This window comes from Micromonospora sp. NPDC000121 (genome assembly GCF_042899165.1).
Taxonomy (GTDB): domain Bacteria; phylum Actinomycetota; class Actinomycetes; order Mycobacteriales; family Micromonosporaceae; genus Micromonospora.
Window position 1 is genome coordinate 226,887 of record NZ_JBIAZP010000001.1, and the last position, 223,163, is coordinate 450,049.

Annotated in this window: 209 protein-coding genes, 5 tRNA genes, 4 pseudogenes and 2 riboswitches (2 of these 220 cut by a window edge); of the genes and pseudogenes, 113 read left to right on the plus strand and 105 right to left on the minus strand. The window is 73.8% G+C overall.

Features of this window, described 5'->3' with window-relative positions:
* The 3 genes from ACFY23_RS01110 to ACFY23_RS01120 form a co-directional block, all read left to right on the plus strand.
* Positions 1-318 carry the 3' end of an NAD(P)H-binding protein gene (locus ACFY23_RS01110; protein WP_350677686.1) on the plus strand. The gene continues 654 nt to the left of window position 1, outside the view, so 318 of the gene's 972 nt are visible here — the last part of the coding sequence; its start codon lies off the left edge, out of view; the stop codon is at positions 316-318.
* Positions 319-355: 37 nt separating this feature from the next.
* Positions 356-550 (plus strand): hypothetical protein, encoded by a 195-nt coding sequence (locus tag ACFY23_RS01115; protein WP_350677684.1) that lies wholly within the window; start codon positions 356-358, stop codon positions 548-550.
* 123 nt (positions 551-673) lie between these two features.
* The gene (locus ACFY23_RS01120; RefSeq protein ID WP_350677797.1) at positions 674-1,222 is read left to right on the plus strand and encodes a YbaK/EbsC family protein; all 549 of its coding nucleotides are present in this window, start codon (positions 674-676) and stop codon (positions 1,220-1,222) included.
* A 141-nt stretch (positions 1,223-1,363) separates the two neighbouring features.
* Here ACFY23_RS01120 and ACFY23_RS01125 read toward each other — a convergent pair whose 3' ends face one another.
* The 6 genes from ACFY23_RS01125 to ACFY23_RS01150 form a co-directional block, all read right to left on the minus strand.
* The gene (locus tag ACFY23_RS01125; RefSeq protein WP_350677681.1) at positions 1,364-1,996 is read right to left on the minus strand and encodes a DsbA family oxidoreductase; all 633 of its coding nucleotides are present in this window, start codon (positions 1,994-1,996) and stop codon (positions 1,364-1,366) included.
* A 20-nt stretch (positions 1,997-2,016) separates the two neighbouring features.
* Positions 2,017-2,445, minus strand: a complete 429-nt coding sequence (locus ACFY23_RS01130; protein ID WP_350677679.1) for a SufE family protein — start codon at positions 2,443-2,445, stop codon at positions 2,017-2,019.
* A gap of 74 nt (positions 2,446-2,519) precedes the next feature.
* On the minus strand, positions 2,520-2,945 hold the full coding sequence (locus ACFY23_RS01135; protein ID WP_350677676.1) for a CBS domain-containing protein: 426 nt from the start codon (positions 2,943-2,945) through the stop codon (positions 2,520-2,522).
* A gap of 56 nt (positions 2,946-3,001) precedes the next feature.
* Positions 3,002-4,771: a proline--tRNA ligase gene (locus tag ACFY23_RS01140; protein ID WP_350677674.1), complete on the minus strand. Its 1,770-nt coding sequence runs from the start codon at positions 4,769-4,771 to the stop codon at positions 3,002-3,004.
* Positions 4,772-4,919: 148 nt separating this feature from the next.
* Positions 4,920-5,096 (minus strand): DUF397 domain-containing protein, encoded by a 177-nt coding sequence (locus ACFY23_RS01145; RefSeq protein WP_350677795.1) that lies wholly within the window; start codon positions 5,094-5,096, stop codon positions 4,920-4,922.
* Positions 5,093-5,455 (minus strand): Scr1 family TA system antitoxin-like transcriptional regulator, encoded by a 363-nt coding sequence (locus ACFY23_RS01150; protein WP_350677672.1) that lies wholly within the window; start codon positions 5,453-5,455, stop codon positions 5,093-5,095. The genes ACFY23_RS01145 and ACFY23_RS01150 overlap by 4 nt, the downstream gene beginning before the upstream one ends.
* A gap of 177 nt (positions 5,456-5,632) precedes the next feature.
* On the opposite strand from ACFY23_RS01150, the gene ACFY23_RS01155 reads away from it, so the two are divergent.
* The 6 genes from ACFY23_RS01155 to ACFY23_RS01180 all read left to right on the plus strand — a co-directional run bounded on the left by ACFY23_RS01155 (position 5,633) and on the right by ACFY23_RS01180 (position 9,831).
* Positions 5,633-5,983 (plus strand): hypothetical protein, encoded by a 351-nt coding sequence (locus ACFY23_RS01155; RefSeq protein WP_387035701.1) that lies wholly within the window; start codon positions 5,633-5,635, stop codon positions 5,981-5,983.
* Between the two features lie 110 nt (positions 5,984-6,093).
* On the plus strand, positions 6,094-6,861 hold the full coding sequence (locus tag ACFY23_RS01160; RefSeq protein ID WP_350677669.1) for an SGNH/GDSL hydrolase family protein: 768 nt from the start codon (positions 6,094-6,096) through the stop codon (positions 6,859-6,861).
* Between the two features lie 75 nt (positions 6,862-6,936).
* A complete protein-coding gene (locus tag ACFY23_RS01165) occupies positions 6,937-7,038 on the plus strand; it encodes a hypothetical protein (protein WP_387035698.1) in 102 nt (33 codons plus the stop codon).
* Complete coding sequence (locus ACFY23_RS01170) at positions 7,023-7,835, plus strand: YwqG family protein (RefSeq protein ID WP_350677667.1); 813 nt, start codon at positions 7,023-7,025, stop codon at positions 7,833-7,835. Before ACFY23_RS01165 ends, ACFY23_RS01170 begins: the two co-directional genes overlap by 16 nt.
* A gap of 114 nt (positions 7,836-7,949) precedes the next feature.
* Positions 7,950-8,750, plus strand: a complete 801-nt coding sequence (locus tag ACFY23_RS01175) for a YwqG family protein (RefSeq protein ID WP_350677664.1) — start codon at positions 7,950-7,952, stop codon at positions 8,748-8,750.
* A 178-nt stretch (positions 8,751-8,928) separates the two neighbouring features.
* Entirely contained in the window at positions 8,929-9,831 is a 903-nt protein-coding gene (locus ACFY23_RS01180; protein ID WP_350677662.1) for a sulfurtransferase, read from the plus strand.
* 74 nt (positions 9,832-9,905) lie between these two features.
* On the opposite strand, the gene ACFY23_RS01185 is transcribed toward ACFY23_RS01180, so the two are convergent.
* The gene (locus tag ACFY23_RS01185) at positions 9,906-11,084 is read right to left on the minus strand and encodes a hypothetical protein (RefSeq protein ID WP_350677660.1); all 1,179 of its coding nucleotides are present in this window, start codon (positions 11,082-11,084) and stop codon (positions 9,906-9,908) included.
* Complete coding sequence (locus ACFY23_RS01190; protein WP_350677658.1) at positions 11,081-11,626, minus strand: SigE family RNA polymerase sigma factor; 546 nt, start codon at positions 11,624-11,626, stop codon at positions 11,081-11,083. Before ACFY23_RS01190 ends, ACFY23_RS01185 begins: the two co-directional genes overlap by 4 nt.
* 193 nt (positions 11,627-11,819) lie before the next feature.
* Here ACFY23_RS01190 and ACFY23_RS01195 point away from each other — a divergent pair, with 193 nt between their 5' ends.
* Complete coding sequence (locus ACFY23_RS01195) at positions 11,820-12,389, plus strand: VanZ family protein (RefSeq protein ID WP_350819245.1); 570 nt, start codon at positions 11,820-11,822, stop codon at positions 12,387-12,389.
* On the opposite strand, the gene ACFY23_RS01200 is transcribed toward ACFY23_RS01195, so the two are convergent.
* The gene (locus ACFY23_RS01200; protein ID WP_350677653.1) at positions 12,280-13,566 is read right to left on the minus strand and encodes an MFS transporter; all 1,287 of its coding nucleotides are present in this window, start codon (positions 13,564-13,566) and stop codon (positions 12,280-12,282) included. The two genes, ACFY23_RS01195 and ACFY23_RS01200, sit on opposite strands and share 110 nt — an antisense overlap.
* 116 nt (positions 13,567-13,682) lie before the next feature.
* On the opposite strand from ACFY23_RS01200, the gene ACFY23_RS01205 reads away from it, so the two are divergent.
* From ACFY23_RS01205 to ACFY23_RS01245, 9 genes and pseudogenes are all read left to right on the plus strand, one after another.
* Positions 13,683-15,470 carry an HSP90 family protein gene (locus tag ACFY23_RS01205; protein WP_350819243.1) on the plus strand — a complete coding sequence of 596 codons (1,788 nt, stop codon included), beginning with the start codon at positions 13,683-13,685 and terminating at the stop codon, positions 15,468-15,470.
* Between the two features lie 2 nt (positions 15,471-15,472).
* On the plus strand, positions 15,473-18,370 hold the full coding sequence (locus ACFY23_RS01210) for a hypothetical protein (RefSeq protein WP_350677648.1): 2,898 nt from the start codon (positions 15,473-15,475) through the stop codon (positions 18,368-18,370).
* 107 nt (positions 18,371-18,477) lie between these two features.
* Entirely contained in the window at positions 18,478-19,101 is a 624-nt protein-coding gene (locus tag ACFY23_RS01215) for a TetR/AcrR family transcriptional regulator (protein ID WP_350677645.1), read from the plus strand.
* A gap of 87 nt (positions 19,102-19,188) precedes the next feature.
* Entirely contained in the window at positions 19,189-20,550 is a 1,362-nt protein-coding gene (locus ACFY23_RS01220) for a biotin carboxylase N-terminal domain-containing protein (RefSeq protein WP_350677643.1), read from the plus strand.
* A 227-nt stretch (positions 20,551-20,777) separates the two neighbouring features.
* A complete protein-coding gene (locus tag ACFY23_RS01225; protein WP_350677640.1) occupies positions 20,778-21,698 on the plus strand; it encodes a hydroxymethylglutaryl-CoA lyase in 921 nt (306 codons plus the stop codon).
* Positions 21,699-21,967: 269 nt separating this feature from the next.
* The gene (locus tag ACFY23_RS01230; protein WP_350677639.1) at positions 21,968-23,500 is read left to right on the plus strand and encodes an acyl-CoA carboxylase subunit beta; all 1,533 of its coding nucleotides are present in this window, start codon (positions 21,968-21,970) and stop codon (positions 23,498-23,500) included.
* Between the two features lie 100 nt (positions 23,501-23,600).
* Positions 23,601-24,755 carry an acyl-CoA dehydrogenase family protein gene (locus tag ACFY23_RS01235; RefSeq protein WP_350677637.1) on the plus strand — a complete coding sequence of 385 codons (1,155 nt, stop codon included), beginning with the start codon at positions 23,601-23,603 and terminating at the stop codon, positions 24,753-24,755.
* 168 nt (positions 24,756-24,923) lie between these two features.
* Positions 24,924-25,097 (plus strand): annotated as a pseudogene (locus ACFY23_RS01240) (multiprotein-bridging factor 1 family protein); the annotation flags it as partial.
* A 159-nt stretch (positions 25,098-25,256) separates the two neighbouring features.
* Positions 25,257-27,584, plus strand: a pseudogene (locus tag ACFY23_RS01245) (ATP-binding protein); the annotation flags it as partial.
* A 256-nt stretch (positions 27,585-27,840) separates the two neighbouring features.
* Here the strand turns inward: ACFY23_RS01245 and ACFY23_RS01250 are convergent.
* Positions 27,841-28,350 (minus strand): MarR family transcriptional regulator, encoded by a 510-nt coding sequence (locus ACFY23_RS01250; protein WP_350683249.1) that lies wholly within the window; start codon positions 28,348-28,350, stop codon positions 27,841-27,843.
* Positions 28,351-28,452: 102 nt separating this feature from the next.
* On the opposite strand from ACFY23_RS01250, the gene ACFY23_RS01255 reads away from it, so the two are divergent.
* Together ACFY23_RS01255 and ACFY23_RS01260 are read left to right on the plus strand one after the other, a co-directional pair.
* Positions 28,453-29,034, plus strand: coding sequence for a YceI family protein (locus ACFY23_RS01255; protein ID WP_350683251.1), 582 nt, complete (start codon positions 28,453-28,455; stop codon positions 29,032-29,034).
* A 302-nt stretch (positions 29,035-29,336) separates the two neighbouring features.
* Positions 29,337-30,815 carry a glutamate--cysteine ligase gene (locus ACFY23_RS01260; RefSeq protein ID WP_350683253.1) on the plus strand — a complete coding sequence of 493 codons (1,479 nt, stop codon included), beginning with the start codon at positions 29,337-29,339 and terminating at the stop codon, positions 30,813-30,815.
* A 27-nt stretch (positions 30,816-30,842) separates the two neighbouring features.
* On the opposite strand, the gene ACFY23_RS01265 is transcribed toward ACFY23_RS01260, so the two are convergent.
* Positions 30,843-32,210 carry a hypothetical protein gene (locus ACFY23_RS01265; RefSeq protein ID WP_350683255.1) on the minus strand — a complete coding sequence of 456 codons (1,368 nt, stop codon included), beginning with the start codon at positions 32,208-32,210 and terminating at the stop codon, positions 30,843-30,845.
* A 124-nt stretch (positions 32,211-32,334) separates the two neighbouring features.
* On the opposite strand from ACFY23_RS01265, the gene ACFY23_RS01270 reads away from it, so the two are divergent.
* Both ACFY23_RS01270 and ACFY23_RS01275 read left to right on the plus strand, forming a co-directional pair.
* Positions 32,335-33,015: a PASTA domain-containing protein gene (locus ACFY23_RS01270; RefSeq protein WP_350683257.1), complete on the plus strand. Its 681-nt coding sequence runs from the start codon at positions 32,335-32,337 to the stop codon at positions 33,013-33,015.
* 259 nt (positions 33,016-33,274) lie between these two features.
* Positions 33,275-34,039: a PASTA domain-containing protein gene (locus tag ACFY23_RS01275; protein WP_350683259.1), complete on the plus strand. Its 765-nt coding sequence runs from the start codon at positions 33,275-33,277 to the stop codon at positions 34,037-34,039.
* A 69-nt stretch (positions 34,040-34,108) separates the two neighbouring features.
* On the opposite strand, the gene ACFY23_RS01280 is transcribed toward ACFY23_RS01275, so the two are convergent.
* The 3 genes from ACFY23_RS01280 to ACFY23_RS01290 form a co-directional block, all read right to left on the minus strand.
* The gene (locus ACFY23_RS01280; protein WP_350683261.1) at positions 34,109-34,552 is read right to left on the minus strand and encodes a hypothetical protein; all 444 of its coding nucleotides are present in this window, start codon (positions 34,550-34,552) and stop codon (positions 34,109-34,111) included.
* Between the two features lie 98 nt (positions 34,553-34,650).
* Positions 34,651-34,938 carry a hypothetical protein gene (locus tag ACFY23_RS01285; protein ID WP_350683263.1) on the minus strand — a complete coding sequence of 96 codons (288 nt, stop codon included), beginning with the start codon at positions 34,936-34,938 and terminating at the stop codon, positions 34,651-34,653.
* 71 nt (positions 34,939-35,009) lie between these two features.
* Positions 35,010-35,159, minus strand: coding sequence for a hypothetical protein (locus ACFY23_RS01290; RefSeq protein ID WP_350683264.1), 150 nt, complete (start codon positions 35,157-35,159; stop codon positions 35,010-35,012).
* Between the two features lie 411 nt (positions 35,160-35,570).
* Between ACFY23_RS01290 and ACFY23_RS01295 the strand changes: the two genes are divergently transcribed.
* The 3 genes from ACFY23_RS01295 (at position 35,571) to ACFY23_RS01305 (ending at position 37,246) form a co-directional block, all read left to right on the plus strand.
* Positions 35,571-36,452 carry a helix-turn-helix transcriptional regulator gene (locus ACFY23_RS01295; protein ID WP_350683265.1) on the plus strand — a complete coding sequence of 294 codons (882 nt, stop codon included), beginning with the start codon at positions 35,571-35,573 and terminating at the stop codon, positions 36,450-36,452.
* Positions 36,422-36,643 carry a DUF397 domain-containing protein gene (locus ACFY23_RS01300; RefSeq protein ID WP_350683267.1) on the plus strand — a complete coding sequence of 74 codons (222 nt, stop codon included), beginning with the start codon at positions 36,422-36,424 and terminating at the stop codon, positions 36,641-36,643. The genes ACFY23_RS01295 and ACFY23_RS01300 overlap by 31 nt, the downstream gene beginning before the upstream one ends.
* A 198-nt stretch (positions 36,644-36,841) precedes the next feature.
* Entirely contained in the window at positions 36,842-37,246 is a 405-nt protein-coding gene (locus ACFY23_RS01305) for a hypothetical protein (RefSeq protein ID WP_350683269.1), read from the plus strand.
* Here the strand turns inward: ACFY23_RS01305 and ACFY23_RS01310 are convergent.
* Positions 37,214-37,903, minus strand: a complete 690-nt coding sequence (locus ACFY23_RS01310; RefSeq protein ID WP_350683271.1) for a hypothetical protein — start codon at positions 37,901-37,903, stop codon at positions 37,214-37,216. The genes ACFY23_RS01305 and ACFY23_RS01310 overlap by 33 nt on opposite strands.
* Positions 37,904-38,119: 216 nt before the next feature.
* Here ACFY23_RS01310 and ACFY23_RS01315 point away from each other — a divergent pair, with 216 nt between their 5' ends.
* Positions 38,120-39,994, plus strand: coding sequence for a S8 family serine peptidase (locus tag ACFY23_RS01315; protein ID WP_350683273.1), 1,875 nt, complete (start codon positions 38,120-38,122; stop codon positions 39,992-39,994).
* 79 nt (positions 39,995-40,073) lie between these two features.
* Here the strand turns inward: ACFY23_RS01315 and ACFY23_RS01320 are convergent, their stop codons facing one another.
* The 3 genes from ACFY23_RS01320 to ACFY23_RS01330 form a co-directional block, all read right to left on the minus strand.
* Positions 40,074-40,880 carry a WecB/TagA/CpsF family glycosyltransferase gene (locus tag ACFY23_RS01320; protein WP_350683275.1) on the minus strand — a complete coding sequence of 269 codons (807 nt, stop codon included), beginning with the start codon at positions 40,878-40,880 and terminating at the stop codon, positions 40,074-40,076.
* Positions 40,877-41,950, minus strand: a complete 1,074-nt coding sequence (locus tag ACFY23_RS01325) for an NAD-dependent epimerase/dehydratase family protein (RefSeq protein ID WP_350683277.1) — start codon at positions 41,948-41,950, stop codon at positions 40,877-40,879. Before ACFY23_RS01325 ends, ACFY23_RS01320 begins: the two co-directional genes overlap by 4 nt.
* 108 nt (positions 41,951-42,058) lie before the next feature.
* Positions 42,059-42,144 (minus strand) — tRNA-Leu (locus ACFY23_RS01330).
* 226 nt (positions 42,145-42,370) lie between these two features.
* Here ACFY23_RS01330 and ACFY23_RS01335 point away from each other — a divergent pair.
* The 7 genes from ACFY23_RS01335 to pknB are packed head-to-tail and all read left to right on the plus strand — an operon-like array spanning position 42,371 to position 51,305.
* The gene (locus tag ACFY23_RS01335) at positions 42,371-43,159 is read left to right on the plus strand and encodes a DUF3662 and FHA domain-containing protein (RefSeq protein ID WP_088996759.1); all 789 of its coding nucleotides are present in this window, start codon (positions 42,371-42,373) and stop codon (positions 43,157-43,159) included.
* A 6-nt stretch (positions 43,160-43,165) separates the two neighbouring features.
* On the plus strand, positions 43,166-43,651 hold the full coding sequence (locus tag ACFY23_RS01340) for an FHA domain-containing protein (protein WP_111134465.1): 486 nt from the start codon (positions 43,166-43,168) through the stop codon (positions 43,649-43,651).
* Positions 43,648-45,078 carry a PP2C family serine/threonine-protein phosphatase gene (locus tag ACFY23_RS01345; protein ID WP_350683279.1) on the plus strand — a complete coding sequence of 477 codons (1,431 nt, stop codon included), beginning with the start codon at positions 43,648-43,650 and terminating at the stop codon, positions 45,076-45,078. The genes ACFY23_RS01340 and ACFY23_RS01345 overlap by 4 nt, the downstream gene beginning before the upstream one ends.
* A gap of 27 nt (positions 45,079-45,105) precedes the next feature.
* Positions 45,106-46,599, plus strand: a complete 1,494-nt coding sequence (locus ACFY23_RS01350) for an FtsW/RodA/SpoVE family cell cycle protein (RefSeq protein WP_387035677.1) — start codon at positions 45,106-45,108, stop codon at positions 46,597-46,599.
* Positions 46,596-48,101: a penicillin-binding transpeptidase domain-containing protein gene (locus ACFY23_RS01355; RefSeq protein WP_350683281.1), complete on the plus strand. Its 1,506-nt coding sequence runs from the start codon at positions 46,596-46,598 to the stop codon at positions 48,099-48,101. The genes ACFY23_RS01350 and ACFY23_RS01355 overlap by 4 nt, the downstream gene beginning before the upstream one ends.
* 1 nt (position 48,102) lies before the next feature.
* Entirely contained in the window at positions 48,103-49,515 is a 1,413-nt protein-coding gene (locus tag ACFY23_RS01360; RefSeq protein WP_350683283.1) for a protein kinase, read from the plus strand.
* A complete protein-coding gene (gene pknB / locus ACFY23_RS01365; protein WP_350683285.1) occupies positions 49,512-51,305 on the plus strand; it encodes a Stk1 family PASTA domain-containing Ser/Thr kinase in 1,794 nt (597 codons plus the stop codon). Before ACFY23_RS01360 ends, pknB begins: the two co-directional genes overlap by 4 nt.
* Before the next feature lie 147 nt (positions 51,306-51,452).
* Here pknB and ACFY23_RS01370 read toward each other — a convergent pair whose 3' ends face one another.
* Genes ACFY23_RS01370 through ACFY23_RS01385 form a run of 4 tightly spaced genes read right to left on the minus strand, consistent with a single transcriptional unit; the run spans position 51,453 to position 54,984 of the window.
* Positions 51,453-52,103, minus strand: a complete 651-nt coding sequence (locus ACFY23_RS01370) for an aminodeoxychorismate/anthranilate synthase component II (protein WP_350683287.1) — start codon at positions 52,101-52,103, stop codon at positions 51,453-51,455.
* 8 nt (positions 52,104-52,111) lie between these two features.
* Positions 52,112-52,393, minus strand: a complete 282-nt coding sequence (locus ACFY23_RS01375; RefSeq protein WP_350683289.1) for a hypothetical protein — start codon at positions 52,391-52,393, stop codon at positions 52,112-52,114.
* Positions 52,394-52,396: 3 nt separating this feature from the next.
* Complete coding sequence (locus tag ACFY23_RS01380) at positions 52,397-54,178, minus strand: class E sortase (RefSeq protein ID WP_350819239.1); 1,782 nt, start codon at positions 54,176-54,178, stop codon at positions 52,397-52,399.
* On the minus strand, positions 54,175-54,984 hold the full coding sequence (locus ACFY23_RS01385; protein ID WP_350683133.1) for a DUF881 domain-containing protein: 810 nt from the start codon (positions 54,982-54,984) through the stop codon (positions 54,175-54,177). Before ACFY23_RS01385 ends, ACFY23_RS01380 begins: the two co-directional genes overlap by 4 nt.
* A gap of 226 nt (positions 54,985-55,210) precedes the next feature.
* Between ACFY23_RS01385 and ACFY23_RS01390 the strand changes: the two genes are divergently transcribed.
* Both ACFY23_RS01390 and ACFY23_RS01395 read left to right on the plus strand, forming a co-directional pair.
* A complete protein-coding gene (locus ACFY23_RS01390; protein ID WP_091100210.1) occupies positions 55,211-55,474 on the plus strand; it encodes a cell division protein CrgA in 264 nt (87 codons plus the stop codon).
* A 365-nt stretch (positions 55,475-55,839) separates the two neighbouring features.
* The gene (locus tag ACFY23_RS01395; RefSeq protein ID WP_350683131.1) at positions 55,840-58,035 is read left to right on the plus strand and encodes a (Fe-S)-binding protein; all 2,196 of its coding nucleotides are present in this window, start codon (positions 55,840-55,842) and stop codon (positions 58,033-58,035) included.
* A gap of 60 nt (positions 58,036-58,095) precedes the next feature.
* Here the strand turns inward: ACFY23_RS01395 and ACFY23_RS01400 are convergent, their stop codons facing one another.
* A complete protein-coding gene (locus ACFY23_RS01400) occupies positions 58,096-58,773 on the minus strand; it encodes a GPP34 family phosphoprotein (protein WP_350683129.1) in 678 nt (225 codons plus the stop codon).
* 122 nt (positions 58,774-58,895) lie between these two features.
* Between ACFY23_RS01400 and ACFY23_RS01405 the strand changes: the two genes are divergently transcribed.
* The 3 genes from ACFY23_RS01405 (at position 58,896) to ACFY23_RS01415 (ending at position 62,390) form a co-directional block, all read left to right on the plus strand.
* The gene (locus ACFY23_RS01405) at positions 58,896-60,209 is read left to right on the plus strand and encodes a hemolysin family protein (protein WP_350683135.1); all 1,314 of its coding nucleotides are present in this window, start codon (positions 58,896-58,898) and stop codon (positions 60,207-60,209) included.
* Positions 60,202-61,239: a hemolysin family protein gene (locus ACFY23_RS01410; protein ID WP_350683127.1), complete on the plus strand. Its 1,038-nt coding sequence runs from the start codon at positions 60,202-60,204 to the stop codon at positions 61,237-61,239. The genes ACFY23_RS01405 and ACFY23_RS01410 overlap by 8 nt, the downstream gene beginning before the upstream one ends.
* A gap of 137 nt (positions 61,240-61,376) precedes the next feature.
* On the plus strand, positions 61,377-62,390 hold the full coding sequence (locus tag ACFY23_RS01415; protein WP_350683125.1) for an NlpC/P60 family protein: 1,014 nt from the start codon (positions 61,377-61,379) through the stop codon (positions 62,388-62,390).
* A gap of 63 nt (positions 62,391-62,453) precedes the next feature.
* On the opposite strand, the gene ACFY23_RS01420 is transcribed toward ACFY23_RS01415, so the two are convergent.
* Entirely contained in the window at positions 62,454-64,475 is a 2,022-nt protein-coding gene (locus tag ACFY23_RS01420; RefSeq protein ID WP_350683123.1) for a peptidoglycan recognition family protein, read from the minus strand.
* Between the two features lie 240 nt (positions 64,476-64,715).
* A riboswitch (cyclic di-AMP (ydaO/yuaA leader) is annotated at positions 64,716-64,852 on the plus strand.
* 12 nt (positions 64,853-64,864) lie between these two features.
* On the opposite strand from ACFY23_RS01420, the gene ACFY23_RS01425 reads away from it, so the two are divergent.
* Positions 64,865-65,905: an NlpC/P60 family protein gene (locus ACFY23_RS01425; protein ID WP_350683121.1), complete on the plus strand. Its 1,041-nt coding sequence runs from the start codon at positions 64,865-64,867 to the stop codon at positions 65,903-65,905.
* 72 nt (positions 65,906-65,977) lie between these two features.
* Here ACFY23_RS01425 and dcd read toward each other — a convergent pair whose 3' ends face one another.
* Positions 65,978-66,556 (minus strand): dCTP deaminase, encoded by a 579-nt coding sequence (dcd, locus tag ACFY23_RS01430; RefSeq protein WP_350683119.1) that lies wholly within the window; start codon positions 66,554-66,556, stop codon positions 65,978-65,980.
* A 78-nt stretch (positions 66,557-66,634) separates the two neighbouring features.
* Between dcd and ACFY23_RS01435 the strand changes: the two genes are divergently transcribed.
* Complete coding sequence (locus ACFY23_RS01435; RefSeq protein ID WP_350683117.1) at positions 66,635-67,180, plus strand: pyridoxamine 5'-phosphate oxidase family protein; 546 nt, start codon at positions 66,635-66,637, stop codon at positions 67,178-67,180.
* 116 nt (positions 67,181-67,296) lie between these two features.
* On the opposite strand, the gene ACFY23_RS01440 is transcribed toward ACFY23_RS01435, so the two are convergent.
* On the minus strand, positions 67,297-68,283 hold the full coding sequence (locus ACFY23_RS01440; protein ID WP_350683115.1) for a zinc metalloprotease: 987 nt from the start codon (positions 68,281-68,283) through the stop codon (positions 67,297-67,299).
* A gap of 405 nt (positions 68,284-68,688) precedes the next feature.
* Here ACFY23_RS01440 and ACFY23_RS01445 point away from each other — a divergent pair.
* Positions 68,689-68,762, plus strand: a tRNA-Gly gene (locus ACFY23_RS01445).
* Between the two features lie 172 nt (positions 68,763-68,934).
* On the opposite strand, the gene ACFY23_RS01450 is transcribed toward ACFY23_RS01445, so the two are convergent.
* Complete coding sequence (locus tag ACFY23_RS01450; protein ID WP_350683114.1) at positions 68,935-69,456, minus strand: YcxB family protein; 522 nt, start codon at positions 69,454-69,456, stop codon at positions 68,935-68,937.
* Positions 69,457-69,980: 524 nt separating this feature from the next.
* On the opposite strand from ACFY23_RS01450, the gene ACFY23_RS01455 reads away from it, so the two are divergent.
* Positions 69,981-70,367, plus strand: coding sequence for a hypothetical protein (locus tag ACFY23_RS01455; RefSeq protein ID WP_350683112.1), 387 nt, complete (start codon positions 69,981-69,983; stop codon positions 70,365-70,367).
* A 70-nt stretch (positions 70,368-70,437) separates the two neighbouring features.
* On the opposite strand, the gene ACFY23_RS01460 is transcribed toward ACFY23_RS01455, so the two are convergent.
* The 3 genes from ACFY23_RS01460 to ACFY23_RS01470 form a co-directional block, all read right to left on the minus strand.
* Positions 70,438-71,529: a hypothetical protein gene (locus ACFY23_RS01460; protein ID WP_350683110.1), complete on the minus strand. Its 1,092-nt coding sequence runs from the start codon at positions 71,527-71,529 to the stop codon at positions 70,438-70,440.
* 2 nt (positions 71,530-71,531) lie between these two features.
* Positions 71,532-73,877: a FlgD immunoglobulin-like domain containing protein gene (locus ACFY23_RS01465; protein WP_350683108.1), complete on the minus strand. Its 2,346-nt coding sequence runs from the start codon at positions 73,875-73,877 to the stop codon at positions 71,532-71,534.
* A 209-nt stretch (positions 73,878-74,086) separates the two neighbouring features.
* Positions 74,087-74,890, minus strand: a complete 804-nt coding sequence (locus ACFY23_RS01470) for an AAC(3) family N-acetyltransferase (protein ID WP_350683106.1) — start codon at positions 74,888-74,890, stop codon at positions 74,087-74,089.
* 248 nt (positions 74,891-75,138) lie between these two features.
* On the opposite strand from ACFY23_RS01470, the gene ACFY23_RS01475 reads away from it, so the two are divergent.
* On the plus strand, positions 75,139-76,020 hold the full coding sequence (locus tag ACFY23_RS01475; RefSeq protein WP_350683104.1) for an LLM class flavin-dependent oxidoreductase: 882 nt from the start codon (positions 75,139-75,141) through the stop codon (positions 76,018-76,020).
* 10 nt (positions 76,021-76,030) lie between these two features.
* On the opposite strand, the gene ACFY23_RS01480 is transcribed toward ACFY23_RS01475, so the two are convergent.
* Complete coding sequence (locus ACFY23_RS01480; protein WP_350683102.1) at positions 76,031-76,462, minus strand: ASCH domain-containing protein; 432 nt, start codon at positions 76,460-76,462, stop codon at positions 76,031-76,033.
* A 194-nt stretch (positions 76,463-76,656) separates the two neighbouring features.
* Positions 76,657-77,205: a phosphoribosyltransferase family protein gene (locus ACFY23_RS01485; protein ID WP_350683100.1), complete on the minus strand. Its 549-nt coding sequence runs from the start codon at positions 77,203-77,205 to the stop codon at positions 76,657-76,659.
* A 235-nt stretch (positions 77,206-77,440) separates the two neighbouring features.
* On the opposite strand from ACFY23_RS01485, the gene ACFY23_RS01490 reads away from it, so the two are divergent.
* From ACFY23_RS01490 to ACFY23_RS01505, 4 genes are all read left to right on the plus strand, one after another.
* Positions 77,441-78,070 (plus strand): septal ring lytic transglycosylase RlpA family protein, encoded by a 630-nt coding sequence (locus ACFY23_RS01490; protein WP_350683098.1) that lies wholly within the window; start codon positions 77,441-77,443, stop codon positions 78,068-78,070.
* A 100-nt stretch (positions 78,071-78,170) separates the two neighbouring features.
* Positions 78,171-79,304: a PP2C family protein-serine/threonine phosphatase gene (locus ACFY23_RS01495; RefSeq protein ID WP_350683096.1), complete on the plus strand. Its 1,134-nt coding sequence runs from the start codon at positions 78,171-78,173 to the stop codon at positions 79,302-79,304.
* Between the two features lie 164 nt (positions 79,305-79,468).
* Positions 79,469-81,325 carry an acyl-CoA dehydrogenase gene (locus ACFY23_RS01500; protein ID WP_350683094.1) on the plus strand — a complete coding sequence of 619 codons (1,857 nt, stop codon included), beginning with the start codon at positions 79,469-79,471 and terminating at the stop codon, positions 81,323-81,325.
* Between the two features lie 635 nt (positions 81,326-81,960).
* On the plus strand, positions 81,961-82,230 hold the full coding sequence (locus ACFY23_RS01505; RefSeq protein WP_043961115.1) for a DUF6458 family protein: 270 nt from the start codon (positions 81,961-81,963) through the stop codon (positions 82,228-82,230).
* A gap of 120 nt (positions 82,231-82,350) precedes the next feature.
* Here the strand turns inward: ACFY23_RS01505 and ACFY23_RS01510 are convergent, their stop codons facing one another.
* Positions 82,351-82,887, minus strand: coding sequence for a histidine phosphatase family protein (locus ACFY23_RS01510; protein ID WP_350682800.1), 537 nt, complete (start codon positions 82,885-82,887; stop codon positions 82,351-82,353).
* A 114-nt stretch (positions 82,888-83,001) separates the two neighbouring features.
* Between ACFY23_RS01510 and ACFY23_RS01515 the strand changes: the two genes are divergently transcribed.
* Positions 83,002-83,289 (plus strand): DUF6458 family protein, encoded by a 288-nt coding sequence (locus ACFY23_RS01515; RefSeq protein WP_350682798.1) that lies wholly within the window; start codon positions 83,002-83,004, stop codon positions 83,287-83,289.
* 84 nt (positions 83,290-83,373) lie between these two features.
* Here the strand turns inward: ACFY23_RS01515 and ACFY23_RS01520 are convergent, their stop codons facing one another.
* On the minus strand, positions 83,374-84,051 hold the full coding sequence (locus ACFY23_RS01520; RefSeq protein ID WP_350682796.1) for a hemolysin III family protein: 678 nt from the start codon (positions 84,049-84,051) through the stop codon (positions 83,374-83,376).
* A 107-nt stretch (positions 84,052-84,158) separates the two neighbouring features.
* Between ACFY23_RS01520 and ACFY23_RS01525 the strand changes: the two genes are divergently transcribed.
* Genes ACFY23_RS01525 through ACFY23_RS01535 form a run of 3 tightly spaced genes read left to right on the plus strand, consistent with a single transcriptional unit; the run spans position 84,159 to position 86,366 of the window.
* Positions 84,159-84,776: an allophanate hydrolase subunit 1 gene (locus ACFY23_RS01525; protein ID WP_350682794.1), complete on the plus strand. Its 618-nt coding sequence runs from the start codon at positions 84,159-84,161 to the stop codon at positions 84,774-84,776.
* A complete protein-coding gene (locus ACFY23_RS01530; RefSeq protein ID WP_350682792.1) occupies positions 84,773-85,633 on the plus strand; it encodes a biotin-dependent carboxyltransferase family protein in 861 nt (286 codons plus the stop codon). The genes ACFY23_RS01525 and ACFY23_RS01530 overlap by 4 nt, the downstream gene beginning before the upstream one ends.
* Entirely contained in the window at positions 85,617-86,366 is a 750-nt protein-coding gene (locus ACFY23_RS01535) for a 5-oxoprolinase subunit PxpA (protein ID WP_350819237.1), read from the plus strand. The genes ACFY23_RS01530 and ACFY23_RS01535 overlap by 17 nt, the downstream gene beginning before the upstream one ends.
* 88 nt (positions 86,367-86,454) lie before the next feature.
* Here the strand turns inward: ACFY23_RS01535 and ACFY23_RS01540 are convergent, their stop codons facing one another.
* From ACFY23_RS01540 to ACFY23_RS01570, 7 genes are all read right to left on the minus strand, one after another.
* A complete protein-coding gene (locus tag ACFY23_RS01540; RefSeq protein WP_350682788.1) occupies positions 86,455-88,287 on the minus strand; it encodes an NHL domain-containing thioredoxin family protein in 1,833 nt (610 codons plus the stop codon).
* Between the two features lie 121 nt (positions 88,288-88,408).
* The gene (locus ACFY23_RS01545; protein ID WP_350818935.1) at positions 88,409-91,273 is read right to left on the minus strand and encodes a hypothetical protein; all 2,865 of its coding nucleotides are present in this window, start codon (positions 91,271-91,273) and stop codon (positions 88,409-88,411) included.
* Positions 91,274-91,618: 345 nt separating this feature from the next.
* Positions 91,619-91,756, minus strand: coding sequence for a hypothetical protein (locus ACFY23_RS01550; protein WP_165947779.1), 138 nt, complete (start codon positions 91,754-91,756; stop codon positions 91,619-91,621).
* A 221-nt stretch (positions 91,757-91,977) separates the two neighbouring features.
* Complete coding sequence (locus ACFY23_RS01555; protein WP_350682804.1) at positions 91,978-93,453, minus strand: dihydrolipoamide acetyltransferase family protein; 1,476 nt, start codon at positions 93,451-93,453, stop codon at positions 91,978-91,980.
* A gap of 5 nt (positions 93,454-93,458) precedes the next feature.
* Entirely contained in the window at positions 93,459-94,448 is a 990-nt protein-coding gene (locus tag ACFY23_RS01560; protein WP_350682784.1) for an alpha-ketoacid dehydrogenase subunit beta, read from the minus strand.
* Positions 94,448-95,623, minus strand: a complete 1,176-nt coding sequence (gene pdhA / locus ACFY23_RS01565) for a pyruvate dehydrogenase (acetyl-transferring) E1 component subunit alpha (RefSeq protein ID WP_350682782.1) — start codon at positions 95,621-95,623, stop codon at positions 94,448-94,450. The genes ACFY23_RS01560 and pdhA overlap by 1 nt, the downstream gene beginning before the upstream one ends.
* Before the next feature lie 738 nt (positions 95,624-96,361).
* The gene (locus ACFY23_RS01570; RefSeq protein ID WP_350682780.1) at positions 96,362-96,877 is read right to left on the minus strand and encodes a hypothetical protein; all 516 of its coding nucleotides are present in this window, start codon (positions 96,875-96,877) and stop codon (positions 96,362-96,364) included.
* 309 nt (positions 96,878-97,186) lie between these two features.
* Between ACFY23_RS01570 and ACFY23_RS01575 the strand changes: the two genes are divergently transcribed.
* Complete coding sequence (locus tag ACFY23_RS01575) at positions 97,187-97,777, plus strand: phosphatase PAP2 family protein (RefSeq protein WP_350682778.1); 591 nt, start codon at positions 97,187-97,189, stop codon at positions 97,775-97,777.
* Positions 97,778-97,877: 100 nt separating this feature from the next.
* Here the strand turns inward: ACFY23_RS01575 and ACFY23_RS01580 are convergent, their stop codons facing one another.
* Positions 97,878-98,492: a TetR/AcrR family transcriptional regulator gene (locus tag ACFY23_RS01580; protein ID WP_350682776.1), complete on the minus strand. Its 615-nt coding sequence runs from the start codon at positions 98,490-98,492 to the stop codon at positions 97,878-97,880.
* 56 nt (positions 98,493-98,548) lie between these two features.
* On the opposite strand from ACFY23_RS01580, the gene ACFY23_RS01585 reads away from it, so the two are divergent.
* A complete protein-coding gene (locus ACFY23_RS01585) occupies positions 98,549-99,310 on the plus strand; it encodes an SDR family oxidoreductase (protein WP_350682774.1) in 762 nt (253 codons plus the stop codon).
* Between the two features lie 76 nt (positions 99,311-99,386).
* Here ACFY23_RS01585 and ACFY23_RS01590 read toward each other — a convergent pair whose 3' ends face one another.
* The 3 genes from ACFY23_RS01590 to ACFY23_RS01600 form a co-directional block, all read right to left on the minus strand.
* A complete protein-coding gene (locus ACFY23_RS01590) occupies positions 99,387-100,610 on the minus strand; it encodes a hypothetical protein (RefSeq protein ID WP_350682772.1) in 1,224 nt (407 codons plus the stop codon).
* A 167-nt stretch (positions 100,611-100,777) separates the two neighbouring features.
* Positions 100,778-102,463 (minus strand): GTPase, encoded by a 1,686-nt coding sequence (locus ACFY23_RS01595; RefSeq protein WP_350682770.1) that lies wholly within the window; start codon positions 102,461-102,463, stop codon positions 100,778-100,780.
* Positions 102,460-104,301 carry an ABC transporter gene (locus ACFY23_RS01600; RefSeq protein ID WP_350682768.1) on the minus strand — a complete coding sequence of 614 codons (1,842 nt, stop codon included), beginning with the start codon at positions 104,299-104,301 and terminating at the stop codon, positions 102,460-102,462. The genes ACFY23_RS01595 and ACFY23_RS01600 overlap by 4 nt, the downstream gene beginning before the upstream one ends.
* Before the next feature lie 221 nt (positions 104,302-104,522).
* Between ACFY23_RS01600 and dnaK the strand changes: the two genes are divergently transcribed.
* The 5 genes from dnaK to ACFY23_RS01625 all read left to right on the plus strand — a co-directional run bounded on the left by dnaK (position 104,523) and on the right by ACFY23_RS01625 (position 109,330).
* Positions 104,523-106,388 carry a molecular chaperone DnaK gene (dnaK, locus tag ACFY23_RS01605; RefSeq protein ID WP_350682766.1) on the plus strand — a complete coding sequence of 622 codons (1,866 nt, stop codon included), beginning with the start codon at positions 104,523-104,525 and terminating at the stop codon, positions 106,386-106,388.
* 47 nt (positions 106,389-106,435) lie between these two features.
* Complete coding sequence (gene grpE / locus ACFY23_RS01610; RefSeq protein WP_350682764.1) at positions 106,436-107,170, plus strand: nucleotide exchange factor GrpE; 735 nt, start codon at positions 106,436-106,438, stop codon at positions 107,168-107,170.
* 83 nt (positions 107,171-107,253) lie between these two features.
* Complete coding sequence (gene dnaJ, locus ACFY23_RS01615; RefSeq protein WP_350682762.1) at positions 107,254-108,447, plus strand: molecular chaperone DnaJ; 1,194 nt, start codon at positions 107,254-107,256, stop codon at positions 108,445-108,447.
* A gap of 46 nt (positions 108,448-108,493) precedes the next feature.
* Positions 108,494-108,934 (plus strand): heat shock protein transcriptional repressor HspR, encoded by a 441-nt coding sequence (locus ACFY23_RS01620; RefSeq protein ID WP_350682760.1) that lies wholly within the window; start codon positions 108,494-108,496, stop codon positions 108,932-108,934.
* A 186-nt stretch (positions 108,935-109,120) separates the two neighbouring features.
* The gene (locus ACFY23_RS01625; RefSeq protein WP_350682758.1) at positions 109,121-109,330 is read left to right on the plus strand and encodes a hypothetical protein; all 210 of its coding nucleotides are present in this window, start codon (positions 109,121-109,123) and stop codon (positions 109,328-109,330) included.
* 74 nt (positions 109,331-109,404) lie between these two features.
* Here the strand turns inward: ACFY23_RS01625 and ACFY23_RS01630 are convergent, their stop codons facing one another.
* From ACFY23_RS01630 to ACFY23_RS01640, 3 genes are all read right to left on the minus strand, one after another.
* Positions 109,405-109,836, minus strand: a complete 432-nt coding sequence (locus ACFY23_RS01630) for a hypothetical protein (protein ID WP_350682756.1) — start codon at positions 109,834-109,836, stop codon at positions 109,405-109,407.
* 179 nt (positions 109,837-110,015) lie between these two features.
* Positions 110,016-111,221 carry a cation:proton antiporter gene (locus ACFY23_RS01635; protein WP_350682754.1) on the minus strand — a complete coding sequence of 402 codons (1,206 nt, stop codon included), beginning with the start codon at positions 111,219-111,221 and terminating at the stop codon, positions 110,016-110,018.
* A gap of 7 nt (positions 111,222-111,228) precedes the next feature.
* Positions 111,229-111,729 (minus strand): TrkA C-terminal domain-containing protein, encoded by a 501-nt coding sequence (locus ACFY23_RS01640; RefSeq protein WP_350682752.1) that lies wholly within the window; start codon positions 111,727-111,729, stop codon positions 111,229-111,231.
* Between the two features lie 212 nt (positions 111,730-111,941).
* Between ACFY23_RS01640 and clpB the strand changes: the two genes are divergently transcribed.
* The 13 genes from clpB (at position 111,942) to ACFY23_RS01705 (ending at position 123,396) form a co-directional block, all read left to right on the plus strand.
* Complete coding sequence (gene clpB, locus ACFY23_RS01645) at positions 111,942-114,533, plus strand: ATP-dependent chaperone ClpB (protein WP_350818934.1); 2,592 nt, start codon at positions 111,942-111,944, stop codon at positions 114,531-114,533.
* Positions 114,534-114,656: 123 nt separating this feature from the next.
* Complete coding sequence (locus ACFY23_RS01650; RefSeq protein ID WP_350818933.1) at positions 114,657-115,037, plus strand: hypothetical protein; 381 nt, start codon at positions 114,657-114,659, stop codon at positions 115,035-115,037.
* 235 nt (positions 115,038-115,272) lie between these two features.
* A complete protein-coding gene (locus ACFY23_RS01655) occupies positions 115,273-115,899 on the plus strand; it encodes a DUF4178 domain-containing protein (RefSeq protein ID WP_350685614.1) in 627 nt (208 codons plus the stop codon).
* The gene (locus tag ACFY23_RS01660) at positions 115,899-116,405 is read left to right on the plus strand and encodes a DUF2617 family protein (RefSeq protein ID WP_350818931.1); all 507 of its coding nucleotides are present in this window, start codon (positions 115,899-115,901) and stop codon (positions 116,403-116,405) included. The genes ACFY23_RS01655 and ACFY23_RS01660 overlap by 1 nt, the downstream gene beginning before the upstream one ends.
* On the plus strand, positions 116,402-116,827 hold the full coding sequence (locus ACFY23_RS01665; protein ID WP_350685612.1) for a DUF4247 domain-containing protein: 426 nt from the start codon (positions 116,402-116,404) through the stop codon (positions 116,825-116,827). The genes ACFY23_RS01660 and ACFY23_RS01665 overlap by 4 nt, the downstream gene beginning before the upstream one ends.
* Positions 116,828-116,864: 37 nt before the next feature.
* On the plus strand, positions 116,865-117,287 hold the full coding sequence (locus ACFY23_RS01670; protein WP_350685610.1) for a DUF350 domain-containing protein: 423 nt from the start codon (positions 116,865-116,867) through the stop codon (positions 117,285-117,287).
* A complete protein-coding gene (locus ACFY23_RS01675) occupies positions 117,287-118,123 on the plus strand; it encodes a hypothetical protein (RefSeq protein WP_350685609.1) in 837 nt (278 codons plus the stop codon). Before ACFY23_RS01670 ends, ACFY23_RS01675 begins: the two co-directional genes overlap by 1 nt.
* Positions 118,120-119,688, plus strand: a complete 1,569-nt coding sequence (locus tag ACFY23_RS01680; RefSeq protein WP_350685608.1) for a polyamine aminopropyltransferase — start codon at positions 118,120-118,122, stop codon at positions 119,686-119,688. Before ACFY23_RS01675 ends, ACFY23_RS01680 begins: the two co-directional genes overlap by 4 nt.
* Before the next feature lie 147 nt (positions 119,689-119,835).
* Complete coding sequence (locus ACFY23_RS01685) at positions 119,836-120,648, plus strand: hypothetical protein (RefSeq protein WP_350685606.1); 813 nt, start codon at positions 119,836-119,838, stop codon at positions 120,646-120,648.
* 71 nt (positions 120,649-120,719) lie between these two features.
* Positions 120,720-121,433: a hypothetical protein gene (locus ACFY23_RS01690; protein ID WP_350685604.1), complete on the plus strand. Its 714-nt coding sequence runs from the start codon at positions 120,720-120,722 to the stop codon at positions 121,431-121,433.
* Between the two features lie 10 nt (positions 121,434-121,443).
* Positions 121,444-122,253 carry an SDR family oxidoreductase gene (locus tag ACFY23_RS01695; RefSeq protein WP_350685602.1) on the plus strand — a complete coding sequence of 270 codons (810 nt, stop codon included), beginning with the start codon at positions 121,444-121,446 and terminating at the stop codon, positions 122,251-122,253.
* A gap of 168 nt (positions 122,254-122,421) precedes the next feature.
* Positions 122,422-122,961: an orotate phosphoribosyltransferase gene (locus tag ACFY23_RS01700; RefSeq protein ID WP_350685601.1), complete on the plus strand. Its 540-nt coding sequence runs from the start codon at positions 122,422-122,424 to the stop codon at positions 122,959-122,961.
* Positions 122,962-123,018: 57 nt separating this feature from the next.
* Positions 123,019-123,396 carry a helix-turn-helix transcriptional regulator gene (locus ACFY23_RS01705; RefSeq protein ID WP_007073957.1) on the plus strand — a complete coding sequence of 126 codons (378 nt, stop codon included), beginning with the start codon at positions 123,019-123,021 and terminating at the stop codon, positions 123,394-123,396.
* A 57-nt stretch (positions 123,397-123,453) separates the two neighbouring features.
* Here the strand turns inward: ACFY23_RS01705 and ACFY23_RS01710 are convergent, their stop codons facing one another.
* From ACFY23_RS01710 to ACFY23_RS01730, 5 genes are all read right to left on the minus strand, one after another.
* Positions 123,454-124,167, minus strand: a complete 714-nt coding sequence (locus ACFY23_RS01710; protein WP_350685599.1) for a VTT domain-containing protein — start codon at positions 124,165-124,167, stop codon at positions 123,454-123,456.
* 127 nt (positions 124,168-124,294) lie between these two features.
* Positions 124,295-126,820, minus strand: a complete 2,526-nt coding sequence (locus tag ACFY23_RS01715) for a polynucleotide kinase-phosphatase (RefSeq protein WP_350818929.1) — start codon at positions 126,818-126,820, stop codon at positions 124,295-124,297.
* Positions 126,817-128,262 (minus strand): 3' terminal RNA ribose 2'-O-methyltransferase Hen1, encoded by a 1,446-nt coding sequence (locus ACFY23_RS01720; protein WP_350685496.1) that lies wholly within the window; start codon positions 128,260-128,262, stop codon positions 126,817-126,819. Before ACFY23_RS01720 ends, ACFY23_RS01715 begins: the two co-directional genes overlap by 4 nt.
* Before the next feature lie 283 nt (positions 128,263-128,545).
* Positions 128,546-130,078: an LPXTG cell wall anchor domain-containing protein gene (locus ACFY23_RS01725; protein WP_350685498.1), complete on the minus strand. Its 1,533-nt coding sequence runs from the start codon at positions 130,076-130,078 to the stop codon at positions 128,546-128,548.
* A gap of 262 nt (positions 130,079-130,340) precedes the next feature.
* Positions 130,341-130,553, minus strand: coding sequence for a hypothetical protein (locus tag ACFY23_RS01730; RefSeq protein WP_350685499.1), 213 nt, complete (start codon positions 130,551-130,553; stop codon positions 130,341-130,343).
* Positions 130,554-130,678: 125 nt separating this feature from the next.
* Here ACFY23_RS01730 and ACFY23_RS01735 point away from each other — a divergent pair, with 125 nt between their 5' ends.
* Together ACFY23_RS01735 and fbaA are read left to right on the plus strand one after the other, a co-directional pair.
* The gene (locus tag ACFY23_RS01735; protein ID WP_350685500.1) at positions 130,679-131,062 is read left to right on the plus strand and encodes a phage holin family protein; all 384 of its coding nucleotides are present in this window, start codon (positions 130,679-130,681) and stop codon (positions 131,060-131,062) included.
* A gap of 152 nt (positions 131,063-131,214) precedes the next feature.
* Positions 131,215-132,240, plus strand: coding sequence for a class II fructose-bisphosphate aldolase (gene fbaA / locus ACFY23_RS01740; RefSeq protein ID WP_350685502.1), 1,026 nt, complete (start codon positions 131,215-131,217; stop codon positions 132,238-132,240).
* A 67-nt stretch (positions 132,241-132,307) separates the two neighbouring features.
* Here fbaA and ACFY23_RS01745 read toward each other — a convergent pair whose 3' ends face one another.
* Positions 132,308-133,564, minus strand: coding sequence for an LOG family protein (locus ACFY23_RS01745; protein ID WP_387035633.1), 1,257 nt, complete (start codon positions 133,562-133,564; stop codon positions 132,308-132,310).
* A 405-nt stretch (positions 133,565-133,969) separates the two neighbouring features.
* On the opposite strand from ACFY23_RS01745, the gene ACFY23_RS01750 reads away from it, so the two are divergent.
* Entirely contained in the window at positions 133,970-134,398 is a 429-nt protein-coding gene (locus ACFY23_RS01750; RefSeq protein ID WP_350685505.1) for a DUF3151 domain-containing protein, read from the plus strand.
* 58 nt (positions 134,399-134,456) lie between these two features.
* Here ACFY23_RS01750 and ACFY23_RS01755 read toward each other — a convergent pair whose 3' ends face one another.
* Together ACFY23_RS01755 and ACFY23_RS01760 are read right to left on the minus strand one after the other, a co-directional pair.
* Complete coding sequence (locus ACFY23_RS01755) at positions 134,457-136,772, minus strand: chromosome partitioning protein (RefSeq protein WP_387035630.1); 2,316 nt, start codon at positions 136,770-136,772, stop codon at positions 134,457-134,459.
* Between the two features lie 76 nt (positions 136,773-136,848).
* Positions 136,849-137,865, minus strand: a complete 1,017-nt coding sequence (locus ACFY23_RS01760; protein ID WP_350818928.1) for a hypothetical protein — start codon at positions 137,863-137,865, stop codon at positions 136,849-136,851.
* A 123-nt stretch (positions 137,866-137,988) separates the two neighbouring features.
* On the opposite strand from ACFY23_RS01760, the gene ACFY23_RS01765 reads away from it, so the two are divergent.
* The 5 genes from ACFY23_RS01765 (at position 137,989) to ACFY23_RS01785 (ending at position 143,165) form a co-directional block, all read left to right on the plus strand.
* Positions 137,989-139,278 carry an adenylosuccinate synthase gene (locus ACFY23_RS01765; protein WP_350683969.1) on the plus strand — a complete coding sequence of 430 codons (1,290 nt, stop codon included), beginning with the start codon at positions 137,989-137,991 and terminating at the stop codon, positions 139,276-139,278.
* A 198-nt stretch (positions 139,279-139,476) separates the two neighbouring features.
* Entirely contained in the window at positions 139,477-140,412 is a 936-nt protein-coding gene (locus tag ACFY23_RS01770) for a hypothetical protein (protein WP_350683967.1), read from the plus strand.
* A gap of 89 nt (positions 140,413-140,501) precedes the next feature.
* A complete protein-coding gene (gene purD, locus ACFY23_RS01775) occupies positions 140,502-141,749 on the plus strand; it encodes a phosphoribosylamine--glycine ligase (protein ID WP_350683965.1) in 1,248 nt (415 codons plus the stop codon).
* A 59-nt stretch (positions 141,750-141,808) separates the two neighbouring features.
* Positions 141,809-142,327 (plus strand): SigE family RNA polymerase sigma factor, encoded by a 519-nt coding sequence (locus tag ACFY23_RS01780; RefSeq protein ID WP_350683963.1) that lies wholly within the window; start codon positions 141,809-141,811, stop codon positions 142,325-142,327.
* On the plus strand, positions 142,320-143,165 hold the full coding sequence (locus ACFY23_RS01785) for a hypothetical protein (RefSeq protein WP_350683961.1): 846 nt from the start codon (positions 142,320-142,322) through the stop codon (positions 143,163-143,165). Before ACFY23_RS01780 ends, ACFY23_RS01785 begins: the two co-directional genes overlap by 8 nt.
* Here the strand turns inward: ACFY23_RS01785 and ACFY23_RS01790 are convergent.
* The 3 genes from ACFY23_RS01790 to ACFY23_RS01800 form a co-directional block, all read right to left on the minus strand.
* On the minus strand, positions 143,156-144,481 hold the full coding sequence (locus ACFY23_RS01790; protein ID WP_350683959.1) for an MFS transporter: 1,326 nt from the start codon (positions 144,479-144,481) through the stop codon (positions 143,156-143,158). The genes ACFY23_RS01785 and ACFY23_RS01790 overlap by 10 nt on opposite strands.
* 174 nt (positions 144,482-144,655) lie before the next feature.
* Entirely contained in the window at positions 144,656-145,870 is a 1,215-nt protein-coding gene (locus ACFY23_RS01795) for an acyl-CoA dehydrogenase family protein (protein ID WP_350683957.1), read from the minus strand.
* 1 nt (position 145,871) lies between these two features.
* Complete coding sequence (locus tag ACFY23_RS01800) at positions 145,872-146,324, minus strand: SCP2 sterol-binding domain-containing protein (protein WP_350683955.1); 453 nt, start codon at positions 146,322-146,324, stop codon at positions 145,872-145,874.
* A gap of 68 nt (positions 146,325-146,392) precedes the next feature.
* Between ACFY23_RS01800 and ACFY23_RS01805 the strand changes: the two genes are divergently transcribed.
* Positions 146,393-147,031 (plus strand): TetR/AcrR family transcriptional regulator, encoded by a 639-nt coding sequence (locus ACFY23_RS01805; protein ID WP_350683953.1) that lies wholly within the window; start codon positions 146,393-146,395, stop codon positions 147,029-147,031.
* Positions 147,032-147,087: 56 nt separating this feature from the next.
* Here ACFY23_RS01805 and ACFY23_RS01810 read toward each other — a convergent pair whose 3' ends face one another.
* Positions 147,088-147,729 (minus strand): DedA family protein, encoded by a 642-nt coding sequence (locus ACFY23_RS01810; RefSeq protein ID WP_350683972.1) that lies wholly within the window; start codon positions 147,727-147,729, stop codon positions 147,088-147,090.
* A 192-nt stretch (positions 147,730-147,921) separates the two neighbouring features.
* Between ACFY23_RS01810 and ACFY23_RS01815 the strand changes: the two genes are divergently transcribed.
* The gene (locus ACFY23_RS01815) at positions 147,922-149,232 is read left to right on the plus strand and encodes a histidine kinase (protein WP_350683951.1); all 1,311 of its coding nucleotides are present in this window, start codon (positions 147,922-147,924) and stop codon (positions 149,230-149,232) included.
* Entirely contained in the window at positions 149,229-149,870 is a 642-nt protein-coding gene (locus ACFY23_RS01820) for a response regulator transcription factor (RefSeq protein WP_350683949.1), read from the plus strand. The genes ACFY23_RS01815 and ACFY23_RS01820 overlap by 4 nt, the downstream gene beginning before the upstream one ends.
* A gap of 66 nt (positions 149,871-149,936) precedes the next feature.
* On the opposite strand, the gene ACFY23_RS01825 is transcribed toward ACFY23_RS01820, so the two are convergent.
* From ACFY23_RS01825 to ACFY23_RS01855, 7 genes are all read right to left on the minus strand, one after another.
* Positions 149,937-150,536: a DedA family protein gene (locus ACFY23_RS01825; protein ID WP_350683947.1), complete on the minus strand. Its 600-nt coding sequence runs from the start codon at positions 150,534-150,536 to the stop codon at positions 149,937-149,939.
* Between the two features lie 121 nt (positions 150,537-150,657).
* Positions 150,658-151,920, minus strand: a complete 1,263-nt coding sequence (locus ACFY23_RS01830; RefSeq protein ID WP_350683945.1) for an adenylosuccinate synthetase — start codon at positions 151,918-151,920, stop codon at positions 150,658-150,660.
* Positions 151,917-152,876 carry a hypothetical protein gene (locus ACFY23_RS01835; protein WP_350683943.1) on the minus strand — a complete coding sequence of 320 codons (960 nt, stop codon included), beginning with the start codon at positions 152,874-152,876 and terminating at the stop codon, positions 151,917-151,919. Before ACFY23_RS01835 ends, ACFY23_RS01830 begins: the two co-directional genes overlap by 4 nt.
* 10 nt (positions 152,877-152,886) lie before the next feature.
* Positions 152,887-153,858, minus strand: a complete 972-nt coding sequence (locus ACFY23_RS01840; protein ID WP_350683942.1) for a serine/threonine protein kinase — start codon at positions 153,856-153,858, stop codon at positions 152,887-152,889.
* Positions 153,855-154,607, minus strand: a complete 753-nt coding sequence (locus ACFY23_RS01845) for an NUDIX domain-containing protein (RefSeq protein WP_350683940.1) — start codon at positions 154,605-154,607, stop codon at positions 153,855-153,857. The genes ACFY23_RS01840 and ACFY23_RS01845 overlap by 4 nt, the downstream gene beginning before the upstream one ends.
* A gap of 95 nt (positions 154,608-154,702) precedes the next feature.
* Positions 154,703-155,776: a MaoC/PaaZ C-terminal domain-containing protein gene (locus tag ACFY23_RS01850; protein ID WP_350683971.1), complete on the minus strand. Its 1,074-nt coding sequence runs from the start codon at positions 155,774-155,776 to the stop codon at positions 154,703-154,705.
* Positions 155,776-157,128: a 3-oxoacyl-ACP reductase gene (locus ACFY23_RS01855; RefSeq protein ID WP_350683938.1), complete on the minus strand. Its 1,353-nt coding sequence runs from the start codon at positions 157,126-157,128 to the stop codon at positions 155,776-155,778. The genes ACFY23_RS01850 and ACFY23_RS01855 overlap by 1 nt, the downstream gene beginning before the upstream one ends.
* Positions 157,129-157,183: 55 nt before the next feature.
* Between ACFY23_RS01855 and ACFY23_RS01860 the strand changes: the two genes are divergently transcribed.
* Positions 157,184-158,476, plus strand: coding sequence for an acetyl-CoA C-acetyltransferase (locus ACFY23_RS01860; protein ID WP_350683936.1), 1,293 nt, complete (start codon positions 157,184-157,186; stop codon positions 158,474-158,476).
* Positions 158,477-158,563: 87 nt separating this feature from the next.
* On the opposite strand, the gene ACFY23_RS01865 is transcribed toward ACFY23_RS01860, so the two are convergent.
* Positions 158,564-160,882 carry a right-handed parallel beta-helix repeat-containing protein gene (locus ACFY23_RS01865; protein WP_350683934.1) on the minus strand — a complete coding sequence of 773 codons (2,319 nt, stop codon included), beginning with the start codon at positions 160,880-160,882 and terminating at the stop codon, positions 158,564-158,566.
* A 351-nt stretch (positions 160,883-161,233) separates the two neighbouring features.
* On the opposite strand from ACFY23_RS01865, the gene ACFY23_RS01870 reads away from it, so the two are divergent.
* Both ACFY23_RS01870 and purB read left to right on the plus strand, forming a co-directional pair.
* Entirely contained in the window at positions 161,234-162,979 is a 1,746-nt protein-coding gene (locus ACFY23_RS01870; protein ID WP_350818926.1) for a sugar ABC transporter permease, read from the plus strand.
* 213 nt (positions 162,980-163,192) lie between these two features.
* On the plus strand, positions 163,193-164,617 hold the full coding sequence (purB, locus tag ACFY23_RS01875) for an adenylosuccinate lyase (RefSeq protein WP_350684543.1): 1,425 nt from the start codon (positions 163,193-163,195) through the stop codon (positions 164,615-164,617).
* 126 nt (positions 164,618-164,743) lie between these two features.
* Here purB and ACFY23_RS01880 read toward each other — a convergent pair.
* Positions 164,744-165,311: pseudogene (locus ACFY23_RS01880) on the minus strand (YbjQ family protein).
* Between the two features lie 24 nt (positions 165,312-165,335).
* Positions 165,336-166,019 carry a trypsin-like serine protease gene (locus tag ACFY23_RS01885; protein WP_350684544.1) on the minus strand — a complete coding sequence of 228 codons (684 nt, stop codon included), beginning with the start codon at positions 166,017-166,019 and terminating at the stop codon, positions 165,336-165,338.
* 416 nt (positions 166,020-166,435) lie between these two features.
* Between ACFY23_RS01885 and purS the strand changes: the two genes are divergently transcribed.
* The 4 genes from purS (at position 166,436) to ACFY23_RS01905 (ending at position 171,023) form a co-directional block, all read left to right on the plus strand.
* The gene (gene purS, locus ACFY23_RS01890; RefSeq protein ID WP_350684545.1) at positions 166,436-166,699 is read left to right on the plus strand and encodes a phosphoribosylformylglycinamidine synthase subunit PurS; all 264 of its coding nucleotides are present in this window, start codon (positions 166,436-166,438) and stop codon (positions 166,697-166,699) included.
* Entirely contained in the window at positions 166,696-167,379 is a 684-nt protein-coding gene (gene purQ / locus ACFY23_RS01895) for a phosphoribosylformylglycinamidine synthase subunit PurQ (protein ID WP_350684546.1), read from the plus strand. Before purS ends, purQ begins: the two co-directional genes overlap by 4 nt.
* 130 nt (positions 167,380-167,509) lie before the next feature.
* Positions 167,510-170,263 (plus strand): phosphoribosylformylglycinamidine synthase subunit PurL, encoded by a 2,754-nt coding sequence (purL, locus tag ACFY23_RS01900; RefSeq protein WP_350684547.1) that lies wholly within the window; start codon positions 167,510-167,512, stop codon positions 170,261-170,263.
* A gap of 4 nt (positions 170,264-170,267) precedes the next feature.
* Entirely contained in the window at positions 170,268-171,023 is a 756-nt protein-coding gene (locus ACFY23_RS01905; RefSeq protein WP_350684548.1) for a 2-phosphosulfolactate phosphatase, read from the plus strand.
* Between the two features lie 276 nt (positions 171,024-171,299).
* Here the strand turns inward: ACFY23_RS01905 and ACFY23_RS01910 are convergent, their stop codons facing one another.
* Positions 171,300-173,261, minus strand: a complete 1,962-nt coding sequence (locus ACFY23_RS01910; protein WP_350684549.1) for a carboxypeptidase-like regulatory domain-containing protein — start codon at positions 173,259-173,261, stop codon at positions 171,300-171,302.
* A 160-nt stretch (positions 173,262-173,421) separates the two neighbouring features.
* Between ACFY23_RS01910 and ACFY23_RS01915 the strand changes: the two genes are divergently transcribed.
* From ACFY23_RS01915 to amcA, 5 genes are all read left to right on the plus strand, one after another.
* Positions 173,422-173,775, plus strand: a complete 354-nt coding sequence (locus tag ACFY23_RS01915; protein ID WP_350684550.1) for a sterol carrier family protein — start codon at positions 173,422-173,424, stop codon at positions 173,773-173,775.
* A gap of 171 nt (positions 173,776-173,946) precedes the next feature.
* Positions 173,947-175,488 (plus strand): amidophosphoribosyltransferase, encoded by a 1,542-nt coding sequence (gene purF, locus ACFY23_RS01920; RefSeq protein WP_350684551.1) that lies wholly within the window; start codon positions 173,947-173,949, stop codon positions 175,486-175,488.
* A 56-nt stretch (positions 175,489-175,544) separates the two neighbouring features.
* Entirely contained in the window at positions 175,545-176,699 is a 1,155-nt protein-coding gene (gene purM / locus ACFY23_RS01925) for a phosphoribosylformylglycinamidine cyclo-ligase (protein WP_350684552.1), read from the plus strand.
* A gap of 174 nt (positions 176,700-176,873) precedes the next feature.
* A complete protein-coding gene (gene amcB, locus ACFY23_RS01930; RefSeq protein WP_350684556.1) occupies positions 176,874-177,977 on the plus strand; it encodes a cyclophane-forming radical SAM peptide maturase AmcB in 1,104 nt (367 codons plus the stop codon).
* Positions 177,946-178,182, plus strand: coding sequence for a multiple cyclophane-containing RiPP AmcA (amcA, locus tag ACFY23_RS01935; RefSeq protein ID WP_350684553.1), 237 nt, complete (start codon positions 177,946-177,948; stop codon positions 178,180-178,182). The genes amcB and amcA overlap by 32 nt, the downstream gene beginning before the upstream one ends.
* A gap of 154 nt (positions 178,183-178,336) precedes the next feature.
* Here amcA and ACFY23_RS01940 read toward each other — a convergent pair whose 3' ends face one another.
* Complete coding sequence (locus ACFY23_RS01940) at positions 178,337-178,552, minus strand: DUF3073 domain-containing protein (RefSeq protein ID WP_091099829.1); 216 nt, start codon at positions 178,550-178,552, stop codon at positions 178,337-178,339.
* Positions 178,553-178,842: 290 nt separating this feature from the next.
* Positions 178,843-179,925 (minus strand): Glu/Leu/Phe/Val dehydrogenase dimerization domain-containing protein, encoded by a 1,083-nt coding sequence (locus ACFY23_RS01945; RefSeq protein WP_350684554.1) that lies wholly within the window; start codon positions 179,923-179,925, stop codon positions 178,843-178,845.
* 173 nt (positions 179,926-180,098) lie between these two features.
* Here ACFY23_RS01945 and ACFY23_RS01950 point away from each other — a divergent pair, with 173 nt between their 5' ends.
* Together ACFY23_RS01950 and ACFY23_RS01955 are read left to right on the plus strand one after the other, a co-directional pair.
* Entirely contained in the window at positions 180,099-180,938 is an 840-nt protein-coding gene (locus tag ACFY23_RS01950) for a hypothetical protein (protein WP_350684555.1), read from the plus strand.
* 251 nt (positions 180,939-181,189) lie between these two features.
* Complete coding sequence (locus tag ACFY23_RS01955; protein ID WP_007073996.1) at positions 181,190-181,399, plus strand: BldC family transcriptional regulator; 210 nt, start codon at positions 181,190-181,192, stop codon at positions 181,397-181,399.
* 207 nt (positions 181,400-181,606) lie between these two features.
* On the opposite strand, the gene ACFY23_RS01960 is transcribed toward ACFY23_RS01955, so the two are convergent.
* On the minus strand, positions 181,607-182,005 hold the full coding sequence (locus ACFY23_RS01960) for a PPOX class F420-dependent oxidoreductase (protein ID WP_350818923.1): 399 nt from the start codon (positions 182,003-182,005) through the stop codon (positions 181,607-181,609).
* A gap of 53 nt (positions 182,006-182,058) precedes the next feature.
* Between ACFY23_RS01960 and ACFY23_RS01965 the strand changes: the two genes are divergently transcribed.
* Positions 182,059-182,838, plus strand: a complete 780-nt coding sequence (locus tag ACFY23_RS01965) for a methyltransferase domain-containing protein (RefSeq protein ID WP_350684575.1) — start codon at positions 182,059-182,061, stop codon at positions 182,836-182,838.
* A 48-nt stretch (positions 182,839-182,886) separates the two neighbouring features.
* Here the strand turns inward: ACFY23_RS01965 and ACFY23_RS01970 are convergent, their stop codons facing one another.
* Positions 182,887-183,183 (minus strand): hypothetical protein, encoded by a 297-nt coding sequence (locus ACFY23_RS01970; RefSeq protein WP_350684574.1) that lies wholly within the window; start codon positions 183,181-183,183, stop codon positions 182,887-182,889.
* 161 nt (positions 183,184-183,344) lie between these two features.
* Here ACFY23_RS01970 and ACFY23_RS01975 point away from each other — a divergent pair, with 161 nt between their 5' ends.
* Both ACFY23_RS01975 and ACFY23_RS01980 read left to right on the plus strand, forming a co-directional pair.
* A complete protein-coding gene (locus ACFY23_RS01975) occupies positions 183,345-184,202 on the plus strand; it encodes a 3-hydroxyacyl-CoA dehydrogenase family protein (protein ID WP_350684573.1) in 858 nt (285 codons plus the stop codon).
* On the plus strand, positions 184,199-184,942 hold the full coding sequence (locus ACFY23_RS01980) for an enoyl-CoA hydratase/isomerase family protein (RefSeq protein WP_350684572.1): 744 nt from the start codon (positions 184,199-184,201) through the stop codon (positions 184,940-184,942). Before ACFY23_RS01975 ends, ACFY23_RS01980 begins: the two co-directional genes overlap by 4 nt.
* A 125-nt stretch (positions 184,943-185,067) precedes the next feature.
* Here the strand turns inward: ACFY23_RS01980 and ACFY23_RS01985 are convergent, their stop codons facing one another.
* Positions 185,068-186,417, minus strand: coding sequence for an ABC transporter substrate-binding protein (locus ACFY23_RS01985; protein ID WP_350684571.1), 1,350 nt, complete (start codon positions 186,415-186,417; stop codon positions 185,068-185,070).
* Positions 186,418-186,571: 154 nt separating this feature from the next.
* Here ACFY23_RS01985 and ACFY23_RS01990 point away from each other — a divergent pair, with 154 nt between their 5' ends.
* Complete coding sequence (locus ACFY23_RS01990) at positions 186,572-186,961, plus strand: hypothetical protein (RefSeq protein ID WP_350684570.1); 390 nt, start codon at positions 186,572-186,574, stop codon at positions 186,959-186,961.
* Between the two features lie 57 nt (positions 186,962-187,018).
* Complete coding sequence (locus tag ACFY23_RS01995; protein ID WP_350684569.1) at positions 187,019-187,726, plus strand: DUF2786 domain-containing protein; 708 nt, start codon at positions 187,019-187,021, stop codon at positions 187,724-187,726.
* Between the two features lie 63 nt (positions 187,727-187,789).
* Here the strand turns inward: ACFY23_RS01995 and ACFY23_RS02000 are convergent, their stop codons facing one another.
* Complete coding sequence (locus ACFY23_RS02000) at positions 187,790-188,305, minus strand: SRPBCC family protein (protein ID WP_350684568.1); 516 nt, start codon at positions 188,303-188,305, stop codon at positions 187,790-187,792.
* 190 nt (positions 188,306-188,495) lie between these two features.
* Between ACFY23_RS02000 and ACFY23_RS02005 the strand changes: the two genes are divergently transcribed.
* Positions 188,496-189,500 carry a hypothetical protein gene (locus ACFY23_RS02005; protein ID WP_350684567.1) on the plus strand — a complete coding sequence of 335 codons (1,005 nt, stop codon included), beginning with the start codon at positions 188,496-188,498 and terminating at the stop codon, positions 189,498-189,500.
* 254 nt (positions 189,501-189,754) lie between these two features.
* Entirely contained in the window at positions 189,755-190,165 is a 411-nt protein-coding gene (locus ACFY23_RS02010; RefSeq protein ID WP_350684566.1) for a hypothetical protein, read from the plus strand.
* Positions 190,166-190,228: 63 nt separating this feature from the next.
* Here ACFY23_RS02010 and ACFY23_RS02015 read toward each other — a convergent pair whose 3' ends face one another.
* The gene (locus tag ACFY23_RS02015) at positions 190,229-191,326 is read right to left on the minus strand and encodes a cation diffusion facilitator family transporter (protein WP_350684565.1); all 1,098 of its coding nucleotides are present in this window, start codon (positions 191,324-191,326) and stop codon (positions 190,229-190,231) included.
* Between the two features lie 64 nt (positions 191,327-191,390).
* Between ACFY23_RS02015 and ACFY23_RS02020 the strand changes: the two genes are divergently transcribed.
* Entirely contained in the window at positions 191,391-191,750 is a 360-nt protein-coding gene (locus ACFY23_RS02020; RefSeq protein WP_350684564.1) for a metalloregulator ArsR/SmtB family transcription factor, read from the plus strand.
* 160 nt (positions 191,751-191,910) lie between these two features.
* On the opposite strand, the gene ACFY23_RS02025 is transcribed toward ACFY23_RS02020, so the two are convergent.
* From ACFY23_RS02025 to ACFY23_RS02060, 8 genes and pseudogenes are all read right to left on the minus strand, one after another.
* Positions 191,911-191,984 (minus strand) — tRNA-Phe (locus tag ACFY23_RS02025).
* 101 nt (positions 191,985-192,085) lie between these two features.
* Positions 192,086-192,162: transfer RNA gene (locus tag ACFY23_RS02030), tRNA-Asp, on the minus strand.
* Positions 192,163-192,194: 32 nt separating this feature from the next.
* Positions 192,195-192,267 (minus strand) — tRNA-Glu (locus ACFY23_RS02035).
* Between the two features lie 154 nt (positions 192,268-192,421).
* On the minus strand, positions 192,422-193,216 hold the full coding sequence (locus ACFY23_RS02040; RefSeq protein WP_350684563.1) for a polysaccharide deacetylase family protein: 795 nt from the start codon (positions 193,214-193,216) through the stop codon (positions 192,422-192,424).
* A 77-nt stretch (positions 193,217-193,293) separates the two neighbouring features.
* On the minus strand, positions 193,294-194,247 hold the full coding sequence (locus ACFY23_RS02045; protein WP_350684562.1) for a MerR family transcriptional regulator: 954 nt from the start codon (positions 194,245-194,247) through the stop codon (positions 193,294-193,296).
* A complete protein-coding gene (gene idi / locus ACFY23_RS02050) occupies positions 194,237-194,848 on the minus strand; it encodes an isopentenyl-diphosphate Delta-isomerase (RefSeq protein WP_350684561.1) in 612 nt (203 codons plus the stop codon). Before idi ends, ACFY23_RS02045 begins: the two co-directional genes overlap by 11 nt.
* A gap of 34 nt (positions 194,849-194,882) precedes the next feature.
* A complete protein-coding gene (gene crtI, locus ACFY23_RS02055; RefSeq protein ID WP_350684560.1) occupies positions 194,883-196,391 on the minus strand; it encodes a phytoene desaturase family protein in 1,509 nt (502 codons plus the stop codon).
* Positions 196,391-197,540: pseudogene (locus ACFY23_RS02060) on the minus strand (polyprenyl synthetase family protein). Before ACFY23_RS02060 ends, crtI begins: the two are co-directional and overlap by 1 nt.
* Positions 197,541-197,605: 65 nt before the next feature.
* Here ACFY23_RS02060 and ACFY23_RS02065 point away from each other — a divergent pair.
* Positions 197,606-198,544 carry a phytoene/squalene synthase family protein gene (locus ACFY23_RS02065; protein WP_350684559.1) on the plus strand — a complete coding sequence of 313 codons (939 nt, stop codon included), beginning with the start codon at positions 197,606-197,608 and terminating at the stop codon, positions 198,542-198,544.
* A 25-nt stretch (positions 198,545-198,569) separates the two neighbouring features.
* On the opposite strand, the gene ACFY23_RS02070 is transcribed toward ACFY23_RS02065, so the two are convergent.
* Positions 198,570-199,634 carry a serine hydrolase domain-containing protein gene (locus tag ACFY23_RS02070; protein WP_350684558.1) on the minus strand — a complete coding sequence of 355 codons (1,065 nt, stop codon included), beginning with the start codon at positions 199,632-199,634 and terminating at the stop codon, positions 198,570-198,572.
* A 93-nt stretch (positions 199,635-199,727) separates the two neighbouring features.
* On the opposite strand from ACFY23_RS02070, the gene ACFY23_RS02075 reads away from it, so the two are divergent.
* Complete coding sequence (locus ACFY23_RS02075; RefSeq protein WP_350684557.1) at positions 199,728-201,194, plus strand: FAD-dependent oxidoreductase; 1,467 nt, start codon at positions 199,728-199,730, stop codon at positions 201,192-201,194.
* Here the strand turns inward: ACFY23_RS02075 and ACFY23_RS02080 are convergent.
* Positions 201,191-201,952: a crotonase/enoyl-CoA hydratase family protein gene (locus ACFY23_RS02080; RefSeq protein WP_350818922.1), complete on the minus strand. Its 762-nt coding sequence runs from the start codon at positions 201,950-201,952 to the stop codon at positions 201,191-201,193. The genes ACFY23_RS02075 and ACFY23_RS02080 overlap by 4 nt on opposite strands.
* Before the next feature lie 47 nt (positions 201,953-201,999).
* On the minus strand, positions 202,000-202,917 hold the full coding sequence (locus tag ACFY23_RS02085) for an EamA family transporter (RefSeq protein WP_350681803.1): 918 nt from the start codon (positions 202,915-202,917) through the stop codon (positions 202,000-202,002).
* A gap of 220 nt (positions 202,918-203,137) precedes the next feature.
* Positions 203,138-203,338: riboswitch (cobalamin riboswitch) on the plus strand.
* Between the two features lie 35 nt (positions 203,339-203,373).
* Here ACFY23_RS02085 and bluB point away from each other — a divergent pair.
* Both bluB and ACFY23_RS02095 read left to right on the plus strand, forming a co-directional pair.
* Entirely contained in the window at positions 203,374-204,003 is a 630-nt protein-coding gene (gene bluB / locus ACFY23_RS02090) for a 5,6-dimethylbenzimidazole synthase (protein WP_350681805.1), read from the plus strand.
* Between the two features lie 229 nt (positions 204,004-204,232).
* Positions 204,233-205,072, plus strand: coding sequence for a Rieske (2Fe-2S) protein (locus ACFY23_RS02095; RefSeq protein ID WP_350681807.1), 840 nt, complete (start codon positions 204,233-204,235; stop codon positions 205,070-205,072).
* A 257-nt stretch (positions 205,073-205,329) separates the two neighbouring features.
* On the opposite strand, the gene ACFY23_RS02100 is transcribed toward ACFY23_RS02095, so the two are convergent.
* The 12 genes from ACFY23_RS02100 to ACFY23_RS02155 form a co-directional block, all read right to left on the minus strand.
* Positions 205,330-206,667 carry a LysM peptidoglycan-binding domain-containing protein gene (locus ACFY23_RS02100; RefSeq protein WP_350681809.1) on the minus strand — a complete coding sequence of 446 codons (1,338 nt, stop codon included), beginning with the start codon at positions 206,665-206,667 and terminating at the stop codon, positions 205,330-205,332.
* Positions 206,668-206,681: 14 nt separating this feature from the next.
* Positions 206,682-207,134 (minus strand): pilus assembly protein TadG-related protein, encoded by a 453-nt coding sequence (locus ACFY23_RS02105; RefSeq protein WP_350681811.1) that lies wholly within the window; start codon positions 207,132-207,134, stop codon positions 206,682-206,684.
* A complete protein-coding gene (locus tag ACFY23_RS02110; protein ID WP_350681813.1) occupies positions 207,131-207,610 on the minus strand; it encodes a TadE/TadG family type IV pilus assembly protein in 480 nt (159 codons plus the stop codon). The genes ACFY23_RS02105 and ACFY23_RS02110 overlap by 4 nt, the downstream gene beginning before the upstream one ends.
* A complete protein-coding gene (locus tag ACFY23_RS02115) occupies positions 207,595-207,978 on the minus strand; it encodes a TadE family protein (RefSeq protein WP_350681870.1) in 384 nt (127 codons plus the stop codon). The genes ACFY23_RS02110 and ACFY23_RS02115 overlap by 16 nt, the downstream gene beginning before the upstream one ends.
* Positions 207,979-208,188: 210 nt before the next feature.
* Entirely contained in the window at positions 208,189-208,392 is a 204-nt protein-coding gene (locus tag ACFY23_RS02120; RefSeq protein WP_350681815.1) for a hypothetical protein, read from the minus strand.
* Between the two features lie 26 nt (positions 208,393-208,418).
* Positions 208,419-209,291, minus strand: a complete 873-nt coding sequence (locus ACFY23_RS02125; RefSeq protein WP_350681817.1) for a type II secretion system F family protein — start codon at positions 209,289-209,291, stop codon at positions 208,419-208,421.
* Positions 209,292-209,418: 127 nt separating this feature from the next.
* Positions 209,419-210,318: a type II secretion system F family protein gene (locus ACFY23_RS02130; RefSeq protein WP_350681819.1), complete on the minus strand. Its 900-nt coding sequence runs from the start codon at positions 210,316-210,318 to the stop codon at positions 209,419-209,421.
* 6 nt (positions 210,319-210,324) lie between these two features.
* Complete coding sequence (locus ACFY23_RS02135) at positions 210,325-211,902, minus strand: CpaF/VirB11 family protein (protein WP_350681821.1); 1,578 nt, start codon at positions 211,900-211,902, stop codon at positions 210,325-210,327.
* Positions 211,892-212,692 (minus strand): ParA family protein, encoded by an 801-nt coding sequence (locus tag ACFY23_RS02140; RefSeq protein ID WP_350681823.1) that lies wholly within the window; start codon positions 212,690-212,692, stop codon positions 211,892-211,894. The genes ACFY23_RS02135 and ACFY23_RS02140 overlap by 11 nt, the downstream gene beginning before the upstream one ends.
* A 2-nt stretch (positions 212,693-212,694) precedes the next feature.
* Complete coding sequence (locus tag ACFY23_RS02145) at positions 212,695-213,354, minus strand: SAF domain-containing protein (RefSeq protein ID WP_350681825.1); 660 nt, start codon at positions 213,352-213,354, stop codon at positions 212,695-212,697.
* Positions 213,351-214,238 carry a hypothetical protein gene (locus ACFY23_RS02150; RefSeq protein WP_387035901.1) on the minus strand — a complete coding sequence of 296 codons (888 nt, stop codon included), beginning with the start codon at positions 214,236-214,238 and terminating at the stop codon, positions 213,351-213,353. The genes ACFY23_RS02145 and ACFY23_RS02150 overlap by 4 nt, the downstream gene beginning before the upstream one ends.
* A gap of 113 nt (positions 214,239-214,351) precedes the next feature.
* Complete coding sequence (locus ACFY23_RS02155; protein WP_350681827.1) at positions 214,352-214,918, minus strand: hypothetical protein; 567 nt, start codon at positions 214,916-214,918, stop codon at positions 214,352-214,354.
* Between the two features lie 589 nt (positions 214,919-215,507).
* Between ACFY23_RS02155 and ACFY23_RS02160 the strand changes: the two genes are divergently transcribed.
* A complete protein-coding gene (locus tag ACFY23_RS02160; RefSeq protein WP_350681829.1) occupies positions 215,508-216,287 on the plus strand; it encodes a prepilin peptidase in 780 nt (259 codons plus the stop codon).
* Between the two features lie 29 nt (positions 216,288-216,316).
* On the opposite strand, the gene ACFY23_RS02165 is transcribed toward ACFY23_RS02160, so the two are convergent.
* Positions 216,317-216,952 carry a phosphatase PAP2 family protein gene (locus tag ACFY23_RS02165; protein ID WP_350681831.1) on the minus strand — a complete coding sequence of 212 codons (636 nt, stop codon included), beginning with the start codon at positions 216,950-216,952 and terminating at the stop codon, positions 216,317-216,319.
* Between the two features lie 171 nt (positions 216,953-217,123).
* Between ACFY23_RS02165 and ACFY23_RS02170 the strand changes: the two genes are divergently transcribed.
* Together ACFY23_RS02170 and ACFY23_RS02175 are read left to right on the plus strand one after the other, a co-directional pair.
* Positions 217,124-219,529, plus strand: coding sequence for a glycosyl hydrolase family 65 protein (locus ACFY23_RS02170; RefSeq protein ID WP_350681833.1), 2,406 nt, complete (start codon positions 217,124-217,126; stop codon positions 219,527-219,529).
* A 76-nt stretch (positions 219,530-219,605) separates the two neighbouring features.
* Positions 219,606-220,097 (plus strand): GNAT family N-acetyltransferase, encoded by a 492-nt coding sequence (locus ACFY23_RS02175; protein ID WP_350681835.1) that lies wholly within the window; start codon positions 219,606-219,608, stop codon positions 220,095-220,097.
* On the opposite strand, the gene ACFY23_RS02180 is transcribed toward ACFY23_RS02175, so the two are convergent.
* From ACFY23_RS02180 to ACFY23_RS02190, 3 genes are all read right to left on the minus strand, one after another.
* On the minus strand, positions 220,041-220,547 hold the full coding sequence (locus tag ACFY23_RS02180) for a hypothetical protein (RefSeq protein ID WP_350681837.1): 507 nt from the start codon (positions 220,545-220,547) through the stop codon (positions 220,041-220,043). The genes ACFY23_RS02175 and ACFY23_RS02180 overlap by 57 nt on opposite strands.
* Positions 220,548-220,668: 121 nt before the next feature.
* Positions 220,669-221,280 carry a hypothetical protein gene (locus ACFY23_RS02185; RefSeq protein ID WP_350681839.1) on the minus strand — a complete coding sequence of 204 codons (612 nt, stop codon included), beginning with the start codon at positions 221,278-221,280 and terminating at the stop codon, positions 220,669-220,671.
* A gap of 207 nt (positions 221,281-221,487) precedes the next feature.
* Positions 221,488-222,066 (minus strand): TetR/AcrR family transcriptional regulator, encoded by a 579-nt coding sequence (locus tag ACFY23_RS02190; protein WP_350681840.1) that lies wholly within the window; start codon positions 222,064-222,066, stop codon positions 221,488-221,490.
* 136 nt (positions 222,067-222,202) lie between these two features.
* On the opposite strand from ACFY23_RS02190, the gene ACFY23_RS02195 reads away from it, so the two are divergent.
* Positions 222,203-223,163 carry the 5' portion of a carboxylesterase family protein gene (locus tag ACFY23_RS02195; RefSeq protein WP_350681841.1) on the plus strand. The gene runs 617 nt beyond the window's last position, so only the first 961 of its 1,578 coding nucleotides appear in the window; it begins with the start codon at positions 222,203-222,205; its stop codon lies off the right edge, out of view.

A 223,163-nucleotide genomic window follows, 5' to 3' on the forward strand; every position in this document is an offset into this window, starting at 1 on the left:
GTGATCGGCGACCCGGCGGTGCTCGCCCAGCCGGTCGACCCCGGCGAGGTCGCGGGCCGGCTGGTCCGGCGGCTCACCGCCGGTCCGCTGCACGGCATCGAGGAGTACGGCGGGCCGGAGGTGCTCCGCTTCGACGAGGCGGTCCGGGCCTGGAACGCCGCCCGGCGGTCCCGCCGTCCGCTGCTGCCGGTGCGGATCCCCGGGAAGATCGGCCGTGCGCTGCGCTCCGGCGGCCTGGTCACCGAGGCCACCCCGACGGGCGCCCGGACCTGGGCCGACCACCTGGCCGACACGTACGAGGGAACCGGCGCAAGATGAACGGCCTGCGTGTTCACGTCCGGCCTACCGTGACGCCATGTTCGCCATGGTCGCCACCGTCATCCTCTACGTCGCCGGTTTCGTCTTCCTGTACGGCGTCATCCGACTCGCCATCCGCCACGCCCTGGAGGAGATGGAGGTGCGTCGGGTCCAGGCCGAGCGGGCGGAGGAGCTGGCCGCCGCGCGGGACCGGACGCTGCTCCGCGAGAACGGCTTCCTCACCGGCAGCTGACCGACACCCGACCGCCCGGTGACCGCTCGCCGGGCGGGTGGCCCAGGCGGGTGACCGGTCCCCGGGACGGGTTGGGCTCGTGGTGGGCGGGGCGAACGGGGTGGTGCGAGGATCACAGGCGTGATGGGGACGCTGAAGACCGAACCCGCCCGTACCCGGCTCGACCTGCTCGCCCCGCCGGTCGCCGCCGCCATCGGGCAGTGGCCCGCCGACGCCCCGGTGGACGTCGACGACGTGCTGGTGGCGCCGATCGACGCCGAGCTGGCCGACACCGCCGCCTTCTGCGCGGCGTACGAGGTGGGGCTGGACGTGTCGGCCAACTGCGTGGTGGTGGCCGGCAAGCGCGAGGGGGTCGTCCGCTATGCGGCCTGCGTCGTGCTCGCCACCACCCGCGCCGACGTGAACGGGGTGGCCCGCCGGGCGCTCGACGTCCGCAAGGCGAGTTTCGCGCCGATGGCCGACGCGGTGGAGCTGACCGGCATGGAGTACGGCGGCATCACCCCGATCGGCCTGCCGGAGCAGTGGCCGATCCTGGTCGACTCCCGGGTGATCGCCACGCCGCACGTGATCATCGGGTCCGGCGTACGGCACAGCAAGATCGCGCTGCCCGGGCCGGCGCTCGGCGCACTGCCCGGCGCCCGCGTGGTGGAGGACCTGGCCCGACCGGCCTAGCCGCTGACCGACGTCGATACCGTTGCACGTGAAACATTCGGCGACCGACCCGGCGGTCCGTCGCCCTGCTCGGCGGCCTGTCGGCCAGTCGCCGGGATCCGCGAGCTGAGCACGTTGGCCGACCGGTCAGGTTCGGGCGGCTCAGCCGGCGGACTCGCGGCGCTCCACCTCGGCCAGCGCGGCGAGCAGCGTCTCCGGTTCCTGGGCGCCGGTGACCGCGTACTTGCCGGCGAGGACGAAGGTCGGCACGCTGGTCACCCCGATCTGGCGGGCGGTGGCCAGTTCGGCGGAGAGTTCGGCCACCCGCTCGTCGGAGTCGAGGAAGCGGCGTGCCTCCGCCGCGTCCAGGCCGACCTCGCCGGCGAGCGCGGCCAGCGCGTCCCGGGAGCCGACGTCGACCCCGTCGGTGAAGTGGGCGCGGTAGAGCGCATCGACCATCTCGGCGGCACGGCCACGGTCGGTGGCCCAGGAGACCAGCCGGTGGGCGTCGAAGGTGTTCGCGGCGACCGCCCGGTCGAAGTCGAGCTTCAGCCCGGCGCCCGCCGCCACCTCGGTGACGTGCCCGAACATCTGCCGGGCGCGGTCCTGCCCGCCGAACTTGGCGGCCATCGCCTCGACCAGCGGGCGCGGCTCGGACACCGGCGACGGGTCGAGTTGGTACGGCCGGTAGCGGACGGTCACCTCGCCGTCGTACGACTCCAGGGCCTGCTCCAGCCGACGCTTGCCGATGTAGCACCAGGGGCAGACCACGTCGGCGTAGATCTCGATCTCCATGCCGGTTGACAACCCCCTGGTCAGCCGATCTGTTCCCGGACCTGCCGCTTCAGCCGGGCCAGGATGGCCGTGCCGCCGCGCACCCGCAGCGGGCTGATCGCCTGCGCCAGCCCCATCCGCTGATAGAGGTCGTCGGGGACGGCGAGCACCTCATCCGGGCTCGCCCCGGCCAGCCCCTCGGCGAGGATGCCGGCGAACGCCCGCGTGGTGGGTGCCTCCGGCGGGCAGTCGAAGAGGGTCTCCACCGTCTTCTCCGGCGTCACCCGGGCGCGCAGGAAGAACGCCGTCTGGCACTCGGGCACCTGCTCCATGCCCTCCCGGTCGGTGGAGTCGGCGGGCAGCGGAGGGACGACGTCGGCGTACTCCAGCAGCATCTCCAGCACCACGTCGCGGGGCGCGGTGGCGAACTCGTCGACGATCTCGGACAGCCGGGCCGGCATGGAAGACATGCTCCGAGGCTACCGCCGTCAGGAAGGGCCCCTTCCGCTACCGAAGGCGTTAGGAAGGGGCCCTTCCTTACACCTCAGACGGTGGGGGCCTGTTCGCTGATCTCGCCGAGCGCCGATTGGGGGTCGAGCTGCATCGCGAGGTCGCCGAGGGAGACGATGCCGACCAGCTTGCGCTCGGCGTCGCAGACCAGCACCCGCCGGATGCCCCGCTCCCGCATCAGCGCCGCCGCCTCGGCCGCGGTCGAGTGCTGCTCGATCATCACCACCTCCCGGGTGATGATCGAGCCGATCGTGGTGGCGGCCGGGTCGCTGCGTTCGGCCACCGCCCGCACCACGATGTCCCGGTCGGTGAGCATGCCGGCGAGGGTGGCGCCGTCGGTGACCACCACGTCGCCGATGTCCGCCTCCTTCATCACCCTGGCCGCCTCGTCCAGGGTGGTCTCGGCGGGCAGGTAGATGACCTGCTTCGTCATCACGTCGCTGACCCGGTAACCGGTCATGAGAGCCTCCAGAGAACATCCGGCCGATCGGACTGCCGTACCCCGTGGCGCGCCCGCTACACCACGTCGCCGCGCTCCCGGCGGACTTCCGCGACGAGTCGCTCCGCCAGCCCGTCGACCGGCAGCTCGACGCGCTCGCCGGAGGCCCGGTCGCGCAGCTCGACGTACCCCTCGGCGAGGCGGCGGCCGACCACGACGGCGCGGGGGATGCCGACCAGCTCGGCGTCGGTGAACTTCACCCCGGCCGAGACATGCGTCCGGTCGTCGACCAGCACCCGCAGGCCGGCGGCGGCGAGCCGTCCGCCCAGCTCCAGCGCCGCCTCCAGCTGCGGACCCTTCCCGGCGGCGACCAGGTGTACGTCGCACGGCGCGACCGTCGCCGGCCAGACCAGCCCCCGCTCGTCGTGGTGCTGCTCGGCGATCGCGGCCACCGCCCGGGACACCCCGATGCCGTAGCAGCCCATGGTCGGCCGGACCGGCTTGCCTGCCGGGCCGAGCACGTCGACGGCGAAGGCGTCGGTGTAGCGGCGGCCGAGCTGGAAGATGTGCCCGATCTCGATGCCCCGCCGCATGGTCAGCTCGCCGGTGCCGCAGGCCGGGCAGGGGTCGCCGGCCCGCACCTCGGCCGCCTCGATCGTGCCGTCGGGCACGAAGTCCCGACCGCAGACCACTCCGGTCGCGTGCCGGCCCGGCTCGTTCGCGCCGGTCAGCCAGGCGCTGCCCGGCACCACCCGCGGGTCGACCAGGTAGCGGATGCCGAGCTTCGCCATCACCTGCGGGCCGATGTAGCCGCGGACCAGCTCGGGGTGGGCCTCCCAGCCGTCGAAGACGTCCACGGTGGCCGGCGCGACCGCCGCGCCGAGCCGCTTCAGGTCCACCTCGCGGTCGCCGGGCAGCCCCACCACCAGCAGCTCGGCCTCCTCCGCGCCGGGCCGGCGCAGGCGGAGCACCACGTTCTTCAGGGTGTCGGCGGCGGTCCAGTCGTCCCGGCCGCCCAGCCGGCGGGCGTTGGCCAACTCGACCAGGCTGGCGATGGTCGGGGTCTCGGGGGTGTCGTGCACCTCCGCCGCCGGCTGCGCGTCCGGGTCGCCGGCAGGCGGGGCGGGCGTGGTCACCGCCTCGGTGTTCGCGGCGTAGTCGCAGGCGGTGCAGCCGACGAAGGTGTCCTCACCGACCGGCGTCGCCGCCAGGAACTCCTCCGACGCCGAACCGCCCATCGCCCCCGACGTCGCGTGCACGATCGTGTGCTCCAGCCCGAGCCGGTCGAAGATCCGCCGGTACGCGCCCCGGTGCCGGTCGTACGCCGCCTGAAGGCCCGCGTCGTCGAGGTCGAACGAGTAGGCGTCCTTCATCAGGAACTCTCGCCCGCGCAGCAGGCCGGCCCGGGGCCGGGCCTCGTCCCGGAACTTCGTCTGAACCTGGAAGAGCGTCACCGGGAAGTCCCGGTACGAGGTGAACAGGTCCTTCACCAGCAGCGCGGCCAGCTCCTCGTGGGTGGGCGCGAGCAGGTGCTCGGCGCCCCGCCGGTCGGCGAAGGTGAAGATGTCGTCGCCGTACTCCGTCCACCGGCCGCTGGTCCGGTACGGCTCCGCCGGCAGCAGCGCCGGGAAGTGCACCTCCTGGTCGCCGATCGCCGTCATCTCCTGCCGGACCACCTCCGTGACCCGGTCCAGCACCAGCTTGCCCAGCGGCAGCCAGGTGTAGCCGCCCGGTGCGGCGCGACGGATGTAGCCGGCGCGCAGCAGGAGCCGGTGGCTCGGCACCTCCGCGTCGGCCGGGTCCTCGCGCAGGGTCCGGAGCAGCAGAGTCGACATGCGTAGCAGCATTGCCGCAGCGTACGACCGGGCTGCCGGACGGGCGATCGGATTTGGCTGGCTCGCCGGCCGTTCCGCATGCTGCGCACGCCGACCGGGGCGATCGACGTCGGCGATCCGGGGGTGTCCGAGTCGCGGTGGAGTTGTTGCGCTACCTCGGTCAGCGCCGCTTGGCGAAGTCGACGAACGACTGCCACGCCTCGGGGGCGAACCGGAGCGTGCCGCCGCTGCGGTCCTTGGTGTCGCGCACCAGCACCACGCCGGGCAGGTTGTCGGCCACCTTGACGCACTCGCCGTTGCCACTGCGGGTGGACTTGCGCCAGGTCGCGCCGGTCAGGTCCATGACGTGATCACTTTCTTCATCAGCTCGACCGACTGCCGCCGAGGCAGTGCCTTGCTGCGGACGCTCTCCCATCTCGCGATCACGATAGCCACGTCTTCGTCCTTGTCGACCGGCGTGCCGCCGAGCTGGTTCTCCAGATGGCCGACCCATCCGCCGTCGCCGCCCAGCGCGAGGGTGAACGGACCGGCGAGTCCGACATGTGTGCTGACCTCCGCCGGGATGACGTGCACGCTGAGGTGCGGACGCTCGACGCACTGGGTCAGGTGGGTGATCTGCTGTGTCATGATCCCCCGGAAACTCTCGTCGGCTCGGCGGAGAACGGCCTCCTCGATCACCGCCACGAGGATGTCCAACCCGATCTGCTGGTTCCGGTGCCGGACCGCCGTACCGCCGCCATCCCTGCCCCGGCGGGTTCGGGGAACGAACCTGCCGGGCTGGATGCGCGAGCCGACCAGGGTCCTGCCGACCACGGGTCCGGGCCGCCCGGGCCGGCTGACCCGGGCGCAGGAGTGGCGGGCCAACGGGGGTCGTTGGTGATCTCCGGCCAGCTTCCCGTGCCGCGCCTCGGCCCGTACGCCGACCGGCCTCGGGCGTATCCACCGGACCACCCGCCGCATCTGCCCATCCGCCCGCTGTGGCTGTGCCGGGCCTGCGGCCTGCCGTGGCCCTGCGCCTCCGCCCGGCTGCTGCTCAAGGTCGAGTACGACGGCCGGCACCTGGACCTCGCCGTCTACCTCTCCGGCCTCTACCACGAGGCGAGCCACGACCTGTTCCGGCTGAACCCGCACGACGGCCCGACACCACGCGACCTGTTCGAGCGGTTCGTCGCCTGGGGCCCCTACCGCCGGCCTCTGGTCGAGCCGGCGGACCCGCCTTCCTGACGCCGCCGATGACCTCCGCCACGTTTGTCGGGCAGGCGACGCCGGTCGCGGCGGAAGCGGTGACAGACTGTCCGGCGCTACGGTTCGCCGGAGGTTCGGAGGGGTCACCAGTGCGCTGGCGCAGCTTCGTGGCGGTGGGAGACAGCTTCACCGAGGGCATGGACGACGCGTACCCGGACGGCACGTACCGGGGCTGGGCGGACCTCGTGGCCACCCGGCTGGCCGCCGAGGCCGGCCCCGACTTCCGGTACGCGAACCTGGCCATCCGGGGCCGGCTCTTCCCGAGCGTGGTGGCCGAGCAGGTGCCGGCGGCGATCGCGATGAAGCCCGACCTGATCAGCTTCGCCGCGGGCGGCAACGACGTGCTGCGCCGTACCTTCGACCCGGACGCGCTGGTGACCCGCTTCGACGACGTCGTGCGGGACCTGCGCTCCGGCGGCGCCGACGTGGTCCTCTTCCGGTTCGCCGACGTGATGGCCCGACTGCCCGGTCAGCGGCTCGTCGCGCCCCGGGTGCAACTGCTCAACAAGGCCGTCGGCGAGACGGCCGAGCGGCACGGCGCGATCCTGGTCGACCTGTACGCCGACGACACCTACCTGAACCCGATGCTGTGGAGCACCGACCGGCTGCACCTCTCCGAAGCCGGGCACCGGCGGGTGGCCGGGCAGGTGCTGAGCGCGCTCGGCGTGGGCTGCGACGAGGAGTGGCTGATGGTGCCGCCGCACCCGGCGTCGACGCCCTGGCTGGCCGCCCGGGCCGCCGACCTGCGCTGGGCCGGGCAGCACCTGGCGCCGTGGATCAAGCGCCGGCTCACCGGCCGCTCCTCCGGCGACACGGTCACCGCGAAGCGGCCGGCCCTCGGCCCGGTCACCGACTGAGCCGCTCTCACCCTGCACACCGCGCCGCTGCTGCGGACCAGCCCCGACGCCCCGCCGACCGCCGGGGCCGCCGTCGTGGTCCGGGCCGACCGGATCGTCGCGGTCGACCCGCTGGCAGAGTTGACCGGGGCGCACGCCGGGGCCAGGCTGCGCCGTGAAAAGTGGAGGACAAGATGATTTATCAGCAAGAAGAAATAGAACTTGCAAAAGATGTTGCTGTGCAGGCTGTCCAGAAGTCTGCTTTCAGCTCCCGAGGGAAAGAGTTCCTTCTGTCGAAGCTGGCATACACATTACAGATTTCTACCAGTCCAACAGACGACGGAGACATTCCGATCGGAGCTGGCAAGTTCGGCGGGCTCCCTGATCTGCCATCTCATCTGGAATGGCCCACATATGATCACCCTGTGGGCGGGAAAACCCCGATGTGCTTTGTTGGTCAGATCTATCTACCGGATGTGAAACCCTATGATCATCATCAGGTCCTACCGGAAAGAGGATGGTTGTATTTCTTCGATTCAATGGAAGCTGAATTCTCCCAAGTTTATTTTTACGAGGGAGGAAAAGAGAACTTACAGCGCACGAACCTGCCCAGTGGGCTGGAGGACAATATTCTTGAGATTTTCAGTAGTTGCACTCTTCGGCTTCGCCCAGTCTGGACCCTACCGGCATGGCCGCCAAGGGAGCTGGATCTGGATCTCAAAGAGCATGAATACATAGGAATTGACGACATGGAGTTGATCGAACTCTATGAACAGTTGCGAGAAGAAGTCCAGGGAAACCGATACAGTCATCAGATGTTCGGCTATTGCTGGTCCTGGGACGATGTGGAGGATCACCTCCTTCTGCTCGTAGAAACGGATAAAAATGCCAATATGATGTGGGGGGACAGTGGTTGCATGCACTACATGATCAAACCTCACCAGTTGGCGCAGAAGAGGTTTGATCAAGTAAAGAACTGGGAGTACTCGTCGTAATTTGACGGTGACGGCGCCTGCGTGGTGCCCGTGGTCGCCGACCGGATCACCCACCGCCGCGCCTGACCGGATGTACGCCGGGGCCAGCTCCGCCGTAAAGCATCGAAGGACAAGATGACCTATCAGCAAGAAGAAATAGAACTTGCAAAAGATGTTGCTGTGCAGGCTATCCAAAAGTCTGCTTTCAGCTCCCGAGGGAAAGAGTTCCTTCTGTCGAAGCTGGCGTACACATTACTGATTACTACCAGTCGAACGGACGATGCAGACATTCCGATCGGAACTAGTAAATTTGGAGGGCTCCCCGATCTGCCATCTCATCTGGACTGGCCCACATATGATTGCTCTTCGAGCGGGAAAACCCCGATGTGCTTTGTTGGTCAGATCCATCTACCAGATGTGAAACCCTATGATTATCATCAGGTCCTGCCGGAAAGAGGGTGGCTATATTTCTTTGATTCAGTAGTAGATGGAATCTCTCAGGTCCACTTCTATGAGGGAGACCAAGAGAGCCTGCAACGCACAAACCTGCCTGATGAACTGGAGGAGAATATTCTTGAGATTTTCGATAGTTGTACTCTTCGGTTTCGCCCGGCCTGGGATCTGCCGGGATGGCGGCCAGAGGAGCTGGATCTAGATTTCAAAGAGCATGAATACATAGGGATCGACGACATCGAGTTTAGCGGTCTCTACAGCAAGTTGCGAGAAGAGGTCCAGGGGAACCGATACAGTCATCAGATGTTTGGCTATTGCTGGTCCTGGGACGATGTGGAGGATCACCTCCTTCTGCTCGTAGAAACGGATAAAAATGCCAATATGATGTGGGGGGACAGTGGTTGCATGCACTACATGATCAAACCCCACCAGTTGGCGCAGAAGAGGTTCGATCAAGTGGAAAGCTGGATGTACTCATCGTAATTTGAAGTGCGCCCACGCCCGCCAGCGGCGGCCCGGGGTGGCCCGGCGCGGTGCCGTACGGTCATGGCGATCCTCAGTGGTCGGCGGTCTCCTCACTGTCACGTGCGATGCGTCGCATTCGCTGCACCGATCTGCGATGGCCGGCCGCGGGCCCGCGATCCGGCGTACCTTGGGGATCATGTCTGTGCCGAGCGATCCTGATCCCCGACTCCAGTCGTACGCGGACCCGCAGCGGCTCGTCACCACGCAGTGGCTGGCCGACCACCTGGGCGACGAGGGCCTCGTCGTGATCGAGTGCGACGAGGACGTGCTGCTCTACGACACCGGCCACATCCCGGGCGCCGTCAAGGTGGACTGGCACACCGAGCTGAACGACCAGGTGACTCGGGACTACCTCGACGCCAAGAGATTCGCCGAGCTGTGCGCCGCCAAGGGCATCGGCCGGGACGACACGGTCGTCTTCTACGGCGACAACTTCAACTGGTGGGCCGCGTACGCCCTCTGGGTGTTCTCCCTCTTCGGCCACCCGGACGTGCGGCTGCTCGACGGCGGGCGGCAGAAGTGGGTCGCCGAGGGCCGGGAGCTGACCCGGGACAAGCCGTCCCGGCCGCGCGCCGACTACCCGGTGCCGCAGCGCAACGACGCGCCGCTGCGGGCGTACCGCGAGCAGGTGATGGCGCACGTCGCGGCGGGACGCCCGCTGGTCGACGTCCGGTCGCCGGGCGAGTACACCGGCGAGATGCTGCACATGCCGGACTACCCCCAGGAGGGCGCGCTGCGCGGCGGGCACATCCCGGGCGCGGTGAACAAGCCGTGGAAGTCCGCCGCGAACGACGACGGCACGTTCAGGTCGCCGGACGAGCTGCGGGCGATCTACGCCGACCAGCTCGGGCTCGCCCCTGACGACGACATCGTGGCCTACTGCCGGATCGGCGAGCGGTCGAGCCACACCTGGTTCGTGCTGCGGCACCTGCTGGGCTACCCGCAGGTGCGCAACTACGACGGTTCGTGGACCGAGTGGGGCAACCTGGTCCGGGTCCCCGTCGTGAAGGGCGACCAGCCCGGCGGCCTGGCGAGCTGACGGTCGGCCGGTCCCCGCGCCGGCTGCGGCCGCGGGGACCGGCCCCTGCCGGGGACCACTGCGGGCCGGGGCGCTCAGCCGGCCGCGAGCGACACCGCGCCGTACAGGTTCCGCGTCACGCCGGTGACCTCGCCGGTCTCCGGCCGCCAACGCAGCAGCCCGCCGGGGTTGTGGCGGAGCAGCACCGCCCCGTCGCCGTCCCAGCCGAGCACCTCGCAGCAGCCCTTCCAGACGTCCCGGCCCAGGTCGAGCAGGTGCGTCACCGACCCGGTGCGGGCGTCCAGCACCGCGACCGCCTCCAGCCCGCCCATGGTCCCGGTGCTGATCCAGCCGGCGCGGGCGAGCCGGTGGCCGTGCAGCCAGCCGCGCCCGTAGAACTCGTCGACCCGGTGGCCGGCGGGCAGCGCGGCGGTGCCGACGGGCACCTTGTCCTGTCCCCGTCCCCGCTCGTCGGTGGCGACGCGGTGCAGCATCAGTCCCGTCGGCGGGCCGCCCAGCTCCAGCAGGAGGTCCGGCCGGGCGGTCGGGTCGGGCGTGGCCACGTCCCAGGGCGATACCGGGATCGCCCGTGCGGCGCCGGTGCCGGGGTCCACCTCGTACGTGGTGTCGTCGTCGCCGACGAGCAGCCGGTCGTGGGACCAGAGGACGTGCTCCAGCCACCCCTTGAGCGGGTAACGGCGTACGGCCGCGGTGGTCAGGTCGACCACGACCACCTCGTCGGTCTGGGCGAAGGCGGCCGTCCGCCCGTCCGGCGAGAGGCTGCCCGTCTTGAGCGGGACCGCCTCGTTGCCGTCCGCGTCGCGGGTCGGGGCGGGCGTGACGACGTCGAGGTCGCGGACGATGCCGTCGTCGCCGAGCACCCGGATCCGGCCGGCGACGCCGCTGTCCCGGTCGACCGGCTGGTAGAGCGCCAGCGCCCGGCGGACCGGCTTGGCGGAGAGCGTCGCGCCGACCGGGTCGCCGAGCCGGCCGAGCGGGTCACCGGGGTAGCGCAGCTCGGCCGGCGGCTGCTGCACGGGCGGGGCGTTCCGGGTGGGGCTGGGCGTCGCGGTGACCGGCGGCGGCGGGTCCGCGGGCCGCAGGGCGACCGCCGTACCTCCGGAGAGCAGGGCGACCGCCACGGCGGCGGCGCCGGCGGCGCGGCGGGTGCGCCGGACGCGCCGGGCCCGCTCCCACGACGCCGCCGCCGGCTGGGCCGGCCGGACGTCCTCGGCGGCGGCGGTCAGCAGCCGGCGCAGTTCGTCGTCCCTCACGGGTTCACCTCCATCCCGGTGACCAGGCCGTCGCCGGGCCGTCCCTCGTCGCGGCCCAGTTCCGGCGCGACCTCGCGGAGCCGGCGCAGCGCCGCGTGGCACTGGCTCTTCACGGTGCCGACGGTGACGCCGAGGGCCTCGGCGGTGGCCGCCTCGGTGAGGTCCTCGAAGTAGCGCAGCACCAGCACCGCCCGCTGCCGGGGCGGCAGGTGACCGAGCGCGTCGCGCAGCGCGAGCCGCAGCGCCCCGTCGCCCTCCTGCGCCGCCCGTTCCGGCGGGTACGCGGCGAGCCACTCCCGTCGGCGGCGCCGCCACCAGGAGACGGCGTCGCGGTAGAGGATGGCCCGCACGTACGCGGCCGGGTCGCCGTGCCGCACGGCGGGCCAGCGCAGGGCGAGCTTGAGCAGCGCGTCCTGGAGCAGGTCCTCGGCCTGGTGCCGGTTGCCGCAGACCAGGTAGGCCGCGCGCAGCAGCCGGTGCTGGTGGCACTCGACGAAGGTGACGTAGCCGTCCCGCCCGTCGTCGGTCGTCGCCGGTCCCATCCGCCCTCCCTCCGGCCGGCCGTCGCGTGAGGCGTCACCTGGCAGACGCACGGGGACCCGGAAAAGGTTGGGCGGCCCCGGCGCGGCTTCGCCGCGCCGGCCCGGCAGGCACCGTTGAGGGGTACGGCACCGCGGCGCGGCGCGCCCCTCCGGCCCGTACCACCGGGAGCGGGTGCCCGGCTAGGCTGCGCCGATGGCGCAGGTGTGGCGGGACTGGGGCGGCGTCCTGCTCGCCGTGGTCGCGGGGCTGCCCCCGCTGGTCCTGGCCACCGCCGTGCTCGCCCGCCGCCGGCGGGACGCCGCGACCGCGCGGGAGGCGTGGCGGCGTAGCGCCGCCGAGGTGGGCGCGGTGGCCGGCACCCTGCCCTGGGTGTGGATGATCCTCACCCCGCGCGCCGCGCCCCGCCAGGTCGACGCGGTGCCGCTGCGGGACCTGGTCGACCTGCTGACCGGCCCGCCGGCGACCGCCGTGGTCCAGGTGGTCGGCAACCTGCTGGTCTTCGCCGCCCTGGGCTTCTTCGCCCCGGTACGCCTGGCCGCGCTGGCCGGCGTCGGCCGGCTGTTCCTGCTCGGCGCGGCCGGCTCCGTGCTGGTCGAGTCGTTGCAGTACGCGCTCGACCTCGGCCGGGTCTCCTCGGTCGACGACGTGCTGCTCAACGCGACGGGTGCCGCCCTGGCCGGCCTGCTGTCCCGGCGGTGGTGGGCGGGGCGGCGGGCGGCCCCGGCGCGGCCGGTCGCAGCATCTGCCACGCCGCGAGGGTGACCAGCACGAAGACCCCGGCCACGGCCGCCGCCACCGGCCCGACCCCGTACGCCGCCCCGGCCAGCCCGGCGAGCGCCGCCCCCAGCGGTGCGGTGAGCAGGCCGACCATCCGCTGGGCGGACCCCACCCGGCCGAGCAGGTGGGCCGGCACCTGACCCTGCCCGTACGCGGCCCAGAGGCTGTTCCACACCGTCGTGCCGGCGGCGAAGACGGCCAGCGCCAGCCCGCCGGGCAGCGGGTGTCGGGCCAACGCGAGCCCGGTCAGCGCGACGGCCTGGGCGGCGAGCACGGCGCGGAGCGCGGGCACCGTGCCGAGCCGGGCGGCCAGCCTGCCCGCCCCCAGCCCACCGGCGAGCCCGCCGAGGACGGCCGCCGCGGCGAACAGCCCGTACCCGGCGGGCGGCACCCGCAGCACGTCGAGCGCGTAGAGCACCAGCACCGCCAGCAACCCGCTGATCGCCAGGTTGCTCCCGGCGGTCAGCACGGTGAGCCGCCACAGCGTCGCGTCCCCCCGCACCCACCGGATCCCCTCGACGCCCTCCCGCCACACCGACCTCCGCCGGCCCTCGCCCCTGCTCTCACCCGCGTCCGGGGCGGGTGTCGGGCGGGCCGGCCGCAGGGCGAGGGTGAGGAGGGCGGCGGCGGCGAAGGTGAGAGCGTCGAGGGCGAACGGGAGGGGTGCGGCGAGGGCGAAGAGCACGCCGGCGGCGGGGGCGCCGACAAAGCCGCCGGCCACCGCCGTGCCGGCCTGGAGGCGGCCGTTGGCCTGCGGCAGGGCGGCCGGCGGCACCACCGACGGCAGCATCGCGAACGCGGCGGCGTCGAATAGGGTGCCGAGCGCGGCGAGCAGGAACGCCACAGTCACCAGCGCCGCGACGCCGGCCCGGTCGAGGGCGACCGCGACCGCGAGCCCACCCACCACGGCGGCGCGCAGCCCGTCCACCGCCGCCATCGTGCGGCGGCGGTCCCAGCGGTCCGCGTACACGCCGCCGAGCAGGCCGAACAGCAGCGGCGGGAGCTGACCGGCCACGGTCACCGCCGCGATCACCCGGGGATCGCGGGTCAGCGTCGCGGCCAGCAGCGCCAGTGCCGGCGTACGCAGGGCGTCGCCGAGGCGCGAGGACACGGCGGCGGACCAGAGCAGCCGGTAGTCGCGGCCGAGCGGGGGTGCGGTCATGACGGCGAGCGTCGGGGGTCGACCGGGTCGAGGGTCAAGCCGTCGGTAAGGGGGACGCGCGTGTCGGTGATCATCGGTACGGTGGGCGCCGGCATCGGACCGGGGAGCACTCCAGCGTGGACCACACCTTCCAGGTCGACCTCCGTGGCGTGGTCGACCTGCTCAGTCATCACCTCTACGGCAGCCCGCGGGTGTACGTCCGCGAGCTGCTGCAGAACGCCGTCGACGCGATCACCGCGCGCCGCGCGACCGACCCCGACGCGCCCGCGCTGGTGCGCGTGGAGCCGCCGGAGCTGACCGGCGACGGCACGCTGCGGGTGCACGACACCGGCGTGGGGCTCACCGAGGCGCAGGTGCACGAGCTGCTCGCCACCATCGGTCGCAGCTCCAAGCGCGACGAGCTGGGCTTCTCCCGGCACGAGTTCCTCGGCCAGTTCGGCATCGGCCTGCTCTCCTGCTTCCTGGTGGCCGACGAGATCCGGGTGGTCACCCGGCACGGCGACCACCCGACCGTGCACTGGACCGGGCACTCCGACGGCCGGTACGCCGTCGAGCTGGCCGCGTCCGGCGCCGGTCGGGCCGAGCAGGGCACCACCGTGACACTGGTGCCGCGCCGCGACGCCGACCAGTGGTTCGGCACTCCGACGGTGGTCGACCTGGCCCGGCTCTTCGGCTCGCTGCTGCCGGTCACCGTCCGGGTCGGCGACGTGGTGACCACCGCCGGCGCGCCGCCCTGGCCGACCACTCCGGGCTCGCCGGTCGACCGGGCCGCGCTGGTCCGCTACGCCCGGGAGACGCTCGGCTTCGACCCCTTCGACGTGCTGCCGCTGTCGGTGCCGGAGGCCGGCCTGACCGGGGCGGCCTTCATCCTGCCGAACCCGGTGAACCCGGCGTCCCGCGCCGGCCACAAGGTCTACCTCAAGCGGATGCTGCTCACCGAGCACGCCGACGGGCTCCTGCCGGACTGGGCGTTCTTCGCGCACTGCGTGGTGGACGCCAGCGAGCTGCGGCCGACGGCCAGCCGGGAGGCGCTCTACGAGGACGGCCTGCTCGCGGCCACCCGGGAGGCCCTCGGCGACCAGGTGCGCGGGTGGCTGGTCCGGCTCGCCAAGCACGACCCGCGGCGGCTCGCCGAGTTCCTCCAGGTGCACCACCTCGGCGTGAAGGCGCTCGCCCTGCACGACGACGAGATGCTCCGCCTGGTCGACCAGTGGTGGCCGATGGACACCAACGTCGGCACCCTCACCCTGGCCGAGTTCCGGCAGCGGCACGGGGTGGTCCGCTACGCGGCCAGCCTGGACGAGTTCCGCCAGCTCGCCGCCGTCGCCGCCGCGCAGGACCTGGCGGTGGTGAACGGCGGATACACCTACGACACCGAGCTGATCGAGCGGCTGCCCACGGTGGACCGCTCCGTGCTGATCGAGCGGCTGGAGCCCAGCGACCTGACCACCCGCTTCGACAGCCTGGATCCCCAGGTCGAGCTGGCCCTGCGGCCGTTCCTCGCCGGCGCCCAGCGGGCCCTGGAGCGGCTCGGCTGCGAGGTGGTGGTCCGGGCGTACGACCCCGTCTCGCTGCCGGCGCTCTACCTGGTGAGCCGGTCGGCGGCGTTCAACGACCAGCTCGCGGCGACCCGGGACCGGGCGGACGAGCTGTGGGGCGGGGTGCTCGACGCGCTCGCCGCCTCCGCCCCGCCGGACCGGCCACAACTGGTGCTCAACCACCGCAACCCGCTGGTCCGCCGGGTCACCACGTTGACCGACCCGGAGCTGGCCGGGCTGGCCGTGGAGGCGCTCTACGGGCAGGCGCTGCTGCTCGGGCACCATCCGATCCGCGCGGCCGACGCCGCGCTGCTGAACAGTTCGTTCCTCGGCCTGCTCGGCCGGGCCGTGCCGGGACAGGAGTGAGTGTGAGCACCGAAGACGAGGACCTGTGGCGGGTGCTCCGCGAAGTCGGCGACATGCCGTACGGCGCGGGGCAGATCGCCGCCATGGAGCAGCTGCTGCGCCGGGTGGACGCCGGTGACGACCGGGAGCTGGCCTTCGTGACCAGGATGCAGGCCACCACCGCGTACGTCTACGGCGGCGAGCCGGCCAAGTCCTTCGTCACCTTCTCGTGGTGCCTGGCCGAGTTCGACCGCGACCCGCAGCCCTACCACCAGCGCTACGCCCACCAACTGCTCTGGCACGTCAAGTACATGGTCACGGGCCTGCTCCGGTTCCCCGAGGTCCCGCTGGACCGCACGTACGCGGTGCTCGACGACATGGAGCGTCGCTACCGCGAAGGCGGCCACAGCCTCCAGGCCGTCCACAAGCACCGGTTCCTGGTGGCGGACCATCTGGGCGACGCCGACGCGGCCGCGCACTGGTACCGGCTCTGGCAGACCACCCCCCGCGACGAGCTGTCCGACTGCGCCGGCTGCGACCCGACCACCCAGGTGCAGTACCTCGCCGACACCGGCCGGCACGCCGAGGCGGTCGCGCTGGCCGAGCCGGTCCTCGCCGGCCGGCTGAGCTGCACCGAGCAGCCGCAGGCCATCCTCACCGCGCTGCTGGTGCCGTACCTGCGCACCGACCGGGGGGACGAGGCGCGCGACGCCCACCGGGAGGCGTACCGCCGGCTGCGGGGCAACCTCTCGGACCTGTGGGACATCGGCAACCACGTCGAGTTCTGCACGCTGACCGGCAACGACGCCCGCGCGCTGGAGATCGTCGAGCGGCACCTGGACTGGCTGGACCGGGCGCCCTCCCCGGCCGCCGCCATGCACTTCGCGGCGGCGGCCGCCGCCGCGCTGCGCCGGGCCGGCGAGCTGACCGTCTACCGGCGGGCGGCCGGCGACCGGCCGGCCGGAGAGATCACGGCGTCCGCGCTCGCCGCCGAGCTGACCGGCACCGCGACCGCGCTGGCCGCCAGGTTCGACGCCCGCAACGGCACCTCGCACCAGTCCGAGTGGGTGGCCCGTCGGCTCGCCGTCGAGCCGACGGGTACGCACCTGCCGCTCTCGGCCAGCCTGCGCCGTCGGCCTGTCCGGACGGCGACGGCCGGTCCGGCAGCCGGGGCCGGCAGTGCTCCGGCACCGGGCGCCGGGGCCGACCGCGCTCCGGCACCGGGTGCCGGGGTCGCCGCCACCGCCCCGGTGCCGGCCGACGCGGGCGCCGACGAGCTGCTCGACTTCGCCGAGGAGCGGCTGCGCCGCCACGACCGGGAGGCGTTCCGGGCCGCGCTGGCCGCCTGGGACGACCGGTTCGGCGGCGGGGACCTCCCGGCGGGGACGGCGGCCCACCGGCTGGAGTTGCGCGCCGCCGAGCTGGGCGACGAGGACGCGCCGACCACGGTCGAGGCACACCGGGCGGCGATCGCCGCGTACCGGGAGCTGGGTGACGAGGTCCGGGCCCAGGTCGTCGCCGGCCGGCTCGGCGTGCTGCTGGCCATGGCCGACGAGAGCGCGGACGAGGGGCTGGAGCTGGTCCGGGCGTCCGCCGACGTGCTGGACCGGCGGGGCGACGACCGGCAGCGGGCCGCCGGGCTGGACCGGGTCGCGCTGGCGTTCATGCACCGGGGGCGCTGGGTGGAGGCGCTCGACGCCCTCGACCGGGTGCCGGCCGAGGCGGGCGGCGACCCGTGGCTGGCCGCCCGGATCGCGCTGCACCGGGCCCACGTACTCGAACAGCTCGACCGGGAGGCGGACGCCCGGGCCGCCGCCCACCGGGCCCGTGACCTCGGCCGGGAACTCGGTCTCGGCGACGTCGTCGCCGCCGCCTGCCTGGCGTACGCCCGGACGGCCGACGATCCGGCCGAGGCGGTCGCCGCCTGCGACGAGGCGCTGGGGGTGGCGCCGGCCGAGGCGTTGCTGCCGGTCCGGGTCGCCCGGGCGCGGGCGCTGATGACCGCCGGCCGCGCCGCCGACGCGGTGGACGACTTCGCCGAGGCGGTGACGCTCTGCGTCGAGCGGGGCGCGGAGGGGGACGCCTTCCTGCGCTGGGAGCTGGCGAACGCGTACTGGGTCGCGGGTCGGCTGGGCGAGGCCGCCGAGGTCGCGGAGGAGGCGGTGCTCGGGCTCGACCGGCTCGGCGCGCAGGCCGAGGCGGACCGGTGCCGGCACCTGCTGGCCGGCGTCTACGAGGGGCTGGGCGAGATCGATCCGGCGCTCGCCCTGCTGGAGCAGCTCGCCGAGAACCTGGACGGACCGGACAATCTACCGCACCGGGCGCAGGTGCTGGAGGAGGCCGGCGGGATCCTCTACGACGCCGACCGGGACGCGCTGGCGGCGGGCCGGTTCGCGGCGGCGGCGACCGCGTACCGGCAGGCCGACCTGCCGCTCGACGAGCTCCGGGCCCGCCGCCGGCAGGCGTACGCGGAGTTTTGGGCGGGCGACGAGGCGGCGGCCCTGCGCACCGTCGAGCTGCTGGACACGGTGGCGGCGGGGCTGGCCGGCCGGCCGGACGAGCCGCCGCCGGTGACGTACGAGCTGGCCCTGGCGGCCGAGGTCGGGGCGCGGGTGCTGACCGTCGAGGGGCGGGAGGCCGAGGCGTACGACCGGCTGGTCGGGGTGCCCACCCGGCTCCGGTCGATCGAGGCGTTCGGCGAGGCCGCGCAGGTGGAGGCATTCATCGGCGAGCTGCTGCTGCGGCTGGACCGGCCGGCCGAGGCGGAGCGGCTGCTGCGCGAGGTGCTCGGCGGCCTGCCCGCCGGGTCCCGTCCGGTGCAGTCGACCGCCTGGCTGCTGGCCCGGGCGCTGGACCTGCTGGATCGCCCGGCCGAGGCCGCCGCCTTGCGGGACGAGTACGACCTCGACCACGAGCACTGACGGTCGCGCCGTCCGGGCCGGGTTTCCCCAGGTGCCCGGCCCAAACGCAGGCGACCGGTGGGTAACCAAGCCTTAACGCCGTCTCCCACTCGGTCTAGGCTTGCCCGGTGACGGTCGAGCAGCAGCCACGGAGCAGGGCGAACGGCGCCGCGGGGTCGGGCCGGCGCCGGTCGCGCAAGGACGAGATCCTGGAGATCGCGGTCGGCCTCTTCGCATCCCGGGGCTACCACGGCGTTTCGATGGACGACATCGGCGCGGCCGCCGGGGTCACCGGCCCGGCGCTCTACCACCACTTCGCCGGCAAGGAGGCGATGCTGGTCGCCGCGCTGATCCCCGTCAGCGAGGAGTTGCTCGCCGGCGGTCAGCAGCGATCCGCCGGCCACCCCGACGACCCGCGCGGCGCGCTGGAGTCACTGATCGACTTCCACGTCGAGTTCGCGCTGGCCAACCCGGCGGTGATCGCCCTGCACCTGCACGAGCTGGACCGTCTCCCCGACGAGCCCCGCCGCCGGATCCGCCGGCTCCAGCGGCTCTACGTCGAGCAGTGGGTGACCGTGCTGACCGCGCTGCACCCGGGCATGCCCGCCGGCGAGGCGCGGGTGCTGGCCCACGCCGCGTTCGGCCTGATGAACTCGACGCCGTTCCTCGGCGGCGAGGTGGACCGGCGCCGCCGGGCCGAGCTGCTGCGCGGCGCCACCCTGGCCGCCCTTCTGGCCCACCCCAACCCCTGATCCCCACGTGGGGGTGGCGACTCGTCAGTAACCGAGCGGTCATGGTTACCTGGCAGCCGTCCCAATCCCTGGACGCCGGGAGGAAAAATGATCGAGTCGCTGCTGGTCGCCAACCGGGGCGAGATCGCCCGCCGGATCATCCGTACCGCCCGGCGGCTCGGCATTCGGGCGATCGCGGTGCACTCGGAGGCCGACGCCGGCCTGCCGTTCGTCACCGAGGCCGACGAGGCGGTGTGCGTGGGTCCGGCGAACCCGGCCCAGAGCTACCGCAACGTCGAGGCGATCCTCGCCGCCGCCAAGTCGACCGGCGCGCAGGCGGTCCACCCCGGCTACGGCTTCCTGTCGGAGAACGCCGACTTCGCCCGTACCGTCGAATCGAGCGGGCTGATCTGGATCGGGCCCGACGCGGACGCGATCACCGCGATGGGCGACAAGATCAACGCCCGGAACCTGATGGCGGCGGCCGGGGTGCCGGTCGCGCCCGGCACGACGGACCCGGCGGCCGACCTGGACGCGGCCGTGGCCGCGGCGGCGGAGATCGGCTACCCGGTGATGGTCAAGGCCGCGGCCGGCGGCGGCGGCATGGGCATGGGCGTGGCGAACGACGAGGCCGGGCTGCGCACCGAGTACGACAAGGTGCGCGCGTTCGCCGAGCGGATGTTCGGCGACGGCTCGGTGCTGATCGAGCGCTACTTCCCCCGGGTGCGCCACGTCGAGGTGCAGATCCTCGGCCTGGCCGACGGCCGGGTGGTGGCCCTCGGCGAGCGGGAGTGCTCGGTGCAGCGGCGCAACCAGAAGCTGGTCGAGGAGTCGCCGTCCCCGGCGGTCTCGCCCGAGCTGCGGGAGCGTTTCCTGGCCGCCGCCGTGCGCGCCGGCGAGGCGGTGAACTACCGCAACGCGGGCACCGTCGAGTGCCTGCTGGTCCCGCGTCAGCGGGACGCGAAGGGTGATGGCCCCGAAGAGTTCTTCTTCCTGGAGATGAACACCCGGCTCCAGGTGGAGCACCCGGTCACCGAGCTGGTCTACGGCGTCGACCTGGTCGAGGAGCAGCTACGGGTGGCCGCCGGCCTGGCCCCGACCTTCGACCCGGACGCGCTCGCCCCGCGCGGGCACGCCATCGAGCTGCGGATCAACGCCGAGGACCCGAAGCGCTTCCTGCCCGGCCCCGGCGCGATCACCGCGTGGACGGAGCCGACCGGCGACGGCGTCCGCGTCGACTCGGGCTACGTCGCCGGCAACACGGTCACCCCGTTCTACGACAGCCTGATGGCGAAGCTGATCGTCAGTGGCGCGACCCGGGCCGAGGCGATCGAGCGCGCCCGCGCCGCGGTGGCCGGCTTCGAGCTGACCGGCCCGAAGTGCAACCTGCCCTTCTTCGCCGAGTTGCTGGAGAACGAGGAGTTCCTCTCCGGCGACTACGACACCGGCATCGTCTCCCGCATGCGCTGACCCGGGCGACGAGGTTGGCGGTGCGCGGGATCCGTCACCGCCAACCTCGTGGTCGGTGCGGTCAGGGGCCGGCCAGGGCCGTGGTGGGTGGGATCCGGTTGGCGCGGTAGACCGAACCATCGGACCGGTTCCCGGCGCGCGCGGTGCGCCACCTCGCGGGGAGCGGTGTGCGGGTGGGAGGCTGGACGGACCCACCACTGCACCACGTCACAGTGAGGTGACCCCTTATGGCGGAACTGCCAGGCTTCGTGTCGATCCGGGAGGTCGGGCCGCGCGACGGGCTCCAGAACGAGGATCCGATCCCGACCGACGCCAAGGTGCGGCTGCTCGACGCCCTCTCCGGCACGGGCGTGCGGCGGATCGAGGCGGTCTCGTTCGTGCACCCGAAGGCGATCCCGCAGATGGCCGACGCCGACGAGGTGTGGCAGCGGGCCGCGAAGGCCGACGGCGTGCGCTACTCCGCGCTGGTGCCGAACACCCGGGGGGCGCAGCGCGCCCTCGCCGCCGGGTTCACCGAGATCGAGGTGGTGGTCTCGGCCAGCGACACGCACAACCGGCGCAACGTCAACCGCTCGACGGAGGAGTCGCTGGACGACATCGCCGAGCTGATCGACCTGCTGCACGGCGCCGGCGCGCAGGCCGAGGTGATCGTCGCGACCAGCTTCGGCTGCCCGTACGAGGGGGACACCGACCCGGCCCGGGTGGCCGCCATCGTGGACCGGGTGGTTCGCGACGGCGCCGACCGCGTGGCGTTCGGCGACACCACCGGCATGGGTACGCCCCGCCGCGTCCGGGAACTGCTGACCGCCGTACGCGACCGCAACGCCCACGTTCCCGTGCTGCTGCACTTCCACAACACCCGGGGCACGGCGCTGGCGAACATGCTCACCGCACTGGAGCTGGGCGTCACCGAGTTCGACGCCAGCGTCGGTGGCCTCGGCGGCTGCCCGTACGCCCCGGGCGCCAGCGGCAACCTCGCCACCGAGGAGGCGGTGCACATGCTGCACGACATGGGCGTCGACACCGGCATCGACCTGGCCGCCCTGATCGAGGTGGCGGAGTTGGCCGAGCGCCTGGTCGGCCGCCAGCTCCCCTCCGGCGTCCTCCGCGCCGGCCCCCGCACCCGCCTGACCCCCCTCCCCGCCTGACCCTCCCCTCCCGCCCCTCCCCGCCCCCGGCCGAGTCATCGGTTGATCAAGAGGTTTGCATCCGGTTTCGCCCGGAACCGGACGCGAACCTCTTGATCAACATGGCCGACGCCGACGCCGACGCCGACGCCGTGAGGGGCGCCGGGGCGGGGTGAGCGCAGGCGGGGTGGGCGGTGGTGGGACGGGTGCGCTAGCCTAACGATCGTTCAGGTCGGTGCCGTCGCCCACGAGGCGGCGGACCACGGTGGCGGCGGCGGTAGGGAGTCGGCGTGACGCTCGACGGTGAGGCTCTGGAGCAGCTGCGCAAGCGGGCGCGGGCCGGCGGCGCGGACAAGTACCACGCGGCGAACGCCGCCAAGGGCAAGCTCTTCGCCCGGGAGCGGGTCGCCCTCCTGGTGGACGAGGGCTCGTTCGTCGAGGACGGCCTCTACGCCAACGCGATGGCCGAGGGCCTGCCGGCCGACGGCGTGGTCACCGGCACCGCCACCATCGACGGCCGCCAGGTCTGCCTGATGGCGAACGACTCCACGGTCAAGGCCGGCAGTTGGGGCGCCCGCACCGTCGAGAAGATCATCCGGATCATCGAGCGGGCCTACTCCACCGGAGTGCCGATGGTCTACCTGGTCGACTCGGCCGGCGCCCGGATCACCGACCAGGTCGAGCTGTTCCCCGGCCGCCGCGGCGCCGGGAAGATCTTCTGGAACCAGGTCCGCGCCTCCGGCTCCATCCCGCAGGTCTGCGCGCTGTTCGGGCCGAGCGCGGCCGGCGGTGCGTACATCCCGGCGTTCTGCGACGTGGTCGCGATGGTCGACGGCAACGCCAGCATGTACCTCGGCTCCGACCGGATGGTCGAGATGGTCACCGGGGAGAAGACCACCCTGGAGGCGATGGGCGGGGCGAAGGTGCACTGCGCCGAGTCGGGTGTCGGGCACTTCCTCTGCAAGACCGAGGCCGACGCGCTCGACGTGGTGAAGCGCTACCTGTCCTACCTGCCGGCCAACTGGACGCAGGCGCCGCCGGCCGCCGAGGCGGTGCCCGCGCCGGAGAAGGCCGACCTCGCCGCGCTGGTGCCGGCGAGCGAGCGGCAGGCGTTCGACATGCGGCGGTACGTCAAGGGCCTGCTCGACGAGGGCTCCTTCTTCGAGATCCAGGCGCTCTGGGCCAAGGAGCTGACCATCGGCTTCGGTCGGCTGAACGGCGAGGTCGTCGGCGTGGTCGGCAACAACTCGATGTTCAAGGGCGGGGTGCTCTTCGTCGACTCGGCCGACAAGGCGACCCGGTTCGTGCAGCTCTGCGACGCGTTCAACGTGCCGCTGCTCTTCCTCTCCGACGTGCCCGGGTTCATGGTCGGCAGCGCGGTGGAGAAGCAGGGCATCATCCGGCACGGCGCCAAGATGATCACCGCGATCTCCGAGGCCACCGTGCCGAAGATCTGCGTGGTGGTCCGCAAGGCGTACGGCGCCGGCCTCTACGCGATGGCGGGGCCCGGCTTCGAGCCGGACGCCACGATCGCGCTGCCCACCGCCAAGATCGCGGTGATGGGCGCCGAGGCGGCGGTCAACGCGGTCTACGCCAACAAGATCGCCGCTATCGAGGACGAGGCCGAGCGGGCGGCGTTCGTCGCCGCGAAGCGCGAGGAGTACGAGCGCGACATCGACATCGTCCGGCTCGCCAGCGAGCTGGTGGTGGACGCGATCGTCGAGCCGCACGAGCTGCGCGCCGAGCTGACCAGCCGGTTCGCCGCCGCCCGCACCAAGGAGCGGCACTTCTCCCGGCGCCGGCACGGCGTCACCCCGGTCTGATCCCGCCGTCGACCCCACCCGGTCGGCGCGGGCCACCCCGCACCAGCGACCCGTCCCCGGCGTCACGAGCGCCCGGCGGCCCGTCACACAGGAGGATTCGATGGACTTCCGGCTCACCGAGGAGCAAGAGGCGCTGCGGGAGAGCGTGCGGGAATTCGCGCGCGAGGTCGTCGCCCCGGTCATCGCGGAGCACTACGAGAAGCACACCTTCCCGTACGAGGTGATCCGGCAGATGGGCAAGATGGGCCTGTTCGGGCTGCCCTTCGGCGAGGAGCACGGCGGCATGGGCGGCGACTACTTCGCGCTCTGCCTCGCCCTGGAGGAGCTGGCCCGGGTCGACTCCAGCGTGGCGATCACCCTGGAGGCGGCGGTGTCGCTGGGTGCGATGCCGATCTACCGCTTCGGCACGGAGGAGCAGAAGGCCCGTTGGCTGCCGAAGCTGCTCAGCGGCGAGGCGCTGGCCGGCTTCGGCCTCACCGAGCCCGGCTTCGGCTCGGACGCGGGCGGCACGCAGACCCGCGCGGTGCTCGACGAGTCCACGGGCGAGTGGGTGATCAACGGCTCGAAGGCGTTCATCACCAACTCGGGCACCGACATCACCGCGCTGGTCACCGTCACCGCGGTCACCGGCACGAAGCCGGACGGCTCGAAGGAGCTGTCCACCATCATCGTCCCGTCCGGCACGCCCGGCTTCACGGTCGCCCCGGGCTACTCCAAGGTCGGCTGGACCGCCTCGGACACCCACGAGCTGACCTTCGACGACTGCCGGGTGCCGGCGGCGAACCTGCTCGGCGAGCGCGGCCGGGGCTTCGCCCAGTTCCTGCGCATCCTCGACGAGGGCCGGATCGCCATCGCCGCGCTGGCCGTGGGACTCGCCCAGGGCTGCGTCGACGAGTCGATCAGGTACGCGAGGGAGCGCCAGGCGTTCGGCCAGCCGATCGGCAACTACCAGGCGATCCAGTTCAAGATCGCCGACATGGAGATGAAGGCGCACACGGCCCGGCTGGCCTACTACGACGCCGCCGCGCGGATGCTCGCCGGCGAGCCGTTCAAGCGGCAGGCCGCCATCGCCAAGCTGCACGCCAGCACCGTCGCCGTCGACAACGCCCGGGAGGCGACCCAGATCCACGGCGGCTACGGCTTCATGAACGAGTACCCGGTGGCGCGCTTCTGGCGTGACTCCAAGATCCTGGAGATCGGCGAGGGCACGTCCGAGGTGCAGCGCATGATCATCGCGCGCGACCTGGGCATGTGACGTCGTCGGGTCCGGCGGCGTCGGGCAGTCGGCCCCCGCCGCCGGATCCGGCCCCGCGCCCCCGTCAGCCGGCCCTCGGCCGGGCCGTTGTCGGATATCCGCATCGCGGCGTCGGCAGGGCGACGCTCGGCTGCCGCCAGTCGCACCCCCTCCGTACTCTTCCTGCCCATGACTCCGGTGCATGATCGTTCGCGGCATCCGGGCGTTCGTACCGGCTTGCCGGAGCTGTTGCGCGGGCACCGGCGCGCCGCCGGCCTCACCCAGGCCGAGCTGGCGGCCCGGGCCGGCGTCGGCGTCCGGACCGTCCGCGACCTGGAGCGGGGCCGGTCGTCCCGGCCGCAGCGCACCACCGTCGAGCTGCTCGCCGGCGCGCTGGAGCTGACCGGGGCCGCCCGGTCGGCGTTCCTCGCCGCCGCCCGGGGGCAGGCGCCGGCCGCGCCGCCGGTCGCCCCGGTCGGCGCGCCGCCGGCTCGCCTCGACCCCGACGACCACGTCGGTACGCCGGTCGCGCTCCCGCCCCCGGTCGCGCTGATCGGCCGGGACACCGACCTCGCGGAGCTGGTCGGGCTGCTCACCGACGAGCGCGGCCCCCGGCTGGTGAGCCTGGTCGGGCTGGCCGGCGTCGGCAAGACCGCGCTCGCCCTGTCTGTGGCCCACGCGGTCGCCGACCACCACCCCGGCGGGGCGGCCGGCGTGCTCATCGGCGAGGGCTCCGACGCCGCCGACGTGCTCGCCGCCTCCGTGGCGGTCTTCGGGGCCGCCCGGATGCCCGAGCTGACCGCCCGTCTCGACGGCCGGCCGGCGCTGCTGCTCGTGGACGCGACCGAGCGGGCGCCCGACGCCGTCGCCGAGACGGTGCACCGGCTCGCCGGCGCCGTGCCGTCGCTGCGGGTGCTGGTCACCGGCCGGCACCCGGTCGGCCTGTCCGGGGAGCGGGTGTGGCCGGTCGCCCCGCTCGACGTACCCCCGCCGCCGGGGAGCGAGCGGGCCGGCGCGTCGGCGCCGGCCGACTACCCCGCGGTGGCGCTCTTCACCGCCCGGCTCGCCCAGGTCCGCCGGGAGCCGCCCGGCCCGGCCGAGCTGCCCGCGCTGGCCGCGCTGGTACGCCGCCTCGGCGGCCTGCCGCTCGCTATCGAGTTGATGGCGGCCCGGGGCCGGATCCTCGACCTCAACGAGCTGCTCGACCGGTACGGGGACCGCGTCCTCGACCTGGCCACCTCGTCGGGGGCGGCCGAGCGTCCGGGCTGGGACACGGCGGAGCCCGGCCGCCCGGAGGGCCGCCGGGCGGCGGTGGCCGAGACGCTGCGCGACGCGGTGGCCACCAGCTACCGCCTCCTCGCCCCCGACGAGCGGGCCGCGTTGCGTCGGCTCGCCGCCTTCGGCAACCGTTGGTCCGTCGAGCTGGCCGAGGAGATGCTCGCCGACGACGGCGACCGGGACGGCACGGTCGTGGTCGACCCGGTCCCGCTGCTGGACCGGTTCCTGGAACTCGGCCTGCTGAGCGTCCGGGGCGCCGGGCCGTTCCGGTTCCGCCTGCTCGACGCGGTGCGGGACTTCGCCGCCGAGCAGGCCACCGGCGCCGGGGAGCTGACCGCGATCCGGCGCCGGCACGCCCGGGTCGTTGCGGGCCTGGTGGCCCGGACCGCGCCGGAGCTGGCGGGCGCCGACCTGCCGGCCGCGGTGCACCGGCTGGACGAGGTGAGCGGCGACATCAGCTCCGCCTTGGCGCACGCCGCCGTCGACGACCCGTTGACCGCGCTGCGGTTGGCGGCGGCGCTGTCCCGGTGGTGGCGCTTCCGGGGGCGGGACGTCCCCGGCCGACAGTGGCTGCGCCGCCTGCTGGCGGACCCGCGTACCGCCGACGCCGACCCGGTGCTGCGGGCCTGGGCGTCCCTGGGGGTGGCCCGGCTCGCCGCCGAGCACGGCGCCGGGGCCGAGGAGTTGCCGGCGGCATGGGCGGCGCTGGCCGCGTTCCGGGACGCCGGCGACGTGACCGGGGAGGTGGAGGCGCGAGCCGTGCTCTGCGCGCTGCTGATCGCCCTCGGCCGGCACGACGAGGCGCGGGAGCAGGCCGAGGCGGTGCTCGCGCTGGCCGGCCGGGGCGGCCGGGTCCGGGACATGGCGGTGGCGCAGAACAACCTCGCCTGGCATGACATCCGGGTCGGCGACCTGGCTGCGGCCCGCCGCCGGCTGGCCTCGGTGGACCGGCTCGCCGCGCAGTGCGGGGAGCAACGGCTGCGGGTGCTCGCGCGGGCCAACCTCGCCGAGGTGTCCCGCCTGGAGGGCCGGTACGCCGACGCCGTCGACCAGGGCCGGCGGGTGCTGACGGCGCTGGCCGACCTCGGGGACCCCGGCCACCGTCGCCGGGTGCTCGGCACGGTGGGCCTGGCGCTGGCCCGGGACGGCCGTCCCGCCGAGGCGGCCGAGGTGCTGGCCGAACTGCGCCCGGCCCCGACCCCGGTGCCGCCGTCGCCGCGTCTCGGAGAGGCCGAATGGCCCGGGGGCGACTGCTGGACGCCGGTGCGCGGAGCGCGCCCCGAGGACGGGATCTGCGCGTTGATCGAGGGGAACCTGGCCCTGCGCCGGGGCGACCGCGAACTGGCGGCGGAGTGGTTCGCCGCCGCGGCGGAGGCCGGCGCCGAGGGCCAGGACCGGCGCGACGTGGTGGAGGCGTTGGTGGGACTGGCCGCGAGTACGGCGGACCCCGCCGTGCTGGACCGTCTCGACCGGGCCTGCCGGCGGAGCGGCATCAGGCTGCTGCCGCAGGAGGAGGAACTGCTCTACGCGCGGACGACGGGTCGGCGTGGCGGCGGCCCCGGGACCACGTAGACCGGCCACGGCTGGCTTCGCCGAGGCCGGGAGTGGACGCGCCCCGTGGAGCGGGCCGGGGGTGGCGCGGGCGACGATGCCCCTCTTGTTACCCCTCGCTCGTCGCCCGCGCCGTCACCCCCCGGTGCGTCCCCACTGCCCGAAGACTAGCCACCGCGCGCTCGCGACTCCGTCCGGTTTGATCGACTATCTCCCGTGGACGCGGCAGTTCTGCCGCTCTTTCTGCCGGTGTCCCCGTCGCGCCCTGATCGACCGGTCAGGCCGGGGCGGTCGCGCCGTCGCCGGTCGGGGCCGACTCGCCGCTTCCGGCGGTGGCGCCCGGGTGGACGGCGTCCCGCACCCGGCGCAGGGCGTCGAGCAGGGCGTCCAGCGCAGCCGGCTCGAGCTGGCCGGTGAACCACTGCTCGATGATCCGCAGGTGCCCGGGCATGGTCTCGTCGAGCCGCTGCATGCCGGTGGCCGTGACCACCGCGTACGAGCTGCGCCGGTCGGAGGGGCAGGCGCGCCGGGTGAGCAGGCCGTCGCGCTCCATCCGGTCGACCACCCGGGTGACGCCGCTCGTGGAGAGGGAGGTCTGGGCGGCCAGGTCGGTCATCCGTAGCTGGTTGCCGGGCGAGCGGGCGAGGCGGGTCAGCACCTCGAACTCGACGGGTGAGAGGTCGTGCTCCTCGAACTGGGCGGCGAACCGGGCCGACAGCCCGGCGTGCGCCTCATAGAGCAGGCCGACGGCGGTGATCCGGGGATCGTCGAACGCGTTCTGGTTCACCTGTTCATCCTAGCAGTACTTGACACAGGGAATATTGCTGGCTCTATAGTTGCTGCAACAGTCGTTGAGCTAGTGAACCAAGCTTTCACGGAGGGCAGTTTCATGACCAGCAGCACCGCACCGGTTACCCGCGACTGGGACGGCCTCACCATCCCGAGCGCCGGCACCTACGCCCTGGACGCGGCGCACAAGCGCGTGGGCTTCGTCGCCCGGCACATGATGGTCAGCAAGGTACGCGGCGAGTTCGCGGACGCCTCCGCCACCATCACCGTCGCCGACGACCCGCTGCAGTCCTCGGTGTCCGCGACCATCCAGGCCGCCAGCATCAACACCAACCAGGCCGACCGGGACGCGCACCTGCGCAGCCCGGAGTTCCTGGACGTCGAGGCGTTCCCGACGCTGGAGTACCGCAGCACCGGCGTCAAGTCCCGCAACGGCAACGAGTTCGTCCTCTCCGGCGAGCTGACGATCAAGGGCGTCACCCGCCCGGTCGACCTGGAGGTCGAGTTCGAGGGCGTCGGCCGCAGCCCGTTCGGCCAGGACATCTTCGGCTTCTCCGCCTCCGCCGAGATCGACCGCGAGGAGTTCGGCCTGACCTGGAACGTCGCCCTGGAGACCGGCGGCGTGCTGGTCGGCAAGAAGATCAAGATCGAGATCGAGGGCGAGGCCGTCCGCCAGGACTGACCGCCGTACCGCATCCGGGCCCGCGCCACACCACGGCGCGGGCCCGACGCGTGTCCGCCGGCAAGAGCGCCGGCCGGTGCGATTTGTCACGACTTATTCGCGGTCTGGTTCGCGTAGCGGGCCGTACGGGCTGGGTAGAGATGCCGCCGGGAGCGCGCTGGCCGGCCGGCTGCGGTCGTCCCGGCCGTGGGATCGCCGGGTTCCGCCTCTGGTCCCGGCGAGGGGGCGCTCTTACCGTGGATGGTCACCACGCGCATTCCGGGCCTGCGTGGCCCCGACTGCGCCTCGCGCCGGGAGGAAACATGGGCAGGGACGTCGAGCAGGGCGCCTTCTCCCGGGAGGACCGGGTCCGTTACCGGCAGAAGGTCCGGCGGTGCCTGGACGTCTTCGCCCTGATGCTGGACGACTTCGGCTTCGACGCCGACCGCCCCATGACCGGGCTGGAGATCGAGCTGAACCTGGTCGACTCGTCCGCCGAGCCGGCGATGCGCAACGACCAGATCCTCGCCGACATCGCCGACCCGCTCTTCCAGACCGAGCTGGGGCAGTTCAACCTGGAGCTGAACGCGCCACCCCGACTGATCGAGGGCTCGGGCTTCGCCGACTACGAGCGGGACCTGCGCAGCAGCCTCACCCGGGCCGACGAGCGGGCGACCCGGTCGGACGCGAAGATCGTCCTGGTCGGCATCCTGCCCACCCTCACCGAGCGGCACCTGGTCGTGGACAACCTCTCCACCAACGAGCGCTACCGGGTGCTCAACGACCAGATCGTCGGCGCCCGTGGCGAGGACATCGAACTCGACATCCGGGGCGTCGAGCGGTTGCAGACCCACACCGACTCCATCGCCCCCGAGGCCGCCTGCACCAGCCTCCAGTTCCACCTCCAGGTCGCCCCGGACAGCTTCGCCGACTACTGGAACGCCTCCCAGGCCATCGCCGGGGTGCAGGTGGCCGTCGGGGCGAACTCGCCGTTCCTCTACGGCCGGCAGCTCTGGGCGGAGACCCGGATCGCCCTGTTCGAGCAGGCCACCGACACCCGGCCGGACGAGCTGAAGGCCCAGGGCGTACGACCCCGGGTCTGGTTCGGGGAACGCTGGATCACCTCGATCTTCGACCTGTTCGAGGAGAACGTCCGCTACTTCCCGCCGCTGCTGCCGATCTGCGAGGACGAGGACCCGGTCGAGGTGCTGCACGGCGGCGGCGTACCGGAGCTGGGCGAGCTGCGCCTGCACAACGGCACCGTCTACCGGTGGAACCGGCCGGTCTACGACATCATGAACGGCCGCCCCCACCTGCGGGTGGAGAACCGGGTGCTGCCGGCCGGCCCGACCGTGGTCGACATGTTGGCCAACGCCGCCTTCTACTTCGGCCTGGCCCGGGGGCTGGCCGAGGCGGACCGGCCGATCTGGAGCCAGCTCACCTTCAGCTCGGCGGAGGAGAACTTCCACGCCGCCGCCCGGCGCGGGATGGACGCCGTCCTGCACTGGCCCCGCCTCGGCGAGGTGCCGGTGGCCAAGCTGGTCCTGGACGTCCTGCTGCCCAAGGCCGCCGCCGGGCTGGACCGGTTCGGGGTGGCGCCGGCCGAACGCGACCGGCTGCTCGGCATCATCGAGCAGCGCTGCCGGACGGGCCGCAACGGCGCCGTCTGGCAGACCGAGGCGGTCTGGGCGGCCGAGCGGCACCGGGGCATGGACCGGGACGCCGCCCTGCACCACATGGTGCAGCGCTACGCCGAGCTGCAACGCGGCAACGAGCCCGTGCACACCTGGCCGGTCGACTGACCGACGCGCAGGGGCGTGCCGGACCGGTCAGCGGGTGTGGCGGCCGGACCGGGGACGGCGGCCGGCGGGCGCAGGATCATCCACGTCCGGATCCGGGGACGTGGTGGGCTGCCCGTCGGACCTCGGCACCGCCGGGTCCGCCCCGAAAGCCGGCGAGGCCGGTTCCCCGGTCGACGCGGTGGATTCCCCGGCCGGCGCCGGGACGCCGGCCGACGCTGCCACGGCGCTGCCGGCGTCCGCCGCCGCCTTCCGGGCTCTCGTCGACCTCGACCGGGCATCGCCCGTCCGGGCGGAGACGAGCGCTGGCACGGCATGGCCACCGGCGTCCGGATCGGCCCCGGTCGCCGTGGGCGTCGGGCGAACGGCACCGGTGTCGGCACCGGCCGGGGCGGTGCGCTCCTCCGGCACCGGGTCACCGGGCACGACGGACGACTCGCCGGTGCGCTGCCGGGGCACCGTCACCGGGCCGCGGGTGGCCGCCCGCTGGGCGAGCGCGGCGACCAGGACGGAACCGCCGACCCCGACGATCACCGCGTACGGGGCGATCAGGTGTGCCGACACCTGCTCCGGGCTGATCGCGGTCACCCTCGGCGCCGCCAGGAAGTACGCGGTCGCGACCAGCAGCGGACCGGCCGCGCCCGAGGCGGCCGCCCCGACCCGCCGGTCGGCGTGCCGGGCGCTGCCCCGCGCGGCCAGCGCGCCGACCACCAGGGCGGAGCCGAGCGACAGCAGCGCGCCGGGCCAGTAGAAGTAGTCCCGGATCCAGAACCCTCCGTCGTCGGAACTGAGCTGCCAGATGCCGAGCTGGGCGCTGGTCAGCCCGCGCCCGGCCAGCACCCCGTCGACCACGGCGACCACGGCGAGCAGCCAGAGCCAGCCCACGGTGGCGATCACGTTGTTCGCGGCGGCCCGCGAGCGCAGCGCCCAGACGGCCGTCGACACCCCGACGAGGACGCCGACCGCCGCGTACGCGGCGGCGACGTTCCGGGGGGAGCCGGTGTCCGCCGCCACGGCCGTCCGCGCCGGCACGGCCACCAGCAGCACGGTGATGAGCGCGCCCACCCCGGCCGCCACGGCGAGCACGACGTGCCGGAGGAGGCCGTCGGCCGGTCCCGCGTCGGGCTCGACGACGGTCGCGACGTCGGGTGCGGCGGCGGGCGCCGGGGTGTGGTCGCGCAGCCGCTGCGCGCACACCGCGCCGAAGACCGTCGAGGTGGCCGCGATCCAGGTGGCCCAGATCAGGCCGGCCACCCAGGCGGTCGCGCCGGCGGTGGCGTCCGCCGGCGCCCAGTTGATGATGCCCAGCCCGTAGCCGAAGCCCAGTTGGGCCGCGCCCGCGCCGGCAGCGACGCCGACCGCGGTCGCGATCGGTCCTCCCCAGCCCCGTCTGGCCATGCCGGGGAGCGTAACGTCCCGTGGTCGGCGCGGCGAGTGGTGACGGTTCCGCCGGGGTGACCGCGACCGCGTCGGGCTTGGCGGGGGCGGGTACGGTCGCCGATGAATCGAGGCGGTGGACGGCATGACGGACGGGTACCCGGGCGGAGGAGCCGGCGCGCGGGACGACGCCGGGTCGGGCCGGATGAACACGCTGCTCGGCGGCGGGCTGGCCGTGGTGCTGCTCGCCGCCGTCGGCGCGACCGGGGGCTGGCTCCTGGCCGGCGAGAACGACCGACCGACCGCGACGGACGCGACGGTGGCCGCTCCGCCCACCGGCACCCGGAGCGCCGCCCGCCCGACGCCGGGGCGGTCGACGTCGGCGCCGGCGCGGACGGGCGCGCCGACCCGCCCCGCCGGCCTGACGGTCCCCGAGGTGGTCGGGGAGGACTTCGCCGAGGCCCGCGACGAGCTGCGTGAGCGGCGGCTGGGCTGGCGACTGGTCTTCCTGGGCGGCGCGGGACGGACGGTGGAACGCGCCTCCCCGGCGGTCGGGACGCGCGTCCAGCCGGGGCACACCGTGACGCTCTACGTGAGCGGTCCGGCCCCGGCCGCGACGGTGCCGGACGTGGTGGGCGACGACTGCGACGAGGCGGGGGACGACCTCGTTGACGAGGGCTTCTACCCGCAGTACCGCTCGGGTCGGACCGGCCCGGTCACCCGCCAGGACCCGCCCGGCGACAGCACGGGCAGGTGGAACGACCAGGTGTCGATCTGGTGCGGTGCGGCGCCGGCGGGCTCGGGCTCGGCCACCCCGACCCCGTGACGGAGCGTCCGGCACGTTGATCCCGGCCGATGGCCGTCCGGACCGCTAGGTTGGCGGTCAGGGGCCACGACGCCCGCCCGGGCCGGGAGAGGACGTGCGATGAGCGAGCGTCAGCGAGTGAGTCATCGGCGCAGTGCGGTGGTGTCTCAGGTCGGCGCGCAGCGAAGCGGAGTGCCGGCATGAGCGAGCGTCAGCGAGTGAGTCATCGGCGCAGTGCGGTGGTGTCTCAGGTCGGCGCGCAGCGAAGCGGAGTGCCGGCATGAGCGACGACCGCCAGGAACCGCCCGCCGGCGACTCGTCCGCCGGCCCCGAGCCCGCCGACCGCACCCAGCGGCTGCCCGGCCCCGAGGGCCCTCAGCCGGCCGGGGACGACGCCACCCGGTCGATGCCCGTCGACCGCACCGCCCCGTTGGACCGTACGGCCGCCATGCCGCCCGAGCGGTCCGGCCCGGCGGCCTGGTCGGGGCGCGCGGAGGTGCCACCGCCGCGGCCGGCGGACCCCCGCGAGGCCGCCGAGTGGTACGCCGAGGAGCCGGGCGGCCGGCGCTGGTGGCTGCCGATCCTGTGGGGCGTGGTCGCGCTGCTGCTGCTCGGCCTGCTCGGGGTCGGGCTGTGGCTGGCCCTCCAGTCGGCGGACGACGACCCGGCCGTCCCCGGCCTGTCGCCCTCCCCGTCGGTCACCCGTGTGTCGCCGACGACCCCCGCGCCGACCTCGGCCGCCCCGACCACCCCCTCGCCCTCCGCGTCGCCGACCACCTCGGCGGCGGCGCAGGTGCCGATGCCGCCCGTGGTGAACCTGCCGCTGGCGACGGCGCAGGCGATCCTGGACGACCTCGGGCTGGGCCACCGGGTGGAGTACCGGGAGTCCGACCGTCCCGAGGGCACCGTGATCCGCACCGACCCGGATGCGGGGGAACTCGTCCCCGACGGGGAGGAGGTCACCCTGGTGGTGTCCCGTGGCGCGCCCTCGCCCACCGGCGGTGAACCCACGCCGACGACGGCCGAGCCGACCGCCACCCGGTGAGTTGCCGCTGACCGGGCCGCCCGGGACCGCCGCTCCGGGTGGTGCACGAGCGAGCGGCGGCCGGCCGGGTCACCACATCCGGCGCCTGGTCCCGACCAGGCCGAGCCCGGCCAGCGAGATGGCCAGACCGAAGATCCCGGACCAGAAGAGGGAACGGTGGATGTCGTCCGGCTGCCGGGCGGCCTCGACGGCGCCGTCCGACGATCCGGCCGGCACATCGGTCTCGACCGCGGTCCCGGGCTCGTCGGCGGCGCCGAGCGCGCCCGCCCCGTCCGCGGAGTAGGGGGCGTCGAAGGCGTCCTGCCCCTCGTCGCCGTCCGGCGGGTCCTCGTCGACCACCGTGATCTCCGGCGCGGGAACCGGGGTGGTCAGCCGGGTGGTGGACGACAGGGCGGGGTCGCGGACCACGACCACCAGTGTCGTGGCGGCGCCGATCAGCGCCAGGATTCCGAAGGCGTAGGCGATGCGGGAGCGGTGGTGCCGCCGCGCGGCGGGCTGATTGACCATGGCCATCCCAGGTTCGGGGTCCTGGACGCGCGGGGTGGAACCTGCCGGGGTGGGCGTACCTCATTCTATGGCGCGGTATGCCCCCCGGCCGCCGATCGCGGAGCTCAGCCCACCCGGACCGGGGTGCGGGTGACGGGCCGGCGCGGGGCCCGCACGGCGTGCGGGCGGGGCTCGGGAGCCGCCCGCAGTTGGCGCAGCCCCTCCCGCTGGACGAAGATCGACCGCCGGTTGACCGCGTCCCCCGAAGCGTTCAACTCGTAGCCGTCGAGCCAGATCCAGCCGTCGTAGGTCGGCCAGTCGAGAACCCGGATGACCCGGAACGTGATGGGCCTGAGGAACTGGACACTCGCCGCGCGAGTCACGTGCAGTACGTCACCGGAGCGGGGAAGCACATGGGCTCCTGGGAAGGGTCGGCCGGCGGACGGGCCGGCGGGAGCGGGTCGGGGGACGTCTCGGTGGCCGGCTACGGGGTCGTGCCCTCGTGCGCCGGTGGTGCGGGGCGGTGGTGGTCGGGCCGTACCCGCTGGTGGCGGACCGCCACCCGACCATCACCCGGCTGCTCCGGGTACCGCTCCCGCCGCCACAGCCAACTGGCGTGCAGCGGCGGGGTCATCAACCCGGGGCAGGTCTGGTTGTCGAAGGCCGGGCGGCCCCACCGGCGCGCGTCCCGGAACCCGTGGGGTCACCACGGCGGGGGAGCGGACGGAGACGGTGAGTAACCCGTGCCATACGGACAGAGTGCATCAGTGACGTGCGTCATGCAAGTTGCACGTCGACTTTTGCCGATACGTGAGCGGCTCGCGAGAAGCAGCGCTTGAAGCCGTTCACGTATCGGCGGCACACTGGGAGCCGGTTTCGCCCGTCGCGGCCGGCCGATGACCGGCACCACCTCTCGCCGCGAAACGACGCCCGCCGCCCGACGGCCGCGCCCCCGGCGGGCGGCGACAGCGGCGGGCGCGAGGCGGAGGTGACCGGTGAGGGCCGAAAGCCGGTGGTCCCGACCAGCGGGCGGGGTGGTGAGGCTGTGAGCGAACGGCGCAGCCCGACCATCCGGCGCCGCCGCCTCGGCGCGGAACTGCGGCGGCAGCGGGAGGCTGCCGGGATCACCATCGAGGTCGTCGCCGAGCAGCTGGAGTGCTCGGCGTCGAAGATCTCGCGGATCGAGACCGGCCACACCACGGCCACCCCGCGCGACGTGCGGGACATGCTCCGGATCTACGGGGTGGTCGGCGTCGAGAGCGACGAGCTGGTGCAGATCGCCCGGGAGGCGCGGCAGAAGGGCTGGTGGCACCCGTACAGCACGGTGCTGGTCGGCGCGTACGTCGGCCTGGAGGCCGCGGCCAGCTCGATCCGCGCGTACGAGCAGCAGGTGGTGCCCGGTCTGTTGGAGACCGAGGAGTACGCGAGCGCGATGATCCGCGCCGCGCGGCCGGATTTCACCCCTGACCAGGTCGCACAACGTGTCCGTGTCCGGCTCGGCCGCCAGTCGTTGCTGACACAGGATGATCCGGTCGATCTGTGGGTGGTGCTCGATGAGGCGGTGGTGAGCCGTCCGGTGGGTGGGGACGAGGTCATGCGTGACCAGCTCAAACGGCTGGTCGAGGTGGCGGAACTGCCGAACGTGACGCTGCAGATCCTGCCGTTCGAGGTGGGGGCGCACGCCGGCATGGACGGGACCTTCACGATTCTCAGCTTCCCCGAACCCGGTGATCCGGATGTCGTGTACGCGGAGAACGCCACGGGTGGGCTCTTCCTGGAGAAGAGTGACGAACTGCAGAAGTACAGCTTCATCTTCGATCACATCCGCGCGGCAGCCATTCGTCCGGAGGAGTCCATCGCACACATCGCGAAACTGGCAGAGGAGCCGTTGTGGAAATGGCGACCAAGGGGTTCCCCGTGGACCTGACGCAGGCAGCGTGGTTCAAGAGCTCGAAGAGCGGCCCGAACTGTGACAACTGCGTGGAGGTGGCGTACGTGACGGGGGCGGTCGGCGTGCGGGACTCGAAGGACAAAACGGGTCCGGCCCTGGTCTTCGCCCCGGGCGACTGGCACGCCTTCGTCGCTGGCGCCAAGGGCGGTGGCTTCGGCCGGGACTGACGCGACCGGGAGGTGACGGGGTGTCCCCCGTCCGGCGGGCAGCCGGGCGGGGGCACCGCCGTGTCCGATTCCGGGCCGGACGCGAAGAAGCCCGGACATCCCGTCGCCACATCGGGTTCGTGTCGTTGTACCCCTCGATACGGCGCTGGTCGACAACCCGCCGCGCGAATCGGCAACTGAACGAGGCAGGCGACACGGATGACGACGATCGGGTCAGACAACCTCACCAACGGGCCGGGCAAGCCGGAGCGCTTCGGGGGCAAGTATCGCGGGGCGCGCCGGGACACCGTCCTGACCGAGGTGGTGTCGACCGACACGGAGGTCGGTGGCCGGGAGGCCGCGACGGCCGCGCCGGAACAGGCGGGGCCGCTCTCCCTGCCGTCACTGGATCCGAACCCGTTGACCGAGCCGTCGTTCCCGCCGACCGGCTGGTCGATGGAGCCGACCGAGTCGCTGGTCGACCACCCGCTGCTGCGCGGGCTGCTGATGGAGCTGCCGCCGAAGGGCAGCGTCCCGCCGCCCGGGTGGCTCGACCGCTGGTTCGAGGCGACCCGGGCGATCCTGGAACTGCTATACGTGCAGGGCCCCGGCCGCTCGCGGTGACGCCGGTCGCGGTGACGCCGGTCGCGGTGACGTTGGCCGGGGTGACGTTGGCCGGGGTGACGTTGGCCGGGGCGATGCCGCTCGCGGTGACGCCGGCCGGGGTGGCGCGGCCCGCTCGGCGAGGCGGCTGTGCCGCAGCGCGTGGCGTACGCCGATGGCGGCGACCGCCAGCACCCCGACGGTGACCGCCGGCCCGGTCACCCCGGGCCCGAACAGCGGTTCCGGGGCGCTCGCCGCCGCCACCGCGGGCAGGATCGCCAGGCCGGTGACCTGCAACGGGAGCCCCACCAGCGGGTGCGCCGCGGCCGCGCGCAGGCCGTGCGGGGCCGGGGTCCCGGGCGCCGCGGCGAACGCCCCCGCGCCCGCCCGCAGCCGGCGCAGCCGGCGCACGGTGCAGGCCGTGACGACGAGCGCGGGCGCGGCGGCGAGGGTGAGGCCGTTGGCGGCCCGGTCCGCCGGGGTAGCACCGGCGCTGGAGAGCCCGGCGGCCAGCACGGCGGCCGCCAGGCCCAGGCCGGTCAGGGTCAGGGCGAGCACCCATCCGGTACGCCGGCGCAGGTCGCGGGCGCGGTCGAGCCGGGGCATCCCGTCCGCCAGCCAGCCGGCGGCGAGCCACACGGCGGCCAGCGGGATCAGCACGGTGAGGTGACTCTCCATGACGGAGAGCATTGCCCGTTCCCGGCGAGCGCGAATCCGGGGCCGGCCCCCGTTCCTCCCGTAACGGCGTCCCGTAGGGGGCATCCTCCCGGTGTTATAGGCAAGTCGGCATGTTTGTATTCCGGCCACCCGCTCTACCCTCAGCTTGATCGGCATTCATCGATTCTCACGCCACGAAAGTCGGACGGTCGGATGCCGGTCGGAGGGAGGTAGAAGATGGGTCTTCCACGTAGGTCCCTACTCGTCGGCGTGGCCACCATGGCGATGGTGGCCACCGCCACGCCCGCCATGGCCGCCGAGCCCGTCGGCACGATCCGCGCCGCGGGCGGCGCCACCGCCGTGGCCGACAGCTACATCGTCGTCTTCAAGGACAGCGCCGTCGGGCGCGACGCGGTGAGCGACAACGCCGAGCGGCTCGTCGGCCGGCACGGCGGCGCCGTGGCACGCACCTACGGCGCGGCGTTGCGGGGCTTCGAGGTCCGGGTCGGCGCGAAGGCCGCCGCGCGGATCGCCGCCGACCCGGCGGTGGCGTACGTCGAGCAGAACCACACCGTGACGATCTCGGGCACCCAGACCAACCCCCCGTCCTGGGGCCTGGACCGGATCGACCAGCGGAACCTGCCGCTGAACAACTCCTACACCTACCCGAACACGGCGTCCAACGTGCGCGCCTACGTCATCGACACCGGCGTGCTGTACGGGCACAACGACTTCGGCGGCCGGGCGGTCTCCGGCTTCGACGCGGTGGACGGCGGCTCCGCCGACGACTGCAACGGCCACGGCACGCACGTCGCCGGCACCGTCGGCGGCTCCGCGTACGGGGTCGCCAAGGGCGTCCAGATCGTCGGCGTCCGGGTGCTGAACTGCCAGGGCTCCGGCACCAACGCCCAGGTCGTCGCCGGCATCGACTGGGTCACCGCGAACGCGGTCAAGCCGGCCGTGGCGAACATGAGCCTCGGCGGCGGCGCCAACAGTTCGATCGACACGGCGGTCACCAACTCCATCAACTCGGGCATCACGTACGCCGTGGCCGCCGGCAACGGCGACTTCCTCGGCAACCGGCAGAACGCCTGCAACTACTCCCCGGCCCGGGTCGCCTCGGCGATCACCGTCGGGGCCACCCAGAACAACGACGCCGCCGCCAGCTTCTCCAACTTCGGCACCTGCGTCGACATCCTGGCGCCGGGCGTCAACATCACCTCCGCCTGGTACACCGGAAACACCGCGACGAACACGATCAGCGGCACCTCGATGGCGTCGCCGCACGTCGCCGGCGCCGCGGCGCTCGTGCTGTCGGCGAACCCGTCGTGGAGCCCGCAGCAGGTGCGCGACAGCCTCGTCAACAACGCCACCCCGAACGTGGTGACCAACGTGGGCACCGGCACCCCGAACCGGCTGCTCTACGTGGTGAACGACGGCACCCCGCCGGTGAACGACTTCTCGGTCTCGGTCTCGCCGACCTCCGGCTCGACCGCGCCCGGCGGCTCGGTGACCACCACGGTCAACACCGCCACCACCAACGGCTCGGCCCAGTCGGTCAGCCTCTCCGCCAGCGGCCTGCCGGCCGGCGCGACCGCCTCGTTCAACCCGGCCACGGTGACCTCGGGCGGCTCGTCGACGCTGACCATCAGCACCTCGGCGAGTACGCCGCCCGGCACCTACCCGGTGACCGTCACCGGTAGCGCGGCCTCGGGCACCCGGACCGCGACGTACACGCTGACGGTGACCGGCTCCGGTGGCGGCGGTTGCTCCGGCAGCAACGGCACCGACGTGGCGATCCCGGACACCGGCGCCACGGTGTCCAGCTCGATCACCATCTCCGGGTGCGCCCGGAACGCCTCGTCGGGCTCGACGGTGGCGGTGAACATCGTGCACACCTACCGCGGTGACCTGGTGGTCGACCTGGTCGCCCCGGACGGCTCGTCCTACCGGCTGAAGAACAGCAACATCTGGGACGGCGCGGACAACATCAACACCACCTACACCGCGAACCTGTCGAGCGAGGCGGCGAACGGCACCTGGCGGTTGCAGGTGCGGGACGTCTACGCCGGCGACACCGGCTACATCAACACCTGGACCCTGACCCTCTAGCGGTGTAGTGCAAGGAAAGGGCCCCTTCCTATCGCCTGATGCATAGGAAGGGGCCCTTCCTAACGTCTGCCGGTCTGGGTCAGACGGCGAAGGTGGACGGGCGCTCGGCGGCCGGGGGCGGCGGGGTGGCCTTCCACAGGCCGGTCTTCTGCCCGGCCAACCGGGCCAGGTAGGCCGGGTTGAGGATCACGTACCGGCGCCACAGCCGCTTCGGCTCCAGGCCGAGCCGCCAGAACCACTCCAGGCCGGCCCGCTGCATCCACGGCGGCGGCTGGCGCAGCAGCCCGGCGTGGTAGTCGAAGGCCGCCCCGACGGCCATCATCGGCATGTCCAGCAGCGGCCGCATGGCGTACGCGAAGACCTCCTGGCGCGGGCAGCCCAGCCCGACCAGGACGAGCCGCGCCCCGCTGGCCTTGATGCGGTCGGCGATCTCGACGTCCTCGCCGGGCTGCACCGCCCGGAACTTGGACGGCTCCACGCCGGCGATCTTGAGTGCCGGGAACATCCGCTCGAGCGCCGGGATCAGCTTCGCCAGGGTCTCCTCGGTCGAGCCGTACAGGTAGACCGGGAGGCCCTCGTCGGCGAAGCGGGAGAGCACGTGCAGGGTCAGCGTGGGGCCGTAGACCCGGTCGGTGAGCCCGGCGCCGTGCAGCAGGTTGAGCGCCCAGCGCACCGGCTGGCCGTCGGGGGTGACCACGTCGAAGGAGTTCAGCCGGGCGTTGTGCGCCCGGTCGAGCACCCCGGTCATCACCCCGTGCACGGCCAGCGCCGTCAGCGCCAGCGGGCGGCGCTCCTGCGCGGCGGCCACCACCTGCTCGGTCGCCGCGGCGTAGTCGGTGGCGTCGACCAGGACGCCGAGGACGTTCCGCTTGCCCCTGGCGGTCATGCTGCCGGCACCCACTTGTCCACGTTGGCCTCGTAGATCTCGCGCATGATCATGGGAACGTCGTAGACCTGCTTCCATTCCGGGTAGTCGGCCTGGAAGGCCTCGTTGGAGCCGATCCACCACTTGTGGTCGCCGATCCGGTTGGCCTCGACGTACTCGGTGATCATCTCCTGGCCGGTGATCTGCTCGGCCAGCGCGAACGCCTCCCGGTTGGAGGTGTTGGAGTGCCGGCCGCCGCCGAGGTTGTAGACCGCCGCGGAACGCGGGTTGCGGAAGAACGCCTCGAACGCGGAGACCACGTCCGAGCTGTGGATCGCGTCCCGCACCTGCTTGCCCTGGTAGCCGAAGATCTTGTACGTCCGGCGCTCCATGTTGGCGCGCATCACGTACCCGAGGAAGCCGTGCAGCTCCGTCGCGGAGTGCGCCGGACCGGTCAGCGTGCCGCCCCGGAAGCAGGCGGTCTTCATGTCGAAGTAGCGGCCGTACTCCTGCACCATGACGTCGGCCGCGACCTTGGAGGCGCCGAAGATCGAGTGCAGGCAGCCGTCGATGGACATGTCCTCGCGGATGCCCTGCTCGTACGGGTGGCCCGGCTCGATCTCCCACCGGGTCTCCAGCTCGACCAGGGGCAGGCTGTTCGGCCGGTCGCCGTAGACCTTGTTGGTGGAGCAGTGGATCACCGGCGCCTCGATGCAGTGCTCGCGCACGTTCTGCAGGACGTTGAGCGTGCCGGCGGCGTTCACGTCGAAGTCGGTGAACGGGTCGCGCACCGCCCAGTCGTGCGACGGCTGGGCGGCGGTGTGGATCACCACGGCGACGTCGCCCGCGTACCGCTTGAAGAGCTTGCCCAGCGCGGCCCGGTCCCGGATGTCGATGCTGTGGTGCGAGTACGCGCTCCCCAGCTCGTCGGTCAGGCGCCGTACGTTCCAGGCGGTCGAAGCCTCCTCGCCGAAGAACTCCTGCCGCATGTCGTTGTCGATGCCGACGACGTCGAGACCGAGGCCGGCGAAGTGCCGGACCGCCTCGGAGCCGATCAGCCCACCCGACCCGGTCACGAATGCGACACTCACACGCCACTCCTGGTCCTCGGAGGCAGAATCCATCGGAGCATAGCGTGACGTACGGCACGGCCCCGATACGCCGCGAGGGCCCCGCATCGCTGCGGAGCCCTCGCGTATTGGTGGGGAAGGGGGGAGTTGAACCCCCACGCCCTTTCGGGCACACGGACCTGAACCGTGCGCGTCTGCCATTCCGCCACTTCCCCGTGGCCTGACCTCGAACACTGTAGTCTGTGCCGGTCCTGCTGTCTCCAGCGGGCCCCGGACATCCTACGTTGTCCGTGATCGTTGCGTCGATCGGTTACCGTCCGTCGAGGCGGTACCGTTCTCGGCGGACGAAAGACTAGCACGACGACAACGGCCCCACCGAACGGGCCGCCGCCAGCCGGCCGAGCGGCGTGTGAGCTGCGAGCGCTCCGGCCGGATACCATCATGTCCTCGGGACCCGAGGAGGAGCCGGTGAGCGTGCTGCAACGCTTCGAGAAGCGTCTGGAAGGCCTGGTCGAGGGGGCCTTCGCCAAGGTCTTCAAAGGGGTGGTCCACCCCGTGGAGATCCTCAACGCCATGCAGCGGGAGGCCGAGGCGCACAAGGCGATCCTGGCCGGTGGGCGCACGTTGGTGCCCAACCGCTACGTGATCGATCTCTCGCCCTACGACCACAGTCGGCTGGCGCCGTACGCCGCCGCGCTGGCCCAGGAGCTGGCCCAGTCGCAGGCGGAGTTCATCGGCGAGCAGGCCTGGACGGTCTACGGCGACGTGATCGTCGAGATCGAACGTGGCGAGGGGCTGGACACGGGCATGTTCCGGGTCACCGCCGAGGTCTACACCGGCGGCGAGGTCGCTCCGGTCTCGGCGCCCGGCTACGACGCCGGCCCGCCCGCGTACCCGGCGTACGACCAGGGTGGCGGCTACGGCCCCCCGCCCGGCCACGGCGGCGGCCGCAACGTGCGGCTGGTCTCCGGCGACGGGCGCACCTATCCCCTCCAGATGGGCTCGACCGTGATCGGCCGCGGCGACCAGGCCAACCTGCGCCTGCCCGACGTCGGCATCTCGCGGCGACACGCCCGGCTGGACTTCGACGGCGGCCAGGTCGTGCTGACCGACCTCGGGTCGACCAACGGCACGATGGTCAACGGCCAGCGGGTCTCCGCCGTCGCGCTCAACCCCGGCGACATGATCCAGCTCGGCACCACGACGCTGACCTTCCGCGTGGACGGCTGATCCGCCTTGCCGGAACTCGTCATCACCGTCGCCCGGTTCGGGTTCCTCATCCTGCTGTGGATCTTCGTGTTCACGGTGGTCGGCGTGATCCGCCGGGACCTTTTCGCGGGGGCCCGGTCGGGCCGGCTGGTGGCCGCCCCGCGGGCGGTCGGGGCCTCGCTCGGGCAGGCGGCGAAACCGGCGAAGGCGAAGCGGGGCAGGGCGGCGCACCAGCTCGTGGTCACCGCCGGTCAACTGGCGGGCACGCGGATCACCCTTGGTGAAGCGCAGATCACCATCGGTCGGGCCGAGGACTCCACCCTCGTCATCACCGACGACTACGCCTCGGCGCGGCACGCCCGGCTGGTGCCGCGCGACGGGCAGTGGTTCGTCGAGGATCTCGGCTCGACTAACGGCACCTACCTGGATCGCGCTAAGGTCACCGGACCAACCCCCGTCCCCCTCGGCGTGCCGATCCGGATCGGCCGCACTTCTCTCGAATTACGGCCATGACTCTGACCCTGCGCTATGCGGCCCACAGCGACCGCGGTCTGATCCGAGACGGTAACCAGGACTCCGTCTACGCCGGGCCGCGGCTACTCGCCGTCGCCGACGGCATGGGCGGCATGGCCGCCGGTGACGTCGCCAGCAACATCGTCATCGGTGCCATGGCGCCGCTCGACGAGGATGTCCCGGGTGACGCCCTCGTCGACGCGCTGCGTTCGGCCGTGGGCACCGCCAACCAGCAGCTCCGCGACACCGTGGACGCCAACCCGCAGCTGGAGGGGATGGGCACCACGCTCACCGCCACCCTCTTCTCCGGCAGCAAGCTGGGCATGGTCCACATCGGCGACTCGCGGGCCTACCTCCTGCGCAACGGCGAGTTCGCGCAGATCACCAAGGACGACACCTACGTCCAGATGCTCGTCGACGAGGGCCGGATCAGCGCCGAGGAGGCGAGCAGCCACCCGCAGCGGTCGCTGCTCACCCGGGCGCTGGACGGCCGTGACATCGACCCGGAGTACAGCGTCCGTCAGGTGCTGCCGGGCGACCGCTACCTGATCTGCAGCGACGGCCTCTCGGGCGTGGTCAGCGCCGACACCATCGCCGAGACCATGCGCGAGTACGCCGACCCCCAGCAGTGCGTCGAGCGGCTGGTGCAACTCGCCCTGCGCGGCGGCGGGCCGGACAACATCACGGTGATCATTGCGGACGCCACCGACCAGGACATCGTCGAGGCGAGCCCGATCGTCGGCGGGGCCGCGGCCCGGGACCGGGGCATGGCCACCTCCGCCGACGTCTCCACCCCGGCCGCCCGTGCGTCGGCGCTCTCCGCCCCCCGGCCCGCCGCCCCCGAGGAGCCCGTGGCCGGTGACGACGACGAGCCGGAACGCCCGAAGCGCCGGCCGGTGCGCGCCGCCGCGACGACACTGGCGCTGCTGGTGCTGCTCGGCGGGGCCGTCTTCGGCGGCTGGAGCTACACCCAGCGGCAGTACTACGTCGGGGCGACCGAGGAGGGCCAGGTCGCGGTGTTCCGAGGGATCCAGGGCGAGATCGCCGGGATGGACCTCTCCACCGTGCACTCCACCAGCCCCGCCGACCTGGAAGACCTGACCCTGGCAGCGCAGGAGCAGGTGAAGCAGGGCATCCCGGCCAAGAGTGAGCCGGACGCCGAGCGTCGGCTGGCCGAGCTGACCAGCGACAGCCCGACGAACCCGAACCTGAAGCCGATCTGCCCGCCCAGCCCGAGCGCGGTGGCCGTCACCACGACCCCGACGCCGTCCGCCCGCCCGGCGACCCCGACGCCGTCGGCCAGCGCGAGCCCGGCGGCCAGCAGTCGTCCGACCACGTCGGCCGCGCCGACCAGCACGCCCGACGCCCTGCCCTCCGACACCGTCTCGCCGACGCTCGACCCGGCCACCTGCCGGTCGCCGGAGTGAGCGTCGGCTCGAAATCGAGGACGATCCGTGACCGCAGCGGCCACCCCGGCACCCTCGCCCGCCACCACGGGCGAGCAGCCCGGCGTGCGCCTGGCCCGGTCCCGGCGTAACGCCGAGATCTCGCTGCTGCTGCTGGCCATGGTGCTGGTGGCCGCGTACGGGGCGATGGTCGAGGCAACCGTGCTCGACACGGTCACCGCCGACTTCTGGGTGCCGGCCGCCGTGCTCTCCGTGCTCTTCCTCGGCCTGCACGCGGTCATCCGGTTCCTGGCGCCGTTTGCCGACCCGGCCCTGTTGCCGGCCGTCGCGCTGCTCAACGGCATCGGCGTGGGCTTCCTGCGCCGGCTCGACCTGGCCGAGGCCGCTCCCGCCGACCGGGCGGACCTGGCCATCTTCGCCGGGACGGGTGGCCGTCAGCTCGCCTGGACGCTTATCTCGGTGATCCTCGCCGCCGGGCTGCTCGCCCTCATGCGTGACCACCGGTCGATCTCCCGGTACGCGTACACCCTGGGCCTGGCCGGCATCGTGCTGGTGATGATCCCGGCGGTGCTGCCGAGCCGCTTCTCGGAGATCAACGGCGCCAAGCTGTGGATCAAGTTCGGCGACAGCTTCTCGATCCAGCCGGGTGAGTTCGCCAAGCTGGCGCTGCTGGTCTTCTTCGCCTACTACCTGGTGCGCAAGCGCGAGGTGCTCTCGCTGGCCAGCCGCCGGTTCCTCGGCATCGACTTCCCCCGCGGGCGGGACCTCGGCCCGGTGGTCGCGGTCTGGCTGGTCAGCGTCCTGGTCCTCGTCTTCGAGAAGGACCTCGGCACGTCGCTGCTCTACTTCGGCATGTTCGTGGTGACGCTCTACATCGCCACCGAACGGGTCAGTTGGCTACTCATCGGCCTCGTGCTCTTCTTCGGCGGCGCCTACCTCGCGTACGTCCTCGGCGACCTCGTCGGCGGCCCGTTCGCCAACTTCTACCTGCGCGCGCAGATCTGGCTCGACCCGTTCGCCGACCCCCACGACGACGGCTACCAGCTGGTCCAGGGGTTGCTCGCGCTCGGCACCGGCGGGATGTTCGGCGCCGGCCCGGGCGGCGGCCAGCCCGGCCTGCTGCCCGAGGTGCAGAACGACTTCATCTTCGCCGGCCTCGGCGAGGAGATCGGGCTGTTCGGCCTCTCCGCGCTGCTCGTCGTCTACCTGCTCATCGTCGAGCGGGGGCTGCGGGCCGCCCTGGCGGTCCGCGACTCGTTCGGCAAGCTGCTGGCCGGCGGCCTGGCGTTCACCCTGGGGCTCCAGGTCTTCGTGATCGTCGGCGGGATCAGCAAGCTCATCCCGCTGACCGGCCAGACCACCCCGTTCCTCTCCGCCGGTGGCTCCTCGCTGATGGCCAACTGGCTGCTCATCGCGGTCCTGCTCCGCGTCTCCGACGGGGCCCGCCGCCCCGTCGCAGGCGGGGGCGGCAAGGCGGCCCGACCGTCCGGCGGCCCGCCGGAGCAGCTGCACGGTGCCCCCACGGAGGTGATCAGGCCGTGAACGCACCCCTGCGCCGCGTGGGCGTCGTCGTCATGGTTCTCTTCGGGTTGCTCTTCGCGAACCTGAACTGGATCCAGGCCTACAAGGCCGACGAATACCGCACCAGCGACTACAACGGCCGGGTCCAGGTCGCCACCTACGATCGCAAGCGCGGCAACATCGAGGCCGGCGGCACCGCGCTCGCGGTCAGCAAGGAGACCGACGGCAGGCTGAAGTACCAGCGCACCTACCCGGGCGGGGCCAAGTACGCGCACGTGCTCGGCTACAAGCCGGTCAACCTCGCCGAGACCGGCATCGAGAAGGCCGAGGACGACTTCCTCGCCGGCACCAGCGACCAGCTCTTCTACGACCGGTTCAAGGACATGTTCACCGGCGACAAGACCGCCGGCGGCAACGTGCTGCTCACCCTCTCGAAGCGGGCCCAGGACGTCGCGTACGAGCAGTTGCGCAACAACCGCAACGACGTCCCGAAGGGCGCGGCGATCGCCATCGACCCGCGTACCGGGGCGGTGCAGGCGCTGGTCTCCATGCCCAGCTTCGACCCGAACCCGCTGACCAGCCACAACACCAACGAGGCGACGGCAGCGCACAACAAGCTGGAGCAGGACGCGGACGGACCGCTGAAGAACCGGGCCCTCGGCGAGGTGCTGCCGCCGGGCTCCACCTTCAAGATCGTGGTGGCCGCCGCGGCGCTGGAGAACGGCATCGGTCAGGACACGAAGATCCCGGCCGGTTCCAGCTACACCCCGCCGACCTCGGGCACGCCGATCCGCAACGCGGCGGCGTCGATCTGCCCCGAGGACGAGGTCACCCTGATGAACGCGGTCACCGAGTCGTGCAACACCGGCTTCGCCCAACTCGGCGTCCGGCTCGGCGCGGACAAGATCAAGGAGAAGGCCCGCCAGTTCGGTTTCGAGGAGGAGGACCTCACGGTCGGCCAGCTCACCAAGGGCGGCCACCCGGTGGCGGCCAGCCGCACCGGCAGCATGGAGAACGCCGACGGCGGCGACGACCCCGCCGCGCTCGCCCAGTCCTCCATCGGCCAGCGCGACGTCCGGATGACCCCGCTGCAGGGGGCCCTGATCGCCGCCTCTGTCGCCAACAACGGCAGCCAGATGCGGCCGTACCTGGTGCGCCAGCTCCTCGGACCGGACCGCACCACCAGTCACTACACGGCCAACCCTCGGGAGCTGCGCCAGCCGATCAGCGGCCAGGTCGCCGGCGACCTGCGGGAGATGATGGTCAGCGTCGTCGAGAACGGCACCGGCGAGAGCGCGAAGATCAACGGCTACACGGTCGGCGGCAAGACCGGCACCGCGCAGTCCGCGCCCGACCGGCCCGACCACGGCTGGTTCATCGGCTTCGCGCTCGACAAGAACGGCACCCCGGTCTCCGCGGTCTGCGTCATGCTGGAGCAGGCCGGCCCGGGCGGCAGCGCCGAGGCGGCCCGGATCGCCGGGCAGATCATGCGCGCCGCCATCGCCGACCCCGGGGGCCGCTGACATGCTCAGCCCCGGGGTGCAGCTCGGCAACCGCTACCGCCTCGACGAGCGGATCGCCAGCGGTGGTATGGGCGACGTCTGGCGCGGCACCGACCAGGTGCTCGGCCGGACGGTCGCCGTCAAGAGCCTGCTCCCCGCGCTGCTCGACGACCCCGACTTCGCCGAGCGGTTCCGTGGCGAGGCCCGCACCATGGCGACGATCAACCACCCCGGCGTGGTCGACGTCTACGACTTCGGCAACGACCAGCAGATCGCCTTCCTGGTCATGGAGTACGTCGAGGGCGACGCGCTGTCGGCCACGCTGGCCCGGGTGGGCCGGCTCACCCCGGCCCGCACGATGGCGCTGGTGGCCCAGGCGGCCGACGCGCTGCACGCGGCGCACGTGAAGGGCATCGTGCACCGGGACGTGAAGCCGGGCAACCTGCTGGTCCGGCCCAACGGCACCCTGGTGCTGACCGACTTCGGCATCGCCCGGTCGGATCTGGTGGCCCAGCTCACCGCGGCCGGCTCGGTGCTCGGCACCGCCTCGTACATCTCTCCGGAGCAGGCCACGGGCGGGGTCGCCACGGCCGCCTCCGACGTCTACGCGCTCGGCGTGGTCGCGTACCAGTGCCTGGCCGGCCGCCGCCCGTTCGAGGGCGACAATCCCCTCGAGATCGCCATGCGGCACGTCCGGGAGGCCCCCCGCCCGCTGCCCGCCGACATCCCGCCGCAGGTCCGGGCCGTGGTGGAGCGGGCCCTGGCGAAGGACCCGGCCGCCCGTTGGCCCAGCGCCGCCGCGCTGGCCGGGGTGGCCCGGCAGATGAAGGCCCAGCTCTCCCAGCAGGCCCGCGCGGGTGGTCGTCCGATCTCCGCAGCCCCGGCGTCGCCCGCCGCCGCGCCCGGCCGCGCCCAGGTGCCGGCTCCGACGGCGCGTCCGCCGGTGACCCCGCACCGGCCGCCGACCGCCGCCCCGCAGCCAGCGCGCCCGCCCGCGGCGGCGCCCCGCCCGGCCGCCGCGCCGCACCGCCCCACGGCCCTCGCGCCCGCCGCGTCGGTGCCCCGCCCACCCGTGGCCGCGCCCGGCTATCCACGCGGCGCGGCGCCCGTGCCGCCGGCCCGTCCGATGGCGTACGCGGGGCAGGCCGCCCCTCCGGCGCCCCAGCCCGGCGGCCGACGGTCCCGGCCCGGGATGGTGTTACTCGCCATCCTCCTGGCCGTACTGGTCCTCGTCTGCTCCGGCGTGATTTCCTACAACCTGAAGGAGCGGTCGCAGCAGTCCGGCGCAGCCGGCGCGGTCGCCCCGCTGACGGTGACGTCCGGCGCGCTGCGGCCCGACGGACGCGACGATCCGGCCGGGACGTCGTACCGTCGACAGGAACTGCCCCGGCCGGGCGGCGACGAGACGACGAGCGAAGGACGACAGACGCGATGACAGCGCAGGCCCGCCTGCTCGGTGGCAGGTATCAGGTCGGCGAGCTGCTCGGCTACGGCGGCATGGCCGAGGTGCACCGCGGTCGCGATCTCCGGCTCGGTCGGGACGTCGCGATCAAGATGCTCCGGACCGACCTGGCCCGGGACGCCACCTTCCAGATGCGGTTCCGCCGCGAGGCGCAGAACGCGGCGTCTCTCAACCACCCGGCGATCGTCGCCGTCTACGACACCGGCGAGGAGACCGCGCCGACCGGCGAGACGCTGCCGTTCATCGTGATGGAGTTCGTCAACGGGCGGACCCTCAAGGAGGTCCTCGGCGTCGAGGGGCGGCTCCAGCCGCGCCGGGCGCTGGAGATCTGCGCCGACATGTGCGCGGCGCTGGAGTTCAGCCACCGGCACGGCATCATCCACCGGGACATCAAGCCCGGCAACGTGATGCTCACCCAGACCGGCCAGGTCAAGGTGATGGACTTCGGCATCGCCCGGGCGCTGGCCAGCGGCGCCACCACGATGACCCAGACCAGCGCGGTGATCGGCACGGCGCAGTACCTCTCGCCGGAGCAGGCGCGCGGCGAGGCGGTCGACGCCCGGTCCGACGTCTACGCCGCCGGCTGCGTGCTCTTCGAGCTGCTCTGCGGGCACCCGCCGTTCGTCGGCGACAGCCCGGTCAGCGTGGCCTATCAGCACGTGCGAGAGGCCCCGCCGACCCCGAGCGACATCAACCCGGACGTGAACCCGGCTGTCGACGCGATCGTGCTCAAGGCGCTGTCGAAGAACCCGCTCAACCGCTACCAGAGCGCCGGCGAGATGCGGGCCGACCTGCTCCGCGCCGCCGCCGGCCGCCCGGTGCTGGCCACCCCCGTGCTGCCGCAGGACGAGGCGACGCGGGTCGTCCCGGCCGGTGCCGGCTACCCGGCCCCGCCCGGCGCCCCGCAGACCCGGCAGATCCCGGCCCGCGTCGGCGACCCGCGCCGGCGCCGGGCGTCGTCCTGGCTGATCGCCACCTTCGCCGCGGTGGGCGTGCTGGCGGTGATCGCCCTCGCCGCCGCGCTGCTGAACCAGGGCGACGACGAGGTCACCGTTCCCACGGTGACCGGCCTGACGCAGCAGGAGGCGTTCGCCCGGATCGAGCAGGCCAGCCTGGTGCCCAGGGAGGGCGAGCAGGTCTTCAACGCCACCTGCAAGAAGGGCCAGGTGGTCAACCAGACGCCGGCCGCCAACTCGGCCCTGCAGCCCAACGGGGAGGTCGTCGTCCAGGTCTGCGGCGGCCCGGCCACGAAGGCCATCCCGAGCAACCTCACCGGCTCTACGTACGAGAGCGCGAAGGCGCGACTCGAGGAGGCGGGCTTCCAGGTCAAGAAGGTCGAGAAGGACAGCGCCGACCAGGAGGGCATCGTCCTCGACGTGTCGCCCGAGGAAGGGAAGCAGGTCGCCGAGAAGACGGTCGTGACCCTCACCGTCTCCAAGGGCAACGTCGGCCAGGTGCCCAACGTGGTCGGCTCGACCGAGGAGGACGCCGAGAAGGAGCTGGAGGACGCCGGCTACGAGGTCGACGTCGAGCAGGGCCGGGAGGTGCCGGCGGCCGAGGCCGGGCGGGTCCTCTCGCAGAGCCCGCGACCGGGCAGCAGCCTCGCGAAGGGTAAGACGGTGACGATCGTGGTCAGCGTGCCGCAGGCCGAGCCGACGCCGTCCGACACGCCGAGCCCCACGCCCACCACCACGCCGTCCGGTGAGGGCGGCGGCTTCCCGCTGTTCCCGACCACCCCACCGGCCCGGCTCTCCGAGCAGTAACCCCGGCGGGTGACTCCCCGCCGGGACCCGTCGGCCAGGCGTTGCCGGCCAGGTCCGTCGGCCGGGCGGATGCTCGCCCCGGTTCGGGCCGTGCGGCGCGCAGAGAGGACGACAACGAGTCGTGACGATCCGACGCGGCGACGACTGTCAGGTGCTCGCGAAGGCGGCGCGGCGGCGGGCGTCCACCTCGGCGGCCAGCTCCGGGGCCCGTTCCAGCGCCTCCGGGTGGCCGCAGGCGGCGAGCCAGTTCGCCAGCATGAGGTGGCCGCCCTCGGTGAGCACGGACTCCGGGTGGAACTGGACGCCCTCGATCGGCAGCGTCCGGTGGCGCATCGCCATCGCCACCCCGGAACCGGTCCAGCCGGTGACCTCAAGCTCCTCGGGCAGCGTCTCGGGCAGCACCGCGAGCGAGTGGTAGCGGGTGGCGGTGAACGGGTCCGGCAGGCCGGCGAGCACCCCGACGCCCTGGTGGCGGACCTCGGAGGTCTTGCCGTGCAGCAGCTCGGGGGCGCGGGCCACCGTGGCGCCGAACGCCTCGCCGATCGCCTGGTGCCCCAGGCAGACGCCGAAGATCGGTAGTTCGCCCGCGTACTGGCGGATGACGTCGAGGCAGATGCCGGCCCGGTCAGGGCTGCCCGGACCGGGCGACAACAGGACGCCGGCCGCGCCGGCCCTGCCCACCTCGGCGACCTCGATCTCGTCGTTGCGCCGGACCTCGCAGTCCACGCCGAGCTGGCCCAGGTACTGCACCAGGTTGAACACGAACGAGTCGTAGTTGTCGATCACCAGGACACGCATCGGAGGGCTCACTCGTCCGGGGAGGGGGGCGGGGTGTTGTTGCGTTCGGTGTCGTACGGCAGGTCGTGCCCGTCGCCGGGCGCGGTCTCCTCGTCACCGGGCACCACGTCGACGTCGCCGGGCTCGCCGGATTCCTGCGTGACCTGCACGTCGTCGAAGGGCAGCAGGGGCTCGGCCCAGGGGAAGACCACGTACCAGAGCAGGGCCACCATCGCGCTGGCGATCAGCAGGCTACCGACGAGCTTGCCGGGCAGCCCGAAGGGGAGCTTGCGCCAGATCCAGCCGTACACCGCCTAGCCTCCCAGTTCCGCCGGGCGACCCGCCGACTTCGGCTGGGTACGCGCCAACTCGGCGTGGACGATCAGGCGCTGGTAGTTGTCGAACTTCGGGTTGCACGTGGTCAGGGTGAGCATCGACTTGGTCGGCTTCTGCCCGGGCTTGCCCGGCACGGGCGCCACCACCTCGACCTGGGTGGGCTTGACGATGTGGTTCCGGGTCACCTTGTAGACGTACCAGTCGGTCTTGCCCTCCACCACGATGGCGTCGCCGTCGTTCAGCTCGTCCAGGCGCCAGAAGGTGGCGCGGTTGCGGTGCCCGGCGACGGAGAAGTTGCCCACCTGGCCCGGCAGGGCGCTGGACGGGTAGTGGCCTGGCGCGTAGCGGATGTCCTTCTGGGTGACGCCCTCGACCACGACCCAGCTCTTGTCGAGCTTGGGGATGTAGAGCCCCGCCATCGGCTTGCCCTGCGCGGGCGGCTTCGGCTTGGTGGACGCGCTGGCCGTCGGTGCCACGGTCGGGTCGCCGTCCGGCCCCCACGCCTGCGCCAACTGCTGGCTGAGGTCGTTCTGGTGGGCGTCGACGATCGCCGACTTGCCCCACACCTCGTAGCCGGCGAAGAGCAGCACCACCATGCCGAAGGTGATCAGCACCTCGCCCGTGATCCGGATGCCGGCGCGCAGCCGGGAGCCGAGCGTCGGCCGGGTCAGCTCCGAGTAGACGCTCCTGTAGCCCGCGTTGGTCTGCTCGGGACGGAGCTGGACGACCCGCTCGCCCCGGCGTGGCTTCGGCTGCTCGGCGGCGGCGTCGGGGATGCCGGGTTCGTCCGTCTTAGGTGGCCGTGGCACGGCCCCCATCAGGGCGGTCGACTCGACCAGGGCCGCCGAGCCGGCCGGCGTACGCCCGGAGACGGCCGGGATCACGGCGGTGGCCCCGGGGTCGGCGGAGCGGTCGGGGGCGGCCGGCGAGACCGGGGCGGACGGCCCCCCGCCGGCCGCGCCGCTCTTCGGGATGAAGGCGGTCGGCCCGTCGGTGGTCGGCCGGTCGCCCTGGGCGGCGGTGCGGTCGACGGGCGGACGGAGCGACCGCTCGCCGCTCTGCCTGCCCGCCCAGGTGGCGTCCGGTCGCCGGACGGCGTCGGCCGGCGGAGCCGGGTGCGGCGGGGTGGCCGGCCGGACCGGGCCGGCGCCCGGCCACGGCGGGGCGGCGGCACCACGGCCGGCGGAGCCGGTTGGCGGGCCGAAGTCCAGGGGAGCGGCCGGCGGGCCGACGTTCGTGTGGCCGGTGGGCGGGCCGAAGTCGGAGCGGCCCGCGGGCGGGCCGAAGTCGGAGCGGCCCGCGGACGGGCCGAAGTCGGAGCGGCCGTGGCCGGCCGGTCGGCCGGGCCCGAGGCGGTCCGGGTCGGCGGGCCGCGCCGGGTCGGCGGTGGCGCGGGCCTGGTCGGCGCCGGGGGCGAATCGCCCGGGGTTCGCGGGACGACCCGGCTCCCGCTCCGGGCCGCCGGAGCGCGCCGGGCCGCCGTGCCGGGTGGAGTCGGCGGATCGGGCGGAGTCGGCGAAGCGGACGGGGTCGGACACGGCGCGCGGCCATCCGGTGGGCGGGCCGCCGGGTGGGCGGCCGTCGCCGACCGAGGGGCCGGGACCGTGCGGGCGCGACGCCGGGGAGCGGGGCGGCAGCGTCGGCTCCGGCCAGGCTCCGGCCGGGGCGGGACGATCGACCTTGGGCAGGAACTCCGTCGGGCCGTCGCCCTGGCCGCGGCGCCGGCCGTCGGGCTCCCCCGACCAGTCGTCTCGGTTCACCGTGGCACCGTCGCCGACCGGAGCGTGGTCGAATCCTCGAACGCCGGCACGGCGACCGTGGAGACGGTTTCCTTGTAGCCGAGCTTGTAGTCGTCGACCAGGTCCCTGAACAACCGGACTCCCTCAGAGTCGGCGAGGGCCCGCTGGAGGGCGGCGGGGTCGCCGATTGCTACGATCTTGAATGGTGGGGAGTACACCCGGCCGTGCAGCAGCAGGGTGTTACCCACGCAGCGTACCGCGCTGGTCGACAGCACGCGGACGTTCATGATGGACATGGCCTCGGCGCCACCCGCCCAGAGGGCGTTCACCACCGCCTGCACGTCCCCCTGGTGGACGACCAGGTCGTCGTTGGTGGCCCCGGGGGGCAGGGCCGCGTCGTTGCGGCGCGGGGGCGCGTCGTTGAGTTCCACCGTCACCCCGGGGCCGCTGAGCGCGGTGAATCCGGCCGCCTCCCGGCTGGCCACCGCCCGGTCCTGCTGCTCCTTGATCGGGCCGTCCGAGCTGGCCAGCGCCGTGGTGCGGCCCTCGACCTCGCCGCGCAGCGCGGCGGCGCGTTGCTCGCTGGCCGCCACCTCCGCGCGGCGGTCCTCGATGAGCTGGTTGAGCTGGGGGCGCCGGTCCTCGCGCAGGGCGGTGCCGCCGGCCGTGGTCGCCGTGGTGGTGAAGAGCAGCCCGGCCGCGGCGGCGATCAGCGGCACCCCGATCGACCAGCCCGGTCGGCGCTGCCGCGGCCGCCGCGGCAGGAGGCCGGCGACCACCCGCCGGAGCACCTTCTGCCAGGATGCCGCGCCGGATGTGTACTCCACCGAGCGTTCCTTCCCCGTCGTCTGGTCAGCCCGCGCGGGGGCGGGCCGGTGCGGCGACCCGAACAGTCCCGCCTTTTTCGGTCACTCCGAGCACCGGCCTGACCCCATTCGTGGCTTGGACGGGTCTTCGGGACTACGCTAGCTGTCGAACATTATTGGCCATGGACCGTCGCCCCCGCGCCCGGTTGTCAGGCCGGACGAGGTCGTCACCCCTCTGGAGAGCGTCGTGCCCAAGTCTCAGGTCCGCAAGAAGAAGGTGTACACCCCGCCGACGGACGTCCGTCCGACGGCCACGGCGGCGACGCGCAAGCCTAGCCCGGTGTGGCTGCCGATCTCGGCGGTCGCCCTCATCGTCTTCGGCATCGGCTGGCTGGTGGTCTACTACCTCTCCGAGCAGGAGTACCCGGTCATGTCGTGGGGTTACTGGAACCTCGCGGTGGGCTTCGGCGCGATGGTCGCCTCCCTGATCCTGCTCTCCCGCTGGCGCTGAGCGGCCCGCCCGACGCGGTGCGCCCCGGCTGAGCGCGTCACGCGGCGGAGACCCCGCAATGATCCGGCCCCGCCGGGGCCGCCCGGCGCGGTGCGCCCCGGGCGAGCGCGTCACGCGGCGGAGACCCTGCCCGGCGGTTTCGGGTCGGGCCACCTATGGTGTGCGCAGGGCGGCGCGGCCGGAGTGCGAGATGTCTCACGTTACCGCTGGGTAACCTTGCGCGTAGGCTGCATTGCATGACCGAGCGGAGCGAGGTCATCGACCGGTCCGGTCGAGGGTGCGGTGGTGGCGGCTCGCCGACCGTCCCCTGACCCGGCCCCGGTCGCCGAGCCGCTCGACAGGCAGCAGACCGGGAGGCCAACTCGATGGGCAGCGTCCAGATCGTCACCACGATCCTCGCGTTCGCCATCACCGCCGTGGCGGTGTGGCTTGCGGTACGCGCGGTCATGCGGATGGTGGCCGTCATCCGGCTGGGTCAGCCAGACCCGACCCGGTTCGTCGACAAGGGCACCCGCACGAAGACCATGCTGGCGGAGACCGCCGGCCACACCCGCATGCTCCGCTGGAGCGTGGTGGGCGCGGCGCACTGGTTCGTGATGGTCGGCTTCATCGTGCTGTCGCTGCTGGTGCTCGAGGCGTACTTCGAGGTCGTCTCCCCGACCGGCGGGCTGCCCCTGATCGGCGGCTGGGCGTTCTACGGCGCGGTGACCGAGCTGATCGGGATCCTGGGCATCGTCGGCATCCTGGTGCTGATCGCGATCCGGGTCCGCAACCGGCCGACCCGGCCGGGCGGTCGCTCCCGGTTCACCGGCTCCACCATGTGGCAGGGGTACTTCGTCGAGGCCGTGGTCCTCGCGGTGCTGGTCATGGGCTTCCTCATCCGGGGCTTCAAGGTCGCCACCGACCACTTCGAGTACCCGGTCTGGGCCACCCCGCTCAGCCACGCGGTGGGCGCGGCGCTGCCGAACTGGGACGCAGGCGTCAGCATCGCCGCCCTCATCAAGATCGCCATCTCGATGACGTGGCTCATCGTGATCGCGCTCAACGTCACCATGGGCGTCGCCTGGCACCGCTTCCTCGCCTTCCCCAACATCTTCTTCAAGCGCGACCCGGGCCGCGCCGGCTCCGGCCTCGGCGCACTGCGCCCGATGACGAGCCAGGGCAAGCCGCTCGACTTCGAGGAGGCAGACCCGGAGAAGGACCAGTTCGGGGTCGCCCAGGTCGAGCAGTTCACCTGGAAGGGCCTGCTGGACTTCAGCACCTGCACCGAGTGCGGCCGCTGCCAGTCGCAGTGCCCGGCCTGGAACACCGGCAAGCCGCTGTCGCCGAAGCTGCTGGTGCTGAGCCTGCGCGACCACGCGTACGCCAAGGCGCCGTACCTGCTGGCCGGCGGCGGCAAGGACCTGACCGGCGAGGAGAAGGCCACCGCCGCGCAGCTCGCCCACGTCGACGTGCTGGCCCTGGCCGAGGGTGACAAGCCGCTGATCGGCACGGCCGAGGAGGGCGGTGTCATCGACCCGGACGTGCTCTGGTCCTGCACCACCTGCGGCGCCTGCGTCGAGCAGTGCCCGGTCGACATCGAGCACGTCGACCACATCGTCGACATGCGCCGCTACCAGGTGCTCATCGAGTCGAGCTTCCCGTCGGAGGCCGGCGTGATGCTGCGCAACCTGGAGAACAAGGGCAACCCGTGGGGCGCCCCGCAGAACACCCGCGAGGACTGGACCAAGGGCCTGGACTTCGAGGTGCCGCGGGTCGGCGAGGTGGACGACTTCGAGTACCTCTTCTGGGTCGGCTGCGCCGGCGCGTTCGAGGACCGGGCCAAGAAGACCACCCGGGCGGTCGCCACGCTGCTCAACGAGGCGGGCGTCAAGTTCGCGATCCTCGGCGAGGGCGAGACCTGCTCCGGCGACCCGGCCCGCCGGATCGGCAACGAGTTCGTCTTCCAGATGCTCGCCCAGCAGAACGTCGAGACCCTGAACGAGGCGTTCGAGGGCCGGGAGAAGAGCAAGCGCAAGATCGTCGCCACCTGCCCGCACTGCTTCAACACCCTGGGCAACGAGTACGGCCAGCTCGGCGGCGAGTTCGAGGTGGTCCACCACACCCAGCTCCTGGCGCACCTGGTCGCCACCGGCAAGCTCACCCCGGTGCAGCCGGTCGACGGCGGCGTGACCTACCACGACCCCTGCTACCTGGGCCGGCACAACCGGGTGTTCGCCCCGCCGCGCGAGGTGCTGGGGACGGCCATTGCCGGCGAGCTCACCGAGATGCCGCGCAACAGCGAGCGCTCCTTCTGCTGCGGCGCCGGCGGCGCCCGGATGTGGATGGAGGAGAAGATCGGCAAGCGGATCAACGTGGACCGGGTCGAGGAGGCCATGTCCACCGGGGCGCGGACGGTCGCCGTCGGCTGCCCGTTCTGCTCGACGATGCTCAACGACGGCGTGAACGGCAAGGGCGCCGGCGAGCAGGTCGAGGTCGTCGACGTGGCCAGCGTGCTGCTCCGCTCGGTGAAGCCCGAGCCGGCGCCGGGCGACAAGGAGATCACGCCGGTCGCCGGCTGACGCGTATTCCCTGGAACGCCCGACGGCGGTGGCACCTCCCGGTGCCACCGCCGTCGTCGTTCAGGCGACGCTGGCGCCGATGATGGCGGCCGTGCCTGCGGCGCTCCCCATCAGCACGGCCGCGCGGGTCTCCTCGATCGCCTTCCGCGTCGCGGCGGACGCCCAGTCCCCGGCGGCGATCTCGGTCAGCCGGCGTTCGACCTGCTCCCCGGGCAGGTCCGCGAAGAGCTCGCGGTCCAGGCCGACGGCCCTGGCGAGGCCGATCAGCGCGGCGGTCCGCGCGTCGACCGGGCCGTCCCCGGCCACCGCATCGACCATCCGCTGCCGGGCCTGCGTCTCCACCTCCGGCTGCGCCCCGGTGGGCGACGGATAGCGGGTACGCGGGAAGATCCACAGCAACCTGTCCGACTCGCGGTGGAGCACGCCCGCGGTCACCAGCCCGTCCAGCACCTGTTCGGGCAGGTCCTTGGCGAGCCGGCCGATCCAGTCCTTGGGCTGGCGACGCTTCCCGTCGGCGCCGATCCGGGCCAGCGCGTCGTCGAGCTGCCGTTGGCCGACGGGCGTCGGGTCGGTCACCACCAGCCGGTCGTCGGCGACCTCGACCCGACCGGCGAGTGCCAGCTCCAGCAGCAGGGCACCGGCCATGCCCTGGTCGAGCGCCGGCCGGCCGAGCCGGTCGACGCCCGCGTCGTCGTAGCCGAGCAGGGCCAGTTCGTGTGCGAGGGTGAGTGCGACCATGGGCACGACGGTAGCCGGGCCGGGCGAGCGACCCGGGATTTGCGCCGTGACCAGGCCGCCCCCGCGTGCGAGAATCGCGCCGAGGTGAGACGAGCATCGATGGCCTGCTGCTGACCACGCTGCTGCCCCTGGTCGGGTTCGTGCTGCTGACCGGCGGCAACGCGTTCTTCGTCGCGGCCGAATTCGCCCTGGTCACCGTGGACCGGCCCGAGATCGAGCGCCGCGCGACCTCGGGCGAGGGCCGGGCCGCGACCGTACGCCGGGCGCTGCGGGAGCTTTCCTTCCAGCTCTCCGGGGCGCAGCTCGGCATCACCCTCACCGCCCTGCTCACCGGCTACCTGGCCGAGCCGGCCCTGGCCCGGCTGTTCACCCCGCTGCTGCGGCCGGTCGCCGGGGACGCCGCCGACCGGTTCACCCCGTTCCTCGCCCTGGCCCTGGCCACCCTGCTCTCCATGCTCTTCGGCGAGCTGGTCCCGAAGAACCTCGCGCTGGCCCGGCCGATGCCCACCGCGCTGGCCACCGCCGGGCCGATGCGCGCCTTCTCCCGCACCTTCGGCTGGCTGATCCGGGCGCTCAACGACTCGGCGAACCGCCTGGTCCGCCTGCTGGGGGTGGAAACGCAGGAGGAACTGGCCAGCGCCCGCTCGCCGGAGGAACTGGGCCTGCTGGCCGCCATCTCGGCCCGGGCCGGCGCGCTGCCACCCGACACCGCGATGCTGCTGCGCCGGACCATCCGCTTCGGCGACAAGCGGGCCGCCGAGGCGATGACCCCGCGGGTGGACGTCGTCGCGCTGCGCGCCACCGCCACGGTGGCCGAGCTGCTGGCGCTGTCCCGGCAGACCGGGCGCACCCGTTTCCCGGTGTACGAGGAGACCCTGGACCTCGTGACCGGCGTCGCCGGGGTGCCCGACGCGCTGGGCGTGCCGCCGGCCAGGCGGGGCTCGACCACGGTCGGGTCGGTGGCCCGCGAGCCGGTGTACGTGCCGGAGAGCCTGGACCTCGACGGGGTGCTCGCCGCGCTCAGGGCGGCCGGCGCCGACCTCGCCATCGTCGTCGACGAGTACGGCGGCACGGACGGGGTGGTCACCACAGAGGACCTGGTGGAGGAACTGGTCGGCGAGATCGCCGACGAGTTCGACCCGGACGCGGTGGGCGATGCCGGCCCGGTCGAGCTGACCGTGCCGGGCGGGGAGCGGACCGTCCTCGTCGACGGGGTGCTGCGCTCCGACGAACTGGCCGAGCAGACCGGCTTCCGGCTGCCCGAGGGGCCGTACGAGACGCTCGCCGGGTTCCTGATGGCCCGGCTGGGGCACATCCCGGTGGCGGGCGAGACGGTCGAGGAGTCCGGCTACGAGTTCACGGTCGTCGAGGTGGAACGGCACCGCATCGAGCAGGTCCGGGTGGTCCGCCCCGAGGAGCCGAGCGACGATGCCTGAACTGCTGGTCACGGTGGCGCTGCTGCTCGGCAACGCGTTCTTCGTGGGCAGCGAGTTCGCGCTCATCGCGTCCCGGCGTACGGTGGTCGAGCCGTTGGCGGCCACCTCGAAGCGGGCCCGCTGGGCGCTGTCGGCGATGAACCAGATCCCGCTGATGATCGCCGGGGCGCAGCTCGGCATCACCGTCTGCTCGCTGGGGCTGGGCGCGATCGCCGAGCCGGCCCTGGCACATCTGCTGGAGCCGGCGTTCCACGCCGCCGGGCTGCCCGACCGGGCGGTCCACCCGGTGGCCTTCGTGCTCGCCCTCGGCGTGGTGGTCTTCCTGCACACGGTCGTCGGCGAGATGGTGCCGAAGAACATCACGCTGGCCGGGCCCGAGCTTTCGGCACTCTGGCTGGGGCCGGCGATGCTGGCGTTCTGCCTGGCCACCAAGCCGCTGCTGCTGGCGATGAAGTGGGCCGCCCGCCGGGTGCTGGGGCTGTGGCGGATCGAGGCGACCGAGGCGGTGAAGACTGTCTTCACGGCCGAGGAGTTGGCCGGGTTGGTGGCGCAGGCGCGTACGGAGGGTCTGCTCGACGCCCAGGAGCATGCCCGGATCACCGGCGCGCTCGCCCTGCACAGCCGGACCGCCGCCGACGCCCTGCAACCCTGGTCGACGGTGACCACCGTCGCCGAGGACGTCTCGCCCGCCTCGCTGGAGGTGCTGGCCACCCGGACGGGCCGGTCCCGCTTCCCGGTGGTGCAGCGGTCCACCCGCCGGGTGCTCGGCTTCGTGCACGTCAAGGACGTCCTCGGGTACACCGGGGTGAGCCGGCGCGCCCCGGTGCCGGCGGAGGTCTATCGGCCGCTGGCGGTGGTGCCGCCGGACCGTACGCTCGCCGACCTGCTGCTGTCGATGCGCCGCGAGCGGCGGCACATGGTGCTGGTCAGCGACGGCCGGCGTCCGCTCGGCGTGGTGACGTTGGAAGATGTATTGACGGCGATCGTCGGTCGCCGGGCCGACACCCTGGGTGCGCAGCCGGTTGCCTAGGCGTGATGTGGACGATGGTCGCCTTGATTCCGCTGGGCGCCTTCCCTAATGTTGGGCACCGGCCGCTGTGTGGGTCGTCTGTCTCGCCCCTCTTTCCTCCCGCGAGACGCCCGGCGGTCGGGTTGCAAAAGGAGTCGGTGCCGGTGGCAACCATGCCCCCTCATCGTCACGCACCGGGACGATCTGCTCGTCCGGGTGGCCTGCGCCGGGCCGCCCACCGTCTGCTCACCCTGGTCGCCGCCGCGGTCGTCGGCGTCGGCGTGCTCGCCGCGCCCGCGTACGCCGAGCCCTCGGTCGACGAGATCGAGGCCGCGATCGACAAGAAGTGGGAGCAGCTCGAGCCCACCATCGAGCAGTACAACAAGGTGCGGGCGCAGCTGAAGGTCAACCGCAAGAAGTCGGCGGATCTGCAGAAGAAGATCCAGCCGTTGGCGCTGGAGACCGAACTGGCGATGGACCGGGTCGGTGACCTCGCCGCCCGTTACTACATCTCCGGCCCGTCGCAGGAGATCGGCGCGCTGCTGGTCAGCGCCAAGCCGGACACGCTCACCGAGCAGCTGACCCTCCTGGACCGGCTGGCCGCCCAGGAGCGCAAGCAGCTCGAGGGCGTCACCAAGGTCCGCGACAAGTACGACGCGGAGAAGCAGAAGCTCGACGCGCTGATCGCCGCGCAGACCAAGCAGCAGAACGACCTGGCGGCGAAGAAGAAGCAGATCGACGCCGACATCAAGAAGCTCGAGGCGTCGCTGCCGGTGACCACCGTCAAGACGGAGAAGTGCCCCACCATCAACGGCGTGGTCAGCGAGGCGGCCCGGACCGCCATCAAGACCGCCTGCGCCCAGGTCGGCGACCCGTACGTCTGGGGTGCCACCGGCCCGAACTCGTTCGACTGCTCGGGCCTGACCCAGTACGCCTACAAGGCGGCGGGCATCCACCTGACGCACTTCACCGGCGCGCAGTGGAACGAGGGCAAGGCCATCCCGCGCTCCGAGGCGCGCCCGGGTGACCTGGTGTTCTTCTTCAGCGACCTGCACCACGTCGGCCTCTACCTCGGCAACGACAAGATGGTGCACGCGCCCCGGGCCGGCAAGCCGGTGAACGTCTCCAGCATCAACACGATGCCGGTGGCCGGGTTCCGCAGGCCCGGCTGATCCCGCACCACGCACGAAAGGGCCCCCGGTCGACTCGACCGGGGGCCCTCGTCGTGCGACGCGTCAGTTGGGCGCGCCCAGTGCGGACGGCAGCACGTCCACGTCGGCCCGGTTGACGTACATGAACCGGTGACCGAACTGGATCTGCACGTACTCGTTCTCGCCGCGGACCACCGTCCAGTCACCCGGAGACGACCCGTCGAACGTGACGGCCCGGTAGTACTCGCCGGGGAGCACCGGGCCGGCGGCGTACCGCTGGCCGGCCGAGAGGGTGTACTGCAGCGGCGAGATCGGCTGGTAGGGCACGCCCGCCGGGTAGGCGGCCTGCTCCGGGTACGCCCGGCCGTACACCGGGATGGTGGCCCTGCCGGCCTTCGGGGTCACCACGAAGCCGGCGGACCACTTCGCGGTCGGCTTCGAGGCGGGGTTGTGGAACCACGCCTTCTGGCCGAGGTACCAGATCGCGGTCCAGTCGCCCCGCACCTCGGCCAGGGCGTACGTCTGCCCCGTGGAGGCCCGGGCGCCGTGGTCGGAGATGTACATGGTGTTCGGGGTGCCGTCGGGCCGCAGCGCGATGTCGTTGACCAGCGGCGCGTCGTGGCTCGGCGCGCTGTGCAGGATCACCGCGGACGAGCCGCGCAGTGGGCAGGGCGCCGCCGGCGGGGGCGGGTTCGGCACGCCCGGGGGCTGCCGGTTGCAGCCGGTGAACTGCGGCTGGTTGGTGGCGAAGTCCGGGTCGATGGTGACCAGCCCCGTCTGCGGCGTGGCGGTCGACGAGAACGGCGCCTTCAGCAGGTCGAAGTAGTGCGACCAGTCCCAGTACGGGCCCGGGTCCCAGTGCATGCCGCGCACGGTCGAGGCGACGGTGCCGGGAATGTTGTCGTGGCCGATGATGTGCTGGCGGTCCAGCGGGATGTTGTACCGCAGCGCCAGGTGGCGGACCAGCTTGGCGGAGGTGCGGTACATCGCCTCGGTGTACCAGGTGCCGTGGCCCGCGAAGCCCTCGTGCTCCAGGCCGATGGACTTGGCGTTCACGTACCAGTTGCCGGCGTGCCAGCCGACGTCCTTGGTCTTGATGTGCTGGGCGATGTGGCCGTCCACCGAGCGCAGGGTGTAGTGCCAGCCCACCCGCCTCGGGTCCTTGACCAGGTTGACGCTGGGCCCGAAGTAGCCCTCGGTGTCGTGGATGACGATGTACTCGATCTTCTGCTGGGTCGGCCGGTCGGCGAGGTCGTGGTTGCCGTAGTCCCCCACCGTGGGGCCGTACTGCACGTAGGGCGCCGGGATCCACTCGCAGGAGATGGTGTCGGGGCACTCCAGACCGTCGGGCCGGGCGACCTTGCGCAGGCCCAGCCGGTCCAGCCAGGAGCGTTCCGGCTGCACCGCGCGGGCGGCCAGGGTGACCTGCTGCCCGTCGTCGGTCACCCGGCTGTCCCCGGCGCCGATGGTGGCGTACACCTCGTCGGCGAAGGCCGCCGCGGCGTCGGTGCTGTCCGCGCCCGAGTAGCGGGCCACCGCGCCGTACCAGGCCGCCGGGTCGGTGTCGGCGCCGACCGGCGCGCCGATCTGCTTCTGGTACGCGGCCAGCAGCGCCGCGCCGCCCCGGATGTTCGCCGTGACGTCCGTCCGCAGCGCCTCCTCACTGGCGCCGGTCAGCTCGGCGGCGGCGTCGAGCGTCCGCAGCGAGGCCTCGGCGGGCGGCGGGGTGTCCGGCGGCTCGTGCGCCTCGGCCAGGGACGGGCGCGAGTCGTCGCCACGTGGGTCCTCGGTGCCATCGTCGTGGTGGGTGCCCCCGGGCAGCGCGGCGACGTACTCCGCGTCGGTGAGGTGCATCGGTCCGAAGCCGCCGCTGGTGCTCGGCGTTCCGGCGTTGGTGTCCCAGCGGGACTGCAGGTAGGAGACTCCGAGCAGGACGCTCTCCGGCACGCCGTACTCCGCCGCCGCGGCGGCGTACTGCTGCTGCCGGTCGGTCGTCGTCGCGGCGGCGGCGGATCCGGCGGCGGTGAGCGGCGTCGCCGTCAGGGCGGCCGCCACGGCGGCGGCCAGCAGGACGCGTCTGCTCCTCGATGTCGCTGACAGGTGCATCAGACCCCCAGGTCGGACGGGCGAATGTGGGGCCACCTTCGCCCCGGGTACCACCTCCGGTCAATACCTTTCCATGCGCCACTTGCCGAAGAAGGAAAATTTCGCCGGCCGGGGTGGCGCGCTCCCACCGGCCCACATGAACACGGTGTGTCACGGCGCGATGGGTTGCGGATCGATAACGGCCGTCTCTACTCTGGTCAATCGTCGGCCGGCGACAGTCCGTCCATCCCGGGCGGTAACGGTCCGACACCGCCGAGTCGCTCCCGAGCGAGCCGGGGACCCAGGTAACCCGGGGTGAATCCGCAGCACCTGCGGTAGGGCGTCCCCTTCCCGCCCGAACCCGTCAGCTAACCCGGTAGGCGGTATGGGAAGAAGGAGTACGGAGCCCGGTGGCACACCATGCCCCGCGGCCACCGTCGGCACGGTCGGCGCCCGCCGACCCGACGACGGCTGCGCCGCGCCCACGCTGGTACCGCTGCACCACCGCCCTCGCCGCCCTGGCCGCGTTCGCCGTCGTCCTGACCGGCGGCGCCACGGCGGCCCACGCCGAACCGACGGTCGCGGAGATCGAGCGCCAGATCGACGAGGACTGGAACAAGCTCGAACCGATCATCGAACGGCACAACGCCACCCGCCAGGACCTGGCCGCCAAGCGCCGGCAGGCCACCGCCCTCGCCAAGCAGATCGAGCCGCTGGAGAAGCAGGTCGACCAGGCGATGGAGAAGGTCGGCGCGCTGGCCGTCCGCGCCTACAAGGGTGAGAACGTCTCCGCCGTCAACGCCCTGCTGGGCAGCCGCTCGCCCGACCAGATGGTCGGCCAGCTCGAACTGCTCGACCGGTTCGCCCGGCATCAGCAGCAGGACGTGCGGCAGGTCGCCGAGCTGCGCGACCGGCTGGCCGAGAAGAAGGCGTCGCTGGACGAGATGGTCGTCCAGCTCGGCCGGACCGAGGCGCAGCTCGCCGCGAAGAAGAAGCAGATCAACGCCGAGATCGACCGGCTGCAGAAGCTGCGGCTACGGATCTACGGCAGCGGTGGGGGCGGCCCGCTGCGCCCCGCCCCCTGCCCGGCCAGCTATCCCGGTGGCGGGGCCGGCACCGCGGTCAAGTTCGCCTGCGCCCAGATCGGCAAGCCCTACGTCTGGGGTGCCGAGGGCCCGGACGCGTACGACTGCTCGGGCCTGATGCTCGCCGCCTGGGCGAAGGCCGGGGTCTCGCTGCCGCACAACGCCGCGCAGCAGCGCCGGGTCACCGCGACCGTCAGCCGGGGCGAGCTGCGCCCGGGCGACCTGGTCTTCTACTACAGCGACCTGCACCACGTCGGCATGTACGTCGGCGGGGGCTGGGTGGTGCACGCCTCCCGCGCCGGCGTGCCGGTGAAGATGAAGAAGGTCGACGACGGCCCGATCCACAGCTACGGCCGCCCCGGCTGAGGTGTCAGGAAGTGGCCCCTTCCTAACGCGTTCGGTAGAGGAAGGGCCCCTTCCTGACAGGCGACCGTCGGGTCAGCGGGTCGGCCAGGTGCGCCAGTGCTGCCAGGAGCGGCTCGGGGTCGGGCCGCGCTGCCCCTGGTAGCGCGAGCCGTAGACGGCGGAGCCGTACGGGTGCTCGGCCGGCGACGAGAGCCGGAAGATGCAGAGCTGGCCGATCTTCATGCCCGGCCAGAGGGTGATGGGCAGGTTGGCCACGTTGGACAACTCCAGCGTCACGTGGCCGGAGAAGCCCGGGTCGATGAAGCCCGCGGTGGAGTGGGTGAGCAGACCCAGTCGTCCCAGGCTCGACTTGCCCTCCAGCCGCCCGGCGAGCTGGTCGCCGAGCGAGATCACCTCCAGCGTCGAGGCGAGCACGAACTCGCCCGGGTGCAGCACGAACGGCTCGCCCTCCGGCACCTCGACCATCGACGTCAGGTCGTCCTGTTGCATCGCCGGGTCGATGTGGGTGTAGAGATGATTGTTGAAGACGCGGAAGAGCTTGTCCAGGCGTACGTCGATGCTGGACGGTTGCACCAGCGTGGGCTCGAACGGCTCCAGCGCGAGCGTGCCCGCCTTGATCTCGGAGACCAGGTCGCGGTCGGAGAGCAGCATCGCACCACCTTAGCGAGCGATCTGCCTGACCTGCGTGTCGGACTACCTGTTCGTACACGTGTTCGATAGAATGTCGGCATGGCTTCCTGGTCCGAATTCGCCGCCGACGAGCCCCGCCTCGCCGACGGGATCCGCTCCCTCATGCAGCAGTACGGGCCGGGCTTCGGCTATCTGGCCACCGTCCGCGCCGACGGCGGGCCTCGGGTCCATCCCGTCTCTCCGGTGATCACCGACGAGGGGCTCTTCTGCTTCGTGGTCGACTCGCCCAAGCGGCGCGACCTGGAACGCGACGGCCGCTACGCCCTGCACTCCTTCCCGCCCGAGGAGAGCGACGACGAGGCCTACGTCGCCGGCCACGCCCGGCCGGTCACCGATCCGGCCCGGGTCGCCCGGCTGGCCCGCAACCACCGGGCCGCGCCGCAGGTCGACTGGCGGCTGTTCGAGTTCACCGTCGACGTGGCGATGCTCGCCCGCCGCGAGCCGGGCGTCGCGGGCGGCGCCGGCGAGGGGCACGGCCGGCCCGCCGTCCAGGTCTGGCTCGACCCCCAGGCCGCCGCCGGCAACGAGGCGGCGCCCGAGACGCGGTCGGGCTGCGGCGGCCTCGCCGCCCGCCCGGCCGCCTGAGACGCGGTGTGGCGCCCCGGGCCGTCCCCGTCCGGGCGCCACACCGCCTCACCCCGACCCCGAAGACGACAGTGCCGGCCCCGTCGAGCGGGGCCGGCACCGGTCGTACGGCGGAACTACGCCGCGCGGTACGCGTTCCAGGCGGTCAGCATGCGGCTGGCCTGCCCGGCGGTGAACTGGTACATGCAGGAGTCGTAGGTGTAGTCCATGAAGTTGGTGATCGGGTCGGCGCCCGGGGCGGTGCAGGTGTCCCGCCCGGTCGGGCACTGGAATGCCGGGGACGCCTCGGGCGCGGTGTCGCTGACGCTGTCACCCGAGCCGGAGCAGCCGCCCTGGAAGGTGTGGTAGAGGTTCAGCCAGTGGCCGACCTCGTGGGTGCCGGTGTCGCCCTGGTTGTAGTTGGTGGCCGTGCCGGCCGGCAGCGACTCGCTCAGCACGACGACGCCGTCCATGCTGTTCAGCTTCCGGGTCGGGAAGGTCGCCCAGCCGAGCAGGTCGTTGCTCAGCTCGCCCAGGTAGACGTTGAGGGTGTTCTTGCCGCCCTCGCGTAGCGAGGTCTTCATCGACCGCTCGGCCGAGGAGCCCTGCACGATCGGGTACCACGCCGGGTTCGTCACCCGGTTGATCTTCTGCAACTGGAAGCTGAACGCGGTGGGCGCACCGCCGGTCGCCCCGCTGTAGGCCTGGTTCAGCACGTTGATCTGCGCCGTGATCATCGAGTCCGGGATGTTGCCGCCGGCCCGGGTGGCGTCCCTCTGGATCACGTGCACCACGACGGGGACGGTGACGGTGGCCGTGACGGAGGCGCCGGCGCCGGTGCGGAACCGGGCGCGCTCGCGCAGGGCGGCGGCCAGGTCGGCCTCGCGCTCGCGGGTCTCCGCCAGGGTCAGCTCGTTCGGCTCGTGCCTGGTCGCGGCACCCGCCTTGACGCGGGCGTCGTGCGAGTGATCGTCGGCCGGCTCGACGCAGACCTCGCTCGGGGCGGCGGAGAAGGCCGACGCGGCCGGGACGACGCCCACCGCGGCGGTGCTGAGCAGCAGCGCGAGGGTCGTCGACGCGACGCCGGCCGTACGCCGGGTCAGCAGGTTGGGACGGAGTCCCATGGGCCCACCTCTTTCTGGCCGGCGCGACAGGGGGTATGTCACGCCGTGGCTGAGAACGTTGGGCAGACGTTACAACCGATCGACGAATTTGAGAACGGCCATATGTTGCCGTGATGAAACTTTTTCCTGGCCGGCGGCGACAATGATCGACAATTGGCGATGAAACGGTGATTCTGGGTGGCGATCCGCGCTGCCCGACGGCTCGGTGACGCCGATCTTCGGGTGTACCGGGTCGGCCGGCCCTTACGCGTCACGGCACGAACGGATCGTCGCCGCCGTGGCGGGCGTCCAGCTCCTGCGGCCGTGGCCGCGGGCCACCCGGGCGCCCGTCGGGCGACGCGGCGCGACGCCGGAGGGGGTACCTGGGTGCACCGGCGTGGCGACTCAGGTACAGTGGTGCCGCCTGCGGGTGTAGTTCAATGGCAGAACATCAGCTTCCCAAGCTGACAGTGCGGGTTCGATTCCCGTCACCCGCTCCACGCGAAAGGCCCTGGTCAGGACGCGAGTCCCGGTCAGGGCCTTCGACGTTGCTTCGGCGGGGGTGGCACGCAGTGAGGCCGAGTGGGAGGCGCTGCACCCGACAGTCGGCGGCAAGGCGGCGGTCGAGGTCGAGGGCCCCGCGGCCCGGCAGCGGAGGACTGAGAAGGGGGTTCAGACGCGGGGCAGATGGCGGCTCACGAGGGCCCGCAGCCGCTCCGCGTCCTGCGGAGAGCGCAGCCCGCGCTTGGGCAGCACCTCCACGAGCAGGATGTTCGGGTCGCGACTGAGCAGTACCAGGTGGTCGTGGGTCTCGCGGTATCCGCGGAAGATTGACCATCGCTGCACGAGTGTCGCATGCGCGGTCTCGGTCGCGATCCACGTCTCGCTGACGGACGTGCGGTACTCGCCCTGCCAGGAGATTGTGCGCAGCACGTGGTGGGCCTGGAGATGCGGGATCGACCAGATCAGGGCAGCGCAGAAGACGGCGGCCACGAACGACTGCGCGGAGCTTTCCGGTGCGGTCACGACCAGCACGGCGCCGACCCCGAACAGCCCCGTGAAGCCCCACCGGACCAGGTGGAGGCGCCGGCGGCGCTCACGCAGCCGGACGCCCGCGAGGATGTCGGCGCGCGTCGGTCGGTAGACCAGCTCGACCATGTCCTGTCTTCCGTCGCGCCCCATGTCCACGACCATGAGACGGGATCGTACTGCCCGTGCCGACTGCCGTGATCAGCTACGTCCGTCAACGCTGGATCTCCGCGTTCGATTTCGAATACAAGTACCCATCGCAAAGTTGCGGAGACCAACTCATTGGCCGGCGTTGCCGACCTTGCGCTCATATGCCGGGCAGTACCGGCGTCGGGTAAGCCGGTTGCAGGAACGCGAGAAGGGCCGCCGGTCGGAACCAACCGCCGGGCCATCCACGGGGCCATAAGACGGTGTGACGCCTTGGCCTTGCCCGAGCCGTCGGCCGACTTCTTGGCCGCCTTCCAATCGATCAGCTTGTTGAGGTTGCCGCGCCAGATCGGACGAGGCGAGGCTGACACCCGCGCGACTCATCCCGCAATGCGTGTTCCTGTCGCGGACCGTGAGGCCTCCGCGAGGCGCCTTGAGGATCATGCCGGGCATCAGGTGGGAGGCGGGCGATGCTCCTATGGAGTCAAGCCTCCGGTCAGACGTAGGTAGGCGACCGTGTCCTGGGATGGCACCATCGCTCGGTGAGCCGTCGTGACTGGGAGCGCCTGACGAACGTGGAACGGGCGTTCCTCATCAACGCGTTCGAGATGGATCTGCTGGCAGGCGTCTTTGGTGATCTGGTCGCGAATGAGCAGGAGATGCCTCTCCACGAGCTCGCCCAGGTCCTGTTGTCGCTGATCGATCGTGGCTGGATTGAAGCGCGTCGGTATGACCGGTGGATCGCCGAGGACGGGCGGGAGGGACTGATGCCGGGGGAGGTCGTCGCACGGCAGCACCTTCCGCGACTGCTGGCCGACCCGGCGACATGGGAGTACCCCGAGGACGCCACCTGGGTGGGAGCGATCACGCTCGTCGAGACGGAGGCTGGCAAGAAGGCCAGCCGCATGCCACCGGAAGACGGAAAATAAAGCCGTACGATCGCATCCGTCCCCTCGGCCACCGTCTGAAGCGTGTGTGGTCCGACGAGCCGCCCCTGGCTCATACCCCGTGCGGCAGGTTCCACAGGTGCAGGTTGGTCTGGTCTCCGGAGACCGTGTACCAGGCGCCCCGCCCGGCCGACCGCGGCGACCCCGAGACGGGGAAGGGGTAGGCGATCCGTCCGCGCAGGGCCATCGTGCGTGGGTCGGCCAGCCAGTGGCGGGGCAGTTCCTCGTCGTACTCGGTGGCGACCACGGCACTGTCGTCGTACGGGAACGCCGCCTCGTAGCCCCAGCAAACGCGGTCGCCAGCGGTTGAGGCAGGGGGCACGACTGCCTCGGCGTTCAGACGCCGCAGTTCCGTGCCGTCCTCCGCGCGGTGCAGGTAGAGGGCCCACTGTCCCGGATCCGTGGTCAGGAAGTGCTCCCCGGACGGGCTCACGGCGAGGAGGACCTCCTCGACGAACTGCCGGACAGTGAGCGTCGCGCCATCCCAGTGCCCCCACAGCACGGGCGAGTCCTCTTCTCCCTCGGCGACAGTCAGCCCCATGTGCGCCGGATCCGGATGGGGGAAGTGGAAGGAGGCCGAACCCACGGTCATCGTCTCGGCCCGGGCCAGCACCCTGCCGTCGGCGGGGTCGAGGATCAGCCATTCCTCTTTGACCTCGTCCCCCGCGTAGTTGCGGACGTGGGCCCAGAGGAGCTTGCCGTCCGAGGAGAAGGCCGCCGAGCCGCTGTCCGCGTGGCCGTGGTGGTGGTCGTCGGCGTACTCGGAGAACGAGGCGTGGGACTCGGTGCACACGGCGGCCGACCAGCAACCGTGCCGCATCTCCCACCGTACGGCGCCGGTCGGGTCCACCGCTCGCAACGCGTGGACGCCGACGAACACGGCGACATCGCCCGCGGGAGAGACCGTCGTCGAGCCGTACCGGCGCGGCCAGGGCGCGGGGAAGCGCACCTCCGTCCCCTCCCCGTCCAAGTCGCGGACGGCCAGCTCGGTGTCCCCGCGCTGCACCAGCAGCCGGCGCCCGGGCCAGTGCAGCACCTCTGGGGCGTCCGCCGAGGTGGGGTCGAGTGGCGCGGCGACGGTGGCCACGAGCTGAGCGGCGACCCGGGGTGAACTCCCGGGGGCAGCACGGTCCGGCACGGTCATGGTCAGGAACACCTGACCGTGATCAGCTGCGGGCGGTTGCCGATGCGGCACTCGTGGCTGAGCTGCACGGTCCCCGACCTGGTGAGGGCCGCGCCCTGCCCGTCGGCCGGCGTGGCGGTCAGCGTCCACGTGTAGGCGCCGTTGGGTATCGACCGGCGGCGGTCGTCCCTGCCGTTCCAGGTCGTGGCCACCAGGCCGCGCGTCAGGCCGCCGGAAAGGGTACGGACGACCGCGCCGCTGGCCTGACTCCTGATCACGAGCGTCCAGGAGGCGGCCGGCTTGGACAGCCACCACTTCGGGCTCCAGTGCCCGGCACCGCCGTTGACGTGCGCCGCCGTGGCGACGGTGGCGTCGAGCTGGGCGAGGGGTGAGACCGGGACGCCGCTGGGCACCAGGTGGATGCCGCCGTCGGCGCCGAGGTGGGCGATGACGCCGGTGTACGGGTCGACGCCCCAGGGCCGCCACGACGCGAACGCCCCGGCGGTGTGCGACCTCGGCGTCCCGTCGCGGACGTCGGTCACCTTCAGTTGGCCGTCCGCCTCGGACGCCACGAAGCCGTCGCCGAGCTTCGCCGACGACCAGTCGTCGCCGGAGACGAGCCGCAGGTTCGTCTTCTTCACGGTGTCGTAGACGCCTTGGCCCGACGCCGAGCCCACGCAGGTCCACAGCAGCCACCGCCCGACGGCCTGGAGGTCTTCCAGGAGGCACCCACTGCCGAACCACACCTGAGCGCCCCGTTGCCCGGTCAACACGTCGACGGGCGCCACGGCGTCGTTGCCGTCCCGCACCCACACGGTGGTGCCCCACAGCGCCTCGACGGAGGCCGTCGTCGTGAACACCGTCTTTCCGGTGTCGAGATCGACGACCCGGGTCTCCGTACCCGTGCCGCCGGGTGCCGTGAGGGCCGCGAAACGGACGCCCACAGCCGCCACCGAGTGGTAGGTGCGGGAGCTGTCGATCCGGGTTCCGGGCATGGGCTGGGTCGGCCCCAGCAGGTGGGGCTGCCGGTCGTCGTCCGTACGCCCGTAGCTGAGGCCCGAGACGACCGTCCGGCCGTCACCGGTGTCGTGGAGCTCGGGGCACCCCGGCGTGTCGCAGCTGGCGGGCCCGGGGCCCCGGGCGGTACGCGGGCCGACAGTCAGGGAGCCGGTCACGCCGATCTCCCGGGTGTAGAGGTCGCGCCGATCCTGCCAGGCGTCGTGGTGCTCCAGGGTGTTCAGCCGCCCCTGGGTGAGGGTCAGCCCGAACACCGCCCCGAACTTCCGCGGGTACGCCTCGGCGATCTTGCGGACCGTCACGTCGCCGCCGTCCGCGGCCTCGACGAGCGTCACTCCCCACCGGTCCAGGTCGGGGCCGCCCTGCACCAGGAGCCTGCCGTCCGGCGTCGGCATGGGGAGCCCCTCCGACCTGGCCAGCAGCGTCTTCGCCGGACGACCGTCGAGGGCCACGGCCTCGACCCGCCAGACCGGATCCAGGTAGCTCAGGGGGCCCAGCGAGGGATCGTGCCGGCCCACCACGAGCGTCTCGCCGACCATCCCCAGGACCTGCGCACCGCCGGCCAGCGGCACCGTCCGCGGGGTGGCGGTGAGGTCTTCGCGCGAGTGGATGGCGACGGCGCCGTCCTGCGACCACAGCAGGTGGGTGGAGGTGAGCACGACGGTGCCGGTGCCCGCCCACCTGGTGTACGGGAGCGGGATCAGCCGGCCCTGCTCGATGTCGAGAAACCCGGTGCGTGCCGTGGTGCCCACCCGGTACTGCACGATCTGCCCGCGCGCGTCGCCCAGCGGGGCCCCGACCTCGGTCGAGCCTGCGATCCCGTCGGGGACGCCCGCCACGGCACGCTGGGTGACCGAACCGTCGTCGTGGGCGTCGAAGAGGTGCCACGTGTAGTTGGCGTCGGACGAGTTTCCCGTCGTCGTCACGACCGTCCACCCCAGCGTGCTGACGTACGTGTGGCCGAGGGGAATCGGGACCGTACGCGATCGGCCGGCCGCCATGTCCCGCAGGGTGACGGTCCTGGTGGCGAGCTTCGGGTTCGCGACGATGTCCGAGCCGGCGCCGAAGTCCGGGACCATGACGGCGTCCGTGAGGGACATGTCGAGCTTGGTGTCGACGCCCGCGTAGCTCGTCCACAGGTAACCCAGCGTGGGCTCGTGACGGAGGAAACCCGAGGGTCCCGCGCTCAACAGCGCCGTCTGGGGATCCAGGACGTAGGTGGCGGGGATGACCGCCTCTCCCGCGACCGGTTCGGCCTGCGCGCTGCCGGCCGACAACGAGGTCAGGCCCGCGGCGAGCGTGAACGACACGGCGGCGGCGATGCCGGCGCGGATGAGCGAGCCTCGGACCACGCTCGTCCTCCCTGTAGGACAGAGGGTGAGGGGTTCCGGCCACGGAGCCGGAAGACGTCTTGCCGGGAAGCTGTTCCTGCGGCGTCACACCGGCGCGGTGGCCGGCCACGCACGCGACCCGCGACGGCCGGAAGCCCCGGACAAGTGGCGGGAGCTTAGCAGCCGAATCCACTCCGGGCGGACCCGTCCACTCCGTGGCCCGTCGAGCGCTACGCCTCGGCGGAGCGGGCGCGGTGGGCCGCCATCCAGGCGGTGGCGAAGTCGACCAGCGCGCGCTGCGACATCAGTCGGGCGGTGCTTTCGCCCACCCGGCCCACGACGGCCGCGCCCGTCTCTTCGAACTCGGCGCCCAGCCGCCCGAAGTCGCCCTCGTCCGTACGCACATCGGTCCAGGTGAGCCAGCGGCTGCTTCCGTCCGGCTGCCGCACCGAGGCGCCCTCCTCCGTGCGGGGCGGGGACGACTGCCGCCACTCCGCCAAATGGAGCGAGGTGTTCGAGTCGTACCCGCAGCCGAGAAGGAGCACCTTGCCGTCCAGGCGGTACGCCGCGCCGAGCGGCGACCGCTCGCCCAGCGCCTCGTCGAGGCGGTGGCCCGCCACGATCTCTGCGGCGTGCGCGCCGAGGGCGGCGAACGAGACCTGTGGGTGGTCGCTGCGCCGGGCGCCCGGCCAGACACGGACCACCTCGGCAAGGGCGCCCACCCAGCGGCTCGGCGTGCGCGCCGGGTCGAAGCCGGGCGTGTGGGCGCGGATCACCGGCCACCACGACTCGGGTACGGGCGGGTTCCGCCAGCCGGCAGGGTCGCTGTTCTCCGGGGTGTGAGTGGGCACCACGAGAGTGCCGTCGGGGCCGACCGCCGCCAGCAGGGCCTCCACGACCGCCTGCGGACCGCCGGCGACGAACCCGAGGCTCCGCATCGACGAGTGCACCAGCAGGACGTCGCCCGCCGAGACGCCGAGGTCGCGCAGGTCGGCGGCCAGGGAGGCGGCGGTGTGCGGCGCGGATTGATCCACGCCGCGCAGCCTATGCGGCTTTCGGCGGGCCGCCCACCGCGTTTCCCCCCGGGAGGTACGCGATCGACCGGCAGGACGGCGGCCCCGCACCGACCGGCGCCCGGGCTGTGGGCCGCTCGGTGAGCGCGTACGGCATGGTGATCGCACCCCGAGCGGGGTGCGACACCTCGTGCGGCGGCTGGCCCGGCCGAACACCAGCCAGCGCGCGGTGGGCGCCCGGGCCGGGGACGGCCGATAGGCTGGCGATCATGCGGATTGGCATCGTGATCCTTCCCGACCAGCGCTGGTCCGACTCCCGGCGGCGGTGGCGGCAGGCGGACGAGTGGGGCTTCGACCACGCCTGGACGTACGACCACCTGGGCTGGCGGGACCTGGTCGACGGGCCGTGGTTCGACTCGGTGGCCACGCTGACGGCCGCCGCGACGGTGACCTCCCGCATCAGGCTCGGGACGCTGGTCGCCTCGCCGAACTTCCGGCATCCGGCGGCGTTCGCCCGGCAGGTCACCGCGCTCGACGACGTCTCCGGCGGGCGGCTGCTGCTCGGTCTCGGCGCGGGCGGGATCGGCTTCGACTCGGCCGTGCTCGGCGGGGAGACGCTGCCGCCGCGCCAGCGCGTCGACCGGTTCGCCGAGTTCACCGAGCTGCTCGACCTCATCCTGCGCGAGGACGGCACCACCTGGCGCGGGGACTGGTTCACGGCGGTCGACGCGCGCAACAACCCGGGCTGTGTCCAGACGCCCCGGGTGCCGTTCGTGGTGGCCGCCAACGGGCCCCGGTCGATGCGGCTGGCGGCCCGGTTCGGCCAGGGCTGGGTCACCACCGGCCCCGGCGGGGACGACCTGGAGAGCTGGTGGGACGGGGTGGCCGAACTCTGCGCCCGGATGGACAAGACGCTCGCCGCGGCCGGCCGCGAACCGGCCACCCTCGACCGCTACCTCTCGCTGGACTCGGCACCCGTCTTCTCGCTGCGCAGCGCCGAGTTCTTCGCCGACCAGGTCGGCCGGGCCGCCGCCCTCGGCTTCACCGACGTGGTCACGCACTGGCCCCGGGCCAGCAGCTGGTACGCCGGCGACGAGGCCGTCCTGGTGGACGTGGCCACCCGCCTGCTGCCCGAGCTGCGCCGGGACTGACCGGTCGCTCTCAGGTGCCGAGGTCGCCGGTGGGGACGCCGCCGTCGCCGGCCGAGACCAACCGGAACCGGATGCAGACGACCTCGCTGTCGTCGGTGACGGGGGTGCCGACCCGCGCCCAGTAGGCGGCGTGCCCCTCGCGCCATTCCTCGACCGAGCGGTCGCCCTCGCCCTCGGACCGGGCGAAGTCCCAGGACACGTCGGCGAAGCGGACCACCTCGACGCCGGTGACCTCGACGACGCCGACCAGCGAGTCCTCGTCGTCCACGAGGGCCAGCCGCTCGCCGACGTGCTCCAGCTCCTCGCCCTCCTCGGCGTACTCGGTGAGCAGGCCGGCGGTCGCCGTCTTCACCCCGGCGAGCACCAGGGTGTTCAGTCGCGTCCGCAGCTCGCCGGGAGTGCCGAGGGCGAGGGTGCGCAGTTCACCGATCCGAGGCCACATCCTGCCGAGGCTACCGCCGTCGTTGATCTCGTACCTGCGCATTTGTCGCCCGCCGGCGACCCCCTCGACGGTACGGTCGGCAGGTCGGCGACCACGGAGGGCGGTCACGGCGGATCGGCGTGCGGCGCTCGTCCCCGGGCGGGGCTACGACACCCGTTGCCGGGTCTGCACGGCAGTCGAGGCGTTCGTCCAGGTCACGTCAGCGCTTCCCCGCTGACCAGCCCCCGGATCCGCAGTTCGGCCGCGACCGCCGGCGGGCAGTCGAGCACGACGGCGGCGGTGCCGACCGGTTCGGCGCCGCGCGCGGCGCAGATCTCGTAGAGCGCGCGGACCTGGGCTCCGGTGGCGACCCAGTCGTCCACCACCAGGACCCGGTCGCCGCGGTCGAGACCGTGGTCCCGGACGGCCAGGTCCACCCGCCGGCCGCGGAAGTCCGGTGGGCTCTGCGCCCAGGTGAGCGGCCCGGCGGGCAGCCGGCCGTCGCCCGGCTTGTGCGCCGGCACGAAGCCGACCCCGAGCGCCGTGGCGGCGAGCGGACCGAGCAGGAACCCCGTCACCGCCGGCGAGACGACCACCGTGGGCCGGGCGGCCCGGAACGGCTCCACCAGGGCCGGCCCCAGCCGGGCGAGCACCTCGGGGTCGCGCCACCAGCCGGAGACGTCGCTGACCAGGTGACTGGCGCCGGGGCCGGGATCGATCCAGCGGACCAGTTCGGCGAGGCGTGTACTCAGCTCGGGGGACATACCACCCATCCTGCGGCAGCCGGCGCGACCCGCTCGCCACGAAGGCCGGCGGCACCCGGCCCACCTCTGCGCGTCCCGCGCGCCACCCGGGCCGCCCGGCCCACCCCGGGGTCGGATGATCGGCTACACGTATCACCGCAATTGCGGGCATACCCGCATGATCACGTTGACTTCGGAAGTGCTTCTCTCGTTACGGTCCGACCCGGTTTGTTCAGATGACGAAAGGACCGGACCGGTGGCTGGCAGGCACTCCCGTACCCGCAGGTTCTCCTCGCCGGCCGCCATCGCGGCCACCGCGGCAGTCGGGGTGGCCCTTGCCGTCGGCGGGACGGTCGGCGCCGTCCAACTGACCTCCGGTTCCGAGGCCGCGCGGCCGGTCGCCGTCGACCTGTCGCCCACCGGGTCGCCGAGCAGCGTGGCCCCCAGCTCGCCGGCCGCCTCGCCGAGCGCCAGCGCGTCGCCGAGCGTGACCGCCAGCCCGGAGGCGACCCGGTCGCCCCAGGCGCCCTCCCGGAGCAAGCCGCGTACCGCCGCGCCGAAGCCCACGGCGACGAAGAAGACCAGCACCGCCCGACCCGTGGTGGGCAGCGGCTCGTGCGGCGCCTCCTTCTACTCCGAGGGGCAGCTCACCGCCAACGGCGAGACCTTCGACCCGTCGGAGCTGACCGCCGCCCACAAGACCCTGCCGTTCGACACGAGGGTCCGGGTCACCAACCCGGCGAACGGCAAGTCCGTGACCGTGCGGATCAACGACCGCGGCCCGTTCGTCGAGGGGCGCTGCCTGGACCTGTCCCGGGCCGCGTTCGCCGAGATCGCCTCGCTGGACGCGGGTCACGTCGAGGTCCGCTACGAGGTGCTCGGCTGAGCCCTCGCCGGGCCGCGATCGGCCCGCCGGGGTGATCCGCGTGGCCAGAACATCCTCGGACGACGGGCCAGGTTCATTCACCCGTTCACGTCCATCAGGCATGCTGTCCCTCGTACGCACGAAACCCTTCCAGTCGGGCTCCGGCCCGCTGAGCCCCGGATCCCGCGCCGGCCTCGGCGCGGCCATCGTCCTGCTTGCGATCGTCTCGGTGGTCGAGCTGGCCGACGGGCGGTCGGCGAACTACATCGCGCTCATGGTCGCCGGGCCCTTCCTGGCCGCCGCGTTGGCGTCGTGGCGGATCGTGCTCGGGGTGGGTGCCGCCGCCACGGCGCTCGGGGCGGGCTTCGCCCTCGGCGAGCAGACCGTGTCGCTGTCCACCGCGGTGGCGGTCACGTGCATCGCGCTGGGCACCGGGATCGCGGCGGCCACGGCGGCCGTACGGCAACGGCAGGCCGAGCAGATCGCCGAGTTGTCCCGGCTGGCGGCGGTGGCGCAGCAGGCCGTGCTGCGCCCGCTCGGACCGCAGGTCGGCACGCTCTCGGTCGCCGCCCGCTACATCTCCTCCACCGCCACGGCGGAGATCGGCGGGGACCTGTACGAGGCGATCGACACGCCGTACGGGGTGCGGATGATTATTGGCGACGTGCGGGGCAAGGGGCTGGACGCGGTCCGGCTGGCCAGCATCGTGCTGGGCTCGTACCGGCACGTGGCGTACGAGCGGGCCGACCTGCGGGCGATCGTGGCCGACCTGGACCGGGCGGTGGCCCGGAGCGTGGGCGACGAGGACTTCGTCACCGCCGCGTTGGTCGAGGAGCGGGGCGGCACGCTCACCATCGTCAACTGCGGTCACCCGCCGCCGCTGCTGCTGCGCCGGGGCGCCGTCATCCCGCTCGAACCGCCGGCCCCCGCGCCGCCCCTGGGCTTCATGCCGGTGGTCCGCCCCCGGGTCGAGCGGCTGGAGCCCGGCGACCGGTTGCTGCTCTTCACCGACGGGCTCGGCGAGGCGCGCCGGGACGGGGAGTTCTTCCCGACCGCCGACCGGGCCTGGCGGCTGCTCGGCCACGGCACCGTCGCCGACGGGCTGGCCTCGCTGGAGACCGCCCTGAAGGAGTGGGTGCACGGCCGGCTCGACGACGACATCGCCCTGGTCCTGATGGAGTACACGGGCTCGCGCGACGGCACGACCGCGACCGCGGCCGTGCCGAGCTGGGAGGTCGGCGCGGCCGAGAGCTGAGCCGGGCGGCCCGTTGCGGGAGGGTGTCGGGACGGTCTCGGCAACCTGAACGGGAGCTGTGTAATCGCCGTCACTTCCGGGATCGTCTTGTCGCTTCCTACCCGCGAGTAATACAGTCAGGGTTACTGATCGGTAACACCTGTCCGGAAGCGGGGCCAGCGAGCATGACCCACTACAAGAGCAATCTTCGGGACCTCGAGTTCAACCTCTTCGAGGTCTTCGGGGCGGACCAGGCGTTCGGCCAGGAGCCGTACACGGAGCTGGACGTCGACACCACGCGCGACATCCTCGCCGAGGTCGACCGCCTCGCCCGGGAGGACCTGGCCGCCAGCTACCTGGACAGCGACCGCAACCCGCCGGTCTTCGACCCGGCCACGCACACCGCGCCGCTGCCGGAGTCGTTCAAGAAGTCGTACCAGGCGTTCATGAACTCCGAGTTCTGGCGGCTGGAGCTCCCGGCGGAGCTGGACGGCAGCAACGCGCCGCGGGCGCTGGTCTGGTCCCTCGCCGAGCTGGTGCTCGGGGCCAACGCCGCGGTCTGGATGTACTCCTCCGGCCCGTCCTTTGCGCACGTGCTGCACGTCGAGGGCACCGAGCGGCAGAAGAAGTGGGCCAAGCTCTTCGCCGACAAGCAGTGGGGCTCCACGATGGTGCTCACCGAGCCGGACGCGGGCTCGGACGTGGGCGCCGGCCGGGCCCGCGCCATCCCGCAGCCCGACGGCTCCTGGCACATCGAGGGCGTGAAGCGCTTCATCACCTCGGCCGAGCACGACCTGAGCGACAACATCGTCCACTACGTGCTGGCCCGACCGGTCGGCGTCGAGGGTGCCGGCGGCCCGGGCACCAAGGGCCTGTCGCTGTTCGTCGTGCCGAAGTACCACTTCGACGAGGAGACCGGCGAGCTGGGCGAGCGCAACGGCGTCTTCGCCACCAACGTCGAGCACAAGATGGGCCTCAAGGTGTCGAACACCTGCGAGGTGACCTTTGGCGAGCACGGCGTACCGGCCAAGGGCTGGCTGCTGGGCGAGAAGCACGACGGCATCCGGCAGATGTTCATGATCATCGAGAACGCCCGGATGATGGTCGGCACCAAGGCGATCGCCACCCTGTCGACCGGCTACCTCAACGCCCTCGAGTACGCCAAGAGCCGGGTGCAGGGCGCGGACCTGACCCAGATGGCGGACAAGACCGCGCCGCGGGTCACCATCACCCACCACCCGGACGTGCGCCGCTCGCTGATGCTGCAGAAGTCGTACGCCGAGGGCCTGCGCGCGCTCGTGTGCTACACGGCGAGCTGGCAGGACAAGATCGTCATGGCCGAGACGGCCGGTGACGAGAAGGCCGCCAAGACGGCCAAGCGGGTCAACGACCTGCTCCTGCCGCTGGTCAAGGGCGTCGGCTCGGAGCGCGCGTACGAGCTGCTCGGTCACGAGTCGCTGCAGACCTTCGGCGGCTCCGGCTTTCTCCAGGACTACCCGCTGGAGCAGTACGTCCGCGACGCGAAGATCGACACCCTGTACGAGGGCACCACCGCGATCCAGAGCCTCGACCTGATCTTCCGGAAGATCGTCCGGGACAACGGCAAGGCCATGATGGTCGTCGCCGGCGAGATCCAGGAGTTCATCGCCACCGAGGGCGGCAACGGCCAGCTCAAGGAGGAGCGGCAGGCGCTCGGCAAGGCGCTCGCCGAGGTCCAGAACATGCTCGGGGTGCTGACCGGCTGGCTGGGCGAGGCGCAGGGCGGCGACACCCGGGCACTCTACAAGGTCGGCCTGGCCAGCCGCCGGTTCCTGCTGGCAGTCGGCGACCTGGTCGTCGGCTGGCTGCTCCAGAAGCAGGCCGACGTGGCCCTGAAGGCCCTGGCGGGCGAGGTCTCCGCCGCCGACAAGGCGTTCTACACCGGCAAGGTGGCCGCCGCCCGGTTCTTCGCCCGCGAGGTGCTGCCCCGCATCGGCGCCGACCGGCGGATCATCGAGGGCACCGACCTGGACATCATGGACCTCCCGGAGGAGGCCTTCTGAGACACGCCACCCCCGCGCTGCGGCGCGGCGGTGCCGTGCCGCGGGCGGCGGCGTGGCGGTACGGCGGTGTGGCCGGGTGACAACCCGGCAGAGGCCAGGCACGACGGCCGGCGGGCGGCAGCCCGCCGGCCGTCGACGTCTCCCGGAGGATGCCGCGCCCGCCGACCGGCCTGCGGCCACCCGCCGATCACGCAGCGTTGCGGACGGCGCGCCGAGGAGAGGATGCCCTTTTCGCCCTTTGCTCTGCACCCACGGAGGCACCAGGCACTTTCGGTGTCCGTTGCGTCGGTGGGTGCAGAGCAAAGGCGGCGCGGAGGCATGGCGTTGGTGGCCCCTATCTGTGCGGGATGCGCCCCTTGCCCGATTCGTGGCGGCCTGGTAACGGGTAGCGGGCGGCGAGACCGTTACTTTCCGTGAGGCCCCAAGAATCTCCAGCTCCGTCACGCTCCGCAGTCAGGCGCGAGGCCGTCGGCCTCGTGGGCGAGCCGAGCGGCCCCGCCCGAAGGAGGTCCGGAAGAGGGGGCGCCACGGCTATTCGGTGGCCCCATCCAGGTAGCCGGGCGGTGTGGCGGGTAACCGTCGCAGGGCCACGTCAGAGAACGCCCAGAGCCACCGCACGGGGGAGTGCAGCGCACATGGGCATTGGTAGCGGGATCTTCCTGATCGCGATCGGCGCGATCCTCACCTTCGCCATCAGGGCCAACGTCTGGTGGGTCGACCTGCGCGCGGTCGGCTGGGTGTTCATCCTGGCCGGCCTCGCCGTACTGCTGACCACGCTCTGGTTCTGGCAGGACCGCCGTAAGCGGGCGCGGACACTGATCGTCGAGGAGAACCGGCTCTCGCATCCGACCGCGATGATGCCGCCACCGCCCGACCCGCCGCCGCCGACGGCACCGCCGTCCTGAGCCGACGCCGCCGTGCCGCCGGCCCCAGGCGGCGGTACGCCGGCCGGCGGCACGACCGGCACCGCGAGCCAGGGGCGCGGCCCGCGTGCCGTCTCTGAGCCGCCCGCGAGCGCGGGCGGCTCAGCCGCGTGCGGTGTGCTGGTGGGTGATCGGAGCCTGTCCCCGGCCCAGATCGGCCCAGTCGACCTGGGGCCGGTGCACGACGACATCGCTGGTACGCATGCCGTCCTGGTCCGCGCGCGCCGGGTCCAGGAGGGCGGAGAGCAGCGAGATGCCCGGGTTGTGGGCGATCAGCAGGACGGTGCGCGCGGCCGGATCGACCCGCCTGACCAGTGCCAGCAGGTCCTCCGGATGCGCCTCGTACGCGTCCGCCTCGTAGCGCACGACGGGGGCGGGGCCGGCCGGGCCGCCCTCGGGTGGTGACCCGGTCATGCCCATCGCCACGCCGTGCCAGGTCTCGCGGGTGCGCCGGGCGGCCGAGCAGATCACCACGTCCGGCAGCAGCTCGTGCTTGGCCAGCCAGGCCCCGGCCGCCGCCGCGTCGGCGTGCCCCCGGACGGCCAGCGGGCGGCCCACGTCCGGCGCCTCCCCCGGCTGTTCGGCCTTGGCGTGCCGGAGCAGCACGAGTGTCCGTCCCGCGGCGTGAGCGTCCGTCATGTCCCCAGCTTGCCCGATTGGCGATCACAACGCCTGGGTAAGTCGATGGAGGCCGCACCCCCACCGATGGCCGCGGCGGCGGGAAACGCCAGGGACAGCCGAGGAGGCGACGACATGGGTTTTGGTGGCAGCATCTTCCTGATCGCGCTGGGTGCGATCTTCGCGTTCGCTGTGGAGGCGGATCTGGGTTGGCTCGACCTGGCGGTCGTCGGCTGGGTGCTGATGCTCGCCGGCCTGGCCGGCCTGCTGGTCACCCTCCACTTCTGGAACACGCGCCGTCGGGCGGTCGTCGCCCGCCCGGTGGCCGAGGACCGGGTCGTCGCCGAGCGGGTCGTGCCGGTGCAGGACGACCGGGTCGTCGAGGAGTACCGCGAGGTGCGTCGGCCGCGCCGTACGGTCTGACGTCCCGACGCCGACCGGGGCTCCGCAGCGTGGCGGGGCCCCGTCGTCGTGCGCAGCGGGGCGTGGGTGGGCCCGGCCGGTCGGTCAGGCGAAGAGAGCGAAGTAGATGGCGATGTGGTGGCAGAGCGCCGCCACCAGGGTGCAGGCGTGGAAGAACTCGTGGTGGCCGAAGACGGTGGGCCACGGGTTGGGCCGGCGCAGCGCGTAGAAGACCGCGCCGACGCTGTAGATCGCGCCGCCGACGATGAGCAGCACCAGCGCGGTCACGCCGCCCTGGTGCAGGATGTCGGGCAGCATCGCGACCGAGACCCAGCCGAGCGCCAGGTAGAGCGGCGCGGAGACCCAGCGGGGGGCGTGCGGCCAGACCAGCTTGAGCGCCACCCCGGCGATCGCGCCGCCCCACACCAGCGACAGCATGATCGCGGATGGTCGCGGTTCCAGCAGCAGGACGCAGAACGGCGTGTACGTGCCGGCGATGAACACGAAGATCATCGAGTGGTCCATCCGGCGCATGATCTGGTAGCCGCGCTCCGACCACACGCGACGGTGGTAGAGCGCGCTGGTGCCGAAGAGCCCGCACACCGTCAGGCTGTAGATCACGCAGCTCACCAGGGGCGCCCAGCCGGGTCGGGAGGCGGCGATCGCGCTGAGCACGATCCCGCAGACGAGGGCGACGAAGAACGCGTACGTGTGCAGCCAGCCGCGCATCCGGGGCTTACCGATGTCGACCGGCTTGAGTCGAAGCGGGGCGGAGGTGGTCACGACATCAGGTTACGGCACCGTAGGTTACCTGCAAGTAGTGCGTCTGATCACGTGGGACGGCGACCGGTCGACCCTGGTGCCGCGGGTCGGTCATGGAGTATGGCGGGATGCGGATCCGACCCGTCGGCGCGCACGCCCTGCTGATCGACTGTGACGACGCCGACCAGGTGGAGGGATGGCGGGCGACGCTGTGGCAGCGGCGCGAACGCGGCGAGCTGACCGCCGTCGAGATCGTGCCGGCGGCCACCACCGTCCTGCTCGACGGCGTGCCCGACCCGGCCGCGACCGCCGCGCGCATCGCCGCCTGGGCACCCCGACCGCCCGCCCCCGCCGACACGGCTGCCGCCGACCGGGTCGAGGTCCCCGTGACGTACGACGGGGAGGACCTGCCCGTCGTCGCCGGCCACTGGGGCGTGGACGTGCCGGCGGTGGTCGAGCGGTTGACGCGTACCGCCTTCCGGGTGGCCTTCTGCGGCTTCGCCCCCGGGTTCGCCTACCTCACCGGGCTCCCCGCCGCACTGGCGGTACCCCGGCTGCCCACCCCGCGCCCCCGGGTGCCGGCCGGCTCCGTCGCCCTGGCCGGCCCGTACGCGGGGATCTATCCGGCGGCCTCGCCCGGCGGCTGGCTGCTGGTCGGGCGGACCGGCGCGGCCCTCTTCGACGTGCACGCGGACCCGCCCGCCCGGCTCATCCCCGGCACCGAGGTGCGCCTGGTGGCGGCGTGACCGGGACGGCGGTCGAGGTGCTCCGCGCCGGGGCGCTGACCACCGTCCAGGACCTCGGCCGGGCCGGGTGGGCCCACCTCGGCGTGCCCCGGTCGGGCGCACTCGACCCGGCGGCGCTGCGGCTGGCCAACCGCCTCGTCGGCAACCCGGAGTCCGCCGCCGGCCTGGAGACCACGTCGACCGGCTGCGAGCTGCGGTTCCCGCGCGCCGCGACGGTCGCGGTGACCGGGGCGGCCACCGCCGTCCGGGTCGGCCGTCGGTTCGGGGACGTGGGACGGCCGCTGTCGGTGCCGGCGGGTGCCGTGCTGCGGATCGACCCGCCCCGCGACGGCCTGCGCAACTGGCTCGCGGTCGGCGGCGGGATCGCCGTCGAACCGGTGCTCGGCAGCCGGGCCACCGACACGCTCTCCGGGCTCGGCCCGCCGCCGCTGCGCGACGGCGACCTGCTGCCCCTGGGCACACCGACCGGGCCGCCCGCCCCGGTGGACGTCACCATCCCGGCGCCGACCCCGACCGAGCTGCGGCTGACGCTGCGCCTCGGCCCCCGCCACGACTGGTTCACCTCGGCCGCGCTGGACCGGCTGTTCGGCACCGCGTACGCGGTGAGCCCGGTGAGCAACCGGGTCGGTGCGCGGCTCACCGGCGCGGCGCTGCCCCGCGCGGTGGCCGGGGAACTGCCCAGCGAGGGAATCGTGCTCGGCGCGGTGCAGGTGCCGGCGGACGGCCAGCCGCTGATCTTCCTCGCCGACCACCCGACCACGGGCGGGTACCCCGTCGTCGGGGTGGTGGACGACGTGACCCCCCTCGCGCAGGCGCGCCCAGGGACTACGGTCAGGTTCCATGGACCTCAACGCTGACCTCGGCGAGGGATTCGGCATCTGGCGGCTCGGTGACGACGCCGCGCTGCTGGACCTGGTCACCTCCGCCAACGTCGCCTGCGGCTTCCACGCCGGCGACGCGTCCACGATGCGCCGGGTCTGCGAGGCCGCCACCGAACGCGGGGTCGCCGTCGGCGCCCAGGTCGGCTACCGCGACCTCGCCGGCTTCGGCCGGCGACACATCGCGTACGCCTTCGCGGAGCTGCGCGACGAGGTCACCTACCAGCTCGGCGCCCTCGACGCGTTCTGCCGGCTGTTCCACACCCGCGTCCGCTACCTCAAGCCGCACGGGGCGCTCTACCACGCCGCCGCCTGCGACGAGGCCCAGGCGGCGGCGCTGGTCGCCGCGGTCGGCGACTACGACCACGAACTGCCGCTGCTCTGCTCGCCCGGCTCGGTCCTCGCCCAGCTCGCCGCCGGGGCGGGCCTGCGGGTGGTCGCCGAGGGCTTCGCCGACCGTGGCTACCTGCCCAACGGCTCGCTCGTGCCACGCGCCGCCCCGGGCGCGCTGGTCACCGACCCGGAGGAGGTGGCCGCCCGCGCCGTCCGGATGGCCACCGAGCAGACCGTGGTCGCCGTCGACGGCAGCGTCATCCCGTGCCCGGTCGAGTCGATCTGCCTGCACGGCGACGCCCCCGGCGCGGTCCGGTGCGCCGAGCTCGTGCGCGCCGCCCTGGTTGATGCGGGGGTCACGCTCACTTCGTTCGCGTGAAAGGAGGGGCACCTTCCTATCGCATTTTGTAGAGGAAGGTGCCCCTCCTGACACAGAGGCCGGGCGGCGTGCGCCGTCCGCGTGGTGTTCAGGCGTCCAGGCCGCGGAGGACCAGCGGAAGCCGGGCGGCGGCGCCGTCGACCACCCGGACCGGGACGCCCCAGTCCTGGCGGGTCAGGTGGCATGCCGCGTGCTCGACGTCCGCGTCGCAGGTCGCCGCCTGGGCGGTCACCTGGAGCACCCCGCCGGCCACGTCGCCGTTGACCACCAGCCGGCGGGACAGCTCCGTGCCGGTGCCGGCACCCTCCAGCAGCAACTCGGGCGGGGACGCGGAGACCACCAGCCGCGTGGACGGGCCGTACGTCTCGTCCAGCTTCTGCCCCGGCGCGGGGGTGAAGACGACGTCCAGCGTCACCTCGCCGGCGGACAGGTCGGTGGGCTTGCGCTCGGTGCGGTGCCGGGGGCCGTCCACGGTGCTCGCCCCGGCGGCGGAGAGCGCGCCCGGCGCCAGCCGGGTCAACCGGTGCGCGGCGGACTCCACCACCAGCACGTCGCCGTCCGGCGTCAGCACGACGTCGCTCGGCTCCGCGAGCCCGTCGGCGACCGTCGAGACCCGGTCGCCCTCCGGGTCGTAGCGGCGGACCGCCCCGTTGTACGTGTCGGCGATCAGCACCGAGCCGTCCGGCAGCGCGCACACCCCCAGCGGGTGCTGGAGCAGCGCCGAGGAGGCTGGCCCGTCGACGTGGCCGAAGTCGAAGAGCCCCTGCCCGACGACGGTGCCCATGACGTCGTTCTCGACGTAGCGGATCGCGCTGGTCTCGCTGTCGGCAACCCAGAGCCGCGCGCCGTCGGCCGAGACCGAGAGGCCGGACGGCTGCGCCATCCACGCCTCGGGCAGCGGGCCGTCGCGCAGCGCCTCCACGGTCGTGCCCGCGTACATGCCGGCGGTGCGCTTCACCGGGTCGAACCACCAGAGCTGGTGGATGCCGGCCATCGCGATGACGATCTTGTCGTCGTACCAGGCCAGGTCCCAGGGGGAGGAGAGGTCGACCGAGACCGCGTCGTGCGCGTGGTCGTCGACCGTGGAGCGCCACTGCCGGCCGGTGCCGGCGACCGTGACCACCTCCCCGTCCGTCAGGCGTACGCCGCGCAGCAGGTGGTTGACCGTGTCGGCGACGACCAGGTCGTAGCCGGCCACCTCGGCGACGTGCGCGGGCAGCAGGCAGAGCCCCTGCGGTTCGGAGAAGGTGGCCGCCGCGGCCGGACCGTCGGCCCGCCCCCGGGTGCCGGAGCCGATCCGGCGGACCAGCGTCTCGCCGTCCGGGGCCAGCTCGGCCAGCGAGTGCCGGGCCGAGTCCGACACCAGCAGGTTGCCGTTCTCCAGCAGCACCGCCTTGCCGGGGAAGCGCAGCGTGGTCTCCGGCTCGGCCGGCGGCACGTACGGGCCCTCGCCCCGGTGCAGCGTGCCCTTCGCCTCGTGGGTGGCGATCAGGTCGTCGACCAGCCGGGCGAGCCCCTCGGCGTGGCCCTCCCCGGCCATGGTCGCCACCACGTAGCCCTCCGGGTCGATCACCGACAGGGTGGGCCAGGCGCGGGCCGCGTACTGCTGCCACATGTCCAGCTCGGGGTCGTCGAGCACCGGGTGGTGGACGCCGTACCGCTCCACGGCGGCGGCGAGCGCGTCCGGGTCCTTCTCGTGCTCGAACTTGGGCGAGTGCACGCCGATCACGACGAGCACGTCGCCGTACTTCTCCTCCAGCGGGCGCAACTCGTCGAGCACGTGCAGGCAGTTGATGCAGCAGAACGTCCAGAAGTCCGCGATCACGATCTTGCCGCGCAGATCGGACAGCTTCAGGTCCCGCCCGCCGGTGTTCAGCCAGCCCCGACCGCGCAGCTCAGGGGCCCGTACTCGTGCGCTCATGAGCCCAGTCTGCCGGACGCGGCGGGCCGGGCCGGGCGGCACCCTACGCGGGCTCGATCACATCCCACTGCGAAACGGGGGCGGGGCCACGGTCTCCCGTGGCCCCGCCCCCGTGCTGTGGCTACTTGCCGGCCGGCTTCAGGCAGAGCACCCGGTTCGCCCCCTCGCCCTGGAGCACGACGTGCGGCTGGGCCGGGTCGGCGCACTTGTCCTTCGCGTCCACCCTGGAGACCACGGTGAAGGCGCCCGCCTCGCCGCAGTTCGCTGGCGCGGCGCTCTCGCCCGACTGCTTGACGCAACTGCCGACCGCAGGGTCGAAGGCCGGGGCCTCCTCCGCGCCGCCGACCTTGCCGAGCAGCATGAGCAGGCCCAGCGGCACCGCCAGGATCAGCACGGCGGCGACGAGCACGGCGGCCAGCACCCGCCCGTTACGGACCTTGGGCGTGGGCGCCTCGGTCTTGGGCTCGGCGATCGGCTTGAACGAATCGAACCGGCCCTGGTCCTGGTCCGGGCCGCCCTGGTCCCAGGAGGACGGGCCGGGCTGCTGCCCGGGCGGCGGGAACGCCGGCGGGAAGGCGCCGCCCGGGGCGGGGTCGGCCATCGGGGTGGGCCCGTAGCCGGATGCCACGCCGGCGGTGGCGGCACCGGCGGGCGGGGCACCGAAGTGCTCCGCGGGGCGGTCCGCGCCATCGTGCGGCCGGACCCCGTTGACGGGCCGGTCGTTGGCCGGCGCGTCGACGAAGGACGGCACACCCGGCGGGAAGGCCGGGGGCGCGACCGGAGCCGCGGCGCCGAAGGCGGCCGCCCCCCGGTCCCGGTCGTCGAAGCGGGGCTCCGGCCCCTGGTCGAACCGCGGCTCGGGAGCCCGGTCGAACCGGCTGTCCTGGTCGAACCGGGCGTCCGGGCCTTGGTCGAACCGCGTGTCAGTGCCCTGGTCGAACCGGACGTCCGGGCCCTGGTCGAACGGCGTGCCCTGGTCGAACCGCGCGTCCTGGTCGAACCGCGCGTCCGGGCCCTGGTCGAACCGCGCGTCCGGGCCCTGGTCGAACCGCGCGTCCGGGCCCTGGTCGAACCGCGCGTCGTGGTCGAACCGCGTCTCGGGCCCCTGGTCGAACCGCGGCGGCGCGTGGTCCGCCCGGTGCCCGTGCGGCTCGTCCTGCGCCGGTTCGTCCGCCGGCTCCGGGCGGGCCGGCCGGCCGTACACCCGGGGCTGCGGCGCGGGCGTGCCACCCGGCATCAGGGCCTGGTCGGCCGGCGGCATCACCCGGCTGGCCAGCGGCACCGCGGCGCTCGCGGAGACGCTGCCGGCGGCCGCCTCGGCGCCCTGCGGTGCCGGTACGGCCGCCCGCCCGCCCAATTCGGGCGAGGTGCGCGGCGCGGGCACCACCGGCCCGGCGGGGGGTTGCGGCTCCTCGTGCCGGGAGCCGGCCTGCGCCCAGCCCGGCGGCTCCTGCCCGTACGCCGGCACACCGCCCTCCCGGGCGGACTGCTCGGGCGCGAACTGCGCCGGCGGGACGTAGTCGGCCGGCGGGGCGGCGGCCAGGCTGGCGCCGGGCACCCGCTGCTCCTGAGGCGGCAGCGGCACCGCGTTGGCCGGCGAGATGCCGGGGCCCGGGGCGGGCTGGTAGATCGGCGGCTCCTCGGCGCGGTCCGCCTCCCAACCGTTGCCGGCCCGGTTCGCGGCGGGCTCGCCCGCCTCGGCGCGGCCCCACGCCTCGTCCGCGGACCACGGCTCGACGTCCGGTACGACCGGGTGGTCGACGCCGCCAACCCGCTGCGGGACGCTCTCGGCCGCGGGGCCCCACGGCGTCGGTCCGCCGTCGCCGGAGGCGGGAACGGCCGCCCGGCCGGGCGGGGTGGAGGTCGGTTCGGGGGCGCCCCAGCCGTTCGGGTCCCGGTCCTCGGGCTGCCGCGGTACCGAGGCCGCGGCGCGGGCCGAGGCCGGCTCGTCCCGGCCCGGCCACTCGTCGCCCTGCTGCTGGCCACCCTGCGGCGCGGCCCGGTCGTCCTGCTGTCCGGCGGACCAGCCGCCGGAACGGTTCGGGTCGTCCTGCTGCGGCCCGGCGGCGTTCCAGCCGCCGGAGCGGGCGGGGTCCTGCGGGGGCTCGGCGTTCCAGCCGCCGGAGCGGGCGGGGTCGTCCTGGGCGGGCCAGGGCTGCGGGGCCGGGGCGGCCTGCGGCACCCGGGCGGCGCCGCGTGCGGCGGGCTCGGGCTGCGCCCAGGCGGGGGACACCTGCTCGGCCGGCGCCCACTCGGGCTGCGCGTCCTGCTGCTGCCCGGCCGTCCAGCCGCCGGAACGGCTCGGGTCGTCCTGCTGGGCGGCCCAGCCGTCCTGTCGGGGCCGGTCGTCTTGCGCGGCCCGGTCGTCCTGCTGTCCGGCGGACCAGCCGCCGGAACGGTTCGGGTCGTCCTGCTGCGGCCCGGCCGCGTTCCAGCCGCCGGAGCGGGCGGGGTCCTGCGGAGGTTCGGCGTTCCAGCCGCCGGAGCGGGCGGGGTCGTCCTGGGCGGGCCAGGGCTGCGGGGCCGGGGCGGCCTGCGGCACCTGAGCGGCGCCGCGTGCGGCGGGCTCGGGCTGCGCCCAGGCCGGGGAGGGCTGCTCGGTCTGGGCCCAGGCGGGCTGGTCGGGGGTGGCGTGCGGCGGCGGGGCGGCGGCCCACGCGGGACCGGGCTGCTCTCCCTGCGCGCCGGCCCACGCCTGCTGCGGCGACCCGCCGGCGGGACCCCAGGAGGCGGGCGGGGCCGGGTCGGCCTGCTGCGGAGCCTGGCCGGCGCCCCAGGCGGGGGCGGCCTGCTGCCCGTTCTGGCTGGCCCAGGCGGGCGGGTTCGGCTGCCCGGACGGTGGCGGGGGCGCCCAGCCCAGGTCGGGGGCACCGCCGTAGCCGTTGCCCTGCTGCGCCGGGCGGTCGCCGTACGGCGCCGGTCCGCCGGCGCCCGGCGACACCTCGTCCGGCTGCTGGCCGGGGTGGTGCGTGCCCTCGGACGTCATGCGTGCGCCTCCTCCATCACCTGTCGGCCGCCGCTGCCGATCGGTCTGCTCGGCAGGGTGGCCGGCGTCGCCGGTGTACCGGCCCTGCCGGCTCCCCGCACCGTATCCGGTGACCGCCCGAGGGCCTCCGGGGAGCACCGGCCGTCACTCCACGTGGCCGGGTGGTGTCGAGCGGCTTCTATCGACTCGACCTGTTCCCGGTCGGCGGGCGACGACCGAAGCCCACCGTACCGGGCGCTGCGGCGGGGTGGAATCCCGGTGTCAATCGGTGTGAAACGCCGATGGCCCGCCCGGGCGGACCGGGCGGGCCATCGATCTGGAGGAGGTGAGGAACGTTGTGGGGCGTCAGCTCATGTGACGCTGGGCGATGGCGAGGATCTCTTCGCGGACCGCGGGCGAGTTGGCGGAGCGCAGCGCGTGCTCGATGGCACGGGCGCGGCGGTTGGCGTCGCGGCGGTTACGGATTCGCTCGATCATGCTCATGGTGGTCTCTCCTCCTGGCTATTCGGTTGTCAGCCCCTTGATGTCTCTATTGAACCGCAGAACGGCCTCAACTTCCATCGATTATTAGGTGAGCTGGGACACGAGCCGAACAATCGAAGGTGTGCCGGGCCGGGGGCCGATGTTTCTGTCGCCCAACGGTCACGGCCGGTGTGCCGGGCGTTCACCCGAGGCACACCGGCCGTGGCTGGTGTCGAGACCCGTCAGGTCCAGGCGAGCAGCGCCGCCTCCGGGTCGGCCAGGAAGTCCCCGATGTCGCGCAGGAACTTCGAGCCCAGCTCACCGTCGATGATCCGGTGGTCGAACGACAGGCCCAGCGTGGTGACCTGGCGCGGGCGGACCTTGCCCTTGTGCACCCAGGGCATCTCGCGTACGGCGCCGAAGGCCAGGATCGCCGACTCGCCAGGGGGCAGGATCGGCGTGCCCGTGTCCACGCCGAAGACACCCACGTTGGTGATCGTCAGCGTGCCGCCGGACATGTCGGCCGGCGAGGTCTTCCCCGCCTTGGCCGTCTGCACCAGGTCCGTCATCGCGTCCGCCAGCTCGCGCAGCGAGAGCCGGCCGGCGTCCTTGATGTTCGGCACGATCAGCCCGCGCTCGGTCGCCGCCGCGATGCCGAGGTTGACGTAGTCCTTGACCACGATCTCGTCGCCGGCCCAGGTCGAGTTGACCATCGGGTGCCGCTTGACCGCCAGCAGCACCGCCTTGGCGACCAGCAGCAGCGGCGAGACCCGCACGTCGCGCCACTCCCGCCGGTTGCGGAGCCGGTCCAGGGCCTTCATCGCCCGGGTCACGTCGACGGTCAGGAACTCCGTCACGTGCGGGGCGGTGAACGCCGAGCGGGACATGTTCTCGGCGGTGAGCTTGCGTACCCCCTTGACGGGGATGCGCTGCTCGCGGTCCGCGCCGAAGCTCGCTGCCGCCGTGGCCGTGGCCGCCACCGTCAGCGGCTCGGCCGCCGCCGGGGTCCCACTCGCCGCCCGCTGCACGTCCTCCCGGGTGATCGAGCCCAGCGGGCCCGAGCCGGTCAGCGCGGACAGGTCGACGCCGAGGTCCTTGGCGAGCTTGCGGACCGGCGGCTTGGCCAGCACCGGGCCGCCGGCCCGGCCGTGGCCGTTCGACGGCGCGGTGGTCACCGGCGCGGACGGCGCCGGAGCGACCGGGACCGCCGGAGCGACCGGGGCCGACGGTGCCGTCGCCTGCGCCGGCACCGGGGCGCCGCCCTTGCGCGGGCGCCGCTTGGCGGCCGTGGTCCGCGGGCCGTAGCCCACCAGCACGGCGGTGCGCCCGCCCGGGGCCGGACCGCCGATCAGGCCCGGCTCGACCGCACCCTCGGCCGGCGCCACCTCGACCGCGGCCAGCGACGCCGCCGACGGGGCGGGCAGGTCGGCGGCCGGGGCACCGGTCGTCGACGCCTCGATCGGCCCGGCGCCCGGGTCGGTGTCGATCGCGATGATCGGCGTGCCGACCTCGACGGTGGTCCCCTCCGGGTGGAAGATCGCCTGCACCTGGCCGGCCCACTTCGCCGGAATCTCGACGGCCGCCTTGGCCGTCTCCACCTCGACGATCGGCTGGTTCAGCTCGATGACGTCGCCGACCTTGACCAGCCAGGCGAGGATCTCGCCCTCGGTCAGGCCCTCGCCCAGGTCGGGAAGGTTGAACTCCTTGATCCGCGACATGCCGCTCACCAGCCGAAGGTGCGGTCGACGGCGTCGAGCACCCGGTCGAGGTCGGGAAGGTACTCCTCCTCCACGCGGGAGGCCGGGTAGGGAGTGTCGAAGCCCGTCACCCGCAGCACCGGGGACTCCAGGGAGTAGAAGCACTCCTCGGTGATCCGGGCCGCGATCTCCGAGCCCAGGCCCAGGTTGCCCGGGGCCTCGTGCACGACCACGCAGCGGCCGGTGCGCCGCACCGACTCGTACGCGGCGGTCAGGTCCAGCGGGGAGAGCGTGCGCAGGTCGACGACCTCCAGCTCGCGGCCGTCCTCGGCTGCGGCCGTTGCCGCGTCCAGGCAGGTCCGCACCATCGGCCCGTACGCCAGCACCGTCACGTCGGTGCCGGGCCGGGCGACCCGGGCGGAGTGCAGCGGGTACGCCTCGGACAGCGGGGCGTCCAGCTCGACCGGACCCTTCTCCCAGTAGCGCCGCTTCGGCTCCATGAAGACGATCGGGTCGTCCGAGGCGATGGCCTGCTGGATCATCGTGTACGCGTCCTGCGGGCTGGCGCAGCTCACCACCTTGAGGCCGGCGGTGTGGGCGAAGTACGCCTCCGGCGACTCCGAGTGGTGCTCGACCGCGCCGATGCCACCGCCGAAGGGGATCCGGATGACCATCGGGATCTTGACCTTGCCCTGCGAGCGGTAGTGCATCTTCGCCACCTGCGACACGATCTGGTCGTACGCCGGGTAGACGAAGCCGTCGAACTGGATCTCGCAGATCGGGCGGTAGCCGCGGATGGCGAGGCCGACCGCGGTGCCGATGATGCCGGACTCGGCGAGCGGGGTGTCGATCACCCGCCGGTCGCCGAAGTCCTTCTGGAGCCCGTCGGTGATCCGGAAGACGCCGCCGAGCTTGCCGACGTCCTCGCCCATGATGACGACCTTGGGGTCGTTCTCCAGGGCCTTGCGCAGGCCGGTGTTGAGGGCCTTGCCGAGGGTGAGCGTATCCGTGGCCATCAGTGGGCGCTCCCCTCGAACGACTCCAGGTACTTCGTGAACTGCGCCCGCTGCTCGTCGAGCTCGGGGGACCCGTTGGGGTAGACGTGGTCGAACATCGTTACCGGCTCCGGGTTGGGCATGGCGAGCACCCGCTCGCGCAGGTGCACCGACTCGGTGCGGGCCTGCTCGTCGACGGAGGCGAAGAAGTCGGCGTCGGCGAGCTGCTGCTTCTCCAGGAACGCCTTCATCCGGGCGATCGGGTCCTTGGCCTGCCAGGCCTCGACCTCGCTGGCGATCCGGTAGCGGGTCGGGTCGTCGGAGGTGGTGTGGGCGCCCATCCGGTAGGTGTAGGCCTCGATCAGGCTGGGGCCCTGGCCGAGCCGCGCGTTGTCCAGCGCGTGCCGGGTCACCGCGTACGAGGCGAGCACGTCGTTGCCGTCCACCCGCACGCCGGGGAAGCCGAAGCCGCCCGCCCGCTGGTAGAGCGGGACGCGGGTCTGCCGCTCCAGCGGCTCCGAGATGGCGTACTGGTTGTTCTGGCAGAAGAACACCAGCGGGGCGTTGAAGACGCTGGCCCAGACGAACGACTCGTTGACGTCGCCCTGGCTGGTGGCGCCGTCGCCGAAGTAGGCGATCACCGCCTCGCCGTCCTCGGTCCCGGTCTTGCCGTCCATGGCGACGCCCATGGCGTACCCGGTCGCGTGCAGGGTCTGCGCCCCGATCACGATCGTGTACATGTTGAACTTGAACTCGTTCGGGTCCCAGCCGCCCTGGTCCACGCCCCGGAACAGGCCGAGCGGCATGATCGGGTCGATGCCCCGGCAGTAGAGGACGCCGTGCTCCCGGTAGGTCGGGAAGGCCATGTCCTGCGTACGCAGTGCGCGCCCCGAGCCGACCTGCGCGGCCTCCTGGCCCAGCAGGCTGGCCCACAGGCCCAGCTCGCCCTGGCGCTGCAGCGCGGTGGCCTCGGCGTCGAGCTTGCGGACCAGCACGAGGTCGCGGTAGAGCCCGCGGTACTCCTCGTCGGTGAAGTCGACGCGGTACTCCGTCCCGTCCGGGCCGGTCGCGCTCTCGATCCGCTCACCCTCGGGGGTGAGCAGCTGCACCAGCTGCGGGTCGCCGGTCGCGCCCTTTCTGGAGCGGGGTGCGGCCCGCCGGCCGCGGCTGGAGACCCCGGGGTCGCCCTTTGCCATCCGTCTCTCCCTGTCTGTCTGCGTCGGCACCGGGGGGTCACCCGGCCGCGCAACTCGTGCGCCTGTCCGGCTGGTGCCGGACCGGTTCCTGGCGGCCGCGCCTAGCCCCGGTGGGGGTTGCCGCGCGGCGTGAAGCCGGATTCTGGCCGAACCCGGTTCGGGAGCGCCGGCGCGCAGCCGCGCCTGCCGCGGGGGTGCGCGGAGGTGTGGCTGCGTTGCCGTCGTGGTCCATATTCGCATCACACGTGAGCGCGCCCACAGTACGCCCGCCCCGCACCGGGAGGGCGGTCCGCTTCGTTACACGAAGCGCCGGGTGTCCGTTCCATCGACGCGCGGCCGATCCGGCGATGGTTCGTCACCGTTAGGCCAGATACGCGTGTCGACACGCGGTAGGGGGTTGGCTGACGGAGCGTCACTGGGCAGGCTGATTGGCGCGCGACGGCCCGGGTCGGGGCGGTTTGCCGCTTTCCCGCCGTGGCGCGGGCGCCACCGGGTGGTCGCCGTCCCGGTGCCCGCTGACCGACGGGTCGGCGGACGGTCGCGGGGCCGACGGTCGTCGCGGGCGGAGTGGGGCGGACCGCTCCCCGGCAGGCGGGAGGCCAACGAGGAGGAGTGTGCGGTGTCCGATCCAGGCGAAGGCCCCGGTGCCCCGTTCCTCGGCCGGCACCGCGTGCCCGGTGGCTACCGCCGGCTGGTGGGTGCGCACCGGGCGCCCGGGGCGGGTGGGCCGCCCCGGGGCTACCTGTTCACCGTGGCGCTGCTCGCTGGCACCGCGTCGATGCCGATCCTCGCCGCGATCAGCACCGGCTCCGCCACGGTCGGCAGCACCGCCCTGCCGGACAGCGGCACCCCGTTCCTGCCCACGCCCTCCGTGGGCCCGGTGGTGATTCCGGTGCCGGCGACGAGCCAGCCGGCGGTCACGCCGCCGACCCCGTCCCCTCTTGTGGCGACCCCGAGCACCTGGCGGCCCGCCGCGCCGGCCCCGCGTACGCCGGTCGGGGCGGCGCGGGGCCCGGAGTCGGTGGCGCGGCCGGCGCCCCCGCCCACGGTGGTCCCGTCGCGCCCGCCGGACGGCCGGCCGGTCCCGCTGCCCTCACCGAAACCGTCACCCAGCCCGTCCCCGTCCCCGTCCCTGTCGCCCTCGCCCTCGCCCTCGCCCTCGCCCGAGCCGACGCCCTCGCCGAGTCCGTCCCCGGTGATCACGGTGACCGGCTCGCCGAGCCCCGGACCGACGTCGGCGGAGCCCACGCGCACGGGGTCCCCGTCGCCCGCCGCTCCCACGCCGACCCCGTCCCCGGCCACCAGCGCGACCCTCGATCCCGCCCCGACCGGTCCATGACCGAGGCTTCCCGCCTTACGGTCGAGCCCGCCGGAGTGCAGGCCGGCACCCGGCGGCCACGGGTACGGTGACGGCCGACGGCAGGTGAGCCACCCCGGCGGCGCAGCGCGGGTCTGGCCGCCGGTGGACGAGGTGGCTCCGGGCGCGGCCCGGGGCGGGGCAGAGGCGGAGCGCTGAGCGGAGCGGACGGCACGGGCGCAGGGCCCTCGACCCGCCCGGCCGGTGTGCCGCGTCCCGGTCCCGCGCTGCGGCTCGCCCGGCTCGTCACCGAGCTGACCGCGCCCGCGGTGCTGGTCTCCCTGCTGACCGTGGCGGTGGGCTGGCACAGCACCCGGGGCGTGCACGGGCTGGCCTGGGGGCTGCTCGCCACGCTCTTCGTCAGCGGCATCCCGTTCGCGTACATCGTCGGCGGGGTGCGCCGGGGGCGGTTCACGGACCATCACGTGGGCGTACGCGAGCAGCGCCGGGTCCCGCTGCTGTTCGGCCTCTGCTCGGTGGCCGCCGGCCTGGCCCTGCTGGCGGTCCTCGGCGCGCCCCGCCCGGTGCTGGCCCTGGCCGCCGCCGGGCTGCTCGGCCTGGTGGTCGCCGTCGCCGTCAGCCACTGGTGGAAGATGTCGATCCACTCGGCGGTGGCCGCCGGCACGGTGGTCGTGCTGGTGCTGACGTTCGGGGCCGCTCTGCTGGCGACCGCGCCGCTGCTCGCGCTCGTCGGCTGGTCCCGGGTCCGCCTGCGCGACCACACCGTGCCCCAGGTGGTCGCGGGAGCCCTGCTCGGCGCCCTGGTCGCGGGGGTTGTCTTCGCCGCCCTGCGCTGAGTCGCCGGCCGGTGGGCCAGGGCGTCCTCGGGCGGGGGGATCCCGGTTGCGGGTGGGGGCCATCGTCGTGGCGCCGGGTCACCTCACCCCGGTGGGCCCGTCACCCGGGAGGCGCCTGCCAGGCGGTGAGCGCGACGTGGGCCACGGCCGCCAGTTCACCCGCCGTGGCGCCGTCGCGGGCCTGCACCGACATGCCCTGCACGACCGCGCCGAAGTACCGGGCGAGTGCCCGCGGGTCCGCTGCGGGGTCGAGGGTGCCCGCGGCCTGGGCGCGCCGGAAGTAGTCGGCGAGGAGTCCCAGGGTCGTGTCGCGTCGGGTGGCGACGGCCCGGGCGACGGAATCCGACTGTGGTGGCAGCTCGAGCGCCGCCGTGGAGATCATGCACCCACCCGGGCGTCCGGCGTCGGTGAACTGGCGTGCCGCGTCGAGGAGGAACTCCGCCAGCCCGGCGCGGTCGGCGACCTCCCGGCTGAGCGCGGCGTTGGTGTGGTGCCCGACGTGCGCGACGTAGTGGTCGAGGCAGGCGGAGTACAACCCGGCCTTCGAGCCGAACGCGTGGTAGATGCTGGGCGGGTTCAGACCGGTGGCCGCCTGCAGCATCGTCAGGCTCGCGCCCTCGTAACCGTGCGCCCAGAACACCTGCGTGGCCTGCTCCAGGACCCTCTCCTGGTCGAAGGACCGGGGTCGCCCCGGCCCCCGCTTCCCGCTTTTCATAGCGACCACTATAGTAGTCGCCAGTTCTATAGCGATCACTATAAAAAGGAGGGGTCATGGGACGATCGGTGCTGGTGACGGGCAGCTCGCGGGGCATCGGCCGGGCCATCGCGGTGGCGCTGGCGGACGCGGGCGCGGAGGTGGTCGGGGTCCACTACACGCGCGACGAGACCGCCGCCCGGCAGACGGCGGAACTGGTCCGCCTGGCCGGCGCGGCCCCGGTGCTGGTACGGGCGGGCTTCGACGCGGACGGCGCGGCTGCCGCCGAGCGGCTCGCCACGACGTTCCTCGACCAGGTCGAACGGACCGTCGGGCGCCGCGAAATCGACGTCCTGGTCAACAACGCCGGCATCAACGGCGCCCAGCAGTTGGGCTCGATCGACGAGGAGACCTACCGGCGGGTCGTGGAGGTCAACCTCACCGTCCCGCTCTTCCTCACCCAGGCGCTCTGGCCGCACATGCGCGACGGCGGGCGGGTGGTGAACATATCGACGGGATACACCCGGATCGCCGCCCCGACGCATCCCGTCTACTCGGCGACGAAGGCGGCGTTGAACGCGTTGACGCTGGCACTGGCCCCCGCCCTGGGCGCCCGCGGCATCACCGTCAACGCCGTGATGCCCGGCGTCATCGACACCGACATCAACGCCGACTGGCTCCACCAGGACGATGCCCGGGCCGCAGCGGCCGGGCTGTCGGTGTTCAACCGGATCGGCACCGTCGACGACGTGGCCGACGTGGTGCGGTTCCTCGCCTCGGAACAGGCCCGTTGGGTGACAGGACAGGTCGTCGACGTCACCGGCGGTTCGGCCCTGTGACCGGGTCCGGTGCCCCGAGGACGTACGGCCAGGGGCACCGGACCGGGCGGGCGGCGCGGCCGGGGCGCGAGGTCCGTCAGGCGCCGTCGTCGGCCAGACGGTGGCGGTTCGCCTCGATCCAGGCGTCCAGGGCGGCGGGGTCGTCCGGGTCGACGCCGTCGGCCATGAGCTGCGCGACGGCGGCGGTGGCGGGGCTGCGCCGCTCGCCCGTGCTGTACAGGCGGGCGAACTCCGGCACCATCTCCTCGACGGCCGTGTCGGTCTGCGTCGCCGCCAGCTCGGGCAGCCCCCGCTTGCGGGCGGCGTACGCGCACCAGGCGCGTAGCACGCGGGGCAGCAGGGCGGCGTCGTCCATGTCCAGCACGGCCCGCCGGTGCACCCAGTCCAGCAGGAACAGCCCGGACACGGTCGGGCTCCACCGCATCGGGTCGGCGTCGGGGAAGCTGGCCGCGTGGTCCAGGAGCAGGCTGAGGCAGAAGTGCAGCGAGGCCAGCTCGGCCCCGTCGACGGCGTCCAGGCCGAACCGGGCCGCCTCCGGCGAGGCGAGGAACCGGCGGACCAGCTCCGTACGCTCGCCGGCGGAGAGCGGTTCGACGGCGGGCCCGGGTGCGGGGGCGGTGGGGTGGGGCAGCCGTGCCAGCCGGGCGCCGAGCAGGGCGCGGTCGGTGGCCAGCGAGCCCTCGCCGGGCAGCTCGCCCAGGCCGTCGGTGATCGCCAGGTGCCGGCCCACCTCGGCGTGCATCCGGGCCGGCTCCTCGTCGCGGAACCAGGTCAGCTCGTCCCCGGCGCACATCTGCCGCACCTGGTCCAGGATCCGGTTGGGCGGGCCGCCGACGAAGACGTCCTTGGTGATGCCGATGTTGTGGTCGAGCAGCGTCACCACCGCGTGCGCCGGCCCGCCGGCCGGGTCGTCGTACGCGAAGGTCGCCAGGTAAGAGGTCTGGTCGCCGTACACGTCGCCGTAGGACCAGCAACCGGTGAGGTGGACCCGGCCGAGGTGGGCGGCCCAGGCGGGGGTGGCGGCGCCGGGGCGGATCCGGGCGGCGCCCTCGGCGTCGGGCACCAGGGCGGCGAAGACCGAGCGGATGGTGGTCGCGGCGGCCGAGCGGCGACGGGAGGTGGCGGCCAGGAAGCCGGCCACGAATTCCCGCACCGCGCTGTCGCGGTCGGTCTCCGCGACCGCGTAGACGCTGCCGAGCAGGGCCGCGCCGAGCATCTCCGCGTCGAGGGCGTTCTCCAGCTTGGCCACGTCGCGGGCGGCGTGCAGCACCGCGTCGTACGGGGTCTGAGGCGTTCCCATCCACCGACCCTACGCTGCCGCCCGGCTCGGGACGGCACGAGCGACCCGAGCATCGCCCGCGTCGTGGGCACCCACCACCGCCGACCAGCGGCTGCCGCCGGCGGGGTCGGCCCCGGCAGCACGGACGACGAGCGCCGTCCCGGGGCAGCGGCCGGCGCCGTCCCGGGTCAGCGGCCGGCGGCGTCCCGCAGGGCGGCCCGGGCCTCGGCGTAGGAGGCGAGCACCGCCCGCACCGGGGCCAGCACGTACTCCTCGCCGACCGCCGCCACCCGTTCGGTGAGCCGCTGCTCGGCGCGGCGGCGGGCGCGGCGGGCCGCCCACCGGACGACCGGCCTGGTCAGGGCCGCCACCAGCAGCCCCGCGAGCAGGCCGCCGAGGAGCAGCAGGGTGGGCAGCGGCACCTCGCCGACGGTCGGGTTGTCCAACTCCGGCAGGCCCAGCGCGCGCAGCCCGTAGCCGAGCGCCAACCAGGCGAGCCCGGCCAGCGCGGCCAGGGTCACCAGCCACTGGAGGCCGCCGACGATCCGCCACCAGAGCGGTCGCCGGTCCATGCCGAGGTCGGCGCCAGCGACCGCGCGGTCCAGCGCGTCCGGCAGGTCGTCGAGGCGGGACCGGGCGGCGGTGGTCACCGCGGCGGGCCAGGAGGCGGGCAGTTCCGCCCCGGCCCGGTCGGCCACGGACCGGATCGCCAGCCCGAGCGCGGAGCGTTGCGCGGCGGTGGGGTCGGGCACCGAGGTCGCGGCGACCAGGCTCTCCGCCGGGTCGTCGCGCTCGCCGGTCGGGCCGGGCAGGTGCAGCCGGCGCAGCGGGTCGGGCCGTAGCCGCCGCCAGCCCCGGACCAGCGGCCAGCCGGTGGCGGTGGCGCCCCGGTGCCGGTACGCCTGCTCGACCGCCTCGGCGACCGCCGGCACCCCGGCCGCGCCGGCCAGCGCCCGGTGCAGCGCGGCGACGGCGGCGTCGTCCGGCCCGGCGGCCGGGGACGCGCCCCCGACCACCTCGTCGAGCCCGTCGACCACCGTGTCCACGTCGCCCTGGAGCCGGCGCAGCGCGGCCTGCCGCCCGGCCACCGTCCCTTCCAGCGCCTCCCGGAGCCCGACCATGCCCGCCGGGTCCACCGCGGTGGTGGCCTGCAGCGGCACGCCGTCCAGGCCGTCGGCGTCGAGCAGGCGGCGCAGGTCGGCCAGCACCCGGGGCAGCTCGGCCGGGGGCAGCCGGTCGGCCTGGTTGAGCACGACCAGCGTGACGTCCTTGTGCCGGTGGAACTCGCGCAGGTAGCTGGTGTGGATGACGCGGTCGGCGTACTTCTGCGGGTCGACCACCCAGACCACGAGGTCGACCAGGCCGAGCAGGCGGTCCACCTCCAGCCGGTGGGAGCGCTGCACCGAGTCGAAGTCGGGCAGGTCGAGCAGGATCAGCCCGTGCAGGGCGGACTCGTCGTCGCCGTCGAGCACGCTCTCCCGGACGAACCGGTGCCGGGGCAGCACGCCGACCCAGTCGAGCAGCCGGTTGCCGCCGTCGAGCGGCCCCCAGACGCAGGCGTGCGTGACCCCGGTGGTGGGGCGGCGCACCCCGACCGGGGAGAGCTCCATCCGGGCGAGCGCGTTGAACAGGCTCGACTTGCCGCTGCCGGTCGCGCCGGCGAGGGCCACCACGGTGTGGTCGCGGGAGAGCGCCAGCCGGGTGCCGGCCCGCTCGACCAGGGTGTGCGCCGGCACGAGCTGCGAATCCGGCAGGTGGCCGTCGACGACCGCGAGGAACCGGCGTACGGCGTCGAGGCGGGCGATCAGCGCGTCCGCGTCCACCCGCCGGTCACCACGGAACGCCTCGCGCATCCGCCCGACGATGTTCGTCATGATCCTCCGCCCTCGGTGCCGGGGAGGCGCGCGGCGTCCGCGTCGGCGAGGCCGCTGCGGTGCCGGGCCTTCTCCACCCGGTTGCCGGCCCGGCGCAGGGCCTCCGCGGTGTCCGCGGCGGGCCGGGCCTCCGCCGTCCGGGCCAGGTAGCGGGTGGCCTCGTCGTCCAGCAGGGCCCGCACCCGGTCCAGCAGGTCGGCCCGGGCCTTGGCGGCGAGCGTACGCACGGCCTGGTCGCCGAAGATCGCCTGGAGCACGGTCTGCGCGGCGACCGTGGTGCCGGCCCCGGTGGCGACCTCCAGCCCGGTCGGGATGAACGCGGTCGAGGCGAACACGGCGATCATCACGGCGAGCCCGGTGGCGTTGACGGCGTACGCGGCCGTGCGGGCCACGAAGCGCCGGTCGCCGCCCTCGACCCGGACCAACTCCAGCACGCCGCGCTGCCACTCCCGGACCAGGCGCTCGGCCCGCTCGGGCAGGTCGTCGGCGGGGTGGGCGAGCCCCGGTTCCAGCAGCGCCGCCCCGGCGGGATGCGCCTTCCACCCGGTGTACGCGTGCTCCGCCGCCTCGGCGGCGACGCCGCGCAGCAGGGTCACCACCTGGGACTCGATCGCCTCGCGCAGCTCGGAGGCGGGCGCGGGACGGCCGGTGACGGCGGCCACCACGCGGTCGCGGAGCCGCCCGATCCGGGCCTCCAGCGTGCGGAAGAACTCGCCGGTGCCGACGAACTCCTGCCAGCGGGCGAGCACCTCGCCGCGGAGCAGCCGACCGTCCTTCAGCCCCTGCTCGACGGTCCGGTGCGCCCCCCGGTACGCCGCCCGCACCCGCTCGTCGAGCGCGTCGGCGGCGGTCACCTGCTCGTCGGCGGCGTCGGCGAGCCCCTCGACCGCCGGGCGCAGCGCGGCGAGCGCGCCGTCGAGAGTCTGCCGGACCACGGCCGCCCGGGCGTCGGCGTCGGCGGCCAGCCGGGCGAACCAGGCGGAGAGCGGCGCCGTCACCCGGTCGGGCAGCAGGCCCTGCCCGTCGACCGAGGTCTCCGGCAGCACGAACAGCGGGGCCGCGCCGAGATCCTGGGCGGCGAGCATCTCGGCCAGGTGCGCGGCGATCTCGTCGGCGGCCTCGGGGGGCACCCGGTCCAGCACCATGGCGATCACCGCGCCCCGGGCCCGGGCGCTGCGCAGCAGCTCCCAGGGGACCGCGTCGGCGTAGCGGGCGGCGGTGGTGACGAAGAGCCAGAGGTCGGCGGCGGCCAGGAGCTGGCCGGCCAGGGCCCGGTTGGCGTCGACCACCGAGTCGATGTCGGGGGCGTCGAGGAAGGCCAGCCCGGGCGGCAGGGCGGGGGCGGTGACCAGCTGCAGGGTGTGCGGGTCCTCGCTGGGCTCGTTGGTGCGGGTGAGGCCGGGCAGCAGCTCGCCCTGGCGGAACCAGCCGGAGTCGGCCGGGCTGCACACCAGGACCGGGGAGCGGGTGGTGGGCCGGAGCACCCCGGCCGCGCTCACCCGCGCCTGCACCAGGCTGTTGACGAGGGTGGACTTGCCCGCGCCGGTGGACCCGCCGACCACCACGAGCAGCGGCGCGTCGAGCCGGCGCAGCCGGGGCAGCAGGTAGTCGTCGAGCTGGTCGGTGAGGCTCCCGGCGGCCCGCCGGGCGGGCTCGGCGGAGGGCAGCGCCAGCGGGAACCGGGCCGCCCCGATCGCGGCGCGCAGGCCGGCCAGCGCGGCGGGCAGGCTGTCGTCCCCGGTGGTGGCGGGCCGGTCCTCCCCGGCGTCCGCGGAGCCGGTGCGGGCTGCGACGGTGGGCGCGTCGGCCTGGGTGGCGGAGTCGCCGTGCGTCGTCACCGCTAAAGCGTGCCCGACCGACGCAAGGGAAGACAACCGGTGGGTAGGAACCGTGACTTGCGTCGGGTCGGCTCAACCTCGACTTGACGATTTCCGGGGGCGTGGCACTATTGAGTCAAGTTCACTCAACTTGTGGTGGGGTCGCTGCGGGCGACGCCCGCCGCGCAGCTCAGGGCGGTGCCCACGAGCGGCTCACAACGTCACGAAGCGAGGAAGCGAAGATGGCACGTGCGGTCGGTATCGACCTCGGCACGACGAACTCCTGCGTCAGCGTCCTGGAGGGCGGTGAGCCCACCGTCATCGCCAACGCTGAGGGCTCGCGGACGACCCCGTCGATCGTCGCGTTCGCCCGCAACGGCGAGGTGCTCGTCGGTGAGGTCGCCAAGCGCCAGGCGGTGACCAACCCGGACCGGACGATCCGCTCGGTCAAGCGGGAGATCGGCACCAACTGGTCCGTCGACATCGACGGCAAGAAGTACACCCCGCAGGAGATCTCGGCCCGCACGCTGATGAAGCTCAAGCGGGACGCCGAGGCGTACCTGGGCGAGCAGATCACCGACGCGGTGATCACCGTCCCGGCCTACTTCAACGACGGCCAGCGCCAGGCCACCAAGGAGGCCGGTGAGATCGCCGGCTTCAACGTGCTGCGGATCGTGAACGAGCCGACCGCGGCCGCCCTGGCGTACGGGCTGGACAAGGGCTCCAAGGAGCAGACCGTCCTGGTCTTCGACCTCGGCGGCGGCACCTTCGACGTGTCGCTGCTCGAGCTGGCCGAGGGCGTCATCGAGGTCAAGTCGACCAGCGGTGACAACAACCTCGGTGGTGACGACTGGGACCAGCGCATCATCGACCACCTGGTGAAGACCTTCCGCGGCGAGCACGGCATCGACCTGGCCCAGGACAAGATGGCCCTGCAGCGGCTCCGCGAGGCGGCCGAGAAGGCCAAGATCGAGCTGTCCGCCGCCACCACCACCAACATCAACCTGCCGTACATCACGGCCGGCGCGGCGGGCCCGCTGCACCTGGACGTGACGCTCAGCCGGGCCGAGTTCCAGCGGATGACGCAGGACCTGCTGGACCGCTGCAAGGGCCCGTTCGAGCAGGCCGTGAAGGACGCCGGCATCAAGGTCTCCGACGTCGAGCACGTCATCCTGGTCGGCGGCTCGACCCGCATGCCCGCCGTGACCGACCTGGTCAAGCAGCTCACCGGCAAGGAGCCCAACAAGGGCGTCAACCCGGACGAGGTCGTCGCCGTCGGCGCCGCCCTGCAGGCCGGTGTGCTCAAGGGCGAGGTCAAGGACGTCCTGCTGCTCGACGTGACCCCGCTGAGCCTGGGCATCGAGACCAAGGGTGGCATCTTCACCAAGCTGATCGAGCGCAACACCACCATTCCGACCAAGCGCTCCGAGGTCTTCACCACGGCGGACGACAACCAGCCGTCGGTGCTGATCCAGGTGTTCCAGGGCGAGCGGGAGATCGCGGCCTACAACAAGAAGCTCGGCACCTTCGAGCTGACCGGCCTCCCGCCGGCGCCGCGCGGCGTGCCGCAGATCGAGGTCACCTTCGACATCGACGCCAACGGCATCGTCAACGTCCACGCCAAGGACCTCGGCACCGGCAAGGAGCAGAAGATGACGATCACCGGTGGCTCCTCGCTGCCGAAGGACGACATCGAGCGCATGCGCCGCGACGCCGAGGAGCACGCCGAGGACGACAAGCGTCGCCGCGACGAGGCCGAGACCCGCAACCTGGCCGAGGCGCTCCAGTGGCAGACCGAGAAGTTCCTGGCCGAGAGCGGCGACAAGCTGCCGTCGGAGTCCCGTGACCAGATCAACGAGGCGCTCGGCGAGCTGCGCGGCGCCCTCGGTGGTCAGGACATCGAGAAGATCAAGTCGGCGCACGAGCGGCTGGCGCAGGTCTCCCAGCAGGCCGGTTCGCTGCTCTACAGCCAGCAGGGCGAGCAGCCGGGCGAGCCCGGTCCGGGTGCGGCGGGCGCCGGGGCGACCGGTGGCGCGCAGGCCGGCGGGCCGGCCGGTGGCGCGGACGACGTGGTCGACGCGGAGATCGTGGACGAGGACAAGAAGTGACGGTCCGTCCCGGACACGGCACCACGGCAGAGGGATGAGGTAGCCCCATGACGGAGAAGCCACGAGCCGCCGACCCGGTTGCGACCGGGTCGACGCCGGGTGGCTCCGCGCCCGCCGAGCAGGCCGGCGACGGGCCGCGGGTCGTCATCCGCAACAACCGCAAGATCAGCGAGACCAGCGAGCCGGCCGCGACCGCCGCCGACGCCGGGTCGGACGCCCCGGCCGAGGGCCTGGTCGAGGAGGCCGAGGTCGTGGTCGACGAGATCGAGGTCGAGGCGGCCGAGGTGGCCGGCCCGCCGGTGGTGGACGCCCCGGCACAGCCGGCCGCCGGCGGCGGGACCGCGCTCGGCGCCGAACTGGAGGCGCTGCGCAAGGACCTCGACGAGCGGACCCGGGACCTGCAGCGGGTGACGGCGGAGTACGCCAACTACCGCAAGCGGGTGGACCGGGACAAGGGTCTGGTCACCGAGCAGGCGACCGGCGCGGTGCTCGCCGCGCTGCTGCCGATCCTCGACGACCTGGACCGGGCCCGCGAGCACGGCGACCTGGTCGGACCGTTCGGCACGGTGGCCGAGCAGCTCATCACGGCGCTCGGCAAGTTCGGGCTGACGGCGTTCGGCGAGCAGGGCGACCCGTTCGACCCGACCCGGCACGAGGCGGTGGCCCACCAGACCTCGGCCGACGTCACCGAGCCGACCTGCGTGCAGGTGATGCGTCGGGGCTACCAGATCGGGGAGCGGCTGCTGCGACCCGCCATGGTCGCGGTCGCCGACCCCGAGTAGTGCGCAACGACGACCGGATCGTCCCGCCCACCCGCGCCGGGTGGGCGGGACGGTCGGTCCCCAGGTAGGGAGGGGGTGGACCGGTGAGTTCCAAGGACTGGATCGAGAAGGACTTCTACGCCGTGCTCGGCGTGGACAAGGCCGCCTCCGGCGACGACATCAAGAAGGCATACCGGAAGCTGGCGCGGGATTCGCACCCGGACCACAACCCCGGTGACCCGAAGGCCGAGGAGCGTTTCAAGGCCGCCTCGGAGGCGTACGCGGTGCTCGGCGACGACGCCAAGCGCCGCGAGTACGACGAGCTGCGCTCGCTGTTCGGCTCGGGCGCGTTCCGGCGCAGCGCCCGTGGCGCCGGCCAGCCCGGCGGCATGCCGTTCGACGTCTCCGACCTGTTCGGGGGCGCGGCCGGTGGGGGTGGCGACCGCCGCTTCGGCGGGGCCGGCTTCCAGGACCTGTTCAGTTCGATCTTCTCCGGCGGTGCCGCCGGTCCCGGCGGCGGGCCGGCGACCCGTGGCCCGGCACGGGGCCGGGACGTCGAGACCGAGGTGGCCCTCGACTTCGGCGACGCCGTACGCGGGGTGACCGTCCCGCTGACGCTGCGCGCGCCGGGGGTCTGCGACACATGCCACGGCAACGGGGCCAAGCCCGGCACCCAGCCGCGCACCTGCCCGGTGTGCCACGGGGCCGGGGTGACCACCCGCAACCAGGGGTCGTTCAGCTTCTCCGAGCCGTGCCGCAACTGCCAGGGTGTGGGCACGATCGTGGAGGAGAAGTGCCCGGAGTGCCAGGGCACCGGCGGGGTCACCAAGACCCGCACGCTCAACGTCCGCTTCCCCGCCGGGGTGGCCGACGGCCAGAAGATCCGGCTGGCCGGGCGGGGCGAGCCCGGCGCGCGGGGCGGCCCGGCCGGCGACCTCTTCGTACACGTCAAGGTGCGGCCGGACGAGCTGTTCGGGCGTACGGGCGACGACCTCACGCTGACCGTGCCGATCACGTTCGCGGAGGCCGTGCTCGGCACGGACCTGCGGGTGCCCACCCTCGACGGCGCGGTGACCCTGCGGGTGCCGCCGGGCACGCCGAGCGGCCGGATCCTGCGGGCCCGCGGCAAGGGGGTGGTCCGCCGCGACGGGCAGGCGGGCGACCTGCTGGTGACCCTCGACGTGGTGGTGCCCGCGCGGGTGTCCGACGAGGCGCGCACGGCGTTGGAGACCTTCGCCGCGCAGACCCCGCCGGCCGCCCGGGAACATCTCGACGCGCGGGTGCGTCGATTCAGTTGACCCGGTGTTCAGTCGGCTCGGTGGAGTGCACGCGGAGGTGAGCGGGATGTCGGACGAGTTCGTCGGTTCGGGTGACCCTGCCTACGAGGCCAAGGTGCTGATGATCTCGGTGGCGGCGCGGATGGCGGGGATGCACCCGCAGACCCTGCGCCAGTACGACCGGCTCGGCCTGGTGCAGCCGGGTCGGGCGGCCGGCGGCGGCCGCCGCTACAGCGTGCGGGACGTGGTGCTGCTGCGCGAGGTGCAGCGGCTCAGCCAGGACGACGGGATCAACCTGGCGGGGGTCAAGCGCATCATCGGGCTCGAGCGGCTGCTGGAGCAGGCGCAGCAGCGGGTGGCCCGGCTGGAGGCGGAGCTGGACGCCGCGTACCGGCGGATCGCCGAGCTGGAGTCGTTGGCTCGCTTCCCGGGAAGCGACCTCGTGCCGACCAACCGCACCTCCACCGCGCTGGTGGTCTGGCGTCCCCGGCGGGGCCCCGACCGCTGACGACACCTCACCGCGCCCGGCCGCCCTCCCGCGGCCGGGCGCGGTCGCTTTCCGCCCCGCCCGAGACGTGTGTCGTCTGCGGAAGCGCCCGCGGTTGTCGGTTTGCCGGCGAGGGCGGCACCGGATCCGCTAGCCTCAAAATCAGGTCCAACCAACTCAATCCGGACTCCGATGGCGGGGGGAGCCATGACGGAAGCGGCGAGGAAGGTTGCGCAGCAGACCGAGGAACGGCTCGACGAGGTGGCGAAGAACGTCCAGGAGAGATTCGACCGGGTCACCAAGAGCCGCTTCACCGACCAGATCAAGAACGGCAGGTTCGCCGACCAGGTCGACCACGGCATCGACCGGGGACGTGACGAGGCGAGACGCCGCGAGCGGGGCGGACCGGAACACTGACGATCCGCCGACGTGCGGGCCGGGACCCACGGGGGGTCCCGGCCCGTTCGCCGTCCCGTGTGGGTGGGCGAGAGTTAGGCGATGCGGCGGTTCTCCCGGACCAGGCCGCCCTCGCACCACTCCCGGTAGACGAAGAGTTCCGGCCGGGCCAGCAGCGCCCGGCTGTTGTACGCCCAGGTGCGCATCAGGTCGTCGCCGTTCCGCTCGGCCCGCTCGACCAGTTTGCGGAAGCGCCGCTTCGGGTGGGCGCGGAAGTTGGTCCGGATGCCGTCGGCGGCGTAGATGTAGAGGCAGTGCAGGGCGAACCGGCGGGCCGGGCAGCCCGCGTCCATCGCCAGGTCGAAGAGCACCGCCACCAGCCGGTCACCGGAAACCAGCAGGTCCCAGTCCGGCGGCATGGAGGTCAGCGGGACGGAGTCGGGCTGGTAGGCCCACGCTCGAAGCTCGGCGGGGCTCGGGTCGACGGGGTTGGCGAAGCCGTGGAACGTCGACTCCTGCACGCTCACCGGCCAACCTTCCGCTCTCGTCCGCGGGGCTCAGGCCATCCGCGAGCTCTGGCTGCTGGGCCGAAACGGTAACCCGGCGTGCTGACCGGCGGTAGCCCCCGCAGGAGGCATTTCGACAACCGTTGGGCGAGGGCCGGGCCGACCGTACGGTCGACCCGGCCCTCGGACGGTGGCGCCGGTCAGTCGTGCGCCGGCGCCGGTTGGGGCCGCTGGGCCGCGCCGCGCTTGCGCAGCCAGTGCTTGAACCACGCGAAGTCGGGCAGCCGCGCCAGCATCGGCCCGGTCACGACCGTGATCAGCACGTACGCCGTGGCGAGCGCCGCCAGCTTCGGATCGACGCTGCCGGCCGCCACCGCGAGCCCCGCGATGACGATGGAGAACTCTCCCCGGGGCACCAGGGCCAGCCCGGCCCGCCAGCGGCCGGGTTCGGCGATGCCGACCCGGCGAGCCGCCAGGTAGCCGGTGAGCGTCTTCGTCGCCATGGTGATCACGGCCAGCGCGAGCGCGGGCAGCAGCACCGGCGGGATGTCCCGCGGGTCGGTGACCAGACCGAAGAAGACGAAGAAGACCGCCGCGAAGAGATCCCGCAGCGGGGTGAGCAGCTCGGTCGCGTGGTGGGCCACCGGCCCGGACAGCGCGATGCCGACCAGGAACGCGCCGACCGCCGCCGACACCTGGAGCTTCGCCGCGATGCCGGCCACCAGCAGGGTCATCCCGAGTACGCCGAGCAGCAGCGCCTCCGGGTCCTTCGCCGACATGGCGGTGGAGATCAGGTTGCCGTACTTGATGGCGACCACCAGCACCAACAGCACGGTGCCGACCGCGACGCCGAGCGCGATGCCGCCGCCCAGCAGGCCGGTGCCGGCGAGCACCGCCGTCGCCAGGGGCAGGTAGAACGCCATCGCCAGGTCCTCGATCACCAGGACCGAGAGGATCACCGGGGTCTCCCGGTTACCGAGGCGGCCCAGGTCGGCGAGGACCTTGGCGATGACCCCGGAGGAGGAGACCCAGGTGATGCCGGCGAGCACCAGGGCGGCGACCCAGTCCCACCCGAGCAGCAGCGCGAACGCCGCCCCGGGCAGCGCGTTCAGCAGCCCGTCGATCAGGCCGGCCGGGGCCGCGGCGCGCAGGTTGCCGACCAGTTCGTTGGCCGAGTATTCCAGGCCGAGCATGACCAGCAGCAGGATCACGCCGATCTCGGCGCCGACCGCGAAGAACTCCTCGCTGGCGGCCAGGGGCAACAGGCCGCCGTGCCCGAACGCGAGCCCGGCGAGCAGGTAGAGGGGGATGGGCGACAGACCGATGCGGCGGCTCAGCCGGCCGAGGAGGCCGAGCAGGAAGAGCAGCGCGCCGACTTCGACGAGCAGTGTTGTCGTTTCGTGCATCCGCGCCTCAGCCGTCCGGGTCGCTGTCGGCAAGGATGGCTGTCACCCCGTCGAGGCCCTGGCGGGTCCCGACGACGACCACCACGTCACCAGCGGCGAAGCGGAAGGAGGGCTCCGGCGAGACGATCACCTCGCCGTGGCGCAGCACGGCCACGATCGAGGCGCCCGTGCGGGAACGTGCCTGCGTGTCCCCGAGCTTCCGGTTGACGTACTTCGAGCCGGCCGGGATCGCGATCTGCTCGGTGAGCAGGCCGGCGGCCTGCTCACGCAGCCCGGAGAGCTGACCGAGCATCAGCGACGCGCCGAGGATGTCGGCGAGCGCCTCCGCCTCGTCGTCCGTCAGCGGTATGTCGTGCTGACATGAGTCGGGATCGTCCGGGTCGTACAGGACGAGGTCTCGGCGGCCATTGCGGTGGGAGACGACGCCGAGGCGGCGGCCGGACTCCGTCATCAGATCGTGACGGACCCCGATGCCAGGCAGGGCGGTCTGTTCGACACGTACGCGCACGCGGCCAGGCTACTCCTCGCCGTCGCGCGCGAATCTTGCCAGCCAGGGGGCGTTCCGCTGTGTGGTCGGTCAGCGCCTCTCGCTGTGGCGGGGGTGGGCGGGTGACGTCGTGACACAGCAAGAGTGATCCAGCTCACAGCCTCAGGGTTGAGCGGAATAGGCTCAACTCTGGTTGTGTCCTTCCCAGTGGACACGCCGATCCGGGGGAGCCCATGAACACGGAACGACTCACCACCAAGAGCCGCGAGACCATCACCGGTGCCGTCGCGATGGCGAACCAGCGCGGTCACGCCACCGTGGAGCCCTGGCACCTGCTGCTGGCACTGCTGGACACCGAGGGCTCGACCGCCGCCGGCCTGCTGCGCGCCGTCGGGGCCGACCCCGCCGAGCTGCGCCGGGTCGCCCAGCGCTCGGTCGACGCCCTGCCCGCCGCGCGCGGCTCCAGCATCGCCGAGCCGACCCTGGCCCGCGAGTTCGTCAACGCCATCGGGGCCGCCGAGCAGATCGCCCGGCCGCTCGGCGACGAGTACACCTCCACCGAGCACCTGCTCGCCGGCCTGGCCCGGGTGGGTGGTGCGGTGTCGGGTGCGCTGAAGTCGACGGGGGCCACCGAGGAGAACCTCGTCGCCGCCTTCCCGACCGTGCGCGGCGGGGACCGGCGGGTCACCACCGCCGACCCTGAGCAGACCTACCAGGCCCTGGCCAAGTACGGCGTGGACCTGACCGCCAGCGCCCGCGACGGCAAGATCGACCCGGTCATCGGCCGGGACTCGGAGATCCGCCGGGTGATCCAGGTGCTGTCCCGGCGTACCAAGAACAACCCGGTGCTGATCGGCGAGCCGGGCGTCGGCAAGACCGCGATCGTCGAGGGCCTGGCCCAGCGGATCGTGGCCGGCGACGTGCCCGAGTCGCTGCGCGACAAGAAGCTGGTCTCGCTCGACCTCGGCGCGATGGTCGCCGGCGCGCAGTACCGGGGCCAGTTCGAGGAGCGACTGAAGTCCGTCCTGGAGGAGATCAAGAACTCCAACGGGCAGGTCATCACCTTCCTCGACGAGTTGCACACCGTCGTCGGCGCCGGCAAGGGCGAGGGCTCGATGGACGCCGGCAACATGCTCAAGCCGATGCTGGCCCGCGGCGAGCTGCGGATGGTCGGCGCGACCACCCTCGACGAGTACCGCGAGCACATCGAGAAGGACCCGGCCCTGGAGCGCCGCTTCCAGCCGGTGCTGGTCGGCGAGCCGACCATCGAGGACACCATCGGCATCCTGCGGGGGCTCAAGGAGCGCTACGAGGTGCACCACGGCGTCCGCATCACCGACGCCGCCCTGGTCGCCGCCGCCTCCCTGTCGGACCGCTACATCACCGACCGGTTCCTCCCGGACAAGGCGATCGACCTGGTCGACGAGTCCGCGTCCCGGCTCCGGATGGAGATCGACTCCCGGCCGGTCGAGGTGGACGAGATCGAGCGAGCCGTACGCCGGCTGGAGATCGAGGAGATGGCGCTGGCCAAGGAGCCCGACGCCGCCTCCGCCGAGCGGCTGGAGCGGCTGCGCAAGGAGCTGGCCGACAAGCGCGAGCAGCTCACCGCGCTCGCCGACCGCTGGAAGCTGGAGAAGGACCACATCACCAAGCTCTCCACCGCCAAGGAGGAGCTGGAGCGGCTCGGCGGCGAGGCCGAGCGGGCCGAGCGCGACGGCGAGCTGGAGCGCGCCGCCGAGCTGCGCTACGGCCGGATCCCCGCCCTCAAGGCCGAGCTGAAGCGGGCCGAGGAGGAGCTGGCCCGGCTCCAGGCCGACGGCGCGATGCTCAAGGAGGAGGTCGGCGCGGACGACATCGCCGCCGTGGTCGCCTCCTGGACCGGCATCCCCGCCGGCCGGCTGCTCGAAGGCGAGACCGCCAAGCTGCTGCGGATGGAGGAGTCGCTCGGTGCCCGCGTCGTCGGCCAGGCCCAGGCCGTGGGCTCGGTCTCCGACGCCGTACGCCGCGCCCGGGCCGGCGTCGCCGACCCGGACCGCCCGACCGGCAGCTTCCTCTTCCTCGGCCCGACCGGCGTCGGCAAGACCGAGCTGGCCAAGGCGCTCGCCGAGTTCCTCTTCGACGACGAGCGGGCCATGGTCCGCATCGACATGAGCGAGTACGGCGAGAAGCACTCGGTCGCCCGCCTGGTCGGTGCCCCGCCCGGCTACGTCGGCTACGAGGAGGGCGGGCAGCTCACCGAGGCGGTGCGTCGCCGGCCGTACTCGGTGATCCTGCTGGACGAGGTCGAGAAGGCCCACCCGGACGTCTTCGACGTCCTGCTCCAGGTGCTGGACGACGGCCGGCTCACCGACGGTCAGGGCCGCACCGTGGACTTCCGCAACGCGATTCTGATCCTCACCTCCAACCTCGGGTCGTCCGTGATCGGCGACCTGACGCTGGCCGAGGAGCAGCGCCGGGAGGGCGTGCTCGCGGTGGTCCGGTCGCACTTCAAGCCGGAGTTCCTCAACCGGCTGGACGACATCGTGGTCTTCGCCGCGCTGCTCGGTGACGACCTGCGGGCCATCGTGGACATCCAGCTCGACCGGATGCGCAAGCGGCTGGCGGACCGCCGCCTGGGCCTGGACATCACCGACGCCGCCCGGGGGTGGCTCGCCGAGCACGGCTACGACCCGATCTACGGGGCCCGGCCGCTGCGCCGCCTGGTCCAGACGGCGATCGGCGACCAGCTCGCGAAGGCCCTCCTGGCCGGCCAGATCCGCGACGGCGACACCGTCCGTGTCGACCTGTCGGACACCAAGGACGCCCTGACGGTCTCGGCAACCTGACCCCGGCCCGGCCCACCTCGATCAAGAGGTTTGCGTCCCGGCGACGCCCCGCCGAGGACGCAAACCTCTTGGTCAACAGGGCGGACAGGGGTGGGGCGGCCCGCGGCGGGGAAGGAGGTGGGCATGTTCGGGATCGGGAAGAAGAGGGACCGGGAGGTCGAGGCGGCCCTCGACGAGCTGCGGCAGGCCGACACGGTGGCGTTCGGCGGGGTCGGGATCGCCGGCACGCTGCTGCCGGTGACCGAGGCGTACCGGCGCGTCGAGGCGGTGCTCGCCGACGACCCCGAGGGCGTACGCGGGCAACTCGACCGGCTGCTCGCCGAGGGCACCCCGGCGGGCCGCGTCTACGCCGCCACCCTGCTCGAGCGGCTCGACCCGGCGGCCGGCCGGGTGGCCTGGACGGCGCTGCGCGAGGACCCGGCCGAGTTCGGCACGTTCACCGGCTGCGTCATGGGCCGCGCCACCCTGGGCGGGTACGCGTCGGAGCGGCTCGCCGGAGCATGAGGCCGTGCCGCTGACCGTGCCCCCGGCCAACCGCTGGTTCACAGGTCGGCCGGCGCCCCCGCCCCCGCCGGCACCTTTGGCCCCGGTCATGTCAGGCCAGCTCTGGCCTCCGGGCCCATCCTCCGGCCGACCAGGCGGGCACGTTCAGTAGTCGGCCCCTCACGCCTGGCTCCGAAGTTTCCCCAGGTGCGCGGGGTTGTTACCGTCTCCGCCGACGTACCTGGGGAGGTGGTCGGTGGACGGGTCGGTGGCGTACCTGCTGACGGCGGCGGGCTGTCTGGTCGGGGTGGCCGGAGTGGTGGTCGCCGTGGTGGCCCTGCGCCGGGGCCGGTCCCGACCCCAGCACGCCCCCAAGAGCCCGGGCGACCCGCTGCGGGACCGGGACGCCGACGCGCTGCGCGGCGACCCCCGCCGCCTGAAGCCCGGCGACATCGTCGAGATCCGCGGGACGTCGTACGCCGTGCGCGGCTCGATCCGCCTGGTCGAGGGCGGCTGGAGCTGGACCGAGCACCTGCTCGACGACGCCGCGGGCGTGCGCCGCTGGCTCTCCGTGGAGGAGGACCCGGAGCTGGAGCTGGTGCTGTGGGCCGCCGAGCCGGGTGCCACCGTCACCCCGGGCGCCCCGACGATCGACTTCGCCGGCCGCCGCTACAACTGGGACGAGACCGGCCAGGCCCGCTACACCGCCACGGGCACCACCGGCCTCGACCCGACCGGCACCATGCGGTACCACGACTACCAGGCGCCCGGCGGGGCCCGGCTCTCCTTCGAGGCGTACGGCGAGGCGGGCTGGGAGGTGGCGCTGGGCGAGGTGCTGCACCGCGCCGACGTGATGATCTACCCGCAGGCCGAGGTGGACTGATGATCGTCACCCTCGACGCCCCGTACGTCGACACCAGCGCCGCCGACCTCAGCCTGGCCCTCGGCGACGACGAACTGCCCGCGCTGCACGTGCTCGACCTCGACCTGCCCGGCGGCGTCCGGCTGCGGCTGCGCCTGCTCGGCGCCTCGCACCAGGTGGTCCTGCGCGCTCCCGGCGCCACCCTGACCGAGACGGTCGCCTGCCTGCCCGGCCGTCCGCCCGAGCTGCCGCAGGCGGTGCAGGACGAGGCGAACGGCTACCGCTTCACCTCGACCGTGCTGCGGCCCCCCGGCACCGGGCTGAGCGACCGGGTGGCCGCCCTGCGCGCCGACCTGGCCGACGACCCGTACGCGCTGGTGGGGGTCTTCCCCGGCGACGCCGACGCGGTGACCGCGCTGTCGGTGCGCCCCGACCCGCCGGACGGCGCCCTCGGCTGGCGCACCTGGCACGCGTACCCCCAGACCAACGAGCTGGTCCTGACCGAGACGGTGGTGGCACTGCGATGACGTACCGACGCTGGTTCGTGGTGGGGGTGGCGGTCGCCGTCATCGGCGCGCTCATCGCCGCCTTCGCCATCTTCTACGGCAACTTCTCGCCCCGCGGCTTCGTCGAGGACAGGTACACCCGGGCGGCGAGCCAGGACATCGGCGGGGACGCCGTCGCCTACACCTCGAACCGGTCGCCCAGCGAGGTGGCGAAGGAGGTCACCGACGCGTGGCAGCCGGCCGACCAGTACGTCGACGGCAGCGGCGTCTACCTGCGTTACGACGACGACTCGGTGGTGATCCTGCCGATCGCCGCCGGCTCGGTGATCCTGCTGGAACGCCTCGGCACGGCGTACCCGCGCTACCACTCCACCGTGGGCAACCACTGGGGCTGGGGCCGGGGCAGCACCGTGCGCGGCGGCGGCCCGGGCTCCGGCAAGTAGCCCATCCCCTCACCCCGACGAAACCCCTGGAGTCCCCTTGCAGACGCTGGTCACCGATCTGCTGGTCACGCTCGCCTACGGCGTGGTCGGTGTCGTCCTGATGGCCGTCGGCTACGCCCTCGTCGACGTGGCCACCCCCGGAAAGCTCCACGAGCTGATCTGGGTCGAGCGCAACCGCAACGCCGCGCTGCTGCTCGCCTCCAACCTGGCGGGCGTCGGCATCATCGTGGTGGCCGCCATCGCCGCCAGCGCCGACGACTTCGTGCTCGGCATCGTCGGCGCGGCCGCGTACGGCATCCTCGGCCTGGTCATCATGGCGGCGGCGTTCCTGCTGCTCGACGTGGCCACGCCGGGCAGGCTCGGGGAGATCCTGGTCGACCCGCAGCCGCACCCGGCGGTCTGGGTCTCCGCCGTCGTCCACCTGGCCACCGGCGCGATCATCGCCGCCGCGATCAGCTGATGTCCGGCGCGAAGAAGCCGGCCCCGCCGGCCGGGAAGAATTCGTCGCCGAAAGCGGCGGCCTGGGCCATCTGGCTGACCACCGGCCTGGTCGTCCTCGGTTGCGTGGTGGCCGGGCTGGCCAACAGCGATTCGGGAGACGAGGACGTGCCGTCGCCGACCGCGCAGGAGCGCGGCGACACCGTGCCGATCCTCCAGCGCTCCGCCGACAGCCAGGGCATCTGCTACGGCTGGGTGCTCCAGGACTACTTCAGCTACAGCGACCCGCTGAGCGTCGGGTCGAACCTCGGCGACGGGATCGCGGTCGAGGAGAACCCGGCCTGCCCCCGTTGGGTGCAGGTGGACGCCCGCGTCGCCTACACCTCGGAGAGCAGCGAGAGCGAGGACTTCGCGCGGATCGACGTGACGGGGTCCGCCGACATCACCACCAGTCAGCTGCTGCGCATCGAGCAAGGGCTGGAGCGGTTCGGGCTGACTGAGAAGGTCTTCATCGACGATCCGGGCTGGGCGATCACCCGGGCCGCCGTGACGCTGCCCCTGCTCGCCGCCGAGGCGGGACTGGTGGAGCCGGCCGCCACCCCGGCCGCCACCCCGGCCGTCGACGCGGCCACCCCCGCGCCGCTGCCCGACGCCAGCAGCGACCTGTGGCGGGACCGCTGGGGCTACTTCGTGGCCGCGTTCTGCCTGCTGCTGCTCACCGCCCTGCTGGTCACCGCCGGCCTGTGGCAGCGCCGCCGCCAGCTCCGCAAGCAGGCCGAGCGACAGGAGCAGAGGCAGGCCGCCAAGGCCGCCAAGGCCGCCAGGCAGGACTCCGGGCGTACGCCGGAGCGGCAGTGACCGTCGACGCGCCGGCGCCCGCGCGGTGGCGGCTGTCCCGCGCGGCGGTGCTCGTCGCGGTCTTCGTCTGCGCCGCCTGCGGCCTGGTCTACGAGCTGGCCCTGGTCGCCCTGGGCAGCTACCTGATCGGGGACACGGTCGGGCAGGCGTCGATCGTGCTGGGCGTGATGGTGTTCGCGATGGGCGTCGGCGCGCTCGCCGCCAAGCCGTTGCAGCCGCGCGCCGCCGCCGCGTTCGCCGCGATCGAGTTGGCCCTGGCCCTGCTCGGCGGTCTCTCCGTCCTCGGCCTCTACGCGGCCTTCGCCTGGCTGGACCTCTACGGCCCGGCGCTGGTCGGCACCGCGTTCGTGCTCGGCCTGCTGATCGGCGCGGAGATCCCGCTGCTGATGGTGCTGCTGCAACGCATCCGGGAGCAGGCGGCCGGCAGCGCGGTGGCCGACCTGTTCGCCGCCGACTACGTCGGCGCGCTGCTCGGCGGGCTGGCCTTCCCGTTCCTGCTGCTGCCGGTCTTCGGCCAGCTCAAGGGCGCGCTGGTGGTGGGCGCGGTGAACGCCGTGGCCGGGCTCGCGCTGGTCTGCACGGTCTTCCGGCGGGAGCTGAGCCGCCGGGCCCGGGTCGCGCTCGGCGCCGGCACCGCCGTGGTCGCCCTCTGCCTCGGGTACGCGTGGGTGACCGCGCACGACTTCGAGCTGACCGCCCGCCAGCAGCTCTACCGGGACCCGGTGGTGCACGCCGAGCGCAGCCGTTACCAGGAGATCGTGCTCACCCGCTCGGTCGCCGAGACCGGGCGGACCGGCACCGACCTGCGGCTCTTCCTGAACGGCGACCTCCAGTTCAGCTCCGTCGACGAGTACCGCTACCACGAGGCGCTGGTGCACCCGGTGCTGAACGGCCCGCGCGGCGAGGTGCTGGTGCTCGGCGCCGGCGACGGCCTCGCCGTACGCGAGCTGCTGCGCTACCCGGACGTCCGGCGGGTCACGGTGGTGGACCTGGACCCGGCGGTGGTGGCGCTGGCCCGCAGCGAGCCGCAGCTACGCCGGCTCAACGGTGGGGCGTTCGACGACCCCCGGGTCCGGGTGGTGCACGCCGACGCCTTCTCGTGGCTGCGTACCGCCACGGACCGGTTCGACGCGGTGGTGGCCGACCTGCCCGACCCGGACGAGACGGCCACCGCCAAGCTCTACACGGTCGAGTTCTACGCGCTGGTGCGCGCGGTGCTCGCCGAGGGCGGCCGGCTGGTCGTGCAGTCCGGCTCGCCGTACTTCGCGCCCCGGTCGTACTGGTCGATCGAGGCGTCGCTGCGCGAGGCCGGCTTCGCCACCACGCCGTACCACGTGGACGTGCCGTCCTTCGGCGACTGGGGCTTCCTGCTGGCCGCCCCCGGCGCGACCGCGCCCGCCCTGGCCCTGCCGCCGGACGCGCCGGCGCTGCGCTTCCTCGACGCGGCGACGTTGTCCGCCGCCGGGGCCTTTCCCGCCGACCGCCGTCGCGTGGACGTGCCGGCCTCCACCCTGCTCCAGCCCAGGGTGCTGGAGTACGCGCGGGCGGAGTGGCGCGGCTACTGACGCGGCCCGTGACGGCCCGTCGCGGCTACTCGTACGGCCCGTCGCGGGCGAACGTATCGATGCCGTACGGCGGGTCGGTGTCCGCCTGTCGTGCCCGACTGGCCCGATCTCGATACGGTGTGACCGCGATCTTAGGGAGGGAGAATCATGGTCGATTCCCACAACACGCCGGCCCGTACCCGGCCGGGTGTGGTGACCATTTCCACGTATCTGCTGTGGCTGTTCGCGCTCACCCAGCTCATCGGCGTCATCATCGCGCTGTCCACCGTCGGCACCGTCCGCGAGGTGCTCGACGAGGCCTACCGGGGCACCGAGGCCAACGGCGTGCAGAACGTGGCGGACTTCGCCATGTTCGCCACCATCGGCAGCTCCATCCTGCTGCTCCTGCTCGCCGTGGTGCTCGCCGTCCTGGGCGTGTTCAACAACCGGGGCAGCAACGGGGCGCGGATCACCACCTGGGTCATCGGCGGCATCATGGTCTGCTGCACGGGCGGTGGCCTGGTCAGCGGCGCGGCCGGCGGCGGCTTCGGCGGCACCGGCCAGCCGACCGGCGACGCGCCGAGCCCGGAGGAGGTCCAGCGCCGCCTGGAGGAGGCGCTGCCCGGCTGGGTCAACCCGGTCTCCACGCTGGTCGGCGTGATCGGTCTGCTCGCGCTGCTCGCCGCGCTGATCCTGCTGGCGCTGCCGAAGGCCAACGAGTTCTTCCGCAAGCCGAAGCAGGCCTGGGAGCCGCCGGTGCCGGGCGCGTCCTACCCGGGCTACCCGCAGACCCCCGGCGAGCCCGGCTACCCGCAGACGCCGGGGTATCCGCAGGCTCCCGGCCAGCCGCCGGCACCGGGCCACCCCGGCCAGCCGCCGTACGGCGGGCACCAGGGGCAGCCGGGCCAGCCGGGGGCGACCCCGGGTGGCGAGCACCCCGGCTCGGACCGCCCCGGTCCGACGCCCCCGCCGATGAGTTGACCGGCCGATAACAGCGACGCCGACGGTCCCTCCGAGTAGGTTGCATCCGACGCCTACCGGAGGGACTCGTCGTGTCGTACCCCGATCGGGCGCCGGCCCGCCGCCCGGCCGTGGTCACGCTGGCCGTGGCGGTGCTGGCGCTGATGGCGGTCGCCGCCCTGGCGTACGCCGTCGCCGGCGCGGTGACCCTCGGGGGCACCGTGGACCGGTTCCGCGACGCGGCCGGGGGCACCTCGGCGAGCCCGGACCAGATCGACCGCGTGGCCACCCTGCTGCGCGTGTCCACCGTGCTCACCGCGGTGGTGAGCCTGCTCGCGGGGCTGCTCCTCGCCGGCCTGGCTCTCGGCCTGCGGGCCGGCCGCTCCGGCGCGCGCACCGCGACCTGGGTGGTGTCCGGGCTGGGTCTGATCCTCGGCTGCTGCGCGCTGGCGGTGCTGGCCGGCCAGCGCGCCGCCCCGCTGCGACTCGGCGAGGACGACCGGGCGACGGGCGAGTTGTTGGGTCTCGTCGACGACGCCCACCCGTCCTGGTGGATTCCGTTGGGCGGGGGGCTTTCGGCCGGCCAGGTGCTCGGTTACCTTGTGGTAGCAACGCTGCTGGCCCTGCCGGCGGCGAACGCCTGGTTCCGCCACCGACCAGCGGCACCCGCCCCGCAGCAGCCCCCCACGCCGCCCGCACCGCCCGCCGACCCACAGCAGCAGCCCGCATCGCCGCCCGCCGACCCACAGCAGCCCGCCCCGCACCCGTGGCACCAGCCGCCCGCGCCCCCGTACCCGCCGAGGTGAGGACCGCCCCGTGACGCTCGACCAGCCGACCACCGAGCGGCGGGCCCTGATCACCGGCGCGACCGCCGGCATCGGCGCCGCCTTCGCCCGCCGGCTGGCGTCGGACGGCTGGCACCTGGTGCTCGTGGCGCGGGACGCCGCCCGGCTGGCCGACACGGCGGCCGAGCTGACGGCACGGCACGGCCGGGAGGTCGAGACGATCCCGGCCGACCTGTCCACCGACGACGGTTGCGCGGCGGTGGAGGGGCGGCTGGCCGAGGGGTCGCCGGTCGAGTTTCTGGTCAACAACGCCGGCATCAGCCTGAACACCCCGTTCCTGCGGTCGTCCGCCGAGGACGAGGCGCGGCTGCTGCGGCTCAACGTGCACGCGGTGATGAGGCTGACCCTCGCGGCGCTGCGACCGATGACCGAGCGGCGCCGTGGGGCAGTGATAAATGTCTCTTCCGTGGCGGGTTTCGGGGCGGTCATGCCGGGCTCGACCTACTCGGCCAGCAAGGCGTGGGTCACCAACTTCAGCGAGTCCGTCGGCCAGTCCACGCGGCCGTTCGGCGTCCGCGTGATGGCGCTCTGCCCCGGCTACACGCGTACGGAGTTCCACGCCCGGGCGGGCATCAACATGTCGAAGACCCCCGAGTGGATGTGGCTGCGCGCCGACGACGTGGTCGACGATGCGCTGCGTGACCTGCGCAAAGGCAAGCTGGTCAGCGTCCCCGCGTGGAAGTACAAGCTGGCCGTCGCCGGCCTGCGGCACGCGCCCCGGCGGCTGCTGGAGGCGGTGGCCCGCGACACCCGGGGTCGCATCGGTCGCGACGACGGCTGACCCCCGCAGCGGGGTCGCGCCGCGCCGCCGGGCGGCGTCGACCGCCCGTCCCGCCGGCTGAACGGTCGCTCAGCGTAGCCGGCCATCGCCGGCCATCGGTCGCTCCCACGGCTGATCAGGGTGGACCCGGCACGCGGCTCCCAGACTTGCGCAGTACCCTCTATCGCCATGGGGGACCACGACGACCTGCGTAAATTCATTACCGACCTGGCGGTGGTCCACGGCCGGGTGGTGCTCTCCTCCGGGCGCGAGGCGGACTGGTACGTCGATCTGCGTCGCGTCACGCTCCATCACCAGGCCGCTCCGTTGGTGGGCCGGGTGATGCGCGAGCTGACCGCCGACTGGGACTACGACGCGGTGGGCGGGCTGACCCTGGGGGCCGATCCGGTGGCGATGTCCATGCTGCACGCCGCGTCCGCGACTGATCATCCGCTGGACGCGTTCGTGGTCCGCAAGGCGGGCAAGGCGCACGGCCTCCAGCGCCGGATCGAGGGGCCGGACGTGGCCGGCCGGCGGGTGTTGGCGGTGGAGGACACGTCCACCACCGGGGGGAGTGTGTTGACCGCGGTCGAGGCCCTTCGTGAGGTCGGGGCCGAGATCGTGGGTGTGGCGGTTATTGTTGATCGAGGCGCCGGCGACGCCGTGCGAGCCGCCGGACTGCCTTATCGGGCGGCCTATACGTTGGCTGACCTCGGCCTTGTGGCGTAAAAGTCTGCCGATTCGGATCTGCTGATATGCAGGCGGATCGATGCTGCTGGTGGAAGGATGGAATACGTGGGAACTGCGTTGGCTGAAATGACCATGCCTCAGATCTCGCCGCTTGCCGGCGAGCCGATCGAACGTGCCGATGCCGAGCGTCTCGCCGGGGTCCTCAAGGCCCTCGCCGATCCCGCTCGGCTGCGGCTGCTCAGCCTGATCCAGTCGGCGCCCGAGGGCGAGGCGTGCGTGTGCGACCTGACCGCGCCGCTCGGCCTCTCGCAGCCGACGGTCAGTCACCACCTGCGCATCCTCACCGAGGCCGGCTTGCTGGAGCGGGAGAAGCGCGGTGTCTGGGCCTACTACCGGCTGGTGCCGACCGCGATCGCCACGATCGCGGATCTGCTGACCCCGCCGCGTAAGCGCGCCACCAAGAAGGCTCGCTGACCCGTACCGATCGTCCGGTGCCATCCCCAGCGGGGGCGGCACCGGACGGACGGCCCGTCAGTGCTTGCCGTAGTGCTCGCGGGTCTCCCGGATCGCCTCCTCGGCGGCGGCCACCTCCTGCGGGGTGGTGCCCCGCCTGGCGGCCATCCGCGCCCGCAGCAGCTCGACGACGATCGGGACGACCGAGAGCGCCACGATCGCGATCAGGATCATCTCGATGTTCGCCTTGACGAACGGGATCTGGCCCAGGAAGTAGCCGAGCACGGTCACGCCCGTGCCCCAGAGGATGCCGCCGATCACGTTGTAGATGACGAAGGTGCGGTAGTTCATCCGGCTGACCCCGGCCACGATCGGCGTGAACGTCCGCACGATCGGCACGAAGCGGGCCAGCACGATGGAACGCGCGCCGTACTTCTCGAAGAAGTCGTGCGCCTTCAGCACGTTCTCCTGCTTGAACAGCTTCGAGTTCGGCCGGCGGAACAGCGCCGGGCCGACCTTGCGGCCGAACGCGTACCCGACCTGGTCGCCGGCGATCGCCGCGAGGGTGATGAGCAGGCAGACCAGCCACAGCGGGTAGGTGATGTACTTCCCGTCGGCGGTGAGCAGGCCCGCCGTGAACAGCAGCGAGTCGCCCGGCAGGAAGAACCCGATCAGCAGGCCCGACTCGGCGAAGACGATGACCAGGATGCCGATCAGCCCGAACGTCGAGATCAACACCTCTGGATCGAGCCAGCTCGGCCCCAGGGCCAGGGTGGTGGTGGGCGTCGGCACGAGGTGACCTCCGATGGATGCCGGTCGGGGACGGAACGTCCGTAGTCTAGGTGGCCCTCCGGCGTGCCGGTGCTCGACGTCACACCCGCCCGCCGTCCCGACCGGGGCCCGGACGGCGGGGACCCGCCTACAGCCGGGGATCGACCGGCTCGGACTCGCAAGCCAGGATCGCGAAGACCAGCTCGTGCCGGCGCCACAGCGGGGCGCCGGCGACCAGCGCGTCCAGCGCCGCCAGCCCCAGCCCGTGCTCGCGCAGCGCCAGCCCCCGCTTGCGCCCCAGCGACCGGCGGCGCAGCGTCGCGAGCTGCTCCGGCTCGTCGTACCCGGGGCCGTAGATGATCCGCAAGTACTCCCGGCCCCGGCACTTGATCCCCGGCTGGAGCAGCGAGCCCCGCTCGGAGCGGGCGGCCGGCCCGGCGTACGGCTTGACCACCATGCCCTCGCCGCCGGCGGCGGTCAGCGCCAGCCACCAGTCCGTGGCCGCCGCCTCGGCGGCGGGATCGGCCAAGTCGACCACCTGTCGGCGGGTCGGGGTGAAGAACGTGGGGTCGGCCGCGCAGAGCCGGTCGGCCAGCCCGAGGTGCCAGCCGTGGTCCCGGTCGGCGTAGCTGGCCTTGGCGCCGGCGAGCACCGCGAACGGGGCCAGGGTCACCCCGCGCAGCCCGTCGGTCGGCCCCACGTACGCCCGGTAGGCGTCCGAGTAGCCCACGATCTCGCCGTGTCGGCGGGCCATCCGGTCGCGCAGGTCACCCACGGGCAGGCCCCGACCGGCGGCGGCCTCCAGCGCGGCCAGCGCCGCGGGCAGCGCGGCCCGGCCGGCGGCGCCGACCCCGGCGTACTGCTCGCGGATCAGCCCGCCCGCCTTCGCCGACCAGGGCAGCAGCTCGCAGTCGAGCAGCAGCCAGTCGGTCTCCAGCTCGTCCCAGAGCCCAGCCCCACCGACCGCCGCGCGTACCCGGTCGAGCAGCCCGGTGTCGAGCGGCTCGCCGAAGAACGGCCGGCCGGTCCGGGTGTGCACCACACCGCCGCCCGGACCGAACGGCCCGCCGTCGGGCTCCCGGCAGACCAGCACCACCGCCCGCGAGCCCATGTGCTTCTCCTCGCAGACCACCCGGTCCACGCCCGCCGCGCGGTAGTCGGCGAACGCCTGCGCCGGGTGCTCCAGAAAGCCGCCCACCGTCGCCGTCGAGCAGGGCGCCATCGTCGGCGGCAGCCAGGCCAGCCACCGCGGGTCGACCGCGAACCGGCTCATCACCTCCAGCGCCGCCGCGGCGTTCTCCGCCGGCACGGTCAGCGACCCGTACGCGTGCTCGACGTGCCGCCGGCCGACCACGTCGGTCAGCTCCAGCACCTGGTCGGGCCGGGCCGGGGCGGCGGTCAGCGGGCGGGCCGGGGCGTACCACTCCCGCTCCGCCGGCACCGAGACCAGTTCCCTCTCCGGGTAGCGCAGCGCGGTGAGCCGACCGCCGAAGACGCAGCCGGTGTCGATGCAGATGGTGTTGTTCACCCACTCCGGCTCCGGGGTGGGTGTGTGCCCGTAGACCACCATCGCCGAGCCCCGGTACTCCCGCGCCCACGGGTAGCGGACCGGCAGCCCGTACTCGTCGGTCTCACCGGTGGTCTCGCCGAACAGCGCGAAGGCCCGCACCCGGCCCGACGCGCGACCCTGGTACGCCTCCTTCAGCCCGGCGTGCGCGACCACCAGCCGGCCGCCGTCCAGCACGTAGTGGCTGACCAGGCCGTCGACGAAGGCCGCCACCTCGGCCACGAAGGCGTCCGGCTCCGCCGCCAGCTGGGCCATCGTCTCGGCCAGGCCGTGGGTGAGCCGCACGTCCCGGCCGCGCAGCCGGCGCAGCAGCTTCTGCTCGTGGTTGCCGGGCACGCAGATCGCGTGCCCGGCGGCCACCATGCCCATCACCAGGCGGAGCACGCCGGGGGAGTCCGGGCCGCGGTCCACCAGGTCACCGACGAAGACGGCGGTACGGCCCGCCGGGTGCGTCGCGTCCACCGGCCGGCCGTGCCCGTCGCGGCGCAGCTCCCACCCGAGCCGGGACAGCAGCGCCTCCAGCTCGGCGCGGCAGCCGTGCACGTCGCCGACGATGTCGAACGGCCCGGTCAGCTCGCGCCGGTCGTTGAACAGCTTCTCGTAGCGAATCTCGGCGGCGTCGATCTCGTCCACGCCGCGCAGGACGTGCACCTTCCGGAAGCCCTCCCGGGCGAGCTGCCCGTACGACCGGCGCAGGTCGCGCTGCATCCGGGCGAGCACCTGCCGGCCGAAGGCGCGGTCGGCGCGGCCCTCGGTACGCTCCCAGGCCAGCGCCTCGGGCACGTCCAGCACGATCGCCACCGGCAGCACGTCGTGCTCGCGGGCCACCCGCACCAGGGCGGCCCGGGCGTGCGGCTGGAGGTTGGTCGCGTCGACCACGGTGAGCCGGCCCCGCCGCAGCCGGGTGGCGGCGACGTGGTGCAGCGCCTCGAACGCGTCGCCGGAGGCCGACTGGTCGTTCTCGTCGTCGGCGACCATCGCCCGGAACGCGTCGGAGGAGAGCACCTGGCTGGGCGCGAAGTGCCGGCGGGCGAAGGTCGACTTGCCCGAACCGGAGACGCCGACCAGCGCGACCAGGGCCAGCTCGGGGATGTCGAGGGTGGTCATCGGCTGTTCTCCTGGCGGGTGAGCACGGCGAGCTGGGTGGGGGAGCCGACCTCGGGATCGTCGTCGCCGATCCCGCCGACCGTGGCCGAGTAGCCGTAGGTGGCGGCCACCCGGTCGACCCACGCGGCGAACTCCGCGCGGGTCCACTCGAACCGGTGGTCGGCGTGCCGGAACCGCCCGGCGGGCAGGCCCTCGTAGCGGACGTTGTACTCGACGTTGGGCGTGGTCACCACGACGGTGGCGGGGCGGGCGTGACCGAGGACGGCGTCCTCCAGCGCCGGCAGCCGGGGCGGATCGACGTGCTCGATCACCTCCATCAGCACCGCCGCGTCGTAACCGCGCAGCCGGTCGTCCCGGTAGGTCAGCGCGGACTGCCAGAGCCGGACCCGGTCCCGCTGCCGCTCCGGCAGCCGGTCCAGCCGCAACCGCCGGGCGGCCAGGGTCAGCGCGTGCGGGGACACGTCGGTGCCGACGATCTCGGTGAACCGGCGGTCGCCGACCAGCGCGGCGAGCAGCGCGCCCCCGCCGCAGCCCAGGTCCAGCACCCGGCTCGCGCCGGACTCGACCAGCGCGGCGAGCACGGCCTCCCGTCGCCGCGCCGCCAGCGTCGGCTGGCGGAGGGTGGGCTCCCCGGCGTCCTCGTCCACGGACTCCGGGTCCGCGGCGGCCGGCTCGTCGGTCAGGCGCTGCTCGGCGAGGCGGGCCAGGGCCAGCCCGGCCAGCGCCCGCCGGTGCGCCAGGTAGCGGCGGGTGATCATGCCGCGCTCCGGGTGGTCGGCCAGCCAGCCCTCGCCGGCCCGGAGCAGCTTGTCCACCTCGTCGGGCGCCACCCAGTAGTGCTTGGCGTCGTCCAGGACCGGCAGCAGGACGTAGAGGTGGTTGAGCGCGTCGGCGACGCGCAGCGTGCCGGTCAGCGTCAGGTCGACGTACCGGCTGTCGCCCCACTCCGGGTGCCGCTCGTCGAGCGGGATCGGGGTGGCGGTCACCGTCCAGCCGAGCGGGCCGAACATCCGGACGGCCACGTCAGCGCCGCCCCGGCAGCGCAACACCGGCACCCGCACCTCCAGCGGGATCGGCGTACGCGCCAGCTCGGGGCGCTCCCGGGACTCGCCGCGCAGCGCGGACCGGTACACCTTCGACAGCGCGGAGGAGAGCAGGCTGGACGCGGCGTACGGTCGATCGTTGACGTACCGCCCGAGGGTGAATCCCTCCGGGGTCGGGGCCTGGTGCCGGCCGCGACCCTTGCCCCGCGCGCCGGCCAGCCGCAACGGGTCGACGTCGAGCAGCAGGGCGGCGGTGCAGCGCTGCTCGCCCGCCTCCGGGTAGAACACGTGCGCGGTGCCGACCGGCACGTCGAAGGAGTGGGCGCGGTCGGGGTGCTTGACCAGCAGGTGACCGAGGTCGGTCGCCGGGCGGTGGGTGGTGGTCAGGGTGAGCAGCACGCGCCCATGGTGTCAGTCACGTCGATCTTGCGTCGTCCCGTTTTCGCTTGGTCGCGGGGGTGGTTTCCGGGGGAGCCCCCACCCGCTCCGGGCGGTCAGGCTTGATCCCTGCGCGGGTGGGGCTCCCCCGGAAACCCGTGCTGGTCCCGCGCCGTCCGGAGGCGTGCGGGTGCGGTCTGCTCACGGTGGAGGCGCGTGCTGTCGGGTCGGGGATCAGGGGCGGTGGATACGGCGGTGCCCCGCCGGCCGGGGTGGTCGGCGGGGCACCGGTGGTGCGGGTGGATCAGGCGACGAAGCGGGTCTTGCGGCGCTTGGCCACCACGTAGCCGCCCACGCCGGCGACGAGCAGCAGGCCGCCGAGGCCGGCGATCAGGCCGGTGGACTCACCGGTGATCGGCAGCTCGGGGTCGTCACCGCCGCCCTGGCCACCGTCACCGTCGTCGCCACTCGCGTTGGTCGGGTTGATCACGATCTTGGCGCTGTCGTTCTTGCTGTTAGGGTCGCCGGCCAGCCGGACGGAGACGGCTCCCGAGGCGTCTGGGACGACCTTGTCGATCCGCAGGCCGAACTCGTAGAAGTGCTCCGCGCCCTTCGGGGTCTCGGTGGCCTGGCAGCCGTACTCCTTGGCGCCCGGCTCACCCCACTGGCCGTTCCACAGGTCCCACTCGTCGTCGGAGGTGTACGGCTGGCAGTCGCCGGAGACGTCGACCGCGGTGGTGCCCTCCGGGATCGTGACCCGGAAGACCGGGCGGCCCTGGTGTTCGAGCAGGGCCGGGCCGAGGTTCGTGAAGGTCGGCCGCACCTGGACGACGTCGCCCTTCTTCCCGCTGGCCGTGGCGCCCTTGACACTGAGGTCGGCCGGATTGTCGCCGGTAACCTTCACCGAGATCTCAGTGAAGTTGTTCATGATGTCCGGGTCGGTTTGGGCCGTCCGCGACTTCGCCTCGGACTCCTCCACGAGGCGCAGCTTCGCCCCGGTGCCGGGCTTACCGTCCTGCGGGAAGTCCCGGCTGACCAGTTCCCAGTCGTCCTTGGTCCACCAGGCGCTCGTCGCCAGCAGGTCGGCACCCGTCCGGGCGTCCTCGTGGAGCTGGAAGGGCAGGTCAGCAGAGAGCCGGTAGCTCTTGCCCGGCTCCAAGTCCTCGTCGAAGGTGCAGAGCACACCCAGGTACTCACTCGGCTGACAGTTCGAGAAGTTGCCTGCGTACCGGTAGAGGTAGTCGCTGTTGAGCAGCAGCACCGCGCCGTGACTGGTCGTCTCGCCCCCGTTGCGGACGGTCGCCGGTGTGCCGACCCGGCCGCCCGGAGCACCGCTGACGCTGGCCTCCGGGACGGTCTGGAGATCGACGCGCTCGGCGAGGGTGACGGTGGAGGTGGTCCTGACCGTCCGGCCGCCGGAGGTCACCGCGTACTTCAGTTGACCCTGCTGGCCCGGCGTGGCCTGGTGCTTGCCGGTCACCTGGATACCAAGCCACGGGCCGTCGTCTTCGGCGAACTCGGTCTCACAGTGCACGACCTGGGCGGAGGTTTCGCACACCCATCCCCAGCCCTCACCGGGCTGCTCCAGGACGGCGAAGTCGGAGATGCCGGAGAAGTCGATGTCGAGGGTGGTGCGGCCGAACTGGTGCGGGTTCTCCGAGTCGGTCGGCGAGGCGTAGACGTACGCCATGCCGGTGTGGTCCGCAGCGACGAGCATGTCCTGGGCGACGACCTCGAAGGGATCGTCGGCGGCGACGGCGGGGTTGGCGGAGGCGGCGACGAGCGCGCCTGCGACGCCCAGCCCGGCCAACCAGCGCCGGGTGGAGTGCTTGAGCATGTGGGGGTCCTCCCGTGGGAATGCCAGGAGTGGCCCGCGGATCTTAAGGACTGGTTAACACTCTCCGCTGCCCCCGACCCACCCACAGGGCCAATGCCGACCGAACGGCTGACCAGGATCGCAACGTTCCGGCCGCTCGCATCCGTCACCAGGAGCGGGAGCCCGGGAGGTGCGGTGACATACGAGGAGTTCGCCGACCGACCGACGCATCGGGCGGGACGCCACCGGGTCGTCCGGTCGCGTCCCGCCCGCTGTCACGCCGTCAGCGGTAGTCGTCCTCGTCGCCGGCGACCACCCGGGCCTGCTCCATGGCGTCCCAGTCGCCGACCTCCAGGCCGCGGTGCGGCTCCACGTCGACCTCGCCGGGGTCGACCGCGGCGGCCTGCTCGACGGCGTCGGCCGGTTCCGCCTCCATGTCGCGCTCCTCGGGGCTGAGGTGGTCGCTGGGGGCGAAGTCCTCGTCGGGCTGACCCATCAGTCCCTCCCGGGATCTCGGCGGACGGTTCCCACCCACCGTACGGGCTGTGCCCGCCCACCGCTCGGAAGCCGAGTCGACCGAATCGCCCCACCGGCCGCCACCCCCGGTGCCAGGATGGGGCCGTGGGCTTCCTGATCAGGTTGGCGATCACCGCGGTCGCGCTGTGGATCACCACGCTGATCGTGCCCGGCGTTGAGGTGACCGGCCGGTCCGGCGCCGACGACGCGCTCACGCTCGTCGTCGTGGCCGTGATCTTCGGCGTGGTCAACGCGGTGCTCAAACCGCTGATCAAGGTGTTCGGCTGCGTCTTCTACCTGCTCACCCTCGGCCTGTTCGCGCTGGTGGTCAACGCGCTGCTGTTCCTGCTGACCGACCGGATCGCCCGGGCGCTGGACCTGCCCTTCCAGGTGGACGGCTTCTGGGCCGCGTTCTGGGGCGCCATCGTGATGGCCGTGGCCACCTGGCTGATCAGCGTCGCCGTGCCCGACAGGTGGGAGCGGCGGTGAGCGGCGCGGCCAGCGGTCGGGCGGGTACCGGGTCGGTTGTGCCAGCGCCTCTCTTCTGCGGGATACTGCCGACGGTGGACAGCGCGGTCCGGCGCACCCAAGGACAACAGCGGCCGGCGACGGCCGACAGCGGTAAGTAAGGAGCGTTCGACATGCCCATCGCTTCCCCCGAGACCTACGCGGAGATGCTGGACCGCGCCAAGGCCGGCCGGTACGCGTACCCCGCGATCAACGTGACGTCCTCGCAGACCCTGAACGCGGCGCTCAAGGGCTTCGCCGACGCGGAGAGCGACGGCATCATCCAGGTCTCGACCGGTGGCGCGGAATACCTCTCCGGACCTTCGATCAAGGACATGGTCACCGGCGCGGTGGCGTTCGCCGCGTACGCGCACGAGGTGGCCAAGAAGTACCCGGTCAACATCGCCCTGCACACCGACCACTGCCCGCAGGAGAAGCTGGACAAGTTCGTCCGCCCGCTGATGGGCATCTCGCAGGAGCGGGTGAAGCGCGGTGAGGAGCCGCTGTTCCAGTCGCACATGTGGGACGGCTCGGCCGTGCCGGTGGCGGAGAACCTGGAGATCGCCGCGCAGCTCCTCGACGAGGCCGCCAAGGGCAAGATCGTCCTCGAGATCGAGGTCGGCGTGGTCGGCGGCGAGGAGGACGGCGTCGAGAACGCCATCAACGACAAGCTCTACACCACGGTCGAGGACGGCCTCGCCATGGTGGAGGCGCTCGGCCTGGGCGAGAAGGGCCGCTACATGGCGGCGCTGACCTTCGGCAACGTGCACGGCGTCTACAAGCCGGGCAACGTCAAGCTCCGCCCGGAGATCCTCAACCAGATCCAGGAGGCGGTCGGCGCCAAGTACGGCAAGGAGAAGCCGCTCAGCCTGGTCTTCCACGGCGGCTCCGGCTCGCTGCTGTCGGAGATCCGCGAGGCGCTCGACTACGGCGTGGTGAAGATGAACATCGACACCGACACCCAGTACACCTTCTCGCGCCCCGTTGCGGACCACATGTTCCGCAACTACGACGGCGTGCTGAAGGTGGACGGCGAGGTCGGCAACAAGAAGATGTACGACCCGCGGGTCTGGGGCAAGGCCGCCGAGGCCGGCATGGCCGCCCGCGTCGTGGAGGCCTGCGAGCACCTGCGCTCGACCGGCACCACGCTCGCCAAGTGACGCGCTGACGCGTACCGCCGACGGCCGGCTCCCGCCCGGGGGCCGGCCGTCGGCGTGTCCGGCCCCGTCAGGCCGTCGCGGTGAGCACCCGGACGGCCTCGTGGACGTCGTCGGTGAGGTGCACGGTGGCCGACAGGTCGCCGAACGGCGAGGCGCCCAGCAGCGGGCGCAGCAGCGACTCCACCGGCAGTTCCCGCGTCCAGTACGCGCGGTCCAGGAAGACGTACGCGCCGCTGGCCCCGTCGGTGCCGTAGTAGGTCTTGGTGGCCGCCTGGAACACCTCCTGCACGGTGCCGGCCCGGCCCGGCGCGAAGACGATCCCGCCCCGGGCCAGCCGCAGGATGGTGTCCTCCCGGATGGCGTTGGAGAAGTACTTCGCGATCCGGCCGGCGAACAGGTTCGCCGGCTCGTGGCCGTAGAGCCAGGTCGGGATGGCCAGCCCGCCGGCGCGCGCCCAGTCCACGTCGCCGCCGGCCAGCGTGGCCGAGTCGACGCGGGAGACGCTGGCGGGGTCGGCGGCCCGGGGCCGGGGCGGCGGCACCGGCTGGCCGTAGCGCTCCCGGACCCGCAGCGCCGCCGCCGTGTAGCGGTCGTGGTCGGTGAAGTCCGGCGCCCCGGCGAGCAGGTCGATCGCGGCGTCCAGGTCCTCGACCGGCCGCAGCGCCAGGAACGCGCCGAGGTTGGCGGCCTCCATCACCCCGGGCCCGCCGCCGGTCACCACCAGCCGGTCCGCCCGGGCCAACTCCCAGCCCAGCACCGCCGCCATCCGGTACGGCGCGCTGCCGCGCGGCACCGCGTGCCCGCCCATGACGCCGACCACCGACTGCGGCCCGTGGGTCGCCAGCCAGGCGCGGGTGGCGTCGGCGAGCGCGTTGTCCACGCCGTGGTCGTGCAGCCGTTGGCCGAGCGCCTCCTTCACCTCCGGCAGCGCTCCGCCGTGCGCGCGGAAGTGCTCGTAGACCCGGGTGTCGTACATCCCGGCGAAGCCACCCTCGGCGAAGCCGGCGGCCAGGTCGTCCGGGGTGTAGAGGTGCGACGGCTGGGTCGGGTAGGGCAGCCCGGAGAACGGCGGCACCACGTTCGCGCCGCGCCGGACCAGGTCGGCGCCGACCTCGCGGGAGGCGAAGCGGCACCCGACGAACAGGGTGCCGGTCACCTCGATCCTGGTGAGGTCGGGGACGGGTGCGAGGTCGAGCCGCAGGCCCTGCACGGTCAGCCCGACCAGGCTGCCCGTGGCCAGCCGCCGGTCGAACTCGGCGCGGGTCTCGATCTCGTCGGTGCAGGTGTGCGGCTCGATGACGTCCGCGGGCGGTGGGGTCGGCACCCTCGCCATCCTGCCCCGCCCGGGCAACCGACCAAACCTGCGGGGGTGGCCGCGCGCTCGGCGGACTCACGCGTGGCCGCGTGGCCGCGTGGCCGCGTGGCGGCGTGGCGGCGTGGCGGTGTGGACGCTGCCTGGTGCCTGGTGCCTGGTGCCTGGTGCCTGGTGCCTGGTGCCCGTGGCATGGGCACCGGCTCGCCGGGAGCGCCGGGACGGACAGGAGCCCGGCGACCGCAGCCACCGGGCTCCTGCATAACCCGGTCCTGGGGAGGCTCCGGACCAATAGTTGTAATGGAAAACATCTGCTGGTGGCATAGGCCGCAGGCGTGACCAACTCCTCAGCCGTTCAGTCAACCGGCTCGGCCAACCCCCTCGCGCGCCCACGGGCGAAGCGGGTTGAATGGGACGATGCAGAACCTGTTGCCGGAACCACCGGCCACTCTCCTCCCCGCGCACGACGAGGCCGACGCCGCCCTGGCCGCCGCCGAGCAGGCCGGCAGCGACGAGGCGTACGCCGAGGTGGCGGCACGCTTCCCGACCTACAGCGCCGGCTGGGGCGCGCTGGCGGCCCGGGCCCTCGCCGCGGGTCAGGTCATCCCGGCGTACGCCTATGCGCGCACCGGCTACCACCGCGGGCTGGACCAGTTGCGCCGCAACGGCTGGAAGGGGCACGGCCCGGTGCCGTGGTCGCACGAGCCGAACCAGGGCTTCCTGCGCTGCCTCTACGTGCTGTCCCGCGCCGCCGACGCGATCGGCGAGGCCGACGAGGCGGCCCGCTGCGCCCAGTTCCTCCGGGACTGCGACCCGGCCGCGGCGGACGCGCTGGCCAGCAACTGACGCCGTCCCGACGGCCGGCCCGACACGCTGCGGGTCGGCCGTCGGGCTGTCCCGGCCCCTACAACCCCTCGGCCACGGAGGCGGCGATCTTCAGCCAGGCGTCCCGCGTGGCCGAGGAGAGGGCCGCGTACCGGATCGGCTCGCCGGTGTCGATGAGCCGCTCGTACGGCGCGAGCAGCACCGCCCGGGTGCGGGCCGCGAAGTGCTCCTGGATCGCGGGCAGGTCGATCTCCTTGCGCGAGGGCGGCATGGAGACCACGGTGACCGCCTGCCGGACCAGCCGCTGCCGGCCGCTCTGCTCCAGGTGGTCCAGCATCCGGGCGGCCGTCTCCGCCGAGTCGTTCCGGGCCGACATGGTGACCACGAGCTGGTCGGTGGCGTCCATCGCGGCCTGCCAGTTCTGGGCGCGCACGTTGTTGCCGGTGTCCACGAAGATCAGCTTGTAGAACCGGCTCACCACCTCGCGGATCTCGGCGAACGCGGCGGCGGTGAGCATCTCGCCCCCGGTCGCCGACTCGTCCGAGGCGAGGACGTCGAACATCCCCTCGCCCTGCGACCGGACGTACTGCGACAGGTCGCCCACCCGCCCGTGCGCGCCCTGGAACTGGCCCAGGTCGCGCAGCATGTCCCGCACCGTACGCGAGTGGAAGTCCTGCTGGGCGCGCATCCCCAGGGTGCCCTGGGTCTCGTTGTTGTCCCACGCCAGCACGTAGCCGCCGCGCTTCTGACCGAACGTCATCGCCAGCAGCAGGATCGCGACCGTCTTGCCGGCGCCGCCCTTGGGGTTCACGACGGTCACCTGACGCAGCCCGCCGAAGTTGCGGCGCACGATCTCGATGTCCCGGCGCAGCTCCTGCTCGTGCCGCCCCGGCGGGAGCCGCAGCCCCACCAGGTTCGCCACCGCTCGTACGCCCATGGTGGCCACCGGGTCGGCGGGCCGGACCTGACGGCGGCGGGCGAAGTCCTCGGCGGTCGGCGGCACGGCGGTCGCCGGGTTCCAGCTCGGGTCGGGCTGGGTCGGCGGCACCGCGGTCATCCCCTCGGCCGGCCGGTACGCCTGCTGCGGCGCCGGGCCAGCGGCCCCCGGCGTGCCCTGGGGCCAGGCCGGCGGATACCAGCCGGCCTGGGGCGGGTACGGGCCGGGCGGCGCCGGGGCGGCGTGCTGCGGCGGGACGGTCGTCTGCGGTGGGTGCGGGACGGTCGTCTGCGGCGGGTAGGGGCCGGACGGTGTGGCCTGAGGTGCCCCCGCACCGGGCTCGAGGCCCCACGCCGGCCCGGCCGACCCGCCATGTCCAGGGCTGACCGGCTGGGGCACGCTGTGCCCGGCCGCACCGTGCCCGGTCGCGCCCTGCCCCGCCGCACCGTGACCGGTCGCGCCCCCGCTCGTGGGCGCCGCTTCGGCGGCGCCGCGGTACGTCATGGACGCCGGCTGGGCGGCGCCGCGGTACGACGTGGGCGTCGGCTGGGCGGCATGGGGGTTCGTCACGGGTGCCGGCCTGTCGGCGCCGGCCGCCGGTGCGGGCTCGACGGCGGCCGGTGCGGGTCGCTGCGGCGGCTGCGCCCACGGGGACTCGGCCGACCCGCGCGCCGCGCCGCTGCTCGCCGCGCTGCTCGTCGGTGCGCCGCTGCTCGCCGCCGCTCCGCTCGTCGGTGCGTCGCCTCCGCTCCCGGCGCTGCCGGCGACCGGAACCCCGCTCTTCGCCGGGCCGGCACCGGTTGCTCCCGAGTCAGCGGCGACCTCCGGCGACCGCTCGCTGGCGGCGGCCTGGCCCGTGGCTGAGGGTTGCGGAATCGCGGGCGGGCGCGTCACCGGGAAGGGTGCGGTCGGCTGGTCCAGGCTGAAGGGCATGTCGAGGTCGACCCGGGCGGGGGCGGGCTCGGGAGACCGGGGAGCGGGCACACCGGCCCCGGTGCCCTCGGCCGCCTGTCCACCCGCCCCGACGGCCGGCCCGGTTCCGGCGATGCCCGGGGCGCTCGTGCCCGTGCCGGGCGGGGCGGCTGCGCCGGTACCGGGCGGGGCGGCCGGGTCGCTGGGCGGGGCGGTGGGCCGTGTGAAGGGCGTGGGCGGGGCCCAGCCCTGGCCCGAGGGGGCGGGCGCCCGGCCGGAGGCCCTGGCCGGCGGGGGTGCCCAACCGGTCGTCGCGGCCGGCGGCGCGGTCGTCGCCGGGTCGCCGGTCAGGGACGGGTAGTCGGCGGGCGAGGGCGGGGCGGCCGGCCGGCCCGGCGGCGGGACGGGCGACGCCGGTGAGCTGGCCGACGCCCACGGCGGGGCGTCGGCGCCGTCGATCTGGTCGGGCGGCCAGAGTGGTTCGATGTCCCGCTCCGGCACCGGCGGCTGCCCGGGCACGTGGACCCGGTCGGCGTTCTCGTCCACTACGGTTCCTCCCCATTCCTTCTGCCGAGGATAGGCCCAGTGGCCAGCCGCGGTCGGCCGTCGCGGGACGCCAAGGTCAGCTTGTCCAGACCGCCCAGGCGCCCGGCTCGGTCCACCAGGACCGCTTCCGGCTCAGCTCGCCCTGGGCCCCGTCGTCGAGGTACGGGACCTTGCCCTCGCGGGGCAGCACGGCCACGGCCCGTCCACGGGCGCGGCGTACCTCCAGCCGCATCCGCTTCCTGCCCAGCGCCGAGCGGGTGACCACGGGCACGGCCACCGCCACCTCGACCCGCCCGTCCGTCGGGTCGGGGTTGCCGAGCAGCGTCACGTCGTCGAGCCGGGCGTACCCGCCGGCGTTGCCGATCGCGCAGGCCAGCAGCGGGTCGTCGCCGTCGGAAAGGACGGCGTCGTCCACCTCCACCCGCCCCCGCCAGTGCAGCGGCCGGCCGCTGTCGTCGGCGGCGCCGATCAGCGCGCCGTCCAGGGTCACCGAGCCGCCGTCGTTGCGCAGCAGATCGAGCCGGCGGGCCGTGCCGTCCAGCACCGCGGCGGCCACCGCCACCGGGTCGCGGGGCAGCCCGAGCTGCGCCGCCAGGTCACGGTGCGTCGTGCTCCGCGCCGGATCGAGCGGGAGTACGCCGATCGGCGGCAGGTCCGGCACCGTCCGGTTGCCGGGTAGGTCGTCGGGGCGGCGGCTGGGCGGTGGGGCGTACCGCCGGACGAGCCGGCGCACGACGGCGCGCAGCTGCGCGTCGCTGGCCGTGGCGACCACCAGGCGGGTCTTGGAGTCCGGGTCCGGCCAGGTGAGGCCGTCCGGGCGGGGCGGCCCGTCGAACCGGGCCAGCACCTCGTCGATCTCGGCGTCGGAGCGGGCGGTGACCGTCTCCACCCGGGCACCCCGGGCGGTGAGCGCGTCCGCGCAGGCCAGCACCGGCACCCGGGGGGTGTCGCAGCGCTCCCCGGCCTTGTCCGCCGTCGAGTCGGCGTCGGCCTCGTGCCCCGTGGCGCCGCCGCAGCAGGCACCGCCGCTGCCGCAGGCCCCGCCGGCAGCGTCGCGCTCCGAGCCGAGGGTGAGCAGCACCACGTCGTACACGGAAACGGCCTCCTGCCTCTCGACGCGACCCCTGCCGGCCGCGCCGCCACTACTTGTTAGCCTGACACCCCGGGCTCGCTGACCGGTCGCCACCTGGCACCCGAGCCTTCTGGAGGCGAGAAGATGCCAGCGATCGTGCTCCTCGGCGCCCAGTGGGGCGACGAGGGCAAGGGCAAGGTTACCGACCTGCTGGGTGAGCGGGTCGACTACGTCGTGCGCTACTCCGGCGGCAACAACGCCGGCCACACGGTGATCACCCCGGACGGCCAGAAGTACGCGCTGCACCTGATGCCGTCGGGTGCCCTCTCACCGAGCGCGATGATCGTCATCGGCAACGGCGTGGTGGTCGACCCGAAGGTGCTGCTCGCCGAGATCGACGGGCTCGCCGAGCGGGGCGTGGACGTCAGCCGCCTGCGGATCTCCGGCGACGCGCACCTGATCATGCCGCACCACCGGGCGCTGGACCGGGTGGTCGAGCGCTACCTCGGCAGCTCCCGGATCGGCACCACCGGCCGGGGCATCGGCCCGGCGTACGGGGACAAGGTCGCCCGGATGGGCATCCGGCTGCAGGACCTGCTCGATCCGGGCATCCTGCGCAAGAAGCTGGAGCTGGCGCTGCGCGAGAAGAACCAGCTCCTGTTCAAGGTCTACAACCGCAAGGCGATCGACGTCGACGCGACGATCGAGGAGTACCTGGAGTACGCGGAGCGGCTGAAGCCGTACATCGCCGAGACCCGGGTCATGCTCTGGGACGCGCTGGACCGCGGCGAGACGGTCCTGCTGGAGGGCGCCCAGGCCACCATGCTCGACATGGACCACGGCACGTACCCCTTCGTGACCTCGTCGAACCCGACGGCCGGCGGGGCCTGCGTGGGTGCCGGCATCCCGCCGACGGCGATCAGCAAGGTGATCGCGGTCAGCAAGGCGTACACGACGCGGGTCGGCTCCGGGCCGTTCCCGACCGAGTTGTTCGACGACAACGGCCAGCACCTGCGCAAGATCGGCCACGAGTACGGCACCACCACCGGCCGGGAGCGCCGCTGCGGCTGGTTCGACGCCGTCGTCGCCCGGTACGCCTGCCGCCTCAACGGGGTCACCGACCTGGTGGTCACCAAGCTGGACGTGCTGACCGGCCTGCCCAAGGTGCCGATCTGCGTCGGTTACGAGATCAACGGCAAGCGCTACGACGACATGCCGATGACCCAGACCGACTTCCACCACGCGACTCCGATCTACGAGGAGCTCGACGGCTGGTGGGAGGACATCACCAAGGCCCGCACCGAGGACGAGCTCCCGGAGAACGCCCGCCGCTACATCGCCCGCATCGAGGAACTCTGCGGCACCCGCGTCAGCGTGGTGGGCGTGGGCCCCGGCCGCGAGGAAAACGTCCTCCGCCACCCCCTCCTCCCCTAACCCCCCACCCACCCCCACCCCCACCCACCCCTCCCGGGGAGCCACCCCGTTGATCATGAAGTTGTTGCCTTCGGTGCCGGCGTGTCGGAGCAATAACTTCATGATCAACGACCCTCGGCGAGGGGTTGTCCACAGGAGGGGTCCGGGTTATCCACAGGGGGTTTCGTCGGTCGTCGGCGGGCGGGACAGTCGGTCGGTGTGGAGACGGATCCGCTGGCGGTCGTGCGATTGATGGCCGGTGCTCGCGACGGCGTCGTGACGCTGGCGCAGGCGCGTGCGGCCGGGCTCACCGTGCACGAAGTGCACCGCTTCTGTCGGTCCGGTCGCTGGCGCGCGGTGATCCGTGGCGGCTATCTCGTCGACGCCGACCGCTACGACGGCATTCCGCGGCGGGCGCGGATCAGGGCGGCTGTTGCATCCTTCGGTGCGCGTGCCGCCGCGGTCCTGACAACGGCCGCGGAATTGCACGGCATCGCGGGGCCACGGGTGACAGGGGCGATCCACCTGTCGATGCCCGGCCCGGTCGCGAGGCCCGCCCGGCTGGCCCATCCCGACGTGGTGGTGCACCAGTTGACGGTCGCGCCCGGTCAACTTGTACGAGTCGACGGCATCGCCGCCACCTCGCCGCTCCGAACCGTCGCCGACCTGGTCCTCCGGGAGGACCGCTACGCCGCGGTGTGCGTGCTGGACTCCGCACTGAACCGTGGGCTCATCACCGACGAGGACCTGCTTACCGTGCCGCGCCTGGTCAGGCGTCGACGCGGCGCGGTGGCGGCACGTTCCCACCTGGCGGAAGCGGACGGGCGGGCGCAGTCCCCGCTGGAGACCCGAACGAGGCTGCGCTGCGTCGACGGCCAGGTGCCCCCGGACGCCCTCCAGCTCATGGTGCGTGACGACGACGGGTACCTGCTCGGGATCGGTGATCTCGGCTGGCGGGGCCCGAGGGTGATCGCTGAAGCCGACGGGCGGGGCCCGCACGGCACCCCGGAGGCCGTCTACGCCGACCGCCGCCGGCAGAACCGCCTGGTCAATGCCGGCTGGACCGTCCTCCGTTTCACCTGGGCCGACACGCTCGACCCCGCCTACATCCCCTGGACCGTCCGCCAGGCCATCGCCGCCGCCCAACGCCGTTGATCATGGGGTGTTGCCGTCGACGTCGGCGTGTCGTGACAACAACCTCATGATCAACGGGGTGAGGGAGGGGGGTCAGTAGGATGCGGGTTGTGCGGGTTCTTCTTCTTGGTGGTGGGGGGCGGGAGCATGCGCTCGCGCTGGGCCTCGCCGGTGATCCGTCCGTCGAGCAGCTGATCGCGGCGCCCGGGAATCCCGGCATCGCGTCGCTGGCGGAGCTGCGGGCGGTGGATCCCTGCGATCCGGCGGCCGTCGCCGCGCTGGCGGTGGAGACCGGGGTCGACCTGGTGGTGATCGGGCCGGAGGCGCCGCTGGTCGCCGGGGTCGCCGACGCCGTACGCGCCAAGGGGATCCCCGCGTTCGGGCCGTCCGCCGAGGCCGCCAGGCTGGAGGGCTCGAAGACGTTCGCCAAGGACGTGATGACCGCCGCCGGCGTGCCGACCGCCCGCGCGTACACCTGCACGGATGCGGAGAGCACGGCGAGGGCGCTGGACGAGTTCGGCGCGCCGTACGTGGTGAAGAACGACGGGCTCGCCGCCGGCAAGGGTGTCGTCGTGACCGACGACCGCGCCGCCGCGCTCCGGCACGCCGAGGAGTGCGGCCGGGTCGTCGTGGAGGAATACCTGGCCGGCCCGGAGGTCTCCCTCTTCGTGGTCACCGACGGCGAGGCGGCGGTGCCGCTGCTGCCGGCGCAGGACTTCAAGCGGGTCGGCGACGGCGACACCGGCCCGAACACCGGTGGCATGGGGGCGTACGCGCCGCTGCCCTGGGCGCCGCCCGGCCTGGTCGACGAGGTCATGCGCGACGTCGTCCACCCGACCCTGGCCGAGATGGCCCGGCGGGGCACCCCGTTCGCGGGCCTGCTCTACGTCGGGCTGGCGATCACCGCCGACGGCCCCCGGGTGATCGAGTTCAACGCCCGCTTCGGCGACCCGGAAACGCAGGTGGTGCTCGCGCTGCTGGAGACCCCGCTCGCCGGGCTGCTGCACGCCGCCGCCACCGGCACGCTGGCCGGGCACCCGCCGCTGCGCTGGCACGACGGGGCCGCCGTCACGGTCGTGGTGGCCGCCGAGGGCTATCCGGCCGCCCCGCGCACCGGCGACGTGATCACCGGTGCCGAGGGCCCGGGCGTCATCCACGCCGGCACCCGGCGGGGTGCCGACGGGGCGCTGCTCTCCTCCGGCGGCCGGGTGCTCTGCGCCACCGCCACGGGCGCCGACCTGGCCGCTGCCCGGGACGCCGCGTACGCGCTGGTGGCCGGGGTGGAGCTGGCCGGCTCGCACCACCGCACCGACATCGCCTCCGCCGCCGTCGAGGGCCGGATCACGATTCCGGGCTGACCAGGCAACCCCCGCCGCCGTCGCCTCCGTTTGAGCGGTGAGGCGAGGAGGTGGCGGGATTGCCTGCCGACATCGAGAGCTACCGCGAGTACGTGACGGCGCGGCTGGAGCCGCTGCGGCGTACCGCGTACCTGCTCTGCGGCGACTGGCACACGGCCGACGACCTGGTGTCGACGGCGCTGGTCAAGCTGCTGCGGCACTGGCGGCGGGTGTCCGCGATGGACAGCCCCGACGCGTACGTCCGGCGGACCCTGCTGCGGGTCTGGCTGGACGAGCGACGCCGGCCGTGGCGGCGTGAGGCCGCCTGGTCGGAGATCCCCGACGCGCCGGCACGTTCGGCGACCGACAGTGCGGCGGACCGGCTGACCATCCTCGCCCTGCTGGCCGAGTTGCCGCCGCGCCGCCGCGCGGTCCTGGTGCTGCGCTACTTCTGCGACCTGTCCGTCGAGGAGACCGCCCGGGAACTCGGCTGCACCACCGGCACCGTCAAGAGCCAGTCGGCGCGCGCGATCGAGGCGCTGCGGGGCCGCCTCGTCGGCGTGCCGGCCCGAGCCGAGGAGGCACGCACCGATGGATGAACTCTCCCAGCAGATGCGCGCGGCGGTGGCCGCGCCGCCGCCGACCCGGATCGAGGTGGACCGGCTGATCGCCGACGACCGGCAGCGCCGCCGTCGCCTCGCCTGGGCGATGGCGGGCACCGGGACCGCCGCCGTGGTCGCCGCGGTCGCGGTGGCACCGGCGCTGCTCGCCGGCCCGGCCACCGCCCCGGACGGGTTTATCCTGCCGCCAGCCGCGGCGGGCTCCACCGACGCGTCGCTCTGCCCGATCGCCGAGCCGTCGACCAGCGGTCCGCCGGCTCCGCAGCAGTCGTACGACACGGTGCGGGAACGGTCGACCGAGCGTCCCGACGCCGGCGTGGCCCGGCTGACCCAGGCCCTGCGTCCCGCGTTGGCGGCGGTCGTTCCGGCGGGGCTGAGGGTCGACGGCACGATCCCGGGCTGCGACCGGGTCCAGTTCGTCTACGAGAAGAGCCACTGGAACTACTACGCCTACGTCCGGCTGGTTCGGGGCGGGCAGGTCGACAACCTGACCGTGATGCTGATGCCGACGGCCGCCGACGCGCCCCGGGGTTGCGCAGCTGCTTCACATCCCGCTGCCTGCACGAGCTCCCGCCTGCCGGACGGCAGCACCCTCGCCACCAGCGTCTCCACCCCCGGCGACGAGGGTGCGGAGCGGCGCTGGGTGCTGGTGGAGCGGACGGACGGCACCTCCGTGACCGTGACGACCGACAACTTCCGCGTCGCCCTCGAGGAGTCCGGCGGGACCCCGACGCCGGAGTTCGGGCCGCCGCCGGTGCTCACCGTGGCGCAGTTGACCGAGATCGCCACCACGCCCGGCCTGACGCTCTATCCCTGATCCGGTGGGTCCCGGTGCGCCGAGGGCGCCCACTGCTCGCCGAGCGGGAGGGGCCCCTCGACCCGGCCCGACGTGCCGCCGGGCGGGGCGGGTGCGTGGCGGGGCGGGTCGTCCAGCGCCCGCAGCACCGGCAGGGGCGCGGCGACCAGCGCCGCCACCAGCAGCGCCCCGGCGAGCAGGAGGAAGGCCGGGCGCAGCCCGAGCCACTCCACCAACGGCCCGGCGAGCAGGTAGCCCGCCGGGCCGGCGGCGTACGTGAAGGAGGTCATCACCCCGACCACCCGGCCGCGTAGCCGCTCCGGGGTGCGGGTCTGCATGGCGTAGTTGGCCAGCGGGTTGACCGGCCCGTACGCGAGCCCGATGACGGCGGCGAAGCCGAGCATGGCCGGGTACGGCGGCAACGCGGCCAGCCCGACGAGGGCCGCCCCGGTGACGACGAGGGCGATCACCATCATCGTGCGCCGGCGGATCCGCCGGCCCGCCGTGCCGGAGGCGAGCGCCCCGACCACCGCCCCGGCGCTCATCGCCATCAGGATCGCGCCGAGCCGGGCCGGCTCGCCCTGGGCGACGAACCACGCCGGCAGCAGCACGCCCTCGACGGGCAGGTAGAGCGCGACCAGCACCATCGTGATCAGCGCGATGGTCCGCAGCAGCCGGTCCCGCCAGACGAACCGCAGCCCCTCGGCGGTGCCGCGCCACAGGCCGGCCGGGGGGCGTTCCGGCCGGCCGGCCCCGGGCAGCCGGACGGCGGCGACCAGCGCGACGGCCAGCGCGAAACCGGCGGCGGTGACCCAGAGCGTCGAGCCCGGACCGATCGCGGCGATGAGCACGCCGCCGACCCCGGGCCCGATCAGGAAGGCGAGGCCCCAGACCGCCTCGTGCACCCCGTTGGCCCGTTCGATCCGCCACCCGGCGGCCTGCGCGGCGGCCGGCAGCAGCGTCTCCCGGGCGGTCAGCCCGGCCGGGTCGAAGACGGCCCCGAGCGCGGCCAGCACCACGATCCAGCCGACGTTCAGCCCGAGCAGGGCGTCCACCACCGGGATCGCGGCGACCGAGGCGGCGGAGAGCGCGTCGGAGACCAGAGCGGTACGCCGCCGGCCGAGCAGGTCCACGACCGTGCCGGAGACGAGGCTGGACAGCAGCAGCGGCAGCGCGGTGGCCGCCGCGACCAGGCCGGCCGCGGTGGCGCTGCCGGTGCGTTCCAGCACCAGCCAGGGCAGGGCCACGGTCGCCACCCCGTTGCCGATGCCGGAGAGCAGCGTCGCCGCCTCGACCAGCAGCAGCGGCGTACGGCGGCGGGGTCCGGACCCGATCATGGTGCTGCCAGCCTAGAGGCCGGTGGCGACGGTGCGAACCGGAACGGCCGGGCGGAAGCGGGCGGCGGCGCAGCGTCGGGCAACGGCCTGCTCAACCGTAGGAGCGGCCCAGCTCGCGGGTGACCGCCTTGCCGGTGGTGTCGCGCGGCGGGACTTGACGAGGGGCGACCCGGGTCAGCGGATCTGGACGCCCGAGATGGCCCGGGAGATGACCAGGCGCTGGATCTCCGAGGTGCCCTCGAAGATGGTGTAGATCTTGGCGTCCCGGTACCAGCGCTCGACCGGGTGGTCCCGCAGGAACCCGGCCCCGCCGAGCAGTTGCACGGCCTTCTCGGTGACGGAGACGGCCACCTCGCCGGCCTTCAGCTTGGCCATCGAGCCCTCGCCCGCGGTGAAGGGCCGGTTGTTGCGGCCCATCCAGGAGGCCCGCCAGACCAGCAGCCGGGCGGCGTCGATCTCCGTCTTCATGTCGGCCAGCGCGAACGCGACCGCCTGGTTCTCGATGATGGGCCGGCCGAACTGGACCCGGTCCTTCGCGTAGTCCAGGGCGTACTCGTAGGCGGCCCGGGCCACGCCCAGCGCCTGCGCGCCGACCGTGGGGCGGGACAGCTCGAAGGTGCGCATGGCCGCCTGGCCCGAGGCGCGCTTGCCGGAGCGGGCCCGGTCGAGCCGTTCGCGCAGCGCGTCGCGGCCACCGAGCAGGCAGCGCCCCGGCACGCGTACGTCGTCGAGGAAGACGTCGGCGGTGTGCGACGCGCGCAGGCCCAGCTTGCGCAGCTTGCGGGTCGCGGTCAGCCCGGCGGTGCCCGGCGGTACGACGAACGCCGCCTGCCCGCGCGAGCCCAGCTCCGGCTCGACCGAGGCGGTGACCACGTGCACTCCGGCGATCCCGCCGTTGGTGGCGTACGCCTTCTGCCCGCTGAGCACCCACTCGTCGGTGGCCTCGTCGTAGGCGGCCCGGGTGCGCATCGCGCCGACGTCGGAGCCGGCCTCGGGCTCGGTGGTGCAGAACGCGGCGACGGCCGGCTCGTCGACGGTGCCGAAGCACTGCGGCACCCACTCGACCATCTGGTCGGGGGTGCCGGCGCCGTAGATGGCGGCCACGGCGAGGGAGGTGCCGAAGATGCCCAGCCCGATGCCGGCGTCACCCCAGAAGAGTTCCTCGCTGGCGATCGGGAGAGAGAGGCCGGTGGGGTCGGCCCAGCAGGTGGCGAGGAACTCGAAGCCGTACAGCCCGACCTTCGCCGCCTCCTGGATGACCGGCCAGGGGGTCTCCTCCCGGGCGTCCCACTCGGCCGCGGCCGGGCGCACGACCTCGGCGGCGAAGCCGTGCACCCAGTCGCGCAGATCCCGCTGTTCCTCGTTCAGGTCGAGCGAGAACTCGACCATGTCATGCCTTGGGGATGTCGAACAGGTTGGCGATGTTGGCGGCCAGGCCCAGGTCGCCCTTGGCCTTGAGCTTGCCGGTCATGAACATCATGACGGGGTTGGCGCTACCGGAGACGATCTTCAGGAACTCGACCGGGCCCATGGTGAGGCTCAGCTTCGGGTCGTGCTGCGCGGTCTCGTTGACCGTGCACGCGCCGTCGGCGATGACGACCTCGTAGGTGTCGGTGCCACCGTCGGGGCGGCCGGTGATGTTCCAGTGGATGACCGCGTTGGTCGAGCCCGCCCGGTCGGCGCGGAAGAGCTGCGGCATCCGGCCGAACACCTCGCCCAGGATCTTGCCGCGCAGGCCGCCGGACATGACCTCGGCGATCTTGTCGTCCGGGGTGGACTTGACCAGCTGGGCGAACTCCTTCGGGCCGACGTTCGCGAAGTTGGCCGGGTCGAAGTCAGTCATGGGGTCTGCACCTTCCGGGGGTTGGCTACTCGTGCGTAACCCTACGCACGAGTAGGTATGCTCGCAAGGTGTCCACGCCGCCCGCCTTCAAGCGCCTCCCCCGTGCCGTACGCGAGCAGCAGATGCTCGACGCGGCCGTGAAAGTGTTCTCCCGCAGGGGGTTCCACGCGGCCAGCATGGACGAGATCGCCGAGGACGCCGGCATCTCCAAGCCGATGGTCTACGCGTACCTCGGCACCAAGGAGGAGCTCTTCGTCGCCTGCCTGCACCGGGAGGGCGCCCGGATGATGCAGGCCATCGCCGGTGCGGCCGCCCCCGAGCTGTCGGCCGACGAGCGGCTCTGGCGCGGGCTGCGGGCGTTCTTCGGCTTCGTCGGGGCGCACCGGGACGGCTGGGCGGTGCTCTACCGGCAGGCCCGGGGCGAGCAGCCCTTCGCCGGCGAGCTGGCGGGCATGCGTGCCCGGCTGGTCGAGGTGGTCGCCGGGATGCTCGACCACGCGCTGCGCGCCGAGGGGCGCGAGGTGGGCGAGACCGACCTGGAGGTCGTCGCGTACGCCCTGGTGGGGGCGACCGAGTCGCTGGCCGACTGGCTCGCCGACCACCCGGACGCGGACCCGGAGAAGACCGCCACCCGGATGATGAACGTCGCGTGGCTCGGCGCCGGCCAACTCCTGCGCGGCGCCACCTGGCGGCCGCCCACCGGCTGACCTCCCGTCCCGGGAGACCGACCGGCCCGCCGCCTCCGCGCGGTCCCCGGGTCCGGTCAGCGCCGCAGCTCCGCCGGCTCGCGGGCCGGCGCGCCGACGGCCGCCCGACGACGGCCCAGCAGCCAGCGGGTCACCTCCACCATCAGGGTCACCGTCAGCGCGAGACCGAGCCCGAGCAGCAGCCCCCGGATCGGGTCCCGCTCGAAGGCGAGCCCACCGAGGTAACCGACCAGCGCCGAGTAGACCCCCCACGAGCCGGCGGCGAGCGCGTCGAAGGCGAGGAACCGCCGCCGGGGGAAGCGGGCCGCCCCCATGGTCATCGTGACGGCGGTCCGGCCGCCCGGGACGTACCGGGCGACGGTGAGGATCAGCCCGCCCCGCACGGCGATCCCGCGTCGCGCCCACTCGTAGGCGGCCCGTCGTCGGCCGTCCTCGGGCAGGCGGGCGAGGAGGCGTCCGCCGCCGTGCCGGCCGATGGCGTACGACACGTGGTCGCCGACCAGCGCGCCGGCCGCCGCGACCGCGATCACGGCCACCAGGTCGGGTTGCCCCGTCGCCGCGAACACGCCGGCGGTGATCACCGCCGTCTCGCTGGGCACCGCCGGGAAGAAGCCGTCGACCACCGCGATCGTGAAGAGCGCCAGGTAGACCCAGGGCGAGGACATCGTCTGGTGGAGCAGGTCGAGCACCGAATCCATGATCTCGATGCTGGTGTCGCCCGGCGGCCCTGCCATCGTCCGTCGGTCACTCCCGGCCCGCTACTTAAGTCGTACCGTCCCCGGACCCGGCCTCGGGGCACACCCCGAGCGCGCGACCCGCAGCACCCCGAGATCTCTGCGCCCGGCCGGCCGCGCCGGGACGACGGGCGGGACAGCGCCTAGGCTCGGCGCGTGGGGTTCAGCGCCGTCGTGCTGCGGCGGGACGTCGAGCGGTACGCGCCGCTCCTGCTCGCCGCGCTGGTCGCGGCCGCGGTGTGGGCGTCGGCGACCGGGGCGCTCGGGGTCCGTTCGCCCCTGCCCCGGGCGCTGGTCCTGGTCGTGGCCCTGGCGTCCGGCTGGGGCGTCGCGACAGCGCGGTCGCGTCGCTGGCCGTTGTTCGCGGCGGCCGCCCTCGGCTGGCTCCTTCTGGCCGCCTGGCCGGTGGCGGTGGCCGCCTCCTGGCAGGCCGGCGCCCGGCTGCGGGGGCGCCGCCAGCTCACCGCCTACCTGCTCGGCGCGGTCCTGGTCTCCGCCCTGGGCGTGCTGCTCGGGGTGGCCGTCGGCGGGGAGCGCCGGGTGAACACCGCCACGCCGGGCAACGCCGTCGGGATGTTCGCCTGGTTGGTGCTGTTCCCGCTGGTCGTCGGGCTCTGGGTCCGGGCCCGCCGGGACACCCTGGCCGCCCTGCGGGACCGGGCCGAGCGGCTGGAGCGCGAGCAGGAGGCGCGGGCGGAGCGCGTCCGGGCCGAGGAGCGGGCCCGGATCGCCCGCGAGATGCACGACGTGGTGGCGCACCGGGTGTCGCTGATGGTGGTGCACGCCGGCGCGCTGGAGGTCACCGCCACCGACCCGGCGACCGTCGACGCCGCGACCCTGATCCGCTCCACCGGACGGCAGGCCCTCACCGATCTGCGGGAGGTGCTCGGCGTGCTGCGCCAGCCCGCCCCCGTCGGCGAGCCGGCCACCAGTGCCGCCCCCGGACTGGCCGGCGTCGACGACCTGGTCCGGGAGTCCCGTGCCGCCGGGCTCCGGGTCGACCGGCACGACGAGGGGACGCCGCGACCCGTTCCCGCCACCGTCGGCCGGACCGTGTACCGGGTGGTCCAGGAGGCGCTGACGAACGTCCGCAAGCACGCGCCGCACGCGGACACCACCGTCCGGCTGCGGTACCTGCCGGGCGGGCTGGAGGTCAGCGTCCGCAACGGCCCGTCGACGGGCGGCGCCCCCGGGGCCGTCGAGCGCGGCCCGTCGACGGGCGGCGAACTGGGGCCGGTCGAGCCAGGCCGGTCCACGGGCGGCGGGCCCGGACCGGTCGCGCGCGGCCGACCGCCGGGAGCGGGCGGGGCCGGGCGGTCCATCGGGGGCGCCGACCTGCCGGGCGCGGGACTCGGGCTGATCGGGCTGCGGGAGCGGGTGGAGCTGCTGGGCGGCCGGCTGGAGGCGGCCCCGCGCGACGGCGGCTTCCTGGTGCGGGCGCTGATCCCGGTGGAGGAGGAGACGTGATCCGGGTCCTGGTCGTGGACGACGAGCAGTTGGTCCGCTCCGGGCTGCGGCTGATCCTGGAGGCGGCGCCCGACCTCACCGTGGTCGGCGAGGCGGCCGACGGCGCGGCGGCGCTGGCGGAGACCCGCCGGTTGCGTCCCGACGTGGTCCTGATGGACGTCCGGATGCCGGGCACCGACGGGCTGACCGCCGCCCCGCAGGTGGTCGCCACCGGCGCGAAGGTCGTCATGCTGACCACCTTCGACCGCGACGAGTACGTGCACCGGGCGCTGCGGGCGGGCGCGGTCGGCTTCCTGCTGAAGGACACGCCGCCCCGGGAACTCGCCGCCGCCGTGCGGACCGTGGCCGCCGGGAACGCCATGCTCGCCCCCACCGTGACCCGGCGGCTGATCGACTCCTTCGCCGAACGCGGCCCGGCCCGGCGGGACGCCGCGCGGCAGCGGCTCGGCCAGCTCACCGAGCGGGAGCTGGCGATCGTCCGGGAGGTGGGCCGGGGGCTCGGCAACGGCGAGATCGCCCGGCGCCTGACCATGAGCGAGGCGACGGTCAAGACGCACGTGAGCCGGGCGCTCGCGAAGCTCCAGCTCGCCAACCGGGTGCAGCTCGCGATCCTGGTCCACGACGCCGACCTGCTCTGAGCCCCTTCCGCCCAACGGCGCGGCGACCGGCGACGGTCAGCGGTGGGCACGTCGACCGGCGGCGGGTCAGTGGTGGGCGCGGTGGCGTAGCCAGCGGACGGACTCCAACACCAGCGTGACCGCCACCGACATGCCCACGCCCGCCAGGATGCCCTTGACCGGCTCGCGTTCGAAGGCCAGCCCGCCGAAGTAGCCGAGCAGGGTTGAGTAGAGCGCCCAGCTCACCGCCGCGATCAAGTCGAACAGCAGGAACGAGCGGAGCGGGTAGCGGACCGCGCCCATGGTGAGGGTCACCGCCGTGCGACCGCCGGGGACGTACCGGGCGATGGTGAGGATCAGCCCGCCGCGCCGGTGCACCGCCCGGCGGGCCCATTCCGAACCGGCCCGCCGCCGGCTGTCCTCGGGAAACCGGGCGAGCCGGTGCGCGCCGCCGCCCCGCCCGATGGCGTACGAGATGTAGTCGCCGACCCAGGCGCCCAGCGCGGCGGAGACGATCACCGCCACCAGGTTGGGATTGCCGCCGGTGGCCAGTACGGCGGCGGTGATCACGGCGGCCTCGCCGGGCACCGCCGGGAAGAACGCGTCGACCGCGGTGAGCCCGAACAGCAGCAGGTACACCCAGGGGGAGGTGACCAGCTGCCGGAGCAGGTCGAGCGCGGACTCCATGCCCCCATGCTGGCCGGGCGCGGCGGGCCGGGTGACCGAGTCGCCGGATCACCCCGCTCGACGACGCATCCAAGATCCGCGAGCGGCCGCACGCCCACCGCCGCCGGCCGCGATCAACCCGTCAGGCGGTGGCGGCCAGGGCCGGCGGGGCGAGCAGCCGGCCGCGCGGGACCTTGTCCCCGGCGGTGGGGCCGTGCGAGGTGAGCACCACCGGGGCGGCCAGTTCCCGGGCCACCGCCGACGGCCAGTCGACGGGCGGGTCGTCGTACACCGGGCGGGAGCGCAGCAGGCGGGCGGTGAGCGCGGCCTGCCGGTCCAGGTCCCCGGGCGGGCCCGGGGTGAGCCGGTCGGTCCAGTCGTAGCGGCGGCAGATCCGCAGCCCGGGGCCGGCGAGGTCGAGGTGGGTCAGGGCCAGGCCGTCGACGCCTCCGGCCGCGGCGAGGGCGTACCGGTGGGCGACCGCGTCGAAGTGGCCGAACCGGAACCGGCCCTGCCACGGGTTCGTCGGGTTGCGCGGGTCGGTCAGCGGCAGGGTCGGGTCCTCGGTCACCAGCGGCCCCGGCCCGTGCCGGGTGGTGGTCACGCGCAGCACCCCGATCCGGGTCGCCGCGCCCGCCTGGCCCGCCTCGGCGAGCAGGCTGTCGGCGTTGGCGAACGTGGTGGTGCTCCACGTGGTGTACGGGTGGAAGCCGTGCCACTCGTCGAGCAGTACCCCCTGCGCGCCCTCGAAGACGCACGTCCCGGCGCGCAGCGCCCCGGCCAGCCAGCCCCGGTCCACGATCGCCACCCGTCCGGCGAAGCCGGTGAACGCGGGCAGGCAGTCCTCGACGGGCGGCGCGTCCAACGGCCCCAGCTCGGCGGTCAGCCGGTCCCGCAGGGCGGCCAGCCGGCGGCGCAGCAGCGCCGGGGTGCGGCAGTCGGCCACCCGGGGCGCCTCGTCGGGGTGGGCGAGACCGTACGCGACGGTCTCGCCCACCCCCAGCCCGCAGGAGCCGTGCCGGTCGGCTCCCCGGGCGATCTCCCGGGCCCGGTTGGCGGCCCGGTGGTACGGGGTGGCGAGCAGCGCCTCCCCGTCCACGGTCAGCCGGTCGAGCGCGTCGGGCACCCCGACCGAGGCGAGGTGGTCGGCCTCGGCGGCCAGCGCCAGCGGGTCCACCACCACGTGCCGGGACAGGTGCGTACGCACCCCGGGGTGGAAGGTGCCGGCGCCGAACTGGGCGAAGGTGTGGTGCCGCCCGTCGCGCAGCACCACGTTGTGCGCCGCCTGCGCGCCCCCGTTGAAGCGGACGACGGTGTGCACCGGCCGGGTGGCGCAGAGCCAGTCCACGACCGTGCCCTTTCCGGCGTCGCCGTAGCCGAGGTCGACCACCGTCACGTGTCTCACAGCCGGGTGACCCCGCCGTCGGTGTCGCGGAAGGCCGGCAGCGCCGACACCTCGGCGCGTCGCCCCCGGCCGAGCCGGGCCAGCGCCTTCGACACCGTCCCGGTGGCGCCCGAACCGGCCCGGTCGAGGTCGCGCAGGCCCTCGTCCAGGTCGATGGCCTGCTCGCCGAGCCCGATGGTGAGCGCGATGGTCTCGCAGACCGCGTCGAGGTCGTCCAGCGCGACGGCGTTCTGCCCGAGCAGGTCGCGCCAGAAGTCGAGCACCTTGGCGTTGCCGGAGTAGTGGCTGCCGGCAGGGAGCAGGTAGTAGGTGTCCCACCGGCGGGTGACCTCGTCGACGACCTGCCGCAGCGGCACGTCCTCGGCCAGGTCGTCGCCGATCAGGCGGGCCACCTCCCGGGCCTTCACCCGGGGGTACGCCAGCTCGTCGCCGATGATGAACAGGTAGCCGCGCCGGCCGCGCTTCTCCCAGCAGTCGGTGACCGTGTGCCGGGCCATGAAGTACATGGCCAGCTCGTACGACTCGGTCATCTGCCCGCCGCCGCCGCCCTCCAGCACGATCCGGCCGAGGTCGTCGTCCATCCGGTTGTCGGACTCGAACTGCCCGACCTGCAACGGCACCCGGTCGCAGGTGGCGTCGCCGATCGCGCCGAACATGATCTGCGGGTCGCTGGCGTAGCCCTGCCGTTGCAGCAGCCCGAGCAGCTGCGGCAGCTTGGTCTGGAGGACGCGCGGCACGCTGCGCATCGAGCCGGTCACGTCGAACAGCACCGCGATGGCGGTCGACTGCGGGTGCTCGGCGGAGTCGCGGCTCTCCCGCATCGCGTCGCGGGGGTCGAGCGCGGGGTGCACCGTGCGCGCCCCGCTGTCGCTGTAGGAGAACGCGCTCTTGCCGGTGGCCCGGCGGTAGCGGTCGGCGGCGTCGTACACGTCGGTGGACCAGATTCCACTGCCCATGGCAGCCTCCTCAGGGGTTCAGGGTGAAGGGTCGGAAGGTGCGCGGCCCGTAGAGCCGCTCCAGCACCTCGTCGAGTTCGCGGAGCAGGCGCCAGGCGTCGTCGGGCCGGGCGTTCAGGGCGGGCCGCAGACAGCCCTGGGCGAAGGCGAGCAGCTCGCGCGGTGCGCGCGGGCCCATCAGCCAGGTCATGCAGCGGGCGGCCATCGCGATGTCGGTGCCCGGCCCGCACGGACGCTTCGCGACGACCTCGGCCGGATACCAGTCCTCGTGACCGGGGACCAGCGCCGGGACGGCGCCGCCGTCGACGACCGAGAAGCACCAGTCGACCAGCACCACGCCGTGCCCGTCGGGCTCGATCAGCACGTGCGGCGGCAGCACCGCGCCGTGCACCACTCCCGCCCGGTGGGCCAGGCCGAGCGCGACCAGCAGCCGCCGCCACATCCAGGCCGCGTCGCGGGCGTCCAGCCCGTCCGGGTACGCGCGCCGCACCTCGGTGAGGTCGTGCAGGCCGGGCGCGGTGGCGAGGACGGTGATCCGCCGCTCGGCGCCGGTGTCGGCGTCCCGGTGCCGGAACTCCTCCACCAGCCGGGGCACGTAGGGCAGGTAGCGCGGGTCGCCGCGTTCGGCCAGGGTGCGCAGGGCGTGCGCCTCCCGCGCCATCAGGTCGTTGTCGGTGGGCCGCCGGGGCAGCTTGAGCAGCCGGTCCGCCCCGACGTCGTAGAGGTCGGCCAGGTCGCCGGAGTGCGCCGGCGCGCCGAGGCGGTAGTCACCGAGGACGGTGACCCGCCGGGCCCGCCAGCGGGTGGTGACCCGGACGAACGCGTCGGTGGCCTCGGCGCGTACGGCCGGGTCGGCGGGCACGCGGTCGGGGTGCAGGGCCGCGACCAGCTCGCGGTAGCGCCGGGCCGGCTCGTCCGTGCCGAACAGGTCGGCGTCGGTGCGGGCGGCCGCGACCAGGCGGATGGCCTCGGCGGTCCTCACCGCACCGTCTCCTCGCGGGCGGGGCGCAGCAGCGCCGGGTGCAGCAGGCGGGCGTCGCCGGCCCGGTAGAGCTTGGCGCGGGGGCCGCCCCGGGTGCCGCCGCGCTCGGTGCTGGCGCCGGTGCTCTCCACGAAGCCCGGCACGGAGAGCACCTTGCGGTGGAAGTTGCCGGCGTGCAGGGGGTGTCCCCAGACCGTCTCGTAGACGGCGCGCAGCTCGCTGATGGTGAACTCGGGGGCGAGGAAGCGGGTGGCGAGCGGGGTGTATTCCAGCTTGGACCGGGCCCGCTCCAGCCCGTCGGCGATGATCCGGTCGTGGTCGAAGGCGAGCTGCCGGCTGCTCAGGGCGGTCACCGGCAGCCAGACCGCCTCGTCGGCGTCGGTGCCGGCGGCCGCGTCCGGCAGGTCGGGCGCGAAGGCGAGGTGGGCGACCGAGACGACGCGCATCCGCGGGTCGCGGTCGACGCCGCCGTAGCTCGCCAACTGCTCCAGGTGTACGCGGCGCAGCCCCTCGCCGCCGAGCCCGGTCTCCTCGGCCAGCTCCCGCCGGGCGCCGGCCGTCAGGTCCTCGTCGGGGCGGACGAAGCCGCCGGGCAGCGCCCAGTGCCCCGCGAAGGGCGGCTCGCCGCGCCGGATGAGCAGCAGGTGGAGCGCGCCGTCCCGGATGGTCAGCGCCACCACGTCGACGGTGACCGCGACCGCCGGGTAGGCCCGGGGGTCGTACGCGGCCAGGAAGTCCTGCTCGTCCACGGAGTCCCTCTCATCTTGAGAACATCTCGATGTGAGAACAACTTAGCGCATGCGACCGCCCCTGCCAACCCCTGGGCCGGGGTCGGCAGGGGCGGTCAGCGCACGAGGCCCACCAGGTGGGGACGGCCGCGCAGGTCGTGCAGGGCGAAGCCGCCGCCCGGCAGCAGGCCGAAGCTCACCGTGCTCGGCAGCGGCACCGGCAGCTTGAAGGCCACCTCGACGGTGTAGGAGTCCGGCAGCCGGTTCTCCAGCGCGGCCAGGCACCGTGCCTTGCTCCACATCCCGTGCGCGATGGGCCGGGGGAAGCCGAACAGCCGGGCACCGAGGCGGGAGGTGTGGATCGGGTTGTGGTCCCTGGAGACCCGCGCGTAGTCCCTGCCGACGCGGGGCTCGACCCGCCAGCGGGCCGAGTCGACCGGCGCCGGGGACCACTCGCCCCGGTCCCGCCGCCCCTCGCCGCCGGGCCTGCTCTCCCTGCCGAGGTACGTGGAGACGCCGCGCCAGACCTCCTCCCCGTCGACCGAGCCGACGAGCACCACGTCGATCTGCCGCCCCCGGTCGTGCGGGCGCAGGTTCTCCGCGTACGCGGTGAAGTCGAGGCTCTCGTCGGCCGTGACCGGGCGGTGCACGGTGATCCGGTTCCCCACGTGCACCACGCCGGTCAGCGGGATCGGGAACTCCGGCGCGGTCATCAGGCGCAGGGCCAGCGGGAAGCCCATGACGTGCGGGAACGTGGCGGGCAGCCGGTCGGTGAGCCGGAACCCGCAGACCCGGTCGTACTCGGCCAGGTGGGCCCGGTCGACGGCGACCCCGCCGACGGCCAGCTCGACCGCCGGGACGCCGGTCGCCGCCGGCCGCCCGCCGGGGCCGGGCAGCGCACCGAGCAGTGCCCGCCGGTAGAGCGCCCCGGCCGCCGGCATCCGGGCCAGCTCGACGCGCTCCCGGGCGACCGCCCCGGCGTGCCCGGAGAGGTCGTGCGTCGCCTCGGTCGAGGAGGCGTGCCCGGAGAGGTCGTGCGTCTCCGCCAGGCTCAGGTCGTGGTCGGCCGGCCCCGGCCGGCGGATCGCGGCCAGCGTCTCCTCCGACAGCCGCTCCGTGGGGCCGTCGATCAGCTCGTGCACCGACAGGTCGTCGGCCGGGCCCTCCGCCGGTTCCCTCCTCCTGGCCATCACGCCCCCAGCATGCTCTGGCCGCAGACCCGGACGACGTTGCCGCTGACCGCGCCGGAGGCGGGCCACGCCAGCCAGCCGATGGTCTCGGCGACGTCCACCGGCAGCCCGCCCTGGGACATGCTGTTCATCCGCCGGCCCGCCTCGCGCAGCACCAGCGGGATGCGCGCGGTCAGCCGGGTCTCGATGAACCCGGGAGCGACCGCGTTCACGCTGATCTGCCGCCCGCGCAGCGCCGGGGCGAGCGAGTCGACCAGCCCGATCACGCCCGCCTTGCTGGTGGCGTAGTTGGTCTGGCCCCGGTTGCCCGCGATGCCGGCGATGGAGGAGACGGCGACGATCCGGCCGCCGGCCGGGATCAGCTCCCGCTCCAGCAGCACGTCGTTGATCCGCTCCTGGCTGGACAGGTTGACGTCGAGCACGGAGTCCCAGCGGTCGGCGTCCATCCGGCCGAGGGTCTTGTCCCGGGTGATGCCGGCGTTGTGCACGACCACGTCGACCCGCCCGTGCCGGTCGGCGAGGTGCTTCGCGAGCCGGGTCGGGGCATCGGGGGCGGTGAGGTCGAGCTGGACGGCCGTCCCGCCGATCTCGTTGGCGACCGCCGCCAGCTCGTCCCCGGCCGCCGGGACGTCCAGCGTGACCACGCGGGCGCCGTCGCGGGCCAGCACCCGGGCCAGCGCCGCGCCGATGCCCCGGGCCGCCCCGGTGACCAGGACGACCTGCCCGTCCAGCGGGCGGTCCCAGTCGCCCGGCGGCTCGGCCGCGCCGGCGCCGATCCGGATCACCTGCCCGGAGACGTACGCGGACCGGCCGGAGAGCAGGAACCGGAGGGTGGCCTCCAGGCTGGTCGACGTGCCGGCGTCGGAGTCCTTCGTGACGTACACGAGCTGGGCCGTGACGCCCCGGCCGAACTCCTTGCCGATGCTGCGGGTCAGCCCCTCCAGGGCCCGCTGGGCGGTGGCCTCCCGGGGCGCGCCCTCCGCGGGCGGGGTGCCGAGCACGACGACCCGGCCGCTGGGCAGCACCGACCGGGCGTGCGGGTGGAAGAAGTCGTAGAGCTGCCGCAGGTCGGTGGAGTCGGTGACGCCGGTCGCGTCGTAGACCAGGGCGGCGAAGCGCTCGGTGGGCTCCACGGCGGCGGGGTCGCGCAGCTCGACCCCGGCGGCGGTCAGGATCTTGCCGACCGGCTCGGCGAGCCGGCCCCCGGTCGCGGCACCGAGCAGGACGGGCCCGGGGGCGAGAGGGTCGCCGGGGGCGTGCCGGCGCAGTCGCGGCGGGTCGGGCAGCCCGAGGCGCTTGACCAGCGCGCGACCGGCCCCCGATCGGACGAAGCTCGCGTACCTGTCGGTCATAGGCGTAGCCTACTGGCGGGTAGGTTGAGGGCAAGCCCTTCGAGGAGGCGGGATCGTGCAGAGCATCCGGCGGGTCGCGGTCATCGGCGGCAACCGCATCCCCTTCGCCCGGTCCAACTCGCGGTACGCGAGCGCGTCCAACGCGGACATGCTGGGCGCGGCGCTGGACGGGCTGGTCGCCCGGTTCGGTCTGGCCGGCCAGCGGGTCGGCGAGGTGGTGGCCGGCGCGGTGCTCAAGCACGCCAAGGACTTCAACCTGACCCGCGAGGTGGTGCTCGGCTCGAAGCTCGACCCGCACACCCCCGCGTACGACATCCAGCAGGCATGCGGCACCGGCCTGGAGGCCGCGATCCTGGTCGCCAACAAGATCGCCCTCGGGCAGATCGACGTCGGCATCGCCGGCGGCGTGGACACCACCTCCGACGCCCCGCTCGCGGTCAACGAGGACATGCGCCGCACGCTGCTCAGGCTGAACAGCGCCCGCACCCTCGGCGAGCGGCTGAGGATCGCCGCGAGGCTGCGCCCCACCCAGCCGTTCCGGCCGGAGATCCCGCGCAACGCCGAGCCGCGCACCGGGCTGTCGATGGGGGAGCACGCCGCCCGCACGGCGCTGCGCTGGCAGGTCGACCGACAGGCGCAGGACGAGCTGGCCCTGCGCTCGCACCAGCGGCTCGCCGCCGCGTACGACCGGGGGTTCTTCGACGACCTGCTGACGCCCTACCTCGGGCTCACCCGCGACCAGAACCTGCGCGCGGACACCAGCCTGGAGAAGCTCGGGTCGCTGCGGCCGGTCTTCGGCGCGAAGGGCCCGGACGCCGAGCGGGCGACCATGACCGCCGGCAACTCCTCGCCGCTGACCGACGGCGCCTCCACCGTGCTGCTGGCCAGCGAGGAGTGGGCCCGCGAGCACCACCTGCCCGTGCTGGCCTGGTTCTCCTGGTCGGAGACCGCCGCCGTCGACTTCGTGCACGGCGACGAGGGGCTGCTGATGGCCCCCGCGTACGCGGTGCCCCGGATGCTGGCCCGGGCCGGGCTGACGCTCCAGGACTTCGACTACTACGAGATCCACGAGGCGTTCGCCTCGCAGGTGCTGGCCACCCTGGCCGCCTGGGAGTCGCCCGAGTTCTGCAAGGACCGGCTCGGGCTGGACGCCCCGCTCGGCGCGATCGACCGGGACCGGCTCAACGTGAACGGCTCCTCGCTGGCGGCCGGGCACCCGTTCGCGGCGACGGGCGGCCGGATCGTGGCGACGCTGGCGAAGCTGCTCGCCGAGTCCGGGAGTGGCCGGGGTCTGATCTCGATCTGCGCGGCGGGCGGGCAGGGCGTCACGGCGATTCTGGAGCGCTGACCGCCCCCGCCCGGTAAGTCGTCCTGACCGCTCAGACGGGTCGGCGCCCGCCACGGATCTCCGTGACGGGCGCCGACGTGTGGTGGGTCAGCGAAGGACGAAACGCTCGCCGAAGCTGATCGAGGTGCGGCTGGCGGTCAGTGGCGACGACCCCCTGCCCGCGCTGACGTAACGGTTGTTGACGGCGGCCCTGAGGCTGACCGTCCCGTCCGCGTTGCGGACCAGCGTGAACGTCCCCCAGGGGCTGACCGCACCGCTGGCGTTGACCAGCGGCAGGGCCCCGGCGTCCGGCGCGAAGACGAAGCGGTTGTTGGCGTGCGCGAGCAGGGCGATCTTGCCATCACCGAGGTCGACGATGTCGAACCGCTGGTTCTTGCCGAGGGTGGAGCTGCTGGCGACCAGCGGCTTCGCCGCGGCGGTGTCGGCGGTCACGAACTGCGAGACGACCGCGGGTCGCAGGGACCGGTTGGCGTCGGCGACGTTCACCCGGTGGAACCTCTCCGCCAGGCTGACCGCATAGGTGCTGGTGTGCAACACGCCACCGGAGCCGTACGCGCTGACGTACCGACCGTTGGACGCCTTGAGGCTGAAGCTGCCGTCCGCGTAGCGGGTCATGGTGAACGTCTCGTTCGGACCCACGGACGAACTGCGCGCGGTGACCACGTCGACCTCCGTGAGGTCGGGACTGACGTAGGCGCCGGTGTGGTGAGCGAGCAGCGCCACCTGACCGGTGCCGACGTTCACCAGGTCGAACGCGTCGGCCGGCGCCAGGGCCGTGCGGTCGGCGACCAGGGTGGGGCTCTGGTGTGACGCGTTGCCGACACCGACGTAGCGGTGGTGGACCAGGGACAGGAGACCGATCGTGCCGGCGCGCGGCAGGAAGCTCACGCTGTACGCCCTGGCCCCCGTCATGGTGTCCTCAAGGGTGGCGGTGACGCTGACCCGGAAGGTCCCGTGCCGGCCGTACTGGTGTCGGGCCACCGGACCGGCCTGGGTCACGACCGTCCCGTCGCCGAAGTCGAACCGGTAGGACACGACGGGTGTGAAACCCGCCCTGGTGGTCGAGGCGTCGACGGTGACCCACCCGGTGCCGGCCTCCTGGGTGAGGGTGGCCAGCACGACCGGGGCGGCGAGCGTCTCCCGCGGGCCGCGGTCGGCCCAGGGGACCGGCCCGGCTCCCGTGTTCGCCCTCGACGGGTCGTCCCCGCGACCGCGTCCGTTGACGTCCTTCGCCGGGAAGCCGGGAGCGGCCGAGTTGGCGGAGTCGACCCGGCTCCACTCGTTGGCGTCGTAGATGTCGTGGGCGCCCTGCCCCGAGGCAGCACGGAATTCCGCCAGGGTCATGGGCCGGTCCCAGGCGTACCCGAGCGCCTGGCCCGTGTTGTTGTAGTCGACGACGGTCTTCCCGCGCGACTCGCCGTACACCCCGATCTCGACGCTGTCGGTCGGGGCCGACTCGCAGAGGGTCGTGTTGTCCGGGCCGCCGTTGCTGATGACCACGTTGTTCTGGACGGAGATGCGGTCGGACGCGCCGTCGACCCGGACACCGTTGCGACAGCGATCCCGCACGATGTTGTTGCTGAGGGCGGTGCCGGTCGCGCCCCGGATCTGGACGCCGTCGCCGTAGCCCGTACTGACGGTGCTGTTGGCGATCACGGTGTCGACCGCACCCGGCCGGACGGCGATGGCCGCCCCGCGGAAGCCGGTCACCGCACTGGCGAGGATCCTGGTGTCGGCGGCAGCGACGTCGATTCCCACGCCCTCCCCCGCCTCGGCGTTGCCGTTGGTGAACGTGGCCGAGGTGATGGTCACTCCACTGCTCGCCGCGTCCAGGAACAGGCCGGTGGCGAGTCGCGGGCCGCCGCCGATGACCCGCCGCACGGTCGATCCGGTCACTGCGGACAGCCGGAACGCGGGCTGGGTCGATGCCGCCGTGGCACTGACGACCACATCGTCGAGGACGATGCCGCCGGCGTCGTGGATGTCGACGGCAGGTGCCTCCAGCGTGCTGGCGATGCGGAAGCCCGCGATGGTGACGTGGCGCTGGTGGTGGACGACGACGCCCGCGGTCGGCCCGCTGAGCACGACCGGGCCGCCGGTGGCGGACAGGCCCGCACGGAGGGTGATCGGCTGTTCGGCCGTGCCGGAGGCGGCGACGGTGACCCGTTCCGCGTACGGCCCGCCGTCGACCCTCACGGTCTGGCCGGGGCCGACCTTGGCGACGGCCGGCCCGATGGTGCAGAAGGGCTGATCGACGGTGCCGTCGCCGGTGTCGGTGCAGACCTCGGGGATGAGGTTGTTGACGTACAGGGTGCTGGTCTCGGCGTGAGCGGGGGTCGCGGAGGGCAGCAGCGTGCCGCCGATCAGAGCGACCGCCGCGAGCCCGGCAAGGCGGGATCTGCGCATGCGGTGTCTCTCACGAAGAAGGGGGGCGGGCCGGTACCGGCCGGAGACCTCAGATGATGACGTATTCGCCGGCTCCTGTCCGCCCCGTAGCGGGCCCAACGACAGCGTGTCGCCATCGCTCTCGACCCAGCCGTCGGCCTCCCCGGGAAGTAGGCCTGATCCGTCGGCAGGGCGTGACCGCGATCCTGGCGCGCTGACCCGTTCCCCTCGGCGGGTGTGCAACGCGTGCCGCCGCCGGGGTCACTGTGCGGATCTTCACCTGGACGCGGTGTCGGTCGGGTGGCCTAACCTGAGACGGCCTCTTCCACTGCCGACGGAAGGACCGTGCCGGTGTCTGCCAGCCCGACGTCCGTGCCCGATCCCAAGGCCCACCCCGCGCCGCCGTTCCCGGCCCCGCCCGGCCCGGCGTCGTCCCGGGGCGTCGGGATCGGCCGGACCGCCCAGGTCGTCATCGGCCTGGTGCTGCTCGTGCCGGCGGCCGTCGCCCTGCTCTGGTCATACGTGCTCCCGTCGGCCAGCACCCTGGTGGAGAGCTTCCGGCGGGGCAACGCGCTGGGGGGCCCGACCGAGTCCGCCGGCGGCGACAACTACGCGCAGCTGATCGAGCGCGGGTTCCTCGGCGACCTGGGCTACGCGCTGCTCCTCGCCCTCGTGCCGCTGCTGCTCGCGCTGCTCGTCGCTCCGCTGCTCGCGCTCGCCGCGGCGCGGGTCGGCCGGGTGCCCCGCCTGGTGACCCGGGCGCTGCTGACCCTGCCGTTGGCCGCCTACGCCCCGCTCGCCGTCGGCGCGGCGTGGACGATGGACCGGTTCGAGGCCGACCGGGACGCCTGGGCGCAGGCCCCCACGCTGACCGCCGTACGCACCGTGGCGCTGCTGACGGCCGGGCTGGTGGTCGCGGTCGGCGCCACCGTCTTCCTCGCCGCGCTGCGCCGGGGCCCTCGCGGCGGCCGGTCCGGCCCGGCCGTTCTGGCCGTCGGCGGCGTGCTCGGGCTGGCCGTCGTCGCGGTGACCGTGCAGTCCTGGTCCCTCCAGTGGCCCGTCCTCGGCGGACGGGACGACCAGATCGCCCCCCTGGCGCGGATCGTCCGGGAGAGCGTGGCCCGGTTCCAGTTCGGCGTCGGCGCTGCGGGCAGCGTGCTGCTGCTGGCACTGCTGGCCGTGCTCGGCATCCTCGCCGTCGTCCTACTCCTGGTGACCCGGGCGAGGATCACCTTCACCGGGTGGCGCGACCGCCCGGCCCACGCCCCGGCCGACGCCCCGGCAGTCGCTCCGGCCCACGCTCCGGCCGTCGCCCCGGCCCACGCTCCGGCCGTCGCCCCGGCCGGCGCGGGCAACCCCGTCGCGCTCGGCCTGCTGGCGGTGGGGCTGCTGGCCTTCCTCGGCGTCCTCGCCTACGTGCTGGCGCCGTGGCTGCGGTCGCTCACCGCCGGCGCGTCGACCCTGCCCTTCGGCGTCTCCGCCGGCCAGGTCCAGGTCAACACCTGGCTGCCGCCGCTGGTCTCGGCGGTGGTCGGGGTGGGCATCGCCGCCCTGGCCGGCTTCGCCATCGGCGGCCTGCGCCCGCTGGGCCGCGCCAGCGAGCTGCTCCTGCTGCCGTTCGCGCCCTGGCTCTTCGTCGGCGACGGCCCCCTGGTCCTCGCCCACTTCGTCCGGGCCCGCGAGGCCGACCAGTTCAACACCTTCGTCGGGCTGATCCCGCCGGGCTGGCTCTCCATCCCCGCGCTCGTGGTGTTCACCCTGTTCTTCCGTGGCCAGCGGGCACGCTGGGAGGCCGGCGGCGGGTTCGGGTGGACCATGCTCCTGCCCGCCCTGCCGATGCTGGCCGGCGCCGGGATGCTGAGCTGGCTGGTCGGCGCGCAGAGCTGGCTGTGGCCGCAACTGGTCGTCTCGGACGTCCGGCACGCGCCGGCGACGAACCTGGTCCTCCTGCGGTTCGCGGAGTCGTTCGGTGACCCGGAGGCCATGCGGGGGCTCGTCGCCCAGGTGCTGCCGTTGCCGATGCTGCTGCTCTTCCTGGCCGCGTTCGTGGTGTTGCAGCTGTGCTACCTGGACCGCCTCGTCATCTCCGGCGGGTCGACGCGCGACCGGGCCGGCTGACCGGCGGCTCGGCTGTTGACCGGCCGCCCGGCTGGCTGACCGGTCGGCGCCTACGGGCGCGGCAGGTCCGACGTCCGGCTGGTGTCGACACCGAGGGGAGGCGTGCGCGGGGCTCTGGCGGGCGCTCACCGGCCGCCCGCACCCGCGTCCTGATGCCGGCTGACCTGCATCGCCGATGACGACAGGCGAGCGGGCCGTGAAAGACTGAGGTACGTGACGACGATCCCGAACGTGCTCGCCCACCGGTACGCCTCGCCCGAGCTGGTCGCCCTCTGGTCACCGGAGCAGAAGATCAGGATGGAACGGCAGCTCTGGCTCGCCGTGCTCCGGGCGCAGCGGGACCTCGGCGTGCCCGTCCCGGACGGCGTGGTCGAGGCGTACGAGCGGGTGCTCGACCAGGTCGACCTGGCCTCGATCGCCGAGCGGGAGCGGGTCACCCGGCACGACGTAAAGGCCCGGATCGAGGAGTTCAGCGCGCTCGCCGGGCACGAGCACGTGCACAAGGGCATGACCTCCCGCGACCTCACCGAGAACGTCGAGCAGCTCCAGGTGCGGGCCTCGCTGGAGCTGGTCCGGGACCGGGTGGTCGCCACCCTGGCCCGGCTGTCCCGGCTGGCCGTCGAGCACTCGGGCCTCGTCATGACCGGCCGCTCGCACAACGTCGCCGCGCAGGCCACCACGCTCGGCAAGCGCTTCGCGTCGGCCGCGGAGGAGCTGCTGATCGCGTACGAGCGGCTGGACGACCTGATCAACTGGTACCCGCTGCGCGGCATCAAGGGCCCGGTGGGCACCGCCGCCGACCAGCTCGACCTCTTCGACGGCGACGCCGACAAGGTGGCCGAGCTGGAGCGCCGGGTGGCCGAGCACCTCGGCTTCTCCCGGGTGCTGGACAGCGTCGGCCAGGTCTACCCGCGCTCGATCGACCTGGCGGTGCTCTCTGCGCTGGCGCAGATCGCCGCCGCGCCGTCCTCGCTGGCCACGACGATCCGGCTGATGGTGGGCCAGGAGCTGGCGACCGAGGGCTTCAAGCCGGGTCAGGTCGGCTCCAGCGCGATGCCGCACAAGATGAACACCCGGTCCAGCGAGCGGGTCAACGGCTTCGCGGTGATCATCCGGGGCTACCTGTCGATGGTCGGCGAGCTGGCCGGCGACCAGTGGAACGAGGGGGACGTCTCCTGCTCGGTGGTCCGCCGGGTGGCTCTGCCGGACGCGTTCTTCGCCGCCGACGGGCTGTTCCAGACGTTCCTCACCGTGCTGGACGAGTTCGGCGCGTACCCGGCGGTGGTCAACCGCGAGCTGGAGCGCTTCCTGCCGTTCCTGGCCACCACCAAGATCCTGGTGGCGGCGGTCCGGCGTGGCGTCGGGCGCGAGGTCGCCCACGAGGTGATCAAGGAGCACGCGGTCGCCGTCGCGCTCGCCATGCGCGAGAAGGGCGCCGCCGAGAACGACCTCTTCGACCGCCTCGCGGCGGACGGCCGCCTGGGCCTGACCCGGGGCGAGATCGACGCGCTCGTGGCCGACCGCACCGCCTTCGTCGGCGCCGCCCCCGCCCAGGTCGAGGCGGTCGCCCGCCGAGTGGCCGCCGTCGTCGACGCCCACCCGCAGGCCGCCACCTACACCCCACCCCCCATCCTCTAACCCCCACCCACCGGCCGCCCGTCCGTTCACCGCGCGTCGATCAAGAGGTTTGCGCCCGCGTCGGAGATCGAAAAGGACGCAAACCTCTTGATCAACCTCGTAAGGGGTGGGGTGGGTGGGTGGAGGTTAGGCGTCGCGGGTGGGGGTTTCCGCCGCGCTGCGGAGGTTGGGGGCGCTCGCCGGCTCGGCGATGCCGCCCGGGGACTCGGCGAACGCGGGGTCGTGGGCGGTCTCCGCGGCGACCAGCGGCTGGTCGGGCGGCATGACGTCGGGCACCTTGGGCACCACGATCACCGCCGTGCCGTACGCGCAGATCTCCATCCACATCTCGCCGCAGTCGCGGCTGTCGAAGCGCATCCCCACCACGGCGTTCGCGCCGAGGCGGCGGGCCTCCTCGCCGAGCCGGGCCACCGAGTCGGTACGCCACCGGGTCAGGTTGTCCGGCGCCATCGGGTCGTACGCGCCGCCGCGCAGGTTCTTGACCCCCTCGCGGTACGGGTTCCGCGTCCTGGCCATCGATGACACCACTTCGCCGAGGATCTGGCGGATCTCGTACCCGGGTAGTTGCTCCGTCGTCACGACCAGCACGTTTCCGATGCTGTCAGGGCGACCCCGCACCCGATCGCGAGCCTTGTTCACCTGATCGGATGCTGCAAAACGGCGCGGCGCGGACGGCCGGCGCGGGGCCGGTCATCCGCGCCGCGCGGGGCGCTAACCGTCAGACACCGGCCACCGAGGTGATCCAGGCCCGGTTGTACGCGACACTGCCGTAGTTCTGGATGCTGTAGCCGTCGGCGGTCGAGGCGACGCCGACCTGGCGGCCGTTGTAGAACTGCGGGCCGCCCGAGTCGCCCCGCCACGCGTTGCCGGTGATCTCCGTGCTCCGGATCGCCTGCCCGCCGTACGCGTCGGTGGCGCTGTTGCTGGTCACCTGGACGCTCGCGGTCTTCAGCTGGCTGGAGGCGGAGCAGCCGCTGTAGCAGGTCATGCCCCAGCCGTAGATCGAGTTGGTGGAGCCGATCGGCGGGTTGCTGGTGGCCAGCGTGACGTACGAGGTGCTCACCGAGCTGGACAGGCGCATCAGGGCCAGGTCGTACCGGCCGTAGGTGGCGCTCACCGTGCGGGTGACCCCGCCCGAGGAGCGGTAGACGCTGCCGACCCGGACGGACATGCTGCCGCCGATGCAGTGCCGGGCGGTGAGCACCCACTGCGGGGCGATGATCGTGCCGGAGCAGGTGAACGAGCCGTTGCTGAACACCGCGGCGGCCCACGGGGCGGACGAGACGGTCCCGCCGCCGATGATGGGCTGCGGGCCAGCCGGGGCGGCGAGGGCGCCGGAGCTGGCGCCGAGCAGGCCGGCCGCTGCGGTGGCCAGCACTGCGATCATGGATCGGATGCGCATGGGGGCTCCTTCGGGGATGGGCCCGGGGGTCACCGGGTCGAGCTGTCGGCCGGCGGGCGGGGCGGCCCGTCGGCCGGACACGTCCGATCGACGTACGACGATGTACGGTAGGGCCCCTGAGATGTCGTTCACAAGGGCTCTATCGGATTTCCTCAATGTCGGACGGGATCTGCCGATCGCCGGCGGCGGCACCCCGGCGGCCCGGCGGAGTGGGGCGAAACGGGCTGGTCGGCAACGGAAACGCATCGGGATCGCAACGAACCCGTATCGGTCCCCCGGCCCCCGCGCCGGGAATGTCGATCACTGCCTGAACTGCGTCCGGCCGGTGCGTCCAGGGCCGTATCTGCCAGGTAGGCTGGCTGCGCTCGCCCGTTGTGGGTCGGCACCCAACTGCGTACACAGTCAGGAGTGCCCCAGTGCCTCGCGTCGTCGTCGACGTCATGCTCAAGCCCGAGATCCTCGATCCCCAGGGCCAGGCCGTCGCAAACGCGCTGCCCCGGCTCGGCGTCAGCGACGTCGCCTCGGTTCGGATCGGCAGGCGGATCGAGATCGAGTTCACCGGTGAACCGGACCTGGACCGGGCCCGGGAGATAGCCGACAAGCTGCTCGCCAACCCGGTCATCGAGGACTTCACCGTCCGTCTGGTCGAGGCCGACGAGACCGCGGACGCCCGCCCGTGACCGCCCGGGTCGGTGTGGTCACGTTCCCCGGCTCGCTTGACGACGGGGACGCGGCCCGGGCCGTCCGCATCGCGGGCGCCGAACCGGTCCGCCTCTGGCACGGTGACCCGCGGCTGCACGGGGTGGACGCCGTCGTCCTGCCCGGCGGCTTCTCCTACGGCGACTACCTGCGCTGCGGCGCCATCGCCCGGTTCGCCCCGGTGATGGAGACGATCGTGGACGCGGCCCGGGGCGGCCTGCCGGTGCTCGGCATCTGCAACGGCTTCCAGATCCTCTGTGAGGCCCACCTGCTGCCCGGGGCCCTCACCCGCAACCAGCACCTGCACTTCCGCAACCGGGACCAGGTCCTGCGCATCGAGTCGACCGGCACCGCGTGGACGAACGCGTTCCAGCCCGGCCAGGAGGTGCTGATCCCGGTCAAGAACGGCGAGGGCTGCTACGTCGCCGACACCGCGACGCTCGACCAGCTCGAGGCCGAGGGTCGGGTGGTCGCCCGCTACGTCGGTGGCAACCCCAACGGGTCGCAGCGCGACATCGCCGCGATCACGAACCCCGCCGGCAACGTGGTCGGCATCATGCCGCACCCCGAGCACGCCGTGGAGGCGCTCACCGGCCCCTCCCTGGACGGCCTCGGCTTCTTCACCTCGGTGCTCAAGCACCTGGTGGGGGCGCCAGCGTGAGCGCGAGGAGTGAGCCGGGTCTGCGAGCCCCGCAGTCGCGAACGAAGAGCGGGGCGGTGACCGTGCGCAGCGGCATCATCGGTCGGCTCATCCGCCCCACGGGCGGCCCTGAGCGCAGCGAGGAGAGGTCATGACCAGCCATCCGGACGAGGTACGGGAGACCCCGGAGGCCTTCCCGGCCGCCCCGGCGCAGCCGGTGGAGCCGCGTCCGGCCGCCGTCGCGCCGCCGGCCGCGCCCACCGGGCCGGCGACGACCGACTGGGCGGCCAGCCTGGACACCGTGCCGCACGCCGCGGACACCCCCGGTGAGCTCCAGCCGTACGCCGAACTCGGGCTCCGCGACGACGAGTACGACCGGATCCGCCACATCCTCGGCCGTCGGCCCACCCAGGCCGAGCTGGCCATGTACTCGATCATGTGGAGCGAGCACTGCTCCTACAAGTCGAGCAAGGTGCACCTGCGCCAGTTCGGGGAGAAGGCCCCGCCGAGCGACCGGCTGCTCGCCGGCATCGGCGAGAACGCCGGCGTGGTGCAGATCTCCGACGAGCTGGCGGTGACCTTCAAGGTCGAGTCGCACAACCACCCGAGCTTCGTCGAGCCTTACCAGGGCGCGGCCACCGGCGTCGGCGGCATCGTCCGCGACATCCTGGCCATGGGTGCCCGCCCGGTCGCGGTGATGGACCCGCTGCGCTTCGGCGCGGCCGACCACCCCGACACCGCCCGGGTGCTGCCCGGCGTCGTCGCCGGCGTGGGCGGCTACGGCAACTGCCTCGGCCTGCCGAACATCGGCGGCGAGGTCGTCTTCGACCCCTGCTACCAGGGCAACCCCCTGGTCAACGCGCTCTGCCTCGGCGTGCTGCCGGTCAACCGGCTGCAGAACAAGGCCGCCGCCGGCCCGGGCAACGTCGTGGTGCTGATGGGCGCCAAGACCGGCCGGGACGGCATCGGCGGCGTGTCGGTGCTGGCCAGCGCCACCTTCGACGAGGGCAGCGAGCAGCGCCGCCCCTCGGTGCAGGTCGGCGACCCGTTCATGGAGAAGCTGCTCATCGAGGCATGCCTGGAGCTCTACGACGCCCAGCTCGTCGTCGGCATCCAGGACCTCGGCGGCGCCGGCCTGACCTGCGCGCTGACCGAGACCGCCGCGGCGGCCGGCACCGGCATGCGGGTGTGGCTGGAGCGGGTGCCGCTGCGCGAGCCCTCGATGGAGCCGCACGAGATCCTGGCCAGCGAGTCGCAGGAGCGGATGCTGCTGGTCGTCGAGCCGGAGAAGCTCGACGCCGTGCTCAAGACCGCCGAGAAGTGGGGCGTCTGGGCCACCGCGATCGGCGAGGTCACCCCGCCGCAGCCCGACGGCCAGCCGGGCCGGGTGGTGATCACCTGGCGGGACCACCTGGTGGTCGACGTGCCGCCGGGCTCGCTGGTCGACGACGGCCCGGTCTACGCCCGCCCGATGCGCGAGCCGGCCGACCTGATCCTGCTCCAGGCCGACCGCGCGGAGACGCTACCCCGGCCGGCCGACCCGGAGGCGCTGCGCGAGACCGTGCTGCGCATGATCGCGTCGCCGAACCTGGCCGACAAGACCTGGGTCACCGAGCAGTACGACCGGTACGTGCTGGGCAACACCGTGCTCGCCCAGCCGGAGGACTCCGGCGTGATCCGGATCGACGAGCGGACCGGGCTCGGCGTGGCGCTGTCGGTGGACGGCAACGGCCGGTACGCCCGCCTCGACCCGTACCACGGCACGAAGCTCGCGCTGGCCGAGGCGTACCGGAACGTCGCCGTCACCGGCGCGAAGCCGATCGCCGTCACCAACTGCCTGAACTTCGGCTCGCCGGAGGACCCGGGCGTGATGTGGCAGTTCGCCGAGGCCGTCCGCGGCCTGGCCGACGGCTGCGCCGAGCTGGGCATCCCGGTGACCGGCGGCAACGTCAGCTTCTACAACCAGACCGGCGCCGCCGCCATCCACCCGACCCCGGTGGTCGGCGTGCTCGGCGTGCTCGACGACGTCGCCAACCGGGTGCCGATGGGCTTCGTGCCGCGCCCCGGCGGCGACCACGACCAGCTCTTCCTGCTCGGCGAGACGCACGTGGAGCTCTCCGGCTCGGAGTGGGCGTGGGTCACCCACGAGCACCTCGGCGGCGTACCCCCGCAGGTCGACCTGGCCCACGAGCGGCTGCTGGCGGACCTGCTGGCCGAGGCCGCCCGGGTCGGGCACCTCAGCTCCGCGCACGACCTCTCCGACGGCGGCCTCGCGCAGGGGTTGGTCGAGTCGTGCCTGCGGCGCGGGGTCGGCGCCCGGATCGCGGTGCCGGAGCGGTTCGCCGGCGGCTCGATGCCGTTCGTCTACCTGTTCAGCGAGTCCGCGGGGCGGGTCCTGGTCTCGGTGCCGCGCGGCCACGAGAAGGCGTTCACCGCCCTGTGCGCCGAGCGCGGGGTGCCGTTCGAGCTGATCGGCGTCACCGACCCGACCGGCGGTGCGCTGGAGGTGCACGGCCAGTTCCGGATCGGCCTGGACGAGCTGCGGGCCGCGCACACCGCGACGCTGCCGCGCCTCTTCGGAGGCTCGGAGGTCGCCCGGGTGCCGGCGCCGGCAGCCGGCGTGGCCGGCGCGGTCGAGGCCGTGCCGCTGCCCGACGCCGAGCGGGCCGAGGCGGCGCCGGTGGACCCGGCGGACGTCGTGTCCGAGCCGATCGCGTCGGCCGGGCCGGTCCCGTCGACCGGCGCCGTGGAGCCGGTGGCTCCGGCGGACGCCGCGGCTCCGGCGGGCACCGTCGCCCAGGAGGAGCCGGCCGCCGAGGCCGCCGACGGCCCGACCGGGGCCGACGCAGAGTCCGACCCCGACTCCGGTGACACCGAGCAGCCCTCCGCGCCCGATAAGCGCTGAGGCGTTGGCCGCGACCGTCTACGCCCAACCCGGATCCGGTGCCCGGTTCGACTGGGGGCTGACGGGAGCGGCTGAACTCGGCCGGGTCTGCGCGGTGCTGGTGGTGGTGGACGTGCTCTCGTTCACCACCGCCGTGGAGGTCGCCGTCGGGCGCGGCATGCGCGTGCACCCGTTCCCGTGGGGCGAGCAGGCGGCCGACTACGCGCGACGGGTCGGCGCGGTCGCCGCGGTGGGCCGCCGGCAGACGACCCGGGAACACCCGTGGTCGCTCTCGCCGGCGGCGCTGAGCACCGCGCCGGTCGTCGCCGACCTCGTGCTGCCCTCGCCGAACGGCTCGGCGATCAGCGCCGCGGCCAGCGCCACCGGACTGCCGGTGGTCGCGGCCTGCCTGCGCAACGCGCGCGCCGTCGGGCGTTGGCTGCGCCAGCACGGGTACGGCTCGACGGACGCCCCGATCGGCGTGATCGCCTCGGGCGAGCGCTGGCCGGACGGGTCGCTGCGCCCCGCCGTGGAGGACCAGCTCGGGGCGGCCAGCGTGCTGGACGCCCTCTCCGGGGTGACCGGCGGCCTCTCCGTGGAGGCGGCCATGGCGCTCGCCGCGCTCGCCAGCACCCCCGACGTCCCCGCCGCGGTACGCGGCAGCGTGTCCGGCCGCGAGCTGGTCGAGGGCGGCTTCGCCCAGGACGTGGAGGTCGCCGTCCGGGTCGGCGTCTCCGAGGTGGTCCCGGTGCTGCGCCAGGGCGTCTTCTCCGCCGCCTGACGGTTCGCCCGCTGCCGCCCGCTCGCGCTCTGCCGGGCCGCTCGCACCCTGCCGTCCGCCGGCTGCTCGGCCCTGCCGTCCGCCGGCCACTCGGGCCTTGCCGGCCGCCCTTTGCGGAGTGCCGCGCGGGCGTCCGTCCGCTCACCCGCGCCCCCCGGACTGCCGTTGCCTCCGCAGACCGACTGAGAGTGCGGTACGCCACAACGGCGAGGGCCGCCCGGGATTCCGGACGGCCCTCGCCGTGGTGCTGTCGTCGTCGGGCCTGCGCCCGTGCGGTCAGTCGTCCAGCCAGTCCAGCCGGCGGCCGCCCCGGTCCTGGTGCGGCGGGCCGTCCGGGCGACCGCGCCCGGCCTGCGGGTCGTCGTAGCCGCCGCCCTGCTGGCCGTAGCCGCCCTGGCCGTAGCCACCACGGTCGTCGTAGCCGCCGCCGCGCTGCTGCGGGGGCTCCTGGCCGTAGCCGCCCTGCTGGCCGTAGCCACCCTGGTCGTAGGAGGTGGGCTGGTCGTAGCCACCACGGTCGTCGTAGCCGCCGCCGCGCTGCTGCGGGGGCTCCTGGCCGTAGCCGCCCTGCTGGCCGTAGCCCCGGTCGTCGTAGCCGCCGCCCGGCTGGTCGTAGCCGCCGCGCTGGTCGTAGCCGCCGGTCGGCTCCGCGCCCCGCCCGTACGGCGCGGACTCGGACCGGCCGTAGCCCTGACCCTGCTCCGGCTGGTAGACGCCCGTCGCGTAGGGGTCGGCCGGGGCCGGGTACTGGGTGGCATCGCCGGTGTAGCGGCCGGTCGGCTCGTCGTAGCGGTCACCGTAGCCCCGGCCGCCCCCGGCTCCCGCCGAGTAGCCGGCGGCACCCGCCGCGCCGGCCGGAGCGCCGTAGTCGTGGCCGCCGTAGCCGCCGCCGGAGGACGGCGCGTTGCCGTAGCCGCCGCCCGAGGCGGGGGCGTTGCCGTAGCCGCCGCCGGAGGACGGCGCGTTGCCGTAGCCGCCGGCACCGTAGCCGCCCGAGCCGGCCGGCTCGTCGCCGTAGCCGTTGCCGGCCCAGCCCTGCCCTGCGCCTGCCGCGCCGTAGGGCTGCGGAGGCGCGCCGTACGGGTCCGGCGGCACGTCGTCGACCACGGGGCGGTGCATCATCGTCGGGGCGTCGCTGAGCGAGGTGCCGCCGACCATCGTCGCGTCCGGCCCGGCGCCGGCCCGGTTGACCACCCGGGTCTGGTCGTCCACGCCCGCGCCCCGGTACGCCCCACGCGCCGCCGGGACCGCGCCCGCCGCGGCGGCGCCCGCCGGAGCGTCGCCGTCGCCCTCGTCGGCGTTGTCCTTGCGTCGCATCCAGAGCAGCACGATGGTGCCGACACCCGCGGCGACGAGCAGGCCGCCGAGCAGGATGATCAGCCAGGAGCCCATGCCGCCGGAGTCCTCGTTGCTGGCGTTGGCCGCCGCGCCCGGGGTCGCCTCGGTGCTCTCCTCGGTCTCGTCGAGGGCCTCGTCCGTGGGGAGCGGCTCGTCGCTGGCCGACGGGGTGGCGCTCGGGGTCGTCTCGACCTTGATCGCCAGGGCGATGCGCTGGCCGGTGATGCTCTGGCCTGCCCTCGCGTCGAAGCTCTTGGTGGCGTACACCCCACCGACGTTGGCGCCGACGGCGATCCGGCCCGGCGCGATCGGCTTCTCGGTGGTGCCCGTGAAGCGGAAGTTGCCGTTGTCGTCGCTGACCGTGTCCCGCGTGTTGCCGGCGCCGTCCTTGAGCATCACCACGGCGTTCGGCACGGCCTTGCCGTTCGCCTGGATGACCACCTTGCCGGAGACCGACTGGACGGTCTGCACCTGCGTCGGGCTCGGCTGGGCAGCTGCCTTGACGGTCACGCCGAGAGGGCGGGAGTCTGTGCCGTCGCCCTCGACCCGGATCGTCGCCTGAGTCCCGTTCGCCGCCGGCGCGTTGCGGTCCGCGCTCAAGGTCAACGTCACTCGCTGTGCCTTGGGCGCGCCGTTGAAGCTGATGCGACCGCAACCACTGGTGCAGCTGACGCCGGAGGGGAGACCGGTGACGGTGATCTCGGCCGATTCTTCGGTGAGTTCCGGCGTGACCTCGACGCTGACGGAGCCGCTGCGGCCGGCGTCGATGGTGACGGAGCTGTCCGCCGATGTGATTCGCGCGGCCAGGGCTGGTGTGGCGGGGACAGCGAGCAGAGCGCCGACAACCAGCGCCACGACCACACCGGCCCGCTGCTTCCAGGCACGTCGGTGTGTTGACACGTCCACCGCCTTCCGGACTGACTTCCCTCGGCCGGCGGGGCGCCGGGCCGGGGATCATCACGGTACGAATACGCCGTCGGCAACTATGCCTTGTCTGACCGGATCGGCGCGACCCAGGGCCAGCGTGAGACGTGGTGCACTCGGGTCGTATCGTCCCGTCGTGTCCTCTCCGCACATTAAGTCCGCCGCGGTCGCGGCGGCGTTGTCGGCGCTCGACGAGGGGCGTACGCCCGAAAGGCCGGTCCTTCGAGAGGCGGTCCGTGCCCTGTTGACCGTCCTCGCGGAGCGCGCCCCCGGCCGATCGGTGGAGGTGCGTGTCCCACCTTACGGCGCAGTTCAGTGCATTCCCGGTCCTCGACACACCCGTGGCACCCCGCCGAACGTCGTGGAGATGGATCCGGCGACCTGGCTGGCGGTGGCGACCGGGCGGCTCGACTGGGCCGAGGCGATCACCCAGGGTCGCGTGCGGGTGAGCGGAATCCGCGCGGACCTCTCCGAGCACCTGCCCCTCTAGCTGCGGCGACGCGTAGCGGCTGGTAACGGTCGGGAGCCAGATCGTGACTTTCTGTGTCGACGCGGATTCGCGTACACTGTCAGGCGACGACAGTGGTCCCGGCCGAGCAGTGCGAATCCCGCCCCCCGCGTGGTTCGCCAGGCCGGTCCAGACCAGCATGAGGGAGCGCAGGTGCCCCGAGGCGACGGCCGGCTGAGCCACGACCTTGATCCCCAACGACCAGGCCCGCAGGACGCGTGTGGCGTCTTCGGTGTCTGGGCGCCCGGGGAGGAGGTCGCGAACCTCACCTACTTCGGGCTTTACGCCCTCCAGCACCGCGGCCAGGAGGCCGCCGGTATCGCGGTCAGCGACGGCTCCGGCGTCGTGGTCTACAAGGACCTCGGCCTGGTCGCCCAGGTCTTCGACGAGCCGACCCTGGCCAGCCTGCGCGGGCACGTGGCGATCGGGCACGCCCGCTACTCCACCACCGGCGGCTCGACCTGGGAGAACGCCCAGCCGACCATCCGGTCCACCAGCTCCGGCACGACGATCGCGCTGGCGCACAACGGCAACCTGGTCAACACGGCCGACCTCCAGCGCGAGGTCACCGAGCGGGGCCTGGTCGCCGACGGCTCGACCAACGACACCTCCCTGGTGACGATGCTGCTGGCCAGCCGCCCCGACCTGTCGGTGGAGGCGGCCGCGCTGGAGGTGCTGCCGCAGCTGCGCGGCGCGTTCAGCTTCGTGTTCATGGACGAGTCGACCCTCTACGCGGCCCGCGACCCGCACGGCGTACGCCCGCTGGTGCTGGGCCGGCTGGAGCGCGGCTGGGTGGTGGCGAGCGAGACCGCCGCCCTGGACATCGTCGGCGCCAGCGTGGTCCGCGAGGTCGAGCCCGGCGAGCTGATCGCGATCGACGAGGACGGCCTGCGCTCCAGCCGGTTCGCCGCCCCGGAGCCGAAGGGCTGCCTCTTCGAGTACGTCTACATCGCGCGTCCGGACGCCACGATCGCCGGCCGCAACGTGCACGCCGCCCGGGTGCAGATCGGCCGCCAGTTGGCCAAGGAGCACCCGGTCGAGGCCGACCTGGTCATCCCGGTGCCGGAGTCCGGCACCCCGGCCGCCATCGGCTACGCCGAGGAGTCCGGGATCACCTACGGCGCCGGCCTGATGAAGAACCCGTACGTCGGGCGCACCTTCATCCAGCCGTCGCAGACCCTGCGCCAGCTCGGCATCCGGCTCAAGCTCAACCCGCTGCGGGAGAACGTCCGGGGCAAGCGGCTGGTCGTGGTCGACGACTCGATCGTGCGCGGCAACACGCAGCGGGCGATCGTGCGGATGCTGCGCGAGGCCGGCGCGCTGGAGGTGCACGTGCGCATCTCCTCGCCGCCGGTCCGCTGGCCCTGCTTCTACGGCATCGACTTCGCCACCCGCGCCGAGTTGCTGGCCAACGGGCTGGACACCGATGGCATCCGGCGGTCGATCGGCGCGGACACGCTGGGCTACGTCTCGCTCCCGGGCCTGATCGCCGCCACCGAGCAGCCCAAGACCCGGCTGTGCCGCGCGTGTTTCGACGGGGAGTACCCGATCGACCTGCCCGCCGGCAACCTGATCGGCAAGCACGTGCTCGAGGGGGTGGGCCGGCGGGTCGCCGCGGCGCCCGACGCCCCCGAGCACACCACCACGCCTCCGCTCGTCGCCACTCCGGGCGGCGCGACCACACACCGCCCGTAGCACCACCCGGCCCGGCCGGTCACCGGCGCGGCGCCAGAACCACAAAGGGGAGAACCGTGACGCACGTGTCCGAGCGCAGCGGCGCAGGAAGCAGCCCGACCGGCGCCAGCGGCGACCGCCAGCCCTGGACGGCCGGCGCCGGCCGCCAGGCACGCAAACGCTCGGTCTCGTACGCGGACGCCGGGGTCTCGATCGAGGCGGGCGACCGGGCGGTCGAGCTGCTGAAGTCGAAGGTCAAGCAGACCCGGCGGCCGGAGGTGATGGGCGACCTGGGTGGCTTCGCCGGCCTGTTCCGGCTGGACACGAAGAAGTACAAGAACCCGATCCTGGCCTCGTCCACCGACGGCGTCGGCACCAAGCTGGTGATCGCGCAGCAGATGGACATCCACGACACGGTGGGCATCGACCTGGTCGCGATGGTCGTCGACGACCTGGTCGCCTGCGGCGCCGAGCCGCTCTTCCTGCTCGACTACATCGCCACCGGCGAGGTCGTGCCGGACAAGGTCGCCGAGATCGGCGCCGGTATCGCCGACGGCTGCCGGTACGCGGGCTGCGCGCTGCTGGGCGGCGAGACCGCCGAGCACCCCGGCGTGCTCCGCCCGGACGAGTACGACATCTCCGCCACCGGCGTCGGCGTGGTGGAGGAGGCCGACATCCTCAGCCCGGAGCGGGTCGAGGTGGGCGACGTGGTCATCGCCATGCGCTCCTCGGGTCTGCACTCCAACGGCTACTCGCTGGTGCGGCACGTGCTGCTGGGTGCCGGCCGGATGCGGCTGGACGTGGTGATCGACGACTTCGGCCGGCAGCGCACCCTCGGCGAGGAGCTGCTCACCCCGACCAAGATCTACGCGCAGGACTGCCTCAAGCTGATCGCCGAGGCCGAGGTGCGGTCCATCGCCCACGTCACGGGCGGCGGCATCCCCGGCAACCTCGTCCGGGTCCTGCCCGAGCACGTCGACGCGGTGGTCAACCGGTCCACCTGGAAGCCGCAGCCGATCTTCGACCTCATCCAGTCCAAGGGGCGGATCGAGGACCCGGAGATGGAGGCGACGTTCAACATGGGCGTCGGCATGTTCGCGATCGTCTCCGCCGAGGACGCGGACCGCGCGCTGGCCACCCTGACCGGCCGCGGTGTCGACGCGTGGCAGGCCGGCGAGATCATCGAGGGTTCCGGCAACGTGCAGATGATCGGGCAGCACACCCGGGGATGATGATCACGCTTCGGTGACCGTACGGGCACCTGATCAGGGCTTCACCCGAGTGGCCGTCGCCGCCTAGCCTGAGGGGCACCCTCAACGCTGTCGGGGCACCCCCTCACCGGGGTCCCGACAGCCCTTCAGGCGCTGAGGAGGGCAATGGCTGCACGGGGACAGTCGTTCAGCGGGATGCGCGGCTTGGCCGTCGTTCCCTCGTACGTCGTGATGCAGCCGACCACCCTCTGCAACCTGGACTGCGCGTACTGCTATCTGCCGTTCCGGGCCGCCGACCGGCGGATGCCGGTACGGGTGGCCGAGGCGGTGGCCGCGTCGGTCAACCCGTGGGCGGCGGCGGGCCGCTTCTCCGTGGTGTGGCACGGCGGGGAGCCGCTCGCCGCCGGCCGGGAGCACCTGGCCGCGCTGATCGCGCCGTTCGGGCCCGAGGTCGAGCACCACGTGCAGACCAACGCCACGCTGATCGACGACGCGTGGTGCGCGTTCTTCGCCGAGCACCGGGTGCGGGTGAGCGTGAGCGTGGACGGGCCGCGGGAGCGCAACGGCGACCGGGTCACCCGGGCCGGCGGGCCGGCGTACGACCGGATCGTGCGCGGGGTGGCGGCGCTGCGCCGGCACGGGCTGCCGTTCTCGGCGCTGGCGGTGGTGGGCCGCCCGGAGCCGGGCCTCGCCACCGAGCTGTACGACTACTTCCTCGGTCTCGGTTGTGACGTGCTCGGCGTCAACATCGAGGAGACCGAGGGGGTCAACCTGCGCGACAACTCCCACGACGCCCGGGCGGTGACCGCGTTCTGGGCGGAACTGGTGGCGGCCTGGCGCCGGGAGCCCCGGATCCACCTGCGTGAGGTCGAGTGGTCGTTGCGGTATGCCGCCGCCGTGCTGGACGGCACCGTCGACGACCTGCTGCCCCGGCGGCTGGACCCGATCCCGACCGTCGGACACGACGGCTCGGTGACCGTGCTCTCGCCCGAGCTGGCCGGCTTCACCGACGTCCGGTACGGCGACTTCAGCAGCGGCAACGTGCTGACCACACCGCTGGCCGACATCCTCGCCCACGCGGACCGGACGCCCTGGGTCGGTGAGTTCCTCGCCGGTGTCGAGGCGTGCCGTTCGTCCTGCCCCTACTTCGGTTTCTGCGGCGGCGGCCACGCCGCCAACCGCTACTTCGAGCTGGGGCGTTTCGACGGTACGGAGACCGCGCACTGCCGCAACAGCAAGATCCACCTACTGGAGGGAGTGTTGGAGCATGCCCGAGACCACCAGTCACCGGCAGCCTGAGCGCGGGGCGGACACCGCCACGGGCCAGGTCGCCGATCGGGTGCGGGAAGCCGCGCCGGGACTCACCGCTCTGCTCCACGAGGCCGAGGCCGCGCGGCGGCTGCGGGCGGAGGTGGCGGGCGGCGACGGCGCGAGCGCCGTCTGCGCCTGGAACCACTTCGAGAACATCCCGACGTTCTACAACTGGAACAACCGGCCCCGCTGAGGGCGGCGCGGCCACACCGGGATCAGGGACCTGCCGAGCAGCCGGAGTAGCCTCCGGGACGGCATGGTCCCTGATCGTCGGTGTTGGCGCCGCTTCGGATGGGCACATGCGTGAGCACGCGGGGGATTACCGCGTGCTCAGCTGCGACCGGAGGTCAGCGGGTCGGACGTACCCAGGGATCCGGGTCTTCGTCCGCGTGATCCTCATCATCGTCGTCGACATACTCTTTGTAGTCGTCGTCGAAGTTGTGCTCAGACTTACCAGCACCCGCCAACTCGCGCTGCAAGGCGGTGAGGTCGGTGTTCGGGGAGTGGTACTTCAACTCCCGCGCCACCTTCGTCTGCTTGGCCTTAGCACGGCCGCGCCCCATGGCTCGACCCCCTCGCACAGAATGCGGGGCAGCCCGAAGGCGGGCCCCGATGACGTCAGGCATCTCTCGTGGCTCTTACGGTACATGGGGATGCCATCGTTCGGCACCTCGGGTTACCGTCGACCGGTGCCGCGCGTCGCGGTCATCCAGCCGTCACCGATTGTACCGGGTAAGGAGCGGTGCCGGGAGCGCCCGTGACACCGGACAAAGCCCGACGAAACCAGCTTAACGGCGCGCCTCGGCGCGGCGGCGCCGGAGGCGGAACCGGGCCGGCTCCGCCTCCGTGACGCTCATCGCAGGTGGATCGTGCGCAGCCGGCCGACGTCGGCCATCCGCCGCTCCGCCAGCCGGTCCGCCGCCACCGCCGGGGGCACGCCCTCGGCGTCGGCGAGCTGGAGGATCTCGCGGGTGGTGTCGTAGATCCGGGTGGCGCGCAGCTTGGCCCGTTCGAAGTTGAAGCCCTCGATCTCGTCGGCCACCTGGATCACGCCGCCGGCGTTCACCACGTAGTCCGGGGCGTAGAGGATGCCGCGGTCGGCCAGCAGCTTCTCGATGCCCGAGTGGGCGAGCTGGTTGTTCGCCGCGCCGGCGACCACCTTGGCGCGCAGCGCCGGCACCGTGTCGTCGTTGAGCGCGCCGCCGAGCGCGCACGGGGCGTACACGTCGATGTCGGCGGCGGTCAGCACGGCGGCGTCGTCGACGAGGGTGACCTGCGGGTGGGTCGTGCGCGCCCACTCCATGGCCTTCGGGTTGACGTCGGTCGCCACCACCTCGGCACCGTCGTCGAGCAGGTGGCCGACCAGGTACTTGCCGACCTTGCCCAGGCCGGCCACGCCGACCCGCCTGCCGCGCAGCGTCGGGGCGCCCCAGACGTGCTCGGCGGCGGCCCGCATGCCCTGGAACACGCCCCAGGCGGTGAGGATCGAGGAGTCGCCGGCGCCGCCGTGCTCGACGCTGCGGCCGGTGACGTACGACGTCTCCCGGGCGATCACGTCCATGTCGGCCACGTAGGTGCCGACGTCGCAGGCGGTGTAGTAACGCCCGGCGAGGGACTCCACGAAGCGGCCGTACGCGCGCAGCAGCGCCTCGCTCTTGATCCGCTCGGGGTCACCCCAGATGACCGCCTTGCCGCCGCCGAGGTCCAGCCCGGCCAGGGCGTTCTTGTACGCCATGCCCCTGGACAGGTCGAGCACGTCGGCGAGGGCGGACTCCTCGCTCGCGTACGGGTAGAACCGGGTGCCGCCGAGCGCGGGGCCGAGCGCGGTGGAGTAGATCCCGATGATCGCCTTGAGGCCGGACTGCTTGTCCTGGCAGAACACGACCTGTTCGTGGCCGGTGGATCCCGGGTCGTCGGTACTGGCGAATACGCCCATGAGTAGCTCCTGGTGTGGGGGGTGCGTCCTTGTGGGACGCGGACCTGTGGACGCCGGCGGGATGCTGCCGGTGCCGCTGAGCCTAGTATCGGCCGACGCCGTCCGACCGCCCACGGCGTGCGTGATCGCAGCGCCGACGACGGTCGGGTTCCGATTCGTGGGAGGATCGCGCCGTGCCGTCGCTCTTCGCTTCTTACCTGCGCGTGTACGAGCCGCTGACCGCTTTCGACCGGGACCGCCAGACGTACTGGCGCCGTTACGTCGAGCAGGGGCGGGCGGTGGCCCCCGTGGAGGGGCCCGGCCGGCAACGGACGTCGGTGATCGAGGCGCTCGGCGCGGGCTGGACGCGGCTGCCCGACCTGCCGGACGAGGCGTACGTGCTGGAGACCGACGACACGCTGCTGGTCTGCCCGTGGAACCTGCGTATCCGGGTGGCCGAGGCGGCGCTGAGCGCGCGCGACGGCGTGCCGCCGGTGCTGGCCGACGCGTTCGTGCCGCCGGTGCTCGCCGGGCAGGCCAAGGCGGTGGTGGAGGACTGGCGCAGCGGGGCGCGGGTGCTGGAGCACGGCGTCCCCCGGCTGCACGAGCAGATCGCGACGTGGGGCGTGCCGCTGCGCTGGTTCGTGCTCTTCGACCCGGAGGAGCGACACCACGTGACCCGTCCGGGCCGACGGGCGCTGCGCTTCCGGACGGAGATCTCGAAGGCGCGGCGCCGGTCGTCGCGGGCGCTGTCGGTGCTGCGCAAGTCGGTCGGCGAGGCGCCGATCACGGAGGCGGTCGAGGAGGCCGCGCGCTGGCTGGAGGAATTCCACCCCCGCTCGGTGGTGGAGCTGGACTACGGCGGCCTGGTCGACCTGCTCTCCGACGAGACGCTGGCCGCCGACGACTCGCCCGAGCTGGTGGCGAGCGGGCTCGCCGGGCTGTCCCGGGGCGAGGCCGAGGAGGCTTCGGCGGCGTACGACAAGCTGGTCGCCCGGTGGCGCGCGGTGCAACTGCTGGAACGGTGTAACTAATCCCAAATCGCCCCGTAAGTGCCGCCAAGGCGAGGCGGGCTCGTAGTTGATGCATCACGAACCGTGATCATGAGTCCGAATAAGGTACTTTCTGCCGTGTAAATGTCGCATAAATCGGGCATGGTTCATCCGTCCGTCTAGGGACGTTCGGCCGTTCGGCCCATGTCGGACATCGGGGACTAGCCGGACCATGGGAGACGCGTCGGCCGGCGGGACCCCGGCCGATGTCTATACATGTGGAGGAGTGACCGATGGCATCGCGAACGCACGAACCAGAGCCGCTACTCACGCCGGCCGAGGTGGCGTCGATGTTCCGTGTCGACCCGAAGACGGTGACCCGGTGGGCCAAGGCTGGCAAGCTCAGCGCCATCCGCACCCTGGGGGGACACCGCCGGTACCGCGAGTCGGAGGTCAGAGCCCTGCTGCAGGGGCAGATCCCCCAGCAGCGTCAGGGGGACTGACGGCCGGAAGTCAACAGGTGTGCACGAAGGGCGGCGGACACGGTCCGTCGCCCTTCGTCGTGTCCGGGCCCGGCCGGTCGCGCCCCGCGCGGCCGGACCCGGCTGCGCATTCCGAGCCCGGGCAGGCCGACAAAACCCGTCGTCCGGCCGTACGCGCGCCTCGGCCGCCGGCTGCGCGGCGTGGCTGCGCGCGGCGCGGCGGGCGGGTCAGTCGCCGCCCGCCGGCCGGTCGGCGAGCGAGACCCGGATGCCGACAGTGCCGCCCTCGCCCCGGCGCAGCCGGCTGCCGAGCAGGCTGAGCCGCCCGATCATCCGGTACTTCCGCTTGATCAGGTCGCGGACCCGCCGGGTGTCGGCCGGGCCACAGAGCGTCGCGTGGGCGGGCACCGCCGCGCCGTGCGGGCGGCCCCGGACGTCGCACGGCGCGACCGTGACGTCCCCGCTGCGCCGGATCCGCTTCACCTTGCCGGAATCCGCCGCCGACCACACCGCCAGCGCGTCGCCGTCGCGGACCGCCCAGACCGGCGTCGGCACCGCCCGACCGTCCTTGCGGAACGTCGTCAACAGGATGTATTTCTCCGCGGCGAGGCGGTCCAGTGTGGCCACGCCGACAGGATACGGCCGCCGCGGCTGACTGACCGGCCGGATAGCGTGAAGCCGTGACGGTGGAACCACGGATCGGTGACGTGTTCGGCGAGATGCTGCGCGACGCGCTCGCCGTGGCGACCGGGGTCGGCCCCCGACCGCTGGCCGGCGGGCGGCTGCCACGACCCGTCATCGAGATCATCGAGCGGGACGACGGGCTGATCAACGGCGCGCCCGCCGCGCACTACCTGGACGGCCCCGCCGACTGGCAGCCGTACGACCACCGGGCGGTGGACCGGGTCGAGGGCGCCACCCTGGACGTCGGCGTCGGGGCGGGCCGGATCGCCCTGCTGCTCCAGGAGCGGGGCGTGCCGGTCACCGGGCTGGACACCTCGGCCGGCGCGCTGGCCGTCTGCCGCCGCCGGGGCGTACGCGAGCTGGTGCACGGGACGGTCGACTCGCACGTCGCCGCCGGCCGGCGCTACGACACGTTCCTGCTGCTCGGCAACAACGTCGGGCTGCTGGAGGGGCGGGAGCGGGCCCCGGCCCTGCTGGCGGCGCTCGCCGCGCTGGCCCGGCCGGGCGCGCGGGTCATCGCGCAGGGCACCGACCCGTACGGCACCCGGGACCCGCTGCACACGGGCTACCACGAGCGCAACCGGCGCCGGGGCCGGCTCGGCGGGCAGCTCCGGCTCCGCCTGCGCTACCGGGAACTGGGCACCGAGTGGTTCGACTACCTGGTCTGCTCACCCGACGAGCTCGCCGAGCTGGTCCGCGGCACCGCCTGGCGACTGACCGACGTGGACGACCGCGACGCCCCGTACTACCTCGCCACCCTGCGCCTGGCCGGCTGACGCCCGGGGCACGCCGCACGGCGGCACCCCGGACGACCGGCGTACGCCTCAGACCTGGACGGTCGGGGGAAGCTGCTCGGGCGGGAGGCCGCCGTCGCCGTCGACCACCTCGTCCGGGGTGCCGTCCTCGTCGAGGTCGACCATCGTGACGTCCACCTTGCCGTCGTGGTCGGTGTCGAACTGGAACAGGTCGGGCTTGCCGTCCCCGTCGGTGTCGGCCACCCAGACGTCGGTGCGCCCGTCGTTGTTGGTGTCCGCGCGCAGCAGGTCGACCCGCTCGTCCCCGCGGGTCTCCACCGTCTCCGCCGCGCCCGCACTGTCCACGGTCTCCGGTGCCTGGCTCATCTCGCCCGTCCTTCCCTCGGTTGACGGCCGTCGTACCCGATCCGCGCCGCCCCCACGCATGTCCGGGCGGGCGTCGCTGCATAGGGTCGGCCCATGAGCGAGTGGAGCGGGTGGCGGAGCGCGGGTCAACCCCGGGTCGCCGCCGGAGGCAGGGAGGCGTCATGAGCGACCGCTTTGTCGTCGTCGGGGCCGGCACGATGGGGCTCGGCATCGCGTACGTGGCGGCCGGGACCGGACACGCCGTCGAGCTGGTCGAGGTGGACCGGGCCCGGGGCGCCGCGGCCGTGGACCGGCTCGGTGAGCTGTGGGACAGGGCGGTGGGGCGCGGCAAGCTGACCGCCGACCAGGCCGCGACGAACCGGGGGCGGGTGACGCTGCGGGCCGCGCTCGCCGAGGTCGCGCAGGATCCGGCCGTGGTGGTGGAGGCCGTGCCCGAGCGGCCGGACCTCAAGCGGGCGGTGCTGCGCGAGGCCGAGGCGCTGCGCCCGGCGCTGCTGGGCAGCAACACGTCCAGCATCTCCATCGCCGAGCTGGCCGACGGGCTGGCGCGACCCGAGCGCTTCGTCGGGCTGCACTTCTTCAACCCGGTCTGGGCGATGGCGCTGCTGGAGGTCGTGGTCGGCCCGGCCACCGCCGACGAGACCACCGCCGCGGCCGTCGCGCTGGCCGGCCGGCTGGGCAAGGACCCCGTCGTCGTACGGGACATGCCCGGCTTCGCCACCTCCCGGCTCGGGGTCACCCTCGGCCTGGAGGCGATCCGGATGGTCGCCGACGGGGTGGCCAGCCCGGCCGACATCGACAAGGCGATGGTGCTCGGCTACCGGCACCCGATCGGCCCGCTGGAGCTGACCGACCTGGTCGGGCTGGACGTGCGGCTGGACATCGCGCGTACCCTCCAGGCCGCGTACGGGGACCGGTTCGCGCCGCCGCCGCTGCTGGTGGAGATGGTGGCCGCCGGCCGGCTGGGCAAGAAGTCCGGTCAGGGCTTCTACCGCTGGGAAGGCGGGGTGAAGTCGTGAGCGGCTTGCGGGTCGAGGAGCGGCCGGACCGGCTGGTGGTCACGCTCGACCGGCCGGAGAAACGCAACGCCATCGACGCCGACCTGATCGCCGAGCTGCACCAGGTCTGCGCGGAGCTGGAGGCGCGCCCCCGCCTGCTGCTGCTCACCGGCGGCACCGAGGGCATCTTCGCCGGCGGGGCGGACATCGGGCAACTGCGCGAGCGGGGCCGGCTGGACGCGCTGGCGGCGATCAACTCGGCCGCCTTCGCCCGGATCCGGGCGCTGCCGATGCCGACCGTGGCGGCGGTGGACGGGCCGGCGCTGGGCGGCGGCGCCGAGCTGGCGTACGCCTGCGACCTGCGGGTCTGCACCGAGCGGGCGGTGTTCGGGCAGCCGGAGGTGCGGTTGGGCATCCTGGCCGGCGCGGGCGCGACCCACCGGCTGCCGGCGCTGGTCGGCGAGGCCCGGGCCAAGGAACTGCTCTTCACCGGCCGCCGGGTGGACGCCGAGGAGGCGCTGCGGATCGGCCTGGTCAACCGGGTGGTGGCCGAGCCCGCCGAGCTGCTGCCCACCGCGCACGGGCTCCTCGACGAGATGGCGAAGGGGTCCGCGCTGGCGCTGCGGCTGACCAAGCTGGCGGTCGACGCGCCGGCCGCCGCGCACCCGCACCTCGACCTGGTCAGCCAGGCGGTGCTCTTCGAGGACGAGGAGAAGCACCGGCGGATGACCGAGTTCCTGGAACGGCGGCGGCCCCGCTGAGCGGTTGGCCGGGCGGTGCCCGCGTGTCCCCACGTCGGTGCCGCTCGGCGTAGCGACGTCGGCGTCACGACGAGAACGGCCGCACCGGTGACCCGGTGCGGCCGTTCGTGTGAAGGGTCAGCGGCTCACTGCCGGAACTGCACGCCGGCGTCCGCGAGCGCGCGGATCACCTGCGCCGACTCCGCGAAGCCGATGATCAGCACGGCCTCCGCGCCGAAGTCCTTGATCTCCTTCGCCCCGGCCGTGAAGTCCACGGGGTTGGCCTTGGCGTCGGCCGGCGGGTCGTAGGTCAGCAGCTTGATCCGGTCGCCGCCGACGCCGGTGCGCTCCAGCTCGGCCTTGACGGTGGCCTGGAGGCCCTCGCCGTAGGAGTCCTTGCGGGCCACGATCGCGATCTTCTGCGGCCCGTCCCGGAGGATCACGTCGGCCAGCGCCCGCCCCTGGAGGCTGTCCGGCGGGGCGGTGCGGAAGTAGAGGCCGTTGTCCTCCAGCTTGGTCAGCCCGGCGTCGGTGTTCGACGAGGAGAACAGGACCTTTCCGGCCCGCACCACGTCGGGCAGGACCTCGCGGGAGATCCCGGAGGCGCCGGCGCCGATGATGACGTGCACGTTCCGCTCGACGTGCTTCGCCACCGTGGCCTTCGCCACCGCCGGATTGGTGCCGTCGTCGCCGTCGACCCAGACCACCGGCTCGCCGAGCACGCCGCCGGCCCCGTTGATCTCCTTGATGGCCAGGGCGGCCGCGGCGGCCATCGGCGGGTACGCCAGGGACAGGTCACCGGTCATCGGCAGCAGACCGCCCACGACCAGCGGGGACCCGTCACTGCGGTCGGTACGGCCCCCGCGCTGCTTCTTCCCCTTCGGCGGAGCCTCGGTGCTCGCCGCCGACTCGTCGCCGGCGCCGACGAACTCCGTCTTGCCGTCGTTGAGCTGCTGGCCGTCGAAGTGCACGGTCGCGTAGCTGGCGGTGGCCGGCTCGCCGGCCTCGGTGAACCCGGCCCGGGTTATCGAGACGCCTCGGTACTCCACGTCCTTGCCGGCGCGGGCCAGCGCCAGGCAGGACGCCACGTCCTCGCAACGCTGCCCGCCGTTGGTGACCCCGACGATCTGCTTGGCGACGGCGGCCGGGTCCGTGCTGCCGGCGAGCTGGGCGGCGATCGCGCTGATCACCACCGCGTCGTACGTCTCGGCCGTGTAGAGGAAGTCGTTCAGCTGCGGGTCGACGGACCGTAGCCGGTTCTGGAAGCTCTCCGGCAGCGGCGTCATCGGCTTGGTGCCCTTCATGCCGTCGACGAGGCTGGCGCGGTCCTTCAGCTCAGCGGGGTAGGAGTTGAGCATGTTGCCGTCGGAGCCGTAGAGGCGCACCTGGTGGGTGGTCGCCTCGTCGGGCCCCTCCGTCCCGCACGCGCTGTTGGCGAACAGGAACGTCGCGCAGGCGGCCAGGGTGGCCGCCCGCGAGGCGCGTGACTTGAGCATGGTCGTCCTTCCTCGGGCGAAGGTCCGCTGCGCACATTAGCGTGCCGACGCGTGCGGCGTGACCACGGAGCCGGCTCAATCCGCAGGTCGCCCGGCATGCACACGGAGAGTCACGATCGCCGATCGCTTGACCCGCTGCCCTACCGTGCGGTGCGTGACGGAATCACCACAGCAGACGCTCGACGACGCGACCGCCGTGCTCCGCTCGGCGCTGGCCGGGGACGGCGACGCGGTGGTGGGGGCGTTCGACGCGGTCGTCGACCGGTCCGGCCTGGCCGGCGCGTACGGGGTGGCCTGGTGCCTCGCGGCCACCATGGTCGGCGGGCCGGTGCCGCGGGGCGCGTGCGCGCTGGACTTTCCCGGGATCGACGAGGCGGCCTACGACACCCGCTGGGTGGCCCGATTCGTCAGCGCGTACGCCAATGCCGACGCCGACACCGGCGAGGCGCTGTTCGGGGCGGCGGCGGCCGACGGGCTGCTGCCGGACTGCCTGCTCACCCTGGCCGGCTCGACGGTGGCCACCCTGCGCAGCCGGGCCGGCTGATCAGGCGGTCGGCGTCGCCGTCGGCGAGTCGACCGCCCCGCGTGACAGGCTGGGGGCATGTCCGAGGCCATGCTCAGCAAGGTGCGCAAGCTGCTGGCCCAGGCCGAGGACTTGGCCTGCACCCCCGCCGAGTCGGCCGCGTTCACCGCCAAGGCCACCGAGCTGATCGCCCGCTACGGCGTCGACCGGGCGCTGCTGGCCGCCCGGGACCCGGCCACCGACCCGGTGGGCGACCGGGTGGTCGAGGTCGTCGCCCCGTACGCCCGGGACAAGGCCGGCCTGCTCGCCGCGGTCGCCGACCCGTTGCGCTGCCGCTGCGTCCGCCGCCGGCAGGGCAGCGGCTTCGCCATGCACCTGTTCGGCTTCGCCAGCGACCTGGAACGCGTCGACCTGCTCTTCACGTCGCTGCTCGTGCAGGCCGCGCACGGGCTGGGCGCGGCGGAGGTGCCGCCCGGCGAGCATGCGGCCGCCTTCCGGCGCTCCTGGCTGGCCGGCTTCGCCCAGGTGATCGGCGTACGGCTGCGGGCGGCCGAGGCCCAGGCGGCCGCCGACTCGGGCGGGTCGTCGGTCGCGCTGGTGCTGGCCGACCGGTCGGACCGGGTGCGGCACCGTGTCGCCGAGGTGTACCCGCGCCTGCGCACCGCGGCGCCGCGCAGGCTGGCCGGCAGCGGGTTCGGTTCCGGCGCGGAGGCGGGACGCCGCGCCGACCTCGGGGGGCGGGGCCTTGCCACGGCTTCCGGCACCCACCCGGGCATCGGCCACTGACCGGCTCGGACCGCCCGGCGACGGGTGCCCGGTGGGGATGAGGCGGCGGATGGTGGGGGCCGGTCAGCCGGCGCCGTGGGTCACCGTCGTCGCGTAGCGGGAGAGCAGCTCGTGCCAGCCGGCGGTCAGCGCCTGCCGGTAGCCCTCGGCGGCCTCGCCGTGCCGGTCGAAGTGCCGGTGCTCGACCTCCACCCGGGTCCGCTCCGGTCCGTCCGGGTGGAAGAGGACCTCCACCTCGCTCGCCTGCGCCGGATCCGGCACCGGCGCCCGGTCGGCGCCGATCTGCCAGGTGAAGACCAGACGCCGGGGCGGATCCCAGGTCAGCACGCGCCCCCAGTCGCAGCGGAAGCCGTGCGGGCCGATCTCGTAGAGCATCCCGCCGGCGCGCGGCTCCATGCCCAGCTCGGCCAGGTGCTCCGGGCCGGACCACGTGTACTCCACCACCCACCAGGCCGCGAGGGCGTCGGTGAACACCGCGAACGCCTGATCCGCGGGGGCGGGGACCAGGAGAACGCTGCGCAACGAGAACTGGTCGTACTCCTGCCGGAAGCCGGCCGGGTCAGCCATCTCCTGTCCCATAGGCCCGGACCATACCGGCCCATGCCCGGGTGTGCAGCTTCGCGCGCTGCCCGGTTCCGGACACCCATTTCGTACGCCCGGCGGCGGCCGGTGCCGCCTTCCCGGGCGGGACGGGATGGTCGGCCGGATAGCGGGTAAGCGCGCCGGACGGTCCCGGCCGGACCGGGCCGGAGGAGGCGGAGCGGGGAGCATGAGCGAGAACGCGCAGCAGCGGGAGCCGGACCGGATCGCCGGGCGGTCGCCCCGGCAGGAGGGGGCGACGGAGCCGGACGTCCTGCTCGACGTACCGGAGGTGTCGGTCGACTCGATCCGGCTCGCCGTGGACGGGCTGGACGCCGATCTGTCCCTGCGGGCGCGGTTGGCCAACCTCCTCCAGCTCGACGCCGGTGTCCGCGTGCACCTGCAGGGCGTCGAGCTGGACATGACCGGGGTGCACGCCGAGGCGGAGCTCAAGGTGCGCCTGGAGAAGCTGGTCGACATCCTCGACCGGGCGCTGAGCACCATCGACCGCAACCCGCAGATCATCGACGCCCTGTCGCGTACGGCGCTCTCGATCGACGACGTGAACCGGGCGACGCAGCAGGCGGCCGAGACGCAGCAGGGGGCCAACCTGGGCGGGCCGGTCACCGGGTCGCCGGTGCGGCCCGGCGGCGCGACCGACGAGCTCGGCCAGCAGGTCGGTGCGATCGGGGCGGTCGCCGACCGGTCCCTGCGGGAGGCGGCTGCCCCCGGCCTGGGCGGGGAACCGGGCGCGGGCCAGGCGGCGCCGGGCGGCGGCCTCGCCGGCGTATCGGGCGGCGGTGGGGAACAGGGGCAGGTGCGACGCGCCCGGGAGCAGGCGGAGCGCGAGCGGGGCGGCGCCGAGCAGGCCCGCCGGGAGCGGGGCGGTCCCGAGCAACCGGGTCGCGGACAGGGCGCGCCGGAACACGGCGGGCCGGAGCCGGGTGCGCGACGGCCGGGTGGTGAGGAGCCTGGCGGAGCCGGGGGTGCTGGCGCTGGGCGGCGGGAGCCGTCGGGCCACCGGCCCGAGGGCGGAGCGGGCCGGCCGCAGGAAACCCCCGGGGGTGGCACCGGGACGCCGCCGAGCGCGGCCCAGCTCGCCGAGCAGGCGGGGGAGACACTCCGCCAGGCCGGGCGGAGCGTCTGGGAGGCGATCCAGGGCGGGATGGCGCAACACCGCCAACAGAAGCGCTGACACCGCCGGGCAACTCCGGCCGCCGGCCACGGATCTGGTCAGCCGAGGGCTGGTCCAGCAGGCACCGCCTCTCATCTCCATGCCCTACGCGGCGGAAATCGTCCTGCTCGTGATGTCACTGTTTCCTTGCGCACGACGGTGGATGGCCAGCCCGTGACACTGTTGGCGTCCGAGGATGCGCCCCAGCAGGCGGGGTGTCATGGACGAGGCGGAGCGTGACCGAGGTGCCCGCCTTTGCCGGAAGGACTGAGACGGTGGCTGGAGACGACGTCGGGCGGGCGGCTCGTGACGAGGCCGCCCGAGCCGAATACCGACGGCTTCGGGAGCGCGGGGAGTCGTGGCGCCTGGTGCGCACCGCCGACGGGGAACTGACCCTGTACCGGCCGGAGGAGGTCGGCTTCGTCCGGGGCGGACCTGGCGGCTCGGTGCGCACCATGGGCGGGCTGCGGGCCGTCGCCGTCCTGTTCACAGCGTTCGCCGTGGCCCTCGTGCTGGCGCTGCTCATCACGGCGGCGCAAGGCCGGCCCTTCTGGGGAGCCATCCCGCTGGCCCTGCTGGCCGCTGCGGCAACCTGGTACGTCGTGGCCATCATCCGCAAGGAGAAGCGGGCGGTCGAGCTGCGGCGTCGGCGCGGCGTCCCGGACCCGGCCAGCCACCCGTTCTGACCGGCAGCCGCTGCGCGCACGGCGGCCGACAGCGGCTCAGCTCGCCCGGCAGCACGCGGTTCGTCAGCGGATCATCTGCCGCCGCTCGTGCGACAGGTCAGCATGGTGATGGGCGCCGGCGTGGCAGTCGGGATCGGTGTGGACGGTGGCGCTGGTCAGTCGCGGTACGGCGTGGGTGAGTTGGTGTTCGGCGTCGGCAGCGATTCCGTGGGCGGCGATGAGGCTGAGGTTCGCGTCGACAACCAGTTCGGCCTCCGCGTGCAGTCGGTGACCGATCCAGCGGAGTCGTACCGCGGCTACGTCCTGCACGCCGTCGACGGCCCGGAGGGTGCTTTCGGCCTGGTCGACCAGCTCCGGGTCGACGGCGTCCATGAGGCGGCGGTAGACCTCGCGGGCGGCGTCCTTGAGGACGAAGGTGATGGCGACGGCGATGGCGAGACCGACGACCGGGTCGGCCCAGCGCCAGCCGAGGGCGGCGCCGCCGGCGGCGAGGAGTACGGCGAGGGAGGTGTAGCCGTCGGTGCGGGCGTGCAGGCCGTCGGCGACCAGGGCGGCGGAGCCGATGCGGCGGCCGACGCGGATCCGGTAGCGGGCGACCAGCTCGTTGCCGATGAAGCCGACGAAGCCGGCGGCGGCCACCCAGGGCAGGTGGGTCACCTCGGCCGGGTGCAGCAACCGGGCGACAGCGGTCCAGGCGGCGGCGACGGCGGAGGCGGCGATGACCGCGACGATGATGATGCCGGCGATGTCTTCGGCGCGGCCGTAGCCGTAGGTGTAGGCGCGGGTGGCGGCGCGCCGGCCGAGCAGGAAGGCGATCGCGAGGGGCACGGCGGTGAGGGCGTCGGCGACGTTGTGCAGGGTGTCGCCGAGAAGGGCGACCGAGCCGGACAGGACAACGATGACGGCTTGGGCGACGGCGGTGATCCCGAGGCCGACGAGCGAGATCCACAGGGCGCGTAGTCCCTCGTGGGAGGACTCCAACGCCGGGTCGATCTTCGCGCGGGAGTCGTGCGAGTGGGGGACGACCGCGTGGGTCAGCCGGTGCCACCAGGCGGCGAGCCCCCCGTGGTGATGGGTGTGACCGTGCGGGTGGTCGTGACCGTGCTCGTGACCGCCCGGATGGTCGTGGCCCCGGCCGTGAGCGTGCTCGTGGTCGTTCACCGCGTCTCCCAACGTCCTACGGCATGACGGTTGGTATTCCCGACGGCGCCGATAATATGTGCTCATGTACGCACGCGACAATGGTGCAGGTGCCAGTGACCTGCAACAACGCCTACCTGTCGATAGCCACGTTGAGGCGGCAACGGAGATGTTGCGGATGCTCGCGGACGGCACGCGGCTGCGGTTGATGTGGCTGCTCGTGGACGGGGAGCATGACGTGACGGCGCTGGTGGCGGCGCTGGGGGTGGCGCGGCCGGCGGTGTCGCAGCACCTGGGCAAGCTGCGGCTGGCGGGACTGGTCACGGTGCGGCGCGACGGCCGGCGGGCGTTGTACAGCGCCCGGGGAGGTCATGTGCGCCGGCTTGTGACCGAGGTCATGCACGCCGCGTCGCACCGGGTGGCCGGCCTTCCCGAGCACGACTGACGGCCCGGAGGTCAGGGAACGTGAACGAACGGTGGTGACCAAGGGCCGGAAGCGGTCAGCCACCGGGCAGCGCCGACCGATGCGGCAGGAGCCCCCTACGCAGAAGCGCCGACCGGCGTTTCCGCTGGTCGGCGCTTCAGTAGCCCGGCGAAAGGCTATGTGGCCAGGGGCGGGGTCGAACCGCCGACCTTCCGATTTTCAGTCGGACGCTCGTACCAACTGAGCTACCTGGCCGTGTTGCTCGGTTCATGCTACCCGCACGGCGGGTTGTCCGCCGGGAGGGTCGCACGCTCCGATACGCAGAACGCCGCGCGTGGTGGGCGCGGCGTCAGCGCTGGCGGTCCTGACGGGACTTGAACCCGCGACCTCCGCCTTGACAGGGCGGCGAGCACTCCAACTGCTCCACAGGACCTAGCTTTGTTGCCTCCGGCCGAAGCCGGACCGTGCCCCCAACGGGATTCGAACCCGTGCTACCGCCTTGAAAGGGCGGCGTCCTGGGCCGCTAGACGATGAGGGCGGCCCCGCCATCATTGCACACTCGCAACTTCAAGCGGACTTGCTCCCATCCGGCCCCGCCGGAGGCTTGGATAGCTTACGTGATGGTCGGCCCCTCGACCAAACCGGTATGGCCCTGGCCACACTGACCCGCAAAACCGCAGGTCAGGGGCGGTCTAGCGGAGCCGGACGACGCCGAAGCGGCGCTTCAGGTCGGTGATCAGGTGCGGGCAGGCGGCCAGTGTCGCGGCCCGATCGCCGCCCCCGTCGTGCAGCAGCACGACCGATCCGGGGCGGGCCGCGACGCGTACCCGCTTGGTGATCGTCGCGGTGGTGGGCTTGCCCCAGTCCTGCGGGTCGACGTTCCAGTGCAGCGACCGCATGCCCAGCTGCCTGGCGACCGACACCACCTCGGGCGTCCAACGGCCGCCCGGCTGCCGGTAGAACGGCACCTTGGCGCCGGGCACCGCGGCCCGGATCGCCGCGTTGGTGCGGGCCAGGTCCTTCCGGATCTCGGCGACCGGTCGCCGGGCGAGGTCCAGGTCGTGGCGCCAGCTGTGGTTGCAGAGCTGGTGCCCCTCCCGCACGATCCGCCGGACCAGATCGGGGTGCCGGCGGGCCTGGGTGCCCACCACGCAGAACGTGGCGGTGACCCGGGCCGCGCGGAGGCGGTCGAGGATCTTGGGCGTCCAGACCGGGTCGGGCCCGTCGTCGAAGGTCAGCGCCACCGCCCGTACGCCGGTGCTGCGTTGCAGGCCCGCCGGCAGTGTGCCGGGCAGCGGGCGGACGGGACGCCTCGGCGGGGTGCTGCGGGTCGGGCGCGGGCTGGCCGTCGGGGTCGGCTCCGGCGGCAGCGGCGCCGAGGCGACGGGGCTGGGGCCCGCCTCCGGCGGGGACGTGGAGGTGTCACCGCAGCCGCCGAGCAGAAGGGCCAGGGCCAGACCGGACGCCAGTACGGCGCGTGGGCGCATCGTTCGCTCCCGAAGGGGGGTCGGGGTCGGCGGACCCCCCGACGCTAGTGGACGGCTTTCCGTCCCCGGCACCCCGGTCAGTCGGCGGCGGGCCGCTCCAGCGAGTCGCGTACGGCCAGCGCGAGCGAGACCGCCTCGGTGAGGTCGACCGGTCGCACCACCCCGGCGGGCAGCGAGTCCGCCGGCCAGCCGGGCCCGGCGGCGGCCACCAGCAGCGGCCGGCGGGGCGCGGCGAGCAGGGCGGTGAGCTGGGCGGGATCGGCGGTGGCCGGGGCGTGCGACCAGACGACCACGGCGGCCGGCCCGGTCCGGTTGACCGCCTCGACCAGCGCCGTCACCGGGACCCGGGCACCGAGCATCCGGTAGCCCACCCCGGCCTCGGCGAGCGCGGCGGCGAGCGCCTCCAGCGGCAGGCTGTGCTGCTCCTCGTCGGCGCAGGAGAGCAGGATGCGCGGCGGCCCGGTGGGCGCGCCGGCCCGGGCGACCGCCGCGAACGCCTCCGACACGCACCGGGACACCAGGTGCTCGACCTCGATCAGGCCGGCGGTGGCGGAGTGCCGCTCCCCGATGCCGACGAGCACCGGGCGCAGCAGCCTGTCCCAGGTGGCGACCACCCCGTCCGTCTCGACGGCGTGCGCGATCGCCTCGCTGATCGCCACCGAGTCCAGCCGCATGGCGGCGCGGGCCAGCCCACGGGCGCCCGGCCCGGCCCGACCGACCGGGATCGTCGGGCCGCCGCCGTCCCGGGTGCCGGCGGCACGCGCGGGCGGGCCTGCGCCGGCGTCGGCGGCGGGTACGGCCTCCGGCACCCGACGGGCCCAGCGGGCGGCCTCGGCGGGGGTGACCCCCTGGGCGGTGAGGCGCCGCATGATCTCCAGGCGCGCGAGGTCGGCCGGCGTGTAGCGCCGGTGGTGTCCCGGTACGTGCTCGCTCGGGCCGAGCCCGTAGCGCTGGTGCCAGGTGCGCAGGGTGGTGACGGCGACCCCCAGCCGCCGGGCCACCGCCCCCGCGCTCAGCGCCTCATCGGCCACCCGACCGCTCCGACGGGTCGTCCGCCGGCGGCGCGGAGGGGCTCGTGGCCGCTTTGGGTGGGCCGACGGCCGGCCGCAGCAGCCGGTTCACCACCCCGCCCAGCCACGGCGCGTACGCGCGGGGGTCGGCGTCGAGGTCGGCGGCCAGCTCGACGGGGTCGACCCAGCGCAGCTCGGCCACCTCGTCGGGGTCGGGCAGCAGCGGCGTGCCCGGCCGGAACTCGCCCCGCAGGACGTGGTCGTACTCGAACTCGACCCGGCCGGTGGCCGGGTCCTCGGCGTAGTAGACGTACACCCCGACCTCGGTCAGCTCGACCGGGTCGGCGCCGAGCTCCTCACCCAGCCGGCGGTTGGCGGCCTCGACCAGCGACTCGCCGGGCGCGGGATGGCCGCAGCACGAGTTGGCCCAGCGCAGCGGGAAGCGGGTCTTCACCCCGGCCCGGCGCTGGAGAAGCACCCGACCGTCGGGGTCGACGAGCAACACCGAGAAGGCGCGGTGCAGCTGGCCCGGGGGCTGGTGGGCGGCGGACACGGTGGTCTCGCCCCGCGCCCGTCCGGCGTCGTCGACGAGTTCGACGAGGTGCTTCTCGCGGGTGGTCACGGCGCGTGCCTTTCGGGTGTGCGGGCGAGGAGCATCAGGATCTCCCGGTGATGCGGCCGGCGGCGAGCTTGCCGGAGATGAGCACCATCGGCACGCCGACACCGGGCTGGGTGCCGGAGCCGACGAAGACCACGTTCGGCAGCGTCCGGTGCAGGTTCGACGGGCGGAACGGGCCGGTCTGGAAGAAGCTGTGCGCGGCGGCGAACGGGGTGCCGGCGGCCATCCCCTGCTCCGCCCACTCGGCCGGGGTGACCGCCCGCAGCACCTCGACGCCGGCGCCGAAGCCGACGTAGCCGCGCTCCTCCAGGGTCCCGACGAGCTGGTCGGCGTAGCGGTCGGTGAGGTCGCCCCGCCAGTCGAACGGCGCCCGGTGGAGGTTGGGCACCGGCGCGAGCACGTAGTAGGTGTGCCGGCCGGCGGGCGCCACGGACGGGTCCGTCCGGCTCGGGTTGGTCACCAGCAGGGACGGGTCGCTCATCAGCTCGCCACGCCGGATGACCTCATCGAAGGTGCCCTTCCAGGACCGTCCAAAGTGGATGTTGTGGTGGGCGATCCTCCCATATCCCTGCCGGGATCCCACGTGCAGCACCACGCAGGACGGCGAGTAGGTGAGCCTGCGGGGGCGGGCCGGTGGCAGCAGGTCGCGGTAGGCGACCGGCAGGTCGGGGTTGAGCACCACCACGTCGGCCGGGATCCGCTCGCCGTCGGCGGTCAGCACGCCGGTGGCCCGGCCGTTCGCCGTCTCCACCCGGGTGACCGTGGTGCCGTACCGGATCTGCACGCCGTGCTTCTCGGCGGCGCCGGCCATGCCCCGGGAGACCGCGTGGATGCCGCCGCGCGGGAAGTAGACCCCGGCCACCGAGTCGAGGTACGCGATGACCGCGTAGATGGCCAGCGCGTCGTGCGGGGCGAGGCCCGCGTACATCGCCTGGAACGAGAAGATCCGTTGGGTGCGCGGGTCGCGGAAGAACTGGTTGATCTTCGTTTGGAGCCGGCGGAAGGCGCCGCCCGCCAGCAGCCGCACGAGGTTGCCGGTGAGCAGGTCGGTGGGCGCGTCCAGGTTGCGCTCGATGAAGTCGGCGCGCTCCCACTGCCAGAGCTTCCGGGCGTAGTCGACGAAGCGCAGGTAGCCGTCGGCCTCGCGGGGGCCGCAGACCCGGGCGATCTCGGCGGCCATCCGGGTGGTGTCGGTGATGACGTCCAGCGTCGACCCGTCGGGGTAGTAGGCCCGGTAGGCCGGGTCGAGCGGGGTCAGGTCGAGCCAGTCGTCCAGCTCCTCGCCCACCGCGCCGAGCGCCTCGGCGATCAGGTCGGGCATGGTGAGCACGGTGGGGCCGGTGTCGAACTCGTAGCCGTCGACGCCGAGCCGGCCGGCCCGGCCGCCCGGCACCGGCTCGCGTTCCAGCACGGTCACCTGTCGACCGCTGCCCGCCAGGTGCAGCGCGCAGGCCAGCCCACCCAGGCCGGCGCCGACGACCAGCACCCGGTCCGTACGCCCGCCGACGGTGCGCACGCGACCACCTCCTCGTGCGAAGTTGCCCATCACGCCCGCCGGTCGGTGGCGGCGGTGGCGAGGCCGGTCAGCGCGGTGCGCGCCGTCTCGTCAATCGACGCGGTGTCGAGCGCGGCCAGCGCCTCGGCGACCCGGTCGGAGATCATGCGCTCGACCCGGTCGACCGCGCCGGTGTCGGCGACCACGTCGGCGAGCCGGGCGACATCCCCGTCCGTCACCCCGGCGCCGACCCGGTCCAGCGCGCGCCGCTGGGCGGGCGTGGCGAGCTGCCGGGCGAGCATGAGCAGCGCGGTCGGCTTGCCGGTGCGCAGGTCGTCGCCGGCCGGCTTGCCGGTGGCCGACGGGTCGCCGTAGACGCCGAGCAGGTCGTCGCAGAGCTGGAACGCCTCGCCGACCGCGAGCCCGTAGCGGGTGTACGCGGCGACCAGCGGGGCATCGGTGTCGACGCCGGCCAGGCAGGCGCCGAAGAGCAGCGGCTGCTGCACCGTGTAGCTCGCGGTCTTGTAACGGGCGACGCGCAGCGCGCGGTCGACCGACCAGTTCGCCGCGTCGCTCTCGCCGAGCACGTCGAGGTACTGCCCGGCGATCGTCTCCACCCGCATCTGGTCGTAGCAGCGGCGGACGTGGAGCAGCCGGGCCGGTGGCAGGGCGGCGCGCGAGGAGGCGGTCGGCCCACACCACGCAGAGGTCGCCGACCAGCACCGCGACCGCCTCGCCGAACCGACCCGGGTCGCCCCGGTGCCCGGCGGCGGCGTGCCGGGCGGCCTGCGCCACGTGCACGGTCGGCCGACCGCGCCGGGTGGTGGAGGCGTCCATCACGTCGTCGTGCACGAGGGCGAAGGTGTGCAGCAACTCCAGGGCGGCGAACGCCGGCAGCACGGCCGGCAGCGGCTCGGCGCCGCCCGAGCCCCGCCAGCCCCAGTAGGCGAACGTCGGGCGGACCCGCTTGCCGCCGGCCAGCACGCTGTCGCGCGCCGTCGCGGCGAACCGGCCCATCGCCGCGTCGACCTCGGTCAGCGCGGCGACCTCGGCGGCCAGGAAGGCGGCGAGGATCCGGTCCACCGCCGTGACCAGATCCCTCGTGTACGCGGCCAGCACCGCGCCGACGAGGTCGTCCCCGTCCGCCGGGCCTGCCGGCGTGACGCGGAGGGTGTTGCCGGCAACTGCGTCGTTGGCCATGCCGGCGAGCGTACCCTAGGGTTACGTCTTGCGTCGATTGGTGCGTCGATATTTGAGGAGGGCGGGTGGACACCGATCTCACCGCTGCCTATGACCGATGCCGTGAGCTGCACAGACGTCACGGCCGCACCTACTATCTCGCCACCCGGCTGCTGCCCGCCTGGAAACGGCGGCACGTGCACGCCCTCTACGGGTTCACCCGCTACGCCGACGAGATCGTCGACCGGACCGAGGAGTTGTCGCCGGCCGAGCGCGCGGCGCGGCTCGACGACTGGGCCGGCCGCTTCGACGCCGGGCTGCACGGCCAGCCCGTCGACGACCCGCTGCTCCCGGCCGTGCTGCACACCATCGCCGTCTTCGATCTCGACCGGGACGACTTCGCGTCGTTCCTCAAGAGCATGGCGATGGACCTGACGGTCACCTCGTACCGCAGCTACGACCACCTGCTCGACTACATGGAGGGCTCGGCGGCCGTCATCGGCACGATGATGCTGCCGATCCTGGGCAGCTCCGACCCGGCCGCGGCCCGCGAGCCGGCGCGCCAGCTCGGCTTCGCGTTCCAGCTCACCAACTTCATCCGCGACGTCGCCGAGGATCTCGACCGCGGGCGGACGTACCTGCCCGACGACGACCTGGCCCTGTTCGGCGTCACCCGCGAGGAGCTTGCCGGGGCCCGCGCACGAGGGCGCGCCACGCCCCGGATCCGGGAGTTGATCGCGTACGAGGTGGGCCGCGCCCGGGCGCACTACGCCGCCGCGGCCCCCGGGATCACGCTGCTCGCGCCCGCCTCGCAGGCGTGCATGCGCACCGCGTACGCGCTCTACGGCGGCATCCTCGACGAGGTGGCCGCGCAGGACTTCGACGTCTTCGCCGGCCGGGCGCTGGTGCCCCGGCGCCGCCGGCTGGCGGTGGCCGCCCGCGCGCTGCTCACCCCGACCGGCACGCCGGTGGTGATCCCCGGGCCCGCCCTGGCGCCCGCCCCGGTGCCCGTGCCCAGCCCGTGACCGTGCGCCGCCGGCCGGGGGCGGCTCAGAGGCAGGAGTGCAGGGCGTCCACCAGCGCGTCGACCCGGTCGTGGTCGGCCAGGTGGGACGTGGCGTAGGCGAACGTGTAGCCGCGCGCGGGGTCGGCCCAGGCGGAGCTGCCGCCGATCCCGCCCATGCCCCAGCTCCCGTCCTCCTCCCACTGCATGCCCAGCGTCCACCGGGTGCGCCGGCCCAGCAGCAGGTCGTCGCCGTCGTACTGGACCCGCGTCGCCTCGGCCACCAGCTCCGGGCTGAACAGGCGTACGCCGTCGAGGACGCCGCCGGCGAGCAGGCCCGCGTAGAGCCGGGCCAGGGCGCCCGCCGTCGCGTGCAGGTTGACCGCCGGCACCTCCGCGCCCCGCCAGAGCGGGCTGTTCACCATCGCCAGGTCCCGCCCGCCGGGCGGGTTGTCCAGCGCCCGCGCCCAGAGCGAGCCCGGCTCACCCGCCACCCGGTCCGGCCACCCCGGGTCGCCGTACCGCAGCTCGGCGCAGCGCCGCCGGTCCGCCTCGCCGAGGCCGAAGCCGAGGTCCAGCCGCCACGGGCCGGCGATCTCCTCGGCGAGGAATCGGCCCACCGACCGCCCGTCGATCCGCCGCACCAGCTCGCCCACCAGATGCCCGTACGTCCAGGCGTGCTCGCCCGCGACGGACCCCGGCGGCCACTCCGGCCCGGCGGCGGCGAGGTCGGCGCAGAGCAGGTCCCAGTCGACGATCGCGGCGGCCGGCCGGGGCACCGGGAAGGCCGGCAGCCCGGCGGTGTGCGTGAGCACCTGCCGGACGGTGGCCGGGGCGCGGAAGCCGGGCCAGTGCACGGCGACCGGGTCGTCCAGGTCGAGCCGGCCCCGGTCGACCAGCGTCAGCAGGCAGAGCGCGGCGACGGGCTTGCCGACCGAGTAGACGTTCACCAGCGTCTCCGGCAGCCACGGCCGCCCCGGCGACCGCTCCCCGCCGACGATGTCGACGACCGGCTCCCCGTCGTACCAGATCGCCAGGCCGGCCCCGGTCTCCCGACCGGCGGCGAGCAGCTCGGCGAAGCAGTCGTGGACGGCGGAGAAGCGTGCGCGCATCCGGCCACGGTAGGCGGTCGGGCGTGCCGACGGGCAGTGGAATTTGCCGGCGACCGGCTGGCCCCCGGAGGGGCGGTGCGGAATGCTGGCGGGATGGCGGAGCCGGAACTGGTGGACGTGGTCGTGGTCGGGCTCGGGGTCGGCGGCGAGGAGGTGGCCGGGCGGCTCGCCGAGGCCGGGCTGACCGTCGTCGGCGTCGAACGCGACCTGGTCGGCGGGGAGTGCCCCTACTGGGGCTGCATCCCGAGCAAGATGATGATCAGGGCCGCCAACGCCATCGCCGAGGCCCGCCGGATCGACGGGCTCGCCGGCGCCGCCCAGGTCCGGCCCGACTGGGCGCCGGTGGCGAAGCGGATCCGCGAGGAGGCCACCGACACCTGGGACGACACGGTCGCGGTGGAACGCTTCACCGGCAAGGGCGGCCGGTTCGTCCGGGGCAGCGCCCGCCTCGACGGCCCCGGCCGGGTCCGGGTCGGCGAGCGGGTCTTCCAGGCCCGGCACGCGATCGTGTTGGGCACCGGCACCAAGCCGTCCGTGCCACCGGTCGACGGGCTGGCCGACACGCCGTACTGGACCAACCGCCAGGCGATCGAGGTCGAGGAGCTGCCGGAGTCGCTGCTGGTGCTGGGCGGCGGCGCGATCGGCCTGGAGCTGGCCCAGGTCTTCGCCCGGTTCGGCGTCCGGGTCACCGTGGTCGAGGCGGCGGACCGGGTGCTCGCCGTCGAGGAGCCGGAGGCGTCCGAGGTGGCCGCCGCCGCGCTGCGCGCCGACGGGGTGGAGATCCACACCGGCGTACGGGCGGAGCGGGTCCGCCACGACGGGCGCGGCTTCACCCTGCACGGGGCCGGCGGCGCGGAGTTCACCGCCGAGCGGCTGCTGGTGGTGACCGGCCGCCGCGCCCACCTGGACGAGCTGGGCCTGGACACCGTCGGGGTGGACGCCGGCCAGCGGTACCTGGCCGTCGACGACCGGCTGCACGTGACCGACGGCATCTGGGCGGTCGGTGACGTCACCGGCGAGGGCGCGTTCACCCACGTCGCCATGTACCAGGCGGGGATCGTCGTCGCCGACGTGCTCGACCACGTCCGGCGCGCCGACGGCGGGCCGGACGCCAGCGGCACCGCCCGTGCGACGGGTGGCGTGGTCGGCGCTTCGGGCACCACCGGGTCGGGCGGTGCCGCGGGCGCGGTGCCGCGCGCCGACTACCGGGCGCTGCCCCGGGTCACCTTCACCGACCCCGAGGTCGGCGCGGTCGGCCTGACCGAGCGGCAGGCCCGCGAGCGGGGGATCAACGTGCAGGTCGGCCGCACCGAGCTGCCGTCGTCGGCGCGCGGCTGGATCCACAAGAGCGGCAACGAGGGCTTCATCAAGCTGGTCGCCGACGCCGACCAGGGCGTGCTGGTCGGGGCGACGTCGGTCGGGCCGGCCGGTGGGGAGGTGCTCTCCGGGCTGGTGGTGGCGGTGCACGCGGCCGTGCCGCTCAGCCGGCTCCGGCACATGATCTACGCGTACCCGACGTTCCACCGGGCGATCGAGGACGCGCTGCGCAACCTCCGCTAGACGGCCGCGCCGTGCCGGCCGGCGCCGGCCGCGAACCGGGCCGCCCCGGCCGCCGCGTCGACGGCGAGCGAGTCCATCCCGTACGCCAGCTCGGTCGCCAGCGCCGCCGGCTCCGGCTGGCCGGCGCCGGCCAGCACGGCGGCCCGGTCGTTGCGCAGGCAGGTCTGCGGGTGCCGGGCGATCTCCGCCGCCAGCCGCTCCGCCGCCGCCCGGGACTCACCCGGCGCGACGAGGCGGTTCACCAGCCCCATCGCGTACGCCTCCTCGGCCCGCACCGGTCGGCCGGTGAGGATCAGGTCCATCGCCCGGCTCTCGCCGATCAGCCGGGGCAGCCGGACCGTCCCGCCGTCGATCAGCGGCACCCCCCAGCGCCGGCAGAACACCCCGAGCACCGCGTCGGACTCGGCGACCCGCAGGTCGCACCAGAGCGCCAGCTCCAGCCCGCCCGCCACCGCGTGACCGGAGATCGCGGCGATCACCGGCTTGCCGAGCGTCATCCGGGTCGGGCCCATCGGGCCGTCCCCCTCCGGCTCCACCCGGTTGCCGCTCGGGGTGCCGATGGCCTTCAGGTCGGCCCCGGCGCAGAACGTGCCGCCGGCGCCCCAGAGCACGGCCACCGCCGCGTCGGAGTCGGCCTCGAAGGCGCGGAACGCGTCGGCCAGCGCCCGGGCCGTCGGGCCGTCGACCGCGTTGCGGGCCGCCGGCCGGTCCAGGATCACCGTGGTCACCGGCCCGGCGCGTTCGACGCGTACGCCCATCGGGACAGCATGCCCCGGTGGTGCCGGCGGCGCCAGGGGTGTCGGTGTCAGCGCGTGGTCGCGGCGCGGGGGCGGACCAGGGTCGCGCCCAGCGCGGCGCCGACCACGCACGCCACCCCGACCGCCTGCGGCCAGGCCAGCAGCTCGCCCAGCAGGACCAGCCCGACCAGCGCCCCGATCGCCGGCTCCAGGCTGAGCAGGATCGCGAAGACCCGGGCCGGCATCCGGCGCAGCGCGGCCAACTCGGCCGAGTACGGCAGCACCGACGACAGCAGCGCCACCGCGACGCCCAGCGCGAGGGTCCACGGGTCGAGCAGCGCGGTGCCGCTGCCGGCGACCCCGAACGGCAGTACGGCCAGCGCGGCGACCGCCATCCCCAGCGCGAGGCCCCGGCTGCCCGGCACCCGGGCGCTGACCGCCTTGCCGAGCAGCACGTACCCGGCCCAGCCGACCGCGATGGCGACGCACAGCAGCAGCCCCACCCGGTCCACCCCGGTCCCGCCGAGCCCGCTGATCAGCAGCACCCCGCCGCCCGCCAGGACCGCCCACACCACGTCGGCGGGCCGGCGGCTGCCGGCGAGCGACACCAGCAGCGGCCCCGCGAAACCGATGGTGACCGCCACGCCGAGCGGCACCCGGTGCAGCGCCGCGTAGAAGGCGAGGTTCATCAGCGCCAGGGTGAGCCCGAACGCCCCGACCAGGCCGGCGGCGCGCCAGCCCAGCCGCAGCCCGGGCCGGGCCACCAGCAGCAGGATCAGCGCGGCGAAGCCGAGCCGCAGCGTGGTCGTACCGCCGGGGCTGGTGCTGCCGAAGAGCTGCTTCGCGACGGCCGCCCCGACCTGGGTGGAGAGCATGCCCAGCAGCATCAGCAGCGGTGGCGGCACGGCCCGGGGCTGGCCGAGGGCGACGGTCAGCCGGGCCGCCGGGTGGCCGGCCGGCAGCGGGCGGGAGGCGAGTGTGTACACCCGAACCACAGTGGTCGGGAGCGGCGCGGCCCGCGACCGGATTTCCACGGCGCGGTGGCCGTCGTGGGGGGCGTCGCCCGACCGGCGCGGGGCCCGGGCGGCGGGCGGTGTGGTGGGGTCCGCGCGGCGGTCTGGGCGGCGGGTCCGGGCGGGGTCCGCGCGGCGGGTCTGCGTGGTGGGCCGGGGCGGTGGGTCCCGGCGGCGGGGGGCTAGCATGCCGGGCGGCACGATCATGTGAGGTGCCCCGCGCGAGCGGGGAGAATCGGGAAGCCGGTGCGAATCCGGCACGGGCCCGCCGCGGTGACCGGGGAGCCACCGTCCACGCGCGAGCGCGCAGCCACTGGCCCGCACGGGCCGGGAAGGCGGACGGCCAGGCGTCGATCCGGGAGTCCGAAGACCGGCCTCGCGTCAGGTGCCCACGCCCGGAGCGTGGGCCGAGCGCAGCGGGAGCCTGCCTTGGATCTCTACGACGTCATCCACCGCCGCCGGGACGTCCGCGGCCAGTTCACCGGGGCGCCGGTGCCCGAGGAGACGCTGCACCGCGTGCTGGCGGCGGCGCACGCCGCGCCGAGCGTCGGCTACTCGCAGCCCTGGGACTTCGTCGTCGTCCGCGACCCGGAGCTGCGGCGCCGGTTCCACGAGCACGTCCAGACCGAGCGGGACACCTTCGCCGCCACCCTGGACGGGGAGGCGGCCGAGCGGTTCGCCCGCATCAAGATCGACGGGGTGCTGGAGTCCACCCTGTCCGTGGTGGTCACCTACGACCCGGCGCGCGGCGGCCCCGCCGTGCTCGGGCGGCACGCCATCGCCGACACCGGGCTCTACTCGGCCTGCCTCGCCATCCAGAACCTCTGGCTGGCCGCCACCGCCGAGGGGCTCGGCGTCGGGTGGGTGTCGTTCTACCGGGAGCCCTGGCTGGCCGACCTGCTCGGCATCCCCGACGGCGTACGGCCGGTGGCGTGGCTCTGCCTCGGGCCGGTCACCCACTTCGAGGCCGTGCCCGACCTGGCCCGGCACGGCTGGCGGCAGAAGCGCCCGCTGGCCGAGGCGATCCACCACGACCGCTGGACGTCGCCGGGCCGCTGACCGTCGCGCGGAGAGGGACGGGGGCTGCCGCCTCGGCGTGGCGACTGGTTCCGGCGGGCCTGCGAGCGTCGACGGGGCGCGCACCGGGAAGGTCGCGGCCTACGCCACCGGCCTCTCGCGCGCCCGGTTCCGGGCCGGCAGGGGCCTCGTCACGCACCGCGGCGGATCCGTCACCGGAGACCGGTTTGCGGCCGCTCCTGCCGGGAAGTCGGTACGGGTGCGAGCACTGATGACGAAGATCGAGCAGACCGCCGCGCTGGACCGGATCGGCGACCGGTTGCAGCGGGCCGTCCAGGCCACCCTCCGCCCAAGGCGCGTCCGCGACCTGCTGCACGGCGTCTGGCTGGGGCACCCGCTGCACCCCGCGATGGTGCAGGTGCCGGTCGGCGCGTGGATCAGCACGGCAGTGCTGGACCTGATGCCGGGGCAGCGCCGGGCCGCCACGACGCTGTGCGCGGTGGGCACCGCCAGCGCCCTGCCGGCCGCCGTCGCCGGGCTCAACGACTGGGCGGCCCTCGCCCGCGACCAGCGCCGGATCGGCCTGGTGCACGCCGCCTCCAACAGCGTCGGCCTGGCGTTCTACGCGGGCTCCGTGGCCGCGCGGATGACCGGCCGGCACAACCTCGGCCGTACGCTCGGCTTCCTCGGGCTCAGCGCCGCGAGCATGGGGGCCTACATCGGCGGGCACCTGGCGTACAAGCAGGGCGCGCAGGTCAACCAGAGCATCTCCGAGATGCACCGGATGAGCGACGGCTGGCACTCGATCGCGGACATGTCCGCCCTGCCGCAGCGGAAGCTGATCACGCGGGAGGTCGACGACGTCTCGGTGATCCTCTACCGGCACGGCGACGAGGTCACCGTCATGCTGGAGCGCTGCCCGCACCAGAGCGGCCCGCTCGGCAAGGGCGAGGTGCAGGAGATCGGCGGGCACGCGTGCGTGGTCTGCCCGTGGCACGGCAGCACGTTCCGGCTCAACGGCGGCGAGGTCGTGCACGGCCCGTCCGCCAACGACCAGCAGGTCCTGCCCACCCGCATCGTCAACGGCATGCTCGAGACCCGCCTCCCCTGACCCACCCACCTGCGCGCTGGCTCGGCTCGGCCCCCCCCGGCGGGCCACCCTCACCCGCACGGGCCCGGCCGCCCCGGCCCTGCCCGTGCGGGCCACGCCCAGACGGGCCCACGCCGGCCCTGCCTGCGTTGATCAAGGCGGCGATCACCGACCTGCCCGCCGACCACCTGGTTTGCGTCCAGTTTGATCTTCGTTGCCGACCTGAACCTCTTGATCACCGACGCCCGGCGGCGATCGGGGAGGGTGGGGGTTACGGGTCAGTGGCGGCGGTGGCGGCCGATGGGTACGTCCCGGTCGGCGTCCGCGTGTGCCCGGCCCCGGGCGCCCGCCACCCGGCCGCTGGTGCCCGCCTCGCCGTTTCCGTCCGTGTCCGTGGCCGTGCCGGTGCCCCAGAACCCCGTGCCGCGCCGGCTCCTGCCGGTGCCGGTCCCGCCCGTGCTGCGGCGTGCGGGGGTGGCGAGCCGGGCCGCGCCGGCCGGTACGCGGGTCGGGCGGCGGCGCAGGCCCAGGACCGCGCCGATCTGCGCGCCGACGATGCTCGCCACCGCCAGGACGGCGGACACCGCGAGCGGCCGGTTCACCCGGTCGGGGTCGCCGGCTCGTGCCGCTCCCACCGTCACCGTCGGCGCCTGGTCGCCGGGTGCGCCCGTCGCCGGGGGCGCCGGGGCTTCCGCCGTGGGCGGGGGCGTCGCCCGGTCCGGGGCGACCTGTTCCGGGGCGGGCTGCGGGGCCGGCGCGGGTGGGGTGGGACGGGCGACGAGGCGGCCGGTGGCGTGCCGGCGGGCACCCCGGTCTTCGGCCTCCTGCGGGAGCCTCAGCAACTGGCCCGGGTGGATCCGGTCCGGGTCGTCGATCCGGTTCAGCGCAGCCAGCTCACGGTAGTCGCCGAAGTCGTCGAGGTAGCGCTCGGCAACCCTGCCCAGGTGGTCGCCCCGGGCCACCCGGTAGACCGCCGCCCCGTCGGCCGAGGCAGCCGGAACAGGCTGGGCCGCCGAGGCGGCCTGACCAGCCTGCGCGGCTGGAGCAGCGTGGGCGGCCTGAGCCGCCAGATCCACGTGGGCTGCGCGGGCGGCCGGCAGAGCCGGGCCGGCCTGGACGACCGGAGCGGCGGAGGCGGGCCAGGTGGCCTGCGGCGTGACAGCCATCGGTGCCTCTGCGATCGGCGCCGCCGGCAGGGCGTACGGACCGGCGAACGCCGTGGCCGCGCTCGCCGCCGGGCTGGTCGCGATGATCAGCGCGACCGACCCGACCAGCGCGGCGGCGGCCCGCTGCTGGCGGCTCATGCCCGGCAGCCGGGGCGCCGGCCGGCGCAGCGCCTGCGCGCAGAGTTCCACCAGCACCGAGAAGGCGAACGTCGCCCACCCGAACCACCCGGCCAGCGCCAGCGCGCGCAAAAAGAGGCGGCCGTCGTCGCGGCTGGTCAGCGTCGCGCCGATCTCCCCGACGGTGGGCAGGTGGTCGGGCAGCGGGTTGCCGGCGAGGGCGAGCAGCGCCACCGGCGCGCCGACCAGCACCGCGCAGAGCACGACGAGCGCGCCGAACCCGGTCAGGATCCGTCCGGTCCGCCGTACGGCGGAACGACCCGAAGCGGCCATGGCTGCCTTCCTTCCTACGGTGCCCCGGTGAGCGGTCGCGCGGTCGCCTCGCCGGAGACGGTGACGGTCTCGTCGAAGCCGAACAGGCCGAGCATGGATCTGCGGTGCGTGACGGTGACCCGTACCCGCACCCGGGTCTCCCCGTCGACGACCGGAAAGCTGACGGTGTGGCCGGCGGCGCCGGCCGCGGCGAGGTAGTCGGCGACGGCCCGGCGGGCCTGGGGCCGGTTGATCCGGGTCGGCCCGCCCTCGATCGCGGTGGCCCGGTCGATGGCCTGGCCGCCGGCCCGGGCGGCCTCGGAGGCGAGGTTGTCGGCCCGCTGCAACGTGCGCAGTTGGCCCGCGCCGTCGAAGGCCATGCCGATGACGGCGAGGATCCCGACCATCGCCACCGCGAGGAAGATGCTCACCCGCCCCTCGTCGCCGCATCCGGTCCGGCGGGGCGCACGGCCCCGACCGGCGGTCATCCGCGGCTCCGGTAGCGGTCCAGCGGCGAGGTGAAGCTCGCCGACACCCGGGTGCCGGTGGGCATCGCCGGCAGGACGGACAGGTGCAGGTCCTGGTAGGAGACCGTGCAGGCGATCCGTACCGTGACCGAGGCTTCCTGCCCGGCCGAGCTGCGGAACGCCGCGTCGAAGCTGGTGGGGCGGCCGCGTACCGCGCCGCTGAAGGTGACCTCGGGAGTGCCGGCGCAGTCCAGGCCCCGCCAGTCGAGCTGCCGGCGGGCCGCGTCCCGGGCCTCCGCGCGGGCGGTGCGGGCGTCCCGGGAGATCGACGCGGCGCGGGCGGCGTCGTGGGCGGCGGCGTCGATCGCCTCGGCCGCCACGGCGGTACGCCCCGTGACCCCGGCCAGCACGATCAGCGCGATGAAGGCCGGGGCGAGCACCGCCACCTCGATCGAGACCGAGCCCCGCTCGGCGGTACGGCTCACGGCGTGGTCCACCGTTCCGCCGTCCCGTGCGCGGTCTGCCGCACCGGGAAGTCGACCCCGGGCACGACCGACAGAGAGCGACCGCGCACGGTGCAGGTCACCTCGGTCCTGCTGGTCTGGCAGCTCGGGCCGGGGTCGTCCCAGTCGACGAGCCAGCCGCCCGCGGCGCGCAGGAAGCGGGTGGCCCGGGCCTCACCGGCCCCGGGTGGCGCCTGGTACAGCCGTTGGGCGTTGACGGCGCTCTGCGCGGCGTTCAGCGCCGTGGAGCGGGCGACGAACCAGGCGGCGGTCTGGATCGAGGCGAAGAGCAGCAGCAGGATCACCGGCATCGCCACCGCCAGCTCGACCGGGTTGGCCCCTTGGTCGGCCCCGCCGGCCATGAGCCGTCGTCGGACGGCGGCCGCACCCGCGTGGCGCCCGCCGGCCGGAGCAGCGCGCTGCCCGTCGGCCGGGTCAGCGCGCCGGGCGGCGGCCGGGTCAGCGCGCCGCCCAGCGGCAACCGCGTCCCGGGCGGCGGCCAGGACGGGGCGCCGGGCGGTGGTGACCGCCCGGCGTCCCGGCACGGAGTCTGCTCGGCGCACGACCCGGCGTTACTTCGGGTCCTGGTGGGTCGGGATGTTGTCCATCCAGTCGTTGGCCGCGCCGAGGGCGGCGGCGGTGACCGCCATCGCGACGGCGACCAGACCGAAGATGATCACGGCGGTGGGTACGGGGCTGTCCCCGCGTTCGCCGTCGCGGCGCAGCTCGGCCAGCCGCGCCGCCAGCGCGACGTGCAGGTGGGTGATGACGGACATGACGGGCTCCTTCTCTCGGGGGCGGATCAGAGGCGGGCGATGAACGGGTAGACGGCGAAGCCGAGCAGGACGAAGACGAGCAGCGCCCCGGGGATGTCGAGGCGGCTGGTGACCCCCTCAGCCCGGGCCAGGTTGTCGGTGCGGATCTGGTCGCGCAGCGAGTCCGCGCGGCTGCGCAGGGTCTCGTGCACCTGCGCGCCCTCGCTGCCGGAGGAGCGCATGATCGCCCCGACGTCGCCCAGTTCCGGGATGCCGATGCGCTCGGCGAGGTCGCGCAGTTCGTCCCAGGGCGAGTGCATCTGCATCTGGGCGATCCGCAGCGCCTCGGAGATGCGGTCGAAGACCCAGCCGTCGCAGACGGCCGCCGCCCGTTCCAGCGACTGCACCGGCCCGTGGGCGGCGGCGAGCTGCAACGCGACCAGGTCCAGGTAGGTGCAGACGGCCTGGCGGAACTCGTCGCGGGCCTTGTCCGCCCGGTCCAGCACCGCCCGGTGCGCGACCAGGGCGCAGAACAGCGCCAGCCCGAGACTGCCGAGCACTGGCACGACCACCGGCAGCCGTACGCCGACGGCGAGGAGCGTGCCCCCGAGCAGCGTCGGCGCGGCGAGCCCGATCAGCGCGGAGAGCAGCATCGACAGGGCGTACTGCTCGGGGGTCCGGTCGATCAGGGCGAGCTGCCGGTGCGGTGGCCGCAGCCAGCGGCTCAGCCCGGTCAGCCACTCCAGCCGCCGGTCGGCGGGTGCGGTGAGCTGCCCGCCGCCGGGCGGCTGGTGCAGCCGGCGCAGCGCGGGCCCGAGCGCCGGGGTGGCTGGCACGAGTTCGCGGACCACCAGGAAGGTGCCCAGCCCGACGGTCGCCCCGCCGCAGACGGCGAGCGCGAACTGCCAGTTGACGATCACGTGACCCGCCCTCCGTTCCGCACGTCGGCCCCGGCGACCGGGGCCGACGTCGTGGACCTTCGCGCACAGCGACGCGAAGCCCGTCCCGGCCCGCGGACGGCGGCGCTCGCAAGCAGACCGGGCACGCTCACGCGAGCACCTCCTGCGGGTCGGGGGCCGGCAGGAAGCGCGCCGGCCGGCGCGGCTGGCTCATCGACCGCACCCAGGCCAGCAGGCCGACGAAGGCCGCGCCGAGGACTGCCATCACGAGCTGCCCGAAGGGCGTGCCGTACGGGCGGACGTACTCGGTGTTGAGCAGCCCGTACGCGACCGTGGCGAGGGTCATCCCGGTGAGGAAGCGGACCGCGAACCGGGGCTGGGTGCGCTTCGCCTCGATCTCCCGGCGGGTGGCCACCTCGGCGGCCGCCGCCTGCGCGATCGAGCCGAGCACGTCGCCGAGGCGCTCGCCCCGGTCGGTCACGTGCAGGATCAGCGCCGCCACCACCTGGTCGCAGACCGGATCGCCGATCTCGTCGGCGAAGGCGAGCAGCGCGGAGCGGGCGAGCCAGCCGGCCTGGAGGCGGGCGGCGAGCAGCCGTACCTCCTCCTGGATCTCCTCGGGCGCGGTGGTGACCGTGCCGATGATCGTCTGCTGGAGGCCCTGGCCGGTGGCCGAGACGTCCTTGAGCCGGCGGGTCCATTCGCCGACCGCCTCGATCCGGGCGATGGCCCGCTGCTCGGCCTTGCCGACGGTGAACAGCCACGGGGTGCCGGGGACCGCCACCGCGACCAGCAGGCCGACCACCGGCAGGCCCGTGGCCAGGAAGGCCAGCGCGCCGGCGACCAGCGCGCCCACCAGCGTGGCCTGGTGCGCCCGCTGCTCGCGCGGGGTGGCGCCGGAGCCCTTCCACAGGCGCTCCAGCCCTCGGCCCGCGCCGGGACCGCCGGGCGGCCGGCGGGTGCCGACGACCGCGACGACCGCCAGCAGCAGCCCGGCGACGCAGGCGGCCCCGGAGACCACCGCGACGAGTTCGACGTTGTCGAGCATCTCCGGTCACCGCCGCCCGAGCCGGGTCTGCCGGGGCTGCCGCCAGGCGCCGGTGCCGGCCTCGATCCACCGGCTGAGCAGCCGGGCGTCGTAGCCGACCCGGAGGAGCTGGGCGCGGATCCGCTCGGGCAGGTGCCGGGGCACCGCCCGCCCGTCCGGCCCGGGACCGAACACCTGCGTGGTGGTGATCCGGTTGCCGTCGCCGACGCCGATGACCTCCTCGACGTGCGAGACGAAGCGGTGCTTGCGCCCGCCGATGGCGGTCTCGTCCTCGACGGTGACGTAGACGATCAGGTCGAGCGCGTTGCCGGCCATCCGGCGGGCCTGGTCGACGGTCATCTCCCGGCCGTGCGCCAGCGCCAGCTCGATGATCCGTTCGCTCACCCCGGCGGGCGTACGCGCGTGGATGGTGCACATCGAGCCGCGGCTGGTGGTCATGGCCTGGAGCATCGGGACGATCTCCCGGGACCGCACCTCGCCGACGATGATCCGCAGCACGCCCATCCGCAGCGAGACGGGGATCAGGTCGGCGATGCTCACCTCGCCGGCCGGGCGGCCGTCCGGCCCGCGCTCGCCGTGCCCCTCCCGGGCCTCGAAGCTCATCACCGCCCGGTGCTTGAGCCGGCGGCGGGCCGGCAGCAGCTCCCGGCTCTCCTCCAGCAGCACGTACGGCTCGTCGGGCGGGATCTCGTCCATCAGCGCCCGGATGACCGTGGTCTTCCCGGCGCCGGCGAGACCCGCCACCATGATGTTCAGCCCGGCCCGCATGGAGGCGCGCAGGAAGTCGCGCACCAGCGGGTCGATCATCTCGTCCAGGTCGCCCCGGCCGCCCGCGAGGTCGTCCAGGCTCACGTCCAGTGTGTTGTGCTTGCGGATCACCGCGTACGGGCGGTGGCTGACCAGGAACACCGCGGCCAGCCGGCTGCCGTCGGGCAGTTGCAGGTCGAGCGTGGGCTTGGAGGTGGACAGCGACCGCTCGGTGGCCCCGGCGCGGCGGGCCGCCGCCTGGAGGATCTCCACCAGCTCGTCGTCGCTGTCGGCGATCGGCTCGGCCCAGTCCACCCCGCCGCCGTGCCGGGTGACGCGCACCTGGTCGCAGCCGAGGATGTGCACCTCCTCGATGGTGTCGTCCACCAGCAGCGTCTGGAGGCGGCCGAGCCCGGCCAGCTCGGCGGTCACCTGGTCGAGCAGGAGGCGCTCCTCGCCGGCCGCCATCGGGGTGCCCGCCCGGCGGACCGCGTCGGCGTACTCGGCCACCACCGCGACCGCGAGCCGCGCGCGCTCGGTGTCCTCCTCGTCGACCGTGAACTCCCGGCCCCGCTGCCACCGGGTGAGCCGTTCGCTGAGTTTCCGGCGCAGCTCGCGGACCACGTGGAAGTCGACCCGGGCCCGGGGCGGCGGCTCCGGCGGCGGCCCGGCCAGCGGCACCGGAAGAGGCGCCGGCTGGTAGCGCCCGTGGGGCGGGGGCAGCGGTGGGGCGGTGGAGGTGGCGCCGGGCGGCGCGGTGGCGGTGGCGCCGGGCGGGGCGGCGGTGGCGCCGGGCGGCTGTCGGCGCGGGTCGGCGGAGACCGGTTCAAACCGCATCCGGCACCCCCTGCGACGCGGGCCAGGCCAGCCGCGCGCGCCGCCGCTCCAGCAGCGCCCCGACCGGCACCTCCAGGGCCCCTGCCGCGCGCATCAGCGGCCGACCGGCCCGCACGGTGCCGCCCAGGCTGAGCACCTCGGCGGTACGCGGGTCGTCCGGCAGCCGGGCGGCCACCGGCAGCCGCAGCGCCTTGCTCACCTCGCCGCTGCCGTGGCCGCCGCCGACCAGCAGCAGCCGGAGGCTGCCCGGCGGCACCCGGTGCTCGGCGAAGTCCCGCTCGATCGCCCTGACCATCGCGCGGGTGCCGGACAGGTCGGGCAGCCGGGCGCGGCTGACCAGCAGCACCACCGAGGCGGCGCGCAGGATCGGCCAGGGTGGACCGACGACGTGCAGCCGCCCGCAGTCGACGAGCACGTCGTACGGCGGGTCGCCGCGTTCCAGGCTGGTGAAGAAGTCGGCGAACCGCTGCCAGAGCGGGGTGACGCTGCCGGCCTGCGCGGGGTCGACGACGCCGGGCAGCAGCAGCCGTTCCCGCTTCGGCGCGTCCAGGTCGACCAGTTGCGACCAGAACGCGGTCTCCAGGTTGCCGTCGCGCAGCTCGCCGACCGCCAGCTCGCCGATGCCCCGGGGGCCGTCGAGCGCGCCGCCCAGGTAGCCGGCGAGGACGGACCCGCCGGCCGGGTCGCACTCGGCGAGCACCAGCCGCCGGTGCCAGGTCAGGGCGCAGGCCAGGGCGGAGGTGGTGACGCCCGGGGAGCCCTTCGCCGAGACCAGCGCGATGATCGCCATGCTCAGGCCGCCTCGGTCAGCACGACGGCGATCCGCTCCTGCGCGGACAGCGCCACCACGGCCGGCACGTCCCGCACGGCGAGCGCCAGGTAGACCACCACCTCGTTGTCGTCGGCGGGCGTCGCGGTGTCGATGACCGTCGCCTCGAACCGGGTGGCGGCGCCCGCCGGGCGGACGTCGTCGCCGTCGGGCGTGCTGACCAGCAGGACCTTGTCGCCGGGGTGCAGCTCGCGGGCGGGCACCTCGGCGGGCCCGAGCCCCAGCGCGAGCTGCTGCTGCCCGGGGCCGAGCAGCGGGTCGTCGGTGAGCTGGGCCATGGTCAGCAGCGTCCCGGGGGCCAGCGACACGGCGGCCCGCTTGCCGAGCACCTCGTCGAGCCGGGCGGCCGGCACCGGGGACAGGCCCTGGCCGCCGGCCACCTGCACGGGCATCAGGTCGTCGGCGCTGATCTGCCGGCCGACCTCGACCGGTCGGGCCACGGCGAGGTAGCTGCCGGTGGCGCGTACGGAGGTGACCGCGAACGCCGCCCCCAGACCGCCGAGGGCGATCAGCAGCACGGCCAGGCCGAGCAGCCCGGGCCGCATCCGGCGCTGGCGCACCACCTTTGGCGGGGCGATCGGCGCGTCCACCGGTCCGGTTCCGTCACGGGTAGCCACACTCACTCGGACACCACCTGTAGTTCGTTGATCCGGACGGGGACCGTGCCCGTCGTCCGGGTGAGGGGGATGACGCCGCTCTCGCCGCCGCCGCGCCAGGTCACGGTCCAGTACGTCGTGGCGCGTACCCGGTAGTCGTCGGCCTTCGGGTAGCCGCTGTCGTAGCCGCAGTCCGGGGAGGGGCGCCCGGCGAGCCTGCCGCCGGCCCGGTACGGGGTGCCGGCGCCGGCGCAGGTGACCGTCTGGCCGTTGCCCATGTCCCAGACGATCCGGTCGAACGTCGCCGTGATCTCCACGGTCAGCCCCCGCTCGGTCTCCGACGCCTCCAGGGTCGGCCCGAAGTACTTCGGATCGTCGTCGCTGCCCCACATCCAGACCGGCAGCCCGACCAGGCCGGGGCCCTTGCTGCGACGGGGTGCGACCGCGATCCGGGGCGCCGCGATGGTGATCTTCGCCAGCGCCCGGCGGGCGAGTTCCTCCGGGTCGGGCGGCGCGCCGAAGCCGGGCGGCGGGGCGTCGAGGAGGACTTCGGTCTGGGCGCCGAGGTCGCCGCCGTTGCAGGTGCGCGTGTACCACTGCTGGCCCTCGGGGGCCTCCGGCTGAGGCTCGGAGAGCCTGTAGTAGCAGCCGTCGCCGTTGTTGAACCAGCCGAGCACGTCGTGGTAGCACTTGACGGTCCGGCCGTTCCACTGGCACTTCCCGCCACCTCCGCCGGAGTCCCCACCACCGCCGGGGTCGCCGCCGCCGGTGTCCCCGCCACCCCCCGGGGTGCCGGGGTCGTCGTCCCAGACGCTGCAGTCGTTCTGCCCGGGCGGGCACTCCGCGCCCGGGTCCGCGCGCCCGGCGGCGATCGCGGGCACGGCCGCCCCGAGCGCCAGCAGCAGAGCCAGCCCGGCGCCGGCGAGCGCCCGGCGGGTCGCCCCGGCCGGGGTGCCGGCGGTACGCGTGCGGGTCGCCCCGGCCCCGCTCGGCGCGAGGGCCGAGGCGTCCCCTCCTCCCCAGGTCAGCACGGCAGGTCCTCGTGGGCGGCGCCGGCGTTGATCAGCCAGCGGCCGTCCGGGTAGCGGGTGGCGGTCGCGGTGACCAGGTGCCGGGTCCCCCCGGTGCCGGGGACGACCCGCTTGTTCCTGGCGTACACCAGGCGGTAGCCGGTCGCGTCCAGGCAGTCCTGAATCTCCACCGTGGGTGGGCTCGAGTCCAGGCTGACCGAGGTCACGGTGGGGTCGGAGACCAACGTGCCGGTACGCATCGCGCCGTGCTCCTTCGCCTCGTGGATGGACAGCCGGACCCGGGTCAGCAGCGGGTCGGCGACGAACCGCGACAGGTCCGGATGGTGGGGATCGCTGCGCCCGCTCGCCGTGCGGGACGCGGCCAGATATCCGGCGTACGCGGCCAGTGCCGCCTCCCTGGCCGCCTGCTCGTCGACGTCCCGGTGGGTCGGGGTCGGCGTGCCGTCGGCGGGAGCCGTCGGGGTGGTCGTCGGCGGGCCGGCGCCGCAGGCCGTGACCGCTCCGATCGCCGCGATGGCGAGCAGGCGGGTCGTCCGCCGGCCGAGCTGCCGTCCGCGCACGTCGTGCCTCCTCGGTGGCCGTCCGGAGGCCGGCGCGCCGGTCTCCGGGCATGCGGCGGCGTGGCCGAATGGGGTCATCCGGACCTGTCGGAAAGCGTCGTCGCATTCGCCGTTACGGATATCTACAAATGCAAGTCCTGGGTCCTCGTGCCGTTTCGTTGCGGGGTTGCACCGTACCCAAGGGGCGAGCATAGGCTGACGTTCGCCGATGCAACAGAGGCAATTCAGTTGGACACCGTGAGTGATGACAGGTGGTGGCGGCGGTGGCTGCGACTGGTGGGGTCGGGCCGGGGTGCGGGGCCCTGCTGGACGGTCGGGAAAACCGGCGCGGTGGGAGTCCGTCCGGTGGGTGGGTGGGCGCAGTGGTCGCCGGGGGTTGTCCCGGACGCGGCGTCTGGTCCGATCCGTCCCCCGCCCCGGCGTATCGGCATTCCATTTGCATGGGATTCCCGCCCATGCGGGCGCGCCATTTCCGCGCGGATTTCCTCGATTCCGGTGGGAGGAGTGAAGGTCGCCGCGCCCGTTACCGGTCGACCCGGGCGTCACTACTCTCCGTGTCGCGCCTCGGCGGCCGGGGGGAGGGGCGCGCATGGCGCTGACCGAACCGCCGGCGCTGGCGCAGCCCGCCGGGCCGCCGCCGATCGCCTCCCGGGCCGCGCGGGCGCTGGCCGTCCTCGCCCTCGGCCCGGTGCTCCGCCTCGCCGCGATCCGGTACGCCGTACCGCCGGGGGTGGCCACCAGGACCGGATGCGACGCCTGCGGCGCCCCGATCGGGCTGGCCCGGCCGTGGCCGGCGCTGGGCCCGGCGGCCCGGTGCGGGCGGTGCCGCGCGCGCGTCGGTCCGCCGCCCGGCGCGGTCGAACTCGCCGTGGCGGCGGCGCTCGGGGTGCTGCTGCTCGTCGGGCCGCCCGTCGCGGTGCTGGCCGCCACCGCCTGGTGGCTGGCCTGGGCGATCCCCCTCGTCTTCGTGGACGCGGCCGTGCACCGGCTGCCGGACCGGCTCACCTGGCCCGCCGCGGCCGGCACCTGGCTGCTGCTCGGCGTGGCCGCCCTGGCCGGGGCGGGTCCGGCGCCCTGGCTGCGGGCCGCCGTGGCCGGGGCGGGGCTGGCGCTGTTCTTCGCCACCACCACGCTGCTGCTCGGCCGGCGCGGCTTCGGCCTCGGCGACGCCAAGCTGGCGCTCGGCGTCGGCGCCCTGCTGGGCTGGTACGGCTGGGCCGTCCCGGTGGCCGGGCTGGTGCTCGCCCTGCTGCTCTCCGGCCTGGTCGGCGTCGCGCTCCTGGCGGCCCGCCGCGTCGGCTGGCGCAGCTACCTCCCCTTCGGCCCCTTCCTCACCCTCGGCACCCTCACCGCCCTCCTCCTGACCTGAGCCGGCTCCCGCCCGCTTCGGCCGGGTGGTCAGGGGCGGGCTGACGTGGCCCGGTCCGGGACGGGGCGCTCGGCGTGGCGGGCGCGGCGCTGGAGCAGGCCGGCGGCGGGACGGGCGAGCAGCGGCGTGAGCAGGGCGGCGACCAGGGCGCCGAGCAGGACGCCGGCGACCACGTCGTGCGGGTAGTGCACGCCGACGAAGGTGCGCGAGAACGCGGCCAGCGCCGCCACCGGCAGCGCGACCCACCCGATCCGGCGGGACAGCAGCAGCGTCGCCACCGCCAGCCCGCCCGCGATCGTGGAGTGGTTGCTGGGGAAGGACCAGTCGCCCGTCGGCGGGCACTCGCTCGCGACGATGGCGAGTTCGATGGCCACGGCCCGGCAGGGGCGCTCCTGGTCCACCACCACCTTCAACGCCTCGCTGCACCCGTACGCGAGCACCACCGCCACCGGCGTCACCAGGGCGTACGCGCGCCCGCGCGGGCCACCCCCGAGGCGCGACACGGCCGCCACCAGCCACAGTGCCCCGAGCAGCAGGATCGCGGCCTCGGTGAAGTGCCCGGCGAACCACTGCACCGGTTGCGGGGTGTCGGCGGCGAAGTCGACGATGTCCCGGTACCACTCGGCGCTGATCTCCGGCACATTCGTCGTGCCCGCATCAACCATGACTCACCTCACCAATCGTTCATACCGTGTTTACCTCACGGACAACCCTGGAACACCTGGAAGTCGGACGCAGTGTGCGTTGGTCAGGCCGCGACCCTGACTTTCGTCTCAGCGATCTCTCAGCCCGGTCTGCCACGGTTGACCCGGTACGTCGGACTCCCTGGAGGCGCTGTGCACCACACCCCGACCGCCGATCGGCCGCCGACCGCGCCCGGGACCGGGGACGACGAGGCCTGGCGGATCCGGCGTACGGAGGCCGACCTCGACCGGCTCGCCGAGACCGAGTCGATCTTCGCGCTGGGCAACGGCTGGGTCGGCTGGCGCGGCAACCTGGACGAGGGCGCCCCGTACGGGATGCCCGGCAGCTACCTGAACGGCTTCCACGAGCGGCGCGAGCTGACCTACCCCGAGGACGGGTACGCCTTCCCGCAGCTCAGCGACACGGTGATCAGCGCGCCGAACGCCGCCCTGATCCGCCTCTGGGTCGACGGCGAGCCGCTGGACGTGCGCACCGGCACGCTGCGCACCCACGAGCGGGTGCTCGACCTGCGCGCCGGGGTGGTCGAGCGGCACACCGAGTGGGTCTCCCCGGCCGGGCACGGCGTACGCGTCCGCAGCACCCGGCTGGTCTCGCTGCCCCGCCGCCCGGTGGCCGCCGTCCGGTGGAGCGTCGAGCCGCTGGACGGGACGGTCGACGTGCGGGTCTGCGCCGACCTGCTCGCCAACGAGCGGGTGCCGGAGCGCTCCGACGACCCCCGCGCCGCCTCCGTGATCACCGACCCGCTGACCGCCGAGTACCGCCACTCCGACGGGCGCGACGGCGTCCTGGTGCACCGCACCGAGCGCAGCGGGCAGCGCGTCGCCGTCGCCGTCGCGCACGACGTGCGGGCCCCGGACGGCTTCGCTCCCGGCGTCGACTGCACCCCGGACCGGCTGCGCCTCACCCTGACCGGGACGCTGCGCGCCGGCGAGCGGCTGGAGCTGACCAAGTTCGCCGCGTACGAGTGCGCCACGGTGGACGCGACGCCCCCGCAGGAGCTGGCCCGCCTGGTCGTCTCCGAGGCCGGGGCGGCCCGCGCGGCGGGCTTCGACGCGCTGCTCGCCGCCCAGCGCGCGGCCCTCGACGCCGCCTGGCGGACGGCCGACGTGCTGCTCGACGGCGACGTCGAACTCCAGCAGGCCATCCGGTTCGCCGTGTTCCACCTCATCCAGGCGGGCCGGCCGGACGGCGACCGGACCATCCCGGCCAAGGGCCTGACCGGCAACGGCTACGACGGGCACGTGCTATGGGACACCGAGGGCTACGTGCTGCCGGTCCTGACGTACCTCGCCCCGGAGGTGGCCCGGTCGGCGCTGCGCTGGCGGCACGCCCACCTGCCCGAGGCCCGCGAACGCGCGGCGGAGCTGCGGCTGACCGGGGCGACCTTCCCGTGGCGCACCATCGGCGGCCGGGAGTGCTCCGGCTACTGGCCGGCCGGCACCGCCGGGCTGCACGTCAACGCCGACATCGCCGACGCGGTGCTGCGCTACGTCGCCGCCACGGGCGACCACGAGTTCCTCGCCGGGGCCGGGCTGGAACTGCTGGTCGAGACGGCCCGGTTGTGGCACGGCTTCGGCCACTGGTCCGACGCGGGCACCTTCCACCTGCGGGGCGTGACCGGCCCGGACGAGTACTCCGCCTTGGCCGACGACAACCTCTTCACCAACCTGATGGCCCGCCGCAACCTGCGCGGCGCCGCCGACGCCGCCGAGCGGCACCCCGAGGCGGCGGCCCGGCTCGGCGTCGAGCCGGCCGAGGTGGCCGGCTGGCGGGCCGCCGCCGACGCGGTCTTCGTCCCGTACGACGGCAAGCGCGGGGTGCACCAGCAGGCGGCCGGCTTCACCGAGCAGCCGGAGTGGGACTTCGCGAACACCTCCGACGACGACTACCCGCTGCTGCTGCACTTCCCCTACCTGGAGCTGTACCGCAGGCAGGTGGTCAAGCAGGCTGACCTCGTGCTCGCCATGCAGCGCTGCCCGGGGGAGTTCACCGCCGACGAGAAGGCGCGCGACTTCGCCTACTACGAGGCGCGGACCGTCCGGGACTCGTCGCTGTCGGCGTCCCCGCAGGCGGTGCTCGCCGCCGAGGTCGGGCACCTCGACCTGGCGTACGACCTGTTCGCCGAGTCGGTGCTCCAGGACCTGGCGGACCTGGGCGACAAGACCGGCGACGGGCTGCACCTGGCGTCGCTGGCCGGGGCGTGGCTGGCGCTGGTGCAGGGCTTCGGCGGGCTGCGCGACGACCGGGGGGTGCTCTCCTTCGACCCCCGGCTGCCGGCGCGGATCGACCGGCTCGGCTTCTGCCTGCGCTGGCACGGCCACCGGCTGCGGGTCACCCTGACCCGGGACGAGGCCCGCTACGAGCTGCCCGACGCCGCCGCGGAGACCGGCATCGAGGCGTGGCACCACGGCGAGCCGCTCCGGGTCACCGGCGCCGGGCCCGTGGTCCGGCCGATGCCTGTCGTCCCCGACCCCGGCCCCGAGCCGCCCTCCCCGCCCGGCCGCCGCCCCACCCGCCGCTCCGCCGGCGACCGCTGACGTGTAAGGAAAGGCACCTTCCTATCGTTTTTTGCATAGGAAGAGTCCCTTCCTTGCATCTGGGTAGGGTGGCGCGGTGCCAGAACTCCAGCGGCTCGCCGCCCACCACGCCGCCGCGCTGCTGCGCTTCGAGCGGGAGAACCGGGAGTGGTTCGCCCGGTCGGTGCCGGACCGGGGCGACGCGTACTTCGCCGACTTCGACGCGCGGCACGCGGGGCTGCTCGCCGAGCAGGAGACGGGCGCGTGCCACTTCCACGTGCTGGTCGACGCCGACGGGGCGGTGCTGGGCCGGTTCAACCTGGTCGACGTCGCCGACGGCGAGGCCGAGCTGGGCTACCGGGTGGCCGAGCGGGCCGCCGGGCGCGGGGTGGCGACCGACGGCGTCCGCCGCGTCGCCGTGTTGGCCCGTGAGGCGTACGGGCTGCGTCGGCTGACCGCCCGGACGACCCTGGACAACGCCGGTTCGCTCGCGGTGCTGCGCCGCACCGGCTTCACGCCGGTCGGCGAGGTGTCACTCGACGGTCGCCCCGGCCTGTGGTTCGTCCGCGAGTTGACGGCCGACGACTGACGCGCCGGTCATCCGTTCCCGGACGGCCTCCAGCGCCTCGAAGGCGTACGCCCAGTTGTGGCACTTGAAGCTGCGCAGCCCCTCGATGGCGGTGCGGCAGTCGGCGCAGCGCACCCCGGCGATCGCGTCCGGGACCTCGGTGTTGACGTACTTGCGGTCGCCGAGGATGACCGCCGCGATCATCATCCGGTCGTGCACGCCGGAGAGCGCGGAGGAGACGATGTCGTACCAGGTGACCCGCCGCCCGCACTTCGGGCAGTCCGGCTCGTCGCCGCTGACCCACAGCGGCGCGCCGATGCTGCGCAGCGGCATGCCGAGCAGCTTCTCGATCCGGCGTACGTCCGACTCCGGGGTCGTCCACCGGTGTGCGCCGGGCAGGGACGCGGGCGAGTCGTAGACGGCACGGAACAGGACCGGGTCGACCTCCACGGTCTCGCGCTGACGGGTCATCGGCGTGCCTCCTCACGGTCGGTGCCCCCACCGTCGTGGCAGGTGGGGGCAGGCTCAACCGGATCAACGACACGGCGGGCCGGCGGATCGCCGTCGCGGCCGACGACATCCGCCGGCCGGCTCAGCTCTCCGGCGGCGGCGGCAGTTCGGCGTGCCGCACCCGATAGCCGCCTTCGGTCACCGGGGCGAAGGGAGCGGGCGCCATGCAGGTGCCCACGCCGCCCTCCCGCCACTGCCCGTCCGGACCCCGGTCGGCGTTGACCACCGCCCAGGAGAAACCGACGCGGTCGCGGCCCGGCCCGTCGTACACGCTGAAGCCCAGCCGCCGCCCGACGAGGTCGGCCACCGGCGCGTCGGCCTCGGTGACCACGGCGGTGAGGGTCGCGGTCCGCGCGGCCGTGACCAGGCAGTCGACCCGGGCCGCGAAGCGGACGGTGGAGCCGTCCGCCGCGACCCGGTGGGCGACGCGGACAGTTCCGGTCGCGTCGGTGGGCAGGCCGTGCGGCGCCCCCGGCATGGGTCGGGTGTACGGGGTGGCGCGCGCGTCGAAGCTGAAGCTGCGCACGTCCCGGTCCGGCGCGAACGTCAGCCGGATCTCGCCGCTGCCGGTGACGCGCGCGGTCCCGGCGGACTCCCGGTCGCTCGTCGCCGAGGCGGTGGCGCCCGACGCGCCGGCCAGGGCCACGCCGACCACGATGGCCGCCGCGCCCAGCCCACGAAGTGTCTTCCTCATCGGTCCTCCTGAAACGGTGGCGACCCCTCGTCGCCCTTGCGTTCCAGGCTTCCGTCGCGCGGCCGGCCACACCTCCCGCGACGGCGTGAGCCGCCTCCTCCCCACGGGGGACGTCCGCCTCCGGTCGTGCCGCTGGCGCCGTGCTGCGTGGCTGGTACGCGTCGTTGCCACGGTGACGCGGCGACGGCCGACGCGCGGCCGGTGCGGTCAGCCGGTGATCTTCGCCAGCGCGCGCAGCCCGGCGACCACGTCGGCGCCGGTGACGGGGTTGTCGGGGTCGGAGAGCATCTGCATGATCACGCCCGACATCAGCGCGAGCTGGACCATGCCGAGGGTGCGTACGGACCGCTCCGGCACCTCGGCCTCGGGGACGCTCTCCAGGATCGCCGCCATGCCGCTGCGCCCCTGCCGAATGCCCTCGGTGAGCTGAGGCAGCAGGTCGGGCTGCCGCTGCGCCCGCAGGAACAGGTCGATGGAGACGAGCCACATCTTCGGGTGGGCGCGGGCCTGCGCGAGAAGCTCGTCCCACATCCGCTCGTACGCCTCGGCGCGGCTCGTGCCGGGCTCGTCGGCGGGGACGAGCGCGCGCCCGGCCACGTCTCCCCACTCGTCAAGGATCGAGAACAGGGCCTGGAACAGCAGGTTCTCCCGAGAGCCGAAGTGGTAGCCGATCGCGGCCATGCTGACGCCCGCCGTGGTGGCGATGTCGCGCACGGTGGTGCGATCGAAGCCCTTTTCCAGCAGGCACGTCCTGGCCCCGGCGAGGAGCGCTTCCCGGTTTCCCATGGTCGGCAGGGTAGCAACCTCTGGAGCGAATGTCTCAGGCAACCGCCTTAGGCAATCGCCTTGCGCGATCGCCCAAACCTGGCCTACGGTTCTCGCCACGACCACTCCGGTCCCGTCCACCGACAGGAGAGCCACCATGGACACCCCTACCCGATTCCGGAGGCGCGCCCTCGCGGGCCTTGCCGCCGCCGCGCTGGCCGCCGTCGCGATCGGCGCCGCCCCGCCGGCCGCCGCCGCGCCCGACGCCCCCACCGTCGTCGCCACCGACAAGGGCGCCGTCCGCGGCACTGTCCACGGTGGCATCCGCTCGTTCCAGGGCATCCCGTACGCCGCGCCGCCCGGCCGCTGGGCCTCACCCGAGCCCACCGAGCCCTGGTCCGGCGTACGCGAGGCCACCCGACCGGGCCCGCCCTGCGCCCAGCCCGTCGGGCTGCCCGTCGGCGTGCCCGGCGAGGCGGAGGACTGCCTGTACCTGAACGTCACCACGCCCCGCCGCAGGGGCGGCAACCTGCCGGTGATCGTGTGGATCCACGGCGGCAGCATGATGTTCGGCACCGGCGACATGTACGGGCCGAACCGCCTCGCCGCCGACGCCGTCGTGGTGTCGATGAACTACCGCCTCGGCGTCATGGCGTTCCTCACCCACCCCGCGCTCGACGCCGGCTCGGCGTACGGCTCGGGCAGCTTCGCCCTCGAAGACCAGCAGGCCGCGCTGCGCTGGGTGCGGGCCAACATCGACCGGTTCGGCGGCGACGCCGGCAACGTCACGATCATGGGCCAGTCCGGCGGCGGGTACGCCGTCTGCGACCACCTCGCCTCACCGATGTCGGCGGGCCTGTTCGACCACGCGATCATCCAGAGCGCGCCCTGCGCCACCGGCGGCTCCCGCACCCGCGCCGAGGCGGAGGCCGACAGCGCCGCCGTGATCAAGACCGTCGGCTGCGCTGACGCCGCCGACGTGGCCGCCTGCCTGCGATCGGAGGAGACCACAGTCGCCGGGTTGCTGGCGGCGTACGGGCCGTGGGGCGAGCCGCGCCCGGTGGCCGGCACGCCGCTGCTGCCGCTGAGCCCGGCGGAGGCGCTCCGCACCGGCCGCT

Excerpts from the sequence above, each read along its gene's own strand:
- ACFY23_RS01115 (WP_350677684.1), top strand. The coding sequence starts at position 356 with ATGTTCGCCATGGTCGCCACCGTCATCCTCTACGTCGCCGGTTTCGTC.
- ACFY23_RS01120 (WP_350677797.1), top strand. The coding sequence starts at position 674 with ATGGGGACGCTGAAGACCGAACCCGCCCGTACCCGGCTCGACCTGCTC.
- ACFY23_RS01125 (WP_350677681.1), bottom strand. The coding sequence starts at position 1,996 with ATGGAGATCGAGATCTACGCCGACGTGGTCTGCCCCTGGTGCTACATC.
- ACFY23_RS01130 (WP_350677679.1), bottom strand. The coding sequence starts at position 2,445 with ATGTCTTCCATGCCGGCCCGGCTGTCCGAGATCGTCGACGAGTTCGCC.
- ACFY23_RS01135 (WP_350677676.1), bottom strand. The coding sequence starts at position 2,945 with ATGACCGGTTACCGGGTCAGCGACGTGATGACGAAGCAGGTCATCTAC.
- ACFY23_RS01140 (WP_350677674.1), bottom strand. The coding sequence starts at position 4,771 with ATGCTGCTACGCATGTCGACTCTGCTGCTCCGGACCCTGCGCGAGGAC.
- ACFY23_RS01175 (WP_350677664.1), top strand. The coding sequence starts at position 7,950 with ATGACCTATCAGCAAGAAGAAATAGAACTTGCAAAAGATGTTGCTGTG.
- ACFY23_RS01180 (WP_350677662.1), top strand. The coding sequence starts at position 8,929 with ATGTCTGTGCCGAGCGATCCTGATCCCCGACTCCAGTCGTACGCGGAC.
- ACFY23_RS01190 (WP_350677658.1), bottom strand. The coding sequence starts at position 11,626 with ATGGGACCGGCGACGACCGACGACGGGCGGGACGGCTACGTCACCTTC.
- ACFY23_RS01195 (WP_350819245.1), top strand. The coding sequence starts at position 11,820 with ATGGCGCAGGTGTGGCGGGACTGGGGCGGCGTCCTGCTCGCCGTGGTC.
- ACFY23_RS01200 (WP_350677653.1), bottom strand. The coding sequence starts at position 13,566 with ATGACCGCACCCCCGCTCGGCCGCGACTACCGGCTGCTCTGGTCCGCC.
- ACFY23_RS01220 (WP_350677643.1), top strand. The coding sequence starts at position 19,189 with ATGATCGAGTCGCTGCTGGTCGCCAACCGGGGCGAGATCGCCCGCCGG.
- ACFY23_RS01225 (WP_350677640.1), top strand. The coding sequence starts at position 20,778 with ATGGCGGAACTGCCAGGCTTCGTGTCGATCCGGGAGGTCGGGCCGCGC.
- ACFY23_RS01235 (WP_350677637.1), top strand. The coding sequence starts at position 23,601 with ATGGACTTCCGGCTCACCGAGGAGCAAGAGGCGCTGCGGGAGAGCGTG.
- ACFY23_RS01255 (WP_350683251.1), top strand. The coding sequence starts at position 28,453 with ATGACCAGCAGCACCGCACCGGTTACCCGCGACTGGGACGGCCTCACC.
- ACFY23_RS01260 (WP_350683253.1), top strand. The coding sequence starts at position 29,337 with ATGGGCAGGGACGTCGAGCAGGGCGCCTTCTCCCGGGAGGACCGGGTC.
- ACFY23_RS01265 (WP_350683255.1), bottom strand. The coding sequence starts at position 32,210 with ATGGCCAGACGGGGCTGGGGAGGACCGATCGCGACCGCGGTCGGCGTC.
- ACFY23_RS01270 (WP_350683257.1), top strand. The coding sequence starts at position 32,335 with ATGACGGACGGGTACCCGGGCGGAGGAGCCGGCGCGCGGGACGACGCC.
- ACFY23_RS01275 (WP_350683259.1), top strand. The coding sequence starts at position 33,275 with ATGAGCGACGACCGCCAGGAACCGCCCGCCGGCGACTCGTCCGCCGGC.
- ACFY23_RS01280 (WP_350683261.1), bottom strand. The coding sequence starts at position 34,552 with ATGGCCATGGTCAATCAGCCCGCCGCGCGGCGGCACCACCGCTCCCGC.
- ACFY23_RS01290 (WP_350683264.1), bottom strand. The coding sequence starts at position 35,159 with ATGACCCCGCCGCTGCACGCCAGTTGGCTGTGGCGGCGGGAGCGGTAC.
- ACFY23_RS01300 (WP_350683267.1), top strand. The coding sequence starts at position 36,422 with ATGGCGACCAAGGGGTTCCCCGTGGACCTGACGCAGGCAGCGTGGTTC.
- ACFY23_RS01305 (WP_350683269.1), top strand. The coding sequence starts at position 36,842 with ATGACGACGATCGGGTCAGACAACCTCACCAACGGGCCGGGCAAGCCG.
- ACFY23_RS01310 (WP_350683271.1), bottom strand. The coding sequence starts at position 37,903 with ATGGAGAGTCACCTCACCGTGCTGATCCCGCTGGCCGCCGTGTGGCTC.
- ACFY23_RS01315 (WP_350683273.1), top strand. The coding sequence starts at position 38,120 with ATGGGTCTTCCACGTAGGTCCCTACTCGTCGGCGTGGCCACCATGGCG.
- ACFY23_RS01320 (WP_350683275.1), bottom strand. The coding sequence starts at position 40,880 with ATGACCGCCAGGGGCAAGCGGAACGTCCTCGGCGTCCTGGTCGACGCC.
- ACFY23_RS01335 (WP_088996759.1), top strand. The coding sequence starts at position 42,371 with ATGTCCTCGGGACCCGAGGAGGAGCCGGTGAGCGTGCTGCAACGCTTC.
- ACFY23_RS01345 (WP_350683279.1), top strand. The coding sequence starts at position 43,648 with ATGACTCTGACCCTGCGCTATGCGGCCCACAGCGACCGCGGTCTGATC.
- ACFY23_RS01360 (WP_350683283.1), top strand. The coding sequence starts at position 48,103 with ATGCTCAGCCCCGGGGTGCAGCTCGGCAACCGCTACCGCCTCGACGAG.
- pknB (WP_350683285.1), top strand. The coding sequence starts at position 49,512 with ATGACAGCGCAGGCCCGCCTGCTCGGTGGCAGGTATCAGGTCGGCGAG.
- ACFY23_RS01370 (WP_350683287.1), bottom strand. The coding sequence starts at position 52,103 with ATGCGTGTCCTGGTGATCGACAACTACGACTCGTTCGTGTTCAACCTG.
- ACFY23_RS01395 (WP_350683131.1), top strand. The coding sequence starts at position 55,840 with ATGGGCAGCGTCCAGATCGTCACCACGATCCTCGCGTTCGCCATCACC.
- ACFY23_RS01400 (WP_350683129.1), bottom strand. The coding sequence starts at position 58,773 with ATGGTCGCACTCACCCTCGCACACGAACTGGCCCTGCTCGGCTACGAC.
- ACFY23_RS01410 (WP_350683127.1), top strand. The coding sequence starts at position 60,202 with ATGCCTGAACTGCTGGTCACGGTGGCGCTGCTGCTCGGCAACGCGTTC.
- ACFY23_RS01420 (WP_350683123.1), bottom strand. The coding sequence starts at position 64,475 with ATGCACCTGTCAGCGACATCGAGGAGCAGACGCGTCCTGCTGGCCGCC.
- dcd (WP_350683119.1), bottom strand. The coding sequence starts at position 66,556 with ATGCTGCTCTCCGACCGCGACCTGGTCTCCGAGATCAAGGCGGGCACG.
- ACFY23_RS01435 (WP_350683117.1), top strand. The coding sequence starts at position 66,635 with ATGGCTTCCTGGTCCGAATTCGCCGCCGACGAGCCCCGCCTCGCCGAC.
- ACFY23_RS01440 (WP_350683115.1), bottom strand. The coding sequence starts at position 68,283 with ATGGGACTCCGTCCCAACCTGCTGACCCGGCGTACGGCCGGCGTCGCG.
- ACFY23_RS01450 (WP_350683114.1), bottom strand. The coding sequence starts at position 69,456 with ATGGTCGTGGACATGGGGCGCGACGGAAGACAGGACATGGTCGAGCTG.
- ACFY23_RS01460 (WP_350683110.1), bottom strand. The coding sequence starts at position 71,529 with ATGACCGTGCCGGACCGTGCTGCCCCCGGGAGTTCACCCCGGGTCGCC.
- ACFY23_RS01475 (WP_350683104.1), top strand. The coding sequence starts at position 75,139 with ATGCGGATTGGCATCGTGATCCTTCCCGACCAGCGCTGGTCCGACTCC.
- ACFY23_RS01480 (WP_350683102.1), bottom strand. The coding sequence starts at position 76,462 with ATGTGGCCTCGGATCGGTGAACTGCGCACCCTCGCCCTCGGCACTCCC.
- ACFY23_RS01485 (WP_350683100.1), bottom strand. The coding sequence starts at position 77,205 with ATGTCCCCCGAGCTGAGTACACGCCTCGCCGAACTGGTCCGCTGGATC.
- ACFY23_RS01495 (WP_350683096.1), top strand. The coding sequence starts at position 78,171 with ATGCTGTCCCTCGTACGCACGAAACCCTTCCAGTCGGGCTCCGGCCCG.
- ACFY23_RS01500 (WP_350683094.1), top strand. The coding sequence starts at position 79,469 with ATGACCCACTACAAGAGCAATCTTCGGGACCTCGAGTTCAACCTCTTC.
- ACFY23_RS01505 (WP_043961115.1), top strand. The coding sequence starts at position 81,961 with ATGGGCATTGGTAGCGGGATCTTCCTGATCGCGATCGGCGCGATCCTC.
- ACFY23_RS01510 (WP_350682800.1), bottom strand. The coding sequence starts at position 82,887 with ATGACGGACGCTCACGCCGCGGGACGGACACTCGTGCTGCTCCGGCAC.
- ACFY23_RS01515 (WP_350682798.1), top strand. The coding sequence starts at position 83,002 with ATGGGTTTTGGTGGCAGCATCTTCCTGATCGCGCTGGGTGCGATCTTC.
- ACFY23_RS01525 (WP_350682794.1), top strand. The coding sequence starts at position 84,159 with ATGCGGATCCGACCCGTCGGCGCGCACGCCCTGCTGATCGACTGTGAC.
- ACFY23_RS01535 (WP_350819237.1), top strand. The coding sequence starts at position 85,617 with ATGGACCTCAACGCTGACCTCGGCGAGGGATTCGGCATCTGGCGGCTC.
- ACFY23_RS01540 (WP_350682788.1), bottom strand. The coding sequence starts at position 88,287 with ATGAGCGCACGAGTACGGGCCCCTGAGCTGCGCGGTCGGGGCTGGCTG.
- ACFY23_RS01545 (WP_350818935.1), bottom strand. The coding sequence starts at position 91,273 with ATGACGTCCGAGGGCACGCACCACCCCGGCCAGCAGCCGGACGAGGTG.
- ACFY23_RS01550 (WP_165947779.1), bottom strand. The coding sequence starts at position 91,756 with ATGAGCATGATCGAGCGAATCCGTAACCGCCGCGACGCCAACCGCCGC.
- ACFY23_RS01555 (WP_350682804.1), bottom strand. The coding sequence starts at position 93,453 with ATGTCGCGGATCAAGGAGTTCAACCTTCCCGACCTGGGCGAGGGCCTG.
- ACFY23_RS01560 (WP_350682784.1), bottom strand. The coding sequence starts at position 94,448 with ATGGCCACGGATACGCTCACCCTCGGCAAGGCCCTCAACACCGGCCTG.
- pdhA (WP_350682782.1), bottom strand. The coding sequence starts at position 95,623 with ATGGCAAAGGGCGACCCCGGGGTCTCCAGCCGCGGCCGGCGGGCCGCA.
- ACFY23_RS01580 (WP_350682776.1), bottom strand. The coding sequence starts at position 98,492 with ATGAAAAGCGGGAAGCGGGGGCCGGGGCGACCCCGGTCCTTCGACCAG.
- ACFY23_RS01585 (WP_350682774.1), top strand. The coding sequence starts at position 98,549 with ATGGGACGATCGGTGCTGGTGACGGGCAGCTCGCGGGGCATCGGCCGG.
- ACFY23_RS01590 (WP_350682772.1), bottom strand. The coding sequence starts at position 100,610 with ATGGGAACGCCTCAGACCCCGTACGACGCGGTGCTGCACGCCGCCCGC.
- ACFY23_RS01595 (WP_350682770.1), bottom strand. The coding sequence starts at position 102,463 with ATGACGAACATCGTCGGGCGGATGCGCGAGGCGTTCCGTGGTGACCGG.
- dnaK (WP_350682766.1), top strand. The coding sequence starts at position 104,523 with ATGGCACGTGCGGTCGGTATCGACCTCGGCACGACGAACTCCTGCGTC.
- grpE (WP_350682764.1), top strand. The coding sequence starts at position 106,436 with ATGACGGAGAAGCCACGAGCCGCCGACCCGGTTGCGACCGGGTCGACG.
- ACFY23_RS01620 (WP_350682760.1), top strand. The coding sequence starts at position 108,494 with ATGTCGGACGAGTTCGTCGGTTCGGGTGACCCTGCCTACGAGGCCAAG.
- ACFY23_RS01625 (WP_350682758.1), top strand. The coding sequence starts at position 109,121 with ATGACGGAAGCGGCGAGGAAGGTTGCGCAGCAGACCGAGGAACGGCTC.
- ACFY23_RS01635 (WP_350682754.1), bottom strand. The coding sequence starts at position 111,221 with ATGCACGAAACGACAACACTGCTCGTCGAAGTCGGCGCGCTGCTCTTC.
- clpB (WP_350818934.1), top strand. The coding sequence starts at position 111,942 with ATGAACACGGAACGACTCACCACCAAGAGCCGCGAGACCATCACCGGT.
- ACFY23_RS01650 (WP_350818933.1), top strand. The coding sequence starts at position 114,657 with ATGTTCGGGATCGGGAAGAAGAGGGACCGGGAGGTCGAGGCGGCCCTC.
- ACFY23_RS01660 (WP_350818931.1), top strand. The coding sequence starts at position 115,899 with ATGATCGTCACCCTCGACGCCCCGTACGTCGACACCAGCGCCGCCGAC.
- ACFY23_RS01665 (WP_350685612.1), top strand. The coding sequence starts at position 116,402 with ATGACGTACCGACGCTGGTTCGTGGTGGGGGTGGCGGTCGCCGTCATC.
- ACFY23_RS01675 (WP_350685609.1), top strand. The coding sequence starts at position 117,287 with ATGTCCGGCGCGAAGAAGCCGGCCCCGCCGGCCGGGAAGAATTCGTCG.
- ACFY23_RS01685 (WP_350685606.1), top strand. The coding sequence starts at position 119,836 with ATGGTCGATTCCCACAACACGCCGGCCCGTACCCGGCCGGGTGTGGTG.
- ACFY23_RS01700 (WP_350685601.1), top strand. The coding sequence starts at position 122,422 with ATGGGGGACCACGACGACCTGCGTAAATTCATTACCGACCTGGCGGTG.
- ACFY23_RS01705 (WP_007073957.1), top strand. The coding sequence starts at position 123,019 with ATGGAATACGTGGGAACTGCGTTGGCTGAAATGACCATGCCTCAGATC.
- ACFY23_RS01715 (WP_350818929.1), bottom strand. The coding sequence starts at position 126,820 with ATGACCACCCTCGACATCCCCGAGCTGGCCCTGGTCGCGCTGGTCGGC.
- ACFY23_RS01725 (WP_350685498.1), bottom strand. The coding sequence starts at position 130,078 with ATGCTCAAGCACTCCACCCGGCGCTGGTTGGCCGGGCTGGGCGTCGCA.
- ACFY23_RS01730 (WP_350685499.1), bottom strand. The coding sequence starts at position 130,553 with ATGGGTCAGCCCGACGAGGACTTCGCCCCCAGCGACCACCTCAGCCCC.
- fbaA (WP_350685502.1), top strand. The coding sequence starts at position 131,215 with ATGCCCATCGCTTCCCCCGAGACCTACGCGGAGATGCTGGACCGCGCC.
- ACFY23_RS01750 (WP_350685505.1), top strand. The coding sequence starts at position 133,970 with ATGCAGAACCTGTTGCCGGAACCACCGGCCACTCTCCTCCCCGCGCAC.
- ACFY23_RS01765 (WP_350683969.1), top strand. The coding sequence starts at position 137,989 with ATGCCAGCGATCGTGCTCCTCGGCGCCCAGTGGGGCGACGAGGGCAAG.
- ACFY23_RS01785 (WP_350683961.1), top strand. The coding sequence starts at position 142,320 with ATGGATGAACTCTCCCAGCAGATGCGCGCGGCGGTGGCCGCGCCGCCG.
- ACFY23_RS01790 (WP_350683959.1), bottom strand. The coding sequence starts at position 144,481 with ATGATCGGGTCCGGACCCCGCCGCCGTACGCCGCTGCTGCTGGTCGAG.
- ACFY23_RS01795 (WP_350683957.1), bottom strand. The coding sequence starts at position 145,870 with ATGGTCGAGTTCTCGCTCGACCTGAACGAGGAACAGCGGGATCTGCGC.
- ACFY23_RS01800 (WP_350683955.1), bottom strand. The coding sequence starts at position 146,324 with ATGACTGACTTCGACCCGGCCAACTTCGCGAACGTCGGCCCGAAGGAG.
- ACFY23_RS01810 (WP_350683972.1), bottom strand. The coding sequence starts at position 147,729 with ATGGATTCGGTGCTCGACCTGCTCCACCAGACGATGTCCTCGCCCTGG.
- ACFY23_RS01825 (WP_350683947.1), bottom strand. The coding sequence starts at position 150,536 with ATGGAGTCCGCGCTCGACCTGCTCCGGCAGCTGGTCACCTCCCCCTGG.
- ACFY23_RS01835 (WP_350683943.1), bottom strand. The coding sequence starts at position 152,876 with ATGGGCAGTGGAATCTGGTCCACCGACGTGTACGACGCCGCCGACCGC.
- ACFY23_RS01850 (WP_350683971.1), bottom strand. The coding sequence starts at position 155,776 with ATGGCCAGGAGGAGGGAACCGGCGGAGGGCCCGGCCGACGACCTGTCG.
- ACFY23_RS01855 (WP_350683938.1), bottom strand. The coding sequence starts at position 157,128 with ATGACCGACAGGTACGCGAGCTTCGTCCGATCGGGGGCCGGTCGCGCG.
- ACFY23_RS01865 (WP_350683934.1), bottom strand. The coding sequence starts at position 160,882 with ATGCGCAGATCCCGCCTTGCCGGGCTCGCGGCGGTCGCTCTGATCGGC.
- ACFY23_RS01885 (WP_350684544.1), bottom strand. The coding sequence starts at position 166,019 with ATGCGCATCCGATCCATGATCGCAGTGCTGGCCACCGCAGCGGCCGGC.
- purL (WP_350684547.1), top strand. The coding sequence starts at position 167,510 with ATGACCAGCCATCCGGACGAGGTACGGGAGACCCCGGAGGCCTTCCCG.
- amcB (WP_350684556.1), top strand. The coding sequence starts at position 176,874 with ATGCGCGGCTTGGCCGTCGTTCCCTCGTACGTCGTGATGCAGCCGACC.
- amcA (WP_350684553.1), top strand. The coding sequence starts at position 177,946 with ATGCCCGAGACCACCAGTCACCGGCAGCCTGAGCGCGGGGCGGACACC.
- ACFY23_RS01940 (WP_091099829.1), bottom strand. The coding sequence starts at position 178,552 with ATGGGGCGCGGCCGTGCTAAGGCCAAGCAGACGAAGGTGGCGCGGGAG.
- ACFY23_RS01945 (WP_350684554.1), bottom strand. The coding sequence starts at position 179,925 with ATGGGCGTATTCGCCAGTACCGACGACCCGGGATCCACCGGCCACGAA.
- ACFY23_RS01955 (WP_007073996.1), top strand. The coding sequence starts at position 181,190 with ATGGCATCGCGAACGCACGAACCAGAGCCGCTACTCACGCCGGCCGAG.
- ACFY23_RS01970 (WP_350684574.1), bottom strand. The coding sequence starts at position 183,183 with ATGAGCCAGGCACCGGAGACCGTGGACAGTGCGGGCGCGGCGGAGACG.
- ACFY23_RS01975 (WP_350684573.1), top strand. The coding sequence starts at position 183,345 with ATGAGCGACCGCTTTGTCGTCGTCGGGGCCGGCACGATGGGGCTCGGC.
- ACFY23_RS01985 (WP_350684571.1), bottom strand. The coding sequence starts at position 186,417 with ATGCTCAAGTCACGCGCCTCGCGGGCGGCCACCCTGGCCGCCTGCGCG.
- ACFY23_RS01995 (WP_350684569.1), top strand. The coding sequence starts at position 187,019 with ATGTCCGAGGCCATGCTCAGCAAGGTGCGCAAGCTGCTGGCCCAGGCC.
- ACFY23_RS02000 (WP_350684568.1), bottom strand. The coding sequence starts at position 188,305 with ATGGGACAGGAGATGGCTGACCCGGCCGGCTTCCGGCAGGAGTACGAC.
- ACFY23_RS02005 (WP_350684567.1), top strand. The coding sequence starts at position 188,496 with ATGAGCGAGAACGCGCAGCAGCGGGAGCCGGACCGGATCGCCGGGCGG.
- ACFY23_RS02020 (WP_350684564.1), top strand. The coding sequence starts at position 191,391 with ATGTACGCACGCGACAATGGTGCAGGTGCCAGTGACCTGCAACAACGC.
- ACFY23_RS02040 (WP_350684563.1), bottom strand. The coding sequence starts at position 193,216 with ATGCGCCCACGCGCCGTACTGGCGTCCGGTCTGGCCCTGGCCCTTCTG.
- crtI (WP_350684560.1), bottom strand. The coding sequence starts at position 196,391 with ATGGGCAACTTCGCACGAGGAGGTGGTCGCGTGCGCACCGTCGGCGGG.
- ACFY23_RS02070 (WP_350684558.1), bottom strand. The coding sequence starts at position 199,634 with ATGCGCGCACGCTTCTCCGCCGTCCACGACTGCTTCGCCGAGCTGCTC.
- ACFY23_RS02075 (WP_350684557.1), top strand. The coding sequence starts at position 199,728 with ATGGCGGAGCCGGAACTGGTGGACGTGGTCGTGGTCGGGCTCGGGGTC.
- ACFY23_RS02080 (WP_350818922.1), bottom strand. The coding sequence starts at position 201,952 with ATGGGCGTACGCGTCGAACGCGCCGGGCCGGTGACCACGGTGATCCTG.
- ACFY23_RS02095 (WP_350681807.1), top strand. The coding sequence starts at position 204,233 with ATGACGAAGATCGAGCAGACCGCCGCGCTGGACCGGATCGGCGACCGG.
- ACFY23_RS02100 (WP_350681809.1), bottom strand. The coding sequence starts at position 206,667 with ATGGCCGCTTCGGGTCGTTCCGCCGTACGGCGGACCGGACGGATCCTG.
- ACFY23_RS02105 (WP_350681811.1), bottom strand. The coding sequence starts at position 207,134 with ATGACCGCCGGTCGGGGCCGTGCGCCCCGCCGGACCGGATGCGGCGAC.
- ACFY23_RS02115 (WP_350681870.1), bottom strand. The coding sequence starts at position 207,978 with ATGGCCGGCGGGGCCGACCAAGGGGCCAACCCGGTCGAGCTGGCGGTG.
- ACFY23_RS02120 (WP_350681815.1), bottom strand. The coding sequence starts at position 208,392 with ATGTCCGTCATCACCCACCTGCACGTCGCGCTGGCGGCGCGGCTGGCC.
- ACFY23_RS02130 (WP_350681819.1), bottom strand. The coding sequence starts at position 210,318 with ATGCTCGACAACGTCGAACTCGTCGCGGTGGTCTCCGGGGCCGCCTGC.
- ACFY23_RS02135 (WP_350681821.1), bottom strand. The coding sequence starts at position 211,902 with ATGCGGTTTGAACCGGTCTCCGCCGACCCGCGCCGACAGCCGCCCGGC.
- ACFY23_RS02140 (WP_350681823.1), bottom strand. The coding sequence starts at position 212,692 with ATGGCGATCATCGCGCTGGTCTCGGCGAAGGGCTCCCCGGGCGTCACC.
- ACFY23_RS02160 (WP_350681829.1), top strand. The coding sequence starts at position 215,508 with ATGGCGCTGACCGAACCGCCGGCGCTGGCGCAGCCCGCCGGGCCGCCG.
- ACFY23_RS02165 (WP_350681831.1), bottom strand. The coding sequence starts at position 216,952 with ATGGTTGATGCGGGCACGACGAATGTGCCGGAGATCAGCGCCGAGTGG.
- ACFY23_RS02180 (WP_350681837.1), bottom strand. The coding sequence starts at position 220,547 with ATGACCCGTCAGCGCGAGACCGTGGAGGTCGACCCGGTCCTGTTCCGT.
- ACFY23_RS02185 (WP_350681839.1), bottom strand. The coding sequence starts at position 221,280 with ATGAGGAAGACACTTCGTGGGCTGGGCGCGGCGGCCATCGTGGTCGGC.
- ACFY23_RS02190 (WP_350681840.1), bottom strand. The coding sequence starts at position 222,066 with ATGGGAAACCGGGAAGCGCTCCTCGCCGGGGCCAGGACGTGCCTGCTG.